Origin of the sequence: Siminovitchia sp. FSL H7-0308 (assembly GCF_037980985.1) — a bacterium.
GTDB classification, from domain to species: domain Bacteria; phylum Bacillota; class Bacilli; order Bacillales; family Bacillaceae_C; genus Siminovitchia; species Siminovitchia thermophila.
On the sequence record NZ_CP150282.1, the window covers coordinates 3,056,589 to 3,287,274 of the forward strand.

Annotated in this window: 181 protein-coding genes, 11 pseudogenes and 1 riboswitch (1 of these 193 running past the window's edge); of the genes and pseudogenes, 57 read left to right on the forward strand and 135 right to left on the reverse strand. The window is 42.9% G+C overall.

Going from position 1 to position 230,686, the window contains the following annotated elements; translation table 11 throughout:
- From MHB50_RS14555 to MHB50_RS14585, 7 genes and pseudogenes are all read right to left on the reverse strand, one after another.
- Positions 1-331, reverse strand: the beginning of a protein-coding gene (locus tag MHB50_RS14555; RefSeq protein ID WP_018705598.1) for an NAD(P)/FAD-dependent oxidoreductase. The gene continues 584 nt to the left of window position 1, outside the view; 331 of the gene's 915 nt are visible here — the first part of the coding sequence; its start codon is at positions 329-331; the stop codon falls past the left edge of the window.
- A 524-nt stretch (positions 332-855) separates the two neighbouring features.
- A complete protein-coding gene (locus MHB50_RS14560; protein ID WP_018705597.1) occupies positions 856-1,257 on the reverse strand; it encodes an Rrf2 family transcriptional regulator in 402 nt (133 codons plus the stop codon).
- 433 nt (positions 1,258-1,690) lie between these two features.
- Positions 1,691-2,531 (reverse strand): annotated as a pseudogene (locus tag MHB50_RS14565) (metal ABC transporter permease).
- Positions 2,507-2,920, reverse strand: a pseudogene (locus MHB50_RS14570) (ATP-binding cassette domain-containing protein); the annotation flags it as partial. The pseudogenes MHB50_RS14570 and MHB50_RS14565, both read right to left, overlap by 25 nt.
- The gene (locus MHB50_RS14575) at positions 2,862-3,023 is read right to left on the reverse strand and encodes a helix-turn-helix transcriptional regulator (protein WP_018705595.1); all 162 of its coding nucleotides are present in this window, start codon (positions 3,021-3,023) and stop codon (positions 2,862-2,864) included. The pseudogene MHB50_RS14570 and the gene MHB50_RS14575, both read right to left, overlap by 59 nt.
- 446 nt (positions 3,024-3,469) lie before the next feature.
- Positions 3,470-3,916: a DUF4872 domain-containing protein gene (locus MHB50_RS14580; protein ID WP_340084025.1), complete on the reverse strand. Its 447-nt coding sequence runs from the start codon at positions 3,914-3,916 to the stop codon at positions 3,470-3,472.
- 587 nt (positions 3,917-4,503) lie between these two features.
- A pseudogene (locus MHB50_RS14585) lies at positions 4,504-5,863 on the reverse strand (transposase).
- 642 nt (positions 5,864-6,505) lie between these two features.
- Between MHB50_RS14585 and MHB50_RS14590 the strand changes: the two are divergent.
- The 3 genes from MHB50_RS14590 (at position 6,506) to MHB50_RS14600 (ending at position 8,701) form a co-directional block, all read left to right on the forward strand.
- On the forward strand, positions 6,506-6,760 hold the full coding sequence (locus tag MHB50_RS14590) for a helix-turn-helix domain-containing protein (RefSeq protein WP_091772738.1): 255 nt from the start codon (positions 6,506-6,508) through the stop codon (positions 6,758-6,760).
- Between the two features lie 505 nt (positions 6,761-7,265).
- Positions 7,266-7,451 (forward strand): DUF3173 domain-containing protein, encoded by a 186-nt coding sequence (locus tag MHB50_RS14595; RefSeq protein ID WP_010097541.1) that lies wholly within the window; start codon positions 7,266-7,268, stop codon positions 7,449-7,451.
- 38 nt (positions 7,452-7,489) lie between these two features.
- Positions 7,490-8,701, forward strand: coding sequence for a tyrosine-type recombinase/integrase (locus MHB50_RS14600; RefSeq protein WP_332094247.1), 1,212 nt, complete (start codon positions 7,490-7,492; stop codon positions 8,699-8,701).
- A 56-nt stretch (positions 8,702-8,757) separates the two neighbouring features.
- Here MHB50_RS14600 and guaA read toward each other — a convergent pair whose 3' ends face one another.
- Both guaA and MHB50_RS14610 read right to left on the reverse strand, forming a co-directional pair.
- A complete protein-coding gene (gene guaA, locus MHB50_RS14605) occupies positions 8,758-10,311 on the reverse strand; it encodes a glutamine-hydrolyzing GMP synthase (RefSeq protein WP_340084027.1) in 1,554 nt (517 codons plus the stop codon).
- A gap of 384 nt (positions 10,312-10,695) precedes the next feature.
- Entirely contained in the window at positions 10,696-12,030 is a 1,335-nt protein-coding gene (locus MHB50_RS14610; protein ID WP_339164462.1) for an NCS2 family permease, read from the reverse strand.
- 350 nt (positions 12,031-12,380) lie between these two features.
- A riboswitch (purine riboswitch) is annotated at positions 12,381-12,482 on the reverse strand.
- Between the two features lie 856 nt (positions 12,483-13,338).
- Between MHB50_RS14610 and MHB50_RS14615 the strand changes: the two genes are divergently transcribed.
- The gene (locus MHB50_RS14615) at positions 13,339-14,694 is read left to right on the forward strand and encodes an amino acid permease (RefSeq protein WP_340084028.1); all 1,356 of its coding nucleotides are present in this window, start codon (positions 13,339-13,341) and stop codon (positions 14,692-14,694) included.
- A gap of 226 nt (positions 14,695-14,920) precedes the next feature.
- Here MHB50_RS14615 and MHB50_RS14620 read toward each other — a convergent pair whose 3' ends face one another.
- The 9 genes and pseudogenes from MHB50_RS14620 to MHB50_RS14660 form a co-directional block, all read right to left on the reverse strand.
- Positions 14,921-17,110, reverse strand: a complete 2,190-nt coding sequence (locus tag MHB50_RS14620; RefSeq protein WP_077113171.1) for a transglutaminase domain-containing protein — start codon at positions 17,108-17,110, stop codon at positions 14,921-14,923.
- Positions 17,107-18,306: a DUF58 domain-containing protein gene (locus tag MHB50_RS14625; RefSeq protein ID WP_077113170.1), complete on the reverse strand. Its 1,200-nt coding sequence runs from the start codon at positions 18,304-18,306 to the stop codon at positions 17,107-17,109. Before MHB50_RS14625 ends, MHB50_RS14620 begins: the two co-directional genes overlap by 4 nt.
- Position 18,307: 1 nt before the next feature.
- Entirely contained in the window at positions 18,308-19,264 is a 957-nt protein-coding gene (locus MHB50_RS14630; protein WP_077113169.1) for a MoxR family ATPase, read from the reverse strand.
- A 63-nt stretch (positions 19,265-19,327) separates the two neighbouring features.
- Positions 19,328-20,152 (reverse strand): ammonia-dependent NAD(+) synthetase, encoded by an 825-nt coding sequence (gene nadE, locus MHB50_RS14635; RefSeq protein WP_077113168.1) that lies wholly within the window; start codon positions 20,150-20,152, stop codon positions 19,328-19,330.
- Positions 20,153-20,171: 19 nt separating this feature from the next.
- A complete protein-coding gene (locus tag MHB50_RS14640; protein ID WP_340084030.1) occupies positions 20,172-21,638 on the reverse strand; it encodes a nicotinate phosphoribosyltransferase in 1,467 nt (488 codons plus the stop codon).
- Positions 21,639-21,656: 18 nt separating this feature from the next.
- Positions 21,657-22,208 carry an isochorismatase family cysteine hydrolase gene (locus MHB50_RS14645; RefSeq protein ID WP_339164472.1) on the reverse strand — a complete coding sequence of 184 codons (552 nt, stop codon included), beginning with the start codon at positions 22,206-22,208 and terminating at the stop codon, positions 21,657-21,659.
- A pseudogene (locus tag MHB50_RS14650) lies at positions 22,201-22,899 on the reverse strand (DNA alkylation repair protein). The gene MHB50_RS14645 and the pseudogene MHB50_RS14650 overlap by 8 nt, the downstream one beginning before the upstream one ends.
- Before the next feature lie 10 nt (positions 22,900-22,909).
- Entirely contained in the window at positions 22,910-23,224 is a 315-nt protein-coding gene (locus tag MHB50_RS14655) for a multidrug efflux SMR transporter (RefSeq protein ID WP_339164475.1), read from the reverse strand.
- Between the two features lies 1 nt (position 23,225).
- Positions 23,226-23,576, reverse strand: a complete 351-nt coding sequence (locus MHB50_RS14660; protein WP_340084031.1) for a multidrug efflux SMR transporter — start codon at positions 23,574-23,576, stop codon at positions 23,226-23,228.
- A gap of 138 nt (positions 23,577-23,714) precedes the next feature.
- Between MHB50_RS14660 and MHB50_RS14665 the strand changes: the two genes are divergently transcribed.
- Entirely contained in the window at positions 23,715-23,984 is a 270-nt protein-coding gene (locus MHB50_RS14665; RefSeq protein ID WP_339164479.1) for an amphi-Trp domain-containing protein, read from the forward strand.
- Between the two features lie 961 nt (positions 23,985-24,945).
- On the opposite strand, the gene MHB50_RS14670 is transcribed toward MHB50_RS14665, so the two are convergent.
- The 4 genes from MHB50_RS14670 to MHB50_RS14685 form a co-directional block, all read right to left on the reverse strand.
- Positions 24,946-25,080 carry a hypothetical protein gene (locus tag MHB50_RS14670; protein ID WP_268920954.1) on the reverse strand — a complete coding sequence of 45 codons (135 nt, stop codon included), beginning with the start codon at positions 25,078-25,080 and terminating at the stop codon, positions 24,946-24,948.
- A 234-nt stretch (positions 25,081-25,314) separates the two neighbouring features.
- Positions 25,315-26,247 carry a glutarate dioxygenase GlaH gene (gene glaH, locus MHB50_RS14675; RefSeq protein ID WP_077113162.1) on the reverse strand — a complete coding sequence of 311 codons (933 nt, stop codon included), beginning with the start codon at positions 26,245-26,247 and terminating at the stop codon, positions 25,315-25,317.
- Between the two features lie 590 nt (positions 26,248-26,837).
- Positions 26,838-27,788 (reverse strand): agmatinase, encoded by a 951-nt coding sequence (gene speB, locus MHB50_RS14680; RefSeq protein WP_340084032.1) that lies wholly within the window; start codon positions 27,786-27,788, stop codon positions 26,838-26,840.
- A gap of 26 nt (positions 27,789-27,814) precedes the next feature.
- On the reverse strand, positions 27,815-28,765 hold the full coding sequence (locus tag MHB50_RS14685) for a D-2-hydroxyacid dehydrogenase (protein ID WP_340084033.1): 951 nt from the start codon (positions 28,763-28,765) through the stop codon (positions 27,815-27,817).
- A 154-nt stretch (positions 28,766-28,919) separates the two neighbouring features.
- Between MHB50_RS14685 and MHB50_RS14690 the strand changes: the two genes are divergently transcribed.
- A complete protein-coding gene (locus MHB50_RS14690; RefSeq protein WP_340084035.1) occupies positions 28,920-29,807 on the forward strand; it encodes a LysR family transcriptional regulator in 888 nt (295 codons plus the stop codon).
- A 91-nt stretch (positions 29,808-29,898) separates the two neighbouring features.
- On the opposite strand, the gene MHB50_RS14695 is transcribed toward MHB50_RS14690, so the two are convergent.
- The 5 genes from MHB50_RS14695 to MHB50_RS14715 all read right to left on the reverse strand — a co-directional run bounded on the left by MHB50_RS14695 (position 29,899) and on the right by MHB50_RS14715 (position 35,196).
- On the reverse strand, positions 29,899-30,228 hold the full coding sequence (locus tag MHB50_RS14695; RefSeq protein ID WP_077113158.1) for a DUF3870 domain-containing protein: 330 nt from the start codon (positions 30,226-30,228) through the stop codon (positions 29,899-29,901).
- Between the two features lie 13 nt (positions 30,229-30,241).
- Positions 30,242-31,462 carry an L-2-hydroxyglutarate oxidase gene (gene lhgO, locus MHB50_RS14700; RefSeq protein ID WP_339164485.1) on the reverse strand — a complete coding sequence of 407 codons (1,221 nt, stop codon included), beginning with the start codon at positions 31,460-31,462 and terminating at the stop codon, positions 30,242-30,244.
- Between the two features lie 21 nt (positions 31,463-31,483).
- Positions 31,484-32,149 (reverse strand): GntR family transcriptional regulator, encoded by a 666-nt coding sequence (locus MHB50_RS14705; protein WP_340084036.1) that lies wholly within the window; start codon positions 32,147-32,149, stop codon positions 31,484-31,486.
- 129 nt (positions 32,150-32,278) lie between these two features.
- Positions 32,279-33,676: an APC family permease gene (locus MHB50_RS14710; RefSeq protein WP_340084037.1), complete on the reverse strand. Its 1,398-nt coding sequence runs from the start codon at positions 33,674-33,676 to the stop codon at positions 32,279-32,281.
- A gap of 71 nt (positions 33,677-33,747) precedes the next feature.
- On the reverse strand, positions 33,748-35,196 hold the full coding sequence (locus tag MHB50_RS14715) for an aldehyde dehydrogenase family protein (RefSeq protein WP_339164489.1): 1,449 nt from the start codon (positions 35,194-35,196) through the stop codon (positions 33,748-33,750).
- A 160-nt stretch (positions 35,197-35,356) separates the two neighbouring features.
- Here MHB50_RS14715 and MHB50_RS14720 point away from each other — a divergent pair, with 160 nt between their 5' ends.
- Positions 35,357-35,674 (forward strand): hypothetical protein, encoded by a 318-nt coding sequence (locus tag MHB50_RS14720; protein ID WP_340084039.1) that lies wholly within the window; start codon positions 35,357-35,359, stop codon positions 35,672-35,674.
- Between the two features lie 764 nt (positions 35,675-36,438).
- Here MHB50_RS14720 and MHB50_RS14725 read toward each other — a convergent pair.
- A complete protein-coding gene (locus tag MHB50_RS14725) occupies positions 36,439-36,894 on the reverse strand; it encodes an N-acetyltransferase (protein WP_340084040.1) in 456 nt (151 codons plus the stop codon).
- Positions 36,895-37,066: 172 nt separating this feature from the next.
- Here MHB50_RS14725 and argJ point away from each other — a divergent pair, with 172 nt between their 5' ends.
- Complete coding sequence (gene argJ, locus MHB50_RS14730; protein ID WP_340084041.1) at positions 37,067-38,224, forward strand: bifunctional glutamate N-acetyltransferase/amino-acid acetyltransferase ArgJ; 1,158 nt, start codon at positions 37,067-37,069, stop codon at positions 38,222-38,224.
- Positions 38,225-38,724: 500 nt separating this feature from the next.
- On the opposite strand, the gene MHB50_RS14735 is transcribed toward argJ, so the two are convergent.
- From MHB50_RS14735 to MHB50_RS14750, 4 genes are all read right to left on the reverse strand, one after another.
- Positions 38,725-39,450: an amino acid ABC transporter permease gene (locus tag MHB50_RS14735; protein ID WP_340084042.1), complete on the reverse strand. Its 726-nt coding sequence runs from the start codon at positions 39,448-39,450 to the stop codon at positions 38,725-38,727.
- Between the two features lie 15 nt (positions 39,451-39,465).
- Entirely contained in the window at positions 39,466-40,164 is a 699-nt protein-coding gene (locus MHB50_RS14740) for an amino acid ABC transporter permease (protein ID WP_139345696.1), read from the reverse strand.
- 77 nt (positions 40,165-40,241) lie between these two features.
- A complete protein-coding gene (locus MHB50_RS14745) occupies positions 40,242-41,090 on the reverse strand; it encodes a transporter substrate-binding domain-containing protein (protein ID WP_340084043.1) in 849 nt (282 codons plus the stop codon).
- 11 nt (positions 41,091-41,101) lie between these two features.
- On the reverse strand, positions 41,102-41,854 hold the full coding sequence (locus tag MHB50_RS14750) for an amino acid ABC transporter ATP-binding protein (protein ID WP_077113193.1): 753 nt from the start codon (positions 41,852-41,854) through the stop codon (positions 41,102-41,104).
- A 187-nt stretch (positions 41,855-42,041) separates the two neighbouring features.
- Here MHB50_RS14750 and MHB50_RS14755 point away from each other — a divergent pair, with 187 nt between their 5' ends.
- The gene (locus MHB50_RS14755; protein ID WP_340084044.1) at positions 42,042-43,199 is read left to right on the forward strand and encodes an acyl-CoA dehydrogenase family protein; all 1,158 of its coding nucleotides are present in this window, start codon (positions 42,042-42,044) and stop codon (positions 43,197-43,199) included.
- Between the two features lie 1,041 nt (positions 43,200-44,240).
- Here MHB50_RS14755 and MHB50_RS14760 read toward each other — a convergent pair.
- Positions 44,241-45,647, reverse strand: a complete 1,407-nt coding sequence (locus MHB50_RS14760) for a sigma 54-interacting transcriptional regulator (protein WP_340085347.1) — start codon at positions 45,645-45,647, stop codon at positions 44,241-44,243.
- 321 nt (positions 45,648-45,968) lie between these two features.
- On the opposite strand from MHB50_RS14760, the gene MHB50_RS14765 reads away from it, so the two are divergent.
- The 6 genes from MHB50_RS14765 to MHB50_RS14790 all read left to right on the forward strand — a co-directional run bounded on the left by MHB50_RS14765 (position 45,969) and on the right by MHB50_RS14790 (position 56,303).
- On the forward strand, positions 45,969-47,225 hold the full coding sequence (locus tag MHB50_RS14765) for a M20 family metallo-hydrolase (RefSeq protein ID WP_340084046.1): 1,257 nt from the start codon (positions 45,969-45,971) through the stop codon (positions 47,223-47,225).
- A 31-nt stretch (positions 47,226-47,256) separates the two neighbouring features.
- Positions 47,257-48,861 carry an amidohydrolase gene (locus tag MHB50_RS14770; protein ID WP_340084048.1) on the forward strand — a complete coding sequence of 535 codons (1,605 nt, stop codon included), beginning with the start codon at positions 47,257-47,259 and terminating at the stop codon, positions 48,859-48,861.
- 29 nt (positions 48,862-48,890) lie between these two features.
- Positions 48,891-50,333 carry a sodium:solute symporter family protein gene (locus tag MHB50_RS14775; protein WP_340084049.1) on the forward strand — a complete coding sequence of 481 codons (1,443 nt, stop codon included), beginning with the start codon at positions 48,891-48,893 and terminating at the stop codon, positions 50,331-50,333.
- A 1,334-nt stretch (positions 50,334-51,667) separates the two neighbouring features.
- Positions 51,668-53,299, forward strand: a complete 1,632-nt coding sequence (locus MHB50_RS14780; protein WP_340084050.1) for an amidohydrolase — start codon at positions 51,668-51,670, stop codon at positions 53,297-53,299.
- Positions 53,300-53,373: 74 nt separating this feature from the next.
- Positions 53,374-54,729 (forward strand): amino acid permease, encoded by a 1,356-nt coding sequence (locus MHB50_RS14785; RefSeq protein ID WP_340084051.1) that lies wholly within the window; start codon positions 53,374-53,376, stop codon positions 54,727-54,729.
- A 248-nt stretch (positions 54,730-54,977) separates the two neighbouring features.
- Entirely contained in the window at positions 54,978-56,303 is a 1,326-nt protein-coding gene (locus MHB50_RS14790) for an aspartate aminotransferase family protein (protein ID WP_339164500.1), read from the forward strand.
- A gap of 270 nt (positions 56,304-56,573) precedes the next feature.
- Here the strand turns inward: MHB50_RS14790 and MHB50_RS14795 are convergent, their stop codons facing one another.
- The 7 genes from MHB50_RS14795 to MHB50_RS14825 form a co-directional block, all read right to left on the reverse strand.
- Positions 56,574-57,929: an aromatic acid/H+ symport family MFS transporter gene (locus tag MHB50_RS14795; RefSeq protein WP_340084052.1), complete on the reverse strand. Its 1,356-nt coding sequence runs from the start codon at positions 57,927-57,929 to the stop codon at positions 56,574-56,576.
- Between the two features lies 1 nt (position 57,930).
- The gene (locus MHB50_RS14800; protein ID WP_340084054.1) at positions 57,931-59,541 is read right to left on the reverse strand and encodes a long-chain-fatty-acid--CoA ligase; all 1,611 of its coding nucleotides are present in this window, start codon (positions 59,539-59,541) and stop codon (positions 57,931-57,933) included.
- Positions 59,542-59,543: 2 nt separating this feature from the next.
- The gene (locus MHB50_RS14805) at positions 59,544-60,719 is read right to left on the reverse strand and encodes an acetyl-CoA C-acetyltransferase (RefSeq protein WP_340084055.1); all 1,176 of its coding nucleotides are present in this window, start codon (positions 60,717-60,719) and stop codon (positions 59,544-59,546) included.
- Between the two features lie 216 nt (positions 60,720-60,935).
- Positions 60,936-62,639, reverse strand: coding sequence for an acyl-CoA dehydrogenase family protein (locus MHB50_RS14810; RefSeq protein ID WP_340084056.1), 1,704 nt, complete (start codon positions 62,637-62,639; stop codon positions 60,936-60,938).
- Positions 62,640-62,780: 141 nt separating this feature from the next.
- Complete coding sequence (locus tag MHB50_RS14815; protein WP_340084058.1) at positions 62,781-63,587, reverse strand: enoyl-CoA hydratase-related protein; 807 nt, start codon at positions 63,585-63,587, stop codon at positions 62,781-62,783.
- Positions 63,571-64,428 (reverse strand): 3-hydroxyacyl-CoA dehydrogenase NAD-binding domain-containing protein, encoded by an 858-nt coding sequence (locus MHB50_RS14820; protein ID WP_340084059.1) that lies wholly within the window; start codon positions 64,426-64,428, stop codon positions 63,571-63,573. The genes MHB50_RS14815 and MHB50_RS14820 overlap by 17 nt, the downstream gene beginning before the upstream one ends.
- A 386-nt stretch (positions 64,429-64,814) precedes the next feature.
- Positions 64,815-66,998: a helix-turn-helix domain-containing protein gene (locus tag MHB50_RS14825; protein ID WP_340084060.1), complete on the reverse strand. Its 2,184-nt coding sequence runs from the start codon at positions 66,996-66,998 to the stop codon at positions 64,815-64,817.
- A gap of 93 nt (positions 66,999-67,091) precedes the next feature.
- Between MHB50_RS14825 and MHB50_RS14830 the strand changes: the two genes are divergently transcribed.
- Complete coding sequence (locus MHB50_RS14830; protein WP_340084062.1) at positions 67,092-67,373, forward strand: hypothetical protein; 282 nt, start codon at positions 67,092-67,094, stop codon at positions 67,371-67,373.
- On the opposite strand, the gene MHB50_RS14835 is transcribed toward MHB50_RS14830, so the two are convergent.
- Positions 67,361-67,924, reverse strand: coding sequence for a hypothetical protein (locus tag MHB50_RS14835; protein WP_340084063.1), 564 nt, complete (start codon positions 67,922-67,924; stop codon positions 67,361-67,363). The genes MHB50_RS14830 and MHB50_RS14835 overlap by 13 nt on opposite strands.
- Positions 67,925-68,799: 875 nt before the next feature.
- Here MHB50_RS14835 and MHB50_RS14840 point away from each other — a divergent pair.
- Positions 68,800-69,576, forward strand: coding sequence for an IclR family transcriptional regulator (locus MHB50_RS14840; RefSeq protein ID WP_340084065.1), 777 nt, complete (start codon positions 68,800-68,802; stop codon positions 69,574-69,576).
- Positions 69,573-70,331 carry an IclR family transcriptional regulator gene (locus tag MHB50_RS14845; protein WP_340084066.1) on the forward strand — a complete coding sequence of 253 codons (759 nt, stop codon included), beginning with the start codon at positions 69,573-69,575 and terminating at the stop codon, positions 70,329-70,331. Before MHB50_RS14840 ends, MHB50_RS14845 begins: the two co-directional genes overlap by 4 nt.
- 303 nt (positions 70,332-70,634) lie before the next feature.
- Here MHB50_RS14845 and MHB50_RS14850 read toward each other — a convergent pair whose 3' ends face one another.
- On the reverse strand, positions 70,635-71,129 hold the full coding sequence (locus MHB50_RS14850) for a hypothetical protein (protein ID WP_340084067.1): 495 nt from the start codon (positions 71,127-71,129) through the stop codon (positions 70,635-70,637).
- A gap of 107 nt (positions 71,130-71,236) precedes the next feature.
- Here MHB50_RS14850 and MHB50_RS14855 point away from each other — a divergent pair, with 107 nt between their 5' ends.
- Positions 71,237-71,596 carry a hypothetical protein gene (locus MHB50_RS14855; RefSeq protein WP_340084069.1) on the forward strand — a complete coding sequence of 120 codons (360 nt, stop codon included), beginning with the start codon at positions 71,237-71,239 and terminating at the stop codon, positions 71,594-71,596.
- 143 nt (positions 71,597-71,739) lie between these two features.
- Here MHB50_RS14855 and MHB50_RS14860 read toward each other — a convergent pair whose 3' ends face one another.
- Genes MHB50_RS14860 through MHB50_RS14870 form a run of 3 tightly spaced genes read right to left on the reverse strand, consistent with a single transcriptional unit; the run spans position 71,740 to position 74,299 of the window.
- Complete coding sequence (locus tag MHB50_RS14860) at positions 71,740-72,852, reverse strand: cupin domain-containing protein (protein ID WP_340084070.1); 1,113 nt, start codon at positions 72,850-72,852, stop codon at positions 71,740-71,742.
- A 14-nt stretch (positions 72,853-72,866) separates the two neighbouring features.
- The gene (locus MHB50_RS14865; protein ID WP_340084071.1) at positions 72,867-73,361 is read right to left on the reverse strand and encodes a DinB family protein; all 495 of its coding nucleotides are present in this window, start codon (positions 73,359-73,361) and stop codon (positions 72,867-72,869) included.
- A 5-nt stretch (positions 73,362-73,366) separates the two neighbouring features.
- Entirely contained in the window at positions 73,367-74,299 is a 933-nt protein-coding gene (locus MHB50_RS14870) for a fumarylacetoacetate hydrolase family protein (protein WP_339164525.1), read from the reverse strand.
- A gap of 159 nt (positions 74,300-74,458) precedes the next feature.
- On the opposite strand from MHB50_RS14870, the gene MHB50_RS14875 reads away from it, so the two are divergent.
- The gene (locus MHB50_RS14875) at positions 74,459-75,226 is read left to right on the forward strand and encodes an IclR family transcriptional regulator (RefSeq protein WP_340084072.1); all 768 of its coding nucleotides are present in this window, start codon (positions 74,459-74,461) and stop codon (positions 75,224-75,226) included.
- A 1,004-nt stretch (positions 75,227-76,230) separates the two neighbouring features.
- Positions 76,231-77,520: an AMP-binding protein gene (locus MHB50_RS14880; RefSeq protein WP_340084074.1), complete on the forward strand. Its 1,290-nt coding sequence runs from the start codon at positions 76,231-76,233 to the stop codon at positions 77,518-77,520.
- Positions 77,521-77,566: 46 nt separating this feature from the next.
- On the opposite strand, the gene MHB50_RS14885 is transcribed toward MHB50_RS14880, so the two are convergent.
- The 11 genes from MHB50_RS14885 to MHB50_RS14935 all read right to left on the reverse strand — a co-directional run bounded on the left by MHB50_RS14885 (position 77,567) and on the right by MHB50_RS14935 (position 88,551).
- A complete protein-coding gene (locus MHB50_RS14885) occupies positions 77,567-78,109 on the reverse strand; it encodes a hypothetical protein (protein ID WP_340084075.1) in 543 nt (180 codons plus the stop codon).
- A gap of 29 nt (positions 78,110-78,138) precedes the next feature.
- Positions 78,139-79,365: an NAD(P)/FAD-dependent oxidoreductase gene (locus tag MHB50_RS14890; protein WP_340084076.1), complete on the reverse strand. Its 1,227-nt coding sequence runs from the start codon at positions 79,363-79,365 to the stop codon at positions 78,139-78,141.
- A 484-nt stretch (positions 79,366-79,849) separates the two neighbouring features.
- Entirely contained in the window at positions 79,850-80,266 is a 417-nt protein-coding gene (locus MHB50_RS14895; RefSeq protein ID WP_340084077.1) for an acyl-CoA thioesterase, read from the reverse strand.
- Positions 80,267-80,404: 138 nt separating this feature from the next.
- Positions 80,405-81,334 (reverse strand): 2-dehydropantoate 2-reductase, encoded by a 930-nt coding sequence (locus MHB50_RS14900; protein WP_340084078.1) that lies wholly within the window; start codon positions 81,332-81,334, stop codon positions 80,405-80,407.
- Positions 81,335-81,404: 70 nt separating this feature from the next.
- A complete protein-coding gene (locus MHB50_RS14905; RefSeq protein ID WP_339164539.1) occupies positions 81,405-82,676 on the reverse strand; it encodes a TRAP transporter large permease in 1,272 nt (423 codons plus the stop codon).
- A complete protein-coding gene (locus MHB50_RS14910) occupies positions 82,670-83,164 on the reverse strand; it encodes a TRAP transporter small permease (protein ID WP_340084079.1) in 495 nt (164 codons plus the stop codon). The genes MHB50_RS14905 and MHB50_RS14910 overlap by 7 nt, the downstream gene beginning before the upstream one ends.
- Positions 83,165-83,332: 168 nt before the next feature.
- The gene (locus MHB50_RS14915; protein ID WP_340084080.1) at positions 83,333-84,382 is read right to left on the reverse strand and encodes a TRAP transporter substrate-binding protein; all 1,050 of its coding nucleotides are present in this window, start codon (positions 84,380-84,382) and stop codon (positions 83,333-83,335) included.
- A gap of 197 nt (positions 84,383-84,579) precedes the next feature.
- Positions 84,580-84,747 carry a hypothetical protein gene (locus MHB50_RS14920; RefSeq protein WP_340084081.1) on the reverse strand — a complete coding sequence of 56 codons (168 nt, stop codon included), beginning with the start codon at positions 84,745-84,747 and terminating at the stop codon, positions 84,580-84,582.
- Positions 84,748-85,126: 379 nt separating this feature from the next.
- A complete protein-coding gene (locus MHB50_RS14925; RefSeq protein WP_340084082.1) occupies positions 85,127-85,288 on the reverse strand; it encodes a hypothetical protein in 162 nt (53 codons plus the stop codon).
- A gap of 66 nt (positions 85,289-85,354) precedes the next feature.
- Positions 85,355-86,815, reverse strand: a complete 1,461-nt coding sequence (locus tag MHB50_RS14930) for an aldehyde dehydrogenase family protein (RefSeq protein WP_340085348.1) — start codon at positions 86,813-86,815, stop codon at positions 85,355-85,357.
- A gap of 2 nt (positions 86,816-86,817) precedes the next feature.
- The gene (locus MHB50_RS14935; RefSeq protein ID WP_340085349.1) at positions 86,818-88,551 is read right to left on the reverse strand and encodes a thiamine pyrophosphate-requiring protein; all 1,734 of its coding nucleotides are present in this window, start codon (positions 88,549-88,551) and stop codon (positions 86,818-86,820) included.
- Positions 88,552-88,694: 143 nt separating this feature from the next.
- On the opposite strand from MHB50_RS14935, the gene MHB50_RS14940 reads away from it, so the two are divergent.
- From MHB50_RS14940 to MHB50_RS14960, 5 genes are all read left to right on the forward strand, one after another.
- Positions 88,695-89,576 (forward strand): LysR substrate-binding domain-containing protein, encoded by an 882-nt coding sequence (locus tag MHB50_RS14940; RefSeq protein WP_340084083.1) that lies wholly within the window; start codon positions 88,695-88,697, stop codon positions 89,574-89,576.
- A gap of 976 nt (positions 89,577-90,552) precedes the next feature.
- The gene (rraA, locus tag MHB50_RS14945) at positions 90,553-91,035 is read left to right on the forward strand and encodes a ribonuclease E activity regulator RraA (RefSeq protein ID WP_340084084.1); all 483 of its coding nucleotides are present in this window, start codon (positions 90,553-90,555) and stop codon (positions 91,033-91,035) included.
- A gap of 167 nt (positions 91,036-91,202) precedes the next feature.
- Positions 91,203-92,189 (forward strand): LacI family DNA-binding transcriptional regulator, encoded by a 987-nt coding sequence (locus tag MHB50_RS14950; protein WP_339164546.1) that lies wholly within the window; start codon positions 91,203-91,205, stop codon positions 92,187-92,189.
- A 659-nt stretch (positions 92,190-92,848) separates the two neighbouring features.
- Entirely contained in the window at positions 92,849-94,135 is a 1,287-nt protein-coding gene (gene hisD / locus MHB50_RS14955; RefSeq protein ID WP_340084085.1) for a histidinol dehydrogenase, read from the forward strand.
- 32 nt (positions 94,136-94,167) lie between these two features.
- A complete protein-coding gene (locus tag MHB50_RS14960; protein WP_339164549.1) occupies positions 94,168-95,487 on the forward strand; it encodes an SLC13 family permease in 1,320 nt (439 codons plus the stop codon).
- A 237-nt stretch (positions 95,488-95,724) separates the two neighbouring features.
- Here MHB50_RS14960 and MHB50_RS14965 read toward each other — a convergent pair.
- The 3 genes and pseudogenes from MHB50_RS14965 to MHB50_RS14975 form a co-directional block, all read right to left on the reverse strand.
- Positions 95,725-95,911 (reverse strand): annotated as a pseudogene (locus MHB50_RS14965) (IS3 family transposase); the annotation flags it as partial.
- A gap of 40 nt (positions 95,912-95,951) precedes the next feature.
- Positions 95,952-97,913 (reverse strand): TRAP transporter permease, encoded by a 1,962-nt coding sequence (locus MHB50_RS14970; protein WP_340084088.1) that lies wholly within the window; start codon positions 97,911-97,913, stop codon positions 95,952-95,954.
- Between the two features lie 238 nt (positions 97,914-98,151).
- Complete coding sequence (locus tag MHB50_RS14975; RefSeq protein ID WP_339164552.1) at positions 98,152-99,162, reverse strand: TAXI family TRAP transporter solute-binding subunit; 1,011 nt, start codon at positions 99,160-99,162, stop codon at positions 98,152-98,154.
- Between the two features lie 514 nt (positions 99,163-99,676).
- On the opposite strand from MHB50_RS14975, the gene MHB50_RS14980 reads away from it, so the two are divergent.
- Positions 99,677-100,777: a tetratricopeptide repeat protein gene (locus MHB50_RS14980; RefSeq protein WP_339164553.1), complete on the forward strand. Its 1,101-nt coding sequence runs from the start codon at positions 99,677-99,679 to the stop codon at positions 100,775-100,777.
- Positions 100,774-100,929, forward strand: coding sequence for a hypothetical protein (locus tag MHB50_RS14985; RefSeq protein WP_339164555.1), 156 nt, complete (start codon positions 100,774-100,776; stop codon positions 100,927-100,929). The genes MHB50_RS14980 and MHB50_RS14985 overlap by 4 nt, the downstream gene beginning before the upstream one ends.
- 317 nt (positions 100,930-101,246) lie before the next feature.
- Here the strand turns inward: MHB50_RS14985 and MHB50_RS14990 are convergent.
- The 14 genes and pseudogenes from MHB50_RS14990 to MHB50_RS15055 form a co-directional block, all read right to left on the reverse strand.
- Positions 101,247-102,272, reverse strand: a pseudogene (locus MHB50_RS14990) (type I restriction-modification enzyme R subunit C-terminal domain-containing protein); the annotation flags it as partial.
- Positions 102,273-103,099: 827 nt separating this feature from the next.
- Positions 103,100-105,064 (reverse strand): TRAP transporter permease, encoded by a 1,965-nt coding sequence (locus MHB50_RS14995; RefSeq protein ID WP_340084089.1) that lies wholly within the window; start codon positions 105,062-105,064, stop codon positions 103,100-103,102.
- Positions 105,065-105,068: 4 nt separating this feature from the next.
- A complete protein-coding gene (locus tag MHB50_RS15000) occupies positions 105,069-105,494 on the reverse strand; it encodes a DUF1850 domain-containing protein (protein WP_340084091.1) in 426 nt (141 codons plus the stop codon).
- A 68-nt stretch (positions 105,495-105,562) separates the two neighbouring features.
- Positions 105,563-106,558, reverse strand: coding sequence for a TAXI family TRAP transporter solute-binding subunit (locus MHB50_RS15005; protein ID WP_339164563.1), 996 nt, complete (start codon positions 106,556-106,558; stop codon positions 105,563-105,565).
- Between the two features lie 129 nt (positions 106,559-106,687).
- The gene (locus MHB50_RS15010) at positions 106,688-108,067 is read right to left on the reverse strand and encodes a sigma-54 dependent transcriptional regulator (protein ID WP_340084092.1); all 1,380 of its coding nucleotides are present in this window, start codon (positions 108,065-108,067) and stop codon (positions 106,688-106,690) included.
- Positions 108,048-110,093, reverse strand: coding sequence for a transporter substrate-binding domain-containing protein (locus MHB50_RS15015; protein ID WP_340084093.1), 2,046 nt, complete (start codon positions 110,091-110,093; stop codon positions 108,048-108,050). Before MHB50_RS15015 ends, MHB50_RS15010 begins: the two co-directional genes overlap by 20 nt.
- A gap of 79 nt (positions 110,094-110,172) precedes the next feature.
- Positions 110,173-110,703 carry a chromate transporter gene (locus MHB50_RS15020; protein WP_077113100.1) on the reverse strand — a complete coding sequence of 177 codons (531 nt, stop codon included), beginning with the start codon at positions 110,701-110,703 and terminating at the stop codon, positions 110,173-110,175.
- Positions 110,704-111,303, reverse strand: coding sequence for a chromate transporter (locus MHB50_RS15025; RefSeq protein ID WP_077113099.1), 600 nt, complete (start codon positions 111,301-111,303; stop codon positions 110,704-110,706).
- Positions 111,304-111,475: 172 nt separating this feature from the next.
- Positions 111,476-112,630 carry an ROK family protein gene (locus MHB50_RS15030; RefSeq protein ID WP_236016996.1) on the reverse strand — a complete coding sequence of 385 codons (1,155 nt, stop codon included), beginning with the start codon at positions 112,628-112,630 and terminating at the stop codon, positions 111,476-111,478.
- Between the two features lie 237 nt (positions 112,631-112,867).
- Positions 112,868-115,492: an ABC transporter permease gene (locus MHB50_RS15035; RefSeq protein WP_340084094.1), complete on the reverse strand. Its 2,625-nt coding sequence runs from the start codon at positions 115,490-115,492 to the stop codon at positions 112,868-112,870.
- Positions 115,489-116,172 carry an ABC transporter ATP-binding protein gene (locus tag MHB50_RS15040; RefSeq protein WP_340084095.1) on the reverse strand — a complete coding sequence of 228 codons (684 nt, stop codon included), beginning with the start codon at positions 116,170-116,172 and terminating at the stop codon, positions 115,489-115,491. The genes MHB50_RS15035 and MHB50_RS15040 overlap by 4 nt, the downstream gene beginning before the upstream one ends.
- Positions 116,173-117,888: 1,716 nt before the next feature.
- Positions 117,889-118,890: a HAMP domain-containing sensor histidine kinase gene (locus tag MHB50_RS15045; protein ID WP_340084097.1), complete on the reverse strand. Its 1,002-nt coding sequence runs from the start codon at positions 118,888-118,890 to the stop codon at positions 117,889-117,891.
- A gap of 1 nt (position 118,891) precedes the next feature.
- Entirely contained in the window at positions 118,892-119,575 is a 684-nt protein-coding gene (locus tag MHB50_RS15050) for a response regulator transcription factor (protein ID WP_077113092.1), read from the reverse strand.
- Positions 119,576-119,832: 257 nt separating this feature from the next.
- Positions 119,833-121,446, reverse strand: coding sequence for a gamma-glutamyltransferase family protein (locus MHB50_RS15055; RefSeq protein WP_340084098.1), 1,614 nt, complete (start codon positions 121,444-121,446; stop codon positions 119,833-119,835).
- 691 nt (positions 121,447-122,137) lie between these two features.
- Between MHB50_RS15055 and MHB50_RS15060 the strand changes: the two genes are divergently transcribed.
- The 3 genes from MHB50_RS15060 to MHB50_RS15070 are packed head-to-tail and all read left to right on the forward strand — an operon-like array spanning position 122,138 to position 123,769.
- On the forward strand, positions 122,138-122,599 hold the full coding sequence (locus MHB50_RS15060) for an Lrp/AsnC family transcriptional regulator (protein WP_077113185.1): 462 nt from the start codon (positions 122,138-122,140) through the stop codon (positions 122,597-122,599).
- 40 nt (positions 122,600-122,639) lie between these two features.
- Positions 122,640-123,230 (forward strand): chromate transporter, encoded by a 591-nt coding sequence (locus MHB50_RS15065; protein ID WP_077113184.1) that lies wholly within the window; start codon positions 122,640-122,642, stop codon positions 123,228-123,230.
- Entirely contained in the window at positions 123,227-123,769 is a 543-nt protein-coding gene (locus MHB50_RS15070; RefSeq protein ID WP_340084100.1) for a chromate transporter, read from the forward strand. The genes MHB50_RS15065 and MHB50_RS15070 overlap by 4 nt, the downstream gene beginning before the upstream one ends.
- Before the next feature lie 410 nt (positions 123,770-124,179).
- Here MHB50_RS15070 and MHB50_RS15075 read toward each other — a convergent pair whose 3' ends face one another.
- Complete coding sequence (locus MHB50_RS15075) at positions 124,180-125,424, reverse strand: MerR family transcriptional regulator (protein WP_340084101.1); 1,245 nt, start codon at positions 125,422-125,424, stop codon at positions 124,180-124,182.
- A gap of 170 nt (positions 125,425-125,594) precedes the next feature.
- On the opposite strand from MHB50_RS15075, the gene MHB50_RS15080 reads away from it, so the two are divergent.
- Both MHB50_RS15080 and MHB50_RS15085 read left to right on the forward strand, forming a co-directional pair.
- Positions 125,595-127,268, forward strand: coding sequence for an amidohydrolase family protein (locus tag MHB50_RS15080; RefSeq protein ID WP_340084102.1), 1,674 nt, complete (start codon positions 125,595-125,597; stop codon positions 127,266-127,268).
- Between the two features lie 3 nt (positions 127,269-127,271).
- On the forward strand, positions 127,272-128,330 hold the full coding sequence (locus MHB50_RS15085; RefSeq protein WP_340084104.1) for a spermidine/putrescine ABC transporter substrate-binding protein: 1,059 nt from the start codon (positions 127,272-127,274) through the stop codon (positions 128,328-128,330).
- Positions 128,331-129,009: 679 nt separating this feature from the next.
- Here the strand turns inward: MHB50_RS15085 and MHB50_RS15090 are convergent.
- From MHB50_RS15090 to solA, 11 genes and pseudogenes are all read right to left on the reverse strand, one after another.
- A complete protein-coding gene (locus MHB50_RS15090) occupies positions 129,010-130,347 on the reverse strand; it encodes an aspartate aminotransferase family protein (RefSeq protein WP_340084105.1) in 1,338 nt (445 codons plus the stop codon).
- A 27-nt stretch (positions 130,348-130,374) separates the two neighbouring features.
- Positions 130,375-131,916 (reverse strand): BCCT family transporter, encoded by a 1,542-nt coding sequence (locus tag MHB50_RS15095; RefSeq protein ID WP_340084106.1) that lies wholly within the window; start codon positions 131,914-131,916, stop codon positions 130,375-130,377.
- Positions 131,917-131,946: 30 nt separating this feature from the next.
- Complete coding sequence (locus MHB50_RS15100) at positions 131,947-133,395, reverse strand: aldehyde dehydrogenase family protein (protein ID WP_340084107.1); 1,449 nt, start codon at positions 133,393-133,395, stop codon at positions 131,947-131,949.
- A gap of 18 nt (positions 133,396-133,413) precedes the next feature.
- Positions 133,414-134,622, reverse strand: coding sequence for an amidohydrolase (locus MHB50_RS15105; RefSeq protein WP_340084108.1), 1,209 nt, complete (start codon positions 134,620-134,622; stop codon positions 133,414-133,416).
- A 21-nt stretch (positions 134,623-134,643) separates the two neighbouring features.
- The gene (locus MHB50_RS15110; protein WP_340084109.1) at positions 134,644-135,651 is read right to left on the reverse strand and encodes a cyclodeaminase; all 1,008 of its coding nucleotides are present in this window, start codon (positions 135,649-135,651) and stop codon (positions 134,644-134,646) included.
- A gap of 12 nt (positions 135,652-135,663) precedes the next feature.
- Positions 135,664-136,857, reverse strand: a complete 1,194-nt coding sequence (locus tag MHB50_RS15115; protein ID WP_171973973.1) for a M24 family metallopeptidase — start codon at positions 136,855-136,857, stop codon at positions 135,664-135,666.
- Between the two features lie 706 nt (positions 136,858-137,563).
- Complete coding sequence (locus MHB50_RS15120; protein WP_171973970.1) at positions 137,564-138,751, reverse strand: M24 family metallopeptidase; 1,188 nt, start codon at positions 138,749-138,751, stop codon at positions 137,564-137,566.
- Between the two features lie 32 nt (positions 138,752-138,783).
- A pseudogene (gene ehuA / locus MHB50_RS15125) lies at positions 138,784-139,547 on the reverse strand (ectoine/hydroxyectoine ABC transporter ATP-binding protein EhuA).
- A gap of 393 nt (positions 139,548-139,940) precedes the next feature.
- Complete coding sequence (locus MHB50_RS15130) at positions 139,941-141,635, reverse strand: PucR family transcriptional regulator (protein WP_077111931.1); 1,695 nt, start codon at positions 141,633-141,635, stop codon at positions 139,941-139,943.
- Positions 141,636-141,675: 40 nt separating this feature from the next.
- Complete coding sequence (gene eutB, locus MHB50_RS15135) at positions 141,676-142,656, reverse strand: hydroxyectoine utilization dehydratase EutB (RefSeq protein ID WP_340085351.1); 981 nt, start codon at positions 142,654-142,656, stop codon at positions 141,676-141,678.
- Positions 142,657-142,883: 227 nt separating this feature from the next.
- Entirely contained in the window at positions 142,884-144,014 is a 1,131-nt protein-coding gene (solA, locus tag MHB50_RS15140; protein WP_077111932.1) for an N-methyl-L-tryptophan oxidase, read from the reverse strand.
- 204 nt (positions 144,015-144,218) lie between these two features.
- On the opposite strand from solA, the pseudogene MHB50_RS15145 reads away from it, so the two are divergent.
- Positions 144,219-144,464, forward strand: a pseudogene (locus MHB50_RS15145) (AAA family ATPase); the annotation flags it as partial.
- A gap of 450 nt (positions 144,465-144,914) precedes the next feature.
- Here the strand turns inward: MHB50_RS15145 and MHB50_RS15150 are convergent.
- The 14 genes from MHB50_RS15150 to MHB50_RS15215 form a co-directional block, all read right to left on the reverse strand.
- Positions 144,915-145,544 (reverse strand): nucleotidyltransferase family protein, encoded by a 630-nt coding sequence (locus MHB50_RS15150; protein WP_077111935.1) that lies wholly within the window; start codon positions 145,542-145,544, stop codon positions 144,915-144,917.
- A 14-nt stretch (positions 145,545-145,558) separates the two neighbouring features.
- The gene (locus MHB50_RS15155; RefSeq protein ID WP_236016991.1) at positions 145,559-146,383 is read right to left on the reverse strand and encodes an XdhC family protein; all 825 of its coding nucleotides are present in this window, start codon (positions 146,381-146,383) and stop codon (positions 145,559-145,561) included.
- 21 nt (positions 146,384-146,404) lie between these two features.
- Complete coding sequence (locus MHB50_RS15160) at positions 146,405-146,734, reverse strand: XdhC family protein (protein WP_236016990.1); 330 nt, start codon at positions 146,732-146,734, stop codon at positions 146,405-146,407.
- A 115-nt stretch (positions 146,735-146,849) separates the two neighbouring features.
- Complete coding sequence (locus MHB50_RS15165; protein ID WP_171973909.1) at positions 146,850-147,008, reverse strand: hypothetical protein; 159 nt, start codon at positions 147,006-147,008, stop codon at positions 146,850-146,852.
- Positions 147,009-147,835: 827 nt separating this feature from the next.
- Positions 147,836-148,072 carry a hypothetical protein gene (locus MHB50_RS15170; protein WP_077111936.1) on the reverse strand — a complete coding sequence of 79 codons (237 nt, stop codon included), beginning with the start codon at positions 148,070-148,072 and terminating at the stop codon, positions 147,836-147,838.
- Between the two features lie 84 nt (positions 148,073-148,156).
- Positions 148,157-149,623 carry a sodium/proline symporter gene (locus MHB50_RS15175; protein WP_171973910.1) on the reverse strand — a complete coding sequence of 489 codons (1,467 nt, stop codon included), beginning with the start codon at positions 149,621-149,623 and terminating at the stop codon, positions 148,157-148,159.
- Positions 149,624-149,634: 11 nt separating this feature from the next.
- Positions 149,635-150,048, reverse strand: coding sequence for a hypothetical protein (locus tag MHB50_RS15180; RefSeq protein WP_077111938.1), 414 nt, complete (start codon positions 150,046-150,048; stop codon positions 149,635-149,637).
- Positions 150,049-150,598: 550 nt separating this feature from the next.
- On the reverse strand, positions 150,599-152,128 hold the full coding sequence (locus tag MHB50_RS15185; RefSeq protein ID WP_340084110.1) for an acyl-CoA carboxylase subunit beta: 1,530 nt from the start codon (positions 152,126-152,128) through the stop codon (positions 150,599-150,601).
- 22 nt (positions 152,129-152,150) lie between these two features.
- Positions 152,151-152,363 carry an acetyl-CoA carboxylase biotin carboxyl carrier protein subunit gene (locus MHB50_RS15190; RefSeq protein WP_077111941.1) on the reverse strand — a complete coding sequence of 71 codons (213 nt, stop codon included), beginning with the start codon at positions 152,361-152,363 and terminating at the stop codon, positions 152,151-152,153.
- Between the two features lie 25 nt (positions 152,364-152,388).
- The gene (gene accC, locus MHB50_RS15195; protein WP_340084112.1) at positions 152,389-153,741 is read right to left on the reverse strand and encodes an acetyl-CoA carboxylase biotin carboxylase subunit; all 1,353 of its coding nucleotides are present in this window, start codon (positions 153,739-153,741) and stop codon (positions 152,389-152,391) included.
- A gap of 19 nt (positions 153,742-153,760) precedes the next feature.
- Complete coding sequence (locus tag MHB50_RS15200) at positions 153,761-154,555, reverse strand: enoyl-CoA hydratase (RefSeq protein WP_340084113.1); 795 nt, start codon at positions 154,553-154,555, stop codon at positions 153,761-153,763.
- Positions 154,556-154,573: 18 nt separating this feature from the next.
- The gene (locus tag MHB50_RS15205; RefSeq protein WP_340084114.1) at positions 154,574-156,157 is read right to left on the reverse strand and encodes an ATP-dependent acyl-CoA ligase; all 1,584 of its coding nucleotides are present in this window, start codon (positions 156,155-156,157) and stop codon (positions 154,574-154,576) included.
- A 174-nt stretch (positions 156,158-156,331) separates the two neighbouring features.
- A complete protein-coding gene (locus tag MHB50_RS15210; protein WP_339164605.1) occupies positions 156,332-158,014 on the reverse strand; it encodes a sigma 54-interacting transcriptional regulator in 1,683 nt (560 codons plus the stop codon).
- Between the two features lie 128 nt (positions 158,015-158,142).
- On the reverse strand, positions 158,143-159,090 hold the full coding sequence (locus MHB50_RS15215; protein WP_339164607.1) for a YafY family protein: 948 nt from the start codon (positions 159,088-159,090) through the stop codon (positions 158,143-158,145).
- Positions 159,091-159,192: 102 nt separating this feature from the next.
- On the opposite strand from MHB50_RS15215, the gene MHB50_RS15220 reads away from it, so the two are divergent.
- From MHB50_RS15220 to pruA, 4 genes are all read left to right on the forward strand, one after another.
- Entirely contained in the window at positions 159,193-160,065 is an 873-nt protein-coding gene (locus MHB50_RS15220; protein WP_339164609.1) for an SDR family oxidoreductase, read from the forward strand.
- Between the two features lie 1,359 nt (positions 160,066-161,424).
- Positions 161,425-162,744, forward strand: coding sequence for a globin-coupled sensor protein (locus MHB50_RS15225; protein ID WP_339164610.1), 1,320 nt, complete (start codon positions 161,425-161,427; stop codon positions 162,742-162,744).
- A 964-nt stretch (positions 162,745-163,708) separates the two neighbouring features.
- On the forward strand, positions 163,709-164,608 hold the full coding sequence (locus MHB50_RS15230; RefSeq protein WP_339164613.1) for a LysR family transcriptional regulator: 900 nt from the start codon (positions 163,709-163,711) through the stop codon (positions 164,606-164,608).
- A gap of 1,036 nt (positions 164,609-165,644) precedes the next feature.
- A complete protein-coding gene (gene pruA, locus MHB50_RS15235) occupies positions 165,645-167,189 on the forward strand; it encodes an L-glutamate gamma-semialdehyde dehydrogenase (protein WP_340084115.1) in 1,545 nt (514 codons plus the stop codon).
- Between the two features lie 474 nt (positions 167,190-167,663).
- On the opposite strand, the gene MHB50_RS15240 is transcribed toward pruA, so the two are convergent.
- From MHB50_RS15240 to MHB50_RS15260, 5 genes are all read right to left on the reverse strand, one after another.
- A complete protein-coding gene (locus MHB50_RS15240; RefSeq protein ID WP_340084116.1) occupies positions 167,664-168,074 on the reverse strand; it encodes a DUF3021 domain-containing protein in 411 nt (136 codons plus the stop codon).
- On the reverse strand, positions 168,064-168,528 hold the full coding sequence (locus MHB50_RS15245; RefSeq protein WP_340084117.1) for a LytTR family transcriptional regulator DNA-binding domain-containing protein: 465 nt from the start codon (positions 168,526-168,528) through the stop codon (positions 168,064-168,066). Before MHB50_RS15245 ends, MHB50_RS15240 begins: the two co-directional genes overlap by 11 nt.
- A gap of 25 nt (positions 168,529-168,553) precedes the next feature.
- The gene (locus MHB50_RS15250; protein WP_339164619.1) at positions 168,554-169,300 is read right to left on the reverse strand and encodes an ABC transporter permease; all 747 of its coding nucleotides are present in this window, start codon (positions 169,298-169,300) and stop codon (positions 168,554-168,556) included.
- Positions 169,301-169,321: 21 nt separating this feature from the next.
- Positions 169,322-170,227, reverse strand: coding sequence for an ABC transporter ATP-binding protein (locus tag MHB50_RS15255; protein ID WP_340084119.1), 906 nt, complete (start codon positions 170,225-170,227; stop codon positions 169,322-169,324).
- A 382-nt stretch (positions 170,228-170,609) separates the two neighbouring features.
- The gene (locus tag MHB50_RS15260; RefSeq protein ID WP_339164623.1) at positions 170,610-171,110 is read right to left on the reverse strand and encodes a PucR family transcriptional regulator ligand-binding domain-containing protein; all 501 of its coding nucleotides are present in this window, start codon (positions 171,108-171,110) and stop codon (positions 170,610-170,612) included.
- Between the two features lie 518 nt (positions 171,111-171,628).
- Between MHB50_RS15260 and putP the strand changes: the two genes are divergently transcribed.
- The 7 genes and pseudogenes from putP (at position 171,629) to MHB50_RS15295 (ending at position 179,821) form a co-directional block, all read left to right on the forward strand.
- A complete protein-coding gene (gene putP / locus MHB50_RS15265) occupies positions 171,629-173,095 on the forward strand; it encodes a sodium/proline symporter PutP (RefSeq protein WP_339164625.1) in 1,467 nt (488 codons plus the stop codon).
- Positions 173,096-173,197: 102 nt separating this feature from the next.
- Entirely contained in the window at positions 173,198-174,427 is a 1,230-nt protein-coding gene (locus MHB50_RS15270) for a helix-turn-helix domain-containing protein (RefSeq protein ID WP_340084120.1), read from the forward strand.
- A 612-nt stretch (positions 174,428-175,039) separates the two neighbouring features.
- Complete coding sequence (locus MHB50_RS15275; protein ID WP_077113548.1) at positions 175,040-175,369, forward strand: PadR family transcriptional regulator; 330 nt, start codon at positions 175,040-175,042, stop codon at positions 175,367-175,369.
- The gene (locus tag MHB50_RS15280; RefSeq protein ID WP_077113549.1) at positions 175,359-176,219 is read left to right on the forward strand and encodes a permease prefix domain 1-containing protein; all 861 of its coding nucleotides are present in this window, start codon (positions 175,359-175,361) and stop codon (positions 176,217-176,219) included. The genes MHB50_RS15275 and MHB50_RS15280 overlap by 11 nt, the downstream gene beginning before the upstream one ends.
- A 19-nt stretch (positions 176,220-176,238) precedes the next feature.
- A complete protein-coding gene (locus tag MHB50_RS15285; protein ID WP_077113550.1) occupies positions 176,239-177,279 on the forward strand; it encodes a DUF5711 family protein in 1,041 nt (346 codons plus the stop codon).
- A 180-nt stretch (positions 177,280-177,459) separates the two neighbouring features.
- Positions 177,460-177,810: pseudogene (locus MHB50_RS15290) on the forward strand (response regulator); the annotation flags it as partial.
- 802 nt (positions 177,811-178,612) lie between these two features.
- Entirely contained in the window at positions 178,613-179,821 is a 1,209-nt protein-coding gene (locus MHB50_RS15295) for an MFS transporter (RefSeq protein WP_340084122.1), read from the forward strand.
- A gap of 249 nt (positions 179,822-180,070) precedes the next feature.
- Here the strand turns inward: MHB50_RS15295 and MHB50_RS15300 are convergent, their stop codons facing one another.
- The 3 genes from MHB50_RS15300 to MHB50_RS15310 all read right to left on the reverse strand — a co-directional run bounded on the left by MHB50_RS15300 (position 180,071) and on the right by MHB50_RS15310 (position 182,531).
- Positions 180,071-180,253, reverse strand: a complete 183-nt coding sequence (locus MHB50_RS15300; protein WP_340084123.1) for a hypothetical protein — start codon at positions 180,251-180,253, stop codon at positions 180,071-180,073.
- 90 nt (positions 180,254-180,343) lie between these two features.
- Entirely contained in the window at positions 180,344-181,333 is a 990-nt protein-coding gene (locus tag MHB50_RS15305; protein WP_340084125.1) for an NAD(P)-binding domain-containing protein, read from the reverse strand.
- A 187-nt stretch (positions 181,334-181,520) separates the two neighbouring features.
- Positions 181,521-182,531: a proline racemase family protein gene (locus MHB50_RS15310; RefSeq protein ID WP_340084127.1), complete on the reverse strand. Its 1,011-nt coding sequence runs from the start codon at positions 182,529-182,531 to the stop codon at positions 181,521-181,523.
- A gap of 187 nt (positions 182,532-182,718) precedes the next feature.
- Between MHB50_RS15310 and MHB50_RS15315 the strand changes: the two genes are divergently transcribed.
- Both MHB50_RS15315 and MHB50_RS15320 read left to right on the forward strand, forming a co-directional pair.
- Positions 182,719-183,258, forward strand: coding sequence for an XRE family transcriptional regulator (locus MHB50_RS15315; protein WP_077113555.1), 540 nt, complete (start codon positions 182,719-182,721; stop codon positions 183,256-183,258).
- A 267-nt stretch (positions 183,259-183,525) separates the two neighbouring features.
- On the forward strand, positions 183,526-184,548 hold the full coding sequence (locus MHB50_RS15320; protein WP_077113556.1) for a proline dehydrogenase family protein: 1,023 nt from the start codon (positions 183,526-183,528) through the stop codon (positions 184,546-184,548).
- Between the two features lie 658 nt (positions 184,549-185,206).
- Here the strand turns inward: MHB50_RS15320 and MHB50_RS15325 are convergent.
- The 7 genes and pseudogenes from MHB50_RS15325 to MHB50_RS15355 form a co-directional block, all read right to left on the reverse strand.
- Positions 185,207-186,283, reverse strand: a complete 1,077-nt coding sequence (locus MHB50_RS15325) for a Xaa-Pro peptidase family protein (protein ID WP_077113558.1) — start codon at positions 186,281-186,283, stop codon at positions 185,207-185,209.
- Positions 186,284-186,303: 20 nt separating this feature from the next.
- Positions 186,304-186,645 carry a DUF3899 domain-containing protein gene (locus MHB50_RS15330; protein WP_340084129.1) on the reverse strand — a complete coding sequence of 114 codons (342 nt, stop codon included), beginning with the start codon at positions 186,643-186,645 and terminating at the stop codon, positions 186,304-186,306.
- A gap of 22 nt (positions 186,646-186,667) precedes the next feature.
- Positions 186,668-187,627 (reverse strand): ATP-binding cassette domain-containing protein, encoded by a 960-nt coding sequence (locus MHB50_RS15335; protein WP_236017037.1) that lies wholly within the window; start codon positions 187,625-187,627, stop codon positions 186,668-186,670.
- A gap of 45 nt (positions 187,628-187,672) precedes the next feature.
- Positions 187,673-188,639, reverse strand: a pseudogene (locus MHB50_RS15340) (ABC transporter ATP-binding protein); the annotation flags it as partial.
- 11 nt (positions 188,640-188,650) lie between these two features.
- A complete protein-coding gene (opp3C, locus tag MHB50_RS15345) occupies positions 188,651-189,667 on the reverse strand; it encodes an oligopeptide ABC transporter permease (protein WP_339164644.1) in 1,017 nt (338 codons plus the stop codon).
- Positions 189,664-190,593, reverse strand: a complete 930-nt coding sequence (gene opp3b, locus MHB50_RS15350) for an oligopeptide ABC transporter permease (RefSeq protein WP_339164646.1) — start codon at positions 190,591-190,593, stop codon at positions 189,664-189,666. The genes opp3C and opp3b overlap by 4 nt, the downstream gene beginning before the upstream one ends.
- A 74-nt stretch (positions 190,594-190,667) precedes the next feature.
- The gene (locus MHB50_RS15355; protein WP_340084130.1) at positions 190,668-192,338 is read right to left on the reverse strand and encodes a peptide ABC transporter substrate-binding protein; all 1,671 of its coding nucleotides are present in this window, start codon (positions 192,336-192,338) and stop codon (positions 190,668-190,670) included.
- A gap of 349 nt (positions 192,339-192,687) precedes the next feature.
- On the opposite strand from MHB50_RS15355, the gene MHB50_RS15360 reads away from it, so the two are divergent.
- Positions 192,688-193,782 carry a Xaa-Pro peptidase family protein gene (locus MHB50_RS15360; protein ID WP_340084131.1) on the forward strand — a complete coding sequence of 365 codons (1,095 nt, stop codon included), beginning with the start codon at positions 192,688-192,690 and terminating at the stop codon, positions 193,780-193,782.
- 109 nt (positions 193,783-193,891) lie between these two features.
- Here the strand turns inward: MHB50_RS15360 and MHB50_RS15365 are convergent, their stop codons facing one another.
- The 14 genes from MHB50_RS15365 to MHB50_RS15430 form a co-directional block, all read right to left on the reverse strand.
- Positions 193,892-195,238, reverse strand: coding sequence for a cytosine permease (locus MHB50_RS15365; protein ID WP_077113564.1), 1,347 nt, complete (start codon positions 195,236-195,238; stop codon positions 193,892-193,894).
- Positions 195,239-195,264: 26 nt separating this feature from the next.
- A complete protein-coding gene (locus tag MHB50_RS15370; RefSeq protein ID WP_077113623.1) occupies positions 195,265-195,693 on the reverse strand; it encodes a cyclophilin-like fold protein in 429 nt (142 codons plus the stop codon).
- A gap of 102 nt (positions 195,694-195,795) precedes the next feature.
- Positions 195,796-197,442, reverse strand: a complete 1,647-nt coding sequence (locus tag MHB50_RS15375; RefSeq protein WP_077113565.1) for a hydantoinase B/oxoprolinase family protein — start codon at positions 197,440-197,442, stop codon at positions 195,796-195,798.
- Positions 197,439-199,475 (reverse strand): hydantoinase/oxoprolinase family protein, encoded by a 2,037-nt coding sequence (locus MHB50_RS15380; RefSeq protein WP_340084132.1) that lies wholly within the window; start codon positions 199,473-199,475, stop codon positions 197,439-197,441. The genes MHB50_RS15375 and MHB50_RS15380 overlap by 4 nt, the downstream gene beginning before the upstream one ends.
- 97 nt (positions 199,476-199,572) lie before the next feature.
- Positions 199,573-200,115 (reverse strand): cupin domain-containing protein, encoded by a 543-nt coding sequence (locus tag MHB50_RS15385; RefSeq protein ID WP_339164655.1) that lies wholly within the window; start codon positions 200,113-200,115, stop codon positions 199,573-199,575.
- 536 nt (positions 200,116-200,651) lie between these two features.
- Positions 200,652-202,139, reverse strand: coding sequence for an aldehyde dehydrogenase family protein (locus MHB50_RS15390; RefSeq protein ID WP_340084133.1), 1,488 nt, complete (start codon positions 202,137-202,139; stop codon positions 200,652-200,654).
- A gap of 33 nt (positions 202,140-202,172) precedes the next feature.
- Positions 202,173-203,339 carry an amidohydrolase family protein gene (locus MHB50_RS15395; protein ID WP_205179052.1) on the reverse strand — a complete coding sequence of 389 codons (1,167 nt, stop codon included), beginning with the start codon at positions 203,337-203,339 and terminating at the stop codon, positions 202,173-202,175.
- A gap of 184 nt (positions 203,340-203,523) precedes the next feature.
- Positions 203,524-204,660, reverse strand: a complete 1,137-nt coding sequence (locus MHB50_RS15400; protein WP_340084134.1) for a Xaa-Pro peptidase family protein — start codon at positions 204,658-204,660, stop codon at positions 203,524-203,526.
- 3 nt (positions 204,661-204,663) lie between these two features.
- Entirely contained in the window at positions 204,664-206,103 is a 1,440-nt protein-coding gene (locus MHB50_RS15405; protein ID WP_340084135.1) for a sodium:solute symporter family protein, read from the reverse strand.
- Between the two features lie 87 nt (positions 206,104-206,190).
- Positions 206,191-207,093: a 4-hydroxy-tetrahydrodipicolinate synthase gene (gene dapA, locus MHB50_RS15410; protein WP_077113571.1), complete on the reverse strand. Its 903-nt coding sequence runs from the start codon at positions 207,091-207,093 to the stop codon at positions 206,191-206,193.
- 22 nt (positions 207,094-207,115) lie between these two features.
- Complete coding sequence (nhaC, locus tag MHB50_RS15415) at positions 207,116-208,537, reverse strand: Na+/H+ antiporter NhaC (protein WP_077113572.1); 1,422 nt, start codon at positions 208,535-208,537, stop codon at positions 207,116-207,118.
- 37 nt (positions 208,538-208,574) lie between these two features.
- Positions 208,575-209,513 (reverse strand): proline racemase family protein, encoded by a 939-nt coding sequence (locus tag MHB50_RS15420; protein WP_205179070.1) that lies wholly within the window; start codon positions 209,511-209,513, stop codon positions 208,575-208,577.
- Positions 209,510-210,547: a proline racemase family protein gene (locus tag MHB50_RS15425; protein WP_205179072.1), complete on the reverse strand. Its 1,038-nt coding sequence runs from the start codon at positions 210,545-210,547 to the stop codon at positions 209,510-209,512. Before MHB50_RS15425 ends, MHB50_RS15420 begins: the two co-directional genes overlap by 4 nt.
- Positions 210,544-211,719: an FAD-dependent oxidoreductase gene (locus tag MHB50_RS15430; RefSeq protein WP_340084137.1), complete on the reverse strand. Its 1,176-nt coding sequence runs from the start codon at positions 211,717-211,719 to the stop codon at positions 210,544-210,546. The genes MHB50_RS15425 and MHB50_RS15430 overlap by 4 nt, the downstream gene beginning before the upstream one ends.
- A 174-nt stretch (positions 211,720-211,893) precedes the next feature.
- On the opposite strand from MHB50_RS15430, the gene MHB50_RS15435 reads away from it, so the two are divergent.
- The 4 genes from MHB50_RS15435 (at position 211,894) to MHB50_RS15450 (ending at position 215,433) form a co-directional block, all read left to right on the forward strand.
- A complete protein-coding gene (locus MHB50_RS15435) occupies positions 211,894-213,555 on the forward strand; it encodes a sigma 54-interacting transcriptional regulator (RefSeq protein WP_205179082.1) in 1,662 nt (553 codons plus the stop codon).
- A gap of 69 nt (positions 213,556-213,624) precedes the next feature.
- Positions 213,625-213,900 (forward strand): (2Fe-2S)-binding protein, encoded by a 276-nt coding sequence (locus MHB50_RS15440; protein WP_077113577.1) that lies wholly within the window; start codon positions 213,625-213,627, stop codon positions 213,898-213,900.
- Positions 213,893-214,225: a (2Fe-2S)-binding protein gene (locus tag MHB50_RS15445; RefSeq protein ID WP_205179085.1), complete on the forward strand. Its 333-nt coding sequence runs from the start codon at positions 213,893-213,895 to the stop codon at positions 214,223-214,225. Before MHB50_RS15440 ends, MHB50_RS15445 begins: the two co-directional genes overlap by 8 nt.
- Positions 214,222-215,433: an FAD-dependent oxidoreductase gene (locus MHB50_RS15450; RefSeq protein ID WP_340084138.1), complete on the forward strand. Its 1,212-nt coding sequence runs from the start codon at positions 214,222-214,224 to the stop codon at positions 215,431-215,433. The genes MHB50_RS15445 and MHB50_RS15450 overlap by 4 nt, the downstream gene beginning before the upstream one ends.
- A 119-nt stretch (positions 215,434-215,552) precedes the next feature.
- On the opposite strand, the gene MHB50_RS15455 is transcribed toward MHB50_RS15450, so the two are convergent.
- Entirely contained in the window at positions 215,553-216,473 is a 921-nt protein-coding gene (locus MHB50_RS15455) for a substrate-binding domain-containing protein (RefSeq protein ID WP_340084139.1), read from the reverse strand.
- A gap of 124 nt (positions 216,474-216,597) precedes the next feature.
- Between MHB50_RS15455 and modA the strand changes: the two genes are divergently transcribed.
- Genes modA through MHB50_RS15470 form a run of 3 tightly spaced genes read left to right on the forward strand, consistent with a single transcriptional unit; the run spans position 216,598 to position 218,750 of the window.
- Positions 216,598-217,389, forward strand: a complete 792-nt coding sequence (gene modA / locus MHB50_RS15460) for a molybdate ABC transporter substrate-binding protein (protein ID WP_340084140.1) — start codon at positions 216,598-216,600, stop codon at positions 217,387-217,389.
- 24 nt (positions 217,390-217,413) lie between these two features.
- A complete protein-coding gene (modB, locus tag MHB50_RS15465; protein WP_340085352.1) occupies positions 217,414-218,088 on the forward strand; it encodes a molybdate ABC transporter permease subunit in 675 nt (224 codons plus the stop codon).
- Between the two features lie 14 nt (positions 218,089-218,102).
- Positions 218,103-218,750: an ATP-binding cassette domain-containing protein gene (locus MHB50_RS15470; RefSeq protein WP_077113582.1), complete on the forward strand. Its 648-nt coding sequence runs from the start codon at positions 218,103-218,105 to the stop codon at positions 218,748-218,750.
- Positions 218,751-219,013: 263 nt separating this feature from the next.
- Here MHB50_RS15470 and MHB50_RS15475 read toward each other — a convergent pair whose 3' ends face one another.
- Positions 219,014-221,707, reverse strand: coding sequence for a M64 family metallopeptidase (locus MHB50_RS15475; RefSeq protein WP_340084141.1), 2,694 nt, complete (start codon positions 221,705-221,707; stop codon positions 219,014-219,016).
- A gap of 199 nt (positions 221,708-221,906) precedes the next feature.
- Between MHB50_RS15475 and MHB50_RS15480 the strand changes: the two genes are divergently transcribed.
- The gene (locus MHB50_RS15480) at positions 221,907-222,449 is read left to right on the forward strand and encodes a hypothetical protein (protein ID WP_340084142.1); all 543 of its coding nucleotides are present in this window, start codon (positions 221,907-221,909) and stop codon (positions 222,447-222,449) included.
- Positions 222,450-222,705: 256 nt separating this feature from the next.
- Here MHB50_RS15480 and MHB50_RS15485 read toward each other — a convergent pair whose 3' ends face one another.
- Entirely contained in the window at positions 222,706-224,946 is a 2,241-nt protein-coding gene (locus MHB50_RS15485) for a M6 family metalloprotease domain-containing protein (protein ID WP_340084143.1), read from the reverse strand.
- A gap of 733 nt (positions 224,947-225,679) precedes the next feature.
- Between MHB50_RS15485 and MHB50_RS15490 the strand changes: the two are divergent.
- Positions 225,680-227,350 (forward strand): annotated as a pseudogene (locus MHB50_RS15490) (Xaa-Pro dipeptidyl-peptidase); the annotation flags it as partial.
- Positions 227,351-228,048: 698 nt separating this feature from the next.
- Here the strand turns inward: MHB50_RS15490 and MHB50_RS15495 are convergent.
- From MHB50_RS15495 to MHB50_RS15510, 4 genes are all read right to left on the reverse strand, one after another.
- Positions 228,049-228,309, reverse strand: coding sequence for a peptidylprolyl isomerase (locus MHB50_RS15495; protein WP_340084144.1), 261 nt, complete (start codon positions 228,307-228,309; stop codon positions 228,049-228,051).
- A gap of 61 nt (positions 228,310-228,370) precedes the next feature.
- Positions 228,371-228,520, reverse strand: a complete 150-nt coding sequence (locus MHB50_RS15500) for a hypothetical protein (protein ID WP_340084145.1) — start codon at positions 228,518-228,520, stop codon at positions 228,371-228,373.
- Between the two features lie 144 nt (positions 228,521-228,664).
- Positions 228,665-229,516, reverse strand: a complete 852-nt coding sequence (locus tag MHB50_RS15505) for an ABC transporter permease (protein ID WP_236017041.1) — start codon at positions 229,514-229,516, stop codon at positions 228,665-228,667.
- Between the two features lie 81 nt (positions 229,517-229,597).
- Positions 229,598-230,599: an ABC transporter permease gene (locus tag MHB50_RS15510; RefSeq protein ID WP_077113588.1), complete on the reverse strand. Its 1,002-nt coding sequence runs from the start codon at positions 230,597-230,599 to the stop codon at positions 229,598-229,600.
- Positions 230,600-230,686: the final 87 nt, after the last annotated feature.

Here is a 230,686-nt window from a genome sequence, read left to right on the forward strand (position 1 = left end):
TTCCGATAGCAAACAACAGTTTTCTAGTGGCTATCTTCAACCCTGAAGCAGTTTCCAACAAAAATTGACCATCTTCACCTTCTATCAACTCGATAGTATCTTCCAAATGTGAAACTGACGGATAAGTGTGAAGCTGCGATTTAGCAATATTTCTAAATTCATGTGGGCTAATGCCATCACGTGTTAAAAAGGCATGAGCCTCTCTAGTCACTGCATTACGCGGTTGCCCCTCATCGATAATCAACGTCTTCTTCCTAGCCCGTCCTAGTATAAGTCCAGCGCTTAAACCAGCAGGACCTCCTCCAATAATAACAACATCAACTTCCTTCATGATTAACTCCCTTCCTCTTATTAGTTTAACTTTCCAAATGTGTATACGCCCAATAATTACTCTGTACATCTCATATGTAGTTAAGACCTAACCAGTACTACTGAAATACTGTATTCTCACTCTGCTACGATGTTACATGTTGGCATCACCTCCTTACATAAGAACTTATCCACTAGCTCATTCGACTTTTAAATAATTTGCACATCTTTGAAACATCATCGATAGGCGCTGATTTTACTCTGTATATAGATTTTTCAGTCATAAATCCCTAGTAAAATTCGATGGCAGTCAGCGATATGAATATGCAGACTACGTACAGAAACTCTTCCTTAACTTTCGATCTCTTTCCTATAATCTTCCGGGGACATCGTTTCACAATACCGGATTAAAAATCGCTGTATCTTGAATCAACTTATACGGTCCTTTTATACATGTTCATTTTTGGATTCTCCTAATTTTTTATTATAATTTCATTAAAGACTATAGAGACACTTATTATCTATAATTGGTTGAAAGAATATGTGCTAGAAAACGATGTTCATTTCCCGCACAAGATCGGACATTTTTTTATTTCTCAAATGCTCTTCCATTTTTTCCTCTGCTTCCAATACTACTCTTTGAATCGGACAATCTGGTCCGTGATCGAAACTACAATCAAACAAAGAGGCAGATCCCTCAATCGCATGAATAATGTCAAGAAACGAAATATCCTCCCAATTTCGTTTCAGTCTATATCCACCATTCACTCCTGTTATGGATTCAATCATACCAGCCTTTACTAGCTTGGTCAGTATCTTGGACAGATAAGTTGGTGACACCTTTTGCTTCTCAGCAAGCAGCTGAACGCCCACAGGTTTATCCGGAGTCGCTGCAGTAAGAAAAAGCATCGTATGTAGAGCATAATCTGTAGCCTTTGAAAACTTCATTCATCATCACCCTAATTAAGGATTTTATTTATCTATAATAACTTGAATGTTGTTAAACTCCATGTATAATGCATGGGCTATTATATTATAGCAGCTAGTCGAACTTCTTGAAAATGCTCTAATCGTGACTATAAAACCCCATTTCTCTCGTTATGAATGGTAATGCTTCTCTTATATATTATTATGCAGACACATTAATACGATATTGTCAATCTATGCCCCCAACTTAATATAACAGCTTATAACCTATCCTTCTTTCTAATAATAGCTTGTAGAAATATTCTTTTAGTTCTTTTTTATAATTATTTATATATTTGGTTTGAAGGCTTCAATGATTTTCATACATTGTGAATTAAGTAGAGTTTTGGAATTTATTATTTGAAATAACAATTCTACGATGTAAACTCGATTTGTCTTTTCTGCTTATTTCATTCTAGCCTTGACTTTTATTAAATAGTCTATTAAATTTCAAGTAATGTAACATGTACTTTGCAAGTGTTATGATTGCAAAAATCAACATTAAAATTATTGTGATGGAAGCGCCTGGTGGTGTACCCAATTCATAAGAAGTGACTAAACCACTTAACATGCCGACAAGTGCAATGACCATTTCATTTAATATGACACCGTAGAAGCTTTTGCTTAAACGAAGCGATATAGCTGCAGGTAAAATGATAATGGCTGAGACAAGTAAAGCCCCGACAATCGGCATTATTACTGCTATTGTGACCCCTGTTAACACATTAAACAAAATCGACATCGTTTTAATAGGCAGGCCAGCTTTAAAAGCTGTTTCCTCATCAAATGTAAGAACATACATAGGTTTTCGATATATTAAATATAATAATCCGATAATTATCGTTAATCCTAGTAACATCCATATTTGTTTTGTGAATAGTAACAATAGAACCGAATAGAAATTGCGTTACACTTAATGTAATTCCACCAGCACTTATTTCCATCAGGACAAGCGCTACTGCCATTCCGACAAACATTAATATGGCAATCGAAATTTCAGAATATGTGCGATAAATTTGACGCAAAAATGCAAGCAGAGTTGCGATAATGATTACCACGAGAATATTGGTACATGTCGGATTGATGCCAATTAACAGACCAAGCGCTACCCCAGATAACGAGACATGGGATAAAGTATCTGCCATTAGTGATTGCCTACGCAATACCAAAAACAATCCTAATATTGGAGTGATTAATGAGATTAAAAATGAAGCTTGGAAAGCTCTTTGCATCAATCCATAGAAAAACATCTCCAAGGTGAGTCCTCCTTCCGTATCAACTCAATGTGTTTATTAGCGTAGTGACGAATCTCTTCATGATCGTGTGTAACCATTAAGATACCCTTGTCATGCTCTGTACTATTGTGCTTCAATAATTTATAAAATTCATTACGTGAACGTACATCCATTCCAATTGTAGGTTCATCTAATATAAACAAATCTGGATCTGTTGAGAACACACGAGCAATTGATATCCGCTGCTTTTATCCACCTGATAATTCCCCTATCTTTTTATGATGCATCTCCCACATTCCCACTGATTCAAGGGAACGACGAACATGCCCTTTATCTTCTTTATCTAACCTTTTAAACCATTTGCCTCTTTGAAAACGCCCTGACTGCACCAGTTCTAGTACAGTGCTCGGGAGATAGATGAGCTTGTTCAGCAATGTCTTTGATCGTGATGTCATCCAGCAGATGGGCTTCCATGTATTCGATTGTCTTTTGTAATGATTCTACCAGTGCCATATGGTTCACTCCTTTAATGGCATGTTACCTTATTAACTTCTCTAAATCCTGTCATTTTGCGCTCGATCCAGACAGTTGCCTTTACGTAATAAATCATACCAACATAAACCAAACGAATTAGTCAATTTTCATAACCTGTTAGCACAGCAAGTAGTCGATATTTTCTATATCTTTTTTTCAACTCATACCTTAACAATACATTGCCAGAATCAGAGGGAATACCCCGACCTCTCCGCTACTCAAATATGGGACTGGCTAAAGGAGCACGATCCGGAAATTGAAGTTGGGGAAAATACGGTAAGAAGCCGCATCCGGCCGCTGCGAAAGATGTACGGGAGCCCAAAGGAGGTGCAACAAAGGCAGTATGAAGCCGTTCCCAATCCCCCCCAATGGAACAAGAATCATGAATCCACTTTTCTAAAACTCATTTTTTGAAAGCATCGCAGTCAACAGATTCTTGATAGTTGATTCATTGCTTCATATTCTTTGTTTGATAACTCTAAAAGAATATCAGAAGCCTGATTTAGGAATAGTAATTCATGAGTCTCTCCAGCCTTATTAATAAGCTTAGATACCTCCTCCCACATAGGTGCGATTTTAGTAAATAGAATATATCCATTTTGTAAAGGAGTATAATCAACCATACTCAAACATTCTTTTAAGAAATCTCTATACATATTTCTAAATAGGGATTCTCCAGTTCCCCCTCGCTCCATTAGTGTGGCTGCTAAAACTAAATCATCCTCAATATTTTCACTTCTCTCAAACCACTTCTTAATCTCTACAATTGTTTTCTTAATACCTTTATAGCCCAAATTTTTGATAGGAGGATTCTTATAATCTAAAGCGTTATTTTTGATTGCTGTTATAATCACATCCTTTAAATTTGGCATATCCTCTTTTTTCTTAATGGTATAAGACAGATTTTTTGAGACATTGGACCTTTTTCGTTTCTTGCCAATGCCAAATTTTCAAGACTTGTTTTTACCATTCCCCCCTGTTGCTTTGTATCAATCAGGTAGGCAAAACTGTCGTCATATCCATACATTGCCACATAATGACCAGCAAATTGTACCTTATTAGTGAAGTAATAACTGTCAAGCTTTAAGTCTACTACAACTCCTTGATCTATGTTTTGTCTAACATGTTCCCAAGCCTCCCTTTTTATGTTCTTACTATTTTATTTAGCTAGACCTTTCATGTTTAATTACGTTTAACAGATAAGAAATGACTTTAAAAAACTTTATTTTTGTATTATTCATTATTTTGTTCGATCAGTTTTTATGGAATTGTAATAAAATAGAGTTTGACATTTAAAGTATTTCTTCTTTTGGTCCTTTATATTAAATATTAAAAATGATTCTACCCAACTGTTAATATTCAGTTGTGTGAATCGATTTCATAATTGACGTTTTTGAAAATGGGTTGAGTTACCCTACGATGTTTTTTAATGTTTTTTTAAAAAGGTATTGCGATTTAATCACGCTGTTTTTAACGAATGTTGCTCCATTTCTAGTCTGATCTGGTCTGCGGCTAATTTTGAGGCATTGTAAACAAGCGTCACCAATTGGAAGTGAAGCCTGGCTTTCTTACCGGTCCGATGACGGACATTATTGAGTCCAAAGAATTCCTTTAAGTACGCATTAACCCGTTCAACAGCTGTGCGTTCCTTGTAAAGTTCATTCCACTTTTTCGAACCTCTAGCTGGATGTGTGTACTTGCGGATATCCGTCGATTGCCTGATTTTAAAGGTCATTTGACAAAGGGAATCGTGTCGCAATGGGCAAACTGTACATTCTTTTGGACGTGTGTATTTCAGTGTCTTGTACTTCTGGTCGAAGCTGTCGTAACGATAAGAATGTTCCCGGACGCATGTAGGTGCGAAATGTTCATCGTATCCAACTACTTCCCTTTCATTGCGCTGGTTATATGGGATGACAGCCTGTAGATTCTGATTGGTTAATTGCTGATATATGGGCTCATAATCATAACCTGCATCGAAAAGACCGGCGGTAAATAAAGCTGGAAGATCCCGATCAATTTTCTTCAATAATGGGATGGCTGCCTTCCCATCATTGAGATTTCCTGACGTCATTATACCCGTTAGAATGTATTGACTCTTTGTGCTGACGGCTAAATGTCCTTTATAACCAAACCAGAAGGTATTTTTCCCATCACTGTTTTTCTTGATTCCCCATTTTGGTTCGATGGAAGCTTCTTTATACAACGTTTCCACTGATTCGGATAGCTGGTGAACAATCTCTTTCTCATAAATCGGGCGTGCGTTTTCGGCAGCCTGTTTTTCCTTTAACCATTGCTCTCGTTCCACCTTCGGCTTGCGTCCGCGCTTTTTCGGTGTCTGCTTTTCTTTCTTTTTGGAGGCTTGCGCACGATCTCTTGCCTCAAAATGCGTGGCAACGAAGGCGATGTTTTCATCGCTTATATGCCCCTCGTTGATGGCAAGTAGAATCAGTTCATCATGGATATGTGTCATCACATTTGATTCGCTGATGACAGTAATCATCCTTGAATAGAAGGCTTCAGATGGAATTTGGTCCGAGTGAAGAAACCTACAGTCATATCTAAAAAACCGGGTCACGTTTTAACCGTTTGATTAGGTCCTTGATTGTCACGATACGCTCCACCATACGAGCGATAAGTGAATAGACCATGGCACCATAATTCAGTTCTCTTGGGGCACCTACTTTTTTTGGTTTATCGAAAAGATTCCAAAAAGGATTCAGATCGATTGTCGAAAAAACAGCCTCAAAGTGGTGGGTAGGTTCCAACTCATATAATTCATGCATGTCAAATAGGCTTGGTTGACGTATAATGGACATAGGGCATCTCTCCAGTCTGTTATGTTTGTGTGGTAACTTACATTATACAGGATTTGGGGAGGTGCCTATTTTTTTACGTCTTGAAAGCCTTGAGCCCCAAGGGCTCGGGATTATGAAATTAACTCGTGTTATTGTTTTTTTAAAAATTTTTCTCTGATTTTTGGCATTTTACAAAAAAACTTGTTGAAGGTAATGAAAGGGGAAATCATCACCCATCTTTGCAGTTTCGAAGAGAGTTGAGTGTATGGTACCGAACGGCAGGTGCGTTGTGCATTTAACGCTTTTTGTAAGCGAGTACTGAAAAATGAAGCAATCAACATATACAAAGAAAGGCAGAAACGGAGATAACATTTTCAAATTTAACACCGCTAGAAGAAAAACAGCTCTATACCTTAGACAAACACTAAAAGGGAGAAGAAATAGAAGGACTTCAAGTAGCTGGTAAGAGAATTACTCCTACACTTCTTGCAAAAGCGATGCATAGCTTGCCAGTTGAGAAGCGTACTATCATCCTACTATACTACTTTTTTAATCTTTCTGATGTAAAAATTGATCAATTGTTCAACATTCCACGTTAGTACTGTACAGTATAGGCGAACGAGTTCTTTAAACCGTTAAGACGTTTTTTGGAGGAACATGCAGATGAATGGGATGATTAATTCTAATGTTGAAAACAACGAGCGTGGTTTATTGCCGTACCCAATTATTTTAGCTGCAAATAAGGGTGAGCCAGAAGCAATGAAAGTAGTTATTCTGCATTATGGAAGCTACATGACCAGTCTGTCCATGCGTAAGCTTCGTGATGAGCGCGGGAACATTTATTGGGGTATCGATGAAGATACACGTGATCGTTTGCGTTCCAAACTAATGCAGTCTATTTTAACTTTCAAAATTTAAGTAGAGAGATTTCCCCTTTCATTATATTATTTGTTCTTTGACAAAGAAAGCATGGAAGATAACGCCATGCCGTATAACAAAAATCAGATACATTCTGCTGATGATAAGCAACCTGACAAGTACGCCAAGACTTCCAACATGGAACGAGCGAAATAATACGTTGTCTAAAACAATCGTGGTGGATTGCTGGCGATAACCCATCAGTCAGGATAATGATACTCCTCTATCGTCATGGTTCGAGCGTTTGAAGCGTCGCAAGCTATGAATAGGGCTGGAAGCAATACTTGCAGGGGTGAAATTCCCGTGGAGCTGTGACCAACAGCCGTCTGATTTTTGACTTTCAGTTTAACAAGATAAGTTACAGTAACTATTAAGTTATGAGAATAAGACCTTTTTTTTAGTGCAAGAGCCAAATTCACGCAACGTATTAGAATTAGTTTTATAGACGCGATATAATAATAGACAGATATCAAATGCATATCCTAGTCTATGGAAAGGAGTTTATATGGTCACAGTCACTAAAAAAGACTTGATAGCACTAGGTTATGGTCCTTCTTATTCAGCTGATATCATTAGAGAATGCAAAAAACTAATGATTTCAAAGGGCCACACGTATTATCAATCTAAAAAGTTGGATCGTGTTCCTAAAGAAGCTGTAGAGGAAGTATTAGGGATAACTTTAGACGTGTGATTTGTACTTCTTGCACTAATTGCGTAAGGAGTGAAATCATGACTAAAGATATCATCAAAAAGGCAAAGAACGGAACTTATTATTTTAGGGCAAATTTAGGCTATCATCCCATCACTGGTAAGCAAATCCAGAAGTACCGTAGTGGTTTTAAGACCAAAAAAGAAGCAAGGGAAGAATATTCTAAGTTACTACTAACAAAGTCAGACTCCTTAGAAGAAAAACAAGAGGACATTTTATTTCGACAGTTTATTGAAGATATTTTCTTACCTTGGTATAAAACACAAGTAAAAGGAAGAACGTACGATAATCGATTACCGACTGTAAGAAAACATTTCACTTTTTTTGATAACTTATTCACATCAGAAATTACCCCAATTCATGTTCAAAAATGGCAATTAGCATTATCTAAAAAGAAGTATCGTTCTTCTTATATTAGAAATGTTCAAGGGTTGTTTTCCATGGCAATGGATCGAGCTGTTGTTTTAGGTTTAACCGAAAGTAATCCATCGAAAATTGTTGGAAATGTAAAAAAGACAAAGACAAAAATAGATTTTTGGACAAAAGAAGAATTTGAAAAAGTCATCTCCCTTTTTTATAAGGAAGACTACTATCAACATTTTTTATTTATTTCATTGTGGCTTTTGTTTATGACAGGCATGCGAATTGGAGAAGCCACTGCGATTCAATGGGAAGATATTGACTTTGACAAAGGTTTGTTATCAATCAATAAAACACTTTACTATAAGAATTTAGATAACTATTCTTTTGTAGAACCAAAAACAAAAGCTAGTGTCCGTCATATTGCATTAGATGAGGATACATTAATGTTACTCCACGAATGGAAGGAAAAGCAGCAATCTATCGTCCAAACCAATTTTGTGATGAGCTATAATGGTATCCCTACACAAAAGCATACGTTAGCAAATGCCATTACACGTTATTCAAAAAAGGCTGGGGTTCATCGAATAAGATTACATGCTTTAAGACATTCTCACGCTTCTCTGCTTATTAGTATGGGAGAAAACCCATTAATTATTAAAGATCGCCTAGGACATGAAGATATTGAAACGACACTCGGCACCTATGGACATTTGTATCCAAACAGTAATTTTGAGGTCGCTCATAAACTAAAAGGTATATTGTCTTATCAAACTGCAACTGAAAATAAAGATACTTCTCCCAAAAATCAATTCACAGTTCAATATTTGCGTAAGGACTTAGAAACAAATAATGCAATAACAATGCAATGACAATAGGGAAAAGAGCCGAAACCCTTATAAACAAAGGGGTTTCCGCTCTCCTTCTACTACTCCCACTCAATCGTCGCTGGCGGTTTGCTCGTTATATCATAAACAACTCTGTTCACATGTTCCACTTCGTTGACGATCCGTGTGGAAATGATTTCGAGAACGTCCCAAGGTATTCGCGCCCAATCAGAGGTCATGCCGTCAATGGAGGTGACAGCTCTTATGCCGATTGTGTGGTCGTATGTGCGTCCATCTCCCATAACGCCCACGCTGCGAATGTTGGGCAGGACAGTGAAGTACTGCCAAATCTCTTTTTCAAGTCCGGCCTTTTTAACTTCTTCGCGCAAAATGTAATCTGATTCCCGGACGATTTCCAGTTTTTCTTCTGTAATTTCGCCCAGCACTCTGATGCCAAGGCCCGGTCCCGGGAATGGCTGGCGCCAAACAATTTCATCCGGAATGCCAAGTTCCGTTCCCAATGCGCGTACTTCATCTTTAAACAATGTGTTTAACGGCTCAATCAGTTTGAATTCCATATCTTCAGGCAATCCGCCGACATTATGATGTGATTTGATCGTTTGGGCCGTGGCTGTTCCACTTTCAATAATGTCTGTATATAGGGTTCCTTGGGCAAGGAACTCAATTCCTTGCAACTTTGTGGCTTCATCGTCAAATACATAAATAAATTCGTTGCCGATAATTTTCCGCTTCTGCTCTGGATCTGTAACACCTTTTAGTTTTGATAAAAATCTTTCTTTTGCATCAACCAAGATGACATTCATATGGAAGCCTTCACGGAAAGTTTTCATAACACTTTCTGCTTCACCTTTTCTGAGCAACCCGTGATCGACGAAAATACAAGTAAGTTGATCTCCGATTGCTTTATGAATCAGGACAGCCACAACGGAAGAATCAACACCGCCGCTCAGCGCGCATAAAACTTTTTTATCGCCCACTTCATTTCGTATTTTTTCAATTTCAACATCAATGAAGCTTTCCATCGTCCATTCGCCTTTACAGCGGCAAATCTCAAACACAAAGTTTTTTAATAGCTCGATGCCAAACTGCGTATGGCGAACTTCAGGATGGAATTGAACGCCGTATAATGCTTTCTCCTTATGGCTGATCGCTGCTATGGGGCAGGAAGGATTGACAGCATCAATCACAAAACCTTTTGGGGCTTCCTTGACTAAGTCCCCATGACTCATCCATACGGTTTGCTCCGTCGGCAAGTCTGTAAAGAGAGGAGCTCCTTCCCTTATTTCAACCTTTGCTTTGCCATATTCTCTTCCCTTTGCTTTTTCTACGACTCCGCCAAAGTGCTTCGTCATAAGCTGCATCCCATAGCAAATTCCCAGTACCGGTATACCCAATTCAAATATCCTTTCGTCACAGCGAAAAGCATTTTCCTCATAAACGCTATTGGGTCCCCCCGATAAAACAATCCCGCTTGGATTGATGGCTTTGATTTCCTCCATCGTAATGGAATGTGGATGAAGCTCGCTATATACACCAAACTCACGTATGCGACGAGTAATTAACTGATTGTACTGGCTTCCGAAATCTAATACCATGATCATTTCTTGATGTTGCAATTCTGTTTTTCCTGGCATGTAGGCACCCTCCATATCTAAAAGTCCTCCAACGTACAAACGGAGAAATACTATATGACACATCATATCATTAAAGTACCCTCCTGAAAAAGATCGTTCATGGGATAGACAATTTTTCCAATTTTTACACTTGAATTAACTTCATCATTCGATGTAATACGTAAGAAAGCGAACATTCCAATGTGTTTTCTTCCCTACAGGGGGACGCTTTTTCGCAGGTCTGCTTTCCCCTTCTCATCGCTTCGCTCTTGCGGGGTTTTCAGCCCAAGCTATTGCCGCAAGGGGCGCCGCCTTCCGTTCTGAATATATAATCAATCACTCAGATGGCACTATTTAAAAAAAGCTTGCAGAGAAGAAGCTCTCTTTTCCGCAAGCAACAAGCGATTAAATAATAAATATGAAATATAACACAAAGACGACGAAAAATCCGTACATAATAGGGTGAACTTCTTTTATCCTTCCTTTTACCAACATTGTGATCGGATAAAAAATAAAGCCAATACCGATCCCAGTCGCAATAGAATATGTCAATGGCATTGAGATGATTGTGAAAAAAGCAGGCACCGCGATCTCAAATTTCTTCCAATCAATTCCTCCAATTCCAGACACCATCAACACACCAACGATAATCAGAGCCGGAGCTGTAACAGACGCCGTGATCACTCCCAAGAGCGGATAGAAAAACAATGATAACAAGAATAAAATGGCTGTTACGATATTCGCAAAGCCAGTTCTGGCCCCGGCTGCAACCCCCGCAGACGATTCAACATAAGCTGTTGTGGTAGACGTACCCAATACTGCTCCCACGACTGTTGCCGAAGAATCGGCAAGCAAAGCTTTCCCCGCCCGTGGCAAGGTATTTCCTTTCATAAGACCTGCCTGTTGTGCCACACCAACGAGCGTGCCCGCTGTATCAAAAAAATCGACAAATAAAAAGGTCAAGATGACAACAAGCATTTGGAGCGTGAACACTTCGCCGGGGGAATTGAAAATCGGTTCTAGAGCCGCGCCAAATGTTGGTTCAATACTCGGTACAGGTCCCACCAGCCCGGTTGGTTTAGGTACAACCCCGGTAATCATGCCGATGATCCCGGTGATCAAAATCCCGAAGAAAATACCGCCATTTACGCCACGCGTCATTAAGATGACAGTAATCACAATACCGATAATGGCCAACAGGACATTCCCATCCCTTAAATCTCCCAAACCGACAAGGACAGCATCGTTACTCACAATAATTTTGGCGTTTTGCAAACCGACAAATGTGATAAATAAGCCGATTCCCGATCCAACCGCAATCTTTAATTCAGCCGGAATCGAGTTGATGATTTTTTCCCGTACACCCGACAACGTTAAAATCACAAAAATAATTCCCGAAAATAAAACTCCCGTCAAAGCGGTCTGCCACGGGATTCCCATTGTTAAAATAACTGTATAAGCAAAAAAGGCGTTCAGTCCCATTCCCGGTGCGAGCGCAATAGGATACTTGGCAAGCAAGCCCATCAATAAGGTCCCAAGTGCGGCCGCTACAGCGGTAGCCACAAATACGGCACCGTGATCCATTCGCAGTGCATCGGGTAAATCCTTCACCGTTTCAAGCGATAATGTGATCGGGTTTAAAATCAGGATATAAGCCATGGATAAAAACGTTGTCAGACCCCCGACAAATTCTCGCCGATAATTGGTGCCTAATTCATCGAATTTAAAATAATTTTTCACCTTAACTTTCCTCCATTGAATTTTATATAAAGCGATCTCTTAAAAGGCAGCCAATTTGTTCATATTTACCTCTTCTTCATACATTCCCCAATTTCTCCCAGAATAAAAGGCTCCGATATTGAAACTTCAATCAGTATGCTTTTTCCACTGATGATTAGTTGAACGAGTCTCGAGCTGTTTACTGGCTCTTGATCTCCCACCCGACCTCTTCGATATGCGAGCCTCACTGCCAGTGAATACCGGGATAAATAAATCCAAATAGAAAAACGCCTTAAGCGGCTACAGCTTAAAGGCGTTGACTGGTTAGGCGGGAAAAATGGGATGCGAAGATACAATAAATATCCCTCATTGACAATTCCCGTTTTTCACGTAGTCAAGCTATTTACGGTAGCTTGGTAGAGACTTGCGGGCCCTATTCCCGCTATTATACGATACAAAACGACATATTCTTTTCGGTTTTCACTTTATCAGTTGCGTCCACTTTCGTCAATACTTCCATTCCAATTTGTCATCCATTTTTCTCTCTTTTTATCGAAATTTTTCTCTATCTTGATAAAAACGAATCAAATCACCTATATTTTTTCGAAGTGAGGGCCACTTTCATAAAAGCCCTAATACATCCAATCATTTTGCGGTAACAACATTTCTTGATTCAGTCGACTATATTTATTACCCTCCCTTTCTTTAGAAACGCATTGTGCAAATTCCCCCTAAAGAAGGATCAAATATGTTACAATTATATTTTGATCTAGGGAAATATTTACTTCTTACATGTGATTGATGGTAAATGTTCACTCAAAAATCAATATTTGCCAGTTTTGCAACTTTTTGTTAGAGTTCCCAAACAAGTATTGTTACCATTGGTCCCAAATTTTAAAAAATATTTCACGAAAATTGTATAATAGAATATGGCTACAGCTAACTCTCTTTTTTTTGCTGTAGCTTCCTTCCATTGGCGAAGCCCTGCGAAACAGGACTCGAGTCGATATCTAGCCCTGAAATCCCATAGAATGACCTTTATGTCAAACGGGTATGGATTTTATGTTATTATTTGTTAAAATTAATAACAATTGAGTCTTCCTTGAAGAAAAATACTATGATATTAGCGAAAAGAGAAATATACCTATTTTCTTTGCCTTTGCGGGTAAAGTAACAAAAAGGAGGGTAACTGTTTTCCTTCTTGATCTGAAATGAAATTTTGTCGACATGAATGTAATCGCTTCACAAAAGCGGGATCGCTGAAATGGTTTTACATCCGGAAAACTGGAACAATTTTACAAATGCTAAATAGTTAGAGAGGTACATCACATGCAGCAGGAAAATCTATCAAGAGGTTTAAAAAACAGGCACGTACAATTAATTGCCATAGGTGGGGCCATCGGAACGGGATTATTTCTTGGAGCAGGGAAATCGATCCATTTGGCGGGGCCGTCTATTTTATTCGCTTATCTGATTACAGGCATCATTTGCTTTTTAATCATGCGTTCACTGGGAGAGATCCTTTTAAGCAATTTAAACTATCATTCTTTTGTTGACTTCGTACAAGACTATTTTGGTGATGCGGCAGCTTTTATCACCGGGTGGACTTATTGGTTCAGTTGGGTATCTATTGCAATGGCTGATTTGACAGCGGTTGGTATTTATATACAATATTGGTTCCCCAGTGTGCCCCAGTGGATACCGGGCTTCATTACATTGATTTTGTTGTTGGTGATGAACCTGGCCTCCGTAAAACTTTTTGGGGAAATGGAATTTTGGTTTGCGTTAATCAAAGTCATTGCCATCTTGGCGTTAATTGTGGTCGGTATTTTTATGATCGTGAAAGGTTTTTCCACTGATGCAGGTCCGGCCAGTTTCACTAATCTATGGAGTCACGGGGGCATGTTCCCGAATGGCATGACCGGTTTTGTCCTTTCATTTCAAATGGTCATGTTTGCGTTTGCAGGGATTGAACTTGTAGGACTCACTGCAGGTGAAACAGAAAACCCGGAAAAGGTTATCCCGAAAGCAATCAATAATATTCCCATTCGAATAATCATTTTTTACATCGGCGCACTACTGGTGATCATGAGTATATATCCGTGGACGACCGTTAACCCGGCAGAAAGCCCATTTGTCCAAGTCTTTGCGGCGGTTGGTATTACGGCAGCTGCAAGCATTATCAACTTTGTCGTTCTGACATCAGCTGCATCGGCTTGTAACAGCGCCATTTTTAGTACGAGCCGGATGGTCTATTCACTTGCAAAAAATCAACAGGCGCCTCAAACATTTAAAAAACTGACATCCCATAAAGTGCCTTCCAATGCCTTGTTTTTTTCGGCTGGTATTGTACTGATTGTCGTTATTTTGAATTATGTCATGCCGGAAGGAGTATTTACGCTGATCACAAGCGTTTCCACCTTTTGCTTCATCTTTATTTGGGGAATTACCGTACTTGCCCATTTAAAATATCGCAAAACAAGGCCGGAATTAGCCAAAGCGAGTAAGTTTAGAATGCCGCTTTTTCCATTTGCCAATTACCTGATCCTTGCTTTCTTCGGATTTATTTTAGTAGTGCTTGCACTCGGGGAAGACACACGGATCGCCTTGTTTGTAACGCCGGTGTGGTTCATTCTCTTATTTGTCATATATAAAATCCGGGGAATGAAAATGAAGGATGCGTGACAAATGGAACAGAAGGAGTTAGCGAAGAAATAAGAGGACATTCTATTAAATGCCGGGGTGGTCTAACCACTAGCCCCGGCGCCAACGGGATCGCTATCATCATCGGAATGCCGTCTATACCAAGCCTGTTCAAATAAGGACAGGCTCTTTCTTCGTATTGATAGCCTCTCTTTTCTAATGTACTCCAGTTCTTTTTGATTCCAAGCCCAACTGCTGTATGTTTAGATTAATTCGATGACATCTCCCCGCCGCTCGCCTTTTCCATGAGCGTTTTCCAGAGCGCTTTTTCTTCACTGGTGAGGGTAGATGCGTCATCTCCCCGGTAAATGATGCGTTCATACGCTTGCGTTAATTGGCTCATTTCCTTGGTTTGAAGTTGCCGGTCGATATAGGCCGCATATTCACGCAATGTTTGGCCCGTTTTCCTTTGAAAGCCGCGTTTGTCCAACCGCTTTAGCAACAGCTCGTATGCTTCTATAAAAGTTCCGTCATCATTTTTCTCATTTTTATTTGCAAAAGGACGTTTTCTTCTACTATAAAAGATCGCAAATCCTAAGCCCATAACAACTAATAACAGGGCGCCACTCCAAATCCATTTGGAAAGCCCGATTCCCGTAAAATTGGAAGTGTTGGAAGGTTCTTTTTCTTCAATAACTTCCTTTGTCTCTTTTTCTTCCTTCTCAGCCTCTTTTTCGGGGGGCGCAGCCGGATCGGTCTGGCTTGCTTGAGATTGGGCTTCGTCGAATACATAAGATGAAGGATTGTTAAATCCTTTTGTCGGTTCAAATGGAACCCATCCCAAACCCGGAAAGTAAACTTCCACCCACGAATGGGCCTCATTGTTTGTTACTTGGTAAATTCTGTATTCTCCATCAGCCGCTTCGCGGTAGTTCCCAGGCGCGTAGCCTTTCGCCCATCTAGCCGGAATTCCAATCGAACGCAGCATTGTTACCATGGAGCTAGAGAAATTATCACAATATCCCCTTTTCGTATCAAACAAAAATTGTTCTACATAATCCTCATCACCGGTTGGAATGGCGACGCGGGTTTGGTCATAGGAAAAATCACCCGATTGGAAGTGGCGCTCTATGGCTTTTGCCTTGTCAAACCAATTATCTTCCTCTTTCGTTATTTCAACAGCCAGCTCCTTAACACGTTCTGGAAACGCTGCGGGAAGCTGCGTATATCTTTTTTGCAGCTGGTTATATTGCTCACCGTCCGGCAAACCAGTTGTCCCTCGCAACTTCTTCATGCTGTATGCGGCTTTCTCGTATGTGACTGTATATTCTTTCAAGCGGGCTTCCGTACCATCACTTGTGTGTGAATTTATCTTGTCAAGAACCGGATCATATTGAAGAAAACCATTCCCTTCATTGCCTGTTACCGATACAAACCCGTAAGGTCTGACGATATGTGGATATTGGATTTCAAATTGGAAGCTTGCTTTTGTCAATTCTCCCTCGTTGCGCATGTGCTCATCCATTAAAAATGTTTCTCCATATTCGAATCGCTTCATTGGAGCAGATTGTTCCGAAGTAATCCAGCCTTTTCCAGTGTATACATCTTTCGTTTCAATCTTCCAATACTGCCTGCTCGAAGATGTCACTTCGAATACGACCCGATCATCACTGATAAACGGTCCGCCCAATTGGGAGTCGTCTACTCCGTAGCCGATTTTGGAGATACCGGGATTTGCCGTCTTATCCGTAGTCGATTTGGATTTGATATACGGTACAGGATCCGGCCAAACTGGGGCTGCTTTAGGTGAAATATAACCTGCCAATACACTGAGTATAATCATGGAGGTTAAAGGAAACATCCATTGTTTCATTAATCCGGATGCATCTTTAATCTGTTCTTTTTCCAACACACGCTGAAAAAAAAGAATTCCGAGAAGTGCGAAACCAATGATAACAATACGCACAATGGCCCGGTTCGCTTCATATTCGGTAAAAGTATCCAGGAGAGCGACATAAAAAATCGTCATCATGTAAAAAATGAAAATTCTCTTTCTGATTGTCAGCCAAAAGCGAAGCAAATAAGTAATTTGCCATAACAATAGAAAAAATAATAGACTGCGAAATCCGGGCGATAATTCGGTCCAGTTTTTGGAAGCAAGCAACGATATATTTAACTGGATTTCCGTACCGAAACGAGGAAGCCAGACAACGATGGGCTCATTCGCTTCCCGAAAGATAAGGTACAGGAAAATAAGGATAAAACCTGACTTTACCGGCCAGCTAATAAACCATGGTGTTCCCAAGAAAATCAAGATGATGGAAAACACAACGAAAATGATGAAGTAATGAATTTGGCTTGTTTTTGTAATTTGTTCCAATGGCAAAAGCCATTCCCAAAGAAGCAAAAAACCAAATACATAAAGCAGTAGTTTCATATATGTCCGATCCTTATTCATGCTTCTTTCTCCCCCGATAAATCGGCTTTTATCTCTCGATCATATAATCTTTCAATGTGCATACCTCGTTGCAGCGCTTCCTGAATCAACACTTTCTCTTGCGGTGCCGCGGCTTTCGCTTGAGCAAGGAAAATAACAACATTTCGCTTCCTTCTTACTAGCATTTCTGCCTGTTCCAATAAAGAGCTTGTCAGTGAGGCCGCAATAAAAATCACACTTCCGTTGTGTTGAAACAGTTTCGCCTCTTCTACCATTTCTTCCATGACATTTTTAAATTGAGGCCGCGCTTTCGCCAAGACATATAATATATTCATAAAATGCCGTTCGCCGCCATTCACCGGGAGATATGATGTTTCGCCCCCCGGCAAATACAAGCCTGCCTGTCCCCCGCTCTCAAGTATGGACCTTGCGGCAGAGGCTGTAAATTCAACCATTTTCTCAAAGTGGTCGGCAATGCTGCAATCAAGCACGAATAGCGGATCATTGGACCTTTTGACCTCAAATTCTTTCGCCATGATGTCATTTGTCCTTGCTGTCGCCTTCCAATCAATCCATGAAAATCGGTCCCCGGGCTGATATTCCCTGATTCCGGCCACAAGAGAGGCATCCTTATGATATTGGAATCTTCCTGATCCCATTCCACGCTCCAGCGCCCGTTTAAACGGTTCATGGATAAAAGGATTCAACTTGGGATAGACAAGGATCGTTTTCGGAACAGAAATGGATGTTTCTTTTTCCAAAAAACCGAAAAGGTCTCCGGTTTTAAAACGGACAGAATGAAACATATGCTCTCCACGGGGAATACGGGTAATCTCGTAACGAATCGTCAACCGCCTGCTAAACCCGGGAAAAAGCATCTGTTTATGACCATTGACGGAAGCAACATCTTCGATGATTAAAAAAAGCAGAGGAAAAGGAAATGTTCTTGTTGCAGTGATGGTTACTCGTACATTATTTCCGGCGTAAAGCCGTTCAGAGGAAAGATCCCTCTTCACATCAAATCGTAATGGAAAGGCATTCAGCAAAAGCGAATAGACAGCCACAGGCAAAAAGCTGAAAAACAAAAACCAGCTGACAAACCCGCCTTGAAACATGGCATAGGAGAAAATAAGGGCAAGCAATAGGATGATAAGGAAAAATCCGGAAAGTCTTTTCAATGTTGCCATAATTGGAATTTTGGAACTTCTTGTTTTCATCTTATTTTACAGCCCTTTTTACCGGTATATCAACCGACTTCACCAATTCGCCTATAAGGGATTCGGCTGAAACCCCACGGTACTTGGCTTCGGATTGCAAAAGGATGCGATGGGAGAAAACATATGGAGCAAGGTACTGGACATCATCCGGGATAATAAAGTCGCGCCCTGAAATAAATGCGTATGCCTGTGCCGCTTTTAGCAAGGCGATTGATCCGCGGGGGCTGATTCCGAGGAATATGTCCGGATGAGACCGCGTCTTGATGGCCAAATCAACGATATATTGTTTAATCGTTTCTTCCGCAAATATATCTTTCACCTGGCGCTGCAAATGTCTTAATTCCTCCAGGCTGATAACCGGTTCCAGGTAGTCGATTGGCGGGACTTTTTGTACTCTCGTCAACAGTTCTACTTCTTCATTTGCTTCCGGGTATCCCATTTTCAGTTTCAATAAAAACCGGTCTAATTGGGCTTCGGGAAGCGGGTATGTTCCTTCGTATTCTACTGGGTTTTGTGTTGCCATCACAAAAAACGGTTTTTCCATATGGAGTGTCGCGCCGTCAATCGTCACACTTTTTTCTTCCATTGCTTCAAGCAAGGCAGATTGGGTTTTAGGCGAAGTCCGATTGATTTCATCGGCTAAAACAATATTTCCCACGATTGGTCCGGGCCGAAAAGAAAACGCCATTTCTTTCGGGTTGTAAATCGATACGCCAAGTACATCGGAAGGCAATAAATCCGGAGTGAATTGAATGCGTTTAAAGTCGGCATCAACGGATTTCGCCAACGCTTTGACGAGCATCGTTTTCCCTAACCCGGGTACATCCTCCAGCAGCACATGGCCTTCCGCCAGGAGCGCAACGATACTGAGCCGAGCTACTTCTGTTTTTCCAATAATGACCTTTTCTATGTTTTGAATCACTTTTTTCACTTGCTGCTGAGAAATCTCGGTCGTCAATGAATACACCTGCCGATCCTATCATATTTTACATGGTGGAATGGAAGGGGACTGAACCGCCCCCTATTTCCAAAAGTCATCAAATACATGTGCCGGCAAATGCCGTTTATGCATTGATTTGCGGTATAAAGCCTCTATCGTATTTTTAGCCTGCGGGGAAACCTGCTTCCCTTCCAAATAGTCATCGATATCCTCATATGACACGCCAAGCGCCACCTCATCCGGCAAGAGCGGCCGGGCATCCTCCAGGTCTGCGGTTGGGATTTTATTGTACAAATGTTCCGGACAGCCCAGCTCTTTCAGAAGCATTCTTCCCTGCCTTTTATTTAACCTGAATATAGGAACGAGATCGGCTGCGCCGTCTCCATGCTTTGTAAAAAACCCCGTAATCGCTTCTGCTCCATGATCAGTGCCGAGAACGACACAGTTATGCATTGCCGCGATGCTATACTGGGCCTTCATCCGTTCCCTCGCTTTTTCATTTCCTTTTGTGAAGTCGGAAATCTTCACCCCCGCCTTTTCAAGGGAAGCCACACTTGCGTCAACGGCAGGCTTTATATCCACTGTATAAGTCACGCTCGGCTTAATAAATGCCAGCGCGTCATCTACATCGCTTGCATCTTTTTGTACGCCATAAGGCAGCCGGACAGCAATAAATTTATATTTTTTCACATCACGCTCCTCGTTCAGCTCGTCAACCGCCATCTGGGCCAGTTTCCCGACTAATGTCGAATCTTGTCCGCCAGATATACCGAGTACAAATCCGTTAAAAAAAGGATGAGCTTTCATATACTCTTTCATAAAGTCGATGCTGATGCGGATTTCTTCCTGTGGATCGATCCGGGACTTTACCTTTAATTCTTTGATGATTTGTTGTTGTAAACTCACGGCGCATGTCCCCTTTCTTCTATTTTCTCAAACGGTCAATCTTTTCTTTGACCGCTTCGATATTCCTCATTTTATTATCCCAGCAATCCTGACTGAGGTCGACTGGATATTCTTCAGGATTTAGCGAACGCCGATACTCTGCCCACAAGAGATCAAGGTTTTCCCTGGCAAACGCCTGAATGTCTTGAAGGCCCGGCAAATCATATACCAGCTCTCCGTCTACAAATATTTCATGAAGTAATTGTTTTGCATTAAAATCTGTTACCAATTTACTAATAAACGTATGAACAGGATGAAACATTTTCAGTTGTTTTTCTTCTTCCGGCTTTTCATCCCATAAGGTGATATAATCACCCTCTGACTTATGATTTAACCGATTAATGATCCGGTAAACCTTTTTACGGCCCGGGGTGGTTACTTTTTCGGCGTTACTCGATATTTTAATCGTATCCTCCCATTCTCCGAACTCATTCTCGATGGCGACCATTTTATATACCGCCCCAAGCGCAGGCTGATCATAAGCAGTAATGAGTTTCGTGCCGATTCCCCAGGAGTCGATTTTTGCTCCTTGTGCTTTCAAGTGGAAAATCGTATATTCATCCAAATCACTTGACGCATAAATTTTGGCGTCCGGAAATCCTGCCACATCCAGCATTTTCCTCGCTTCTTTTGATAAAAAGGCCATGTCCCCGCTGTCGAGGCGGATTCCTTTAAATTGAATCCTGTCACCAAATTCTTTCGCCACCCGGATCGCCGCCGGAACGCCGGATCTCAATGTATCATATGTATCAACGAGAAACACGCAGTCCCGATGACTTTCCGCATATTTTTTAAATGCGGTATAATCATCTTGATACGCTTGGACCATGGAATGGGCATGCGTCCCGGCAACAGGCATACCGAACAATTTGCCGGCCCTTACATTGCTAGTGGCATCGAAACCGCCAATAAAAGCTGCGCGTGTTCCCCATAAAGCGGCGTCCATTTCCTGTGCTCTCCTTGAACCAAACTCCAGCGCCACTTCATCCCCGACCACTTCTTTTATTCGGGAAGCCTTAGTGGCAATCAATGTTTGATAATTCACGATGTTCAGGAGTGCGGTTTCAATGAGCTGCGCTTCGGCAAGCGGTGCCTCCACTTGCAAGATGGGCTCATTGCCAAATACAAGCTCTCCTTCCTTCATGGAACGAACCGTCCCTGAAAAACGAAGGTTCGCCAAATAGTCGATAAATTCCCCATTATAATCGAGATCATCCCGCAAATATCGCAAATCGCTTTCGCTGAAATGAAAATTCCGCAAATAATGAATCGCTTTTTCCAATCCGGCAAAAATGGCATAACCGTTTGCAAACGGCAATTTTCTAAAATATAATTCAAATACTGCTTTTCTTTCGTGGATTCCATCTTGCCAATAGGTTTTCGCCATATTAATTTGATATAAATCTGTATGCAGCGCCAGGCTGTCGTCGTTTTCATGAAATCTCATGCGCCTTTACTCCCTTTCTCAGACTACTCTTGCCCCAAGTGTGTTTGTAAAATGGGTCAATGCCCAGTTGTGGCCCGTCTCATTAAAGCTTGCCACCGCATTCTTATGAATAACCATTTGAAACCCTTTGTTAAAGGCGTCCACCGCTGTATGCAACACACATATATCGGTACAGACCCCACAAATATGAACTTCTTCAATTGCCCGCTCACGCAGTTTTATTTCAAGGTCCGTTCCCGCAAACGCACTGTACCTTGTTTTATCCAGATAATATAAGTTTGGGCTATTTTTTTGCTGCTCGTACAAATCTTTCAAACCGCCGTAAAATTCCCGCCCGCTTGTACCTGCAATATTATGTGGAGGGAAAAGCGCCGTCTCAGGATGCAAGTCATCTCCCTCTTCATGTTTATCAACCGCAAAAACGACAAAATCACCATTTTCCAAAAACTGTTTTGTTAAGCCAACAATTGCCTTTTCAATATCCCGCCCTGGCCTCCCGCAAGTAAGCTTGCCGTCTTCAGCCACAAAGTCATATGTATAATCGACATTTAGCAACGCCTTTTTAGCCATCCATATTCCTCCCTTTTCTTTGCATATATTTTAAGCCTTCTCTTTTTGCCAGGTTAGACAATGGATGACTTTCTATAAAATGCAGGACACTGGCAGGGCTGCTTTTTGAGTACTCTCTGAGCGACCAGCCAATCGCTTTTTGAATAAAAAATTGCTCTATATGCATCGTGCGCTTAATATTGGCAAACAGCAATGTTTCATCCGTCTTTTCTTTATACTTTAATTGAAAGAGGATCATGGTCCGCTGAAGCCACATATGATCGGAAGTTAGCCATTTCTCGCCTCTTGATTCGATTAGTTCGGGATGTTTGAAAAATAACGTGCCAACCAAGTGGCTGGCAATGGTATCAACAGTGTCCCACCACGGCTTCTTTATAATCAAATATTCAATCAAATCTATATGGGATGCATCCAATTGTTGCTGTTTTTTGCCAAGTATGTCCAAGGCAATATTTTGAAACTCTTTTTCCGGAAGCTCCCACAATTTTAAAATAAAAGGTTTACATTCATCCATTGTCATGTCATGAAACAATTAAATAAAATTCTTTGTGAGATTCCTTCTTTCTGGCGATCTTAATCCAATGAAGGAAAATAGCCCTTGCATATACCTTTCCATCTTTACGGCATTTTCTTGATTGTGATGTTGTCGCAACCATTCAACCATTGATTGAAACCTTACATCATCCATCATTGCTCCCCCCTCATTCAATCGCTTTTAACCCGATTGCGCCAGCAATGATGAAGCTCAAAAATAACATGCGTTTCCACCCTGCCGACTCTTTAAAAAAGAGGATACCCATTATGACAGCGCCTGCCGCTCCCAATCCCGTCCAGATTGCATACGCCGTACCGAGCGGAATGTCCTTCATCGCCAATGCCAAAAAATAAAACCCGAAGCCAAAGGTGAAAATAATGGCAAGCAGCCATCCGATACTTTTTTTCTGATTATACATATTGATGCTCATAACACCAAAAATTTCTCCGAAACTTGCAATAATGAGATACACCCATGCCAAATCAATCTCCTCCATCTGAAGGGTTTTTCGACACTTCACGCTTCTCGTCTGTCGTCATTTTAATTCCCACTACTCCTATAATAATGAAAGCGATAAAAATAAGTTTTATAAAGGTGAAGTCTGCGCTAAAAACGATAAAATCAATCAAGACAATGGCAGCTGCCCCGGAACCTGTAAAAACGGCATAGACCGTTCCAGATGGCAGTTTTTCACATGCTTTAATGACAAAATAGAAGCTGAAAATAATCATCACAATTGTCCCGGTCCATTCCCAAAATGTTTCCGAGTACCTTAGACCAATGACCCAAAATACTTCAACAATAGCCGCAAAGAGAACATATAACCAAGCCATCCGATTCTCCTTCCACCCTCTTTCACGTATATTTTAGCACATCGTGGGAAACATCCCTATAAAATCACAACTTTTAGAGGAACTTTTACTTTTTTGTGGAAGAATAGTAATAAGCGATATCAGAAAGGAGGATGGATCATGAACAACAGAAACCAAACAAACAGACTGATCAGTTATAAAGAAAAAATGGGAAGAGAACAGGCAGCATCGCTCCTCCAAACCATTGCAACAAAATTAAAAGAAGAGGGGTCTTTTACGCTCCACCAAGGAGAACAGGCACAAAAAGTGGAACCGGGAGAATTCGTCACCGTAGAAATTGAACTCGAAGAAAGAAATGGAAAGTATGAATTTGAATTCGAATTAGAATGGCATGAAGGAGAACAAAACAAGCCCTTAAAAATTGACTGAGCAACATAGCGGTTACTCAAGGAAAGCTTTCTTAATCCCGCGGATGATATGACGGGTATCCGCGGGATTTCTCCTTATACGCGGGTATTTTTCTCTATACGCGGGTATTATCCTCTATACGCGGGTATTTCTCTCTATACGCGGGTATTTCTCTATACGCGGGTATTTCTCTCTATACGCGGGTATTATCCTCTATACGCGGGTATTCGCGGGTATTTCTCTCTATACGCGGGTATTTCTCTCTATACGCGGGTATTTCTCTATACGTGGGTATTTTTTTCTATCCGCGGGTATTTCTCTCTATACGCGGGTATTATCCTCTATACGCGGGTATTTTTCTCTATACGCGGGTATTCTCCTCTATACGCGGGTATTTCTCTCTATACGCGGGTATTTTCCTCCATGCGCGGGTATTTCTCTATACGCGGGTATTTCTCTCTATACGCGGGTATTTTCCTCTATACGCGGGTATTTTTCTCTATGCGCGGGTATTTCTCTATACGCGGGTATTTCTCTCTATACGCGGGTATTTTCCTCTATACGCGGGATTTCTCTCTATACGCGGGTATTTTTCTCTATACGCGGGTATTCTCCTCTATACGCGGGTATTTTCCTCTATACGCGGGTATTTCTCTATACGCGGGTATTTCTCTCTATACGCGGGTATTCTCCTCTATACGCGGGTATTTCTCTCTATACGCGGGTATTTCTCTCTATACGCGGGGATTTCTCTCTATACGCGGGTATTTTTCTCTATACGCGGGTATTCTTCCTCTATACGCGGGTATTCTCCTCTATACGCGGGTATTTTCCTCTATACGCGGGTATTTTTCTCTATACGCGGGTATTTCTCTATACGCGGGTATTTCTCTCCATGCGCGGGTATTTCTCTCCACGCGCGGGTATTCTCCTCTATACGCGGGTATGACCTCCTCATACACGGGTATTTCGGCTCACCCTCTTATCCACGCTTGTCCGCGAGTTTTGTGCTCAACTTGTTAGTCCAAAGCGGGAGGGCGTTCATCGCAAGCGGCTTTCCTACATATTTTATCTTCCAGCTTAGGAAGCCGCTTGCCGCGCGTTTTACTCCGCTCATGATTTTACCGCCAAATCACAAATAGTCGTCTGTCGACCAGTTTTGCATAGTGCAATGTCCGAACGGCACCATCATACTTGAGCGCGTACGATGAACCGGAAATGGTGACTGGGTTTGCGATTTCTTCTCTTGGATTCACTTGGATCTATATGGATTATGTTCTCTGTCTATAAAAAAAGCACCCTGCAAAGGGTGCATACAAAATGGTAGAGGTTATTTCCAAATGAGATTGATTTACTCTAAGAAACGTCCACGTTGACGCATCAATTCACGATTTAAGTTTGGATCTTTTTCAAATGCCGCACGGCCGTGCAACCAGAACAAGTTGTTGACGACAACGAGGTCGCCTACTGGAAGTTCCAATTCAATGACGCTCTCATCGCTTTCCATGGAAGCAGAAAGTTCTTCCAAGTATTTAGCTTGATCAATTGTTTCTGGATAAACAAATTGGTCGATAAAGCAGATGCAAGGTTTGTCATTCTTTTTAAAGAATGTTGCACGATTAACTTCTTGTGAAACGTTTTTGCTTGGTGGAGCTTTGTACAAGAATTTATGGCTTCCAAGCGGATTGTTGGCAAATTTATCAAGCTCTTTCCAATCATCCAAGTGAAGAAGTCTTGATTCACCGCCACGCGCGTTTTCTTCAATCATTTTCATCATGAGCAACCAGTCAGTTGGCTCATCAACGAATGTTCCGTCAGTATGGAGCGTAAAGAGACGGTATGCTTGACGCAGGTAAGAGTCACTATTATCAGTGTCTTTTACTGTAAAACGCGCATAATATTTTCCGGACATGGCGTCAAAGTTGGGCTGTCCAAGTAGATGTGTAATCGCTGTTGCAAAAATCACATACTCATCTGTGTTTTCAGTTACACCTTCCAAACCGAGTGTAAATCCGCCTGTTTCGCGGTCGTGAACAATTCCTCTAAGCGTTTCGCCGAGATCTTCTCCCACGAAATCTTGAAGAAGAGAAGATACGATCAAGCGCTGGTATGGTGTGTACTCAAGGCTTTGGACAGAGATGTTTTTCTCTTCCACTGCCGCTAAAAACTTGGCAATCGCTTCTTTGTTAACTGTGATGTGGAACAAACGGTTTGACTGCGGATGAGGCTTTACCTCATAACCGGCTGTTTTCTTTACGAATTTGCTTTCTGTTGCAACTCCCATGAAAATATTCCTCCTGTAAAAATTTTATCAGTAAAAACGGGTTTGACAGAAAACGTAAAAAGCCAGTTGTCGAACAACCTTTCCAAATAGAAAGGCTTACATTCGAACAACTGGCTTATATTCACTTCACCGCTCTATGGAAGTAGAGTCACAGTGAATATTGCAGTTTTGCTTATTTTACTTTCCCTGTCGTTTGTGTACAATCTATACTATTCACGATTTTGAAAAGGCATTTTTCAAAAGGTGAATATGTTTAAAATAATTCTTATCTAAAGAATATCACCGAGTGTCTGCGGTGTCAACAAATTTGTCAAATTTTTTTCGAAATTGTTTCATATTCTCTGAGAATACAAACCGTCCCATCTTATTCAATGAAGTTTCACTTTATCCCGCATGTAAGGTGCCGTAAAACTCCCACTTCAAAATCTTGAGTGAATACAAAAGGGCTAAGTGGGAGTAAACGGCACCTAAATGCCCGATTGGTTCAACTAACATTCAGTAGGGAGATGGAAGAAAACGCCTACTGAATGAAGTTTGTTCGTTTTTTCATCAGCTGATTTAGTTGTGTCTCACTCCCATTCTGTTACACATCAGGTGTGTTCTTTTTTATTCAATGCCGTTAAACACATCATTTCAAACATAACGTTGGCTGCCAATGCGGATGTGATATCTCCATGATCGTACGCTGGAAGAACTTCCACCACATCAAAACCAATAAAAGGAATATCGGTCAGTTGGCGTAATATTTGGAAGGCCTCACGCGGATAAATTCCCCCAACTTCCGGAGTGCCCGTCCCCGGGGCAAATGCCGGATCAATAAAGTCTACATCAAAAGAAAGAAAGACACGCCGGCCTGCCACTCTATGTTTAATGGAAGAAATTAATGACTTGATTCCCATGTCCAGGACTTCTTCGGTCGTTATCACTTCAAATCCGAGTTCTCTGGATTGATCGTACTCGTCCACGCTATTGATCGACCCGCGCAACCCAATCTGGATAGAATGAACAGGGTCAATTAATCCTTCTTCCACCGCCCGCCTAAAAGGGGTACCATGTGTGTACCTTTGTCCAAAATAGCTGTCCACTGTATCAGTGTGCGCATCAAAGTGGACGAGAGAAACAGGTCCATAATGTTCGGCAGCAGCTCGCAGTTCTCCTAACGAAATGGAATGGTCCCCGCCCATGACAATCGGGACGATTTCCTTTTTATACATAGGAGCCAAAACTTCGACTATATTCTTATATGTTTCTTGGATAAATCCCGGGACAACCGGAATATCTCCATAATCTACAGCGGAAATATAATCAAATATATTGATTTTTTGGTGATTCGAAGAGCAGCGCACAAGCGACGAGAAGTTGCGAATGGCTTGCGGTCCAAACCTTGCTCCTGTTCTGAATGTTTGCCCCGTATCAAAAGGGACACCTATGATGGCCACGTCTACATTTTCCAATGTCTTCACATGCGGAAGCCTCATAAAAGTACTGATCCCACTAAACCTGGGCTCCTTAAAAGTTGGATCTTGCCTGTATTTCACCATGTGCTTTCCCTTCTTTCTACATGACGTTAATGGAAATCCACCTTATTGACCATAAACTGAAGAGCATTCTGTTGATAATAGCGAAAATTTTCGAGGAACATTTGAAGAGCACGGAACATGTACATATTCGTTCTGGCGGAAGCATGAGGTGTAATCAACACATTTTTCATTCTCCAAAATGGATGTTGAGCTTCAAGCGGCTCGCTTTTAAACACATCCAAAGCCGCACCGCCTATTTTTCCTGTTCTTAAAGCTTCTAACAAATGTTCTTCAACAATGACATCCCCTCTGCCGACATTCATAAAAATGACTTGATCCTTCATCAGTTGAATGATATTTTTGTCGATGAGATTTCTCGTCTCATCAGTAGATGGAAGCGCACTGCAAATATAATCACAACATGGGACTATTTCCTTCAACCGCTGAACACGATGGACTTCATCAAAGCCGGCCATATGACGTCCGCTTCGATTTACTCCGATTACACTCATGCCAAGCGCCCTTGCTTTTCTGGCAATTTCCAATCCAATTACACCCGTTCCCAACACGCCTAACGTTTTGCCATAAACTTCAGACATTCCAGCAGTATATGACCAGCTCTTCTGTTCCTGAAGCTTTATAAAATGTGGTATATGTTTTGCAAAATAAAGAACGGCGAAAATCACATACTCACTGATCGGAATCGCATGAATCCCTTTTGATGAAGTGACGAGAATGTTCTTATCTTTGATTGGGGTTATCGGCAATTGCTCCGTCCCGCTGCTTAAGACGTGGATCCATTTCAACCCTGGAAGCTGCCGCAATTCCTCAACGGTGACAGCATCATCAAAGTTTCCATAAGTGATCAGAATTTCCACAGCATTTTTCTCCCTTTTGCTCAGTTCATTGATTGTTCTTTGAACGACAGGAACTTGCGTTTCTTTCGCTATTTTTTGTCTCATTTCAGCGGATAAGTCTGATGTTGTACAAACAATCACACAAACACCCCCATTACATTTAACATAGCATGGTGCATATTGATTGAGAAATTGAACTTTTTAATCGTTTTCATCAATCGCTTCTATGGATACATTTCTATTGGCCGATCTATGGTAAACTGTTGGCAATATGATGTACAGAGGTGGCGCGGGAATGGAATTGAGGAATTTAAAAACGTTTCAGGTGGTGGCAGAGTGCTCGAATTTTACGAAGGCGGCGGAGAAACTGAATTTTACCCAGCCAACTGTTACGGCTCAGATTCAGTCACTGGAAAAAGAGTTGAATCAACTATTATTCTTTCGTGTTGGAAGAACCAATCATTTAACACCGGCCGGCAAGCTGTTAAAGAAGTATACTGATGAACTTTTTTTGATCGTGGATCGAATGGAATCCGCCTTTGAAGATCTCGAAAAGCCAAACGGTTATCTTCATATTGCTGCTTCTGAATTTTATTGCACCAACTACTTTCCTTTCATTGTATCTGAGTTTTTAAAGACATTTCCCGATGTCCATATCAACTTAGCTTCTTGTAACAGTAACGAGGTCATAAAAGGAATTGAATCCAACACTTTCGATTTAGGCGTTATTGCAGGGGAAATAGTAAGAGAAGAAATAGAAAATATCATTTTAGATGAAGAAGAGCTCTTATTAGTCGCGGCAAAATCTGTCTCTGAGCAATTGTCAGTGAACGAAATCATCAACAACTTGCCTTTTATCAGATACAGAATCAGCGGGAACTACAAGGCCCTCATTAACCACTATATACAACAAACAGACTTTTCTCCGAAAAAAAATATTGAATTCGGCAGTGAAGAAGCAATCAAACGCGCTGTCTTAAAAGGAACAGGCTATGGACTGCTATCTAGCAATCTCATAAAAAAGGAGCTAAACAATGGAATGTTGATTCCTATCGAGTTGACGGATCAAAAGATCAGCTTTAAAACATCTCTTATATATTTGAAGAAAAAAGAGGAGAAAGAGGAGTTACAGTCTTTCACAGAAGTTGTCAAATCCTTGTGGGTAAAAGCACCCGAAGAATAAAAGCTCAACAATGCCCGTCAAGGGGCTCGCTGAGCTTTTTGATCAAATGGTTCCTTATAACGATTCCACACTTCAGGAGGAATTCCTCGCCTTATTTTTCCCCTTCAGTGATTTGCTTGAAATGCAAGTGCAAATCTTTCATGGCCGCAATAAGCGCGTTGGTCGCTTTCCCTTTATAATACGTTTGAATGGCTTCTATCTGTTCATCAATGCCATCCTTCAAACTGGTTCCTCTTAGAAGCCGCCCGATAAAATCACTTCCATGTTCAGTTGCAAGAGTAGCGGAGGCTTTTAGTATGACCCCATACTTTACATCAATTTCTGCTGTAATGGTCAGTGTCTCGTAGACGCTTTTGGCAGCCATTCCTTGCGGCAGGCGCGCATGGCCTGCAATGAACATCGTTTTTGCATTAAACTCCATCGATATCCCCTCTTTATTGAATTGTGACAGCCGCTTCTTTAAGGTGTGACTGTTCAGGAATTCTTCGTGCCACTTCTTTTCCGATTTCTATTGATGCTGTTGCAGCCGGTGATGGTGCATTACATACATGGATCGAGCGTTGCCCCATAATAATGTGGAAGTCGTCCACCATGGAGCCATCATCTTTTAATGCCTGGGCGCGAACGCCGGCAGGTGCCGGTACAAGGTCATCCTCTTGGATTTCCGGAATTAATGCTTGAAGGCTCTTCGTGAACTGAGCTTTGCTGAATGACCTGATATATTCTTCCATTCCCTCTTTCATAAACTTGGACGCAAGTTTCCAAAAGCCGCCGTATGTTAACGTTTCAGCCAAGTCTTTAGGATTGAAGTCCGTTTTCTTGTAACCTTCTCGTTTAAATCCAAGCACAGCATTGGGGCCCGCATCCACTTCGCCATCGATCATGCGGGTAAAATGGACGCCCAAAAACGGAAACTTGGGGTTTGGAACCGGGTAAATCAAATGTTTAACGAGATACCGCTTTTCCGGTTTCAACTTGTAGTATTCCCCACGGAAAGGCACTATTTTCATGTCCGTTTTATAGCCTGCGGCAGCAGCAACCCGATCACTGTGAAGGCCCGCGCAATTAATGACAATGCCGGCTTTTATCGTTCCATTATTCGTTTCAATAACGACCTCATCATTTTCTTCATTGATTTTCTCTACTTTTGTGTTTAACAAAATATCGCCGCCATGATCGGCAATGATTTCTGCAAACTTTTCACTCACTTGCCTGTAGTTGACGATACCAGCCATAGGTACGCGAATGGCCGCAAGACCCGCCACATGAGGTTCAATTTCTTTCAATTCGGCTGACTCAATTTTTTCAATAGCCAGTTCATTTTGCAAACCGCGCTCATACAAGTTGTCAAGAAGCGGCAGTTCTTCAGGTTTCGTCGCCACAATGACCTTGCCGCATATGTCGTGATCAATATTGTGTTTCTGGCAAAATTCAGTCATTGACTGGCTTCCTTGTCTGGCAAAACGCGCTTTATAGCTCCCTGGCTTATAATAGATTCCCGAATGGATGACCCCGCTGTTATGTCCTGTTTGATGCGTGGCAACAGCGGATTCTTTTTCAATCACAACCACTTTGGCATTTGGAAATCTGTCATATATGGCCATGCCTGTTGAAAGCCCTACAATACCGCCGCCTACAATCGCAAAATCATACATATTTTTATACCCCCGTCCAAGTTAAGTATGTTTTTTCATGTGTTCCATGCACTTGATCAAATTATTTTTTGTCCGCAAAATATGATACTCCACCGCAGCCCTTAGCTCAGCAGGATCTCCCCGTAACGCCGCTTCATATATAAGGCGATGTTCCCTTTGCGCTTCCTGATAGTAGTCGATTAATAAGTTGGGGGCGATTGGTGAAATCCCCAACATTTCGACCATTTTCTGAACGCGGGGCCACGGACAGCCACTTCTGAGTGTCTGATGGAAGGAAGCATTCAGTTGGATATATTGATCATTTGTTTCATCTGTTAACTCGAGTGTCTCCATTTGAATTAAAATATCATATAAATGTTGTTTATCTTTCTCGGTTAAATAAGGAAGAGACTTTTCCACCGCCAGTCCCTCCAGCATGGAGCGAAGGTGATATATTTCTTCTATATTGTCTTTTGTAATCGGTGTAACGACTGCTCCTTTATGAGGAACAAGCTCGACTAATCCTTCAATTTGGAGTTGCGTCAATGCTTCACGTATGGGCATCCTGCTTACCTTGAGGCGTTCTGCCCATTCCTCCTGGATTAAACGATCGCCTTCTTTTAACGTACCATCCAAAATGGCTTTTCTAAGCCGTTTCGTGACGTTTTTGACAATCGTCGATTTATTTGACGCGGCATCGTTCGACAATGATATCCACCTCTCTTTATTTTGGATACAATCCATAGTTTATCATAGAAGTTTAACGTTTTCAATCAGGAATTTTACAAAAAAATGAATCCAATCTTCATCAAATTGGATTCATTTTACTTTATATGACTATCCTATTTTTTTGTTGTGATGATAGCGAATTTCACCGGATGAAAAATTTTTTCTCATGGACAACATGAGCAAGAAACCGAGAAGCATCCAACCGGCAAAAATAGCCCACTCATATGGCCAAATGAGAGCCGCCGGCATTCCGGGCATGTATAGAATAACGAAGAAAATACTCATAAGAACGGCCAGCCACCCGACAATGCTTGACTTTCCGGCTTTAAATGGCCTCTCCATTTCCGGTTCGTTTTTGCGGAGCTGAACAAAAGCCACCGCAGCCAGCAAATAAGCAATAACAATAGCAAGTCCACCCGCGTTCACAAGCCAGAGAAGCATGGGCCGCCCAAGTAGCGGGCTTACTGTTGCCAAAGTACCGATAAATAAGACAGCGTTTACCGGAGTTCCGTGTTTGGGATGAAGCTTGCCAAACCAAGAAGGAATCATCTTCTTATCGGCCATCGCATACAAAATCCGGCTTCCTCCGATAATAAACGCGTTCCAACTCGTAATAATACCCGCTATTCCTCCGAGTATCAATATAATGCCAAAGATGTCGCTTCCAAACAATTTGGCCATTGCATCAGCCGTCGGGAGTGTAGAATTGGCCAGAGTATTATGATCAAGGCCCAGTCCAACCGCAAATATAATGGCAACATACCAAACAACGGCCATTACAACAGATACGATTAAAATTTTCCCAATTGACCTGGCGGGAACGTTCATTTCTTCCGCTGTTTGCGGAATCACATCAAAACCGACAAACATAAATGGCGTCATAATCGCAACGACCATAATACCGCCAACTCCGCCAATGAACAACGGATCCGCATTGGCAGCTTCACCGTTAAAAGCACCACCAAAAATGAGCATTAATCCAATAATAGCGATAATAATCGTCAGTACCATTTGTAAAAAGGCGGCGGATTTGATGCCGAGATAGTTTACAATTGTCACAAAGATGGAACCGACCACACCTACAAGAACCCAGGAAAGATATACATCATAACCATTAATCGTATACATGAAACCGACTTTATAGTTTGGAAAAATATATTCGATTACGGTAGGCAGTGCCACCGCTTCAAATGCTACGACCGAAATGTAACCGAGTGCGAGCATCCATGAAGCTGTAAAGGAGCTTTTAGGACCAATTCCCCTTAAGACATATATAAGCGCACCACCTGTCGTAGGCATGGAAGATGCGAGTTCTGCATAAGTCAGACCAACAAATATAACGAGGACGCCTCCGGCGACAAATGCAATCATCGCTCCAACCGTACCAGCTCCAAGAATCCACTCTCCGGATAACACGACCCAGCCCCAACCAATCATGGCGCCAAAGGCTAAAAACAGGACATCCCAACGAGATAAAACCTTCTCAATATTTCGATCTTTTTGCATTACCTTTCTCCTTTATTCATTTATAAGAGATTCTGCTGAAAGACTGTCCGCTTTCAGCAGAGAACATGTTATTACTTCGCGAATGGGTTAAAAGTTACCGTTTTATTTGTTGTAAAGAATTCAGCAGCAGCCTGTCCCTGTTCTTTTGGTCCTTGGCCGGAAGCTTTCGTTCCCCCAAACGGAGCCTGTGGCTCAGCACCGCCAGTCTCTCCGTTTATTTGCACCATGCCCACTTCACTGTTTTCGATAAAATGAAATGCTTTTTCCAGGTTTGTGGTGAAGATCGCTGCGCTTAGTCCGTAAATCGTATCATTTGCTTTTTCAAGAGCCTCTTCATAATCGGCCACTTTCATGACTGCCACAACCGGCCCAAAAATTTCCTCTTTGGCAATTGTCATTTCATGAGTAACATCACCAAAGATCGTTGGTTCGATGTAGTAACCGCCATTGATATCAAGCGTTTCACCACCGTATAAAAGCGTGGCGCCTTCTTCTTTCCCTTTTTGGATGTAACCTGTAACTGTATCGAACTGTTTTTTGGAAGCAACAGGTCCCATCGTGTATTCCTCTTGTAAACCGTCGCCGATTTTGATTTGCTTTGCTTGTTCAATTACTTTTTCAACGAATTGATCATGAACAGGTGCTTCAACATATACTCTGCTGGTTGCTGTACAACGTTGGCCTGTTTGTTTCATTGCCCCTTCTACGACGAGACGAGCGGCAAGATCCAAATTGGCATCTGCAAGTACAACCGCCGGATTTTTGCCCCCAAGCTCCAATTGATATTTCTTGCCGTTTGCCGTTGCCTGTTGAGCAATTGTTTGCCCAACTGCGTTTGAACCAGTAAACGTAACAGCCGATACATCTTCATGCTCTGTCATGACTTCTCCAATAACAGAACCTCTCCCTAACACAAGGTTTAGTACGCCTGCCGGAAGACCGGCGTCCGCAAAAACCTTGGCGATTTTTGCAGCAGTGATACCCGTTTCTTGTGCCGGCTTCCAGACGACAGGGTTGCCGAATACGAGTGCGGGAGCCAGTTTCCAAATGGGAATGGCGATTGGAAAATTCCACGGGGTAATCGCCGCCACTACCCCGACAGGAACACGCAGCGCAAGCAAAGTCGATCCGGCGTTCGCCGAGGGTAAGACTTCACCAGTTTTGCGGTACCCTTCCTGTGCGTAATATCGCAAAATGGATGCCCCGCGCAGAGCCTCCCCCTTCGTTTCAATAAAGCGTTTTCCCATTTCCAATGTGGCTGACTTGGCGATATCATCTGCCCGCTCTTCCAAAATATCAGCAGCTTTACGAAGGATTTCCCCTCTTGCCACCGAAGAAGTTGCTTTCCAGCCTTTGAAAGCAGATTTTGCCGCTTTAATGGCTCTATTCACGTCTTCGGGTGTTGAGACTTCAGTTGAACCGATACATTCATTTGGCTTCGCCGGGTTAAAATGTTCGTGCTTTTCTCCCGAAACAGAACCAACCCATTCGCCGCCAATAAAGTTAAGATAATTTTCCATTACGTACTCTCTCCCATCTACATCATTTTTCTCTCTTGTCATTTGTACTTCTTTTTCCAATGTTCAATCCTTTTCAACGACTACATACAGTAGAGGCAGGCACTAAAAAAATCATTCCAGTTTACTGAAGAGTTTGCATTGCTTTTCTGTAGACAAACCAATGGAACAAGTCGGACCAGCCGGTTCGATGCACCGTATTTCGGATAAGTTATTTGATATGCGAAAGGATTCCAGCTTGTACTGCCCAAACGTACTGTTTTCAACGAAGTGCTTCTCTTTCGTTTCCTCTATTGCGGCCAGGGAAGCGTGGTACAATCTGATTTCCGGAAAATATATTTCCGAATCGGATGCCCGTTCTTTCTACCAACACCGAGTGCCCAATTTAGATCAACCGCAAATCCCCATCGAAAACAGTTTCCAGACGAAGAAAACTCCTTGTATTTCACTAGAGATGAATCCGATAACATTTTATTCGTAAAGCCTTTCATAAAGTGTAAGAAGGAATGGTGAATCGCCCCTAACAGGCCCGATGACTTTTCTCTTAAAGGGGTTTCACATTTGAGAAAGCTAGAGATCTTCCCGCCAAAAAATGGGAACAGCCCCTTTTTTTGAAAAGGTCACAATATTAAGAAGCATCCGACTGTTAAAAACAAGTCAAAGCGGATCATATTGCTTTTTTCCCAAAGTTTCGCGGCTATCTTTGCAAACCACTGCTGACAGGAGTCGTCTGAAAACTCTTTACAAATCGGAGGGAATGCGGAAAAAGCGGATACAGGATGAAGGCGAATGCGTTTTCGCTACTTTCTCCTGTCCGGCCTGTTTTACATTGATGAAGTCTGATTCCCATTGGCAAAATACGGTCTGGTGACAGATACATAGATGACGACTTTCTTCCTCTATTCCAGAACTCTTCTTTCCCGCAGTCACCTTCTTTTTCATCGGTCATCATGTCTTGTTGAGAAAAGGATATACAGTTAGAAAAGTTTTCCAATGAAAAAAGCCAGCAACTACTGTAAATGGATAATCCGCAAGACGTGTTACTATCATTTACATTCGTTTACTGGCTCTAAATCTACGTAATGCTTTGTTTACGTTTTCTCAACAAAGTCTGGTTAGATTTGACAGTCTTAAGCTTATGTTTATATTATTTTAATGTTATTTACAAGATAACGATTATTACTATAACAATAAGTTCACGAATCTGTCAATGTTGTTTTATATTAATGTAATTTTTGAACAATATCACAAATGGATGGCCATGGCTACTTCATCGCATGCTGGAAATTTTGGACAGTGAATGCAATCGGTCCAAACCTTTTGGGGCATCTCCGTTTTTTCGATGATTGTAAAACCGCATTTTTCAAAAAAGACAACTTGATATGTCAACGATATCAACTTGGAGATACCAATATTTTTCGTTTCTTCTATAATTTTCTCAACAAGCATCTTTCCTATTCCACGGCCTTGTGCTTTTTCGGAAACAGCAAGTGATCGAATTTCCGCAAGGTCTTGACCAAGAATGGCCAGGCAGGCAACACCAAGCACCTCTCCACCCTCACTTGCTACAAAAATAGACTGGATGTTGATGACGAGCGATTCGCGCGTCCTTGGCAGCAGTAATTCTTCCTTAGCATATTTATTCACCAAATCATGTACTTGATCAATATCTTTCAAAGTTGCTTTGCGGATTTCGACCATTGATTATCACCTTTTTATTTAATATATAACTTATCTTACTGAACGACAGGTGAAAGTCAATACATTTATTCATATTTATGCACATTTTTAAATAATTATTCAAAAATCCCTTTCTTTCACGTCTGTCCATTGTATAATATAAATAAAAACAGATAAGGCAGGGATGATTCTAATGGAAAATCCACTTACCTTCCCGAAAGGGTTTTTATCTTGCGCAAAAAATGTGGGCATTAAAGATGAAACACTTGATTTCACCGTCATATACTCCGAAGTGCGCGCGGCGGCGGCGGCGATGTTTACGCAAAATCAATTTTGCGGAGCACCTGTCGTTGTAGGCAAAGAACATATCAAAAATGGTTATTTGCAAGCATTTGTCATTAACAGCAAAAACGCCAATGTAGCGACCGGGGAACAAGGCATCGAAGATGTCCATCACATCATTGATACTCTGGCGGAGGAGCTTGCCGTCAATCCGGAGGACATTTTGCCATCTTCCACCGGTGTGATCGGAGTCCCTCTACCTGTCAAAAACATATTGGCAGGCATTCCCGGCTTGAAAAAGGAGTTAACAAAAGAGGCACTACAAAAATCCGCCGAAGCCATCATGACGACAGACACCTTTCCAAAATATCGTAAAGAGCAAGTGGGCAATGCCACTGTATGCGCGATTGCCAAAGGGTCCGGCATGATTGAACCAAACATGGCGACCATGCTCAGCTATATTGTGACAGATGCCGAAATTGCCCCTGAACATTTACAAAAAATATTAAAAAGAGCGGTAAATGTATCGTTCAATATGGTTTCAGTTGATGGGGATACGAGCACGAGCGATACTGTGGCGATCATGGCCAATGGCCTGGCAGGCCCTGTCGATCTTGATGAATTTGAACGAGTATTGACCGCGATGCTCATCAGCCTGGCCAAAGACTTGGCCCGTGACGGGGAAGGAGCAACAAAGCTTGTAGAGGTGAGCGTGTCAGGGGCCAACAGTGAACCCGAAGCTAAAAGAATGGTCAAGGCGATCATTAATTCTCCCCTTGTCAAAACAGCCATCTTTGGGGCCGATCCGAATTGGGGCAGGATTATTTCAACGATTGGAAATGCGGATTTCACCATTGATCCAGCTAAAGTATCCGTTTCATTTGGTGATCTCATCGTATTTAAAGAAGGAGAACCGACAGCGCCCAACCAAGAAGAGCTGGCGAAATATTTGAAAGGGAACAACATCGGGATTTTTGTTAGTCTCGGTCAAGGCCCAGGGAACGCCACAGGCTGGGGATGTGACTTATCCTATGATTATGTACGCATTAATGGAGAATATACTACGTAAAAAGAGACACCTAAAAAATCTCTAACATCAATCAGTTGGAAGAAAACAAAGTGCTTCCCACCGACTGTTTTTTAGTTGGGGGATCTCCCTGCCGGCGCATGCCGTCATTTATGGGAAGTTGTGGACCGGTGTCGCTTATGCTTTTTCATGCCCCGAAACAATAATTGAATAATGAAGAAACCCAAAACAGAAGATGGAGCGTTTTTTCCGATTGTCGATGTAAACCGAGATCGTCCTGATTCTGTCTTCATCTGGATCATCTTGCTGTGCGCCGTACAGAACGCGGGAATTTACATTGCACCGACTCTCCCGGCCCCCTCTGTATTGATCATAGAAGGCTGTTCGAATTGGAGAAAAAGATCACGCCTATCATCTATCTAACTGACACTATGCGTGAAAATCGGTGCGGGGCAATCCATTTCGTTTCTGGATCGGGCTATGCTTCTATTAAAAACGATGAGAAATGAAAAGGCCCATCCAGTCCCCTTTCAAAAAAGTCTTCACGCCGGCACTTTTGCATCTGAATGAGATTCGTGGCGGCGCATTCTTTTTTCAAGCTTCGCGAAAACAACCTCAAAAAACAGGCAGATGACCCAATAAATAATGGATGCCACTAAATACATTTCCAGAAATCGGTAACCGTCATTAGCAATAATTTTAGCAAGCGCCATGATCTCCACGACTTTAACGGCAAAGGCAAGCGACGTCGCCTTCATCAAACTAATAAATGTATTGCCTAAATTGGGAAGCGCGCCTAGAAACGCTTGGGGCAGTATAATCCTCCGCAAGCCTTGTGCCGTTGTCATGCCAACAGAATAGGCCGCTTCCATTTGTCCAACATTCAGCGCATTGATGGCAGAACGGAAAATTTCCGCCTGATACGCCGCCGTATGAAGCGTATAGGCGATAAACGCATAAATAAGCGGTGAAATACCTTGGGCATCCATGTTCAGGCCGAACTTCGCATTCAAGTAATCTATGAGAACGGGAACACCGTAAAAAAACACATACAGCTGAACCAAGAGCGGCGTGCCTCTTATAAAGGAAATGTACAAAATAAGAAAACGATGTAACACTGGAACGCGATAAATTCTGCATAAAGCGATCAACAAGCCAAAAATCGAGCCAAACACCATAGCGACAACCGCAATCGACAGCATGACAGGAACACCCTTCAATACGTCCGGAACATGTTCCAAAGCAAATTCCAAATTAATGATAGACAATTCATATCACTACCTTTATTCAGATAAGCTAACCCGCCCTTTTTTAAACAGTTTTTCCATAAAACCAATCACGCTTTCAATCAAGATGCACGTTCCCCAATACACGAGGGAAATGACGACATAGATTTGAAACATTCCCATGCCATGGTTGTTTCCCAATATGATGCGCACTTGCCCCATAATATCGATAATGCCAATCGTAAAAGCGAGTGACGTATCTTTCAGGAGCTCGATGATGTTATTTCCGAGGTTCGGCAACGAAATGACAAACGCCTGCGGCAAAACAATCCTTGTTAAAGCCTGGGAATAGCTCATTCCGACACTGTAAGCAGCTTCCAATTGGTCCTCTCCGACAGCAAGATACGCGGACCTGAAAACTTCCGACAAGTAAGCGGCCGTATGAAAAGAAAAGGCCATCACAAGAAAGACAAGCCGGTCCCAACTATTAATATCGATATGGAAAGCAAGCAGTAATTGCGGCAGGCCAAAATAGACGAGAAAAAGCTGTACGAGCAGCGGCGTGCACCTTGTAAAAGATAAATAAAAGGTAGCCAACTGATACAACATCGGCTTTTTCTGAATACGGATGACCGCGATTACCAACCCGAGAATGATGGAAAAAAACAAAGAAAGGCCGAGCATCAGGAGTGTGAGCGGCAATTTCTCCAATACTTTGACAAATAAATCAAGCCAACCTGCAAACCCCGAATTCATATTCATTCACCACCTGAAAGACGCTATGATCATGAAAGTCCGCGCCGGGCGGCACCGGGCGGCCCAACACGGAAACATTATTGTTCAAAATGAAATCCTTCTTCATTAATGTAATCAAGATCTTTAAAGAAATCTACGCCAAACCATTTTTCGGCCAGCTTGGACAATACGCCGTCTTCCCGCAATTCAACCGTGGCTTCATCTATCTTTTTGGCAAGCTCTGTATGGTCCTTATGGTATACCGTCCATATCGGTTCTTTTGATATAATGCCGGCCACTTTCAAGTCAAGATCCAGCTCTTTTTGAATTTCATTGAACGTTGTGACGTTCATAAACATCGCGTCGGCCTTGCCTTTATCAACAAGTTTGAGATTTTCCGCATTGGAAGGAGCATCCATGCTTTCAATCGTTAATGGACGGTCCTTATGTTGTTCGTTATAAGCGTTTAAAATAGTGCGAAGACCTCCGCTTGGAGACATCGGCGGGAATTTTTTCCCCACCATATCATCCAATGTTTTAATATCATCTCGATCTTTTTTTGTAACGAGCGCTGTCAATGAATAGCCAAATTCATGCTCCGGATACAGAAACTTTTCTCCCCTTTCCGGATTTTTAAAGAACCAGTTAATGGCAAAGTCATATTTTCCCGTATCAACGCCAACCAAATTGGATTCTTCCTCTCCCCACACATATTCAAAGGTATATTCCGGAAGCTTTTTTTCTATTTCTTTCATATAATCCATGTCATATCCAATCGGATTGTTATTTTCATCGGCATACAGAAACGGAGGATTCACTTCATCACTAATCGCTACCTTCACCACTTGTTTACCATCTTTTTTTTCTGAATCTGCTGAACTTTGCGAGCAGCCCCCCATAAAAGCAAAGAGCGTGAATAAAGCGGCTCCCAGTAAAACTTTCTTCATTCCCTTTCCCCCTAGATTGCGTAATCTTCTTCTCTGACTAATCTCTTTAAAAATTGCTTTGTCCGATCATGTTTTGGGCGAACAAGAATTTCCTCCGGCACGCCTTCTTCGACGATCTGGCCTTCGTCCATAAAAACGACACGGGTCGCCACCTCGCGAGCAAATTCTATTTCATGGGTCACAACAACCATGGTAATCCCATCACGCGCAATTTTTTTAATGATGGACAGAACTTCCCCAACCATTTCCGGGTCAAGCGCAGATGTTGGTTCATCAAATAAAATAACGGACGGATTGAGGGCCAATGCCCTTGCTATACCAACGCGCTGCTGCTGCCCGCCGGAAAGCCGCGACGGGTATTCATCCATTTTTTCTGCAAGGCCCACCTGCTCAAGCAACGAGATCCCAATCTCCCTTGCTTCCTGTTTGGATACTTTTTTGGCCACAATCAGACCTTCTGTTACATTTTCCAAAACGGTCTTATTTTTAAACAGATTGTAATGTTGAAAAACCATCGCTGTTTTTCTTCTCAGCGCCAATATATCCCGTTTGGAAGGATGATTTCCCTTCACTGTAAAACCGTCTATGGTAACTGTGCCTTCATCCGGGCGCTCCAAGTAATTCATACATCTTAATAACGTTGTCTTTCCGGAACCGCTCGGGCCGATGATGACCAGCACATCCCCCTTTTGGACTTTCAAGTCCACCCCTTTTAATACTTCATTCTTTTTGTAGCGTTTGGTGATATTTTCCAGTTCAATCATAACCATCCCCGCACTTTTCGAATAGTATATAAAAGACGTTAACATAATTATTCTTACCTGTAAAGTAAGGATTAACCTGAATGCCTTGACGCTCCTAGTAAACTCAGATATATTTAAGCCTATAAAACAAATAGGAATTCTTTATTTATCATATATATGACATATAAAAATCCGGGGTGAGTATAACTTGAAACAAATATTTATCAAAACCGATACGCAAAAGAAATGGCTGCAAACATTAAACGAAGCAGGTACAGAATTTAGCACTCGTTCAGCCGATACCGATGAACAGAGTAAATTTCCAAAAGAAAATATCGATGTGCTAGTGAATCTTGGCTATACAAGCTTGCCACTTCCGCAAACATATGGAGGAAAAGGCATCGGCATTTATGACATGGTGCTATTCCAAGAAACAATCGCAAGGAGCGATGCCGCAACAGGACTTTCGATTGGTTGGCATATGGGCGTAACAGGTGAGCTTTATGAAAAAAAATTATGGGATGATAGCAAATTGGCATTTTTTGCCGAAGAAGTGCTGAATGGCGCTCTCGTTAACAGGGCTGTCAGCGAAGCCCAAACAGGCAGTCCGACAAGAGGCGGCCGGCCCGGTACAACAGCCGTGAAAAAAGGGGGAAAATGGGAGATATCAGGACGAAAAACATTTACGACCATGTCCCCGGCTTTAACTTATTTTCTCACTTCTGCGTGGATTGAGGAAAAACAAGCCATCGGGTTTTTCCTCCTTCATAAAGAATCGGAAGGTTTATCCATTGAGGAAACATGGGACGTGATCTCTATGAGAGGGACGGAAAGCCATGATTTAGTGCTCGATCGTGTCACCGTAGATGACTCCATGTTGATGGAAATCAACGAGGGGCCAAGGGGAAACAAAGTGAACGGATGGATTTTGCACATCCCGGCCTGCTATCTTGGCATTGCGCAGGCTGCCCGCGACTTCGCCCTCCGTTTCGCGCTGAAGTATTCCCCGAACAGTATTGAGGGAACGATCAGTGAACTTCCCAATGTGCAGCGCCTGCTTGGGGAGATGGACTTGGAGCTAACCAGATGCCGGCACTTTATATACAACGTGGCGGAAGCATATGATGATGAAGCGCGGAGACCATACATGACAAACGAACTTGGCGCAGTCAAATATACCATTACGAATTCGGCTATTGACATTGTTGATAAAGCGATGCGTATCGTCGGCGCCAAGAGCCTCCAGCGCCAGAACCCATTGCAGCGCTACTACCGCGATGTCAGGGCCGGTTTGCATAACCCGCCGATGGATGATGTCACCATACTAAAACTGGCGCAAACAGCCATCCAAAAAGGAGCGAATTGAAAGAGAGCGTCTCAACCTGCTCTTCAAGTCGATAAAAATATCCCGAAAAACCAGAGGTAAGTGAAGAGTATTTTCTAATACCGAGAGTAAATATAAAAAATGGAAAGTAACTTCCGAAAGGCCAGAGTAAATCGGAATAAGAGATAGCATTTTCCAAAAAGCGAGAGTAATCCTAAATAAGTGATAGTATTTTCCAAAAAGCGAGAGTAATCCTAAATAAGTGATAGTATTTCCATAGCAACGAGAGGGAATCTAAATAGTGGAGAGTATTTTCCAAAATTCAAGAGGAAATCGGAATAAGGAAGAGCATTTTCATTGCGACGAGAGGGAATCTAAATAGTAGAGAGTATTTTCCAAAAAGCGGATAGTAAATGAAAAAAGTCGCCGGGGATCTCAAAAAAGACGAGCATTCCCAAAGGGTGAACGGACTTGCCGTGATGAAACTATCAAAGGTTTCTCAACAGCCTGGAAGCGGCCGAATCCGCTCACTTTTTAAATGAAAACCAATCATTTCTTTCAACAAGGAAATGCTCAGAAACTCTTCTATTTCGTGATAAAGCAATATACTACGCAGATGTTCCAGAACCTATTCGTTATAAAACAAATTGAAGCGATTTCCGCCATGGCCATGGAAGAAGGGTTTTGTGGCAATATGAAAAAGAGAGCGGCTGAATCCGCTCTCTTTTCCTCACTTTTTCTTCTCTTCTGTCTTCGTTTTTTTCGAGCCTTTGCAGTTACCGCATAGTTTGCAGCCTGATTTTGCGAGACACATCTTCTTTTTCCTCCCCAAAGAATAAATGTCCGTTGAATCAGAAAACCGGCATAAAAAAACCAGCCGTCATTTACAATGAAATGTAAATGAACGACTGGGTTATTCTGCGTGACTCCTGCGGTCTTCCCGCTGGTTGACAGATTTGGCAGTCTTCTCATTAACGATAAGAATGAAAGGCGTACTATTTTGCCGAACCTAGTAAAAGGAAGTTTCACCAGAAAGCAAATTTTGTACGTCTACCTTTATTGTACAGGCTTTCAAACATGGTGTCAATTGTCTCTTTGCAGCTTGATGTTATATTTCTTCAGCCTTCTCATTAAAAGTGATTGTGTAATGCCCAATTGTTCCGCCGTTTTTCGGGTCGTTTTAAATTTTGCATAAGCCTTGCCGATGATATCTTTTTCCACTGATTCCAGTATATCTGTCAACGAATCCCCTTTCCCATAATGGGCGAGATGGAAAGAAGGTTCTTCCTCCTTTTTCATATGGAGCGGTAAATCTTCCAATTGAATGTAGTCGCCTGAACTGATAATGACCAGGCGTTCCATTAAATTTTCCAATTCACGAATATTCCCCGGCCATTCGTATGTTTGTAAGTTCGCAACTGCCTCGGAAGTCAGTCGGCATGACCGCTTATGCTTTTTATTGTACTTATCCAGATGAAATTGCAATAACCCCGCAATATCCTCCTCCCTCTCCCGAAGTGAAGGCACACGTATTGGTAAAACATTCAACCTGTAAAACAAATCTGAACGAAAGTTGCCTTTCTTTACTTCTTCCACTAATTCAAGATTGGTGGCAGCAATAATTCTTACATTTGCGGAATGATATGCTGTTGCGCCTACCGGAAGAAATTTCTTCTCTTGCAAAAATTGCAAAAGCTTTGCTTGAAGGTGGATGGGAAGTTCGCCAATTTCATCAAAAAAAAGCGTTCCTTTATCAGCCAGCTTGATCAGGCCTGCTTTTCCCCCTTTATTCGCTCCGGTAAAAGCCCCCTTCGCATAGCCAAACAACTCTGACTCTATTAGAGATTCCGGTATCGCCCCGCAATTTATTTCAATAAACGGTTCGCTTTCCCGTTCACTTAATTCATGAATTCGCCTGGCAATTACATTTTTTCCAACACCTGTTTCGCCACTCAGCAGAACCGTCGAATCTGTGGGGGCAATTTTGTCAACGGTATTCAACATAGCTTGATAAATCGGACTGTGACTAATAAAAAAATGCGAACCCGCTAAGTTTTTCTCGTAATGTATTTTCGCAATTTCCTGGCTGTACCTTTTTAACAATGCCTGTGTTTCTTCCAGTTCGTTAGTAGTATGGACAATTTCCGTAATGTCCTTCGTCTGAGCGATGATACAATCTATTTTACCGTCTTCATCTGTAATGGGATACCCGGTGACAATGAATCTGAGGTCTTTGCCCTCAGATGTTTGTACCGTGCTTACTAATGCTTGCTTTTCAATAACCATTTTTGTGACTGATGGCTTAAATATACCTAGTTCTTCCAGTAAGTAAACACTTTTCCCGATAAAAAACGACTTCGGTTTGTTTGAGAAATTTGCACACGCTGTATTCAGCCATAATACGTGACCTTCTCCATCAGAAATCAAAACTCCGTCAGAGAATGCATTCAGAATTTTTGTGAAATATGGATGTTTCAAAAGCTCTTGCACTTTATTCAATCCATTCACCCTCTCCATCTGTCATTAGAGTAAAAATAACAGCTCATTTTGATTTGAAAACGATTCAAAAGAGAAATTTACCGTTGTTTTTTAAGAAATAGTTGAGTCGATATCGACTCAAATCTGCATTTCTTGAGTCGCTTTTGAACAACAATTGTAAACGCAATCATCGTAATCTGTCAAAACGGGGGCGTTTTTGCTCCCATAACCAAAAAATCTTGGCACAATTATTGCTCTTAGTAAAACCCATAGAACGTGCCAATGAAACAGTATTTCATAAAATATAAAGGTGATAAGGAGGTTGGCGAAGTCATGAAACGAGATTTACAGATTCATATGGACCGCCTCATGAGAACAATTGACAAAAGTGCCGATATCGGCAAACTCCCCTGCGGGGGAATACGCCGGCTCGCGCTGACGAATGAGGATAAGAACATGCGGGATTTATATATACGCTGGTTGAAGAACATTGATTTGGAAGTTCGTGTCGATGATTTTGGCAATATTTATGGCAGGAGGGAAGGAAAAAATCCCAATGCCGCTCCGGTGTTGATTGGTTCCCATCTTGATACACAGCCCGAAGGCGGAAGATACGACGGAATACTCGGTGTGCTAGCTGGACTGGAAGTTTTAACCGTATTGAATGAAAGCGGTATACAAACAGACAGACCGATTGAACTCATCAATTTTACAAATGAAGAGGGAGCCAGATTTGAACCGCCAATTTTAGGTGCCGGTGGACTATCGGGACATTTCGATCACCAATTTGTTTACTCTCGTACAGACCGGGAAGGGAAAACCTTTTTAGATGAATTAAAACGGATCGGCTATCACGGTTCAAAAAGAAACCGCATTCAAAACGCTTATTGCTATTTGGAGCTCCATATTGAGCAAGGTCCCGTATTGGAACATAAAAATGTGGATATCGGCATCGTGACCGGCATTCAAGGAATGAATTGGCTGGAAGTGAAAATCACCGGGCAATCCGATCACGCAGGACCAACGCCGATGAACATGCGGAAGGATGCCCTGTACGCGGCTTCCAAGATGATACAAATGATTAAACAAACAGCCGTAAACTTTCATCATGAAGCTACGGCTACAGTAGGCAGGCTTTCTATTAAGCCAAACTCGATCAATTGTGTGCCCGGGGAGGTCACTTTCTCTGTCGATATCCGCCATTCGCATGACACCATCAAAGAACAATTGACCCAATTATTAATAGAAAAAATCAGCGTTTGTGCTGCCGCTGAAAAAGTTTCAGTTCAAATCGATAAAATTTGGGAAAGTTCCGCGACCCGCTTTTCCGAAAGTTTGATTAACATCATTGCCGAAAATGCCGACAAGCTTGGTTATAGCAACCAAAAAATGATCAGCGGAGCCGGGCATGACGCAAAATATATCAATCGAATAACCCCAACAGCCATGATATTTGTTCCAAGTGCTGATGGAAAAAGCCACTGCCAAGAAGAGTTTACCACGCCGCAAGAGATTGAAAAAGGTGCCAACTTGCTTTTGAAGACAGTCTATCAGTTGGAAAATCATCATACTAACGCTTCCTTCCTGTAAGAAAGCGCCACATCAAGAGGAGGTATATGAAATGTTCGCAGATGTAATCTTTTATAACGCCAACATTTACACGATGGATGAAGTCCGCCCTAACGCAACTAAAGTGGCAGTCAAGAACGGAAAAATGATTGCTTTTGACGAGAATACAAACCAGATGAAAGGTCCTTCCACAAAACTAGTAAATGTAAATGGAAAAACGGTCTTACCAGGATTTATCGAAAGTCATGCACATCCGTTACAGTACGCGGCAAAATTGCTGCAACTTGACTTGAGAGCAGAAGTAACACCCGACATTGAAAGCATTCTTCATGCAGTAAGGGAAAAAGCAAAAGTAACGCCAAAAGGAGAATGGATCCTTGGGACGGGATGGGACGACAGCAAAATAAAGGAAAAACGCTTTCCTACAATGGACGAGCTAAGTGAAGCCGCGCCAGATCATCCCGTATTCCTAAAAAGGACTTGTTCACATAATGCTGTGGCCAATAGATTTGCTTTTAAGGCGAGCGGCCTGCCTGATCTTCCTAAAGATCCTGAAGGAGGTCATTTCCATATTGATCCTAAAACCGGCAAACCAAGCGGTCTCATACAAGAAAACGCCATGCACGAGTTTTCTGTCCCTCTATTTTCTATTGAACAATTAAAAGACGCGATGATGCAGGCACAGAAACAATTTTTCCAGTGGGGAATTACGACTGTGCATGAAATGGCCGTCACTAAAAACGACATGATCGTGTACCAACAGCTTCAAAAAGAAGAAAGTTTCCGTTTGAAAGCCCGCCTTTGGCTCTGGGCAATTGATTTAATGGGCTGGACCGGTGTCCAAGATGAGGCTCTGAAACTTGGAATTGAAAGCCATTTAGGAAATGACCGCCTGAATATTCAAGGCTTAAAGTACATGCTCGATGGAAGTGTCGGCGGCAAAACAGCAGCATTGAACAGGCCTTATGAGAATGATGACAATAACAACGGCATTCTATACATGCAGCAAGACCATTTAAACAAGCTCGTATCCCAATCTATTAAAAACAATTTGCGTGTATCCATCCATGGGATTGGTGAGCGGGCAATCGAAATGGCTCTGAAGGCTATTTCAAATGCGGCCACCCCCGAAGAAAACAAGAGAATGCGCAACAGAATCGAGCATTGTACCTTACCGACAGAAGAACATTTAAAGCAAATAGCGCAATATGGAATCATTGCCGCTTCTTCCATTGGATTTATATACTCGATTGGAGACAGCTATTTGGCAAACCTTGGAAAGCAGCGGGCAGAAAAAGTATTTCCGCATGCTTCCTTTAAGAAATATGGAATTATGTCCCCGGGAAATTCAGATTTACCGGTATGTGACGGCAATCCGCTGCTTGGCGTCTATTCTGCCGTCGTCCGCAAGACGATTGGCGGTCAACAACTTGGAACAGCAGAAGCCATTTCAGTGGAAGACGCGATAAAAGCTTACACCATTGACGCCGCCTTTTCAGGCTTTGATGAAAACATAATCGGTTCACTTTCCATTGGAAAATATGCGGATTTCATCGTATTGAACCAAGACCCATTTAAAACGGATCCGGAATCACTCAAAGACATGAAAGTAACTCAAACAATTGTTGAAGGAGAAATCGTCTTTAGCGACACTTAAAAATATCCCTGAAATGAGGAGAAATCAATATGTATCATTCGCAAGAACAAATGATTTTGGGTGGACTTGTCATTGTCTATTTCCTGTTTCTATTTGGAGTCTCTCTCTATATAAATCAAAAAAGCATCAAAACATATGATGATTATAACGTAGCCGGAAGATCTGTCTCCATTTTCCCATTAATCCTGACGTTCGTCGGCACCGCTGTCGGCGGGTCCACTTTGCTCGGCTATATGGAAAATGGGTACAGGTTTGGCATGGGTCAGCATTGGCTAAACTTCGGCACCCTTTTTGCGGGTATCATTTTAATGTTTTTCTTTGTTAAAAAAATTCGCCAATATGGAGAAAAATACAATATGGTTACGATTGCCGATTTTACAACGTTGCGCTTCGGTGAAGGGGCCCGCTTTCCAACAGTCATCAGTATTTTAATTGCTTATAGTGCCATAACCGGCATGCAATTTGTTGCCATTGCGACTATTTTGAATTTGACCATCGGACTTAGCATCACAACAGGAATTATCATTAGCTGGATTATGCTGACGCTCAAAACGTACTTTGGCGGGATGAAATCCGTTATTTGGCAAGATGCCTTTCACGGAACGATTCAGACGATTGGTATTTTCACCTTGTTTGTTGCTGTTATTATTGCATCTGGCGGCTGGGGTAATATGACAGAAAACGCCCTGGCAATGAATGAAAGAGCCAATTTGAGCGTCTTCAATATTTCGGCCACGCAAGTTTTCGTCTATTTATTAACGATTGGCGCCTATCAATTTGTCAGACAGGATCTATGGCAACGATTTTGGGCCGCAAAAGATTTGAAAACGACCACACGCGGCTACTGGATTTCCATCGTAGTGGCATTTTTAACAGGATTTTTCGTGATTACGATTGGAGTAGCAGGCAAGTACGGCTTACAGATGGGAGACATTAATCCGACATTGAGCTACTATGAAATCATCGGGAATGTTTTCAATTTTCCAATGATTATTGTGATGATCATTGCTTTATTGGCTACCGTTATTTCAACAGCGGACTCGTTTTTCATGGCAGGGGCTTCATCTATTGTCAATGATATTATTAAGCCGCGTCTAAAGCTTCAAGAAGATAGGAAGCTTCTGGCATACAGTCGTTTATCAGTCATGTTTGTCTCCATATTTTCTTTGCTGCTCGCATTATATATTCCGCAACTCGTTAATTTGTGGGTAACGGGAACAGCGATGTTAGTTTCATCCCTGCTGGCACCAGTCATTTTCGGGCTATTTTGGAAAGGGGCTACGAAAGCGGGCGGCACATGGGCAATGTGGATCGGGCTCTTTATTGCGGTAGGTTGGCAAATGGCAGGACATCCATTCGGCATTCATCCCGTTTTTATTGGATTGCCGGTGTCAACCATTTTGGTAGTCGTTATTTCATTACTGACCAAATCCAACAACTCAAATGTCCATTATGAAGAAAAAGTCGTTTAATATTATAAATGTTTCATGTACCTTTCCATCAAAGATGGAAGTGTACAGGAAACACAAAGGGACCGGGACATAACTAAATCAGCTGTTAAAAAACGAACAATAAAGTGAAACTTCATTCAGTAGGTCTTCTACTGAATGTTAGTTGAACCAATCGGGCATTTAGGTGCCGTTTGCTCACACTTAGACCTTTTGTATTCACACAAGATTTTGAAGTGGGAGGCTTACGGCACCTTACATGCCGGATAAAGTGAAACTTCATTCAGTAGGTCTCCTACTGAATGGTAGTTGAACCAATCGGGCATTTAGGTGCTATTTTCTCACACTTAGACCTTTTGTATTCACCCAAGATTTTGAAGTGGGAGCCTTACGGCACCTTACATGCCGGATAAAGTGAAACTTCATTCAGTAGGTCTCCTACTGAATGTTAGTTGAACCAATCGGGCATTTAGGTGCCGTTTGCTCACACTTAGACCTTTTGTATTCACCCAAGATTTTGAAGTGGGAGGCTTACGGCACCTTACATGCCGGATAAATTGTCCCAGTGTATAATACGCAAGCTTTTAGCGTAGTCAAAATATGTTGACGTAGAGATGATAGGGATTTTTTTGCTATTTAATATTTGCTTGTGTCTCAACCCCTTTAATTTGATCAAAAACACAAATCCCCGTTTTCCGATTTGCCGGACACATAAGTGTACACTTGCGATTCGGATTTTGTCTGGAACGGAAGAGTACCAGTTTATGCTGATGCTGGCTGGAACATTGTATCATGGGGCTATCATTGAAAAGTTCATGATGCCCTTTTATGGATGAAAAATGATATATATTAAGCAAATCTTTTAGCCGCCTTTCCAACGTGAACAATCTTCCATAAATATGTTGGACCGAGGAAATACATCCATTCTAATAGGCTTCCTTGCCATTCATGACCTCAAGCCGTTTGTAATAGACCTCATAAACAAGACCATGCCTCAAAGCTCATGTCGCGAAATTTTCCTCGCTTCGCAAACATCGGCATTTTCTGGACTCCGAAGCTTGATGCGCCAATCAGCGACTCCCTCATTTAATCAATGCAAATATGAATAGGTTATGTAAAATCGCATTCTTATATTATTCAAAGATCAATTTTATGAATTATAGCATAAAGGATTGCTTCAACCTCCTACTATAGCCGGACAACTGTTTTTTTTTGCGTGATCGCAAGACCTTTTGGTTGGGAAATAGGTATAAGAATAGACATGATTTAAGTACATTTATAGTTGGCATAATAATTGCATCATAATTATATGTAAATCCCAACCACTATAAACATATTAATACTTGGGAGGAGAAAAAATGAAAGCGGATCTGATCATACAAAGTAAAGCCGTTTTTACGGGCTTAAAAGAACATCCTGAACATCTGGCTGTCGCCATAAAGGATAATAAAATCCTTGCTGTATGTAAACCTCTGGAAGCAAACAAATACATGAGTGATGAAACGCGCCTGATTGATGCCGGGGAAAAGCTCGTTTCGCCAGGTTTTTTTGATTCACACATTCATATTATGGCCGGGAGTCTCTTTAACTACTATGCCGTTCCTTTAAATGATACGTTATCTGCCAAAGATGCTGCCGAAAAAGTGAAAGCGTATGCAGATGAACATCCTGACAGCTCGTGGATTATTGGAACCGGATGGGATTATACCGCATGGGGGGACAAGCATTTTCCCGATCGGCACATCCTTGACCAGTATATTTCTGACCGGCCTGTTTTTCTGATTCATGCAGAAGGGCATTATGGCTGGGTCAATACGAAAGCGCTTGATATCGCTAACATAAAGCCGGACACGGCCAACCCGGATTATGGAATCATTCATAAAGATGGGGATGGTCATCCAACAGGCATTTTAATTGAATCCGCGATGTCACTCGTTGGCGAATATGCCTATAACTTTTCTGATGAACAGAAAAGAAAAATGGTACAGCTTTTCTTGGACCACGCCGCAAGCTTTGGTGTGACCGCAGTGAACGACCTTTATTTGTCCCGGGCCCATGAACAGTTGGAAGGGTACGCCACTTTTAAAGAATTTGATGAAAACGATTTATTAACTGTCAGAATCCATCTATATCCACCGCTAAATGGTGATTGGGAACAAGCAAATGAATTCCGGAAAACATTCACTTCACCAAAGCTGAAAATGTCCGGTTTAAAGCAATTCATTGACGGGGTTGTGACCGGCTATACCGCTTACATGCTTGATGTGTATAAAGATAAGCCGGAAACAAGAGGTGAAATCGGCTTTTCCGAAGAACAGCTTCAAGAATGGGTCACAGCCGCCGATAAGGAAGGTTATCAAATTAAATTTCACACAATCGGAGATGGCGCTGTCCGGCTTGGCCTCGATCTATACGAAAATGCTCAAAAAGAAAATGGCAAGCGGGACTCACGCCACACCCTTGAACATATTGAGGTCATTGCCCCGGAAGATATACCAAGATTTAAACAATTAGGCGTGCTTCCTTCGGTCCAGCCTTACCATATGGCCTTAATGCCGAGAGAAAGCCATACAGAAAGGGTTTCAAAGGAAAAGTTCCCTTATATTTATCCGAACGCCCTCTTCTTCAAGGAAGGACATGTCATGCCTTACAGTAGCGACTATCCGATTGTACCGCTAAATCCGATGCTGGGACTTTATCATGCAGTAACACGCAAAGATTATTCACTGGAAGATACTTGGAATGAACAGGAAAAAATTACATTGGCACAAGCTTTAAGAGCCTATACTTACGGATCTGCTTACAGCGTGTTCCGGGAACACGAAATGGGCACATTAGAAAAAGGAAAGCTTGCAGATATAGTTATTCTCGACAGGAACTTGTTTCATGTTCCGGAAAAAGAAATCCTCGATGCTAAAGTTGAAATGACAATGGTTGATGGAAAAGTAGTTTATGAAAAAAATACAAAAAAGCTTGTGAATCATCCATAAGATGCTTCCTTGTTTGAAGCCCCTTTATACAACATTTTATTCGTAACCGCTCACAAGCCAAAAGGAGGATTTGTATGCAACAAAACCAAATGAAGCGCTCCCTTACCCTTATCCCGGTTGTACTTTTCGGATTTTCATTTATGGCACTGGCGACTGTTTTCAGCACGTATGGAATAGCTGCGGAATTGTCGAACGGCATGGTATCGGGATCCTATTTATTGGCGCTCATTGTCATGCTTTTTACCGCCTATAGTTATGGTCAAATGGCGAAAGTCGTGCCATCGGCCGGCTCAGCTTACACCTACACGCAAAAGTCGATCAGCCCACACGTCGGCTTCATGGTCGGCTGGGCCGTGCTAATGGATTATTTATTCATCCCGATGGTCAACTATTTGCTGTTTGGCATCTTTTTCTCAGCGGCTTTTCCGGCCATCCCAAGCTATATTTGGATCCTGGGGATGCTTCTGCTCGTTACGCTCATCAATGCCAGAGGAATCAGGCTGGCCACCATGGCCAATGCAATGATTACGATATTTTCTCTGTTGTTTATCTTCATATTTATCGGCTTTTCCGTAAAAGAAATTGTTGGCGGAGCGGGTACGGGCACCCTTTTAAACGTGAAGCCATTTTTCAACCCGGATGAATCTTTCTCTTATATTGTTGCCGGTGCAGCCCTATTATGTTTTTCATTCCTGGGCTTTGATTCGGCAACGGCGTTTGCGGAGGAAACCGTCAATCCGAAAAAGACGATTCCCCGCGCTGTCATGTTGATCACCCTTGTAGGCGGAGCCGTTTTCATGACGGTATCTTATTTTGCATACAATGTATGGCCGGACCACACGACATTTACAGACCCGGATTCAGCATCTCATGAGATCATCACTTTTGTTGGCGGCAAATTAATGGCCACCTTATTTCTGGCCGTTTATGCGGTAACGGTTTTTGGATCGGCAATGTCTTCCCAGGCAAGTGCCTCTCGCGTGCTATTTGCCATGGGACGTGACGGACAACTTCCGAGTTTTTTTGGCAAGCTTCATCCCAAATTTAAAACACCTATCAATAATATTTTATTAATCAGCGCCATCTCCCTTCTTTCTTTAGTGTTGAGCTTGACCTTGGTGGCGTCTTTCATCAACTTTGGAGCGTTTATAGCCTTTATCTCCGTCAATATCGCGGTTATTTCTTATTACTTTATTAAAAAGAAAGAACGGTCCTTCAAAGGAACCATTCTTTACTTGATCCTTCCGGGTATTGGGGCCGTGCTTGATATATGGTTATTATTGAATTTGGACATCCACTCAAAGGTGTTGGGAAGCATCTGGTTTGCTCTCGGTTTTATTTATCTGCTCTTTTTAACAAAAGGGTTTAAACAAAAGCCGCCTGAGCTTCATTTAAGTTTGGAAAACGATTCACAAGATAGAACAGCGTAACTGTAGAAACATGAATATGGGTCGAAGCCGGGACTAATGATGGCCGGCTCCACTCCATTCCCTAAATTGGATCCAAAAATTACTTTTTTTTAACAAGAGGCAAATCAAATACTCCTTACACAAAATCTTGGAAAAAGGAAGTCAACCCCTTTCTTTTCTAAAATTAATCATATATAATCTATAGTTGTGAAGATTAATTACATAATGCCACTGGATACAGCGACATTTGGAAAAAAGGAGCGATATCAATGAGCAACAACGAAGCGTTACGACAAGAATTGGTTGAATTGGATAAAAAATATTTTATTCATCCCACTTCTTCACTTCAAGATCAACAAGAAAAAGGCCCTTCCATTATTTTCGATAAAGCAGAAGGCGTTCATGTTTATGATCTGAATGGAAAAAAATACATTGAAGGAATGGCGTCTCTTTGGAATGTTAATATTGGCTATGGACGGAAAGAATTGGCTGAAGTTGCCAAAGAGCAAATGGAAAAATGCGCTTATGTCTCTAGCTTTACCGGCTTTAGTAATGAGCCAGCCATTCGCCTTGCTGCTAAAGTAGCTGAAATGACACCTGGAGATCTCAATGGTGTTTTCTTTACGTCCGGTGGTTCTGAATCAAACGATTCGGCATATAAACTCGTACGTCATTATTGGAAAGTAAAAGGCAAACCAGAAAAAACAAAAATCATCGCTCGCAGAAGAGCGTATCATGGAGTAGCTTCCGGTTCTACAAGTGCAACAGGTATCGAATCTTTCCATGAATTTACTACTTCTCTTGCACCAGGATTTATTCACATCGATCCGGATGATCCAGAAGATTTCAGAAGAGCTATTCAAGAAGAAGGCGCAGATACCATTGCTGCATTTTTAACCGAGCCTATCCAAGGTGCCGGAGGCGTTAACTTCCCGAAAGAAGGATACCTCCAAGAAATTCGCAAAATCTGTGACGAGCATGACATCCTGTTCATTGCTGACGAAGTCATTAACGGATTCGGACGTACAGGAAAAATGTTTGCATGCGAACATTTCGGCATCGTTCCAGATGTACTCCTGTTAGCAAAAGGTATCTCAAGCGGATATATCCAATTGGGTGCAGTTGTTGTACGTGAGCATATCCATCAAGACTTAATTAAATACTCCAAAGGGGTATTGATGCACGGATTCACTTACAGCGGACATCCAACAGCTTGTGCCGTCGGCTTGAAAAACATCGAAATCTTGGAGTCTGAAAACATGGTTGAAAACTCCAGAGTCATGGGAGAGCTTTTAGGCAGCAAGCTAAAAGAACTTCAAAACGAAACAGACATCGTTGGTGAAGTTCGCTATCTCGGATTGATCGGCGCTATAGAAATCGTCAAAAACCAAGAAACAGGTGAACGCTTCGAAGAAAAACTTTCTGGAAAAGTTGTCGCAGAAGCAAGAGAGCGTGGACTCATCTTGAGAAATGTTACTTACTGGGAAAAAGACACAATCGTTTACTCCCCTCCACTTTGCATGACTGAACAAGACGTAAACGACTTTGTCAGCATCCTGAAAGAATCGATTCTTCACATTCAAAAGTCTTTATAATAATAAATACCGAATCCCGCAGAAGATACATTTCTGCGGGGTTTTTTGAAGTGTTTAACCGCTATTTAAATGTCATTGCCCAGCCCAATCAAATAGCAGGAGTCGGCGATTGTGACACGGTCTTTTTTCCTTGAAAGCTCGTCCTTCTTGAATATGCTGATGCAAACGCATACAACTTTCAGTCCAAAGCCCGGATCGTCATTTTTAACATTGTTATAGGCATGTCGGAGCAATTGTTGCGATCGGTTATGTTGGTTTTCTAAAATTCTTTTAACTGGACTGTTTCTTATATAAGGGGATTCCTTGACTGTCTTTATACTGATATTGATACGCATACTTTTCTTGAACGAGCAAAATAGCAACGGCGCCAATAACACAGGCTAAGCTAATAGCCATAAAGTTTCCCTGGACAGTCAAATTTTGCGACATAAGCAGACCTACCAAAGTCGGCGACAAAATCCCCCCTAATCTTCCAAAGGCCATCATCACTCCAAGTGCTGTCGATCTGATCTCCGGCGGATAATATTGTGATACGACCGGATTAAGCAAGTTATGAATTCCAATCGAAGCCGCCCCAATCACGCCAACAAGCAGATAAGCCAGCACGATATGCTTGGCGACCGAAATAAATATGAGTGACAGGGCTCCTGAACAGAACAATGGAACAAGCACTTTTTTGGCACCATATTTGTCCAGTAACGGCCCAATGGCAATCGTGCCGATCATCGCTCCAACATTGAGCAGCGCCAAGAAAAGCAAGCTCGAACTAAGATCATAACCTGCTTGAATCATTAACTTTGTCAACCAAGTATTCATTGCATATATCAAAATAAAACAACTGAAGGAAATGGCCCAGAACATGACAGAGCTTAGCGCGCGCTTTTCACTAAGCAGCACTTTAATAGATACGCCCTTTGCTTCTTTGCCACTGGTTGAAAAGATTGTATTTTCACTAAGCTTTTCGCTTGGAACCGTCTTTCTCAATATTTTTCGTATTTCATCGCTTTTTCCTTGACTAGCCAATATTCGCAATGATTCAGGTAACGCCTTTACCATAAAAGGAATGAGTAAAAGCGGGATCGCCGCCAACCAAAAAAGTGGTTTCCAACCATATGTTTCAATAGCAAATTTGCTGATAAGAGCGATGAGCATCGAGCCGACAGAATAGCCACAAAAAATAAGAGCCACCATTGTGCTCCTTATTTTCTTTGGGGCAAACTCGCTTGACAGCGCAACCACGTTCGGCATAACACCACCAAGGCCAAGTCCCGCAAGAACGCGCAAAATAGCAAAAGAGACAGGAGTGTTTGCAAATCCTGACAAAAATGTGAATAAGCTGAACATCACTACGCTTATAATGACAATTTTTTTCGGGCCGATTCTGTCGGCAATGATACTCATTCCAACAGCCCCGACGACGGTTCCAATGACCGTATAACTGCCGATTGCTCCTGCTTGGACGGGGGTAAGCGACCATTCCTCCATCAATACAGGGACGACAGCTCCGTAAATCGCCGTGTCATACCCATCAAACAAAATGATGAGGAAACACCAAATCAGCAAATTCAGATGAAAGGGTTTAAAGCCGCTTTTATCATAGATCTCATTTGCGTCTACTGTTTTCATATTAAAAACCCCTTTGTTGTTCAATCTTTTCTTTCAGTTTTAATTTGCTTATTTTCCCCGAAGGCGTGACAGGCAATTCATTCAATATCATGATTGTATCCGGAATTTTATACTTTACAAATCTCTGTTTCATATATTCCGCCAGGGATTCTTCGCTTGCTTTCGACCCTTTTTTTAAAACAACACAAGCACATGTGATTTCTCCATAAATTTCATCAGGCAGGCCAATCACTGCTGCATGAACAATGTCTGGGTGTTGATGCAGGCTTTCCTCCAGTTCCCGTGGATAAATATTGAACCCGCCACGAATGATTATTTCTTTTTTCCGCCCGACAATTCTCACGTAACCGCTTTCATCAATTGTCGCTATATCCCCCGTATAAAACCAGCCTTCATGATCAATGGCTTTAGCCGTTTCTTCCGGCATATTGAAATATCCTTTTGTCACCACGGGGCCCTTACAAGCGATCTCTCCAACCCGTCCTGTTTCACACTCTTCCCTGTTTTCATCGACGATTTTGATGCGTACACCGGGAATGGGGCGTCCCACAGTTTCTGAGCGAAGCTCATCACTGTCCTCAAAGCCTGTAATCGTAAGGGTTGCTGAGGTTTCAGTCATCCCGTATGCCACAAGAACGTTACAGTTCATTTCTTTCCTGATTCTTTTAACCACTTCCACCGGACATGGAGCAGCCGCCATTTCACCAGTACGTAACGAGCTTACATTATATTTGCTAAAATCCGGATGGTTTAGCTCCAAAGTAAACATAGTCGGCACACCGGGATGAACAGTTACCTTCTCTTTTTCTATCAATTCCAGCCCCTTTGTAACGGAATATTTTTCCATCACGATCAGTTTTCCTCCGCAACTGGCTGCCCGAAGAATAAATGTAACGCCAAAAATATGAAAAAGAGGATTTGGCATTAAAAAAATATCTTCTTCGGTACATTTCATTACCTTGGCCGCAGATAATGTACTATACAGCACGTTTTCATGTGTCAACATTGCTCCTTTGGAACGACCAGTCGTTCCAGAGGTAAACAGAATGGCAAATAGATCTTCCTTTGGCTCCACATGAAGCGGTTCTTTTGGTGATCCGCGCATCATCAGTCTCGAGTAAGAAATAAACTCATCCTCTTCAAAACCGACTGAAATCAACTTTTCAAGCGTTTCAATCTCATATCGAAGCTCCTGAAAATAAGCTTTTTCTCCACAAAAAATAAGCTTTGCCTGCGATTGTTCAACCACATAGGCACTCTCTTCTTTACTAAAAAAAGGATTGATCGGAATGATGACAGCACCGGCACGGGCAATGGCATAAAATGCGATTATAAATTCCAATGAATTTTGTAAAGAAATCCCGACGTGGTCTCCACTTTTAACACCAAGTTGGATCAATTGATTGGCAAGCTTCGTCACTTCCTGGTCAAGCTCGCCGTAAGTCATTCTTCTTTCACCGACAACGGCGGCTTCCCTGTCGTAAAATGTTTTTGCGGCTTCCTTCAATGTATTGCTGACATTGAGAGTCTTCTGTAATTGTTTCATTTCCTCACCCGATTTCTGTAATGGCATTCCTTTCCATGGAAAAAGTGATAGCTTTTGCACGATCATACTTATAGCGCTTCCCAAATGGCCGCGATTCCTTGTCCGCCCCCAATGCAAACAGCTGATGCACCGTATGTTTCCTTTCTTCTTTTTAACTCTTTGACGATCGTATAGGAGATTCTTGTCCCGCTGGCCGCCAATGGATGCCCCAATGCTACGGCTCCCCCATTTACATTTCCAATTTCCGGATCAAACCCAAGTTCTTTTTGGCAAGCTAAATATTGGGCTGAAAATGCTTCATTAATCTCGATCAAAGAAATATCTTTCAGCCGCAAGTCCGCTTTTTTCAAAGCACCTTGAATCGCTGGAACTGGGCCGATTCCCATATATTTTGGTTCAACTCCCACAACGTCCCATGAGACGAGACGCGCGATCGGTTTTAGTTCGTTCTTTTCAGCGTAATCACTTGAGGTGATAATGACGGCTGCGGCGCCATCCACCATGCCACTCGCATTTCCCGGTGTGACGACTCCATTCTCGACAAACCTGGCCGGCAATTTCGCTAATTGTTCCCTGCTTGTTTCGCGAATATGCTGATCATGCTCTATTACCTCATCACCTTTTCTCCCCTTTACCGTAACCGGAACGATCTCCTCTTTAAAATAACCTTTACTTCTCGCCTTGATTGCCCGCGTGTGGCTTCCCAGTGCGTGTTCATCCACTTCTTCTCGTGAAATATTGTATTTTTCAGCTAGATTTTCAGCGGTTTCGGCCATCGTATATCCGCAGTTTGTGTCAAGAAGCCCATCCCAAAGCCAGTCTTCAACAACAGGACCACCAAGCTGGCTTCCCCACCTCATCCCGCGAATGACATGGGGCACTTGGCTCATATTTTCTGTTCCGCCCGCCAATACAACATCCGCTTCACCGTTCAATATATATCTCGCTCCGGTCAGAATGGTTTCAATGCCGGTGCCGCATACACGATTGATGGTAACGCCGGGAACTTCCAAGCGGGCGCCTGATTTCAAGCCGATATGTCTTGCCAGCATGTGGGCATCCTTGCTGGATTGCTGTACATTTCCGAAAACAACCTGATCAATTTCTTCAGGACGGATTCCTGATTTTTTAATCGCTTCTTTTGCGGCCATAACCCCTAACTCCGTAGCGTTTATCTCTCGAAAGGAGCCCGAAATTTTCGCAAAGGGGGTCCGCGCGCCTTCTACCATTACAATGTGACTCATTGTTTGCACCTCTTTCATATTCTAGCGCATCCCGGAAATGAATTTTTCACATAAAGCGCAAGCCTTTCAAACAGTCAATAAATGTCTTAAAAAATGGGCAAGTGCCCGTTGAGCAACGTACAAGCGGGACCACTCCACAGGGCTTAGGTACACATATTAAAGAGAATCCCCACACTCATCCGGACTATGATAGATTTATTTAAAGTGAAATCATGTTTAAATGATGTATTTTTCCGCTGCAATCACTCTCGCGGCGATACGACGCTTCCGTTCTACGATATTATGAGGAGTGCTGCTCATCAGGCGGCCTGCTGTATGAAAAAGTGATTCCTGGTGATGGAGATGGTGGAGAATATTTAAAGCATTAACGAAACACCATTGAGCTTTTTCATGAACATACACTTTGACGCAATCAACCATCTGGGCACTTCGTTCCTCGCCCAAGTTGGCAAGCGATTTTTCGGCGCGTAACACCGCGCTTTCACCAGTGTAAATGGCGATGATCAGATCAGCCAAAAACGCTGCCGCTTCCTGTTCTTCATTCACATCGGCCAGTTCGGCCTGCTTGAGAGCCTGAATCGTTGAATGGCCATACTCTTTCATGAGCGCAAGAGTCTGTTTTTCCTGTTGAAGCGGGCCGTTCTTGAATGGCTGATCATGAGCTTTAGATTTCTCATTTTTCAATAAACTTTCTGCGATAATCACCCTGTTGATCTCATTCGTTCCTTCAAAAATCCGATTGATCCGGGAGTCGCGGTATATCGCCTCCACCTCATACTCAGCCATATATCCGTATCCACCGTGAATTTGAACAGCTTCATCGCTGATAAAATCAAGTGCTTCAGTTGACATTACCTTATTAATGGAGCATTCGACCGCAAAACCGGCAAGCGTTTTTCCATAATCACCGCCATGCGCCTGCATTTCTTCAAACCCTTTCTGCATTGCTCCCGCTGTTCGGTAGATGGCACTTTCATTTGCGTACGTTTGAATGGCCATGTCGGCAAGTTTTTGTTGAATCAATTTAAAATTCGAAAGTGGCTGGCCAAACTGTTTGCGTTCATTCGCATATTTGGCGGCAAGTTCAATAGCTCTTTTAGAAGATCCTAATGCCGATGCGGAAAGTTTAAAACGGCCCATATTCAACACATTAAAGGCAATGATATGCCCGCGGCCCATTTGACCAATCACATTTTCAACGGGAACGGCCACATTGTCCAAGATGAGCGAACGGGTTGATGATCCCTTCAAGCCCATTTTTTGCTCTTCCGGTCCCGTGGCCAACCCTTCATAGTCTTTTTCCAAAATAAAGGCGGTCATTTTTTCCCCGTCCACCTTGGCATAAACAATAAATATGTCGGCAAAAGCAGCATTCGTAATCCACTGTTTCTCACCGTTTAACATATAATGGCAGCCATCCTCAGATAAAACCGCCGTTGTTTTTAAACTCATTGCGTCAGTCCCTGAAGAAGGTTCCGTCAATGCATAAGCTGCTATTTTTTCGCCGCTTAGCAAGTCAGGCAAATAGGCGGCTTTTTGCGCCTGATTGCCAAAATAAGCTATCGGCAACGCGCCAATCCCCGTTTGTCCACCAAATGTAATCGAGAATGAACGGCCCAAAGCCATTTTTTCACCGATAATGGCTCCGCTGACTTTGCCGAGATCAAATCCACCTTCCTCCTCAGGAATATCCGCTCCGATCAATCCAATTTCTCCTGCTTGTTTCATCAAGCGGACTGTTTCAGCAAATTCCTGATTTTCGATTTTTTCCAAAGCCGGTATGACTTCGTTCACAACAAACTTTTCGGCCGTTTCCGCAATCATTTTATGTTCATCTGAAAAATCTTCGGGAGTAAAAATGTCTGCGGGGAAGATGTTGCCGTCCAAGAAGTTTTTAATACCCGCATTTTTTGTCGCCATTCGCTCAACTCCTTTGATACCCATAAAAGGCGATCCGCTTTTCAATCTTTACTGTACTTTTCACATCGCTAAGGTGTAAAAAAGAAGCATCCGAAAATGAGTAGAGAAGGCTGTATATCCGAATGCTTCATAAACTCGCCCTTACCGTCCGGTATATACAGGCTTTCTTTTTTCAACAAACGCAGTCAATCCTTCTTTTCGGTCCTCTGTAGAGAAGGCATTACCGAAACAAGTGTTTTCAATCGTTAAACCTGTTTCCATGTCCGTATTGCTTCCCGCGTTCACAGCGACTTTCAACATTTGAAGTGCGACCGGAGGCTTTTGGGCAAGCTTTGCGGCCCACTCTTTTGCCGCAGCGAGCACTTCGTCCGCCGGTACAACATTGTTTACAATGTGTAATTCATGGGCGCGGGCAGCATCGAACATATCACCAAAATACAAAAGTTCTTTCGCTATTCCTTGTCCGACTATTTTTTGCAGGCGCTGTGTCCCCCCTCCGCCAGGGATAATTCCCAAGCCGACTTCCGGGAAAGAAAACTTCGCTCTTTCTGAACAAATGCGCAGATCGCAGGCTAAGGCAAGTTCAAAGCCGCCGCCAAGGGCCAAACCGTTAATCGCGGCAATAACCGGTTTCGTTGCATTCTCAATTTGCGTAAAAACATTTCTGGAAACCTTGTTCATTTTATGAATGCCCACAAGGTCGAGTCCGGACATTTCATTTATATCCGCGCCCGCTACAAACGCTTTTTCGCCGCTGCCGGTCAAAACGATTGCCCGGACATCTTCATCCTCATCCAATTGTCCAAAAAGAAGCAAAAGTTCCTTAAATACTTTTGTGTTTAAAGGGTTCACCGGCGGACGATTGATCGTCACAACCGCTACGTGATCCTCGATGTCACAAAGTACAAATTCCAGATCTTTTTTCTCCCGCTTATTTGTTGTAATCATAAAAACCAGCTCCAGTCTTTTTCCCGTGCCTTCCCGCTCTCACCATTTGCTTTATGAGAAGCGGAGGTGCAAAACGGGAATCGTTGAATTCTTTTTGAAAGTATTCCATGACATAATAGCCGATATCAACCCCGGCAAAATCCTGAAGCTCAAATGGCCCCATTGGATAGTTCAAACCAAATTTCACTGCCTTATCGATATCCTCCTCCGTAGCGACGCCTTCTTGCAATAGGCGGATTGCTTCAATAAACTGCGGAATCATAATGCGATTGACGATAAAGCCGGGTGAATCTTTTTTAACTTCCACCACTTCTTTTTTCAAGCGGGTAGATAGCGCTTTCAACACTTCGACAGTTTCAGCGCTCGTTTCAAATCCGCGAACGACTTCCACTAACTTCATCAATTGTGCCGGGTTGAAAAAGTGCATGCCTGCAACCCGATCCGGGCGCTTCGTTGCAGAAGCAATTTCCGTAATGGACATTGAGGAAGTGTTTGTAGCTAAGATGACATCTGCGCGAGTGATCTCGTCCAGTAGGAAAAACACTTCTTTTTTCAGAGCCATGTCTTCCAAAACGGCTTCAATAACGATATCTGCATCTTTCATCTCTTCCAGATTTGTTGTTATTTGAATTCGGGCAAACGTTTCTTGTTTTTGCTCTTCCGTCATTTTGCCCCGCTCGACACTTTTGGACATAAACTTATCCATCCGGGATAAAGCGCCCTCTACAAAGCGGTCTTCGATATCCCGCAAAATCACATGAAAACCGTTCAGAGCAGCGAGATTGGCAATCCCTGACCCCATTGAGCCGGCTCCAACTACCCCAATCGTTTGTATAGACATGATTCCATCTCCTCTATTCATCATTCAAAACATTATCTAAATTATAAATGTTAAATGTACGATTATGTACATACACATTGTAGGAAAAAAGCGCTTTCTTTTCGACATTTGTTCAAAAACATTTTTTCGCAAAGGCTAAACGATACAGGGATTTTTCCAAACTTGCACTAACTCTACCTAAGAAGCCCCACCATAATTTTCCGATATAAATTCTGTTTTATGACATATTTTAAAAAAGGCTGTCCGAAAAGTAAGATTGCGGCTTGAGCATTAAAAAACAAAACCCAAGAATGCTGTAAAATCAACATTCTTGGGTTTTAAATGTTAGTGCATTTACTCAAATTTGGACTTTTTAGACAACCCCCACACCTAACTGTTCTTTCTTTTCAGCTCATTTTCCCGCGCATATCGTACAGTTTAAAAGCCATCATCAAGTTAAACCGGACTTCGGCATCTCTTAAATCTCCACCAAGCAGTGCTTCTATTTTTTCTAAGCGGTATAATAACGAACTGCGGTGGATAAACAATTCTTCCGCAGTGCTTTTGGCATTTCCATTATTTTGCAAGTACACTCTCAAAGTATGAAGTAAATCCATGTTTTTCCCTTCTGAATATTTTTCCAAGCGGCCAAGCTGATGTTCCATAAATAAATTAGTTGCTTGCGCATTTTCAAGTTGATGCAAAATCGTATAGAAACCAAGTTCTTCAAAAAAGGCATATCCCTTTTCTTTAAAGCGGCTTTGAACAATATTTAATGCTTGTCTCGACTGCTCGCCGCTTACATAATAACCTTGTATATTGTCTGTCTTTCCTCCGACTCCCAGCAATACATCGCAGTGAATTCCACTTCTTTTGGCGGCTTCCTGAATATCTTTGTAAAAATCCGGCCAAAACCCCTGCGTATCTTTTTCTGCCGGTACAATGAATACATATTGCTCTTTAAACGTGGCGGCTAACATGTCTTTCCTTTTTTCCACGACAAAAATTTTTATATAATCCCAAATAATTGATTTTTTAGCCTGTTGCTCCAGCAAGTTACAGCCTGCTAATTCGGTTTCCGAAAGTATAATCGCCAGCAATGCCACACGATGAGGATTGTACAAGTCCCACAAAAACAAGTTGGCATACTGAAGGATGCTCTCTTTATTTTCAATCTCCTCTGCGAGAAGCTTGCTGATGAAGTTTTCCTTTGCCTGCTCTGTCGCATCCAACACCAGTTTTTGCTTAATAAATTGAATGGAGCAAATGTTTCGGGCCATTTCAATCATGATTTTGTCATAGTCATCCAGTTTATCACCGGACATGCCGACCGCCAAATAACCGAGTAAATCACTCCCGCTATTAATGGGCCAAAGAGAAAAGGTTTGATTGAATTGCGCAAGAACGATGTGAGAATGACTCTTTCTTCTCGCCTTTTCGGCCTCCGTCCGCAAATGAGGGATCAGGTTTTCCTTTCCACCGTCCATTACGTGGGTTAACGGCCGCATAAAACGGTCAAATAAAACAACTGATGAACGAAACAGTTCGCCAAGCATGGATATGATTCCGGAAAACCCTGCTTGCTTGACCGTTTCTTTTACGAGCGCCTGCTGATATTGCAATAAGAAATGCAAGCGGTTTCGATTTTCTTTTTCATTATTATAGAGCCTGGCATTCTCCAAAATGGCGGCTATGTGATTACTAAGCAGGCGCAGCATATGCAAATCTTCTTCTACAAATCCCCCGGATTTCTTCCTTTCTACATGGAGGACGCCGATCGTCTTTAAATCTATGGATATGGGGATCGTTAATTGCTTCCCACCTGTTTTTTCCAAAAAAGGGAAATATTCTTTTAATAGGTAATTTTCTTCGATCTTCACCTGCTTTGGAGCGGTCATTTTTCCATATGAAGGGGGTTGGAAAATAAAACAGTTATCAGGATCGTTGTAAAGATAAATACAGGCAAATTCGGCATTTGTCCCTTTTCCAGCTCGCGTTGTAATTTCTTCAATGCTTTCTTCAAACGGTGCATCAATAGAAAGATTTTTTGTAATCCATTCTATACCTTCTATTTTTTTTAATTGCATTTCCTTGCTTCTCGTCATGGAAATGGCTAATGCAACGTCCTTCCCGAATTCATCAAAATGCTTTCCCATTTCAAAGAGCGGGACATAACGTAAGAAACCGATCATGCAAAATCCAAACGTATGCAGTTCGTCCTTGATGGGCACCGTAAACCATGTTTGCACGCTCGAATTTTTCAATAAGGAAAAAAGTTTGCACTTCACGGCGGCTGAACTTACCTCTTTATCTGTTAAACTGCGTTCAAGCAACTGAGCGGAACAGTCGTCCACTCTCAGTGGAAACGAATCCCTCACCTCATTAATATTTCCGCTCCACGTCTTTGGCACAAAATGCGCATCTTCAACAAATACCACACCGACAAAATCGCAGTATAACTTCGCGCGAAACGAGTCACTCAAATATTGCAATGCTTGTTCTTCAGTATCTATTTTAATCAATTGGCGCGACGTTTTTCTCAAATGCTGTTCAACTTTTCTAATAACCTTCTCCCTTTGAGCTTCAGCCATTGTAAAACGCTCCTCTCTTATCCATTTATTATAGGACAAAGTATTCACAATGTAACTTTCAGCGTTATTTTTCACTTGTTTGAGGCGGTATTTTTGCACATCCATAAAAACCCAGCTATCTTTACAATGATAATGAACCGCACCTCAATGTTAGACAATCAGGTGGCACTTCATTACAGTGAAAATAGCTGGGTTTCTGCATTATTTATGTTGAAGCTAAAAAATTTGTTGGCAAATTACGAAATAGAACTCATCGAAGTAACAAATAATCCAATCATTATGCCTCAATCCCGCCCGATTGTTGAAAATTGTGCCGTAACACCAACATTGCAATATTTTCAAGATAAGCACTCAAAGGTAGATTATGATGTATAAGTACCTCTTTTGGGAAACTGTTTGTTTTTAATCCGATGCTGGAACAACAGAGTCGCAATAAATACAGTTACTCCCCATACGAACAATCCCCCGTACGTCACCACATATACCCAAATGGCTAGCCCTTCGGCGTATCCTTTTGGAAGCACTCCGAAAAATTGAAGAGTTGTCATGAAACTGATAAGAACAGTCAACACCCCAATTGACCATCCTGGTATGATTAATAACCATTTTGGCAGTTTCTCTCCCCAGGAAGTCACGAAAGCCAAAGCAAATAAAGATGCCAGTATCGCCAAAACAGCTGTGAAATCTATTCCGATGGTATATAACGTATATAGAAAAGCAGGTCCTTCCTTTAATGTATCACCAAACGCCGCGACATCTTGCGCAGCTTGTTTTGTTGTAAGCCCCACGGTTGATCCCCATGCCCAAAGCGATTTTAAAATCGCATACGGCAACAGCGCAAAAGCTGCAACATAGCCCCATCCTTTAGTCAAATAAGTTTTGGCAGCTGTTTCTGTCCTTATATGTTTCTCATGTTTTAAACTCAAAAGACATGTTCCCTTCTTCTTTTAGATATGAAGCCGATTTTATTGAAACGCCACTTTTCCATAGATTGCTGACCAACATAAGCAGCGTAGTTAATACTGGAATGAAAACACTGTAATATTATCATTTCAATCATATGAGCAGAATTTAAATTACAAGCGAAAAACTTGTCAGTTCTGCCATCAACTTTTGCACCAAGAGCAAGATGTTTTATAAAATCGCAATCATGTATTCGCAACTACAGTAAAGCTCATCTTGAATATTTCATAGAAAGGTCTGCCAACACCCTATTCAACAATTTGTTCTATAAAGTTAATACATATCTAAACGGGCTTATATCCGCCATCCACAGTTATTTCTTCTAATTTCATGAAGATGGTAATTATTCAACATTTGTTTTCAAAAATTGGTGTTTTCGAGAACATGATCAGTTTTACGAGCATGTTCCGTTAACGTAGAGGCATATATATTGTTCTTATCAAGCATGTGTTTTTCCCAAAGTTGTAATTGATTGTTAAAAACAAGTTCCCCTTTACTTTCGTAGAATGGTTTCTTGCCGGATAGTCATTTTTTATTCCAACATTCCCTCTTTCCTTTGCTATTAAGTAAGCTACTCACTCATTTTTAAAATGGAGTATTTTACGAACATTGTCAACAAGAACTTTCCTATGCAACACGCAAGATTTGATTTAAATTGTAAAGAGCTTACATGTACGGGATACTCCTAAAGTGACAGTTCACAAGAAAAAAGAAAACATATAACTTGTTCATTTTACAATCGTACTGAACATATGTATTTCCGTTAGAACTTGGTTTGACCGATCGAATGCCTGGCATTAAAATGAATATAAGAAAATTTTCGAAAAAAGGTGAAGAAATGCCGGAGGAACAGAAAAGAACTTCCCTCGAGAACGCATTGCATGTTTTGAAGCTTTTTTCCATGGACGAGCCGGAAATGAGCGTCACCGATGTTTCGAGGAAGCTTCAAGTAGCAAAAAGCACATCCCACCGCCTTTTATCGTCACTCGCTTCGGAAGGCTTTGTGTATAAAGACCCGCATACAAACCTTTACAGCCTGGGATCTTCCATCTTGTCACTCGTTCAAATTGTCAACTCACAAATTCCAATAGCCAATGAAGCGGTTCCGATTTTAAATATGCTTGTGGAAACAATCGGGGAAAATGCCCATTTGGCGATATTGGAGGGGCTCGATGTCGTGTACTTGCAAACGATTGATGGAGTTTACTCGTCTGTTGATTACATCCATTTGGGAAATCGGAAGCCCGCTTTTTGCACAAGTGCCGGCCAGGCAATCCTCGCCTTTCATCCAAAGGCGGCGGCGCGCGCTTCACGCCAATTGCGGCCTTATGCCGTAAATACAATCACATCTCCGGACGCTTTCTTCCAAAAACTAAAAGACGTCCAAAAGAACGGCTTTGTCATATCTGAACAAGAATATCGGGACGGCATTACCGGAATCGGCGTGCCAGTTTATAATGATAAGAAACAAGTTATGGCTTCCCTCAGCATTACAGCATTAACACAAAGAGTTTCATCAAACAGGATAAAAAATAGATATGTAACCCTTCTGCAAAAAGCGTCCGGTAAATTAACTGAGATGATTATATGGAGAAAAAGAAGTGATATAAAATGAGCGGATCAACTCTCTCATCTGTTACAAATGCTTTACGGATCCTTCGACTTTTTACGCCCAAAAGACAAGAGCTAAGCTTTACGGATATTGTCAGGCATACAAACCTGCCAAAAAGCAGTACACATCGAATGATTGCCACCTTGGTCAAGGAAGGCTTTCTGTCAAAAAATCCGCGAACCAACCATTACCGTCTCGGGCTGGCTATTCTACGTCTCGGCGGTGTCATTTTCAGCCACCGCGAATTATATAAGGAAGCTCTTCCCATCGTGAAAAAGCTGTCTGAAACATTGGATGAGTCGGCTCATATTTGTTTGCTGGAGAATATGGATGTCGTCTATTTATTCCGGGTGGAAAGCCGTCATCCAGATCGACTGTTAACACAAATCGGCCGCAAAAATCCCATTCACTGTACAAGTGAAGGACTTTGTATTTTAGCCTTTCAGGACAAGAGAACAACACAAAAGCTTCTGGATTCCGAGTTATATCCTTATACACCCTACACGATTACCGATCCAAACGATCTTCGTGCCCTCATAGCCGATATTCAAAAAAACGATTATTGTATTATGAAAGATACTTATTATGAGAACTATACAAGCATCGCAGCCCCTATCCGGGATTATACAGGCACGGTCGTGTCTTCCCTTTCAGTGATCGGACATTCCAGCCGCATTACAGAGAAAAAACAAGACATGTTTATAAAAGAAATCCAAAATGCGGCCCAAAAAATATCTCGGCATCTCGGACACTATTAAAGCCGCGCCCCTTTAAACCGTGCGGCTTAAGTTTTCCCGCTTTAACTGGCAGTAAGCTCCCACTAAATCGAGATTTGGGGATCAGCTGCCTATAAGACTCGGATTTCAAGAGTTCGAGGAAAAACGAGATTGATAAGTCGGGAATTAACTCCCGGTATCAGCCCGATTGGACCAACTAACGATCAACATGAACGCTGATGGGAGTTTCGCTCCATCTTCTTTTATGATATCCGTATAAAAAATCAGTAGCTTGATAGTTTCGTGATGTGTGGGACTGGAATAGTTTGTCCCGCATGATGAGAATCAGGGGATCTTCCGCATGCAAAAACCTTCCCCATAGCCTGGCGTTCGCTTGAACGCTGGCTGTCCGCGATATGCGTTCTTTTTGATATATTTGAAAAGCGGACGAGTAGTCACCTTGACGGAGCAAGCTGTCCGCAAGCACCAAAGCGTCTTCCAGTCTTCCAATGCCTGGCACCCGCCTTGAGCCAAATATTGAAGCATGGGATGGGCAGCATCGCCAAGGAGGGTAATATTTCCCTTCGTCCAATTTTCCAATGGCAGACGATCATACATAGGCCAACGAATTTGGCGGTCAATAAACGAAATCGCCTTTTCAACCAGGGGGTGCCCGCCTGCAAAACGGCGGTCCATCTCTTCCGGCGTACCCCAATCATCAGAGTCCGGTTTGTAGTTGTATGACTTAAACACAACAACTTGATTGAACAACTCTCCCCGGCGAACAGGATATTGTACAAGGTGCAAGTTAGGCCCGATCCACATAACAACGTCTTCCATGTTAGCATCCGAAATTTCCCCGATGGGGATCGTGCCACGGTATAAAAAACACACCGTTTGATGCTATAATAGCTGTATTATCACTGGAACAGAAATGAGGTGAAATAATGGAAAAACTAATGGTGCAAATTCTCGACAAGATTCAAGATTTACAATCTAACATGAACAGCCGACTTGAAATGTTGGAAACAAGAATAGAGAAAATTGAAACGAGAATGTCTCATTTAGAAGCAGAACAACAAGTGATGAAAGAGGAGATATCAACCATCAAACAAACGATGGTGACAAAAGAAGATATTGCCGATGTTGCCGACATTCCCCACATCAAAATGGCTGTCATGGAAATATCAGAGGCAGTCAAACGAATGGAAGAAACCCAAGAAAAACACGAACGCACACTGGACTTGCTTTCACGGCGCTCGATTGATCAAGAGGCTGATATTGCCAAACTGCGCCAGATTATATAAATCTATCTCCTTTGCTCACATCACCTCAAGAATGAATCCAATCTAACAAAGTCGAGTTCCTTCTATTATATATACACCGTTTTTTCCCACTCAAAAAAATCCATTTCCAAAGATGTTTCTCGGAAATGGACTTTCATTTATTTTTACACGATGACAGGTTTAAATTCTGATTTCACTTCCTGATGGCCATTATTCATATCAAGCTCCTGCTTTCTTTCGAGGCCGAATTTCTCCAGGATAGGCAAGTCGTTTGTTTGGAAGAAGTACGCGTCTTTCTCTGCTACGTGTTCATGCCACGCCCAGTTTGGCACAACGAAGTAGTCGCCTTTTTCCCAGTCAAAACGGACACCGTTTATAATCGTATAACCAGCACCTTCATGAACATGATAAATGGACGCATGAGTATGGCGATGTGCCTGTGAATGGAATCCTTTCGGCAACTTTTGCATCCAGGCTGCAATGGTCGGACAAGCTGTTTTTCCGTTGGAAGGATTGATATACTCGACAGCATAGCCGTCAAATGGATCTGGCTCGAATCTGCTTAAACCTTGGAGCGCAGCTTCGGTATGCTTCCATTTAAAATTTCCGAGCGGCGCTTTTTTCTCATAGCGATCCCCAATCGGACGGACCATTCCACCTTCATAACGCTGCTGGGAATAGTTATCCGGCAAAGAAGGCTTCTCAAGTTTTTCGGGATAAGGCTCAAAAAATGTTCCGCCAAGATAGTAGATGGTTGGAATATCGAGGCAGTCCATCCAAATCATCGGTTTGTCACCAGGGTGTCCATGCCCGTGCCAAAGTCCGTTTGGTGTTGTTAAAAAGTCGCCCCGTTCCATGAACAGGCGCTCTCCTTGAACGATGGAGTAAGCTCCTTCTCCTTCCATGACAAACCTTAAAGCATTTTGCACATGACGGTGGGATGGTGCTTCTTCACCAGGCAAAATCAATTGAACTGCCGCATACAAAGTTTGCGTCGTGGATGCCCATCCCCAAGGCTTGCGGTAATTCAATCCAGGGTTTTGCAAATAGATCGCACGCCGTTCGCCGCCTCGGTCCGGTGTAAAAATCTCGGTTGCCTCCATTAGTTTTTTATGGAGCAGGTCATACTTCCAAAGATATGGTTGCGCATGCGGTTCGGGAGTATGCTTCATCAGATCAGGGATTGCGTTCCATAGCGGTCCAAGGTGATATTGCTCAATGTCTTTATTAAAATCCTGGACTAAACTGCTTTCAAAAAACGAACTTTTTTCAGCCATTTTCCTTCTCCCCTTTATTGTAATTTGGACAAATTGCGTTGAATTTGTCCATTATGACCTTGGATATGCCCGACGATCAATTTGTCAATAATAAATTGGACCGTTTTTCCGTCAAAGTTCGGATTGCGGCTTGGCGCGATCAATTGAAGCTGTTCATCCGTCAATTTACTTAACGTTTCCTCTGTTTGAGCCGGAATGTTCTCTAGATCTTTGATGACGTTTTCAACTGCCAACTGATCCACCGCCGCTTCGTCTACAGCTTCTAAACGAATCTTATTTGTATGGTCTCTTCCCCACACATTTTTGGGGCTTTGAATAATTTGACGAATTTCTCCCAGCCAGAAAGGAATCGCTTCAGCTACATGTGCGATCACTTGCATAATCGACCATTCTTCGGCTGATGGCTTCCTACGGATCGTATCTTCAGAAAGATCTTTTACCGTATTCACCATCTCATGGATTGCTTTCTCCACATCACGAATGGCTTGTTGTTGGATTTTTCCGGGCATGCCCATTATCCCTCCACTCTTTTTACTTTGTTCTCAAGAACTCCTACTTTATCGACTTCGATACGAACGACATCTCCATCTTTCAAAAACGCTTGGGGTTCTCTCGCCACACCTACTCCTCCCGGTGTACCAGTCAAAATGACATCTCCCGGTTCAAGCGTCATTAATTCTGATAAAAACTCTATGAGACGCTGAACAGTAAATACGAGATTCGCAGTATTAGAGCGTTGTCTTTCTTCTCCATTAACCGTTAAGGAAATGTCAAGTCCAAAAGGGTCGGCCAACTCATCGGATGTAACAAGCCAAGGCCCCATCGGCGCAGAACCGTCTACAACTTTTCCTTGAAGCCATTCAATCGTCCGCCGCTGAATGTCACGGTATGTGACATCGTTGACAATGGTATAACCCGCAACATATGCAAGCGCCTCTTCTTGAGAGACATTTTTTGCACGCTTTCCTACGACAAAGGCAAATTCAGCTTCATAGTCAAGCTGTTCAGAGATTGGAAAAAAGGGAATATGATCTTCCGGTCCGACAATCGTATTGGCAAATTTCGCGAAAACAACCGGATGTGTCGGTAATTCACGTCCCATTTCCAAAATGTGTTCCCGGTAGTTGTGGCCAACACAAATCATTTTTCCAGGATTGGTTACAGGAGCCTCTACTTTTACATCTCCTTTTCCGAAAACAAGCTGCACAGCGCTTTCATTGTTCAAAGCATATTGAACAGACTCTTTTGCAAATGCAAGACTTTCTTCTCCTCCTTGCAGAAAACCTTCCATATCAGTCGGAATATAGGCTTCTGCAATTTTTTCAGCCCTGATTTTTCCTTCTGCTTGCAACTTCGCTTGAAACGCCGCATTCAGATCAATGACTTGTGCCCCTTCAACCGCGCCGATTCTTGTAAAACCGTTGTGTGTAAAAGTGACCAGCTTCATTTTATCCTCTCCCCTTAATTCACTTATAGTTAACATTGTTCTCTTTATTAAAATGTATCGTATCCGCTTTCAGATGTCAATATTGAAAAAAACAACAGTTGGACAGATGAATAAATTTATGACATGATAATTTCAAACGTTAAAAGGAGTGTTTTTGGGGTGGAAAAAAAGAAAACACTCCCTGTTATACAGTCACTGCAAACAGGGATTGGCATACTGGAATTATTTGTAATCGAAGACCGGCCCCTAAAGTTTTCCGAGATTCAGGAGCTGACAGGCATCACAAAAAGCAACTTGCATAAATATTTAAACACATTAACGATTACAGGATTGCTGCATCGCGACAAAGACCAGGGGACATACCATCTTGGAAGTAAATTAATCGAATTTGGAAATGCTGCAATTGGAAGTGTGGATTTAATCCAGAAGGCGACCCCCTATTTAAAAAAAATCAGCCGGGAGTTGCAACTTACCGCATTATTATCCGTTTGGACACATGATGGCCCTGTCATCGCCAATATTTGGAACAGTCAACCGGGACTGAATATCGGTGCGCAAATTGGGACTCGGCTGCCCGTTCTTTCATCGGCCGGGAAAGCCTATTTGGCTTTTAAAGATGAAGCCGCCGTCAAAGAATGGAAACGGAAAGGGCTGGAGTACATGCCCTTTAAGTCGAAACAACAGCTTGAAGAAGAACTGCCCAACATCAAACAGCATTATTTTTCATATGCGGCTGAACCACTCGTAAAGCAGATATCCTCTTTCAGCATTCCAGTACTAGACTACAAATATGATATGATTGGCTGTATTACGATCGTTGGCTTTACCCAGCTTATTCCCACCTCCCACGAAAATGGTATGAGCACATTTGTGATTGAACAGGCGTTTGAGCTTTCCGAATGCTTTGGCTGGCAAAAAGAGAGCTAAATTTCTTTTGGGTCAGGAATAAACAGAAAGCCCCGTATAGAGTGCGACCGGTGTTGGCGCGAGAGGATGATTTTTTATTCCAATCCACGCATGCGACGACGCACTCGTAAAAAATAGAGATGGAACTGCCGGCGTAAATCGTTCCAAGTTCCATCGCCCCCTCCAATGCACCGGCGATAAGTGCGCCTCCCCCAATGCCGATATCGAAAAAAGCCCAATCAGCGCTTCGTGAAAGCTTGAAAAAAAGCCCCCGTCCGAAGCCAATCTATCCCGCCGCCAATGCTCATCTCTCCATAAAACATGCCTGTACCATAAAGCACTCTGGAAAGACAATCTCATTAGCGCCATATTGATTACACTAACGCCCAGTGAACGGATAAAAGAAGGACAAAATCATCAACAGCCAGTAAACACAGCTTTGAATGAAAAAGCACTGGAATAAGCAGAGCAAAATAAGCGCGTAAAATGGAAATCGCAAATATGGCTTGTTTTTTCTTCCCGGGGATATTTTGTTCCTAGACCAAGCGATCGCTCCCTAACGCGCTTATGTCCAATTTTTTAAAAAATCGTCAGTCTACTAAAAGGCCGGGAAACCCTGAGCCAAGTTTTTAACTTGACAGAATTCTCCATCCCTTCCCCACATTCGCTAAGATCGTTCCTGTTGTAGTCCATTCCAAGCCGAGGAGATGCCATTACGAATAAGCGGAATAAAATGATTGTTTACCCCAATTTTTCAATCCACGCAACTATTCCAAGGAAGATCGCATCACTAGGACACCTGCAGTACCGATTGCACTATAGAAAAAACATATGGAAACATTTTCGACTGAAAAATTCGCGACAACCAAGCCTCCATCTAAGGAAAATTCTCCTCTCGTTTATATTTTGAAGTGATGAATTTCGCAAAAGTTCCATATAGAGGAACTATAAAGTGTTTAAAAGCGCTTTCTTACCATAACATAAAGTTAATGATTCATTATGCCGGTCGAAAGGAGAATTTTATCATGGCCAGTCATACAGCTTATCCTGTCTATGAATTTCATACGACTCTTGAAAGCTACCAATTGCACAAACTCAATCAAATGCTCGTTTTTCTTGTAAAAGAAAATGAATTTTATCGAAGCAAATTAACTGGAATCACATTGCCTCTTCGTTCCATGGCTGATGTATCAAAGCTTCCTTTTACGACAAAGCAAGAATTGGTAGACGATCAAACGCAATTTCCTCCTTACGGGAAAAACCACACATATCCCATCCAGAGCTATGCGCGCTACCATCAAACATCTGGTACTTCCGGACGGCCACTCAAAGTGCTTGACACAAAAGAGAGCTGGGAATGGTGGGAGACATGTTGGGAAGAAGTTTTCCGTTCAAGTGGCATTAATAAAAATGATACCGTTTTCCTGGCATTTTCTTTCGGCCCGTTTATCGGTTTTTGGGGTGGATTTGAGGCCGCGAAAAAGATGGGAGCTTTTGTAATTTGCGCTGGGAGCCAAACTTCGAAAGAAAGATTGGCGACAATGATGGAAAATAATACAACTGTCTTGCTTTGCACACCGAGCTATGCTCTTCATTTAGCCGAAGTTGCCGAAGACATGGACCTTGATCTTCCAAACTCGTCCGTTAAAACGATTATCACCGCGGGAGAGCCGGGTGGATCTGTTCCATCGATTCGCCGGCAAATTGAAACAACATGGGGAGCAAAGTTGTACGACCATGTTGGTATGACGGAAATGGGGGCTTACGGTTATTCATGCCAGACACAAAACGGCATTCACGTGAATGAATCGCAGTTTATTGCCGAGATTTTGAATATGGAGACGAGGGAACCCGTGAAACATGGTGAGAAAGGCGAACTCGTATTAACCAATTTGGGGCGTTACGGATATCCGCTTATCAGATACAGAACAGGAGATGTCGTGATCAACCATCAGGAAAAATGCCCGTGTAACAATCATTTTCGATTCTTGCCGGGCGGCATTATCGGCCGCGCCGATGATATGGTTGTCATTCGCGGTATTAATATTTATCCATCCTCCATTGAAGCAATCGTTCGGGAATATCCGGAAATCAAGGAATTTCGGATTATTTATTATACAAGCGGGGACATGGATCAAATCAAAGTCCAAATCGAAACAACAGATACCAGAGTTGAAAAGAAGCTTTCAAGCGGGCTGCGTGAACGAGTTGGGCTGCGCATTGAAACAGAAGCTGTTGAACCAGGCGTGTTACCCCGCTTTTCCATGAAAGCGAAACGGGTGATGGATCAACGGAACAACAGAATTACAATATGAGAAGCGCAAAAAGCTGTCCGGACATTTCCCGGTACAGCTTTTTATATTATAACAAGTATATAACGTTTCCCTCCATTCCAAGCGGAACGTGGCCATACTCAAGCAGCTTCAACAATGGCGAAAACAATTCCGATTGCCCGGCTATTTCCGCAGCAGCAATCAATACGGCGATATACATGGCATGACCCGTCAAAAAGCGGACGGTCTTTTCTTCTTGAAAGGCGGGATAGGCTTTTTCAAAAGCAACATGGAATACAAATTCGGGCAATGCGTCTACCGCTTTTTCCAACAACTGCCCCCGCCCCTGTTCATCCACTTTCTTTTTTAACTGATCTGGAAGCGCGCTCAGTACTTCCCATAATGGGCTTTCTTCAAAACACAGTTTGCTGATCGTCTCTGCCGCTTCCGCCTTGGATATCCATTTGACCGCATAATCGGTTACATGTAGTTTTTTCATAAAATCCCGGAATAATGCTTCAGCTTGTTCATGAGGCTTACCTGCATTTTTATACCACTCTATTTTTGATAACCTGCCTGCAAGACCATTGATCGACACACCGAGTTGGTCTTGATTGAGCATCATAGCCATTTTTCTTCCTCCTTTTGGATCAGTAACATTTAATATTTGGTTGTCAATTCAGGAGGTCCAAATTTCGGTCCATATGGCCCCTCGTCAAGCCAGCGGCCCAGTCTAGGCACAATGGAGACAAGCGAAGCCGCCAACTCCCTTTTCATATTCATTTCCGGTGAGTCTCCCTGCAGATGATGTAAAGCGGTTGTGGATGCATCCCGGTTCCATTTAGCGGCGATTCTCCTTTCATTGGCCGCCGCCAAAATGGCTGCTCTTCTTTCCTCCTCGTTTCCTGGATGCAGCGCTTTTTCAATACCGCGGACAGCAATCAAAGCATCCGGAACACCCGAATTTAATCCCCGCGCACCAAAGGGCGCAAACAAGTGAGCCGCTTCACCAGCTAAAAGCACTCGACACTGATCATCTGTAAAAGAATCGGCCACTACTTGGTGAAAACGATAACTCGAAACCCACGTAATTCTATCTGCATATTTCGGGTCCATCACTTTGGGAATCCAGCTTTTTACCCCTTCCAAACTAGTAAACTCTTCTACATCGTCACCTTTTAATAGCTGTAAATCAACCCGCCAGCCGCCTTTGAATGGTACATGCATCACATTGCGATAGCCCATGGCCGGATGCTGGTAATGAAATACCCTTTCGATCGGCAGCGGATCATTCTCGTCTTCCTCCAAATCAACAACAAGGAAAGTGTCATGTGTTCGGGGACCTTCAAATTTCAAACCCGCTTGTTCTCTTACTGCAGAGCGCGCACCGTCGCAGCCAATCACGTATTTCGCTTTCCACTTGCTTCCAGAATCAGTTGTCATACAAACACCGTTCTCTTGGATATCCAATTTTTCAACAGATTCTCCCCAAATGAATGATACCCCTGCTTCCACACATGCCTCATACATATACTTTTCAATTTCATGCTGATGAAGTGAAGTAAAATGCGGCAATGCATTCGGATCTTGATTATCCGTTCTACCGTAATTCCGGACATATACTTCTTTCCCACGGTACAACGTCCGCTTAACGGGCCAAATCACTCCGTTTCTGGCCAATTCAAAGCCAAGTCCTTTCCAGGTTTCCTCCAGCAGCTTTAAAGTGGCACTATGCAAATAAACCGCACGGCTTCCCGGCCTTGGATGATCTTTAGGATTGGCTTCAATCACCACACAAGATATCCCTTTTTTTTGCAGCGCCAACCCGGCGGTAAGTCCAACAGGGCCTGCTCCGACTACAACCACATCATATTTATAGATTGTCATATTCTTCTATCCCTTCATTTATTTGACTACATTATATTCGGGATAGCGTTTCCAAAATAGAGGATTGTTCCTGTATGCGGAACTCGTTACAAATGGAATGAACCAACATAATAAAGGTAGGAAAAACCTGTTTTTTTAAAAAACAGGGTTGTAACTTGTATAGAAAGTAGATGGCAAATCAAAAAAGTGGGCGTATTTTCCAAAAAAAAAAAAAAAGCAAATCAAAAAATGGGGAGGAATTACTGGAATCGGCAAGTAATTCGAATAAGTGGAGAGCATTCTCTAAAAGTCGCGAGCAATTCAAAACTTGGTGAGGAATTACCTCGAATCGGCAAGTAATTCGAATAAGTGGAAAGTATCTCCCAAAGGTGGCGAGCAATTCAAAAATGGGAGAGTATTTTCCAAAAGTTATCACATAAGTAGACCTCAAAAAAATGAGTACTTCCCAAAGGGAGGATGAGTTTGCCGTATGTAAACTTTCGGCTTATTTTTCACGTTTCAAAAATCCAAAAGCTTCTTGGGCTTCTTTTGGAATGGGTACGGCTTTCGGCTGACTATTTTCAATCGACGTCCAAGCCCTCACCTCATAGCCCTTGGCAACAATCTTGTTCTCCCTCTGAAATACATGTTCTACTTTAAATACTTTCTCTTTCATGTCAATGATTTGTGAATGGACTTCTACCAAATCCTCAAAAAATAAAGGAGACTTAAACTGGAAAAAAGTTTCCAATAATGGCAAAATAATGTTCTTCTCTTTTTGCAACTTTGATACAGGCATCAGTGCTGCTCCGACCAATTCGTGAGCGGCCTGATCCATCCAGCGATAAAAATTTGGATAAAAGACGATCCCGGCTGCATCTGTATCTCCAAAGGCCACCTTGATTGTATGTATGTTTTTCATGTTCATTTATCCTTTCTCTATTTTATTGTTTGATTCATGCGCTTTCACTCACACGGGCTTTCCATACAAGTTGTAAAATAAACCTTTTACATCTTCATAGTACCTATGTGGTTAGTAGTTTGTAAAACGTTTTACCCATTAGCTCCTACACACGCTCTGCTCAAGGATTTTCATCAAATGATAGAGAAGTGATAGGTGCGGGACTTTTATATGATGTTTTTTCGCCCTTGCCCATATGGCTCCATTTAGAAAATCAACCTCTGTCTTACGCCTATTTTGAATATCATAATACATAGAGGAATAATGATTTCCGGACATAGAGGGATGACATACACGATATATGGTTTGCTTTACCTTTTCCTTATCAAAATCCACCTGTTCTGCTTTGGCGACAAGATCTATTTCATTTAGCATTCCATCAATGACTTCGGAAATGCCTGAATATGAACCGACTTGGGCAACCGAGCTTAATGTCAGCGTACAAAGAGGATTTAAGATTGCATTAAAGGCCGCTTTTTCCCATATACTTTTTATGACATTTTCCGACACACCGGCATGTAAACCTGCTTGCTGAAACAAGGAAACGATCTGGTTGGCGCCATTTTTCCTTTTCCCACCCATATACATGATTTCGTTATAGCCAGACCCAAATGCCGCAACACTCCCCGGCCCTTGTAAATTTGCCGCATATGTTGTCGTTCCGGCAAACAGCTGCTCTTCTTGAACATAGCGCGCCAATACCTCCAAATTTCCTATGCCATTTTGCAACGTTAAGATGCTCGTGTCTTCGTCTATGATAGCTTGGCATCTTGCCATCATGTCTTCAGTATCAACTGATTTTGTAAAAACGATGATCAAATCGATAGGAGTGTTTACGCATTCCGGAGCAACTGCCTTTATATATACTTGATGAACTCCGTCCTCATTTTCTACGCTCAACCCGTATTTGTTAATCTGTTCCACATGAGCTTGCCAACGATCAACAAGGATCACCTCATAACCGGTTGCAAACAGCGCAGCCCCAAACCGGCACCCCATCGCTCCAGCACCCACAATGGCAATATTCATCTTTCCGTCTCCTTATCAATTTTTCATTTTTAGATAAAAACCTGCCCGAAAAATGGAGGCAGGCCTTCAATCAAAAGCCCCAAATAGGGAACATGACCAAAACAGGAATATAGGTGATGACCAACAATGCGACTATTAAAGCCAGCAACATCCATCCAGAATGACGGGATACTGTCATAAGCGGCGACTTTCCTATGTTCGATGAGATGAGAAGCGTGGCCCCAAACGGCGGTGTTGCCATTCCAATAGCTGTATTGACTACCACAATAATGCCAAAAATGACTGGATCAATCCCAAGCATATGGATAACGGGGAGGAACATGGGAACAACGATAACTAGAATCGCCATTGTATCCATAAAAGCGCCAAAGAAAAGCAAAATGACATTGATGATTAATAAAATCACAATTGGATTTTCCGACAATGACAAGAAACTGCTGACAATTGTGTTTGGAATGTTTTCATAAGCCAAGACATAGGCAAATAATGCGGCATTGGCAATCACAAACATGATCGTAGCTGTAGATTTAGAGGAATCCAAAAATATTTTCCATACATCTTTCATCTTTAATTCTTTATAAATGAAGAAACCGACAATCGTTGCATAAACGACAGCTATGACCCCGGACTCTGTCGGGGTAAAAATGCCCAAAAACACCCCGCCCAATAATATGAGTGGTGTGCCCAATGCCCATAGAGAACGTTTTAATGCTTTAAAAAATTGACTAAAGGTAAATGGCGCATTGCTTCCTTTATAACCCCGTTTCTTTGAAATGATATAAACGACGATCATCAGCGAGATGCCAACGATCAGTCCTGCCGGCAAACCGGCTACATATAAATCTGATATAGAGGCCCCCGAAAGACTGCCATAAATAATTAAAGAGATACTGGGTGGTATGATAACCCCCATAGGACTTGCCGCAGACACAATCGCGGTGGCAAAGCCGCGGTCATACCCTTTATCGACCATTGCCGGGATCATCAAGGTGCCAAGTGCCGCAGCTGTTGCGATAGAGCTTCCCGAAATAGCCGCAAAAAACATGCATCCAAGTATCGTTACCAAGGCCAGACCACCCGTCATTTTGCCTACAATAGAATTCGCTAAATCCAAAATTCTTTGAGCCAATCCTCCGGTGAGCATCAGATTTCCCGCCAGAATGAAAAAGGGAATGGCCATCAAAGCTGACACATCTACCCCAGAAAATAAACGCTGGATCACAATGGTTGGTGTTATATCAGCTATGATTATGTAAATAATAGATGAAAAACCGATTGTAATGGCCATCGGAACACCGAGTAAAAAGAACACAACTGTTAAGATAAAAAACATGGCTACCATGATTGATCCTCCTCTATCGCGGCATGTCGTTTTGCACCTATTTTCGCCAATATATGAATCATCATGATGACGGCAGATATTGGAATAACCGAATAGATCCACCCCATTGAAATCCCGATATTCGCCGAGCTTTGTGCACCAACAACTTCAAGTGCTTGAATTCCAAAAATAATAAGAAAAAGAGAATAAGCAATCATTACGGCCCCTTGAACAGGAGCGAGCCACTGGCGCAAGCTTGGCCATCTGTCTTCAAAGATGGAAACCGTCATATGAGTGTTGTCACGGGTGGCGGAGGCTGCCCCGAGATAGACGATGCCAATCATTGCAAAACGAGATAATTCATCAGACCAAAGAATGCCTCCTTGAAAAAAGTAACGCAAGGCAATATGAATGGCTAACACGATCGTCATCATGAACAAAAAAGAAGTAATGAATGCTCTGGTCACCATATCTATCCCATCGCTGATCTTATCCATTATTTTCTTCATCTCTGCCAACTCCCTATATCATTCAAAATAAAGGGCCTGTCTAAAAAGTCCCCTTTAAAGTAATCAACTAAAACTCAAAGCCTAAGAATGTTGATTTTCAGCATTCTTGGCTTTGTTTTTTTTAGTTTTCAAGCTGCAATATGACTTTTCGGACAGCTCCGGTTGATTTTATTCAATAGATTGAATCTTCTTTAGTAAGTCGTCACCATATTTTTTTGTGTAAAGCTCATATACTTCATCAAATCTCCCATCAAACTGGCTCCTATCAAAATCGTTGATTTCCATGCCTTTTTCTTTTAAAATTTCCTCATACTTTTCGTCGTTGGCTTCATTTTCTTTTGAAATTTCTTGTCCGGCCTCGGCGGCGGCTTCCATCACTGCCTGTTGTATTTCATCCGGAAGATTGTCCAATATCGGCTTGCTCGCCATTAAATAAGCAAAGACAAAATGGATGCCTGTCTTGGAAACATATTTTTGAACTTCATCCACTTTTTCATCATGAATGATATCCAACGTATTTTCTTGCGCATCGATTGCCCCTTGTTCAAGCCCCGTATACGCATCTCCCCAGTTCATTTGTTGCGGGTTTGCTTCCAATGCCTTGTATGAAGCAGTATAAAAATCACTTTCAATCACCCGTATGGACAGACCTTGAAAATCTTCGATTGTTTCAATAGGTCCTTTATTATTCGTAACGTGACGAAAACCTCTGTTCATAACGCCCAACATTTTTAAATTCGCATCCTCTGTTAAGCCCATAAACTCTTTTCCAGCATCAGAAAATACAAATTGATTTACATGTTCCCAATCATTGAATAAAAAAGGCAAGTCAACTAGCGACACTTGCGGGGCAAATTGTGAAACCGGCGGTCCGCTAATGACGCCAAAGTCAAGTGTTTGTAATTGCATAGCCTCAAGCAATTCGCGATCCGCCCCTAATTGTCTAAAGGGATAAATGGAAACGCTTGCATTTCCACCCGTCTTTTTCTCCAGCTTTTCTTTAAACAACTGGGAAAATTTCTGGTAATTTGAATTTTCAGGAGCCTGGTGACCAAGCTTAAACTGGTAAGTGGCCTTACTTACAGATGAGGATTGATTACTTCCTTTTTCCCCTTTTTTGTCATTGGAAGTATTGCTTGCTGAATATTGGCCGCACCCTGCCAAAAAGACCAAAATGATAGAAGATAGCAACAGCATAAAAATGAGCTTTTTTCTCATAACCAAAATCCTCCTCATTTTATTTGATTATAGCTTTGATAACGGTTACAAATGAGCGCATTATTCCTGTATATGGAACTAAAATGATTGCATCTGAAAAAAATGATTCTATGAATAGATAATGGACCCGCTTAATTCCTTTATTTTTTGTGCCAACAGCGCTTGATGGTTCCGATTCCAAGTCTATTCCTTGCGGCTCATTGTAACAGTTCTCCACTACTGACAATATGAATGCCGTATGGACCATTTAATAGAACAGACCCTAACGTATCGACTTTTTCTTCAAGCAGCAGATAATCTTCTATGATCCATGCCGGAAGCAGTAGCCATCCTAAATGATTGAAGTCTCTAACCCAAGTATTCATCTTTCTTGGTCTTCTTTGGCTATGGCTGTTTGTTTCCAATCTACTGGCACTTTGCTAAACAAAGGATCTTGAGAACTCCCATGCTCCCCGATTACCGGGCTGTATTACGTTTCCTACCTGAAAGAACGTTCAAGCCGGTGAGAATCGTTTAACGTATTTGCCAGGCGAGAAAGCAATGCGTTTTTATAAAAAATAATTCAGTGTATCTACGGGATTGGGTGCGGTTATCATCAATGCGTCTTTTGCATATTCGCCATTGATTGCTCAAAGAGCTTGATATTCCCCTTTAAAAAAGTCCTGTTTGATACAACGTCGTTTCGGTTCAACTCTTGTAATAATCACTATCATATGACTTCCTGCCAAATCGCTACATTCTCCCTTAGGACATTTCTTTATCGGCACACACTTTGGAGATCAGCAAATGATGTAACAAAATTCGTTCATTGAGATCCAAAGCATAATTCCTTTCCCGAACTTGGCCCAAGCGAAAAACAATTGCGGAGCCGAGAGTCCCGGCTCCCCCAATGATCGAAACCTTCACGATTACTCCCACCTCTAGGGAAATGATCAGTTTAAAACTGTTATATGAAAATAGAATTTTTTATTGTTAAAAAGCAAATTCCCTTTCTTTCGTCTGTACAGACACCCATTTTGCGCTAGTAAATTCTTCTACTACCCAGGGATTTCCAAACCGGCCAAGCCCACTGGATTTCGTGCCGCCAAAGGGAATATTGGGGGCATCGTTTACTGTTTGGTCATTGATATGAGTCATCCCGGCATCAAGTTCCAAGGCATACCGTTCTCCTTTTTCCAAATCGCTGGTGAAAATGGCGGAACTTAAACCCCGGTCCGTTTCACCAGCAATTTTTATGGCCTCTTCATCCGTCTCCGCTTTTATCACAAGAGCGATTGGAGCGAATAATTCTGTCTGCGCAATATGACTGTCATTTTTTACATCGGCAAAGATAAAAGGGGTCATCACATTGCCTTCAATGCTTCCTTCCAGAACGGTCCGTGCTCCTTCTTTTTTAGCCAGTTCTACGTAGCCGGCCGCTTTTTTCAATTGCTGCTCATTAATAAGCGGGCCAATAACTGTATGTGGATCTTGGGGATTTCCACATGGAAGCTCTTTCGCCCGGGCCGCAAATGTTTCCACAAACTCCTCATACTTATCTTTGTGAACAATGATTCGATTAATGATCATACATATTTGCCCTTGGTGTATGAATTTTCCGAATATAGCTGCCTTTACTGCCTGATTCACATTGGCATCTGATAGAACAACAAACGGACTATTGCCGCCCAGCTCCAAGGCGACTCTCTTTAAGTTCCTTCCTGCTATTTCTCCTATACGGCGTCCTACCGCTGTAGAGCCCGTAAAACTGATCAGGCGGGGAATGGGGTTTTCTATCATTTCATCTCCAATTTCTTCTATATCGGTTAATAACATGTTAAACACGCCGGGGGGAAGGCCTGCATATTCAAATGCTTTCGCCAGTATGACACCGCCAACCAAGCCTACTTGGATATCTGGCTTATGCACAACCGCATTTCCGAGCGCGATGGCCGGAACGATTGTTCTAAGCGACAAATTCACCGGGAAATTAAACGGAGAAATGGACGAAATGACACCGAGAGGCAGACGATAAACCTTATTGATTTTTCCTTCCGGACCGCCGGGAACCTCCCTGACTTTTCCCACTTCATGAACATAGTTGAGCGCCTCCGCCATTACTCCCACAGCAAGGTGATGTTCCACATTTGCTTTTAAAATCGTTCCACCGGTTTCCCTGCTGATGAGTTGAACAATTTCTTCCTGATGTTCATTCATGTATTCCACCGCTTTTTCAATGACTTGCTTCCGTTCTTCAACCGAAGATCGCGCCCAGCTTTTTTGGGCCTCTTCAGCAAACTGGAAAGCGTTTTGGAGCTGCTCCTTGGATGCGATGTTCATTTCGGCAATCAGCGAACCATCGTAAGGATTTATATTCTGATATGTTCTCCCGCTGTCTCCTGCAACCCATTCTCCATTGATAAAACTGTTGGTCATCTGCTCAAAGCTTTGCATACTCAATCTCCTTCCTCATTTTCTTTATTAATGGCTTGCAAATAGACATCCAAAACAGCGGACCTGCCAGACTTTACTGCTTGAAGCGCCTTTTTTAACGCTGCTTTCACTTCTTCCGGTCTTGTAACCTTTTTTGCATAGGCTCCTCCTGCTGCTTCCGCGATTTTCGAAAGATCTGCATGCGGCGTAAAGTCTACGAAGAACTCGTTCATTTGTTTGGCAATCCCGTCAGGATGAACACCCAAAGTGGAAAGTTTGGGAGATTTCCAGCCCCTGTTATTAAAAATAACTGTAAGAAAGGGCAACTTATATTTACGGGAAATCCAATGGACGGAAGAAGGTACACTAAACAGATAGCACCCATCACCAATTAAGTTGATCACTGTTTTGGAAGGGTCTGCAAGCTTAACTCCTATGGCCGCGCCTCCATTCCAGCCAAGTCCCCCAGCCCCGCTGCCCAATATGGAACCGGGCTTCTTCCGGTGCAAATGGGTATACGATACTTCATAACTTGAAATTAACTCATTGGTTATGATGGTGTCCTCATCACATAATTCCCGGATCGCCGCCAACAGATATTCGGGCGTAATAACATCTTTTGGATATTTCTCCGCGGCACCCTGTTTCCCGCGCAGCGCATCATGATATGCTTTGATCCGCTGTCTTCGGTTTTTAACTTGCTCCCTATGAATGTCGGTTGTAAGCAAGGCGGCGTTTAATTGCTGAAGGGCTGTTTCCGCATCAGCGGCGAAAAACCGTTTTGCGGGAATGTACCATAGCGGCATGCCTTCTTTTAATGGGTCCTCGTCGATATAATAAATGACAGCATCTTTTGATGGCTTGTTTTTAAAGGGAATCCAAGGAACATCACTATCGATAACGAGAATGAAGTCCGCTTCTTCCAGAACGGTATTTTGCGCTGGCGTATTCCACTGGTAACCACAATGGAGTATGTTATCAGACGGGAAGTTCATATAATTGGGAACAGATTCAAGTACCGGGATCGCCATTTTTTCACAAAATGCGATTAACTGTTCGACCGCCCTTTCGTTTTTTCCAATATACGAAGTAACCACCAGAGGGTTGGCAGCCTTTTTCAAGTCTTCTATTATCGGCTGTATTTCCATGGGCGCCAAACCACGCGGCGCCACTGGTTCCCACTGCTTTGGATTGATGCTTACCGGTTCGGTTTCCGCTTCCATTACTTCTCGTGAACCTATTAAATAAACCGGGCCTTGGGGACTTGTCTTGGCAATCTGCAATGCCCGATGTACGATTTGTTTTATATTCGTTCCCGTTTTGATTTCATAATCATATTTCATGTAATCTCTTACGATGCCCCGTTGATCGGGAACATCCTGAATCCAGTGAATAAATTCATTTCTGCTTCCTAAAAGCTCTCCTTCTTGCGTAATAGGTGAAGTTCCCGCAAAAATGAGAACTGGAACACGGCCTTTCCAAGCATTATGGATAGCCGCACCCAAGTTTTGCGTTCCGCACTCAACATGGACAACGACTGCCTGTGGTTCTCCGGTTATCTGGGCATAGCCATGGGCGGCACTGAGCGCGACCATTTCATGTGGACAAATGATGACCTCCGGCAATGTTCGACCTTCTCTTTTGGCATCAGCCAATGCTTCTATCATAGCCGGGTGATCACTGCCAAAATTGGCGAAAAGGTATGATACCCCCGCTTCTTGCAAAGCCTCAAGAAATGCTCTACTTGTTGTATACATACTCAAGTCCATTACACCTTTCTGTTATTTTTTGAAAAATGAAAATCGCGTTAATTAAATTGTAATTCCATTAGGACGTCAGTACAATACGATTACATCTATACTTTTGATAGATATGATCTATCAAAAAGGAGGAAGAAAACATGGAACTGCGGTTGCTGAACTATTTCTTGGCCGTTACAGAGGAACTCCATTTTACAAGGGCCGCTGAACGGCTGGGAATTAGCCAGCCCACACTCAGCCAGCAAATTCGCTTGCTTGAAAGCAGGTTAGACACTGTCCTATTTCATAGAAGCGGGAAAAAGGTTGAATTGACTGAAGCCGGAAGGATTCTGTTGGAGCACGTGAACAGAGTGTTTTTCGAATTGGATCAAGCAAAAACGATTATTCAAGAATTGAAGGGGCTCAACCGGGGAGAATTACGAATAGGAAGCTCTGGAAATCATCTCATTTATTCACCATTGCTTTCCTTTCATAAGCAATATCCCAACATTAAGATTTCTGTCTTTGACCTTAAAACTGAAAAAACCGTAGAAAGACTATTGAATTCCGGATTTGACCTAGGCATCGTTTTTTTGCCGGTTCATCATCCAAGAATAGAGACCATCCCACTTTTTTCCTCTAAGCTATATGTCGTATTATCCAACCATCACCCATTAGCCGAAAAAGACACAGTTCATTTGCAAGAACTGCAAGAGTACCCTCTGTTTTTATTGCCTGAACAATATTTGATCCGTCAAGAGGTAAATTTATTTAGTAAAAAATCCGGTTTCCGATTAGAGCCGATCGTTGAATTATCCGATACAAACTCACTCATTAAAATGTCCATTCTGAACAACGGCTTTACTATACTTCCCAAGCTTTATGCAGATTACGCCACTGACCTGCCTATTAAATTGGTTAAAATAGCAGACAACGTTCCGGTTATGGAAATAGGCGCAATATATCGAAAAGGGATGATTTTTTCAACAGCTATTCAAGCGTTTTTACAGCATCTAAAAGACTTTTATCAAAAAGGGCATTAAGGAGCAGTAGGAAAAAGCCCACGGAACATGGCCGCACGATGTAACATGTTGGCCAGTAAAATCTCGAAACGCCAGCATCAAGAGCTGGGCATCAAAGTGAAGTGTTGAGTCAGCGAACCTCAAAGCCCCACTGCTAAGACGCTGAACAAAGGCTCATACCAAAAGCGTGCTGGCTGAAAAAAGGTTCGGATCAAAGGCGTGCTGTTGGCAAGATGCTCTGACAGCGATACTCTGAAAAAAATCACTCTTTATCTTCGCGCGCTTGACAATGCTATCAAGACTTTGCTTGTCTTGTCGGTTGCACAAATACACCTGTACGTCACGGCGCCTTTGGGAAGAAGGAAAATGCTTGGCGGTTGTCAATTTGACCATAAGAGTTGGACAACCAAACTTTCTTCTTTGGGAGGAAAAAACATGCTTGGCGGTTGTCAATGTTTGTGTATGGTGATTGCCGCGGGTTGCAACAATCTTTGGGAGGACAAAATGCTTGGCGGTTGTCAATGCCTTGGAGCGGTACCGGAATGAAGCAATAGCGAAATGAGGATAAGGATAAGGGACGGAAAGGTAATGACAACTTTGCTACACCCGAACCCTCTTGGCTTGGAACAAACATCGTTTCGCCTTTGTGAGCGCGTATCCTTGAAAACGCGGAAGTGTTTCTGGCAACATTACTTGTCTGTCGCCGCGGATCAATCGGGCCTTTACAGGCAGTCGCTTCACACTTTTCTTTGATGAGCTTAGCTGATGGCACTGTAACAAAAATAGTTGATTCATCCACCTCCAAATGGTGAATTTTTTGTCCGCTCCTTAAAAAAGGGTTAAAAAGACCCCTTCTTTGATGATGATAACGCTCATTGCTGCTGTCATTGGCTTATTAAAGGGAGGCCAAAATAAGAAGGAACTGCGACAAATTTTCCAAAACTTTGTATACTAAAGGTATACGACAAAGCTGAAATGATGTAGAAGGAGAGATTCCATGACAAATTTCAAAACGGCTGATCTATGCGACCATCATGCCGAGCATGTGCAAGTATGCAAAATAGACTTTCACTCATACGGGAAAAAAGCTCGCTTTTTCGGAAAAGTGGAGACCGTAAAAGTACATGAAGACAACGTCCTTTTTTTACAAGCACTGGAAAATGTCCCTGAACATTCGGTTGTGGTGGTTGATGGAGAAGGTTCCAGAAACTGCGCTTTAATGGGAGATCGTTTGGCAGGCATCGCAGCAGCCAGAGGACTTGCTGGAGTGATTATCAACGGCTGTGTCAGAGATTCGGCGGATCTAGCCAATATCAATGTCGGCATATTGGCCATTGGAACAAACCCTTTGAAAAGTAAAAAAGAGGGAAAAGGAGAACGCGGAGGTATTGTGGAGTTTGGAGGAGTTACATGGAAACCCGGAGATTACGTGTATGCCGATGAAGATGGCGTCATTGTTTCCGATCGGGAGCTTGGGTAAAATAAGCGCATATAGATGACAAATGGACTCCCGGCAAAGCTTTTAGCCGAAGTGTCATCATTTGATTGAATTGAATTGAGATTTTATGTTAGCGAGAGATGTCCATTTAAAACCGATTTATCATGACACATTAAAAATTCATTGGAACAGTTTAAGGAGTATTTTAAATGGTAAAGAAAGTAGTTTCAGCCACTGAAGTTGCTAAATTAGCCAATGTATCGCAATCAACGGTATCCCGGGTTTTTACCCCAGGAGCCAGTGTATCGGAAAAAACAAGAAAAAAAGTGCTCGAAGCCGCAGAAATACTGAATTATCATCCGAATGCCTTAGCTAGAAGCCTGATTACCAAAAAGACGAATATCATCGGCCTGGCCATGAAAGATATTCAAAACCCATTCTACCATGAGGTATTAGGAATTTTTTCAAAAAAGCTTAGAGAAAAAGGATATTTTGTATTATTCGTTTATACGGAAAATGAAGAAATCCAGCAAGATGAAATCCATCATTTTCTGGAATACAATGTGGAAGCAATCATTGTGACAGATGCCCTCTTGTCTTCGAAGCTGGTCGAACAGCTCAGGAAAAATGATATCCCTGTCATATTGTTCAATCGGTATGAAAAGAGTTTATTATGCAACTCGGTTAGCTGTGATAATATATATGCGGCAAGAGAAATTGCGGCTTATGTCTATAAAAAAGGGTTCACAGACATCGTATATATTACTGGAAAAATCAATACATCTACCAATAGAGACAGGCAAAAAGGGTTCACAGAATATTTAAAAGAAAAAGGAATAGATGTAAAAATAATAGAGGGAGATTATACATATGAAAGGGCATTCCATGTGACAAAACAGCTCTTAGAAGACGGGCACAAACCGGAGGTCATTTTCGGCGCTAATGATATAACCGCCCTCGGTGCCCTGGACGCGCTTAAAGAAAAAAATATTCGCATCCCCAAAGAGACGGCAGTTATTGGATTCGATGACATTAGAATGTCTTCTTGGCCTAACTACGCTTTATCCACATGGAACCAGCCAGTTCATGAAATGGTTGATGAGACAATCAATATCTTAATGTCCACTAAACAAAGAAAAGATCCGCAAACAATCAAAGTGAAGGGACACTTTATTCACCGGAACACAACCGTTTAAAAACCCTGTTCTCAAAGAAGGCCATCTCATACAACATGAAAAGAGGCCTTCTTAGGAAGCAGAAAAGATCGATCTGCAAACGAGAAAATCGCAACTTAATAGAGTCACATATTGGAAAAACGAAACGCCGCATGTCAAGAACTTTCCGCTTATGCGCGGATTTTGCTTTATACGCGGGTATTTTCCTCTATACGCGGGTATTCTCCCCTATGCGCAGGTACTTTCTTCTATACGCGGGTATTTTCCTCCATGCGCGGGTATTCTCCCCTATACGCGGGTATTCTCCTCCATACGCGGGTATTTTCTTCTATACGCGGGTATTCTCCTGCATGCGCGGGTATTTTCTTCTATACGCGGGTATTTTTCTCTATACGCGGGTATTCTCCCCTATACGCGGGTATTTTCTTCTATACGCGGGTATTCTCCTCTATACGCGGGTATTTTTCTCTATACGCGGGTATTCTCCCCTATACGCGGGTATTTTTCTCCATGCGCGGGACACTCCCCCTTACGCGGGGCTTCTTATCGCTTTCATAAAAACATGTTGACAAGTGAAAACGGTTAATATAGTATTTTAAACATATATTTTGAATTGCATACGTATGCAACCCTCTATTGCCCCACTTTGCATACGTATGCACCAAAAGGGAGAGAAAAAAATGGCAACTTTTTTAAAGAAAGGGAAAGTAGCAGAAGAAATTCAACAAGACGATGAGAAAATTTCTCAAATTGTAAGCTCTACCATTAAGAGAATCGAAGTAGAAGGAGATCGGGCAATCAGGGAATTGTCACTTAAATTTGATCATTGGAACCCGAACAGCTTTCGGTTAAGTAATGATCAAATCAATGAAATCGTATCTTCCATTCCTCAACAAACGGTCAAAGATATTGAATTTGCCCAAAGTAATATAAGAAGATTTGCAGAAGAACAGAGAAAATCGATGCAAGATATCGAAGTGGAAATAATGCCAAATGTTATTCTCGGGCATAAAAACATCCCGGTAAACAGTGTAGGATGTTATATTCCTGGCGGGCGTTACCCAATGGTAGCCTCCGCTCATATGAGTGTGCTAACCGCAAAAGTAGCCGGAGTCAAAAGAGTTATTGCCTGTACCCCTCCTATTAATGGACAAATTCCGGCCGCGACGGTCTATGCCATTCATAAAGCAGGGGCGGATGAAATTTATATTCTTGGCGGTATCCAAGCAATGGCTGGAATGGCTATCGGAACCGAGAGCATTGAACCGGTGGATATGATTGTGGGCCCTGGTAACGCCTTCGTCGCGGAAGCCAAGCGGCAACTCTTCGGCCGTGTAGGTATTGACTTGTTTGCAGGTCCCACGGAAACATTGGTGATTGCCGATGAAACAAGTGATCCGGAAATGATCGCAACGGATCTGCTTGGGCAAGGTGAACACGGACCAACTTCACCAGGAGCGTTAATTACCACATCCAGAAAAGTTGCCGAACAAACCCTCGAGGAAATCAAGAGACAGTTGGAAATATTGCCTACTGCCGATGTGGCCAAAGCGTCATGGGAGGATTATGGACAAATTATTCTGGTGAAAAATGAACAAGAAGCTTTAGTAGAAGCTGATAAATTAGCATTTGAGCATGTGGAAGTCCTTACAAAAAATCCTGATTTCTTTTTGGAGAATATGACAAATTACGGTTGCTTGTTCTTGGGTCCTGAGACAAATGTAGCTTATGGAGATAAAGTAATCGGAACAAACCACACGTTGCCGACAAAAAGAGCGGCCAGATATACAGGCGGACTTTGGGTAGGAAAGTTCCTTAAAACGGTTACTTATCAAAAAATCACCTCCAAAGAACAAAGCGCCTTTATTGGAGAATATGCGGCGAGGCTATGCCAACTGGAGGATTTTTCCGGTCACGCGGAGCAGGCTTTACTGCGCGTTCGGAAATATGGAAACAAAGGGAAATAATATATGTTTTTTTAAAAAAGTAGGTGCCTTTTATGATCAATATGTTCGGATTGATTGGCGGACTGATTTTATTAACCGTTCTTGTGATGAGAGGGATGAATCTTCTGATCGTTGCTCCCCTTTCGGCATTTTTCGTAGCAGTGTTGAATGGAATCCCTCTCTTTCCCCCGTTTGCTTCTGAAGACCAGACGGACTTTATCACTGGATATATGGATGGTTTCGCCGGATTTATATCATCATGGTATCTGATGTTTTTGGCAGGGGCCATTTTCGGAAAGGTAATGGAAGACAGCGGGGCAGCAGATAGCGTTTCCCGCTGGATTGTCGAAAAAATCGGTATGAAAAAGGCTGTGCTCGCCATCATCCTTGCCTGTGCCGTACTGACATATGGCGGAGTCAGCTTGTTTGTGGTAGCCTTTGCAGTCTATCCTATGGCAGTTAGCTTATTCAAGGAAGCCAATTTGCCCAGGAGATTTATTCCTGCCGCAATGGCCTTTGGTTCCACGACGTTTACAATGACATCTGCGGGTTCACCCGAAATTCAAAATTGGATTCCAATCCCCTACCTGGGTACAAGCCCATATGCCGGATGGGAAGTAAGTTTCATCACCGCGATGTTTATGCTTATTTTCGGCTATTGGTGGCTGATGAAAATGATCAGAAAAGCCGTTAGGAACGGTGAACATTTTATGGAGAGGGCCACCGATCATACCGAAATCAGAAACGATTTGCCGCATCCACTTATCAGTTTGATTCCTTTATTATTTGTTTTGATCGTTTCTTTCATTTTTCATGATACATTAGCCCAGTCGGCACTTATACTAGCGTTGCTTAGCGGTATTCTTTCAACATGGATATTAAATAGAAAGTATTTTAGAAACTTTTCGGCTGCGGTGGGCGAAGGTACGATAGGCGCTCTCATTGCCATCGGAAATACGGCTGCTGTTGTAGGTTTTGGGGGAGTTGCCAAAATAACCCCTGCTTTTGAATCCGCAGTTGATTTCATGACAAGTATTCCCGGAGATCCATTGATTGGAGGGGCCTTGGCAGTCATGGTAATCGCGGGACTAACAGGTTCGTCATCTGGCGGACAATCGATTGCTTTGCCCATCTTAGGACCTTTTTATTTAGATATGGGTGTCAATCCAGAAGCGCTGCACCGGACGGTCGCCATGTCATCGGGTACACTCGATTCTCTTCCGCATGGCGGATATGCCGTGACGACAATAAGGGCGATATCAGGGGAAACTCATAAAGACGCATACCCCGCGTTTGGAGCTATGACAGTGGCCGTTCCCATCATCACCGTCATTCTCGCAGTCATTCTCTTTTCCCTTGGCGTTGGTATTTAGAAGTAATATAGATTTGTAAAGTGAAATACCATTTGCTCTGCGGCTGAAAACCTTCTTGACATTGGTATTTAAAGTAAAAATAGATTGATAGAGTGAAGGATTTACAATCATACTTGAATAAACCCTTGGCCATCTATAAGTTGAAGCTGGGACGTAAGTAGAAAACAAATTGAAATTCCTTGCAAAATGCGAAAAACCGCGTAAAATCAAGGTATTTACATTGGGATCACCCTTAAATTATGCAGCTGATCGGCTGGATTGAGTTCGGTATTGGACCGGACTTAGTCCAGTCAATTTTTCTTTGGATCGTTCATTGTTATACCCGTAGATATAGTCTTCTATTCTCCTCATAGCTTACTAGTTTTTCCCCATAATACATTTCTTGCTTTAAAATGCCAAACAAATTCTCCATGGAGGCGTTGTCTGCGCAGGCTGCTTTACGCCTTTGCAGACCATGACAAACGCTATACGGAAGCCCTCTCATTCGCGCTTTCCCTCTCAACATCCTTTCGTTGTTTTTGTATAAACCATATTCCGATGATCAGGGCGGCGCCAACCAAATCCGAAATGGTTTCGGGGAAAATCATCATGATGCCGCCGGCAAACAGGACCATGCGCTCCCAAGGAAGGGAATTGCGATAAAAGTGGCCGATAACGGCGCTGCTGACGGCAATCATGCCGACGATAGCGCCCATTAAAGCAATGATGAGCTTTAGTGGTGTAACGTCCACCAACACAAATATGGGATTATAAATAAAAATATACGGAACGATAAATGCCGCGATAGACAATTTTACGGCCGTTACTCCGGTTTTAAATGGATTGGCCCGGGCAATCCCCGCTCCGGCATAAGCAGCCAAACAAACCGGCGGCGTAATATCAGCGACAATACCAAAGTAAAACACAAACAGGTGGACGGCAATAGGTGCGAGTCCAAATTCATTAATAAGCGCCGGGGCCGCTACCGTTGCTGTCACGACATAGTTGGCCGTCGTCGGAAGGCCCATCCCAAGGACGATACAAGCAATCATTGTAAAAAAAAGTGCCAAAATCAAGTGTCCTCCGGATAAGGCGATGATCCCTGCTGCAAATTTGGCGCCTAGTCCCGTAATACTGACGACTCCCGCAATAATCCCCGCGGTAGCAACCGCGGCAATGACCGGGAGGGCTACCCTTGCCCCCTGCTCCAAAACATGAATGATTTTCCGGAAAGAAAGCCTTGTGCCTTTTTGAAAAAAACTGATGACGAAAACGGCGCCGATCCCCAACATCGCGGCACGCTGCGGCGTAAATCCTGAAAGAATGGTGCCGATCATGAGAATGATCGGAAGCAACATATAGCCGTTGCGAAGCATTAAATCCTTAAATACAGGAAGCTGAGACTTTTTCATTCCAAAAATACCCAGCTTTTTTGCTTCGAAGTGGGTGCCGATGAAGATTCCGGTAAAATACAATGTTGCTGGAATGATCGCTGCCAGCATGATGGTCGAGTAAGGAACACCCAAATATTCCATCATAATAAAAGCGGCAGCCCCCATAATGGGCGGCATGATTTGTCCTCCTGTTGAAGCAGAGGCTTCTGCCGCGCCGGCAAACTCCGGCTTGAATCCGGACTTTTTCATCATGGGAATCGTAAAAGATCCTGAGGCAACCGTATTTCCGACAGAACTTCCGGAGACCATTCCTTGCAAGGCACTTGCTACCACCGCTGTTTTTGCCGTCCCTCCCGTAAATCGTCCTGTCAAAGAAAAAGCCAAATCATTAAAAAACTGACCAATTTTCGTATGAATCAACATGACCCCGAAAAATAAAAATAGGAATATAAATTTTGCTGAAATTTGAATCGGGGTTCCGAAAACACCACTTTCCTGATACCAGATGTTGGGTGCAATCCTGTCAACCGAAAAACCCGGATGGGATAATATCGTAGTTGGAATGTGCTTGCCAAAAATGGCATACAAAATCGTAATGCTCGCCACTACAACAATCGGTACGCCGACTGTTCTGCGGGTTGCCTCCAATACGAGTAAAATGCCGATGGCGGAAATAATAATGTCGATTGTGCTGTACCCTGTCACACGGCTTTTTAAGAGGGCGTCGAAAAAAATGATTTTATGGTAGGTAACATACATGGCCGTAAAAGCCAACACAACATCATACCATGGCACATTTTTTTGTAACCGGTGCATACCTTTTTTGGCCGGATATAACAAAAAAATGATTCCCAAGGCTGTTCCCAGATGGACAGCTCCTTGCTTTTGAGAAGGGAGTGTGCCAAAGTAGCCCGTATATAAGTGAAAGACCGTCAAATAAACACCTAAAAATGTGACTACCCATTTCCACCTCCCTATTCTTTGTCTAAATTGACTTTCTCTATCATATCTCTCCAGGATTTCCTGGGCATTTTTATTGAGATTTTCGTTCATGCGCACAAGCCACCACCTTTAGAAGTAATAGGCAAGAAAGAGATGACCACTTCAAATCATCTCTTTCCTTCATTAAATAGTGTGTTTTAACGTTAAAAAACTTCTTTTCTCAGCGTATTGATGTAATACGCCTGTCATGCACACAACTGAAAAAAGCTTTTTGCGTTCTTGTTAATTGGTGAAGTTTCTGCATTTCCTTTACGACAATTCTATTTTTCACTTATTTTTTCAATGACGATTATTGTTTTAAATCTTCCAAACTGTTAATTCCCGTTTTTTCACGAGTCACAATTTGAATGACTTCAGGATAAATATGGCCGATAAATGCCGCATTTCCCACTTCGGCACCTTCAAAGTCCCCTTCTCCCTTTACAGCCGCAAGAGCTGGTACATGCACAGTCATGCCCAGATCCATATTGCCATCGCGAATGCTGGACAGATTCTCAATGGATGCGCCAGTTTCAGTATTTGTAATATTAATGCCGTCCAAATACTTATTCCAAATATTGGCCATTTCTCCACCGAGCGGGTAATAGGTGCCACCTTGGCTTCCCGTCCCCAAAATCAATTCTTGTTTTCTATCTCCCTTGTCAGCCTTCAATTCCGCTACTGGATTATCCACTGTTATTCCCTGCTCTTCATAATACTTTTTCGCACCGGGATGGATCGGCATCCCTTCGGCGCCTTTTAACGCATTTTCAAGCGTCATGTGTACCGCTTGGGCGTGTGTATTTTCACTCGCTTTTTCAATCATCGTTTTGGCCAGCTCATAACCAAGTTCCTCGTCAATCGTATTCGTATTTCCCATTAATATAGCGTAAGCTGTCACTGTTTCTATATCCGAATCAAGGAAATCATACGTATCCTTCGGTATCGTATACCTTTTATAACCGCTGTTTTCTTCAATGTATTGAATGGCTTCATCTGAAAGCTCAAGCATTTTCACATCCCCTACAGATGCTTGGAGGCTCTCGATGCTTCCGGCAGGCAACCCAAGAATGCCAACGGACACATCAATATTCCCATCCTGTACCCCTTCTGCCGCGTCACCAAATCCTTCCTGAAATTCTTCAAAATGCCCTTCTTCAATCCCATACGCGTCTAAAATCAACTTCGAAGCAGTGTTTGTCTCACTGGCTGGAGGTCCTATCGCCACTTTTTTCTTCTCTCCGGCTCCCCCGCATGCGGCCAGAGTCAACATAACCACCATCATCAGCACCAGGAAACCCAACCTTCTTTTCCTATGCATCTTTATTCCCCCTTTTTTGATAGCGTTTTCATAAAAGCGTACTCATAAAATGTTATTCAATATAATTGCGATTTATTTCTTTAGATCATGTGGATATAGTGTTAGTATAACAAAAGAAAATTTATGGAACAATAAAAATTCTGAATATTTATATCCAAATGAGAAAAAATCAAATTTTTTTACAACAACAAGGTTCATATTTCGAACTTTGATCTCCACTTTTATAGCCTGCCTTTTACTCGATTATCAAGTTATTGAATCACAACATTCATAGCAATAATGCCCGTTATACGAGGCATGTTGAAAAGAAGATCATAAGGAAGAAATGCTAACACATAACGTGTTAAACGAGGCAGATCCTCGGTTTAATAGGTTTGATATAACCATGCATAAGCTAAATTTTTATTGTTTTTTCAAAAAATTCCTTGCAATTTGCCGAATGTTAGATATAATATTAAATGAAAATACTAATAATTCATTTAAAACCAAAAAGAAAGGAGGGGATTGAACAAAGTTGAGCACGATAGCTTTTGAAGAAGTGGGACAAGCCATAAGCGACTGGTACGAAGTTATCAAACAGCGCAACGTTTCCAAAGCCGTCGCCATGCAAGAAGAGATTAAAAACATGTTGCCAGGCATGGAAGAAAATCAAAATGTGTTACTCTACTTCAACTTGATTGACTCGCGCTATAAACTTATGACAGAGGAATATAAAGAATCCGGAAAGTTACTAGACAAGGTGAAAGCGAAAGCTTTAGAAGAAAGCACCGATAACCTGATTCACTATTATTATTATTTTTTCTCCGGCATGTATGAATTTTACAAAAAACGCTACATCAACGCGATCATCAACTATAAAATGGCTGAAAAACAGCTGGAAAAAGTACCTGATGACATTGAGAAAGCTGAATTCCACTATCGGCTCGCGATTGCATACTATCGAATCGATCAACATTTTTTTTCAATCACACACACTAAAATCGCATACGACATATTCAAAGCGCACGACATCTATAAAGAAAACATGATTAACTGTGAAATGCTGTTAGGTTTAAATAAACTCGATATGTTGCTACACAAACAAGCTCAAAAACAATATGAGAAGGCACATGCTATCGCGAAAGAAAACGGTTTCCGATACACCGAAAGTTTGACGCTTTTTAATCTTGGCATCTGCTTTGAACGGCAAAAAATGTTCAGAGAAGCTGCGAACTGTTTTAAACAAGCTTTAAGCATTCCTGAACATGTAGAATCATTTGTCGCCGTCCGCTCTACTTATATGATAAGCAAACTTCTGTTTCAACTGGGAGATTATGATGCTGCCCAGTCATGGTACGAAAAAGCGCTCAAAAGAGCCACGGATGAAGGAGAACAAGAATATCTGGCCAAGTTAAAACTGGTATACGCTTTATATGCAAAACAAAATGACCAAGAAGTGAGAAAAAATCTGCATGTCCTCGATGACATGGAACTTTGGACAGAAACAGCCGATCTTTCACTTGAAATCGCGGAATATTATAAAAGTAAGGCTGATTTTGAAAAAGCCGCGTATTATTTTGAATACGCTCATTTGGCTAAAGACAAAATTATCAAAATATCGGAGGAATTACTATGAAAAAAATTACTTTGTTCAGTCTGTTAACAATGTCAGTTTTATTGCTAGCCGTTCCTGCTTTGGCGAAAGAGACAAATGATACAAACAAACCCGTTAAAACTGCAGAAAAAGGTGTAGTTGCCTCTCCTACTATGCTACAAGTCAAATCATGAAAAAGCGTTAAAACAAAGAATCCGTGTAGCTTGTTCTAATGTTGTGTTAAGTGAGGTGGAATCTCACTCAGCACAACATGTCTTCAATTTTTTTATACTTTAGGAATTTCCTAACTCCAACAGAGTGAAACACGAATTTTCAACAATACCAAGAGTGTACGGGTGCGATTAAATGTCAACTCCTTTTATTCTCCTTCAGTAAGGTATGGGGGAAAATTAAAGAAAACCAATGAATGCCGTAAAAGAGCATTCTTGGTTTTTCAATTTTAAATTTTTTAGACAGCAGCCCCCTTGAGGCAGATCTAATGAATCATTATCTAAGCCCCACTATTAATCTCTTCCGCATTTCGATTCATTTCATCAATAACTTCAAGAATTTTCCTGGCATCATCCATATTATCTTTAAACAAACTCACGATACTGCCAACCGTTCTGAATGATTCTTGTTGGAGTACCTTCTTATCAAGCGTGCCGTTTTTCACAACGTAATCAACAATAAGTTTTACGAACCGAGCTTGGTTCATATTTAAACGATTTTCAGATAGGAATCCCGAGAAAGCGGCATTAGCTGCTTGCGGATCTAGCCCAACAATCTGCCGGACAAGTTTGGTAATTGGGGTTTCACCAAAATCCTTTTCATAGTCTTCCTTCGTATCAAGTTCCTGCCACAGTATTTCTTCCAATGTTTTTACATCTTGTTTGGTTAAGGGCTTATTATGATTTAGTTTATAAATGGCCATTTGATCTTTATGATCTTTTAAATAATGATGAACTTTTTTCTTATAACTTTGTAAGTCATTCACATGGAACATCGGGCCATTCTCTTTAACTTCTATAACCTGATCTTGAAAATTCGTATAATAAATCTTTTGTGTTTCCTTTTGAATAAACTTAATTAAATCTCTTAATGCTTCTCGTACGGAATCTAATTCAAATATATCCGCACTATCCCAAAATTCTTCGGTTAGCACTTTGTCAATGACGTATTTTTGCTCTAGTACTTGCGGAATCGTACCTAACTTGGATAATGCTTCTGCTGTTTGCACAACACTACGAATTGGCTTTGTTGCATTATTCGCTTGCAGTTTGGCTAATTCTATCGTGTACATCACTAAATCAAAGCGTTTAGCAAATTCATCATCATCAAAAGGAGCGATGATTGGAGAAATATGGTCTTTGATTTCGTTTGTATCCAGAACAGAAAGCACCTGCCAATTATCCCGATTCTTAAATTTTTCCACATATTGCAGATGTTGTCTTACACGGAAGTTCTCATGATCCAGCGTTAAGATATCCCCTATTACTCCGTTTACAAGTTCATTACGATGTTGCATGTATTCCTCTAAAAATATTTTTTACTGGAATCCGTAGATCCATAAAGTGAAACTTCCTTCAGTAGGCGTTTTTTTCCATCTCCTACTAAATGTTAGTTGAACGAATCGGGCATGTAGGTGCCGTTTTCTCCCACTTAGACCCTTTGTGCCTTGAAGTCGTATATATGGCACCTTACATGCGGGGAAAAAAAGAAATCCGAACGAATTCGAATTCTAACGAAAGAATTTTGCATCATCGTTCGGATTTTTCTTTGGCTATAAACACTTTTGTTTCAGCCTCTTCAAATTGTCGATAAACCCTCAAAAGCTTAATGACAGCAAATCGTTACACCCTTTGGGATTTACTCGTCTTTTTTGGGGTTAACCAGCGACTTTTTCGATTTACTATTCACTTTTTCGGTTACTAGCCACTTCTGGAAGTTACTATCCTCTTTTACTACTCACGCGCCACTTCTAGAAGTCACTAGCCACTTCTCCGATTTACTAGCAACTTCTGGAAGTTACTTTTCAATTCTAGAAGTCACCATCCATTTTTAAGACTCACTTGCGACTTCTATAAGTCACTATCCTCTTTTCTGGCTTACTTGCGACTTCTGAAAGTTACTATCCATTTTTAAGAATCGCTTGCGGCTTCTGGAAATCACTATACACTTCTCCGACTTACCAGCTGACTTCTAGAAGTCACTGTCCATTTTTTAGTCTCACTCGCGACTTCTGACACGAATGTCCACTTTTCCAATTCACTCGCCGATCCAAGTAATGCCTCGTCATGTTCAGATTCGCTCACGGCTTGCCATCCACTTCCTTTGCAAGCTGAAGGGCTAGCCACATCCCAGTTAGGATGCAGCCGTAAGTTCGTGATGATTCTTTTTCATTTTCATCCATTGAAGGATCGTTATAATGATTAAGATCACTAAGCCGGCCAAGTCTTGAAGCATGTTTGGCGTAATCAGCATGATGGAGCCCAGGAACATAACGATCCTAAGCGGCCAACTGAGCGGAACGAAATAGTGGCGTTCCACAGAGATTCCGAGCATGATGACACCCGTGATGGAAGTGAGTGTTACGACCGCTCCTTCGAAAAAGGTTGTATCTATCATGAGCAATGCATTGTTGTAAACAAAAATATACGGTACGATAAACCCGGCGATGGCCAGTTTCATCGACACAAAGCCGGTTCTCATCGGACTTCCCCCTGAAATACCTGCCGCAGCAAAAGCGGCGAGCGCCACTGGAGGGGTCAGGTTTGCAAACAATCCGAAGTAAAAGACAAACATATGAGCGACGAATGGTTCAACGCCCAATTTTACAAGGGCAGGAGCGGCCATAGTCGCAGTAATGATGTATGTGGGGATACTGGGCAGTCCCATTCCCAAAATGATACAGGCGATCATCGTGAAGATAAGAGTCAACATTAAGCTTTCTCCACCTATCGCAACGATCCCATTTGCGAGCTTTAAGCCAAAGCCGGTTAATGTTGCGACCCCGACAATAATGCCCACGGCGGCACACGCAATCGCTACCGACAACGCGGATCGTGCCCCATCTTCCAAAGCGCCCACAATATCTTTAAAAGACATTCTGGTTGTTTTTCTTAATTGGGCAACAAGGACAGTGATGATAATCGTCCAAAAGGCGGCGAATATGATTGTCTTTCCGCTGAAAAAGAGCATATAGATTAAAAATACGAGCGGCAAAAACAAATGTCCTCTTTCTTTCATCACTTCTGATATTGTCGGCAACTCTGAACGCTTGATTCCCTCCAATCCTTCTTTGGAGGCGCGAAGGTGAATTTGTGTAATGATGCCCAAATAATATAAAGCCGCCGGTAAAATGGCTGCAAGGGCAACGGTAGAATACGGAATACTCAATACTTCTGCCATGATAAAGGCGGCGGCTCCCATGATCGGCGGCAAAATTTGCCCTCCGACGGAGGCGGTCGCTTCTACAGCACCGGCGAAGTTATTCTTGTAACCGATTCGCTTCATCAGCGGAATCGTAAAAGCCCCGGTCGTCACTACATTTGCGATGGCCGAGCCGTTAATACTGCCAAGCATGCCGCTCGCCAAAACAGCTACTTTCGCGGGTCCGCCTTTTGTGTGGCCCGCAACCGCCAGGGCAAAATCATTGAAAAATTGTCCCATTCCCGACCTGCCGAGCACGGCACCAAATAAAATGAACAGAAAAATATAAGTGGCGGAAACACCGATGGCGGTTCCAAATATTCCCTCTGTTGTCACATAAAGCTGGTTGACGACCATGTCCCACTCATAACCGCGATGCCTGAATATGCCTGAAAAATTTCTCCCATATAACGCATACAAGAAAAAGAGAACGGCCAAAACCGGCAGTGCCCATCCTGTTACCCTTCTTGCCGCTTCCAGTACGAGCACCACAAGTAGTACACCAAATACAATATCGGTATTGTTAGGTATCCCTCCCCGCTGAATGATCCCTAAATAATCCGCAAAAAGATAAACGCTTGTCGCCACCGATAAAAGCGCCAAAATCACATCATACCAAACAAGCTTGCTGCGGCTCCCTTTTTTGCGGGCGGGATAAAGCAAAAAGATGAGCGCCAATACGAACGCAACATGTACCGAACGATGTTTTAATGTTGGAGGAGCTCCCAATACCGAAGTATATAAATGATATAAGGAAAAACCGACGGCAATCAGAGTGATAACGAGTGTCATTTTTTTATTTTTAAATACCCTGAACCGAGATTCCGTATCGTATTTTTCTAAAATTTTCAAATGTCCATCTGGAGTATGCTCGTCTTGATTTGCTGCTTTCTCCATTACCTCACCCCTTTTCTATTGTCATTTCCACTTTATGATGATGGGGAATTGCTTCAGGAAGGAGGAGCTTTTTTCCGTTTAGCAAAACGGTCAGCTCGGCAATTTGTGAATGGATCCAGTAGTATGCGGGTTTCGTTTCATTTAAATCCCCCATAATGACAAATCCATCTTCCACTTTCACGCTTCCTTCCTTTTCATTCGGTACGCCGGCCCCAAAAGATTGAAACTTCGTTTCAATTAATGTAAAAGTCTTGTTTTTTTCAATTAACAACTTTTCTTCCCAGATTGTTTTTTCAACAGAATGCCGCCAATGGATAACAATTTCATCTCCGGGGTAAACTGTTTCTCTTACACATTCCGCAGCTGTGTCCTTGTCACAGATCACGAGTTGGAGCGGCTTCTTCATTCCAAATAATAAATTGATAAGCATAAGGCAGACAGCTATTGCGCTGAACAAAAGTACATTTTTTCGAAAGAGGGGCCGCCAATGAATGCTTTCTATTTTAATACGCCTTCCTCTTTAAAATACTTTTCCGCACCAGGATGAAGCGGAATGCCCAAACCTTCTGTCGCATGTTGGATATCAATGTCTTCTGCCGCGCTATGGGCATCTTTTAACACATCGAGATTTTCAAAAATCGCTTTCGTCATATGATAGACTTCTTCCTCTGTTAAATCTTTACTGACAATCATGGCATTGGTAATGGAAATAGCTGGAACGTCCTCTTTATTGCTGTATGCTCCGGCCGGGATAACAGTTTTACCCAAGTATGAGTACTCTTTCGTCAAATATTCCATGGCATCATCTTCTATCGGAATGATTTTTACGCCATGAGATGTTTCCAAGTCCATGATGGCCGAGTTGGGAATGCCGCTGCTGAGCACCGCGGCATGAACAATGCCATTTTTCATTTGTTCTACCGATTCCGCAAAAGATAAGTAGTCTGGTGTAATGTCATCATAGCTCAACCCATGCCCTTCAAATAAGACGCGGGCAGCCAACTCTGTTCCTGAATTTGGTGCTCCCACCGCCACTTTTTTTCCTTTTAAGTCGCTAAAAGACTCAATACCGGAGTCTGCTGTCGTAATAATGTGCAGATAATTTGGATAAAATGCCGCAAGCGACCTTAAATCTTTCTTCGGGTCTTCGCCTTCAAAAGCGCCTGTTCCTTCATATGCCTGGAATCCAGTATCTCCCGTAATAAAAGCAAGTTCCGCCCTTCCGCTTAAAACAAGGTTGACATTTTCTACTGATGCCTGTGTCGCCTGTACAGAGGCATCCGCTCCCAACTGTTCCTGCAAAAGCGTGGCAAGTGCTCCTCCCAACGGGTAATACACTCCAGAAGTACCTCCGGTCGCAATCGTCACAAATAAATCTTCAAATGAAGCCTCTCCGTCTTTTCCATTATCTTTTCCTCCGGAAGTCTTCTCACCACCCCCGCAGGCAGCCAAAAACAGAATGAAAACAAAACATAAAGCCGATATTTTTTTCATTTTTTTGACCCTCTTTCTATTGTTTGTTCGCTCATTGTCAAAATTGCAAAAAACATGCCATCTTCAATTCTCTTGTTATATATAGCGCTTACATAAAAAAGAGCGTTAGAAAGCGGCAAATTTTTCCGCTTACCGGAATGTTTTGCCGCTTTCTTTGTAACATCTTAATTTTTCCCGCAAACCTCTCTCGCTAATTCCCAGCATTTTTGCTGTTTTTTTTCTGTGGTTTTCATTCCTTTTCAGTGTAGCGAGAATTACTTGTTCTTCAATTTCTTTTAACGGCAAGCCAACGAGGGTGTCGATTGCCGTATCGACATGTTGTCGAAGAGCGCCGCCAGCTTTTGTTTCGTCGATGAAGCGGTTTGGCAAATCATGTAACTGAATCGTTTTTCCTTGTACGACAATCATGGCCGATTCGACGATATTCGCCAATTCTCTAATATTTCCCGGAAAATGATAGTTGATCAGCCATTTTAATGCCTGCTCGGAAAAGCCTTCTACCTGTTTGTTCATTTCTTTGTTAAACTTTGCAATAAAATGATTCAGTAAAAGCGGCACATCTTGCCGCCTTTCCCGAAGAGGCGGCATACGGATTTCCATCACATTCAAACGGTAGTATAGATCTTCTCTAAATGTTCCTTCTTCAACCGCTTTTTTTAAATCTTTATTGGTCGCGGCAATAATCCGCACATCAAGTTTTATCGCCTTGTCCGCGCCCAATGGAGTAACTTCCCTCTGCTGGATGACGCGAAGCAGTTTGGCCTGCAAGGAAAGTGGCATATCCCCTATTTCATCCAAAAAAATAGTTCCTTTTTGCGCCAACTGAAATTTTCCTTCTCTTTTATACAAAGCCCCTGTAAATGCGCCTTTCTCATGGCCAAACAACTCACTTTCCAGTAATTGTTCGGGAATGGCGGAGCAATTGACAACCTCGAAATGCTCTTTTTTCCTTTTACCCGAAAAGTGAATGGCTCTGACAACTAACTCTTTTCCCGTCCCGCTCTCGCCAGTTACCAAAATAGTAGAATCAATATCTTTTACCTTATCAATCAGTTCAAACACTTTTTTCATACTGGGACATGTTCCGATCATTCCTTCAAAAGCATATCTTTTTTCCAGCTCCTGGCTTAATTGTTCAACCCTTTTATTTAACTGTAAAAATTCTGCCGCCTGCTTAAGAACGGAAAACAATTCTTCCATATGAAGAGGTTTGGTAAGATACGAATACGCCCCTTTTTTAATGGCTTCAACAGAAGACGAAATGGAACCGTAGGCTGTCATCATAATGACAATCGTTTCAGGCTGGATATTCTTTATATCTTCCAATACTTGTAATCCATCTGTATGCCCCAACTTTAAATCGAGTAAACAGAGATCCACTTCTTCCTGCTTGATCAATTGTAATCCTTCTAATGGATCAGTCGTAGCTTGTACATCAAAATCATCTTCCAATGCAAATTGGAGGGATGAGCAAATGGCTGCTTCATCATCAATGATTAACAATTTCATGATGCCTGCTCTCCTTTTTTGGGAATTTTAAAATAAAAGTGCTCCCTTCCCCGAGCTTGCTCTCCAAAGCGAGACTCCCGTTATTCTCAATGACAAATTGTTTGGAAAGTGAAAGGCCCAATCCGGTGCCATGTTCTTTGGAAGTATAGAAGGGCTCAAAAATCTTCTTTGCCTGTTCAGCCGTCATGCCTTCCCCTTTGTCTCTAATAGTGATGACGGCTTCATCTCCCAAACATAAAGCGTTTACATATAATGTTTTTTCTCGCCGCACATGTTCCATTGATTCAATGGCATTTAAAAAAAGGTTGATCAATACTTGCTTCACCTGGCTTTCATCGGCCTCAATCCAAAGATTCGGCACAATGTCATATTCGATTTTGATATTTTTATTTTCCATATTCTGTTTAAACAATCGAATGACGTTTTTCAATAATGGCCCGATATCAAACCGTTTTTTCTCCTTGGAAACCGGCTTGGCGTAATGGATTAACCCTTCAATTAGTTGATTGAGCCGATCAATTTCCTTTGGGACAAGCGTTGCTATTTCATTTCTGAACCGCGCATTTTCCATTTTTTTTGGAATGAGTTGGACAAATGTCTTGATAGAAGTGAGCGGGTTTCGAATCTCATGGGCAATTCCGGCTACTAATTGAATGAGTGCCCGGCTTTTTTCCTCCTCTTGTAATTGGTCCTTTAATTGTTTTTCAACTGTAACGTCTTCAAACATGAGCAATACTCCTGAAATGCTTTGGTCAATATCATAGAGAGGATGGATGTCATATCGGATAATGGCGGGTGCCCCGCTTGGCGATGTGGTTTTTAATTCCTCTCCCATAATATTTTTACCAGAACCAAGCACAGCGTGTTTTCGCCCTTTCAGCATCTTGGACAGGAAAGAAAATTCATTCATGTGCCTGCCGGTCGGCTTCTGTTCTACACCGAGCATATTCATGGCCATTCTATTAATGGATGTAATGTATCCGTACAGGGAAAAAGTGATAACCCCCCGCGCGCTTGACTCCAGAATCTGTTCTTTTAGTTGGTCACTGTTTTTGGTTTTTTGAATTTGCCGCTTTAAAGATTCATTCATCATTTGCAAATCATGCGTCTTTAAAGCCACTTCTTTCTCCAGTTCGCGGTTCCACTTATAAACGACTAAAAATACTACAATAGCGAAAATGACAATAAATATGAGAAATTCCCTTATTTTCTTCAATTTTTCACTTAGCGGCGATTCAAAATTCTCGAACCATTTATGATAGATATCGGAATAACTTTCCGTCAGTTTGATTTGCCGGATTCCAAGGTTTAGTTGGTGCAGCAACGAGTAGTTTCCCTTTTGAACGGCAAAAGAGTATTCGAGGGGGAGCAAATGGGTGTTGATCAACTGATATTTGTCTTCCAATCCATTTTCTTCCAAAAAATATTTCGCAGTAATATAGTTTCCAACAAAAGCGTCAGCACGCTCTTTAAACAAAATGTTGATAGCTGTTTTAGGCTGATGGGCCGAATGGTAATGGATATCCCGGATATTTCGTAAAAAATCATATTCCGGCGTCCGATATTGAATCGCAATCCGCTGTTCTTGCAAATCGGTTACACTTTGTACCGGGCTGTTCTTTGGGACAAGCACACCCGCTGCAGACACGATGTACCGTTCGGAAAATTCCACACGCTCACTTAAATCCCCCGTAAAGGGAACCCCGAGTATGATGTCTATTTCCTGTTTTTGCAACGCTTCAATGCTCTTTTCAACATTCATCGGGATATATTTCACACGAAAACCGCTGTGCTTGGCCACTTTATTCATAAAATCGATATTGAATCCGGTGTATTCGCCATCTTTTTCAAACTGGTATGGGGGAAAATTCGGATCGAATCCTACTAACAGAACGTGTTGTTCCCGAATGTCAGGCACCGTCTCTTTACCGCCGTTTACTTCCTGATCAGTGTCTGCTAATGCTGTAACAAAAAAGAACAGATAAAAGATTGCGAGTAACAGAGCAGTCTTTTTAAACAGAAACATGCACCTCCCTTGATTGTTGCCTGGCCTGGTGATACTAGATTAGCCCAGCAACGAAAGAGGCGCAACTTTGTTATGCCATTTAGTAAAGAAGAATGCCCAGCCCTCCGGCGACCACGATGACCAACATCGGATGCCATTTGTATTTCAGCAAAGCAAGTAAGCAAAGTAAAAAGAGCAGACCTCCAATCAAAGAATCTTTTGTAAAAGCGAGCAGCCCGTTTGATTGGGCAAATGAAAAAGCGGCAAAGATGATCAGTGCCGTGATGATCGGGCGCATGCCGTAAAAAGCGGATTGAACAACAGGAGCCTCGTTGATTTTGTAAAAAAAAGAAGCAAGCAAAAGAACGATCAAAACGGAAGGCAGTGTCATGGCAAGGGCCGCCGTTGCTCCGCCCCAAAACCCCGCCACATGAAATCCAATGAAAACCGCTGTATTTGTGGCGATTGGTCCTGGGGACATGCCCGCCACCGCGATAACATCGATCAGTTCTTGGGAAGTCATCCAGCCATGGCGCTCCACTTCAAGCTGAATCATCGGTATGATCGCATATCCGCCCCCAAAAGATACAAAGCCGATTAACAAAAAGGTCAAAAACAGATCCAACAGCATCTAATCAGCCTTCCCTTCCGATTGTGACTTGCATGCGGACACGTTTTTTCTCTTCCTTTTTACGCGATGGATCGCAACACCGGAGATCATTCCGGCAAAAATTAAAACAATCGGATGGGCATGGAAGACAATTAATAAGAACAGCGCAATCACCACTAAACCGAAAGTACTTTTATCCAAAATGGAAGATTTTGCAGCAGTAATAGCCGCATATACGATAAGCGCTACAACGGCGGGGCGAATTCCTCGAAAGGCCGCTTCGACGAAATCGTGATCCCGCACCGTTAAAAAGAGCAAACTTAACACAATGACAATGAAAAATGTCGGCGTCATCATTCCGACTGTCGCGGCCAGCGCTCCTTTTAAACCGGCGATCCGGTATCCGATAAAAGCTGAAGAATTAACCCCTACCGACCCCGGTGCCGATTGTCCAAGCGCAAAGGCATCAACAATTTCTTCTTCACTCATCCATTTTCGTTTGTCAACGATTTCTTTTTGCATGAGCGGCATCATCGCAAACCCGCCCCCAAACGTAACAGGGCTGATTTTCATAAATGTCCAACATATTTGGAGAAGGGTTCCAGTCCGATTCTCCTTCATATACTGCCGCCCCCTTTCTAAGTTGAATTAATTTCATTTCTGACGCATAACAGATACTGGGGCGAGCGTTTTTTGCAGATCCGTTTTAGCCTCCTCATCGCTTCTACGGGGGCTTCCGCTCAAGCAATCCCCGCAGGATCGTCGGCTTTTCGTTCAAAATCCACTTAGTTGATTAAAAATATGATTCATATACTTGGATTGCGGCTCCCAAAGCGATTGCTTCTTCTTTGAGCGAACCTTTTTTAAATAAAGTGGAAACAGTTTCCGGCATAAACGTGTGGGCACGGGCACTGGTTACGGTCTCTTCAAAGAAAAAGTCCGTCTCATAAACAAGCATACCGTGGAGAACGATAAGATCGGGTCCTAACGCATTCATCATATTTGCCAACCCGACCCCAAGATAATAAGCGCTCTTTTTGGCGATAAATAAGGCCGTTCGGTCCCCCGCCTTCACCAGTTTCACCAATTGGCCAATATCTATTTCCAGGCCGGTTGCTCTCTTGTATTCATCCAGCATGGCTGGATAGGAGGAATAAGCCGTCAAACAGCCTTGCTTGCCGCAAATACATATTTTTCCGTCTGCCTTTACGATGATGTGGCCGAGGGCGCTGGCATCTCCTTTGCCGGTATAAAAAGGACTTCCCTCATATAAAAAGCCGCATCTAATTCCAAATCCCATAATGCAATACAAAATTCGCCGATACATTTCCCGATGAACAAAAAACTCGGAAGCTGCTCCGCTGTTGGCTCCGTTATCAACGATGATGCGGACCGGAAAACGGGAAAGCTGTTCGGGAATGCTTACCCTTTCCCACCCTTTTGCCAGGAAAGATTCCGGATGTAACAACGTTCCTTCAGAGCGTAAAATCGGGCCAACCGCCCCGACCCCAATCCCAAGTAATTGCGCAAAAGAGATTTTATACTGATGAAGCCATTTATGAATCACTTCATGAATTTCAGCAAACACAACATCTGGCGTATGAGCTTTTGTCATTGGGATCATATGACTTTTCATGATTGCAAATGTAAGGTCCGTTAAAACTATTCTCGTTTCCGTTCTGGATATATCAACACCGATCAGCCAAGCCGCAGATTCATTTATCTTATATAAAATCGGAGGCCTGCCCCCGCTTGATGGGCCCAGTCCTCCCTCTTTGATCAAGCCGTTTTCCAGCAGTTCATCAAGAATTCTTGTCATGGTTGTCGGTTTTGTTTGCACGAGATTAATCAAATCGGCCTTTGAAACCAAATTTCTTTTATGAATGTGCCTATATACTTGCTTATATAATTCATTTTTTCTTGAATCGTTTTCCAAAAATGTTTTCATCACGGGCAGGTCCTCCAAAGCACTTTATTCCTTTTCGGAAAAAAGCATGCGCGATCGGCATTTCCTTCATTATTAAATGTATAGAACCGCAACACATAATTCAAGGCTTTATGGTTAGATCAGGCTCCTTTGGAAGACAAATCTTGGAGCAACATGCTGGACGGGCAAAATGGGCGAAGCCCATAAAGAGGCTGCCGGCAAAAGTCTGATTGATCACTTTTGTCGGCAGCCCTATTTTTACATATTTTCTTGTTTCAATGCGTCGATAATATTTTCTTTTTTTACTTTCGAGCTTGAATACATCATGGAAATCCCAACGATCACAAAAACAGCAATGACGACATAAAGAATACTGAGCCACGGTAAAAAGAAATCGTAGGAAAACGCATGTCCCAAAGCATAGTAAATACAGTACATGGCCACGAAGCTCAACGGCAATCCGTACAATAATGCTTTGATTCCATAAAAGATGCTTTCATAATGAATCATCCGACTAAAGCCTTTCGGTGTCATCCCGACCGATTTCAGCATCGCAAATTCACGTTTTCGTAACGACACACTAGTCGATATCGTGTTTAAAATATTGGCGATGGAAATAATGGTTATTAAACTAATAAATCCATACGTAAACACTGATAAAATCAAAATTAATTGTTCATCCCGTTGTTTTTCTTGATAATGATTTGCGATAAAATGTTTTATTCTTTGAACTTCCTCTATCTTTTTCTGTGTTTTAACGGGATCCGTACTATTTAAGTATAAATAGGGGGTACTTTCTTCTTCTGACAATCCAAACTGTTTGAAAGTGGACTCTGATACGATCATATTTAATTCACCAAGCTCGGCATGCTTTATTCCCATCGGCACCTGGTCCGTAAACTTGGCAACCTTGATTTTACCGACAGATTGCAATTTTTCTTCTTCTGTTTCTTCTGTTTCTACTTCTTCATCTGTTTCATTTGTTTCATCGTCAATCGGCCTGAAAAGCTCAAGCTCCTCCCCTTCTTTCAGATGAATAGCCTTTGTTTCTGTATATTTCCCTGTGCCTGCATCCCCAAATTGGACGGTGTCATGCAAAATCGCGAAGGAACCATTTTTTAAATCATCAAAGCTTGCTCCTGCCTGCTTCGCATAGGCCTGTAATTTTTCATCCTTTAAAGCGTGTAATCTGATATTGTAATGGTATTTGCCATCTACTAACATGTCTTCAAAACCATCCCACTCACGAATGGGGTCCGCCACCTTATCAGCTTCAACCATTGAAACCAAGGTGGACTCTGTGATGAAATTGTAATCCGTAATCTCTTCCGTTTTTATGATATTGCGCAAAAATTGTTCATCATCTTCATAGCCAAGACCGACCTGAATATCATAATTGACCCTTTCTTGTTGCAGGGAAAGTGCTTTTTTCAAGTTGTCCGTAAAGAAAGAGACGGACAAAAATAAAACAATACTAATGACCAATGAAAAAATGGTCGCTTTGTATCTGCGTTTATGGCGCTTTAAGTTTTTCAAGCCTATTTCCGCTTCAATCCCAAATATCTTTCGCACCAACCTGGAAGTTTTGACCGCTTTACCCGTTAATTTTACATCGGCAGTTTGTCTAATCGCATCAATGGCGGAAATGCGGGACGCTTTAATGGCTGGCAGAAAACAGGAAATAAATATAGTTATAACAGATACGATCACCGCGGCAATAAGTGAGCCAGGTGTGACAGTTACTTTTAATGGGACCGTTACACTAAATACATTTTGGATCAGCGAATTAATAAACATAAATGTAATGGCTATGCCGCCAAGTCCGGCTAAAATGCCGATCGGGATACTAATTAACCCAATAACCATTCCTTCAAAAAAGACAGAATTCCGCTTTTGTTGTTTCGTTGCCCCCACACTCGCCATCATGCCTAAATGACGTGAGCGTTCGGAAACGGAAATCGCAAAGGCGTTATAAATTAAGGACACGGAACCGATAAGAATGATCGCCATGATCACAGCGGTAACAGAATAAAGAGCTTGACGCATGCCGTCACTTTTCACCACACCGGAATAACGAAGCAACTCAATGTTCACTTCATAATCGCTAATGCCAATCGATTGGGCAAATTTCTCTGTATCCTTGTAAAAAGATCCGGTTAATTTTTTGGAGACGACACTGACATTCAGTGGCTCATCCTTTCCAATTGAATTCTCATTTAAATAGGATATGATAGTATATCCCGGCGACCAGGGAATCTCCCATTTAGGACGTTTCATGATTCCCACAATCGTAAATTCTTTCGCCTGCAGATCAACTAATTGTTCAGAGACTTCACCATTTTCATCATAATTTAAAGCAGAATCTTGTTGTAAAGGCCCTGTTATTTCTGATTGTGGTGCCTCCCTTTTTCCAATTTCCAACTTCATGGAACTGCCGATTTTATAATTGACCAGTGCCTCGGTGACTATTTCCTCCGAAATCACAACTTCATTTTCCTTTTTTGGCAGTCTCCCGCTTGACAGTTCAATCGGAAAATGTTGAAAGCCTTCTTTGTCATACGATTTTAAAAATACATATGGCCGGTATTCATCTTGGCTTCCTTCTAAATAAGCATAGCCTATATCTTTCGACAAAATCACTTTTTTGGTCTGTTCGTCTTTTTGTATCGCTTCCAGTTGCTCTGGATTCACGTCTCGATACAAGACATGCCATTCACCTTTATCGGCAATTGTTTGCCTTTTTAATAAGTCCATAAACGATACACCAATTGTCGATACGCCAGTTAACATCGCTACAGAAATAATCACACCGATAATCGTAACAAGGGTACGCCGCTTATTTTCCTTCAAGTGGCGGATCGTTACTTTATTCACGATATTCATGGACGAACCACCTCGTCCTTTTTGATGTTCCCATCTTCTATCGCGATAATCCGATCGGCTTGTAAAGCAATGCGCTCATCATGTGTAATGATGATCAAGGTTTGCTGATATGTTTTATTGAACATTTTTAATAGCTCAATAATTTCTGCACTATTTTGACTATCCAAGTTTCCTGTTGGTTCATCGGCTAACATGAGAGCTGGATTGCAAATCAAAGCCCGTCCAATTGAAACACGCTGCTGCTGCCCGCCAGAAAGCTGATTGGGCAAGTGATGCAGTCGATTCTCTAATCCTAAGCGGTTCACAATATCTTGAAATTGCTTTTCATCCACTTTATGCCCATCTAATAAAAGCGGCAATGTGATATTTTCCTCAACGGTCAACACCGGAATCAAATTGTAAAATTGATAGATCAAACCGATTTGCCGACGGCGAAAAATCGCCAGCTGTGTTTCATTTAATTGGTATATATCCGTATTATCAACAAATACTTTCCCGCTTGTTGGCTGATCGACCCCGCCTAACAAATGCAGAAGTGTTGATTTCCCGGAGCCAGATGGCCCAATAATCGCGACAAACTCGCCTTTTTGGACCGAAAAAGAAATATTGTCTAAAGCCTTGACGGCTGTTTCCCCTTTTCCATATACTTTTGATAAATGTTCAACTCGCAAAATCTCCATTACGAAACCTCCATCCTTTCACATCCTAAACATAGTGTATCGGTTGAACATGACTATGAAGTGACTCTAATGTGACAATTGAGTCACCCAGGAAGAGGTTTACTTGATTCTGATTGCTGTTTTATGCCGCTGAGAGATAGGGATTCTTCGAATCTGTAATTCCGATCAATCCATTCTTTTCATAAGCCTTCTTCCACCTGTTCAATTCGCTTCATTCCTATTACGTCCACGTACTCTGTAAGATTTGCCGAGGAAATTTGCATCTATAAAGTGAACTTCATTCAGTAGGACTCCTGCTGAATGTTAGTTGAACCAATCGGGCATTTAGGTGCCGTTTGCTCTCACTTAGCCTTTTCCATCACTCAAGATTTTGACTTACGGCACCTTAGTGCGGGATAAAGTGAAACTTCATTCAGTAGGAGTTTCTTCCATCTCCTGCTGAATGTTAGTTGAACCAATCGGGCATTTAGGTGCCGTTTCTCACACTTGGACCTTTTCTATTCACTCAAGATTTTGACTTACGGCACCTTAGTGCGGGATAAAGTGAAACTTCATTCAGTAGGTCTCCTGCTGAATGTTAGTTGAACCAATCGGGCATTTAGGTGCCGTTTTCTTACACTTAGACCTTTTCCATTCACTCAAGATTTTGACTTACGGCACCTTAATGCGGGATAAAAAAATGCCTATAGGCAAAACACTCTTTTTCAAGTGTCCTAACTACAGGTACCATACTAATTATTTGTGCGGCTGACGTTAAGAGGAGAAGGGCGATCCACTGGCGGTTGTCAATCAAAATTTGCTCCTTTAATGGCATACCGACGAACCTCAAGTTCCTAAAAGAAGAAGAAGATAAATAATTGCATAAGTGGGAAGTGTAATGGAAGTAATGATATACATTGTCATTTCGCCTTTAGAGAGTTTTCTTTTCCATTTCGTTAATTTCAGTTGCCTGCAATAAATAGCACTGGAAATAAATATTAATAAAAAAGATAACTCTTTTACAGTTTCTAAAAAGGTAATCAATTTAATCAACCCTTTGGTTTTGGAATAATTTCGTATCGTGTATTGAAGGACCAAATAACAAAAAGAACCTCATATTTTTTGAATTTCCTTGTTTATTGGCTTTTGACTGCTTTTTGCTGAACCGTGTATTGGAAATAGTCCCATACAGATAATAGTAAAGACAATGAAAAAGGCTTTTTAAACTTTGACATCGAAATGACTTCCTCTGATTTTTAAGCACTTTCTGAAACTTGCTTCTATAACAAGCTCCATTTTTCCTCTTTTTTCTTCCAATTGAAAAAAGGTGGGAAAGGTAATGAATGGCGGTTGTGAATGCTTTGGAGCGAAGGGAACCCCAGTGAGCATAAGAAGCGGAAAAGCATTGACAACCTAGCTTCACCCAATATGATTTTCCCAGGGGGCGGCAGGCCGAGAAAAAACTTCTGAACGCGACTTATCGCAATGTTTCACGGAAGCCGATCAAAAAGACAGGGCAGCGGCACTGCCAAACGACAGGACAAGGAATGCTTCTGTCAGTATTGTCAAAGCGCGCAGAAAGAGCGCGAGCTTCGGGAGGCCGCAATAAGACGATCCCTTAGTCAGCAATTGTGCACCGCTGTTGTATTCGTTCAATACGATTTTTGCGCCTGAGCAGCCGGGATCACCATAGTCTTACTCGCTCTTGAAATACTTCATTTCGGACTTCTAAATATGTTAAATAATCTGTTTGTAAAACTTAATATGGAAGGCCGTTCCTTCTCCTGGTTGACTTTGGACATCAACCGTACCGTTTTGGCTCGTCACAATGGAATGAGCCATCGCAAGTCCAATTCCAACACTGTCTTTATCGGCCGTTTTCCCTTTATAAAACCGCTTAAAAATATGCGGCAAATCTTCTGAAGGAATTCCTATTCCATTGTCTGCTATCTTTATTTCGGTGAACAAAGCATTTTCGCTATAGGAAATCGCAATCGTCCCGCCAATCGGTGTATGTTCCACGCAGTTTTTTAACATATTGATGAGCGCCTCCGCCGTCCAATTGAAATCGCCAATAAACGTCACATCATCCTTTTTCTCTATTTGAACGGTTTGCATTTTAATATCAATGGGAACAAGGACAGGTTCTAAGGCTTTTTCAATTAACTCCTGCACGTTAATCGGCTCTTTTTTAAATGGCACACTGCCCGCATCAATTTTTGATAATTTTAATAAAGAAGAAACAAGCCATTCGATTCTTTCAAGCTGAACTTGGAGATTTTGAACAAATTCCTTCCGTTTAGGAGTTGGTAAATGATCATCACTCAATAAATCAGCCATGACGGTCATCGATGTTAAGGGCGTTTTTAATTGATGAGAAATATCGGATATAGCATTCACTAAGTGAATTTTATCCTTCTTTAACAAGTGGCCCTGTTCTGACAGCATCAGCGTCACTTTATAGATTTCGTTTTTTAATATACTTAATTCCCCTTCACGGTTATCCCGAATATCGAGTGTGTAATGACCGGCTGATATTTTTCGTAAATAAGCTGAGAGTTTTTCAATATTTCGATAGCGCCACCAAGTAAATGCAAAAAAAGCGCTGGTGAGCATTCCAATAGTAGCCAGTAAAATATAGAGAGGATGGATGGAAGTCATCACATTCAACATGACCGCTGCTATTGAAATGATACTAACGATTAAAAATAACATACAGATCTCTATATTTCTCCACATCTCAATCCCCAACCTTATAGCCTAATCCGCGAATTGTTTTGATCAATTGAGGATGTTGCGGATCATCTTCCAGCTTTTCACGTAATCTTTTAATATAGACGGTTAACGTATTATCGTTCACAAAATCGCCGGCTACATCCCAAATTTGCTCTAAAAGCTGATTACGTGATAGGACTTGGCCAATATGGTTCGCAAAAACAAGCAATAAACGATATTCCAACGCTGTTAAAATCAGCTCCTCACCGTTTTTATACACTTTTCCCTCTAACACATTAATCCGAACGGGGCCGATATCAATGTTCGCTTTTGCTTTCGGCTGCTTTTGATAGCGGCGCAACACGGATTTGATTCTTGATAATAGCTCCCGAATGCGGAAAGGCTTTGTAATATAGTCATCAGCCCCCATATCCAGCCCCATCACGACATTGACCTCTTCATCTATAGCCGTTAAAAATATGACCGGAATATCTCCATTCCTTTTCGCCATTTTGCATAATTCATAACCGCTCCCATCAGGCAAGGATAAATCAAATAAGCATAAGTCAATTTCCGCAAAATGCTTGGTTAAGTAATCCTGAGCAGATGCGGCATTATAGCACAGCGTTGTTTCATAACCATCTTGTTGCAGCGAATACTCTAAACCGGAAGCAATCGTCCGATCATCTTCAACAAGTAAAATACGCACGATCTCACCTCTACCTTCTGCGCTAATCGAAATAGTTCCAGTTTTTTTTGATACTTTACGTCTAACAAATTTAATAGGCCCCGGGCAAGCAATCAGTTGCGTTTGCCGTTTATGTCATCAGGCCGCGTCTTTTATACAAACCTAACCCTCTTCTCCATTATCTTTCTTCCCCACTTTTACATCAAGCGCTTCTACTATAAAAAAATTGGCTTCCGCTGTCAAAAGCAGAAACCAATTTCAATATTTTACTATGTTCTTCACCACAGTGCAATCGCGCCATCGGTTCTAGATTCTGTTCCGGCTACCAATACACCCGTTTCAGGGTCTCTCCAAATAATTTGGCCTCTGCCGAAGTTATTCGTTTCCAGCGCAATTCTTATATCATGTCCCAAATACGCCAAATCGCTAGCAATATGATGTGGGAATCTTTGTTCTACTTCAACTGTCCTTCCTTTTATCCATTGCCAGCGCGGTGCATCAAGCGCCGCTTGAGGATGGAGGCCAAAGTCGATTGAATTCATGATTACTTGAACATGGCCTTGGGGCTGCATGAAACCACCCATGACACCAAACGGACCAACAGCTTGACCGCCTTTCGTCAAGAATCCGGGAATAATGGTGTGAAATGTTTTTTTTCCACCTTCCAAAGCGTTCACATGAGCGGGATCCAATGAAAAGTTGTTTCCGCGGTTTTGCAATGCGATCCCTGTTCCCGGAACTACCAGACCAGAACCAAATCCCATATAATTGCTTTGAATAAACGAAACCATATTTCCTTCCTTATCTGCGGTGGCCAAATAGACGGTCCCGCCTTTGAACGGTTCACCCGGCTGAGGCAAGCAGGCTTCTGCCGAAATCAGTTTGCGGCGCTCCTCGGCGTAGGCTTCACTTAATATTTCTTCCACCGAATATGTCATACGCTCCAAATCCGTAATAAACTTATACCCATCGACATAGGCCAACTTCATCGCTTCTATTTGCTTATGGTAAGTATCGAGTGATTCTTTGCTCGCAAATTCAAAACCTTTCAAAATATTTAATGCTTGAAGCGCCACAATGCCTTGGCCATTTGGAGGAATTTCCCACACATCATATCCGCGGTAATGGATGCCGATCGGCTCTACCCATTCGGGTTCATATTCCGCTAAGTCTTCTTCCGTAAAGAATCCTCCGGTTTCCTTGGAGAATTGAACAATTTTATCGGCTATTTCTCCATGGTAAAATGATTTACCATCGGTTTCGGCAATCATCCTCAATGTCGCGGCATGATCTTTTGAGGACCATACTTCCCCAACACTTGGAGCACGATTGTTTGGAGCAAAAGTATCAAACCAATACTTGAACATGTCCTCTTTTAAATGCTGTGAAAAAGCAAGATAAGCTTTTTTCCAAAACCGGCTGAGAGTGGAAGATACCGGATAACCCTCTTCGGCATATGTAATCGCATCCTTTAATACTTCCTTTAGCGGCAATTTTCCGAATCTCCTTGACAATTCCGCCCACGCTCCGGGAACACCCGGCACTGTTACAGGAATCCAGCCAAATTTGGGCATGGCATCATAACCCATTTGTTTAACCTTTTCGATTGAAATGTGTTTGGGAGCCCGTCCACTTCCATTTAAACCATGGAGCTTTCCTTTTGTCCAAACAAGCGCAAAGGCATCCCCTCCGATTCCATTCGATGTCGGCTCACATACGGTAAGGCAGGCCGCAGTTGCAATTGCGGCATCGATAGCGTTTCCGCCTTTTTGCAAGATTGCCAGTCCGGCCTGAGCGGCAAGCGGTTGTGATGTGGCAACAACACCATTTTTGGCATAAGCCGAGTTCCTCGTAATGGGATAAGGGTGTGACAAGTGATTACAAGTAATCAACAATCTCCCTCCTTTTTGATAACTAGTTGCATAGTTGATTTTCTATCCAGCCGGAAAACTGGTAACCATTAAAAAAATACTGGAGCATGGAGTACGGGCAACTATGAGATGGCCTGTAGCTCCTAAGCGTTTTCTCATTAACTCCTGATCTGTATCCACACCATTCCTGTAAACATGCCCGCCTTAGTTGATAATTTTTTCTGATTGTTCATCCATTTCTCCAACCTAATCATGTATGCACTTACAAAAATTTGTCAAGCCCCACCCCTAAATTAAAAGGATTGTCGAAAAAGAAAAAACGATGCTGATTTTTATACGATGAAACAAACGAACAAAACGATCATAAAATCCCACAAACACTTTCTTTTGATATATAATATAGCAAATATTATTTTCGTTTCGTATGTTTTTTTAAAATATGAATAGCAATCCGTTCCCGCGCAATTAATTGAGGATAAAATATATATTTCGCAACTTCTTTGATTGATTTATATGATCGGCATGTGGATATAGCGTTCAAAGGATTTTGAAATAGTTTTTTGCGAAGAGCGGGATGGCAAACATAAGAATAACGGGCGCATACAGAAAGTTCTTTAGGCGGGTAACATTCAAAATCAGGCGGGATATATTGCCAAGACTATTAATCATAGAGGTGAGTACCATCCAATCCAAAGATAGATTTGCAGAAAATATGATGCCTTCTTTGACATTAAATGAAACGGATCAAAAAATCATTGAGATACTTCTTGAAAACGCCAGAATTTCTTATACCGATTTAGCCAAACAAATCGGGATTTCCAGAGTAGCTGTGCAATCCCGGATTCAATCATTGGTTGATGAAGGAGTGATCGAACGTTTTACAGCAGTTGTTAATCCGATAAAAGTCGGTATTCAGGTCTCCGCTTTTTTCAATGTGGATGTAGAACCAAAATATTTGGATAAAATAGCGGAAAAATTGGCTTTACATCCCGCCGTTACCAGCCTTTATCATATGACAGGACCGAGTACCCTTCATATGCATGGTGTCTTTAAAAATATGAAAGAAATGGAAGAATTTCTTCTTGAAACACTATACTCCATGAAAGGCATCATGCGTGTGGATACCCAGATGCTTTTAAAGCGCTACAAAAGCAGGATGGGGCTTAAACTATAATCGTATACAGGGGGGATTGCGCTTGGACTTTCAAGGGTACATGGCCATATCAGGGGCCATGGCGCGAACCGGAATTTTCGGCTATGGAGGAGGACCTTCCGTCATTCCGCTATTTCGCCATGAAGCTGTTGTTCGCTATCAGTGGATGACTGATCAAGAATTTGCTGAATTGTTGGCTTTTGCAAACGCCTTGCCTGGACCGATTGCCACTAAACTTGCGGCACAACTTGGCTATCAGCAAAAAGGAGCGATGGGAGCCGTTGTTGCGGTGATCGCCCATATTTTTCCTACCAGTGTGGCGATCGTGGCTTTATTGGGCGTACTTTATACAATGAAAGAATCTGTTATTGTCGCAGGAATGATTGCGGCTGTCAGACCCGTCATCGCGGTACTGCTCGGCATAACCGCATATGAATTTTGCGTAAAAACATGGGGCGGAATGGGGAAGGTCCTCGGTGTTGTTTTTGGTGTCGTTGCTTTCTTGCTGCTCGGCGTATTGGACATCCATCCGGCATTTGTGATTATGGCGTTCTTGGCATATGGAACGATTCACATCAAGCTGTACAGTTGGACAAAAAGAAAACTCTCCGGAGGAAGCGGTAAGCATCATGATAAAGGAGTATCATCATGATCTATTGGCATTTATTCTGGGCTTTTTTTATAGCAAATATCCTTGGCTACGGCGGAGGCCCTGCTACGATCCCGTTAACACAGCAGCAAATAGTCGATCATTACGGCTGGATGACGAATGAGGAATTCGTTGATATGCTGGCAGTCGCCAATGCGCTGCCTGGTCCGATCGCCACAAAAATAGCCGCTTTCACTGGTTTTCAGGAAGCGGGCTGGCTTGGGCTTTTAGTTGCCACAATAGGAACGGTGGCTCCATCTGCCATTGCCATCATTCTTCTTTTAAAATTGTTGAACCATTTTAAACAGTCGCCGGTAGTAAAAGGAATGACACTGTTGGTCCAGCCGGTTATTGCCGTGATGATGATCCAGCTCACATGGCAATTCAGCTCGGTTTCTTTTGCGTCCATTGGTGTGTGGCAATCTATTTTTATTGGCCTTGTTTCATTGATAGCGATTGTTTGGTGGAAAATTCATCCGGCCATCATCATTGTCGCCGCTTTTATTTATGGCGGTGCCATTTTACCTTATTTTATGGCATAAAAAATGATTCCAGCAGGCAGACATATCTAGATTCAACTGAAAAAAACTTAGTGGCGATCAGATTCAACTGAAGAAAGATCAAACGGCAGCTAACACCAAAACCATGTCTTCCGCCTGTGATGACGGGCACTAGTAAGACAAAAACGTCCCCTGTGCATTTGCTATCCCCTTGAGTTTTTTGAAAAATGGGAGTGCTTACGTAGCGCAAGCGCCGCCATAATCGTAAAAAGCCGCAATAAATTGTCATGGCTTTTTACGAAGTTGCCCGCTTTGCACTCACACCAGTTGGAACAAATCGGCAAGCAAAGACAGGAGATTCGTTTGCTCTCACACCACATACGATGATAGATCCCCTTGGATTGGAACATAGCTTATACTAATGAAATAGACTTGGACTCAACACGCACCCGTCATATCGTTATGTATCTTTTTCTATGAGCAGCATAAGCCATGCAATACAGCTTTTCATTTTCCATATGGTAATCGATATACTCGCCGGGATGATCCGTAAATCCGATACATTCTTTTTCCACTAATTGAAATCCGCCGCTGAGGAGATTATTTTCCAGAGAAAGGGGCTGAATATTTTGAATATGGGAGTTTGGATATAGCTTCCGCAATTGTTGATGCGATTTAGCGTCCAAAACATAATAAGCCGTATATCCCAAAATAATCGTTTTTTTATTAAAATAAGGGCGCAATTTTTCCAAAGGCAAATAGCTGTTAAACAAGGAAAAATCGTTAAACGATAATACATCAATAACAACATCGATTACTGCGTGCTTGAAAGGAAGATCCAATTGGCTGTTTACTATGTATAGCACTCGCAACCCCGGATTAAAATGCTCTATTTTCCTTTTTAGTGTTCGCAACATTTCCATTGTATTGCCGCAGAACACATATAGCGCATCCGGCGTAAGGGAACAAAGCAGTTTGGGAGGAAATACATATGTCTCCACATTCGTCTCCAAAATCACTTTATGGGAAAAGTCTTGCCGCAGCAACCGATTAAAAATCCATTGATTCCCTTTTTCCAATAAACTGACAAAACTTGGCGTGATTTCTTCGATCATTTGCTGATCATATATATAATGTTCATTTTGCGGCGAAGTGCTGATATCCGGTGTGACGATAATGCCGTCCTTGATGACTGCCTCATATCCGCAAGCGCAGTGCAGAGCACCTGTAAAGACATATTGTTCCTTAATAAAAGCATCTGTCAGATGCAGCGCCTTTTGACAGTGCGGACAATGGAACATCGATAAAAATGTAATGGGAACACCTGTAACAGCAGCCGCAACATTCATTTGATAAATGGATTCAATTTTTTCATCCAGCAAACGGAGGGAATGATTTATTTTTTCCTTTTCCTGAAGGAGATTCTGCTTCTTTTCGATTAATACTTTTAAATAGAAATCTATTTCTTGGATGTCCACGAAATGGGTGACCCGTTTAATGGATATGACTCGATGGATTTCCTGCAAAGTGAATTGCAAGTCCTTCAGCTTCATGATTAACGTCATATCGTCGATGCAATTTTGATCAAAATAATAGTGGGTTCTTTCTTTTGCCGGAATTAATAAACCCAACTCCATATAGTGACGAACTGTATCAACGGTAACGCCGACATTTTTGGCAAATTGCCCAATTTTCAAGTTGGAAACCTCCTTTCCCGGACTGGTACTCTATTTATACAACAAACATGGGGTATGCTCAATGCTTTTTTATACATCACTTGTAATCTGCAATTGACGTCGTGTGAACCCAATGTTTTATGATATGTATAATATTATTGTAAGCGCTTCAATTAGAAAGGGGGAGTTTTGTGAACACATACGCTGATACCATCTTTTACAACGGCAACATCTATACCGTCGACAAAAACAGAAGCTGGGCGGAAGCGGTCGCCATATCCAACGGCAACATATTGTTTGTCGGCTCAAATGAGGAGGCGCAAAGCTATAAAAGCGCATGGACAAAAACGATTGATTTGAAAGGAAAACTGGTCCTGCCCGGTTTTGTTGACAGTCATGCCCATGTCAGTATGGGCGGAGCCGAAGCGCTCTTTACCGTCAAATTGAATCATTGCCGAAGCCAACAGGAAGCGGCAGATGCTGTAAAAAAGTATCTGGATGACACTCCCGGGGCTGAGGTTGTTATCGGAGTGGGCTGGGGAAATGCGATTGGAGCCGGGGTCGGACCGAGAAAAGAATGGCTGGATGAAATTGCGCCGCATGTGCCGGTTTGTCTTTACTCGGAAGATCACCACTCGCTCTGGGTCAACTCAAAGGCATTGGAACTTGCAGGTATTCGCAAAGAATCGGCCAACCCGAAAGGCGGGGTGATTGAACGGGACCGGGTAACGGGAGAACCTTCCGGAACGCTGCGTGAAAGCGCGATGAACCTCGTGACAAAAAACATCCCCGATTACACCGTCGAACAATACAAAGATGGAATTGTAGCCTATCAAAAAAGAGCCGCCGCGTGCGGTATCACATCTGTACATGAGCCCTTTATGAGAAATGGAAATGCGATTAGAGCATACAGCGAATTAGAAAAGGAAGGGAAGCTGACGATTAGGTATCGCAACTCCCTCTTTGTCGATCCGCGCCTCGGTATTGATCAAGTGGATGAACTAGTGGCCGAAAGAAAAAAGCATTGTCATGGGTCCTATTTCCAGACAAATTCGGCCAAAATTTTTATTGACGGTGTCGTGGAAGGCGCAACAGCCTATCTGGAAGAGCCGTATGAACATATTGATTCCCGCGGCGAGCTGATCTGGGAGCCGGAAGTCTATAAAGAAACGGCGGCCAGGCTTCATAAAGAAAGATTTACGATCCACATTCACTCTATTGGGGACGCTTCTACTAGAATTGCATTGGACGGGCTTGCGTATGCGGAGGCGCGAGGCGAACCATTTGATGCCCGGCACGCCATCACCCATCTCCAGCTCGTCAATCGTGAAGATATTGCCCGAATGAAGAAACTGAATATTGTGGCCGTTCCAAACCCGTACTGGTTCATGAAAGAGCCAAGCTATTACTTTGAGATCGAAGAGCCTTATCTTGGCAAGGAAAGAGCGGAATCACAATATCCGATGAAAAGCCTGATTGATGCGGGACTGATTGCCGCTTCCGCCAGCGACTACCCGGTGACATTGAATTTCCATCCGTTAAACGGCATCCAATTAGGTGTGACTCGGATTGAAATCGGGAAGTCAGATGAGCGTCTGATCCATAACCCGGCAGAAAGAACCTCACTCGCCCACATGATCGCAAGCTTTACAATCAATGGCGCTTATTCACTCAAACTCGACCATATAACAGGCTCGATCGAAAAAGGCAAAAAAGCCGATTTGATCGTGCTGGACCAAAACATATTTGAAATACCTGAAAGCAACATCCATCAAGCCAAGGTGCTGCTGACGTTATTTGAAGGAAAAGAAGTATTTCGCCATCAAGAATTTTACAACGATGAAGTAACGAAAGGAGAAGTTTGAAAAATGCGCAAACCGATCAAATTCTGTTTATCACTGTTCCTTGTGACTTCATTATTTTTATCCGGCTGCGGCTCAAGCGGTTCTTCCGGAACCGGGGGAAAAGCGGATGAAAAGGTGTTGAATGTATTTAATTGGTCGGAATATCTGCCTGATTCAGTTATCCAGCAATTTGAGGAAGAAACAGGCATCAAGGTGAATTACACCACTTTTTCCTCCAACGAAGAGATGTACGCCAAGCTAAACAGCGGCAACCTTGGATACGATATTGCCGTTCCCACACTGTTTTTCATTGAAATGTTGGTGAAAGAGGGAATGATTGAAAAAATCAATAAAGAGAATATCCCAAATTTAAAACATTTGAATCCCGATTTTACCGGCACATTTGCAGATCCCAATGATGAATATTCCGTTCCCTATTTATGGGGATCTGTCGTCATCGCCGTGAATAAGGAGCTTGTCAAAAAAGATATAAAGGGATATGAAGACTTGTTTGATCCCGAATTTAAAAACAGCTTAGTCATGCCCGAAGATAATCGGGCAACCATTGGCGCGATGTTGGCCATTTTGGACTATCCGATCAACAGTACCGATGAAAAACAAATTGAAGAAGCCGGGGAACTCCTAAAAAAAATAAAGCCAAATATTAAAGCGTTTGATGGAGACAATCCGAAAGGACTGCTCATTACGGGCGAGGCAAAAGCCGGCATCATGTACAGCGCGGAAGCCGCACTGGCAAAACGGTCAAACCCCAATATTGAGATCATCTTTCCAGAAGAAGCCTCTTTCTTATGGCAAGACAATTTCGTCATCCCGAAAGGAGCCCCACATAAAGAAAATGCCGAGAAATTTATTGACTTTATTCTGAGGCCGGAAATGAGCAAAGAAATTTCCGAATCCTATCCGTATGGTAATCCAAACAATGAAGCTGTCAAGCTTCTTTCCGAGGAAATTCAACAAGAGATGACCATCCCGCAAGATTTCTTCGAACGCTCCGAATATGCGAGAGATGTTGGGGAGGCAACTCTTCTTTATGATCGTATTTGGACCGAAGTAAAACAATAAAGCATAGAACAGCTTCCGGATACATATTCGAAGCTGTTCTTATTTTTTCGCGCCGCGGCGAACCCGTTTACACTTTGTATTGGTTTCGCTACCTCCCAATGATTGTCATGTACTCGCCACTTCTGAGACATTACTAGCTACTTTTTGTATTTACTCGCGACTTCCAAGTGATAAATTTTGCATTATGATCACCACTTACCGGAATACTTCATACTTTTTTCGTTTTACTCGCCAATTCACGAAGATGACTTGCCTCTTTTGCAATTGCAATTTCAAGTGATAAGCAACTTGGATCTGCATCACCACTTACCAGCGGCTACTGGCCAATTGCGCATTTTACTCACAACTTCCTGAAGTTACGCCATTACTCGCTACTTACCGGAATTACTTGCCAAATTGCCATTACTCGCCAATTTCCTGAGTTACTATCCGCTTTTGCATTTTACTCGCCAATTCACGGAGTTACTAGCCAATTTAGCAATTTACTCGCCAATTTCCTGGGTTACTATCCGCTTTTGCATTTTACTCGCCAATTCATGGAGATTACTCGCCAATTGCGCAATTTACTCGCCACTTCCTAGAGATACCTTTCCGCCTCTTTACAAATGGCAAGTCCGCCGCCAAGTCGGCAGCGGATTGTTTAACATGGCAACTTATTTTTGAACCGCACCATCTTTCCTTATCGTTCCTTCTTCACTTCTGCAATGGAATCGTCGATGATGGCGATGATGGTTCCCACTTCTTCTTTTGTGATACAGAATGGCGGCGCAAATGCCAATGTATCTTGACCTCCATAAACAATGCTTCGGCCCAGAAGTCCCCTGTCAAGCGCTTTGGCGACGACTTTTGCGGAAACCGGTTCGGCATACCGTTCTTTTGTTTCCACATTTTTGAAAAATTCTATGGCGCCAAGCAAGCCGGCTCCCCGGCGGTTCCCCAAGTTGTCATGCTTCTCTTCCAGGTATTTGAGCCCTTTTTGCAACTCGGCTCCCATGTTGCGGACATTTTCAACCATGTTTTCATTTTCAATGATTTCCAAGTTTTTCAGGGCAACGGCACAGCACATCGGGTGTCCGCTGTAAGTGTAGCCATGCCAGAAGTTGCCTGCGTAGTTTTCCATCAATTCTTTTTTGATTTTGTCGGAAATGACCATTCCGCCGATGGGCGCATATCCGCTTGAAATCCCCTTTGCCATACAAATAATGTCCGGAACGACACCAAACAAATCCATGCCGAACTTCTCGCCTGTTCTCCCAAAGCCACAAATGACTTCGTCCGCAATGAATAAAATATCATGTTTATCACACATTTCACGAACTTCTTTAAAATAGTCCTTTGGCGGCAGATTGACCCCGCCGGACCCCTGGATCGGCTCGGAAATGAAGGCCGCGATACTTTCTGCTCCCTCTTCTTCAATCAGCGCTCGCAACGACTCAATGGATGAATCAACATAAAGGAAGCCTTGTGCCAAGGAAGTGGTAAACTCCCTGAACGGCTCAATTCCCGTTGCGCTTGTCGATCCCATCGCAACCCCATGATAAGAAAGTCTGCGGGAAATAATTTTTGTCTTATTTGGCTGGCCTTTCACTTTCCAATAATGGCGAGCCGTTTTAAATGCCGTATCGTTTGATTCCGATCCTCCGGAAGTAAAAAAGGTGGTGTTCAAATCACCCGGTGTCCATTCCGCCACCTTTTTCGCCAGTTCGATGACAGGTTCATGGCTGTTTCCTCCGAAAGTGGAGCTAAAAGCAAGTTTTGACATTTGCTCTGCCGCCGCCTGGCCCAGCTCCGCTCTTCCATGCCCGATGTTGACATTCCAAAGAGATGATAAGCTGTCAATCAATTTTCTGCCTCTGATGTCTTTTAAATAAATGCCTTCTCCTTCTGTAAAAATAAAACCCGGTCCATTTTCCACATGCTGTCTAATAGAAGTGGACGGATGCAAAAAGTGTTTTTTGTCTAATTCCGCGAGTTCCGTAAATTTTATTTTCGCTTCATTTTTCATTTGTAAAGCCATGTTGTATTCCTCCTATGAATTTTATATTTATTGAGCCTTTCTTTTTCTGACAAATTCAGGTATCGATTCCGCTGTAATATTCGGTCTATGATCTTCCTTAATTGTTTTGATCAGTGAATAGGTGATCAAAAGCAAGATGACTGTAAAAGGCAGCGCTGTCACGAGGGAAGCTGTCTGCAGTCCTTGAAGCCCACTGCTCTTGATAAGTACAACGACGATTGCCGCCATGAGTACACCCCATATCACTTTTACCACCATCGAAGGGTTTAAGTTTCCTTTGGAAGTCATCATGCCTAATATAAAAGCGGCTGAATCGGCAGATGTCACTAAAAAAGTAACAATCAGTACGATAAAAATAAGAGATAACAGCGTACTCATTGGAAAATGTTCAAAAGTGGCAAATAAGGCACTTGTCACGTCGGTTTGGACAGCCGCGGCAATATTCGCATTTTGAAATAGATCCATGTGGATGGCTGTTCCGCCAAATACGCCGATCCAGACAATGGCGATGAATGGGGGCACGATCAATACACCAAAAATGAATTCGCGAATGGTTCTCCCTTTTGAAATTCGAGCAATAAAAGCCCCGACAAAAGGCGACCAAGCGATTACCCACGCCCAATAGGCGACAGTCCACTCTTTTGTCCACATTCCGTTGTCATAAGGAGAAATGCCCAAACTCATTCCGAAAAAGTGTTGAATGTAGTCCCCTATACCGAGTACTAAGCCATCCAGTATAAAACGGGTGGGTCCCAAAATCAGGACAATAATGATCAGCCCCAAGGCCAAACTTAAATTCAATGTGCTTAGCCATTTAATCCCTTTATCAAGACCCGTTACGGCAGAAGTAAGGTACATGACGAGCAAAAGCGCCGTAATGATCATCAGGTTGACATTATTTTGCGAAATGGAAAATACGTAATCGAGACCGCCGTTAATTTGCAAAATCCCCATGCCCAAGGAAGTCGCCACGCCCATCACCGTGGCGATGACCGCCAGTATATTAATTGCTTTATGGATTCCCTTTTTTACCGTCAGCGGCTTCAATATCGTGCTTATTTCGCCACTTTTCCCTTTGCGGAATTGAAAATAAGCCAAAGCAAGCCCGACGATTGTAAAAACAGACCATTGATGTACACCCCAATTAAAGAAAGAGTATTGCATGGCGACCCTGGCTGATTCGGGCGTCTTTCCCTCAACAGGGAGGGGGCTGTCTACGAAGTGGTTCATCGGCTCGGCGATTCCCCAAAAGACAAGCCCCGCTCCAAAACCACAGCTAAATAACATGCCGATCCATGTATAAAAAGGATAATCCGGCTTTTCATCATCCTTTCCGAGCCTTATCTTTCCGTATTTGCTGACGGCCAGAACAAAGAGAAAAACGACGATAAACAAGACAGACAATAGATAGAACCATCCAAATGAATTTGTCATAAATTCATAGGCTGTATTAGCCGCATTTGCCAGACTTCCCGGATTGATCGCTCCCCATAAAACAGCCAAAAAAACAATGACCGATGAAGTCCAGAAAGTGCTATTCATGAAACTCGAGTTTTGTTTATTGTTCATATATGACTCCTCTGTTCATTCTCTAATCCTTTACTTGATTCCAAGTCTGAAACTGACAACCTTTGGTTCTGTCATGTCTTGAATGGCATATTTAACTCCCTCACGCCCGAGCCCCGAACCTTTCACACCGCCAAACGGCATCCCATCAATTCGGTAGTCACTACTGTCATTGATCATGACTCCGCCCACATTCAGCCGATGGATTACCTGAAATGCCTTATCGATATCCTTTGTAAAAACCCCGGCTTGAAGACCGTAATGGACGTTGTTGGCTTTATTGATGGCTTCTTCCACGTCATCGACTGCATATAGTAATGCGACGGGGCCAAATATTTCTTCTTGGGCAATGGTGCAATGTTCCGGCACGTTTTCGATTACTGTGGGGGAGTAAAAAGGCCCATTGCGTTCGCCCCCAATTAAGAGATTTGCCCCCGCTGCGACAGCTTCTTTTACCCAGTTTTCCACGCGGATTGCTTCTTTTTCGTGTATGAGAGGGCCCATGTCCGTCGCTTCAAGCCCTTTATCACCCACTTTATATTTGGCGGTCTCAACAATGAACTGTTCTTTAAACGATTCATATGCTTCTTGTTCAACGTACATTCTTTGCACACCGATACAATTTTGTCCGGCTGCGGAAAATGCTCCCGAAACACAGGCCCTAGCGGCTTCTTCGATATTCGCATCTTGCAAAATGATCGCCGGAGAGTTGGAACCAAGCTCCATGCTTAATTTTTTCAAACCTGCTTTGCGCGCGATCCGCTCCCCTGTTTCCAATCCTCCTGTGAAAGAAATCATGCGTATGGCCGGATGCGTCACAAGCACATCTCCTATTTCTCTTCCAGTTCCTGTTACTACAGATAATATTTTCGGCGGAAGACCCGCATAATCGAAGGCCTTCGCCAGCAACAACGCGCTTAAAGGAGTCACCGTTGCCGGTTTTACAATAATGGCATTTCCCGAGGCGATTGCCGGCCCTACTTTATGGGCGACCAAATTTAAAGGATCGTTGAACGGTGTAATGGCTCCAATGATTCCAATTGGGAAACGATAATAATAGCCGACACGGTTTTCACCTGTTTCCGATTGATCAAAGGGAATGGTTTCTCCTTGAACCCGCCTGGCTTCTTCGGCGCTCAACCTCAATGTTTGGATACAACGCTTCACTTCATTTCTCGCTTCCCGGATTGTTTTGCTTCCTTCTTGTGAAATCGTGACAGCATATGCTTCACTTCGGTGTTCAATATAATCCGCCGCCCGGTTTAAAATGCTCATCCTCATGTGGACAGGCAATCCCTCCGCTACTTTTGCCCCTTCTTTTGCTTCTTCAATGGCGAATAACATCTCTTCCTTCGTAGCGGCGGGAACGGTTGTAATCAGAGCATTATCCTGAGGATTAAGAACATCTATCGTCTTTTCGCTTCCAATCCATTTCCCGGCGAGATACATTTCCCGCCCCAGCACTTTTGTCGACAATTCCATCACGCCTTTCCGGATGTTTTAACAATCTATTTTTCCTGCCAATAAACGGATGGCCGTTTCGGTTAAAATGGAAGCCCCGATTTCAAGGCATTGTTCATCAATATCAAAAATATTTGTATGAAGATCACGGTTTTTTCCGTCCTCCAGCGCACATCCTAGAAAAAACATCGAACCCGGCACTTTTTCCGTCATGTATCCGAAGTCTTCCCCGCCCATGCCAAAAGGAGCTTTTACCACCTTCATATCCGGATATAAGTCTTTCGCCACTTTCGTTAGCAGACTGTTAATGCGAGGATCATTTTTCAAGGCGGGCTCTCCCTTCTCTAAAGTGAAGGAATACCTCCCTCCTAATGATTCCGCTATTTTAAAAACATTTTCCACCTCCCGCCCAAGCTTCTCCCTTGTATCAGGTGAATACGTACGAATCGTCCCTGTAATCTCCACCTCTTGAGGAATGATATTGCTTGCGGTTCCAGTGTGAATTTTTCCAATGCTTGCAGCCGCGGTTTCCAAAGGAGATGTCCTTCTGGAAATCAATCCGTAAAAAGATGGAAGGATGGCCCCCAGCATCCATATGGGATCTTTTGTAAGATGAGGATATCCTCCATGCCCGCCTTCCCCGATGATTTTCGCTTGGAAGACATCGACATTTGCCATGCTAAATCCATCATTTACTTGGATAACCCCTGGGGGTTGCCACGGACATACATGGAGTGCCAATATCGTTTCCACATGATCCAATGCTCCTTCTTGAATCATCCTTGAAGCACCTGACAATCCCTCATGATCGGTATCTTCCTCAGCCGGCTGAAATATCAATCTCACTGTTCCTGTCACTTTTCCTTGCTTAAAAAGATTGGAAAATATGGTGGCCACACCGAGTAAAATCGCTGTATGGGCATCATGCCCGCAAGCATGCATCACGCCTTTTCGTTTAGACCTATACTCATGTTCATTTATCTCATCAATCGGAAGGGCGTCCATATCAGCGCGCAAAGCGATGACTGGTCCGCTACCTGATGAGATTGTTCCCACTACTCCGGTTTTAGCTACTCCCGTTTCAATGGCAACATTGCCCAACTCTTTTAGCTTCTCGCAAACAAATGCAGCCGTATCATGTTCCTGAAAACTCAATTCAGGATACTGATGAAGGTGGCGGCGCCAATCTCTCATTTTTGCTGCTGCCGCCTTTGCTTCGCTAACAATCGAAGTTTGACCAGTTGTCATCCCTAATCCCCCAAACGCTTTTTATGTGAAATGATGAGATTTTTTGTTGTAAATCTCCAGCCCAATCTCTCCATTTTCTATTAAAAATTGATAGGCATATAACGCAATCGCCGTATCTTGCGCACCCGTTCCAGTCAGGTCGCATACCGTGATTTCTTTATCATGTAGTCTTCCCGCCATTTTTCCCGCCGTCACTTCCCCAAGCTCGATTACGGGAGCATTTGAAGAGAGATAACCTTGCGCAATGGCATGGCGCAATTCTCCGAGCCTTGCACACTGCGCTTTCGTATCGCACACATATCTGTCGGCTATTTTCGGAATGTTTGCCGCCAATTCTTGCTTTTCTTCAGCGTCGGAACCCATTGCTGTAATATGCAGTCCAGGATGAAGCCAATCCACCTGGATAATCGGTTGTTTGGCAGGTGTTGTCGTTACGACAATTTCGCTGTTTCGCACGACTGCTTCCGCTGTTTCCGCCAATTGGATGTCGACTTGTAAAATGTCCTCCATTTCATCCTTGAACTTTCGGGCATTTTCCCGGGAACGCCCAAAAACGATGATCCGTTCAAAATCCCTGACAAGTTGTAACGCTTTCATTTGATAACGGGCTTGTGCTCCGGTCCCTATCACCCCAACCGTCTTTACGCGCTCTTTTGCTAAATACTTTGAAGCGATCGCTCCGGCGGCAGCCGTCCTAATCTCCGTTAGATAGCCGTTATCCAAAAGCAAGGCCTTCGGTTCGCCGGTGACGGCACTGATCAACATCATCAATCCGTTGGCACTCGGAAGCCCGAGCTGATCATTATTGAAAAATCCGGATGATACTTTTAAGGCAAACAAATCTTTTCCTGGAATATAAGCTGTTTTTACGTCCACTTCCCCGTTGTTTTCTTTAACGTCTACTCTCATGATGGGCGGCATAATCACTTCTTTTGTCGCCAGTTGTGTGAAAGCATCCTCAACGACAGGTAGCACCTGTTCATTTAACGTGACAAATTGTTTGATTTCGCTTTCCGTAAAAATATGCATGGTTTTCACCACCTAACTGATAATCGTTAAGTCCAAATCCTCTTTTACAATGAGCTCCCTGCGATAATTCGCCAGCACTTCACAACCATTCTCCGTTACCCGGAACGACTCGCTGATTTCAATGCCGTAATCATCAAACCATAGGCCCGGAATTAAATGAAAAGTCATATTGGGCTGAAGGACGGTCAGATCTCCCCGTCTGATGCTAGCCGTATGCTCCCCCCAATCCGGCGGGTAATTTAAGCCCATCGAATAACCGACCCGGGATTCTTTTTCAATGCCATATTTTTGAATGACATTTGTCCAAGCCATCTCCACTTCTTCGCAAGTCACCCCCGGCTTTACCGCATCCAACGCTGTATTTAAACCTTCAATAACGATTTTCGATACTTCCAATGCTTCTTCACTTGGCTGGCCAATCGAGACAGTCCTGGCAAGCGGAGAGTGGTAGCGCTGATGACACCCGGCCAATTCAATAATGACCATTTCACCGTATTGATATTGTCGATCGGTCCATGTTAAATGCGGTGTCGATGTATTTTCTCCCGAAGGGAGCAACGGAACAATGGATGGATAATCTCCTCCAAATTCGGGTGTTCCCGTGATTAACTCTTTATAAATTTGCGCGACCACATCACATTCCCGGACACCTTCGGCAATGTGGGCAACAGCGGTATCCATCCCTCTTTCAACAATTTTCGCCGCGCGTTTTATATATTCAATTTCCTGTTCCGATTTGATGATGCGAATATGGTTTACAAGCAAGCTCGCGTCCACAAAAGTGGCGTTCGGGAGGCTCTGCTTGAGACGCTCATAAGCCAGCGCCGAGAAATAGTAAGATTCCATTTCGAGTCCGATTCTTCGGTTTGACTGGCCGATTTGGTGCAATATATCAGCGACAAATTCCATAGGATGCTTTTCTGAATGAATGTATGTGTCAGGATAAGGAATAATGTTACTTTCAAACAACCAAGTCGTAGCCCTGGCTCCGTTAGCATCCATATGCCTGCCAATCCAAATGGGCTGTTCCTCGTCAACTATCACGGCCAAAACTTGATCAACATAAAAAGACCACCCGTTATAACCTGATAAATAGTTCATATTTGCGGGATTTGTAATGAGCAATACATCGATTCCTTTTTTCAACATTTTTTTCTTTGTTTTCATCAGCCTGTTTTGATATTCTTGATGACTGAATGCCAACATATAAACGCCTCCTTTATGAAAGTGCTTTCAAAGCTGTAATCTCATTATAAAATGACGGTTATCGGAAAAACATCGTTCATTTTGTATGAACTTTTCGTCCCCGCTTTTATACAATTTTTCCAAGTTGACATGATCAAAAAAGGAGCGTCCTTATAGATAGAACACGAAACTTGTTGCATTTTACTCGTGAGACAGATTCCGAAAAAGCGCGAGCCCGTTTCTCTCTTGCCACCATGAAAGTCGTTTGCCATTAAGCGAAAACGCCGTTTCTCAGTCAACATTCGGCAGTGAGTTCTTTACAAGGCAAAAAGCGGGAGCCAACGCCATTCGACTGATTTCATTAAAGGGCAAAAATGAGAAACAGTTCCATTCACCCTATTCGTTACAAGGAAAAATATAGAAATCAGTCACCATTCGCCACAATCGTTATAGGGCAAAAAATGGAGATCAGTCGCCATTCACCAAAATCGTTATAGGGCAAAAAATGGAGATCAGTCGCCATTCGCCACAATCGTTACTGGAAAAAACGCGATCCATCACCATTCGCCAAAATCGTTACTGGAAAAAAACGGGCCGCAACATCTATTCAACCCTGTTCGCTACAAAAGCTGCGAAATGGCTCGACCTCTGTTTGTCGATAAAATGAAATCGGATTAGCTGTAAAAAGGCTGCCGCGGGCATTGCACAACCTCATAAAATTTTACAGTTACGCCAGCCGAATGTTTGGCCGGACAAACAATTCACGTGGAAAATCGGCGAGTACTTCACATCCGGTTTCTGTTACTCTGAATGACTCGCTAATTTCTATTCCGATGTGGTCGAGCCAAATCCCGGGAATCATATGAAACGTCATATTCGGCCTTAATATCGTATGGTCACTCGGTCTGAGGCTTGCTGTATGCTCTCCCCAATCCGGCGGATAATTAAGCCCGATAGAATACCCGATTCTGGATTCTTTTTTGATGCCGCTCTTTTCAATTGCCTTGCGCCATACAAGCTCCACTTCTTCGCAAGTCATTCCCGGTTTTACGGCATCCAAAGCCATATTGATGCCTTCAATGACAATGTTGGCGATATATTGCATCTGATCAGTCGGCTTTCCCACAACAACCGTTCTCGCCAATGGTGAATGATATCTTTTATAGCATCCTGCCAATTCAATGATCACCGGATCGCCATTTTGCAAAACATCGTCTGTCCACGTAAGGTGGCAAGCAGAGGTTTTTTCTCCTGTCGGCAGCAGAGGGACAATCGAAGGATAGTCGCCGCCGAAATCTTCCGTTCCACTGATTTGCGCATGGGAGATCGCGGCTGCGACATCGCTTTGCCGAACTCCCTCCCAAATCGAATCAACACCCGTTCGCATCGCTTTTTCCGCAATTTTAGCCGCTTTTTTAATATACTCAATTTCTTGTTCTGATTTAATAATCCGCACCCAATTCACCAAGTTTGTGGCATCCTTAAAAATCGCATTTGGGAGCCCGGCGGTAAGCTGAATATAGTTTTTGGCGGTAAAATAATACGCATCAAATTCAACACCCATGACACGATTATCTTGCTTTTTCTTCTGCAAAACTCCCGCAACAAAATCCATAGGATGTTTTACATCCGATTGTACGTAGTCATCTTCGTAAGGAATGATATGATCCTCATCCAACCACGTCGTATGTTTGGCCGCGCTGGCGTCTTGTCCACGCCCAATCCAGAAAGGCTGTTCCTCATCAATCATGACAACAAGCATTTGATGGACATAAAAAGACCAAGCGTTATATCCGGTGAGGTAACATATATTCGCCGGATCTGTCACAAGCAAGAGATCCATCCCTTCAGCCTGCATCCTTTGTTTTGTTTTCCTGATCCTTTCTTGATACTCCAACATGTTAAACGATAACAAATCAATCCCTTCTTTCCATATATGATGTTGTTTTAAAACCCGTTTCTAAACCGTTTTAAAAACAATTGCAGCCGTTCCGTCTCCGGATTTTCCAGCACTTCTTCCGGCGACCCTTGCTCAACAATGTTCCCCTGGTCGATAAACACGACGCGATCGGATATTTCACGGGCAAAATCCATTTCGTGTGTAACGAGAATCATCGTCATATTGCTCGTTTTCGCAATGTCTTTGATCGTCTTTAACACTTCTCCGACCAGTTCCGGGTCCAGAGCCGAGGTCACTTCATCAAAGAGCATTACCTTTGGCTCCATGACGAGTGCCCGGGCAATGGCCACACGCTGTTGCTGGCCTCCCGATAACTGCGCCGGATATTTATCGACATGGTCTTTCAATCCGACTTTCTCCAGCATCTCAAGCGCCCGCTCCACCGCTTCCTGCTTCGGCACGCCAAGCACATGAATCGGCGCCTCGGTAACGTTCCTTAATATCGTCATATGCGGGAAGAGGTTGTACTGTTGAAAGACCATTCCGATTTTTCCCGCGCACTTTCCGCAAATGTTTCTTATCCGGGTACTAGTCTTCCGTTGACTTCCTTGTGCCAAAGCGGCTCTCCGTCCACTTCAATCACTCCGGATATCGGTTCCTCCAACGTCATGAGCATCCGGATAATCGTCGTTTTACCCGAACCGCTCGGACCGATAATCGTGATCTTTTCCCCCGGTTTGATATGAAGGTCAATTCCTTTTAACACTTCCGTTTCCCCGAACGATTTGCGGATAGCCTGATAAGAAACCATCGGGCGTTCTGGCGGATGATCTTGGATGGCTCCCGGGGCCGGATCGTCCCCAACGGCTTTTTTCAATACGGTCATTTCAGGCTCACTCCTTTCGTGGCATGGTGTTTGCCGCCTGCCCTTTTCAGCAGTACAGTACTAAAAAGATGTCAAGTACCGGCGCTCCCGTATCATCATGCCGGTGAAGATTTATGATGAATTTTGTCTTTATATGTAATTGTAAGTGCTTTCATTAGCCTTCATTATAAATAGTCGAAATGTAAAAAACATTATAAAATTTGTATGAACTTCATGGGCGTGTCTTTATACAATTTGATGAAAAGAACGCCATCGCCTAGTCCGTATGGCGTTCAGTATGAAAAAATCAGACAGGTCGAAAGCCTGTCTGATGAAAAGTCAGAGTGCAAGACGGTCTTTGTTTTCATTCATCCCGCTCATCCATATTTTAATACTGAAATCAAGCAAAAACATATCATCCGGATTCGTTAAAGAAAGATTTGTCAGTGATTCAATTTTTCGAAGTCTGTACAATAAAGATTGGCGGTGTAGATTTAACACGCGGGCAGCCTGGCTTACATTGCCGGAATTTTCGTTGTAAGCAATGAACGTGTTAATTAAATCCATTTCTCTTTTTTGATCATATTTGATTAATGGGGACAATGTGGAAGTGGCAATTTCACGTACTTCCTCGTTTTTGGATAAATGTAAAATAAGGCGGCTGATCCTTGTGTTGTCAAAGTGGTAGCGCTTTCCAATTCCTTTTTGTTTTCTTCCCACTTCCAAGGCGGAAAGCGCCTTCTGATAACTTCTGTAAAATGCCATTTTTCCATCTTGATGTTTTCCAATGCCCCACGAGATCACAAGCCCCGGCAACAATTTATTGAGTCTTCTCTCCACATGATCCAGAAATTGATTCATCGTCCCGTTGGAGGTGGATGGAGATGCGAATTCAGTTGTCTCCAGAAATATAACAAGTTTATCCACTTCTTGGGCATACATGACTTCCCGATGAACCGATTGCCCGGCATCAGCCAATTCACTCTCAATATACGTCATCATACTTTCAAACCATGAATGCTTCGTTTCATGGCTCGTCCCGCCATCTTTATAAAAAAGAGTATCTAAATTTTCCGGATAACCAATAATACACTCATATTTTAAATCGATATGAAAACCAAGACTCTTAGCCTTCTCTCGCAACGTTTTCTCCTCGGGCTCTTCTTCCGTCGTTAATGAGATGACAAATTCATTCTGCAAGAGACTTTTATTTTCGACAATGGCGGACTCACTCGTCAGCCACAATGCAGAAACCATTACCGCCTGTTCGATAATATTGACTTCCCTTAGTTTTATTTTATATGTTGATGAAGCAACGATAAAAAAATCCCCTTGCTCTTGTTCACTAGATTGAATTTTCATATGAAACAACTGAACTTCTTTTCCCTTTCCCCTACGTAATTTTGAAAAAATCGGGTGATGCGATTCTTCAGCTGCAAGATTTCGTTCCATACTTCTCCATAGACGGCGAACATGGTGAATATTGGCTGAACCTGCGATCACATGCCCTTTACGATTCATGACAATCACCGGCAGGCCTAATTCCTTCTCCACGACAGTGATGATTTCCGCAAAGGGCTTCTTTGTTAAAAACATTTCAATCAATTGTTGCTGAAATTCCTTCAATCTGATCAATTCATCGTGTTGAATATTGTTAATGGCGCTTGTCACTTCATGTATGATGTCTGCAAACCGAATTTCCCACGGCAAATCCACAATGACAAAATCTTTCATCTCTGCAAACTGGGTAATTTCTTCCGGTATTTTATTAATATAGTGGCCGGTAGCAATGGCCAAAGCGGATGCGCCTGACTCATACACATCTTTGCAAAATTCAAAGAAAGATTGCATATTCATATAACAGCCGATGCCCGTCGTTAAAACGAGTTCATTTTCTCTCACGAAATTTTCCACGGGACTTTCAATGACAGATACCCATTCTACTAGTTTCTTACCGACGACACCTTCACCAGTAATCACCTTGGCGGTCTCAAAAATTGGAAATTTCAATACATCTTCCAGTGACAGATTCAATGTTCACCCTCCCCCATGATGCGATGTAACCCAATGTGCGTTATTTTCGTTGATAGTCTTGAATCACTTTTGAAATAACAGAGAGGTCTACATTATTTCCAGTTATAATCATTCCTGCTTTCATGCCTGTTACATCTATTTTTCTATTTAGCAGCGCGGCAACTCCGGTAGCGGCAGCCCCCTCTACAATCATCCGGTGTTCATCCGCCATAAAGCCCATGGCTTCGGCTATTTCTTCTTCAGATACGAGCACAAAATCATCGACGAGCTGTTTGACAATCTCAAATGTGTACGTATTGTCCAGCCCAATTCCCCCAAGCAAACTATCCGCAAGAGTGGGTTGTTCCTTTAAGATAACAGGCTTTCCTGCCCGGATGCTCTCAAACATGACAGGAGAACGCTCCATTGATACACCAATCGTTTTAATTTTCGGATTATATAATTTTAAAGCGGTTGCAACGCCGGCAAACAAGCCTCCCCCTGATATCGGGATGACAACAACATCAATGTCTGGCTCTTCTGCTGCCATTTCAAGGCCAATCGTTCCTTGTCCGGCGATTATAGCGGAATCATCAAAAGGTTTAATCACCGTCAAACCATATTTTTCCTCTAACTCATAACAATATGTTTCCGCATCATCTTGCCCTTCCCCGACAATTTCAACATGAGCCCCCATCCGGCGAATGGCATCCACTTTTGCTTTTGGAACACGATTGGATATGCAAACGGTTGCAGAAATCCCCCTTTTTTTAGCGACATAGGCGACAGCCAATCCATGGTTTCCTGTCGAAAACGTCGCAACTCCGCGCTTTTGTTCTTCATTTGACAATTGTAATATTTTATTGGCGGCACCCCTTACTTTAAAAGCACCAATTTCATGGAAGTTTTCAAGCTTCAAATAAACAGAGGAGCCGTATTGTTCCGATAGTTGAATGGATTGGAAAAATGGTGTGGGTTTTACTACTTGATAGACGCGTTTCTTTGCTTCTAAGATCAGTTGGAGTGTCATCTGTTTTCTCATTGAAGTTTGATCCAATCTGATTCCCTCCCTACAAATACAGAATGTTGTCTGGAATATTACTAATACTATCACAAGAAGTTTAATATATATAAGCTCATTTTAAACGGGAATATGTGGAGGTCATTGAATTCAATCAGGCGGTAGCTCCTTTCATACCCCTTTGATTCATATCCTGCCGATCGGAGGTTTGCGTCTCACTCCCAACCTCTCCGGATAAAAGAGGGTGCTCACACCCCCATTCTGCTGATTGAAAAGCCGGACAGATCGAAGCCTGTCTTCTTCCCCGCAGCCATTTCGCTTAATATTTCTCCTATAACACTCGCAAATTTGAATCCGTGTCCCGAAAATCCGCATGCCACTAAAATATGTTCACTCCCGGGAAGGCTGTCAATGATAAAGTCCGTATCAAGCGTGTTTGTATATGTACATGTTTTTCCTTGCTTATGGGGCATCTTTTGAGAGAGCATGCGTTGGGCAAACTCACTTACATCTTGTTCATCTTCAGGAAAAGCGCCAAATGCAGCCAATGCCTCATCCGGCAGAATCGGCCGGCCTCCATCATGGCGTCCTATTTTTACTCCGGAGCCGTGAACGCTCGGAAAACCATAGTATACCCCATCCGCCAAATCGAACGTAAAGCCCGGAAATTGTCCTGTCCGATACAGATGTTCATCCGAATGAAACCAAGAAAATGTTTTTCTGACAAGTTGCAGCGGTAATTGAAGATCCAAGTGTCTCAACACCGCATTCGTCCCTTTTCCAGCAGAAACAATCAGTTTTTCAGAACGGAATGTTTCTGTATTTGTGCGAACGGTAACATGAGAGTTTGTCGTTTCGATTGACTGAATGCGGGTATTCTTACGAATCTCTGCCCCTCTTTGAATAGCCAGATCACGGTAGGCTCGTACACATTTTTCACTCATCAATACGCCGGATTCATTTTCGAAGCATCCTATTAATCCATCAGGAATTTGAAATCCGGTCCATCTTTGGTTGACTTCCCGTGCCGATAGGACTTCCAGTGGAAGTGAATATTTCTTCGCGCTGTCGATGACATTTTGGACGAATAGCGAATCCGGCAAACCAACGTTCAACACGCCCGTTTTAAGGAAAAGCGTTTCGCCTGATTCTTTTTCCAATTGTCCCCATAGCTCCTGCGCGCGAAGTGCCATGGGAACATAACTCTCGCCTTCTCCATACGCATGGCGGATCAGCCTCGTTTCACCGTGATGCGCCCCTTCTGTATGAGGAGGATCATTGGCATCAACCAATAATACTTTTACTCCCTTGTTTGCGAGCTGAAATCCCGCAGCCATTCCCATTGAACCCGCACCTATAATAATAACCTCGTAGTCCATCAATCATTTCTCCTTTCTAACCGATTATATCTGTTTATACATTATTTTCGGGATTCTCATAACGTTTTCTAGTCTTATTACTTTCAAATGTGAAATGGTAGACGCCAAGTTTTTCCCCAGTTTCAAAAACTTCCAATCGCCCCATCATTTTTGAGCATGGTAAGCCATTCCATACATTGATAGATTGATACCGCAAGTGACTCCATGTTTTTAAAAAGACTTGCACTGCTACATGGTCATATTCCATCTTGTAGTGATGAAAAATCTGCACATTTCTTGTTCGAGTGAATGGGATGGGAAAATCAATATTGTTGGAAGCGATTGCTGAAAAACATGAATTTCGTGCTGGCGGGAGATGTCCATGACTTTAAGTCAGCTCTCGGCGAATATTTAAAGCTTTCTTGGCTTCTTAAAATGACGAACGGTTTCTTTCAACGAGCAGAATCTTTTGTAAGGGCAAGCCCCATATTTTTGGGCCGTTTTCACGTATAAAGACCATTTGGAAGTTGCCATCCATACGTAGGAAGCCGACTTTCGCTCCATAAATTGATTCTTTTAACGGCTTTTTTGCGTGCCTGCTGAATTGTATAATAGCCGGACACCGCTCACAATAAAGATGGGAAAAAGTTTCAACCGTTTTCTATTCAGACACTTTGCTTTTGATACTGATGGCTGATCCAGATGGTTGGCTTGTTACATCACCTGCCAAAGCCCGCATGATCGACGAACTTCCCGATGGCTCGCCATTAGGCTGAACATTGATTGTAACGAACAGAGATGGTCTACGATGAAAATTGGCTTTAGAATACCATTCCACAAAAATCAAATAGTTCCCCCATTCATCTACACGCATTTATTTCATTTTGCCAAACATTCCACTATTCGGCAAACAGTTGTTATTCAGCCGTCCTCATCAAGGTCACCCTGTTTCAAAGCCTGTCTGTAGTCATCACGGGTATCAATATCTTTTACAATTCCCGAATCATGTACAAAGAGTTCTCTTTTCACCTTGATCATGTTTAGGAGAGCTCTGCCTCCTTGATCACCATCCAGAACCTCCAAGACGGCGTCGCGGAGATGACCGAAAAACACGGGATGTCCTCCTGTCTTTTGATAAACGGGCCGCATGACGAAAGGTTCCGAACTACATTTCAGCAGCCTTGCACCTTCATGAAATACGAAGCTGGTTGTATATTGGGAGATAAAGGGCAGGTCACCCAAAAAGACCATCACGCCCGGACCGTCTGTACTTATATGCTGAACTCCGGCTCTCAGACTTGAGCCTTGACCACTCCCATATTGTTTATTTTCGACCCATTTGAAGCGGGAGTCCCGTATATGAATAGTCCTTTTTATTTTATCGGCTTCATGGCCAATGACGGTGATCACTTCTGAAAAAGGATGATACAGCACCTTGTGAATGACATGGGACAACAAGGGCCGATCACCCCAATCAAGCAATTGTTTTGGCCGTCCCATTCGTGAAGAAGTTCCAGCCGCTAAAATAATGGCGCTGATTGAATCTTTCATTTGCTCTCCTTTTGTTACAATCTATTGATCATTTTTGAGGTACGGTGAATGTGAGGGGAATCTTGTAAAAAACCACCGGAATGGCCATTTTTAACCGCGATGATTTCAGCTAAAATGCTGATGGCAATCTCTTCAGGTGTCTCGGAGCCAATATCGAGACCAACCGGACTGTGCATCCGTTTCAGTGTCTCTTTTGCAAAAACATGCCCTTCTTCTTGCAACACCCGCAACATCCGCTCCCGTCTCCTTTTGGGACCGAGCACACCAATATATGGAGAGGGTGAGGGCAAGACAAATTTCAACGTCTCTTGATCCCTTTCCAGATGATGGTTCATCACAATTATATAAGTGCGATCCGTTATCCTAACTTGATCGGACACTTTACCTGCATCCGCCACAATTCTCTTTGCACCCGGAAATCTTTCCTCGCTATTATAGTAAGGTCTTGGATCGACTACAGTTGTTTTCCAACCAACAGATAAAGCATACCGGGCGACTGGAATGGCATCATGTCCAGCCCCAAAAATCATGATTTCAGACCGGGGAACGTATACATCCAAAAAAATGGGAAGTTCCCGGCCATCCGATAAAGAAATGATTACCGTTTCCGATTTGGGATTTCTTTGCTTTAACTTTTTCTTTGCCAACTCTATGATTTGCGTCTGCGCCTCCCCAACACCAAGACATCCAGCTAAAACTCCTTCCGGCGAAATGAATAAACGCCTTGAGCCGCCTTTAGAGGAAAAAGGAGCGGACATATCCAAACTGGTCGCGAGCACACAAGGTTTTTCGTCATTGATAAAAGCCAGCCAACGATCAAAAGCAGATGAATGATTCAAAGCATGCCCCTTCCTTCCAGATTATTCAGACGATGAAACAAGCTCTATGTGGATTTTAACCGTTCCCGGACAGCCAAGCCCCAACCCCCATACAACCTCTTCATCCAGATGATAGGTTTTCAAAACGGGTTGGCCGGTAGAGATCACCTCTTTCGCGGCTTCGGCTACATCCGCTTCCAGACAGCCGCCTGAAATCATCCCCGTCCTATTCTCATACTCATCAATCAACATCTTGGCCCCTTCACGGCGATAAGCAGATCCATATACTTTTACAACAGTGGCAATTGCCGATTTGATCCCCATTTGTCGTAATTGTAAAACTTGTTCCATGACCCGTTCATTTTCCGTCATCCCTATCATCCTCTCCTATACTGTTTCCAAGACATTGAAAAGAGGAAGATCACTCGCTATCATTCATCCTGGTTCAAAGCCTTCCAGTGTCAAAAGCGAGAGTTTCATATTATTTTTAATCGACGAATGTCTCCTGCTTCTTGTCAACATCCGGGAGCCATACACGCGGCAAAGTCGAATGTGAATCACCAATACAAATCCCGCGTCCCCCGTCATATGTAACATGGGACATGGACTCCGGCATTCTTGTAATGGTCGGGTTGCCTTCTTGCAATATAAATACTTCATAATTCGCAAATAATGACTATTGTCAGACACTGAACGGCTGGCGCCAACGTTTTTTTAAGACCGCCAGTTTGAAGACTGTTGCGTATTGTGTTACCAGCCGGTTTCCAGCTGCGGGATTGTTTTCTGTCCCTATTCGGCTTTTTTGTCAACACTTTTGCCACAGCGGTCATTCCTTCATACTCACCATCGGGATCGGAATATTATATGATTTGGCGGCTTGGTTCATTATATAATGGAAGCCAACCAAACAGACGCCGTGATGGTCACCTCTCGGCTTCTTCTTGATTATGTTGACTTACCTCCCTCTGAAGTGGTGCAATTTTGTTCCTTTTTATTACATTAAGAGTGACTGAATCAACGCTTATGGGGGCAAATCTCTGACTTCGAGCATAGAACGGAACAGTATACCCATCCGAACCTGCTGTCAGATCAACCGATTGAAAAATACCTTCACTCGCTTCTTGATACCCGATCAGGACCCCTTTCTCTCCAATAAAGATTTGCCAGATGCCACAACGTCACATTAAGCCGTTATTCCATCGGAAAATCCGGGTTCGTATGTTAACCAGCAAAAAGGCGTCCAAAAAGCCGATATTTTTTCGACCTGGACACCTATTTTTATAAAAAAGCATTCCTTCCCCTTCAGCCAACCATTTAAGATTTATGGTTGAAAAATTGGAGGGCTGTCCGAAAAATAATACTTCAGCTTGAAAATCCCAAAAAAACTAACCCCAGAATACCGTAAAATCAACTTTCTTGGGTTGAGCGCTTTTACTCTAAATGGGACTTTTTAGACAGCCCTGTCATCTTTATTCACGCTTTTTTAGCAAGCATTTCCGTCAATTTTACATTTCTTCCGGCTCGTTCTTCTTCACTGGCCAGGTCATACTTTTTCAACAGATGAAACAGTTCATTTAATGTGTTCTGTGAAAGTTTCTCCTGCAAAAATTGTTCTGTCCGATCAGCCAATTCTTTCGGCAAGAATGGTTTTTGGTCATCAAGCTTTTTTACAACATCCTCAAGCGAGTGATCTATTGGACATGTTCCCATTACAATTCACCTGCCTTCGACTTGTACTCTTCTTTCATCATAAAGAATTCAAGCCAAAAAAGATAGACTTTCGCCAATACCCCCTTACCCTTCCATCGCGTCGATAACCTGATTATCCAATGGAACGACAGATTCTTTTGTCAAAAGGGAAACGCCGATAAATACGATAATCGATACGGCAAAAGCAAATGCTCCGACAATAACACCTGAAGGCAAGATAGCCAAGTCGTATTTATTTAACATTTCCAGGGAGAAGTTTAGAAACAACCCGACGACAATGCTGGAAATAGCCCCGTATTTGGTAGCCTTTTTCCAAATTAACCCCAAAATAATGGGAGGGAATACGGCTGACGCGAATGTTCCCCAACCGAAGATGCCGAGCAATGCAACGAGTGTATCCATATAAAAAGAGAATAAAAGAGATAGTGTCAAAAGGCCAAGCACAGTCAACCGATTCCATAAAAGCTCATTCTTCACTTGTTTGTTGAAGGCCCGCGGAATATCCCGGATTAAGCTCGCGGCTCCAAGGGTAACAAAAGCCGAACCTGTTGACATGATCGCCGCAAGCAGTCCGGACAGAACAAGCCCTGCCACAATGGGCGGTGTAAAGTGCGTTACAAATGCTGTAAGCGACTCATCCGGAGTGGAGATAGCCGGAAATTTTCCTTGTATATCAAGAGACCTTGCCGTCAGCCCGATTCCAACGACCAACAGCGTTGTGAAAGCGTATGCAAGACCTGCCGTGAAGGCGCCCCACTTTAATTCTTTTTGGCTTTTAATCATCAAAAATTTATGAATGAAATGCGGCTGTCCTGCCGCTCCCAGGCTGAATAAAAAGAACCAGCAAGCGACGGTCATAATCGGATACGTACCGAATGACGAAGTTAATTGGGGATCAACGCTTTGCAGACTTTCGGAAATGTGTTGCACGCCGCCTCCGGCATGGATAGCCATAAAAAATACAACCAATGAAACAGCGACCATAATGACACCTTGAAAAAGATCCGTATAAACACTCGCTATGATCCCTCCGCCCACGCAATAAAATGCGAGAATACCCAATCCAATGATGGCGCCCAACTTGGGAGAAAGCCCAAAAATACTGTGCATAATAATGCCCATCGCCTGGACTTGTGTTCCCAAATAACCGATCACGCCAAAAATGATCGCCAATCCGAGCCAGCCGCGGACTGCTTTACTTTCGTATCTTTTTTCCACAATATCCCCGAGCGTATAAACTTCACCCATGCTGCCGATTTTCCAAATCCGCTTTCCTGCCAAATACCATGTCAACCCAAAGCCCAAAGAAGCCGAAATGCCGATTCCCGCAATAAATCCCATCCCATTGCTAAAAGTCAATCCGGTTCCCCCAAGCATTCCAAATCCGCTTTGAATCGAAGAAAACGCCGCAATCGCCATGACAAACATGCCCAAATTCCTGCCGGCAATTAAAAAATCACCCGCCGTTTTCGTTCTTCTCGTTGCCCATAATCCGATCAAAATACAAATTAACAAATAGATAGCGACAACTGTAATGATCGTAGTGCCCACTGACATCCCCCTTACATGTTGATATTCTTTTGGCCATCTTGGCGCAGCTGTTGTGTGACGGAATCCTTTTGAAAGGTCAACGTATATAACAGACAAACAAGCACAGCAAGCGGCCAAATACCGAAAATATACAAAGCCATTGCCGGCGACAGGCCCCATATAAAGCCTTTTCCACCTGTCGGCGAATCCATCGTGATCACATCATGGAATATATACAAAAACAAATAAATAGCTGTAACCGTTACGGGAATCCAGATTTTACGGGGATTCCTTCTAATATCTTTTATCAGCCCCAAAAAGATGGCCAGCCCGACCATGATCAAAAAGGGATAAAGAACGGCCCTCCATGAATTTGTTACCATTCCAATCACCATCACAACAGCAAGCCCAAACAGGGCGTAAATGGTTTGATCAATTCGCGACATTATTTTCCTCCCTTTTCAATTTTTTTACTTCAGCAGTTGGCGGAAATGTTTCTTTTGCTTTATTCATTCGTTTGGCGCTTTGCTTTTCAGAAGTACTCATGCGATGCCTGAGGTTTTTTTGGATAGCCTCCACATTCATCGTTACAAGTTTGCCACTTCCTTTGAGGGCTTTTCCTTCCACAAAGACCGAGTCGACATTTCGAGGATGCGAATAGCAATAACAAGGTTATGAAAAGATGGAATATTCAGACCCTTATTTCGGATAGAAATGATATCCGCCTTCTTTCCCGGCTCTAAACTGCCGATTTTATGAACTGATCCAATGGATCGCGCTCCTTCAATAGTGGCAAATTCTACTGTTGCACGTGATGTGAATCAAGCTTGGCAGGTACTTTTCCTTGTTTTAACAGTAGCTCATTTTTTAGCGCGCGATCCATATCCTCATTTGTGAAAAAAAAATCGCGATTATACTTGTGACAACATTCGCAAACATTATTGAATATTCCGTATTTTTTGCATCCAAGGGTTCACATGGAACCCTTGAAGGCTTTTACACGGGATAAACCGGATGTTTCCGTTCAGAAAAAATCGTATGCTTTGACGAGTACGCCTCGAACCGTTGAATGAGTTCCCCGCGCAGAGAATTTGCTGGCACGATGCCGTCAATAATCATTTCCGAAGCCAGCTTGTATATATCAATTCCCTCTTTATAATCTTCTCTTTTTTGCTGGATAAAGGCATTTCGCTCACTTTCATCAAGCTCCGCGATTTTCTTAGCATAGACGGCGTTGACCGCCGCTTCCGGCCCCATGACGGCAATTTGGGCGGTCGGCAACGCCAGACAGCAATCAGGCTCAAATGCTGGACCGCACATCGCATATAATCCGGCGCCATATGCCTTCCGGACGATAATCGAGATTTTCGGCACTGTTGCTTCTGACATGGCCGAGATCATTTTCGCCCCGTGGCGGATAATTCCTTCCCGCTCCACTTTTGTTCCGATCATGAAACCGGGTACATCGACAAGGAACAAGAGCGGAATATGGAAGGCGTCACAAAGAGTCATAAATCGGGCCGCTTTGTCTGCCGAGTCGTGAAATAATACCCCGCCTTTCACCCGGGGCTGGTTTGCGATAATGCCGATCGGTTTTCCATCCAGGCGGGCAAGCCCTGTTATGATTTCGCCCGCAAATAACTTTTTAATTTCAAAAAATGAGTCCGCATCAATGATTCCTTCAATAAAATCATACATATTGAATGGCGCATTTTGATTTTCCGGAATGAGCTCCTCCAATGTTTTCTCCAATTGCTTTGCAGGAGTCGCCTCCCGAACAGGCGGTTTTTCCGAAAAATTCGCCGGAAAATATGAGAGATAGCTTTTGACCAGCTCGATGGCTTCTTCTTCATTTTGGGCCAATACGTCCCCACATCCCGATACCGAACAATGCATGCGGGCCCCGCCCATTTCTTCCAACGTCACTTTCTCGCCAATGACCATTTCCGCCATCCGCGGCGAACCGAGATACATGGAAGCATTTTTATCTACCATGATGACGATATCGCAAAAAGCGGGTATATAGGCGCCGCCAGCAGCCGATGGGCCAAACAACACACATATTTGCGGGATTTTCCCGGACAGTTTTACCTGATTGTAAAAAATTCTTCCGGCCCCCCGCCGTCCCGGGAACATGTCGACTTGGTCCGTAATTCTCGCACCTGCCGAATCTACGAGGTAAATAAGCGGAACCTTCATTTTTTCGGCCGTTTCCTGGATACGGATTATTTTCTCCACCGTTCTAGCGCCCCAGGAGCCGGCCTTTACAGTGGAATCATTTGCCATGACGCATACCGTTTGGCCGTCCATTTTTCCAACACCTGTCACTACACCATCTGCCGGCAGTCCCTCGGCCTCACAATTGGCAAACATGGCGTCTTCTAAAAATGAATCCGGGTCAAGCAGCAATCTTAAACGATCGCGGACAAAAAGCTTTCCGCGTTTTTCATTTTGTTCATGATATTTGGCGGCACCACCTTGCCGAATGGACTCCGCTCTTTCATCAAATGTTTTTTTTGACATCATGTACGGCTCCTTTGCAAAGAATTTACTCCAGCTCAATCAGTACGTCACCTTCATTGACAAAGTCACCTTCATTTACTTTTACTTCCTTTACGGTTCCGCCTGCTTCTGCTTGGATGGGAATTTCCATTTTCATTGATTCCAATATGACTACATCTTCTCCAGCTTCGATGCTATCTCCTTCTTTACAAAGAATCTTCCACACGCTTCCAGCCATGCTGGCTACCACTTTACTCATCGCTGATTCCTCCTTTTATACGTTTTCACTTCGCTGTTTCGCCCTGCAAATACTGTTCTATGAAATTGGTTGTTGTTTCTCCCTGTTGAAAAGCGGGATGATCTGCTATTTTCCTGAGCAGAGGGATGTTTGTTTTAATCCCTCCCACCTCATAGGCTGACAGAGCATTTTGAAGTCTATTGATTGCTTCATCCCGGTCTTTTCCTTTTACAATCAGCTTCGCAATCATCGGATCATAAAAAGGGGTTACTGTTGATTCATGATGAACGCCGACATCATTGCGAACACCGGGGCCATCAGGAAAAACCAATTTCGTGATGTTACCAGGAGACGGGAAAAATGTCGTCGGATCTTCCGCATAAATTCTCGCCTCAATAGCATACCCTCTCGGATTGATATCCGACTGGGACATCGTCAAAGAATAATCAGCAGCCATTTTCAGTTGCTCGGCAACTAAATCGAGACCGGTAATTTCTTCCGTGACCGGATGCTCAACCTGAAGGCGGGTATTCATTTCAAGAAAGTAAAAATTCTTGTTCCGATCTACCAAAAATTCAACCGTGCCCGCATTGGAATATCCAATGGCCCGGGCCGCCCTGACAGCCGCTTCCCCCATTTTCTTTCTTGTTTCATCATCTAGAAAAGGTGAGGGCGCCTCCTCAAGCACCTTTTGGTGCCGCCGTTGAATAGAGCATTCGCGCTCCCATAAATGAATAACATTGCCAAACTTATCTGCGAGAATTTGAATTTCAATATGACGCGGATTTTCAATATATTTTTCGATATACATGGCGCTGTCTCCGAAAAAGCTTGCTGCGCGTTTCTGATTTCCGGCAAAAGCTTTTCGCAATTCATCAGCATTACGGACAATTTGCATCCCGATCCCGCCGCCGCCGGCAGAAGCTTTTAACATAACCGGAAAACCAATTTCCTCCGCCGCCTGAACGGCAACTTCTTCATCCGCAAGCGAATGGGCAATTCCGGGAACAACCGGAACACCTGCTGCCTGCATTGCTTTTCTCGATTCAATTTTGCTGCCCATGCGGGCAATCACGTCTGAAGAGGGACCAATGAAAACAACCCCCTCTGCTTCACACTGCTCGGCAAATGAGCTATTTTCCGAAAGAAAGCCATACCCTGGGTGAATGACATCCGCTCCGGATTTCCTGGCAACGTCTAACACTTTATCTGCATGCAGATAACTTTCAACAACCCTGGGGCCTCCCAACAAATAGGCTTCATCCGCCATTTTGACGTGCGGTGCGTCCGCATCTGCTTCCGAATAGATAGCGACTGTTTGAATACCCAACATTTGGCATGTTCGGATAATTCGAACCGCAATTTCCCCCCGGTTTGCAATCAATACTTTTTGAAACATAAATGAACACCGCCTTTCTTTACTGATGCGTAAAAGTGGGTCTTCTTTTTTCAATAAAGGCTGATACTCCTTCTTTCACATCTTCCGTTTGAAATACCTTCCCGAAATATTTGGCTTCCACAGCCAACCCTCTTTCAAGAGACTCATTCCGTCCCTCTGTGATGGCTTTTTTCATCAGGGACAAAGCAGGCAGGGAGTATCGGGAAATTTTTTCAGCCAGCTCTTGAGCTTTTTTTAAGGCCTCTCCTTGAGGAACAACAATATTGACGAGTCCGATCCGGAGAGCTTCACGAGCGGAAACAGGTTCACCTGTAAACATCAGTTCTTTTGCTTTCCCTTCCCCGACGAGCCTCGGCAGTCTTTGTGTGCCCCCTGCTCCCGGAAATAGCCCAAGTGTGATTTCGGGAAGCCCGATTTGCGCGTGCTCTTCCGCAATACGCAAATCACAGGCAAGGGCCAGTTCGCAGCCTCCGCCCAAGGCCAATCCGTTAATGGCCGCAATCGTGGGCTTTGACAACTGGTCGAGCAAATCGAAAGGATGTTGAAGCCACTTCGATTTTTCTTCAGCCACCTCCTCTCCTTTGCCGATCCAATCCGGAAACTCTTTGATGTTGGCTCCGGCAACAAACGCTTTTTCACCGCTTCCAGTTATGATGACTGTCCTCACTTGGGGATCGTCTTCCATTTTCTGCAACACACCAGTCAGTTCATTGACCACTTCCGCGCTTAACGAGTTTACCGGCGGATGGTCGATTTCCAAGGTGGCGACCCCTTCATTATTCCATACACGCACCACTTGATCTGCAGACACCATTTTCACCCCATCCCCACATTATTTTTTCTCAATACGGCCCATGGCTTGTTCCCTGTCCCATGCGTTCCCAATACCTTCTTCTTTTAGTTTAAACTTCTGTACCCGCTCCGTGGCGGTTTTGGGAAAAGAGTCAACATATTGGACATAACGCGGAACCATGAAGTATGCCATTCGCTCTTCGCACCATTTGATGAATTCTTCATACGGCAAATTTTCACCTTTTCTCAAAATGACATACACTTTGACATCTTCTTCCCCTACTTCAGAAGGCACCCCCACCGCCGCTGACTCCAGCACCTTCGGATGGGCGTTGATCACTTTTTCTACTTCCCATGATGAAATGTTTTCACCTCTTCGTCTGATGCATTGTTTTAAGCGGTCACAGAAGTACATATAGCCATCTTCATCTGCATACCCGAGGTCACCGGTTCGAAACCATCCCTCCAGCATGGACTCTTCCGTTTTATCAGGCATCTTATAATACCCTTCCATGAATGTGTGTTTCTTTAAAGAACGGATAAGAATCTCTCCGACTTCGCCGACTTGCAAACGCTTACCGTTTTCATCGGCAATTTTCGTTTCTACAAATGGAAATGGCTTCCCGATCGATGGGACTTTCCTTTTGTCAAGAGGATTGGAAACGCAAAATCCGGATGTTTCCGTCAGGCCGTATCCTTCCACAATTTTTATTTTAAACCGTTCTTCAAATTGTTTCCAGAATCTTTCTGGTGTTGCCGCACACGCAGTGATACGAGCAGGGTTGTCGTGATCATTTTCCTGTTCAGGTTGTTTGCACAAAATGGGAATCATCGAACCCAAGGAATTAAAAATGGTCGCTTGATGATAACAGACTTCCTCCCAAAAGCGGGAAGCGCTGAATCTTTTGCTGAGAGCGACCGTGGCATTGGAGTGAATGCCGCCCAAAACAGTATGGGCTTGAGCATTAATATGGAATAAAGGCAATGTTGTTAGGAGAATATCATCAAAACGGACACCGACCATCCGCTCCGAAAAGGCTTGGGCGGCGTTTATATAGGCGGCATGGCTGAGCATAACCCCTTTTGGCGGCCCTGTCGTTCCCGATGTGTACAGAATACTGTTGATCGCAGCTCCTGAAAAATCTAAAGAAGGCCATTCACTTTCCGAATAAGTGAATATATCTTTAAGGCTACTATATCGGTTCGAATATGAAAAGGCTTGATCCTTCGTCTGGATCATAATCTTTACATCTTTTGGCAATGAAGATAGGCATGGACGTATTCGCGCCATATACATTTCATCAACTATCATTGCTTTGCAGTCTGAGTGCGTTAAAATGTACTGCAAGCCTGCTCCTTTTAAATGAACATTGATTGGTACAAGAACGGCGCCTATACATGTGAGACCAAACCATACATCCACATATTCAGGGCTGTTGTCAAGCATGACACATACTTTGTCTTCCTTGCCAATTCCCAGCTCCGAAAATCCGCCTGCTGCCCGGGCGACGCGCTTATACAAATCTTCATACGTAATCCGCTGCTCTTCGAAGCGGAGATACACTTTTTCCGGTGTTTTTTCAATTCGCCGGACTAAAAATTGCGCCAAATTTTTCTCACCCATTCTTCTCCCCCTTCCATGACTTTTGATCGTGCTCCTTTTTATATGTTGCAAAAAGCATACCAACTTTCTATTCAGGTATGAGAAGGGGCTCTTTTGCTACATTGGTTCTTTTTTCTGTCGCATTCATGCGAATCTTTTGCAATTTCGCAACAAAAAAAGGAGCTGTTTTGCCCCTCACACATCGGATATTTTGTATTTTTCCAATTTCCTGTATAGACTGGCCCGGTGGATTCCCAATAAACTTGCCGCTTCCATTTTATTTCCTCCTGCTTTTTCCAATGCTCTTAAAATGGCCCTTTTTTCCGCTTCCTCCAAATGTTTCTTCAAGGAATAGATGCTTTCTGCTTGAGCCAATCCTCTTCCTTTTACCAAATATACAGGCAAATGATATGTACGAATGTGATCATCGTTGTCAATGACGTTCAGAGAGCGTTCAAGCACATTTTCAAGCTCGCGAATATTTCCCGGCCAATGGTATTTCATGAATATTTTTTTTACATCATCCTCCATGGATGTCACGTTCAGGCCCATTTCCTCATTCAACTTTATGATGAGGCGGCTTGCAATCGGAAGGATGTCCTCCTTTCTTTCCCGCAATGGGGGAATATCGAGCATAAAAACGTTCAGGCGATAATACAAATCATCGCGAAAGCTTCCTTTCCGCGTCATTTCCCATAAATCTCGATTTGTTGCCGCAATGATGCGAACATCGACTTTTTTAGATGTCGTTGCGCCAATTCGTTCTATTTCCTTCCTTTCCAGCACCCTAAGAAGCTTTGCTTGCATATCGAGCGGCAAATCTCCTATTTCATCCAAAAATAAAGTGCCATGATTCGCCAACTCAAACTTTCCCGGCTTTCCGTCTTTTTTCGCTCCGGTAAAAGCACCACTCTCATAGCCAAACAATTCGGCCTCCAATAGTTCTTTGGGAATCGCCGCGCAATTGACCGGAAGGAACGGGCCCCCATTTCGCGGACTTGCCAAATGGATGGCGTGGGCAAATAGTTCTTTTCCCGTGCCTGTTTCCCCTTTGATCAAAACGGTTGATCGGCTTCTCGCAACTTTCCGGGCATTGTTTTTCACTTCTCTGATTTTGTCGCTGTTCCCGACGATGCTTCGGAAAGAATATTTGGCCCCTCGAATGCGCTTCATTTCTTTTTCGTAAAATTCGATTTTGGACTCCATTTCCTGCACCCGATTCGCCAATGCTTTCAATTCGTCGACGTCATGAAACATGATCTTGCCAATAGCTCCTGTAATTGTTCCGTTATGAAAAATCGGTATCCGGGTCGCCAATACCGTTCTTTCACCAATTTGAATAAAATGCCCAATCTCCGCCTCTCCCGTTTGAATGACGATGTGCATTCTCGTATTTTCAACAACCTCGGTACAATGCTTTCCGATAACGGAATTCGGGTCATCAATTCCGAGCAGCTTGGCATAGGAGCGGCTTAAAAAGTTGACATTGCCTTTGTCATCAACACCCATAATGCACTCAGACAACCCCTCGAGAGCGCTTTCATATTTTTCAATTGTTTGCTGGAGCAATCCATCAGGCTGATCATCCATTGTCCATAACACGCCCATTTCGCCTTGCCCATCATCTATAGCCGATCGATGTAAATAGAATCGTTTCCCAGCGATTAGACGATCTACATGCCTATTATGTACCTTCGTCTCCGGAATGATGACATCCAACTTTTCGCCAATCAGTTCATTCTTTTGTTTCCTTAAAAAAATACCGGCCAAATGGTTACAGGCAGTGATCGTTCCGTTATGGTCCGTGATGATCATCGCTCTTTGAACATGTTGAAGCAGGCGGCCCAATTCCAAATGTATATCGAGACGAGTTTTCATGACAACATCTCCCTTTATTTGGTCACCTATATGTTACTGTTTATTGTAACATTAATTTGAATGGATGGATGGGTTAGTTGCAAAGCTTTATCATATCAGAATGGTGTTTTACCACCGATACTCTCTGCCTATTCGTACATTTCGGCAACAGCCAGCGCCTCGGCTTTTACTCTTTCACAGAGCTCTAGTGGCGCAAGTACTTTGATGAGTGAACCATAACCAAGGACGATTTCACTGGCCGATTCAAGCGTGTTAAATTCAACATCGGCTTCGATCCAGCCGTCTTGCGCCGCTTTGACAGCGCAAATTTTCATGTAAGGCTGTTTAGCCAGGCGATCGTGCACCTTTTTACTAAAGCAAATTTGGGCCAGGTAACGGGGAAGCTGAGCCTTGAACTGTTTTGTGGATTGCTCCCAATATACCGCCAAGTTAAAATGATTTGGCCGTTGAAACGATTCCGCTGTAATTCGGGCCCGCTCGATTCGCGAGATGCGGTATGTGCGCAGCTCACCATCCACCGCCCCAACCAAATACCAGATATTTCCTTTTGCCACCAGGCCTAGCGGATCAACAACCCTTTCCAAAATGTTTTCATTTCGCCGATACGCCATTTCCAACTTTCTTTCCTGCCAGACAGCTTCCTGGACTGTCGAAAGGCATGGAAGTGCTTCCTCTCTTTGATGCCAGCCGGCTCCATCAATATGGATGCGCTCACGCACCAATTTTGCCTCAGAATGCATTCTTCCGGGGATCGCTGCCAACAATTTTTGAAAGGCGGCCTCAAAAGGCTCCTCCATTCCCAAATCGTTAAGCAGTGATGAAGAATGAGCTAGCAACAATGACTGCATTTCTTCCGTCTTCATGCCGGTCAAGTTCGTCCGATAGCCGTCAGTAAGCAACCACCCGCCGTTCGTCCCACGCTCAGAAAATATCGGCACACCCGCTGTGCTTAACGCCTCCATATCTCGGTGCACCGTCCGCTCTGATACTTCCAGTTTTTCCGCCAATTCTCTCGCCGTCATTTTTCCGTTGTTTTGCAGCAACAACAAAATAGCAATTAACCGATCTGCGCGCATGTCACAACCTCCTGTCTTCTTTATTTTATTGTATCAATATGACAACAGATGTCACCTTTTGCTATTTATAATAAAAAAGAAATTTAAAAGGGGGATGATGAAATGAAACCATTACAAGGAAAAATAGCGGTCGTCGCTGGAGCAACCCGCGGTGTCGGACGGGGCATTGCGGTATCGCTTGGCGAGGCCGGAGCGACAGTATACTGTACAGGACGAAGCACACGTGAAAAGCTTTCCGACATGGGCCGTACGGAAACGATTGAGGAGACCGCAGAAATGGTAACAGCCCGTGGCGGCAAGGGCATCCCGGTGCGCGTTGATCACACAGTCGAAGCCGATGTGAAAGCTTTATTTGATAAAATCAATGAGGAACATCATGGCCGTCTCGATATATTGGTCAATGACGTCTGGGGCGGCGATCCCCTCACGGAATGGGGCCAACCATTTTGGAAGCATTCACTTGTGAACGGTTTGGCTATTCAAGAAAGGGCGGTCCATTCTCATATGATAACAAGCTATTATGGGGCACCATTAATGGCGGCGCGCAAAGACGGATTGATCATGGAAATTACCGATGGATGGGATTATCGCTATCGGGGAAATTTGTACTACAGCCTAGCGAAAATTTCCGCGATTCATTTGGCGGAAGCCATGGCGGCAGATCTTCGTCCTTATAACGTCACTGCTCTGGCAGTTACCCCCGGGTTTCTGCGTTCGGAAGCCATGCTTGACCATTTTGGTGTCACCGAAGCCAATTGGAAAGACGCAGTAAAAAAAGAGCCCCATTTCATCGAGTCGGAAACACCTTATTTGATTGGACAAGGCATCGCGGCACTGGCTGCCGATCCGAACATCTTCGAAAGAACAGGAACAGTTCAAACTAGCTGGGATCTATCGGATGAATACCAGTTTTCCGATATCGATGGGAGAAACCCCCATTGGGGAAATTATGCAAAGAAGCATGGTTTAGGATAAAAGCTAAGAACCGTTTTAGCTTTTGCGGGATTAGGGAAAGAGAAAAAAGATGAGAACCTATAGGTTTCATCTTTTTTTAGGTTTATTTTTTTTGTGTGTTCTTGTTGGTAGTAAATTGGAAAGTAAAAAGAGTAATGCGAGTCCAATCAATAGATATGTACTTAATTCATTGTTGACGAAAAAGACATAGCTGAGTGTGATGGCTGTAATGATGAATAAAATAGTGAAAAATAATTTGTATTTTGAAGGTGTTTGGTGTTTGGAGAAGTTAAAGATTGAGTTTATAAACATAACTATTATTAAGATTGTAACGGCTATGTCTAATAAATTCAGAAAATTCATGGGAAGTACTCCTTTTTTAGGAAAAATGTGTTAATGTATACTTGTTTCACATATTAACATAAAAAATGTTAGGGAGAGTTTTAATGTCTAAAAAGAGTTTCAAAGTAATTATTATTGTTTTAGCTGAAATATAAAGAGACTTGTTAGACAACGCGTTTTTTGTTTAGACCTGGCACGTTTTTTTCTTATTCATGATCTTTTTTGAAGGATAGCTTATTTTGGTTATCCGACCAGTTTGTTGCTCTTTTTCAGTAAAACCGCTCCTTTCAAGCATCATATGAACTAGCGGAAAGTCGCCAGCCTCGGCTTCCGTTTGCTTGAAGCCCGCTGTCTGATCTCCGCATATTTATGCTGGAGTAATTTTTCCCATTGACAAAGCATTTTCAGATCAAACCACCTCCGCTTCACACAATACACACTATAGAAGGCAAAAAAACCGCTAGAACCATAAAAAATGAAGAAAGAAGTACGGTCCGCACAAAAATAACAGAACTTTTTTAATTATTATATAAATAATCATTAAAAGAATCCGATATAAAAGGAAACTGCCGGATATAGAAACGAGTTGAGACTTTTCCAATGTGAGGTAACGGCCATATTTTCTCACAATTCAGAACGATTCTGAGCCGATGTGAGATTTCTCCCCTACTCATCAAGAGACTGTTTTAAGAAACTCTTGAAATCAGCTTTTTTAGCGTTTCGATGATGAGAAAATGATCTACATGGAGTTTTCGACTCAGACTCATTCACTGGCTGTTGCAGGCTTTTCAAACATGTTTTTACGATAGGCAAGGTTTGCAAGGAATGAATAGTTATGAATCACTTGATCTTGATACTTGATACATTCGAGTAAATAAGTTAACAACCGAGGGTATAGCTTGTCATTTGGTGTTGTGGTAACCTCATCAAGCCTTCACATGTGAGGAGCGGCAAGTTTTTTCATTGAAAGCCTTTTTACCCCCGGGCTGATTAACTTTTTACTATAAAGTTTTGACAAAAAAGTATAGGAGTGAAAATATGAAAATTTTCAAATCAAGATCAAAAAGGACAGCCGGATTGGAAGCGGTTACTACTATTTCTCCGCAAGTGCTCCAGCTGTCAGTGACTTCAAGCAGCGACCTGGCAAGCCAATTGGAGATGACTGGTTTAACAAAACGGGACTTGAAAATAGTTAAGTCATTAAAGCCCGTTGTCGACGCCCATGTTGAAGAGATTGTCATCAAGTTTTATAATGCTGTCATTAAACAGCCGAATTTGCTGGCGATTATCGAGGAGCACAGTAGTGTTGAACACCTTAAAAAAACATTAAAACGCCATATTCGCGAGCTATTTACCGGTAATATTGACGATGAGTTTATTCAAAAACGGATCCGCATCGCCAATGCCCATGTCCGTATCGGCTTAAAAGCAAAATGGTATATGTCTTCTTTCCAGAAGCTGTTCAATTTACTCGTCACAATGATTTCCAAACAATCGAAAATAGAACACGAGAAGATCATCGCCATTACAGCCGTCTCGAAACTGCTCAGCCTGGAACAGCAGCTGGTCCTCGAAGCTTACGAAATTGAGGAAGAGCGAATCCGCTCCGCCAACAAACACAAAAAAGAACAAATGGCCGGCTATGTTCATTCTATTTCACAAGAACTGGCCGCTATTTCCGAAGAGACGAGCGCTTCTTTAAAAGAGTTAAGTACACAGTCAGACTCCATTCTTGAACTGGCTAAACAAGGAATGGAGCTGGCAGACGACTCGGCCGCCCGATCTTTACGGGGAAAGCAAATGCTCAATGATCTGGGAAAGAAGCTAAGCGATATTCAAAAGGCTGTAGCCGACATTCACACCTTCTCGACTGAATTAAACGAGATCGCTTTAAGCATCACTGAGGTGATCACTCTTGTCGGCAATATTGCGGATCAAACTAACCTGCTGGCTTTAAATGCTTCCATTGAAGCGGCGCGCGCCGGCGAATACGGCAAAGGCTTTGCTGTTGTAGCCGAAGAAATCCGCAAGCTGTCGGATCAGACAAAAACATCGACCTCAAGCGTATCAGACCAGATTATCAAAACAAACACTTTGATTAGCCAAGCAAGCCAATCCGTGGACAAAGTAAATCACCTGATGGCCCAAGGTATTGAGAGCATGGATCGAACAGATAAAGACTTTAATGAACTTCTTGAATTAATTGAAAAAACGAAAGAACAAAACCACCGCATTGAAGACCAACTGCAACAATTAAGCGATATCGTAGTTGAAATTGAACACGCTTCGGAAGAAGTCGCTAACTCTGCCATGACTCTCAATGATTCCACAGAAGACTTTTTAAAACATGAATCGTAAAAACGAGCTTGGAGGAGCCAAGTTTTCAAGAAATAGAACATATATCCCAACTTGTTCGTTCCTCCCTGCGAAACAAAATTGAATCTTCCATCCGCAAAGCCCCTCCCTCCCAGGCCTTTCGTTGAACAGCCCGCGGCGGCAGGTATTCGATCCGCTCCTTCTGTCAGCCATTACACGCTGTTCCCCCATCCACAGCGGATTGTCCGAAATATAAAGCGCTTCTCCTCTGCTGCCCTCCGACTCCTCCCCGTCTTTTCACATCCGCTGTCATACCTGGGAAAACCTTTTCCGCCTTTTCAAAAGCCCCTGCTTTCTTTTCCAGCTCCCCCTCTCCCTTCTCCTTATAATGCTTCCTTATCTCCAGACAGTTTGATCAAAGAGATGATCAGCCAAATAAATTCGATACCAAGCATCCAGCTAACCGGTTCATGTTTATTTGGAAGTCATCCCGAATAACGTTACGTTACCAACGCATAATCGACTTGCTTGCCCCCAACCAGTCAGGAACGACAAGCCAAATAGATGTAATGAAACAACCGGCAACAAGTCTCGGAAGTGTAGGCGGTATCGTGACGTCAAAAAAATTTTACAGAGCACGCTCCCAAATCTGCCGATGCCCTAAAACGTACGGATCATATAGCACTTTTTACATCGAATTTATCCTTAAAGCCTTTTCCTCCTTCCTCTGGCCAATCATCTCCGTATGAAAAGAATGTTAGTTCTTTAGCCAAATTGTCTTCACCGGTTTTCTCCGTAGAAGCACCGGATGAGTCCTTGACTGAAATGCCGCAAGCAACAAATCCAATGAACATGAAAGAAAATACAGCGCAAAAATCTCTCGTTACCACTTTTTAATATTTCGATTTGTTATAAAATTTAGTATATATTGGTTTTTTTGTAATTTCAAATATATAATGTGAATCAGTTATATATATATTTTAAATAAATTGAAGAGGAGGTCTCCATGGATCTACATCGATTACGTTATTTTATTACAATTGTAGAATCAGGAAGCATTTCAAAAGCAGCGGAAGTATTGAATATGACCCAGCCTCCGTTGAGCATCATGATCAACAAGTTGGAAAAAGAATTAAACGTTTTTTTATTCGACCGTTCCGGCAAGCGGTTAAAACTGACAAAACATGGTGAATTTTTATACCGGAGAGGGAAGGAACTGCTCGTGGCGGCCGAAAATATTGAGAAAGAGCTATTGGAACATCGGGACGGATTAAGGGGTACTGTAAATGTCGGCTGCATTACATCAGCCAATTTATTTATCCTTCCTCAAGTCGTTCAAAAAGTGAGGGGAGAATCACCAAACGTGATTGTCCGCGTAAAAGAAGGAAACTCAGCCTATATTTTAAGCGAGCTCAGAAGTCAGGAGCTCGAACTCGGGATCGTACGGACCATCTTTGAAGCAGACGACCTGAACATAACGCCCCTTATAGAGGAACAACTTCTTTTAGCAGTGCCTCCGGGACATCGACTGCTCAAAAAATCTTCAATCGACCTCAATGATCTTAAAAATGAAAAGTTTCTGCTTCCGACTACGTCGTTTGGGCGGGGGATAGCAGACGAAATTATTGAGTCATGCCAAAATATCGGTTTTTCTCCCGAAGTTGTATACTGGGGAACCGAAGTCCTTCCCATGCTCAAGATGGTGAAAAAAGAAGTCGGCATTACTTTCGTGCCAGAAAGCTTCAACAAACTGCAATGGCCCGGAATGCCTATACTCATACCATTGGAAAATCCGAAACTGCGAACGAAGCTAAGCCTCGTGACACTGCGGAATGAATATATTCAAACCGCGTCCAAGCACTTTATCGATATGGTGAAAGATATGGCGAGTCTTTCCTGCTCTTGAGAGAAGCGATAGCGGGGTTCAAGGCTGCTTTTCGGCCTTTAAATGCCCCTCTTTTAAGTGAATGACAGGTCGGGATATCCCCTGATGTAGCTGTAGCTGGATGTGTTACGTTTCACAAAGCTTACCCGTCTTTTGCTGAAGCGTATTACTTCCAATGTTGTCCACCAGTGGACATTCCGGTTTACGCATTGTCTTTCTTTTCTTTGTACAGAGCAAACATTGTTGCGCGGATACTATCCTCACCTGATCCTGAATACCGCAAGTCGTACAAACCCGTTTCCTCATATTTGTATAACTGGTAAATGTTCGTTTCCAACGAAGGCAGTCCAAACCCTATTGTCCGATACCCACAACAAAAAGCCGGAAAGATTGTCAGAGGCCGACATTGTTGGATCCTTAGATTCGTAATACGATAATTTATGAGACAAAACGGTGGGGTGGTGGTCCTCTGAAAGCGATCACATAAGCTGTTTCTTATTTATTCATCATCAGTAAAAACAACATAACCTCTGAAAAAACAGGAAATTGGCCGCGATAAAATCACCGATTGCGGGATTTTTATCACTCCATTTCTGTCGATGAGACAGGACATTTGGGAGAGTCTATTCGATTCATAATACGAAAATCGACTTTGACGATCAACAAAGAAAACTCAAATCAAATGCTGAGGACATGGTTCGACCTTCTAAAAAAAGTGAAAATCGCCATGCAGCAAATCCCATAATAGGAAAAACAAGATCGGGAACGCTCATCAACAGATGTTTTGTCAAGGGGACTGTCAAACTGATGATGATAAAAAACAGATTGAACTGAGCTTTCAATCCCCAAGTCCGCGAGCTTCTGAAAGACCCCGTTAAGCACATTTCAACTGGCATGTACATGCTGTATGACATGGGGAGAAAACACCGCTTGCGCTTGTTGAACCAAGCTGCACAGTGAAAGTATACGTCCCTTATCGTCTTTTGGGTAAGAATAGACATTCTCCCTGCTTTAAAAGGAATCATAAGAAGTAAGATGAAAAAGGAGCTGTGACAAAATGATTGAATACAAACATGAACCATTCACGGATTTTTCAAAAGAGGAAAACAAGAAAGCGTTTCAAGCGGGAATGGAGCTTGTAGAAAGCTATCTTGGCCAGGATTATCCATTAATCATCGGCGGTGAACGGATCGAAACGGAAGAAAAAATCACTTCGGTTAACCCCGCGAACAAAGTGGAAGTTGTCGGCCGCGTATCCAAAGCGAACCGGGAATTGGCGGAGCGCGCCATGAACAGTGCGCTGGAAGCCTTTGAGTCGTGGAAAAAAGTAAAGCCGGAAGTCAGGGCAGACGTTCTTTTTAAAGCCGCGGCCATTGTCCGCCGCCGGAAGCATGAATTTTCCGCCTTGCTTGTGAAAGAAGCCGGAAAGCCGTGGAAAGAAGCCGATGCCGATACGGCAGAAGGCATTGATTTCTTGGAATACTACGGCCGGCAAATGCTGGAGCTCAAAGACGGCAAAAAAGTGCAAAGCCGTCCGGGGGAATATAACCGCTATGATTATATCCCGCTTGGCGTCGGCGTCGTTATTTCTCCGTGGAACTTTGCGTTTGCGATTATGGCGGGGACAACCGTTGCTGCCGTCGTGAGCGGAAATACGGTTCTTTTGAAACCGGCTTCCACAACACCTGTTGTTGCTGCCAAATTTGTGGAAGTGCTGGAAGAAGCAGGCTTGCCAAAAGGCGTTGTCAACTACATTCCGGGAAGCGGCGCGGAAGTCGGCGACTATCTCGTCGACCATCCGAAAACACGCTTTATCAGCTTTACAGGCTCAAGAGAAGTCGGAACGCGAATTTATGAGCGCGCGGCTATCGTGAACGAAGGACAAATCTGGTTGAAACGTGTTATCGCCGAGATGGGTGGAAAAGACACGATCGTGGTCGATAAAGAAGCGGACCTTGAACTGGCTGCTCAATCCATCGTCCAATCGGCATTCGGCTTTTCCGGACAGAAGTGTTCTGCTTGCTCCCGAGCCGCCATCGTCGAAGACGTATATGACCAAGTGCTCGAACGGGCAGTGGCGCTTACGAAAGAATTGACAGTCGGCGACCCGATGAATCCGGACAATTTCATGGGGCCGGTGAACGACCAAAACGCATTTGATAAAATCATGAAATACATTGAGATCGGGAAAACAGAAGGCGAATTAATGGCTGGCGGTGAAGGAGACGACTCGAAAGGATATTTCATCCAACCGACGATTTTTGCGGGGCTTGATCCGAAAGCGCGCCTCATGCAAGAAGAAATCTTCGGACCGGTCGTGGCTTTTGCCAAAGCGAAAGACTTCAATCATGCTCTGGAAATCGCCAATAATACGGAATATGGCTTGACAGGAGCCGTTATTTCCAACAACCGCGCGCACTTGGAGCAGGCGCGGGAAGATTTCCATGTGGGCAACTTGTACTTCAACCGCGGCTGTACGGGAGCCATTGTCGGTTACCAGCCTTTTGGCGGTTTCAACATGTCGGGAACCGACTCCAAAGCGGGTGGCCCGGATTACTTGTTGCTTCACATGCAGGCGAAAACAACGTCTGAAATGCTGTAGTCGTCCATATATCATTACTCACTTTTTAAAAAGAAAAATGGATAGCCCCCCAAGTTGGGGGGTTTTTAATATGAACACACTCACTTGGTTTATCGCCTTGACTGCCTTTTTTTGCGCTTCTTTAATGCAATCTCAAAAACTTCCTTTTTTTCCTCTGAAACATGTCCCAAAGAAAAGGTCCTCGTTATATCTGAGCAATAGCCGTTTAAAATACACCATATCAAAGAGGATGAGCTCCCCTTCTGTCAGCACTTTATTGGTAGAAATTATTCAGGGAAGGGCGGCATCCAATCCTGACATGATAAATGGTTCAAATGAAACGTTTTTCACACCATTTTTATTCATGCTACAATTGGCGTATCCTGATGCTTCCCGTTCTATCACTCCGGTATTTTCGCTTATATAATGCTTGGTTTCATCCATTGTCAAACTGGCGCTTGCAGCTCCAATCCATAAAATCCTTTTTTTACCTTTCTACTTGTGTTTCTGTAATGTATCGTTTAGAGAGGATTCCACTCTTTTATAATAAAGCGTGTATCCAAACCAATATAAGACATAAATAAGTGTAAAGCCAATAATCGTAAGTACAATTGCTTTCCAATTGAAAGGAACCCAATGAAGAGAAAGCGCCCATATAAAGAAGACAGTTATAGATAAACTATAATGCACCACGGTTTTCTTTAGTGGGCTCCAAGCTTCCAGCTCAAAAATAAAGGAGGCAAGCCCGTAGTAAATACCAATGAAAAAACTTGCTAGCATATAAAGCCAAATCTGCGATACAGGGAGATTTATATTGAACACCATAAGAAACGTTAATGCGATGAATGTTACAATTGACCCAAAAGCGACTCCGTACATGGATCGGTGAATCATTTTAGATATCATTAGCGGGTCCTCCTGACGTCAGTTTTTCCTTTACGCTTGCCACATATTTTCTTGTAATATATTCTTTATTTCCTGAGGAAAAATAAACACAGAGATTTCCATTAAATGATAATTCAAATCGTTGAATACGATTTACATTACCGATTACAGATTTGGAAAAACGAGTAAAACAACTGTTTCCAAGCAAATTCTCTACTTCAAATAACTTCATTTTAACTTCCAATCGCCGCCCATTTTCCAGTGCTGCGTAAACTTTTCTTTTTTCCGCATAGATGTAATCGATCGTTTCCGGATCTAAGACAATCGTTTGATCCTCCTCCACACCAAATAACCGTTTTGGTTTTTCCTTTTTAATGAAACTAACGAGTTGCTCCAGCTCATCCGTCCACTCATTCGTTTGAATCGTAATGGAAGTATTTTCATATAGATCGTCGATATCGATTTTTACTTTCATTATACTCCCCCCATTCATGAACTCATTAATGCTTGGCACGTCTTAAAAAGCTTGGGTAGGCAAAGAAGGCAATGATGAAGCCAACCGCACCGAATACGAGCAAAATGAGACTGGCGATCAAAAAATCAGTGTAAGTCAATGTGCCGGTCATCGTTTCTTGAAACGCATTATGCGCCCAATACTGCGGCGTTAGCTTTCCAACTTTTTGGAAGAGTGCCGGCATCGCCTCCATTGGCATCCAAAGCCCGCCTAATAACGCACCACCTAAAGTAATGACTTGTGTAATCGCGACTCCCATATTGCTAGTACGGATGAATAAAGATAAAGCTAACCCGAGTCCGGTAATGCAAAATGTCAGAATAAGTGCTAACATACCGAGCAATAAAGGTTGTTCAATTGGAAAATTATAAACTATTTTTCCAAAGGCAAGCAACACAATCATTTGAATAAATACAATCACTACATACGGTAACCATTTTCCGAAAAGATAAGCGTACGGAGAAAGGGGAGTACTCGCAAGGCGCGCCACCATTCCTTTATCACGGTCTTCAATAAACGAAAAGCCCATCGAGATCATAATGAAAAAGACGAACATGACGGTGTATCCGGGTACGATCGAGATAATCACATACTCTTTATCGGCTCCTTCTGTCCCGGCGGTAAAGATTGAAATAAATAAAACGGTAAAAATGATTGGCAAAAGAAATGTCCAAAAATAGAGTCCTTTATCTTGCGCGTTTTTTATCATTTCCATTTGAAAAATGGCTTTCATGGTGATTCCCTCCCATCAGTTTTAAGCACGAAGCTCCGTTCCAGTCAGTTTGAAAAATATATCTTCTAATGTAGGATGGGTAAGTTCAAGTTGCTTTAACACCACCTTTTTCTCCCTGCATACACGCAACACTTCCTCCATTGTCAGCATAGGATTGGCCGTTGTGATCTTGTATCCATTTTTATATGGTGCCACATCACCGGAAACTTGGATATCCTCAAGCAGCTTTGCACGATGATGACATGTAAAAAATATGGCGGGGACGGCATATTTTTCAATCAATTTTTCAATTGTGTCATGTTGTATTAATGTTCCTTTATCAATAAATGCGACTTCATCACAAATCTTATTTACTTCCTCTATATAATGACTAGAGTAGATAATGGTGCGATTTTCATTTTTCATTTGCTGAATCATGTCTAAAATATACCGTCTTGATTGTGGATCAATCCCCACTGTCGGCTCATCCATAATAATGAATTGCGGCTCATTCATTAGGGCGCACCCAATATTTAAGCGGCGTTTCATACCACCTGAAAAAGTTTTCACTTTATCTTTTTTTCTCGCGCTCAAACCGATATAATGCAGTACTTTCTCCGCCTGTTGTTGCAACGCTTTTCCCCGTAATTGATACATCCTGCCAAAGAAATACAAATTTTGTAAGGCAGAGACATTTTCTTCTAAACAAATATCTTGGGGAACGTATCCGATTGTTCGCTTCTGATCAGTATTGGCCGCGCTCGTAAATGTGACTTTTCCTTCATAATCTTGAACAATGTGGACAATGATTTTCAAAAGAGTCGACTTCCCTGCACCATTAGGTCCCACTAAACCCAAACAAGTCCCCTTGTTCAGATTGAGGGAAATCTTATGTAAAGCTTTTATTTTCCCGTAATATTTACTCACATTGTTTATCTTTAACATCATGGCCACCACCTTAAATAGATGTTTTTATCATAAAATACAAGAGGGGAAAACAGGTGGAATACTGCATAACATCACTCTTTTTTCGCACAAGATGCCAGCATTCATGTTTCACCATAAAAAAAGCTCCAAGAAACAGGGATTACTAGTTTCATAGCGCTTTTCCAAAGTATAATGTTAAGTCATAAACCCCTATTTCGTTCTCTTGAAAGAAAACAGGGGGTGTCTAAAAAGCCCCTAAAATAAATCGGTCGTAGAAAAACGAAACATTTTTACGACTGATTTTGCATTTGTAGGGTTTCCTCCTGAAAGTAGTCGGTGGATGCCCGCCACTTTCAAGAGGTTGTGGGCAAGGGCCACGATCCCGAATTCCAAGCGGACCTTTTCAAGTCCCCGCAGAGAAAATCGGCGGAACCTCTTTCAAGTTTATATGGTGTGATAAAAATTGAAAGTATAGTTGATTGACTTCATTAAGTGTATCAATTTCTTGATGTTGTTTTTTCATTTTAAGTTGAAAATCAATTCGATTATTTCGGCATAAGTGACTGTAGGAAATACTTGGAAAACAGGAAAATGAAAGCGTGGCAACTTCCAAAGTCTCATGAAAAATTGCTTGTTTTTCATGGATATTGCCGGGGTGAAAAACGAGACAAGCAGCCTTTCCTTTTATAAGTTGCTGGAACAGGGATAGCTGAAGCTCTTTCGTATGAAAGTTTTGGATCGTAGTAAGCGCTAATTCATTACCTTTCACCCAAGAACCGAACTCTTTCACTTCTATGACAGATACTTTCTGAATCATTCTGTCACGCTTCGGAGGAACTAGTACTTTTTGGAAAATAGAGGTAAAGTGAACGATTTCTTTAACACTTACCCCATGCTTTATCATGTTTTGTTGTTCCTTCTGAAAATCTTGAGCGCCAACAACTTTATACGTATGTTCAATGAAACCTCCCCCTTACTATCCTGTTCACTGTACTAAATACCATTTTACTAAAAACGTAATTCAGTAACCTATGAAAGCACTCCTCCATGTAGTGGCTTTAGGCTGACAAAACCTCCTTTCCAGCGAGAAAATTTGACATAACGGTTAATAATTTGTAATGTCTCACTCCAAACGGCCCGAAAAATTTGCTATAATTCGATTGGAGCATTTCTGATTTAAACCTCCCCCCGTATTTTTTTAAGGTTTGATTCATAAGAGCTGCGCTCATAGCTGTTCATGCCATCAAATGATCCATTTACGTGCTCTTATCTTATTTTTTCGTCGTAGATGATACACCAGATTTCTATGATCTTGGTTCGACAATAAGATGGCAGCTTCCACCATACTCCTTAATTGAACCTTATTTTATTATTAATCAAGTTGGTATGGGCCCAAAAAACAGAACAAGGAGAGATAAAAACATGTCAGATGAAGCCTTAAAGTTATTGACGATAGTGATTTATATGTTGTTAATGCTGTTCATTGGGTGGGTAGCCTACCGAAGAACAAAGGATCTAACGGATTATATGCTTGGCGGTCGTTCGCTTGGACCAGCAGTAACAGCACTTAGCGCGGGTGCTTCAGATATGAGCGGATGGCTGCTAATGGGATTGCCCGGTGCTATCTATGCAAGCGGTTTAACAAGTATCTGGATGGCCGTCGGGCTGACGATTGGCGCCTATTTGAACTGGATATTTGTAGCTCCCCGGCTCCGCACATATACACAAGCCAGCAATGATTCTATTACCATTCCTTCTTTCTTGGAGAACCGTTTGAAGGACCATACGAAACTGTTGCGAATCGTATCCGCACTTGTCATTTTAATATTTTTTACTTTTTATGTTTCGTCCGGTCTTGTCGCCGGAGCGGTTTTCTTTGAAAGCTCTTTCGGGTTTGGCTACCAGCAAGGACTGCTGATTATTGCGGGTGTAGTCGTCGCCTACACACTGTTCGGAGGTTTTCTCGCCGTAAGCTGGACTGATTTTGCCCAAGGATTGATCATGCTTACCGCCCTACTCATTGTTCCTGCACTGGCTGTGACCCAAACGGGCGGTCCGGCAGAAACAGTGAGTATCATTAAGTCAATTGATCCCACCCTGTTAACCTTTTTCAAGGATACGACATTTATCGGAATCATTTCATTACTCGCATGGGGGCTTGGATATGTGGGGCAACCCCATATTATCGTTCGTTTTATGGCGATCAACTCGGTAAAAGAAACGAAAGTCGCCCGCCGCATCGGGATGGGCTGGATGATTCTTTCCCTCATCGGCGCTGTATTAACGGCTCTGATTGGAATTGCCTACTTCCATACAACCAATAAGACGTTGCATGATAAGGAGGCTGTCTTTATTGAGCTTGGACAAATTCTTTTCCACCCGCTGTTTGCCGGATTTATACTGGCGGCCATTCTGGCGGCGATTATGAGTACGGTCTCTTCACAGCTAATCGTTACATCGAGCGCATTGACAGAGGACTTGTACAAATTATTATTCCGCCGGGCCGCAAGCGACAAGGAACTTGTATCATTCGGCCGTTTGGCTGTATTAGCCGTAGCAATAGTCGCTTACATTTTGAGTTCCAACAAAACGGAAACGATATTAAACCTGGTTTCCCATGCTTGGGCGGGTTTTGGCGCCTCGTTTGGACCGATTATCGTCTTAAGCTTGTATTGGAGGAAACTGACGAACTGGGGAGCAATTGCCGGAATGGTGTCCGGTGCGATCACAGTCCTTGTTTGGCAATGGACGGGGTCGGAATTGTATGAAATTGTGCCCGGTTTTTTAATCAACCTATTAGTGGCCGTTATTGTCAGCCTGGCCACATATAAGCGCAACGAAGAAATCGAAAAAGAATTTGATGAAAGTCTTCGTTTGCTGAAAGAGTAAATTTTTTTCTGTCGGGGAAGCGATTCCCCGGCTTTTTCATGCATTCGGGAAAATATGATAAAATAGCGATAGCTGGATTTTCTTGAGATAGAGGGGATTGGAATGGAGCGCATGTTGGAAAAAGTCATGATGATGACAAATATAGAAGAGATTACGGAGGCGATCAGCAGCTATTTAAAAAAACCGGTCGTTATCGAAGACGACCAATTTTCCTTACTGGCTTACAGCTCTTTCTATATTGAGCAATTTGATGAAGCAAATAAGCAAACGATCTTTTCCAAACGCTGGCCAATCTCCATCTTGGAAATGTTTATGGACAAAGGCATTGTGACACAGTTAAAAACAAGCCCCAAGCCATTTCGGGTAAAGCAAATCAAGGAAATAGGCTTGAACCAGCGCATTGTCGCAAGTATGAGGTATAAGGACCACATTCTCGGCTATATATGGATACAGGAAACCGGCAAACCGTTGACGGAGGCTGAACTTGACTTTATTGATGAAGTTTCCCATCATGTCGGAAAAATCCTGTATCAAAAAAAACAATTGAAACTAAAAAAAGATCAAGAGAAAAATGATTTTTATAAAAAAATCATGGAAGACGAATTTCAAACCGAAGCTCAAGTCAAGTGGGAGGCCGCCAATGTCAACCTCCCCATCCCGGATTCTTACATTATTTGCGTATTTACCGTGGGACAGACGAGCGAAGATGTTTTTGGGGAGCTACTGGAAAAATCCGGGCTTTTTTCAAATGCCCTGAAACTACCTACCCACCTTTTTATCGACCAATTAAAAATTATCGTCATGATTGGCAGCAACCTGTCACACCGTGGGGAGCTCGTTGATGGCGCCAATGAATTGACAACCACCGTCCTGAGCCAGTTCAACGGCCAGCGAATATACGCGGGAATCAGCACGGAGCGTTCCTCCATCCTTCACTTGAAAAAAAGCTACATGGAAGCAATGGAAGTGATCAAAACAGCGAAGTTTGTCGGGCTGGACTCCCTTCCATCCTTTGAATATAAAAAACTTGGCTTGTTCCGTTACCTGGAATCAATTTCCCAATACCAGAAAAAAATGAATTACGTAAACGAAGATCTGCTGAAACTACAGCAAAAAGACAAAGAAGACCACACGAGCCTGCTCCATACGCTTGAAGTCTACTTGTCGCAAAATTGCCGCTTAAAGCCTACGGCGGAAAGGCTATTTATCCACATAAACACGCTCAAATACCGTTTGAACCAAATTATCGAATTAACGTCCATCTCATTCGACAACTTTCAGACGAACTGTCAATTATATATAGATTTGCAGATGTTAAAAATTAATGAGTGAGAATCTACGGAAGGTTGTCCAAAAAAATGGGATGGTACATGTTATCTCAACACTTTCACATAAAAAAAGCCATCGTCCAAAAGCCAAAAATCGACGATGGCCTCCCTACTTCGTTCATGCACAACTACGTTCCGACTTTCGGGTCTCCTCGTTTGACGGGCACGCTCCACCTTGAACTGTACCCAATTGTTGGAAAAGTTGAACAATGAATGAAGGCTCCCTGTCAAAATAAATAGCGGTTTTAAGCGGCATTCGTCCCGTAGTTTCAAAGGGCTAATGTCGTTTAACGCTCCCCGTAACGAATGTGATTGTAACATTCTATATATTGTTCAACCTCAATACTCAATTCTTCAAAAGTTGAATACTGCTGTAGATAATATTGTTTTACATTTGAATATTCCCTATAACATCATTATATCTTCCTCCACGCTCTGTATATTATTTCATCAACCTTTCTTTTAAAGCCATATGATGTAACATTTTTTTCGCTTTGTATTGGTCAGCTTTTTAGAAAAAGCCAGTCATGCCCACTTCATGTGAATAACGAACTTGTAATGCGATGTACATCGTATTACAATATTAAGTATATTGATTCTGAGAGAGGTGAAAGAAATGGATAAGGAAATGATGAAAGGCAGTATAGATTTATTGCTCCTATCTTTGATTGCACAACGTGATTTATATGGGTACGAGATCATCAAAACGTTAAAGCAATTAAGTGAGAAAGCTTATGAAATGAGTGAAGGCACTCTTTATCCCGCACTGAGACGACTAGAACGGAAACAGTGGGTAACTTCTTATTGGAGTGAAACGCAAGTTGGAAGGCGTAAATATTATAGCATTACCGATTTGGGTAAAAAGGAGCTTGAGGTTAAGAAGGAAAATTGGAATTTCATTCACAACCTCGTGAAAAAGAGTTCGGAGGGATTAGGTGAAATCTAATTTCAAATGCTATGTTGAAAAAATACTACAGCAAACCGAGTGCAGAAATGAAGAAAAAGAAGACATAAGAGAAGAACTTCTCATTCATCTGGAACTTTCAAAAGAGGAACTGTTAAGAGAAGGGATGAATGAGAAAGAGGCTGAATTGGAAGCGATAGAACGTTTTGGATCAGAGGTAGAGATAGGATATCAATTGCAACAGTCCATTTTTCCATACCGTAAAGAACTGATGCTGACATTATCTGTGACTTCCTTCGTTTTTTCTATCAGTGTCTACCTGCTTTCATTGTCTGTTGAGGGGGAAGCACATGTTGGCTGGTTAGTTCTATCTATGTTTGTTCATTCATTGATCTTGCTTATCTCTTTAAATCAAGTTGCTCAATTTAACCGTAGACGCTGGATGAATAGCATACTCGTTACTCATATTATTACCTATTTATACGGGTATACAATTGTATCTTCTATTGATCATCCAGCTTTTTTGCCGTTCGCAATTCTTAGTTGGATGAACATTCTTTTAGCACTCTTTTTGGTTTATCGAACAACCATTTATGAGCTTGACTTACAAAGTGAAATGGTAAAAGAGGCAAAATGGCTGCACCTTATTAATCTCGTTTTAGGTGTCATTGTCACTAGTGTCATATTATTTAACCTATGGATTGGAATGTGGTTGTTTGGCGGTTATCATCCATTCATGCTGCTACTAACGATTCCTTTTATATTGTGGATTTTATTATATTTTCTGCAGATGCGATTACTGAAAAAACACAAAAGAAGTGCTTTTGTTATTGCGATAATTTCAATTTTAATGAATGCTTTCATACTCATTTATATTTATTTCCCGTTTTAACAGACTAAGGAGGTTTACTATGAAGAGAAGGAAATGGCTTTGGATTTTCGTCACCATCGTTATCATTCTCACACTTGCCCTTATTGTCATCGGCTTGTTGTTTGGTAAAGATGAAAAAGAAAAACAAAATGGATTGTCGGGCGACTTTGATATTTCTAAACAAGGAACAATTGCTTATGTCCATTACTTACAGGGTAAACCAGAAATTCACTTGTACAATCCTGAACAGTCACTGAAAATGAAAGCATTAGAACTAGAAAATGATCAAATTATTGTAGACCCCAGCTTTTCAAATGACGGTTCCACTCTGGTCTACATAGCTGCGAACAAAGATTCAGATGAAAAGTTGGCAAGCACCGTTTATCAATATGATCTTGAAAAAAAGGAAGTAAAGGAGCTGTTTTCTGTCCAATCAGCTATTACTGAAATCGAATTTTCACCGACAGGAACATCATTGTTTTATTTGCAAGCAGAAGTATTCAAGAACTATTCACCGATTGCAAGTAAACGTCCGCATGATTTTGACTTGCATGAGTACAGATTTGCGGATAAAAAACAAATGAAACATACAAACCTTAAGAAATACTCAATGGAATCCCTTACAATTGCACAAGATGGTAAGTCTGTATTTGTACAAATGCCGGATGATGAAGACGTAAATACTGCTGAAGGCAGCTTTGAATCGTTCCAGCGGATCTTCCAGATTCCTCTAGACCAACCGACAAACTTAAAAGTTGTCAGCAACCCTGAACGAAAAAACGATATCTATGACTTTACAGTAGTTCCGAATAAAAACGAATTCATCTTTCAATCGGTTAGTAATCCGGACACAGGAGAAACCTTTCAATATGAGTTATACACATACAATGCAGAGACAAAAGAAGAAAAGCAACTAACCAATTTAAAAGAATATACTGAAGGACCTGAAATTGCTCCTGGGAACAAAATTTACTTTATGGTTGATAAGCGTTTTGGTCAAAGAAATAGCGATTATCATCTTTATCAGATGAATTTGGATGGAACGAACATTACGGAGATTCCGCTTCCGAATGATAAATAGAATCCGGACTTGATGAATGGCTTTGCATAGTCAAATTCCGACTTCTGCCAAACCGCTCAGTATTATGGATAGTCCATTTAACTTTCCTGATTTAGCCTGATTAATGAAAAGCTAACTTATTCGTTCAATAGTGCAAAAGGTAAAGATGAATAATGTAGCAAGGTTGGAGGAGAAAGTGCTATGAAGACGAAGATTATTATTATAGATGACGAGAAACCGATAGCTGATATATTGCAGTTCCGCTTCCAGAGGGAAGGGTTTTCTGTACAATGTGCTTATACGGGCCAAGAAGCGCTTAAACTTGTTGAGGATATGCGGCCGGATATCGTTCTGCTTGATGTCATGCTTCCAGATTGCGATGGGATGGAAGTGTGCTATGAGATTCGTAAAAAATACAAAATGCCTATTATTATGCTAACAGCCAGTAGTTCGGAAAAAGATAGAAAACGCAGTTTTGAACTTGGGGTGGATGATTATGTGGCGAAGCCCTTCTACACAAAAGAGCTGGTTGCTTTAGTAAAAGCAAGGCTGTCCAGCCTTTAACCCTACATGAGTTTGTGGATTGAAATCGTCCGTTTGACAGGATTTTCGATCTCCCGCAACGTTGCGTCGCACTCTATAATCCAAGGGAATAAGGCTGATTAATCGCTTACCTTTCTATCTTAGGGGGAACATGTCACAATTGAGGCGCAGTTCACCGCCTTTCAAGGCCGCTCTTCGGTTTCCCGCACGGAACAGATATGATCACCAGGCTTGGTCACCGTTCTCCGGGTTTCCCCCGCTCGACGGGCGCGATATCCCCATTCGGATGATTGCTTTTTAGTTTTCCTTCGCGGAAGAGGTGCGATACTGCCATGCGGGTCACCGGGCTTGTGAACGCTCTTCGGTTTCCCGCACGGGACAGATATGATCACCGGGCTTGGTCACCGTTCTTCGGGTTTCCCCCGCTCGATGGGCGCGATATTTCCATTCGGATGATTGCTTTTTTGGTTTCCCTCGTGGAAGAGGTGCGATACTGCCATGCGGGTCACCGGGCTTGTGAACGCTCTTCGGTTTCCCGCACGGGACAGATATGATCACCGGGCTTGGTCACCGTTCTTCGGGTTTCCCCCGCTCGATGGGCGCGATATTTCCATTCGGATGATTGCTTTTTTGGTTTCCCTCGTGGAAGAGGTGCGATACTGCCATGCGGGTCACCGGGCTTGTGAACGCTCTTCGGTTTCCCGCACGGGAGAGGTACGATATTTCCATTCGGTTTTCCCTTGCGAGACGGGTACGATTAAAAGGGGCTTATTTTTCAAACCCTTATCTAACGAAACATAGGGGGGATACAATGTCTTTATATCAGTTAATCCGAGCGAATTCCAACTTTCGATTGACTTGGTTTGCCATGTTTGTTTCAAGACTTGGAGACGGATTGTATTCGGTGGCCATAATCTGGATGACATATCAGGTAGATAGATCGGCATTGTCGCTGGGGATTGTGCTAGGAGCCTTTACTTTTTCAACTTTCGTGTTTGGAATCTTTGCTGGTGTTGTAGCGGATCGAATGAACCGCAGAACCCTTATCATAAGCTCTAGTGTGCTATGTGGAGTCACTGTGCTGGTTATCCCTCTGACCTTTTATTTTGGGATGCTCCATTTACCTTTGTTGGTCTTTTTATCTTTTGTTTTCGGGGCTTTGACCCAGTTCTTTGAACCCGTGGTTAGAGCATCCGTGTCGAATCTCGTGTCCAAAACAGAACTTACCCAAGGAAATGCGGCATTAGGAACTACAGAGAGTATAGGATATTTGGTTGGACCTACTCTAGGTGGAATCCTGATTACGTTTTTTAATGTGGAGATGGTTCTTGTTTTAAATGGAATATCGTTTCTACTAGCCGCATTATTGATCTCAAAAGTGAACGTTCCATTAAATAATATGCCCGAAGCCATATCCCCGACGAAATGGACTCATGACTTAAAAGAAGGATTGCAATTTATTAAAGAAAATCAATTTGTTACACGTTTATTTCAAATATCCATCTTATCCACCATTGCGTATTCTCCTTTTTTTGTCAATCTTCCTATTTTCCTTGATGAAGGATTAAAGTTGTCCTCAAAAGAACAAGCTACCTTTCTAGGAATCCTTTATTCAATTTTGTCGTTAGGCCAACTCATAGGGTTTTGGCTTATTGGATATGTACCAGATCGCATCCGAGTGAATTTAACCATCGGATATCTCTTACAAGCAATTGGTTTTGGATTGCTTTTCGTTTTAAGTCATCCAGTAGCGATTATGCTTTCAGTAACCGTGGCCGGTATCTCCTTTGGTTTGGTGAGTGCCCCCTTTTACAGTGCGATTCAACGCGAGGTCCCGGGACGTTTGCATGGAAGAGTATTCGGGGTGCAATCTACATTCAATGGGCTTCTATTACCAGCAGGACGAACCATAACCGGGGGCGCTCTAGAATTTGTTAACGCTCGATCGATATTTCTTTTTATGGGAGTCTTGTATTTTTTAAATGCTTTCCTTGCAAATCTACTATCAAAAGAGAAATGAAGCGGCATATACAAAAATATGCAAGAATGATGACTCTTCGGCTTCACCAGCCCGTTTTTGTTAAAAATAATCTGGAATATTCTTGCGCTGAAGAGAAGATATTTACAATAAAAATGATTGAGTACACGCATATCGGCATGACGAGCATGGAATAAAAATAAGGGAGAATCAACTCCCTTTGTACTGACCGGGTGCAAGCGTAGGGAGGTTTTAAATGGTAATGAATCAGGACCGATTGGCGCACTCACTTTAAGAAAGACTTTGGTTGCCATTTCTATAAAAAATTGCTATGCTGCTATGGATTTTGAGCCATTCTTCTCTATCCGTCACATTGCGTTGTAAAATAGGATATTTTCTTAATACCGCTTTCATTGTCTGTTGAGGGAGAAGCACATGTTGGCTGGTTATAGTTCTATCCACTTTGTTTCTCAAGCCGCAAAACGCTCCCCTGATCCGCTAACACCTTTTTCCAATAGTATCAAGATTGAAAGAAATACTTTCGTTCATTCGATAGCCAAGCATTTACATGGGCACTTCTGTCCCATATCCTAGTTCCACGGCTTTTTTATAGGCGGCAGCGGCAACGGCGAGATCAAAATAAGCAGTCCCGACAGATTTGAAAAAGGTGATTTCTTCTTCTTTCTCTCTTCCTGTAATCTGGCCTGCAGCAAGTTGATCGAGTTCACCATGCAGCAACGAAAAATCCCATTTGCCTTCCTTTTCAGGAATGAGAAAATCCCCCGCCTCTTCTTTTGCCCCAGCGATCGTATCGACGATAATTTTACTGCATCTTTGCAAGGTGACTTCATCTACTTCCTGCATATGCGGAAGATAAGAACCCACACCGTTAATATGCGTGCCCGGCCGCAATGCGTCTCCGGAAAAAACAGGCGTTTCAGCGCGTGTGCTGCAAATGACAATATCCGCCTTTTCAACTGCCGCATTCGCTTCGCCCGCGATTCTTATTTCTCCAGTGTAATTTGGCGAAAGCTTGGAAATACGTTTGGCAAATTGCTCTGCCCGTTCTGTCGTACGATTAAAAAGCCATATTTGTTCAATTGGGCGAACTTCCAAGACAGCCTGCAACTGTTCTTCCGCCATGCGCCCGCATCCGATCACCGCAACAACCCGGGCATTTTCTCTCGCCAGCTTTTTCGTGGCTACACCGCTTGCCGCCCCCGTCCGGAGTCGTGTTAAATACGATGCTTCCAAACAGGCGACATGATCCCCTTCATTTGTATCACTGAGCAAAATGACACCTTGTGTCGTATTTTTTCCCACCGAAGGATTATCCGGAAAAATCGTGACCACTTTTACAGCGGAGATCCCAATTGGTTCAACCGCACTCGGCATTATTAAAGTAGACGCATTCTTTTCGGGATATTGAATCACCGTCCGGACCGGATTTTCCACTGCGCCTTTGACATGTAATTGAAGCGCATTTTCAATATCCGCAATCGCCTCTTTCATCGTATAAATGGACCGAATCTCTTTTTCTGATAAAACCAACATGATAAAACTCCTCTCTTGTTCAAAATCGCGTGAGCGACTCTTTCAATGGTAACACGTTGCGGGGACCATTCAGCCATTAAGGATAACTCCTGCATTTAACAATGGACCAACAAGCGGAAAAGCGGGCCATTTTTTGATAGTCGATTCCCTATCATGCGACCCTGAAATCCCTCTATTGAGAAGTTCCCTATTTTTCCTCCAATAAAAATCCTTTCGGCAAATTGTCATGAGGATCCACAACAAACTGATGAAAACCAGTGATAAAGGCGTTGCCGGTCACTTTCGGGACAATTGCTTCATACGGCCCAACCTTTGTCAAGGAAAGTATTTCGCCGGTAAAGTGTCCATTCGTAATACTTTCATGGACAAAACTTTCACGCTCTCCCAATTTTCCATGAGCATGCAATGTGGCAAGCCGGGCACATGTGCCGGTTCCGCAAGGAGAACGATCCACTTGTTCATCGGCAAAGATGGTTACGTTCCGCAAATCGGCTTCCCCGCTTACAGGTTCATCCGAAAAAATGACGCCATAAATCCCATGCAAACCTTTTTCAATTGGGTGGACAACGTTGATTTTCTCCTCTATAAAGCGTTTTATTTTTGTCCCCCACTTTTGGATTGCCGGCAAATCTTTTTTATTTACTTTTAATCCGAGATCACCGCTATTGACTACAACGTAAAATGCCCCGCCGAAAGCGATATCCACGTGAAACTCATGTCCACCCAGTTGTACGGAGACATCTTTTTCCAATACAAAAGAAGGAACATTCTCAAAAGAAACCGCTTCTACGCGATCGTCAGTGGATTTTACGTACGCAACAATCTCCCCTGCGGGGCTGTCGATGATGAACTTCTGATTTTCTTCTGTCACTTTCAACCTTCCCGTTTCAATACCCATTGTCATGACCGCGACGATTCCGTGGCCGCACATCGTGCTCCAGCCTTCGTTGTGCATAAACAATACGCCAAAATCGGCGTGAGGACTGGCGGGTGGTGTCATGATGCATCCGTACATCCCATGATGGCCCCTTGGTTCGAACATGAGAACTTGCCGAATGTCATCCAAATATTCCATGCAATAAGCGCGTCTTTCCAATTGAGTTCTTCCTTTTATTTCAGGAAATCCATCGGTGATGATTCTAAGCGGCTCTCCAGATACATGAACATCAATGGTTGAATACAGTTGATTCATCATCATTTGACAGCACTCCATCCTTTGGTAAAAATCAAAGTAAAACGCTAAAGAAATTGAAGTACCACTTCAATTTATCCATAATACTATAGCAGTTGAAAAAATCTGTCAACATACTCTTTATACTTTTCTGATAAATTTGCGTTGATAAAATGTTTTATAATAGATAAAAAGTGAAAAATGAGGGAATCAGATGAATGTGTCAATCGGACAAAAGATGAAAATGTTGCGGAAGAAAAGAAAGCTTACTTTAAAGGAAATCGCAGATCAAACAGGATTGTCCATCAGCTTTTTATCACAAGTGGAAAGAATGAAATCATCGTTGACACTCGAGTCGTTGAAAAAAATATCGGATGTGCTTGAAGTCAACCCAAGTTACTTTTTCTCCGATGATGAAACGGCTGAACAGCCCACAGTCATTCGGGCAGGCGATGTACATGCGGATGAAACGGGGAGCCAGTTTGTCTACAAAAACTTGGCCGGGCAATATAAAGGATTGGGGTTCATCCCTTTACTCGTTTTATTAAACCCAGGCGAAAACAAAGGGAGTCAGTTTACCCATGCGGGAAAAGAATTCCTGTTTGTGCTTGAAGGCATGTTAACGGTGCAAGCGGGCGAGCAAGAATATCATTTGCATCCCCGCGATTCCATTATTATTGATTCCAGCCAGCCGCACTACTGGCTAAATGTAACAGAAAAGCCGGTTTCATTTTTATGTATTTCTACCGAGTAATTCAAAAGTCCCTTACTTTCAAATAACCCGATTACAATCCCTTGTAAGTAACCAACAATAGAAGCAGGCTTTTCTCGTTTCTTTACAACAATGCTAAAAACGATAAAGCAATTTATAATTGAATTAGGCGCTACATTCACTAAACTTGCAAGATGCCGTCATGTAAAACCATGTTACAGCCTTGCTGGACCTATTGGCAGGAAATGATTGCGCTTTCTATCGTTTTTTATTCCCAAGAAAATTGCTATAAAAGGAGAGTTGAGGCTAATGGGACTAACGAGGGATTTTTTTATAACGCTTTCTCAAAACCAGGCATTAAATAGTGCTGCGAAACGTTGGGGTTTAAAACTGGGAGCCCAGTCTGTTGTTGCCGGAACAAATATAGAAGAAATGATCGCCAGTGTAAAAAAACTGAACGCACAAGGTATTTCTGCAACCGTTGACAATCTGGGAGAATTTGTTTATGAACGTGAAGAAGCTTTAAAAGCAAAAGAAGAAATTTTGGCAGTCATCCAGGCGATTCACGATCATCAGGTGGATGCTCATATTTCGTTAAAGCCCACTCAATTGGGACTGGATATCAGTTACAATTTTTGTCTTGAAAATTTAAGAGAGATTATCGAAAAAGCAAATCAATATGGTATTTTTGTCAATTTCGACACGGAAGATTATGGTCACTTACAACCCACGTTTGATTTGATTGACGAACTATCTGCTGATTACAACAATATAGGCACTGTCATTCAAGCTTATTTTTACCATTCCATGGAAAATATTAAGAAATATAAAGATTTTCGCTTAAGAATTGTCAAAGGGGCCTATAAAGAGCCTGAACATCTTGCTTATCAAGATAAAAAGGATATTGATGAAAACTACATCAAATTAATTGAGTATCATTTACTCAACGGTAAATTTACGTCCATTGCCACCCATGACCACCATATTATTAATCATGTAAAACAGTTTGTGAAGCAACATAACATCCCGAAAGATAAGTTTGAATTTCAAATGTTATATGGATTTAGGAAGGATCTGCAGCTTCAGTTAGTGAAGGAAGGATTTCATTTTTGCACCTACGTCCCGTTCGGCAATGATTGGTTTGGCTATTTCATGCGCCGCTTGGCCGAGCGCCCACAAAATCTTTCGTTAATTGCCAAACAAATATTCAACAAGAAAACGAACACCGCGATTGGAGTAGGGGCTTTGGCTTTGATTTTAATGAGGGCAAATAAAAAGAGAAAAAAGCATACCGCTAAACAACGGAAATGCTCCGGGAATTACAAAAAATAGAACATTGGAATATCAAACAGGTGGGAGAACAAAACGTTTTCTCCACCTGAATTTGTATAAAAGATCAATTTTCTTTTGGCTAGTGGCGCCCTTTTGTGAACCTGTACTGAATGTAAAGCGCCGAGAGAGCCACTTGTGAGCGAAGTACTGAATCAGATCCTTTGGGAAATTCCATATGATAACCGCTGTAGAAGATCCCATATATATGGAAACAAAGGAAATTCAGTGGGAGAAAACGGCACCTACATGCCCGATTCGTTCAACGAACATTCAGTAGGAAATGGAAGAAAACGCCTACTGAATGAAGTGTCACTTTATGGTTCGTTTTTTCATCAGCTGATTTAGTTGTGTCCCACCCCCAATTGCAGGGTGGAGCCAACCCTTTTACTAGGAGAGCAAAAGTTCTCATATCTACCACCAAATAGGTTTCTTTGTCATGGGAAGGGCGAACTTCTCCATACCGATTGATCCAACATGATGCAATCCCAAGCTCGGAGACAGGAATAATATCGTATTTAAAACCAAAACCCGCACGTAGAATCTCTGATTGATCAAGCCCTAATGTTTCAAGTGCTAAATAAATCGCGAAGCCAAGGCAATTCTTTTAAATGTGCAAAGCTTCGTTCCGCGTTTTCTTTAAAAGCATTTACGTAGCCATCTAAATAATGATTAGTTCTTTGGTGGAAGGAGACAAAACCTCACATCCGTTTTCTGTAATGTGAAGCATGTCTTCGACACGGGCTCCTCCGATATCTTCCAAATAGATGCCCGGCTCAATGGTGACGACCATTCCCGGCTGCAATGTTTTCTCGAGGTCCACTGAAAACAGCGGCTTTTCATGCACTTCCAGACCGATCCCATGCCCTGTTCCGGTGCCGGAATATTTGTTGTAGCCCGATGCAATCAAAATTTCTCTCATATACTTGTCCACTTCCTGATCGGTCATCCCGGCTTTCAAATGGTTGAGACAGTTCTGAAACGACTCTAACACCACTTGATGAATCTCTTTCATTTTTTGGCCTGGATCGCCAATCGCCACGACTCGCGAAATATCAGACCAGTAGCCGTTGTAGTTTGTCCCAAAATCAATGGTAATCATATCTCCTTTTTCAATCACTTTGTCGCTGGCCCTTCCATGCGGCAACGACGACCTCTTTCCCGAAGCAACAATGGGCGTAAAGGTGGATGCGCTGCCCCCATTTTGTTTGATAAAGCTTTCCAACTCCGCCGCTACTTCCATTTCCGTTAATCCCGGCCTGATTATCTCCAACACATGGAGAAAAGCTTCGTTCGTAATGCGGGAGGAAATTCTTATATTCTCCAGCTCATCATCGTTTTTCACCATCCGCAAATCTTCCACCATATCATAGGTAGGGACAAGCTCCATATGCAACTGTTCTTTTAATTTTGCATAGTTTCCAAAGTTCAAGTGTTGCTGCTCAAAACCGAGACGTTCCACACCCAAACGTTTGATTTGCTTCGTTGCTTCGTCATAAATTTTATGTTTATGACCGGTATGCTCCTTATGCAGGACGATGTCCAATTCTGTCTGTTTTTTCGCTTGTTCAAAATAGCGGTAGTCTGTTATCAAAATCGCCTCGTCCTTCGTAATCAAGATAAGCCCGTTAGACCCGGTAAATCCGGACACATACCGCCTGTTCCATTCCCCATTGATCATAAAGCCGTCCATATCCAGCTCATCAAATCTGTTCCGCAGTTGTACAATCCGTTCCATAATCAGAACCTCCTGCTATATTAAAAATAATAGAATCCTATTACCGTAGTCATCAACATGACAAACAATCCGGTACGTAATGCCCAGACACTGAAAGAAGAAGTACGAATGACAGCAGGCTGTCGGGAACCTTCCGTTTCAGAGACGTATTCTTCCAGCTTAGAGGTACTCCGCAAAAACTTTTTAAAGCTTTGGAAGAAACGATCAAACACTCTTTTTTCCAACATAAAAACAAATCCGCCTGCCATAAAAAGAATAAGTCCCCCCAAAAATAAGGCATCCAAATAGACAACATGGGCCCAGCCAAATAATGATGCTGCCACAATGAGGCCAGTCAGTATGCGCAACCAGCTTGTTTTCATTGATTGTCCCCCTTTAACCTGTTTAGATAAAATGGGAGCAAGTTTCTTTTGTCAACCGTTCATACTCCTCTTCATTGCATAATACCCAGTGGTCTTTTGTTACCTCTCTCAACAGACAATCCGCCGAAGCTACTGTCCAATCCTGTTTCGGCAGTCTGATCCTTTTCTTTTCCATCTTGGGATCGGGAACCGGTATGGCCGACAAAAGGGTTTTTGTATAAGGATGGAGCGGATTTTGATATAGCGTATCGCTTTCCGCCACCTCCACCAATTTTCCCTGATACATCACCCCGATACGGTCGCTGATGTACTTCACCATAGAAAGGTCGTGGGCGATAAATAAGTACGTCAGTCCATTTTCCCGTTGCAGTCTTTTCATCAAGTTAATGATCTGAGCTTGAATGGAAACATCCAACGCGGAGATCGGTTCATCCGCTATTATAAATTCCGGGTCAACAGCGAGCGCTCGGGCAATCCCGATCCGCTGCCTTTGTCCCCCGCTGAATTCGTGGGGATAACGGTTGGCATGCTCTTTTCGGAGCCCTACCGTTTCCAACAGTTCATACACTTTGTCTGTCCGCTCTTGCCCGGACGTATATAATTGATAAATATCCATGCCTTCCGAGATGATATCGCCAACTGTCCATCTTGGATCGAGTGAAGAATACGGGTCTTGAAAAATCATTTGGATGTCCTTATGTAAATTCATCCGGTGCCGTCCATGCATGTTGGTTCCTTTAAACAAGATTTCTCCCGCTGTTGGTTCATATAAGCGCGTGAGCGTCCTCCCGGTTGTCGACTTTCCACAACCCGATTCACCGACAAGACCGAACGTTTCCCCTTTAAAAATGTGAAACGTAATGCCGTCCACCGCTTTCAAAATGTTGTTTTTTCCACTCTTAAAATGCAGCGCGAGACCGTTTACTTCCAACAATTTTTCCTTGCCGACCGTTTTAGAAGGACTTTGTTTTTCGTTTAACATAAGCTTTTGTCCCGCCTGTTTCCCCTTCTTTTTTCCGGCAGCTTTTTTATGAAGCAGCCAGGTGGCCGCAAAATGGGTTTCCGACACCTGAAACATGGGAGGCTCGTACAAAAAATCAATTTTTAAAGCAAGAGGATTTCTTAAAGCAAAGGCGTCCCCTTTTGGAGGATGCAACAGGTTCGGAGGCGCGCCGGGAATCGCCTCCAGCTCTTCCTGATCCGTATGCAAATCAGGCATGGCCGCCAACAGTCCTGTTGTATAAGGGTGCTGGGGATTGTAAAAAACTTCGTTCGTTTTCCCAACCTCCACTATTTTTCCGGCATACATCACGGCAACCCGATCTGCCACATTGGCAACGACTCCCAAGTCATGGGTAATAAAAATGATCGATGTTTTCTTCTTTCTTTGGATTTCTTTCAACAGGTCCAGCACCTGTGCTTGCACAGTGACATCCAGGGCGGTCGTAGGTTCATCCGCAATTATTATTTCCGGATTGGATGAAAGGGCCATCGCAATAACCACTCTCTGTTGCATTCCTCCGGAAAGCTGATGAGGGTATTGCTTTAAACGCTCTTCAGGATGGTTAATGCCAACAAGGTCCAATAGCTCAACTGTTCTTTCGTTCGCTTCTCTTTTTGACAGTTGTTGATGCGCCAAAATCCCTTCCCTTATTTGCTTTCCCACTGTCATCGTCGGATTTAACGACGTCATCGGATCTTGAAATATGACCGATATGCCAGATCCGCGGATATCCATGAATTCTTTATTCGAGTAATTTGCGATATCCCTCTGTTCATACCAAATGCTGCCGCTCACCACTTTTCCCGCCGGCTTCGGAATGAGCCCCATAATGCTTTTACAACATCACTGACTTCCCGGACCCGGATTCACCGACAACAGCCAATGTCTCTCCTTTATACAAGTCGAATGAAACACCCCGGACAGCCTTCACTTCCCCATCAGTCGTATCAAATGATATGTGCAGGTCCTCTACTGACAGTATTTTCTCCACCTTTTTCACCTCTACTTCTTCATTTTCGGGTCAAAAGAATCACGAAGACCATCGCCAAGTAAATTGAAACTGATCATGATCAAGCTAATAATCACCGATGAAAACATCAGCATATGCGGGTAAATTTTCAACAGCTTAAATCCGTCATTTACGATTGTTCCGAGAGAAGCGATGGGCGGCTGCAGGCCCAAGCCGATGAAGCTGAGAAATGCCTCCGTAAAAATCGCGCTTGGAATGGTAAACATCGTCGTGATAATGATTGGACCCAATGAGTTTGGAATGAGGTGTCCCCAAATAAGTCTGCGATCCGTGGCACCCAATGTTTTCGATGCCAGGAAAAACTCATGTCCTTTCAGTTTCAGTACTTGTCCTCTAACAATCCTCGCCATATTCACCCATCCGGTAATCACCATTGCCAACGTAATCGAAACGATTCCGGGCTTTAAAACTAAAATAAATAAAATGACGACAATTAAATTCGGAATTCCCATTAAAATTTCGATGATCCGCTGCATCGCATTATCGACCCTGCCGCCATAGTAAGCAGATATACTCCCGTATGCCACACCGATCAACAAATCCAACGCCGCCGCCAAAAACGCGATATATAAAGAAATTCTCGTCCCCTGCCATATTCGCGTCCATAAATCCCGGCCCAAATCATCGGTTCCAAACCAAAAATAACCGGCAACATCTTTTTCCTGATATTGATCCGTCCCGTTTATATCCACTCCATCCAATCCCAAAAATGGGATGTGTTCTAGGACCGGAATCTTTGGCGGCAGATTGGCCCTAGTCAAATCCTGATCGTCAAACCCGTGAGAATTCATGAGCGGACCGAATACCGCCAAAAAAACAATGATGATAATGCAAATCAGCCCGGCAAAAGCCCCTTTGTTTTTCTTCAGGCGAATCCATGAATCCCGCCAAAAGGTGGAAGCGGGACGGCTTTCTTCCTTTTTTTGATGATATGTTTCATCCGATTGCTCAAATAGCTCGTCGTTTAATTCCATCTCATTGATGTTCATTTTCGTCCACCCCCTGATAGGCGAATTCTCGGATCCATCACACCGTACAGCAGATCGACAATAAATATGGCCAGGATAAATAGGAAACTATAAAACAAAGTCACGCCCATGATCACAGGATAATCATTCGTTAATATCGACTTGACAAACTGTTCACCCAGTCCCGGTACGCTGAATATTTTCTCGACAACGAGCGTCCCCGTCATCAGTGAAACAGTCAAAGGACCCATGATCGTAATAATGGGAATCATGGCATTGCGAAGACCGTGCCTGAAAATGACAGCCACTTCCCCCACCCCTTTCGCGCGGGCCGTTGTCATATATTCATGTCCAAGCACTTCAAGCATTTCGGTTCGCATGAAACGGGCAATGGTCGCGACAACGAATGCCGCTAGCGCGATTGTGGGCAAAATGGAGTACTCAAACCCCTCCCAAAACGCGACAGGAAGCCATTGGAGACGCACTCCCACCCAATATTGAAGAAGACCCGCCAACACAAAGTTGGGAATGGACAATCCCAAAACCGCCACAACCATCGCTCCATAATCAATAACCGTGTTATGTCTGATGGCAGCGACAATTCCCAACAGCAGTCCGATGATTGTTCCTACCGCCAACGACTGTGCTCCAAGCACAGCGGACACGCCAATCCTCTCTCCAATAATGCTTGTCACTGGCCGCCCATCAAACTGAAAAGAAACACCAAAGTCCCCTTTGATAATATTGCTTACATATTTGACATACTGAACACCCATCGGTTCATTTAAGCCATATCTCTCATACAAAACTTCTTTTTGCTCAGGGGTCAGGCGTTCATCGTTAAAGGGAGACCCGGGCAATGTCTGCATTAAAAAAAATGTGAAAGTTGTGATCAATAAAAAGGTGAGCGCCATATACCCAAGTCGGCTGGCAATATATTTCTTCACATTTTTCACCACCTTTAAAGGAATATCATTCCACGACAAGCTCCACCACTGAAGGAAATTCGGATATAAATGAACTACTTTTCAACGGATACCCACTGGAATGAAGCGGTTGAATTCGCATGGGCCACATACCCTTTTACATACGGTTTGATGAGTCTTGCGGACCCCGCTTGGTACATTGGTGAAATGGCGCCTTCCTGGCCGATCAATAGATTTTCCGCTTCCTGGAGTTCTTCAAATCGCTGTTGAATATCAGAGAAATCAGACATCGTTTTTTTGACTAGGCTGTCATACTTTTCGTTGTTAAAGTCTTGCCAATTATATGGGCCGTCAGATAAAAAGACAGATAAAAATTCAACCGGGTCGGACACATCGTTTCTCCAGCCCGAATGGGACAAGTCGTAATCCTGCGCTTCTTCAAGCGCCAACTTCTGCTTGTTTGGCTGTTGATTAATCGAAATGCTCAAACCGGGCAAGTTCTTTTCCAACTGATTTTTCATATATTCCGCAATCGACTTTCTTTGTTCATCGTCATAACTCAAAAGTTCCAAAGAAATGTCCTTTGTACCCAATTCCTCAAGACCTTTTTTCCACAACGCCTGCGCTTCTTTCAGATCTCCCTTATTCAAATCACCGAATTTCTCCCGGAAATCTTCTCCATCCTCAGACTGTACAAACCCCGGAAAGACAAGCCAATATGCGGCTTTTGATCCGTTTTTCAATATGGAATCGGCAGCCTGTTCTTTGTCCCAAGCCATGTCAATCGCTTTCCGGATGTTTACGTTTTGTAGATATTGATTCTTTTGGTTCATCCTTAAAAAGTACACTTCCGACTTTAATGAAGTCGTAAATTCCGCATGATCTTTATAGGCATCGACAAAGTCAGATGATAAATTGACAGCATCAATAGCGCCGGTTTCATACAAGTTCACGCTTGTCGCCATATCTTTTGCGACATTGTAGCGGATTTCTTCCACTTTTACATTTTCCTCATCCCAATATGACGAGTTTTTCTTCAACGTCCATTTTTGATCGTGATCCCAAGAATCAAGCTGGAAAGGTCCATTAAAGATCAAATGTTCCGGTTCCAACGCGTATTGATCGCCTTTGGATTCGACAAATTCTTCATGTTGCGGATAAAAAACAGCATGGGCTAATAATTCTGTAAAATACGGAACACTGTTCACCAACTCGACTTCGAGAGTGGATGCGTCAATCGCTTTTACTCCGAGCTGATCTGTTTTTCCGTACAAATCGCTTTTGGAATTTTGAATCTCTTCCGCCCCTTTTACCGCATTCATTAAATACGCATGTGGAGAAATTGTTTCCGGAGCCAGGTTCCTTCTCCATGCATAGACAAAGTCGTCGGCCTTTACAGGATCACCATTGCTCCAAACCGCGTCTTCCTTCAATTGAAACGTATACTTTTTCCCATCTTTACTGACTTCATACGAATCTACCACACCTTCAATAATTTCATCATTCTCATTCAAACGAAAAAGACCTTCAAAAATGTTTTGGATGATCGTTTGTGACAGCCCGTCCATGGTGCCATTCGTTCTTAATGTTGGTATTTCACCTTCCACCGACAGATTGAGAACCTGCCCAGATTCCGCTTTCTCTCTTCCACCTGTATCCATTTTCCCGTCCTTTGTCGCCTTTTTGTCTCCCCCGTAGCAGCCGGCAAGCGTTAGGAAACTTGCAAATAAAAGAACCATCAGCCAATAGCGCCTTTTGTTTTCCATGTACTTGTCCTCCCCATTTTATTGATGTAAACGGTTTCAATTAAAAAGTAAATGACTATGTACATTGTCAAATTTCTTTGAAAACGGCTTGTCAAAATTTTTAAGCACTGTCTATTTTCTTTTACAACGATTAGTTTGTAATAGTATATTTCAGCTTACTCTTGACGCAATCCATTGCGAAACTTTTCCAACAAGTTGCCTGTCTTCTCACATACATTCTTTTTTGGAACGGTTGCCTCCCCTCCTTTTATTGTAGTTATTAATATTGCAATATTTATGCCAGCTTTCCCGTGGCACATTTCTTGCTTTTTTATGTTTAAATAGAAGAAAAGGGGATGAATGGAAACGTATGTATGAAAAAAGAAGAACTCTATTAAATAAACATTTATCAGAAAAAGGAATAGAAGCGGGAATCATTATCGATCCGGCCAATGTGTATTATTACACCGGCTTCCTATCTGAGCCTTACGAACGGTTTATGGCCTACGTCACTTGCCCAAAAGCAGAAAAGGCCTTTTTGTTTGTACCCGCTTTGGATTTTGAAGCTGCCCAAATGGATGCCGACATGGAGACAATCATTCCCATCGCCGATGATGAAGATCCTTTTGAAGTGTTGAAAAATTGCATGGGTTCCATTCCAACCTGTTTTGGGATCGAAGGAAAAGCCTTCTCCTATGACCGTTATACGAATTTGCTAAAAATGTATCCCGGCGCTCAAATAAAAGATGTACAGCCGTTTATTAATCAGCAGAGGGAGAAAAAATCAAGGGCGGAAGTAGAAAAGCTATCCCATTCTATAAAGCTAATTGAAAAAGTGCTGGCCGAAGGTATCAAAAAAGTTGCGGCAGGCATGACAGAAGCCGAATTGACTGCTGAGCTTGAGTTTTTGATGCGTAAGTTTGGAGCGGACGGCCCTTCTTTTTCCACCATCGTCCTTTCCGGTGAAAAATCCGCTCTGCCGCACGGTTCACCCGGAGATCGCAAGTTGGAAGAAGGAGACTTCCTGCTAATTGATTTTGGTGTCGTCAAAGATGGGTATTGCTCTGACATCACGAGAACTTTTGTACTGGGGGAGCCATCTGAAAAACAAAAAGAGATCTATAACATTGTCTTGACATCAAATGAAGCCGGAATTCAGGCAGTAAAGGCCGGAGTCCCCTTGAAAACATTTGATATCGCGGCCAGGAAGGTCATTATAGATCATGGATATGGCCAATACTTCAACAACCGGGTTGGACATGGACTGGGCATTGAGGTCCATGAATCGCCTTCCATCCACCAACATTATGAAGAGATCGCCGAAAAAGGTCTCGTTTTTACAATTGAGCCAGGAATTTATATACCCGGAGAGGGTGGAGTCCGAATCGAAGATATTGTGTACATCAATGAGAGAGGAGAAGCAGAAGTACTCACTTCCTTCCCGAAAAAGCTGCAAACCCTTTAAATAGACTGGGCCATACCTCAACATAAAAGGCTTCGGATTCGTTTCTAATCCGAAGCCTTCATTGATGAAGGGGGTATTTTAAAAAGATCCAACTGATCGCCGCTTTTGTTTACAATAAATCTTCCTTGTTGGTGACCGTATCCGCGGAGTCGGGAATGATGTCTTTTCCGGCAATCCTTGTAAAGTGGTCAGGAGCGTATTGGGCTTTTAGTTTCATGCCTATCAGGTAAATGAATACGGATGCAATCAGGGACTGAACTGCTGGAATTCCAAAAGGGACAAGATACTGTGTTACATATCCCAGGAATCCTCCGCCCGCCATGGCAATTGTTGCCACCCAATTCCAGCCTTCCTTGTCCTCCCAATTTTTATTTCGAATAAAAAAGAAATCGGCAAACATGACACCCGCAATGGCTGGATAGATCACACCCAAAAGTACGAGAAAATCCATAAAGTAAGACAGGATGCCCAGCAACGCTAAAAGTACGCCAACAGCCGAACCGATCACTGTGAGCCAGGCACGTCCTCGTCCCGATTGGACATTAAACATATTAGCGGCTGCCAGTCCGATAGAGTAGCTGGCAACAAGTTGGCTAGTCCACAAAGCGAGCCACAAAATTAAAAATCCCCAAAATGGAAAGCCCAAATTTTGCATCACAAGAACGATATCAGCTTCGCCCACACCTACTGACATAATGGCTCCTGTCAAAAAGAACACAAAACCAATGACAACGATTCCCAATGGTATCAATGCCTGATCTTTTAGGGCTGGTTTAGAATATCGCGTATAGTCTGAAGCAATTAACCATTGCGCCACATTCGCGCCCAAAACGAGGCTGATGCCTCCCATGAATGTCATGGTTGGTTCCGGACTCCAAGACATGATGGCATCCCAGCCTGTTCCTTTCAGGACGTAAAAAACAGCCGCTGTAATCAATAATAATCCTGAAGGGACTGCCAAATAGTCAGTCCATTTCATGGAATGATAGCCAATGACCGCCGGCAAAGCAAAAAGAGCCCCGGCTAATACTGTTAATAATGCCCATAAAATTCGGGAATTCGCATAATCAATCCCGAATACCGCCGCAATCGCATTTCCAGCAACAGCCGTATTTACCGCGAACCACCCCACATTTAAAATCACTAAAGCCAATGCAATAATAAATCTTGCTTGTAAAGATCCAAAACTGTTTCTCGCGATGACTGAAGAAGGCAGTCCCGTTTTGGCGCCAATATATCCTTGCAGGGCATTGCCTGCCCACTGGATGATCACCAACCCTATCAGAAGAATGACCAAAACCTTTGTCAGTCCAAAACTGCCTGCAAGGGCTGCCCCAATCATGATCACCGGGACAGAGAACTCCAATCCTCCAAAAATTGTCGCAGGCACAATCCAGTGTTGTCTTTCGGATGCAGGTACACGATTCATTGCGGAGTCTTTATCTAAAAAACTCATGTGAATTCCCCCGATTTCCTCTCATTTTAGGCTCTCTCCATATACATTTTTTGAGCGCCTTTTAGCCAAATCATCTCTCCCAATTCCGTCAACGTTTCTATATCACACTCTTTTACTCGTCCAATGACGTTCACTGGCTCCTCGCCACATTTACTTCTCGTCATTTCTGCCCCATAGTAGATGGCTATGACATGTTTTTGCTCTTCGTTTTCTCCTCTTCTCCAGTTGCTCCAATAACACACTTCTCCCAAGCTTGTATAGATCGTTTGATCCTCCGGAGGAATTTTTTGATCGATGGGCAATTCGGCATTGATCTCCCTTCCTGACCATCTGGAATGTACTGCTTCACTTTTAAAAGGCAACATCTTATAAATTTCTCGCGCTGTCCTGCTGTCCTCGTTTAAATGCACAAATAAGCTTTTGCCCGATTGAAATGTGATTTTGATTTTTTTCACGTTTGCTACTCCTTCTCGCACATTTATATCTGAATATTCTGACTTATATTTTAAAAAAGGAATTCTTTTGAACCAAAAGAATTCTTTCAAAGATGTCCATCCCTATCCGTCTATATATTCTTTTCTTAAATCGCTTTCTATGTCTTCCTGTCTGCGTAAGGAATACTTGCCAAAACCGCCGCCGCCTCCGGTTTTAACAATCACTCGATCTCCTTTGCTCAATTCTTTTCCATTCACCTTTAAAATATGCTCGCTGCCGTGTCCAGAAACAATTTCAACGTCCGGCTCCTGGCCCGGTTCTCCTCCAAAAAGTCCCCATGCAGGTGTTTTGGATCGCTCAAACCACAGTGATACATAAGTTTCGTCACGTAACACTTCATATTCTCTTATAACCCCAAGACCGCCCCTGAACTGCCCTTTTCCACCGGAATTTTTTCTTAAAGCGTATTGGTTGATCCGGATCGGGTATTTGGATTCAAACACCTCAATAGGCAAATTTTTAAAATCTCCACTTACATGGTTAATCAAAGCCGATGGCCCATCGCCGCCTTGGAATGCTCCCCAACCGCCTGCTGTTGCTTCCACACTTAAAAATTCACTGTTATTGTCTTTTCCTGCAAAAGTGACAACCATTGAATCTCCGTAATGGGCGGCCGCTGCTTTTTCCTTCATAACGGGAGAAAGAGCTTTAATGATGAGGTCTATTAATAGACCTAATGGTGTAAAATACCACCCGCAAGGCGCAGGTTCAACGGCATGAAAAACGGTTCCCTCTGGCGCCACGACACGGAGCGTTTTAAAGTTCCCGCCCGTGACAGGAGCACTCGGGCTGATTAGATCTTTAAATGCAACCCTGCAAGCAGAAATTGTCTGGGCATAGCCACAGTTTGTCTGCCCTCTCCTTTGACGGCTTGATCCCGATAAATCAATCGTTATATGTTCGCCTTCCACTAAAACTTTTACTTTTACATAAATAGGTTCATCGTTTGTCCCGTCATTATCAAGATACCCCTCCGCCTCGTATGCTCCATCTGGTATTTTCTCGATGACTTCTCTATCCAACATCTCAGATTGCAAGAAAATATCATGTATACAATGGCCGATTCTTTCGAGACCAAACTTATCTATTAACTCTTTAAATCTTTTTTCACCCGTTCTGCACGCTGCCACTTGAGCATTCAAGTCACCTAAAGCCGCTTCCGGAAAGCGGTTATTCGTTGTTATTAACCGTATAACATGTTCCAGAGGTTTGAAATTTTCATATATTTTCGTAGGAGGGATACGAATGCCCTCCTGGAAAATACTTGTGGCATCCATCGGATATCCCGGATCTTTTGATCCGATGTCAAGCCAGTGGGCTCTTGTAGCGGTAAATCCCACAAGTTGCCCTTCGTAAAAAATCGGAGAAAATGTCGTTACATCATTTAAGTGGGTTCCTCCAATATAGGAATCATTTAATATATATAAATCGCCTTCTTTGTACTTCTCTATCCCGCCTATTAAGTCCGTCGTTATTTTAATGCATTCATCCAGGTTGCCGAGGAATATGGGCAATCCGGCCGATTGGCCTAGCAACCGGACCTCTTTGTCAAATAAACAAACACTGCAATCCTTCATTTCATAAATGATCGGGGAAAAAGCGCTTCTGGCTAAACTGGCATTCATTTCATCCGCAGCAGAGATCAGGGCATTTCGCACAATTTCAGTAGTAACGGGATTTTCTAAAAAGTTTTTTTCTTGCACTTTCATGAATATACCTCCTCTTTGCTGAAGATTTTTTCAATTTGAATGTTCTTATTTTCATCAATCAAAACAGCGTATTTAGGCGGAATCACCATTGTCGTGTTCTGATCTTCAATAATAGCCGGGCCTGTCAAATTGTTTCCGTTCATCAAATCCGCCGTTGAGTATATCCCGGTTCTTTTGGCTTCACCACTCCAAAAAGTCTCTCTTGTATGCTGAGGCATTACTGTTTTGCTGTCCTTTTCCTCTTTTTGATGAAACTCCAATTTCTCCAAATCACCTATGGCGGTCATCCTGAGATTCACGATTTCCGTTGGATTATCCGGATTATGATGCCCATATATTTCGAAATGAGCTTGATGGAATAAGCGCTCCAAATCATGTGGATCATCCGAATGATTCACAATGTTGATCGTGTATTCTTGCCCCACATAGCGCACATCCATGCTTTTCTGAAGACGTATTTTATGAGAGCTGATATGCTGCTGGCGCATCATGTCCATACATTCTTCTTTCATTTCTTCATATAGGGAATGCATTCTGTCTTTATCAACGCTTAACAATAATGAGTGATCATTTCTGACAGAATCAAAACGAATATCTGTTTGCAGCATTCCCCAAGCGGAAAATGTCCCGGATGTGTTTGGAACGAATATTTTTTGTATCCCCAATGACTCGGCAATCATTACCGCATGCATGGGTCCGGCGCCGCCAAAGGCCACCATCGTAAAATCACGCGGATCAATGCCTTTTCTGACAGTCAGAGTCCGGATGGCATCTGCCATCTTCGCATTGGCAATATTACATATGCCTTCAGCCGTTTCTTCGACAGATAACCCAATTTCATCTGCCACAGATTGGATGGCCTTATAAGCGGCTTTCTTGTCCAGTTTCATCCCTCCCCCCAAGAAATGATCCGGATCAATCCTGCCAAGAATTAAATTGGCATCAGTGACAGTAGGTTTTTTCCCGCCGTTGCCGTAACAGGCTGGGCCCGGGTACGATCCGGCACTCTCCGGGCCGACTCTCAATCCTCCTCCCTCTGTATAGGCGATGGAGCCCCCTCCGGCACCAATCGTATGAATATTCACCATAGGTGAAAGAAGTGGAAAGCCTTCCATCATTGTTTCAGCGGTAATATCCGGTTCCCCGTCAATCGTCATGCTCACATCAAAGCTCGTACCGCCCATGTCTACACAAATTAAGTTTTTTTCATTTATGAGCGCAGAGAGATTGGCACCTCCGATCGTGCCGCCCACCGGCCCGGACATAAGCGTTTGCAAAGGCAGTTGCTTAGCCACCTTTGATGTCATCACACCGCCATTTGACTGCATAATGTAAATATCGTTTGTATATCCGCTTTCAGCTAGCATCGTTTCCAACTTATTTAAATATTTCCTGACGATCGGAGCGATGTACGCATTCATGATCGTGGTGCTTGTACGCTCATATTCACGCCACTCTCTTGCAATATCACTAGAAAGCGAGACTGGGATATTCAGCTCTTTTTCTATCAAATCCTTTACGGCCTGCTCATGGATTGGATTTCTGTAAGAGTGCAAAAAGCAAACAGCGACGGCTTCATAATGGTTTTTTTTCAGACGGTTCACCAATTTTTTAACTTCCTCATTGTCAATTGGCTGTAATATTTCTCCGTCATGGGAAACTCGCTCCGCCATTTCATATATGTGTTCTCTATCAACCAGTGGAGCTGGTTTTTTATACTGAATATTGTACATGTCCACACGGTTGGCTCTGCCAATCTCATAAACATCCCGAAATCCTTCTGTTGTGACCAATGCAACCTTGGCACCTTTTCTCTCCAACAAAGCATTGAGCCCCGAAGTCGTACCATGCACAAAATATTCAATTTCATTGAAATCCCTTACATATTTACTGATAGATTGCATGACGCCTTCAGCCAGGTTATCAGGTGTTGTCAATGTTTTATGAGTGTGGAAACTCCGGGTTTTTTTATCGTATAAAACCAAATCTGTAAATGTTCCACCTATGTCTACTCCTAAACGGTAACGGTGCATGGTATATCCTCCTCATTTCTTTCAGATATGAACGTGCAGTGAACAATTGTTATGCGCTTACATTATTTCATTCGCAAGCAGTTTTATCTGCTGCGAATCAAAAAACGGCTGGTGTTACAGAGCTGACTAATGTCGTCTCGCTATCAAGCGGATTTTCCCATTTATGAGGAATGGTTGAAGGAAAATGGATGGCATCTCCCTTTTTTAACAAGTATGTTTTGTCATGAATATAAATGAGAACCTCGCCTTCCAATACATAATAAAACTCTTCTCCCGGATGCTGAACCAATTCCGGATCTTTATGTTTTGGATCTAACGTAATAATAAAGGCATCTATTTTTCTTTCTGGGAACTGACTGCTTAATCTGATGAGCGTGGAATCCGAACTGCCTATTCGAAAAGGATGTTGGTCTTTTTTATAAACCGCATAGTTTACATCCCTCTCCTCTTCGAAGAAATAGACCATGGGCACTTCTAAAGCATCTGCTATTTTCTTCAATGAAGTGATCGCCAATGACGTTGTTCCTCTCTCGACTTGCGATAAAAAACTAATGGAAAGACCAGTCGCCGTACTCAGCTCTTTTAAAGTCAGCCTCCTCTCTTTTCTCAACTTTTGAATCTTAATAAAAATGTCCTCCATCAAAATCCTCTCTTCTCTATTTTTACAGTATTACTGAAATTATTTATGATTATACTGTAAAAAATAGAGTGAATCAACCTTTTTTTTAATAAAATTGATTTTTCATGAAAAGGTTTTATGAGGAAGTGGCCGGGACATAAGCAAATACGAAATAGCAAAAACCGAACAATTCATTTATAATTGTCCGGTTTATTTGTGTAAAAAAATCCCCATCATCGCTACGTCAACATATTTCGCTTTCCGTCGGGAGTAAATCAAAATAGTCGCTAGTAAACCCCAAAAGTCGCTTCCCCCAAAAAAGACGAGTAAAATCCCCAAAGGGGAGGATGGATTTGCCGTGATTAAGTTTTCTTCGAGGGTTTCTTGACAGCCTAGGGGCTGGGACATAAGTTGAAAGTTGATTAATATTCGTAAAAATCGTTAGAATAATACCGCGTGAAATCAAGGTTTTAAACTTGATTCCATGCGATTTATTTCATTTTTACAAGGGGACGTCCCGGCCCCTTTATGGCAGTTTTTCTCTAAAAATCTATTGATTACGATCTCACTTTCACCCAAACACTTTTTACCTCGGTATATTCATTCAGCGCATAGCTTCCAAGTTCTCGGCCGATTCCCGATTGTTTATAGCCCCCAAATGGCGCGCCTTCCATTTCCAAGCTGTAGTCATTAATCCAAACGGTTCCTGCCTCGAGACGACTGGCCACATAATGGGCAGTTTGAATATTTTCCGACCAGATTCCGGCGGCCAAACCATAATGACTGTCGTTTGCCCTGCGAATGACCTCTTCTACCGTGTCAAACGGCATCACCACAACGACCGGCCCGAAAATTTCTTCCCTGGCGATGGTCATATCGTCTGTCACATCGGCAAAAATAGTCGGTTGCATGAAGAAGCCTGTATCGAATGCCCGTTTTCCGCCTGCAACCATTTTGGCTCCTTCTTCCTCTCCCTTTTGAACATAGCCAAGGACGCGTTCTAATTGTTTCATGGATATGAGCGGCCCCATTTCCGTTTTATCGTCCAACCCATTGCCAAGAACGAGTTCGTTCGCTTTTTCAACTAGGGCATTCAACACTTGATCATACAATGAACGCTGGACGTAGACGCGTGAACCCGCGCTGCAATTTTGCCCATGATTGTACATGATCCCTTGGAAAGCCCCTTCAATCGCTTCTTCCACATTGGCATCTTCAAAAATAATATTTGGCGATTTGCCTCCGAGCTCCAGGGTTACATGTTTGATTTGATCTGCCGCTTTCTTCATAATGTTTTTTCCCGTGACGGTCGATCCGGTAAATGCAACTTTATTTACTTTCGGATGGGTGACGATTGCTTCGCCCGCTTCGGGCCCGAATCCCGGAACAATATTGACCACACCGTCGGGAAAGCCTGCCTCTTTAAAAAGTCTTGCTGTATAAAGAAGCGACAAGGGAGTCTGTTCGGCAGGCTTGATGACAACAGTGCAACCCGTTGCAAGTGCCGCTCCCAGTTTCCATGAGGCCATTGCCAGCGGAAAATTCCAGGGAATAATCTGCCCCACCACCCCGACTGGCTCATGAACCGTATAATTTAAATATTGTTTAGAGATGGGAATCGTTTGTCCATACAACTTCGTCGCCCAGCCGGCATAATAGCGAAAATGGTTCACGGTTCCATCCACATCATCTTCCAGGGCATTTTTAAATGGCTTGCCATTATCAAGCGTTTCAAGCTGGGCAAGCTCTTCTCTGTTCTCCTCCAGCAAATCAGCCAATTTATAGATCAAATGTGAGCGCTCGGCCGTTGTCAAAGCAGACCATGGTCCTTCATGAAAAGCCCTGTGGGCGGCCTCGACAGCCGCATCAATATCTTCTGCCTGTGCTTCGCTCACCGTTGCCAGCACTTCCTCTGTCGCCGGATTTAATGTTTCAAATGTTTTCCCGCTTTTCGCCGGCACAAAATTTCCATTTATATATAGACCAATCGGTTTACTTAAAAAATCCTTTACCTTTTCATTCAAAGTTGCATAAGAAGTAATCATAGATAAGTCTCCTTTTTGTAATAGAATACATTTTTATACAAATCTTTTTCCTTCTAAATAAACTTCTTTTATTTCTTCGAGGTGATTGAGATCTAATAAAGGGTTTTGATCCATTAAAATAAAATCGGCGAAATAGCCTTCTGTAATTTGGCCTGTAGGAATTCCTAATATCTTTCCCGCATTGACTGTCGCCGTTTTCAAAATGTCTCTAGGATTATTCACATATTTATTCATTGTATGAAGTTCACCCAGCAAAGAGGGGTGAGGAGTGGATATGGATCCGGCATCCGAACCGGCGCCAACAAGCACTTGATCAAAAAACTGACAAAATGCTTTCTCGTGCGCCTCTATTACTTTTTTTGCTTTTTCTCGGGCATATAAAGGCACATGCTCCAGACTGGCAAGCTTTTGATAGACTTCCAATGTCGGTACCCACGATGAACCCTTTCTATTCATTAACTCGACGATCTCCTCATCGATATAATGACCATGCTCGATTGAATCTACTCCCGCATTAATAGAGTTGATAATCCCCTCCCTTCCAATGGCATGGGAGGCTACCTTAAGATCAAATCGATTAGCCTCCTCACATATAATCTTTAACTCTTCGTAAGTGAGTTCCGATCTTTCGGCTACTTCGCCTTTGCTTCTGCCATATACTCCTCCGGTGGCGCTTACTTTAATAACCCCGGCATGTTTGTATATTTGCTCTCGTGTCGCTTTTAGAACTTCGGAAGGTCCATCCGAAAAACTTCCCCAAAAAGGATCATGTCCGCCCGTCATCGTGATCGTTTTTCCACATGCGACTAATCTTGAACCGGCGATCAGGTTTCTATCGGCTGCTTCGGCCACATGTAAGGCAATATCTTTTATGGAACCAAGATCCCTGATTGTCGTAATCCCTTTCGTTATATATTTTTGGTAATTGGTTACAGCGCGAATGATAATTTGTTCATAGCTTTCTTCCGCATTCGTTTTAACAGGGTCCGTCTCACCGTCCCAAATAATATGGACATGTAAATCGATTAATCCAGGAAGCAAAAACATCCCGCTTCTATCAATGACATGCTTATCTGATGGAATTTGATCACTTGGTAAAACTTTATAAATCATCTCATCTTTAATCCAAATAGCCTGCTCTTCTTTCAATGCCAGATTTTCACCACAAAAAGCCGTTACCCCATTTATGATAAATTCCATAAACATACCTCCGATAAATGGATCATTTAGTTGCAAATTTTTTTCATCAGATTTTTGCGGACATTGCAATATGTTCAAGGACTCATGAAAAATTTGTCCAATACGGTGACAGGCAGTCACTATTTGTCCTGCGAATCTGCAACAGGCGTATCGGAGAAAGTCCGGATGTATAGTAACTCCCGGATTAACGATAGGTTAAATCTTCTAATTCACGCGGGTATTCGGTGATGAGTCTATGACCATTCTCAGTCAGTATAAGTGTATCTGAGTGTCTAAATCCCCCTATGCCTGGAATGAAAATTCCCGGCTCAATCGTAAATACCATCCCCTTTTTTAACATCAAATCATTATCAAACCGTAATGAAGGCTCTTCATGCGCGGATATCCCAATGCCATGCCCAGCCCTGTGAATGGCGTACTGTCCAAATCCAGCCTCTCTTAACACATTTCTTGATACCTCGTCGACTTCAGCGGCCGTAACTCCCGGTTTAATAAAATCAATTGATGCTTGCTGGGCCAGTTTTGCCGCTTCAAAACCTCTTCTTTGCTCTTTCGTTAATTCGCCAAGGACTACCGTTCTTTCCAGCTCGGCCCGATAACCGTTGAGTGCCACTTGACGGCTATGAATAATCACATCTCCTTTTCGTAGTTTCCTTGTATTTGAAAAGACATGCGGCATGATCGTGCGTTCTATGCCGGAAGGAGACATGGCAAATAAATCCAGTGTTGAGTTTGGATGCTTTTTAGCCGTTTCCTTAAATAAAGCTTCATTTCCTGCCGCATCCATTTCGATTTCCGTGATTCCTTCTCTACACGCCTTTAAAGATTGATCTACCGCCAAGTTGGCAAGCCGGCCCGCTTCCTCTATCAACTTCAACTCTTCTTCATCTTTTATATAACGCATTTCAACGATTTTTTGTCCTACATCAACGAGTGTAAATCCCAACTTCCGTATCCATTCAGCCAGACCCGCGGAAGTCGCACTCATATCGATGCCGATTTTTGATCCTGTCGAATACGGAACGAGCAATTTTTCCAAATGTTGATATGGATGAATACCTTCCTTTGCTTTTTCCGGATGTTCATAATAAGTAAGAATACGATCTATCTTTGCTTCTTCCTTGGCATGAACCTCTTCCAACGCCGGAACGATTAAGCTCGTTGATTTTTCATCTAGCACAAATAGAATGGGACGCGAATATAAGATCGCCTTAAAGGAACTGAGATAATATTGATGATCCGGATTAGAAATGACACAAGCCGCAAGCCCTTGCTCATTCATAAACGTTATTAATTCATTTAACCGATGGTCTATATTCATTTTTCACCGACCTCCCGGAAGTTTATCATTTGCTTGATGAACGATTGTTGAATCTGTATCCATACTCGCGATATCCTTCTTTTTTGACGTGAGTAACGTGATAATAATGAGGGCAGCGACCGATAACGGCAAAGAAAACAAAACACTGTTCCAATCAAACGGCTTATTGAGTACAAGTTCCCAGAAAAGGGTTGCCATCCCACCAGTAATAATAGAAGCCAGCGCCCCCGCCGTATTGGCTCTTTTCCAAAAAAATGTCGCCATCACAACGGGTGTAATTGCTGCACCATACATCGTGTAAGAATACATTTGTACTTCTAATACACTCGGAAAAAAAGTACCGAGTACATAGGCCAAAATACCAAGCAGTATAACAGACATCCGACTAAAACGTAAATGCTGCCGATCTGTGAGCGTACCCTTAAATCGAGAGTAAATGTCGTAAACGATATTTCCGGCAATGGATAATAAAAAGGAGTTAGCTGTCGTAATGACCAACGCAATGGAAGCAACCAATATCAGTGACCCAACGGGAACCGGTACTGCATTTGCGGCAATATGAAAAATAGAAGTGTCAGATTGAATTTCCGGGTATAACACAACAGCAGTTGTCGCAATAAAGATCGCTAAACTAATAATGATGACATTCCCAAAAAAGAATCCGATTGTTGATTTTTTTGCGGTGATTTCGTCCCTGGCTGCCGAAAATCGATTGTACATATTTTGGTCTCCCAGTATTAATAGGAAGGTCGGTAAAAAGAACCCCAACAATTGCGGGAATGTCAATCCTCCCGACCAGCTTACATGACTGTCAGGCAATGCGGAAACCATTCCAGAAAAACCATCTACCTTGGGCAATAAAAATGGGACAGCGATTAAAAATCCAAACACAATCAATATAGCGCTTACAAAATCTGTGTAAGAGACAGAAAATAGTCCACCTGTTACAGCTAAAAATATGACAAAAACAGCAATGAGTATCGTGCCGGTTTCAGGTGATATGTCAGTCGTCATACTCAGTATGACTCCTCCGCCTATGAATTGGTAAGCGGTAATGCCCACATACGCCAACAGGATAAAAACAGTGGCGACAAGCCGAGTAGTACTTCCATATCTATTCTCCAACATTTCTGGTAAAGTATTTTTCTTCAATAATCGGGCCATATCGGCAATGAAGTATAAAATCATGATCCCAATAGGTCCACCGGCAAAGTAAATAATAGAGGCGAGAGGCCCGTATTGAAAAATAAAACTGGCCCCTCCGACTATTGTTCCTGATCCCACCCACGTGGCAAGCAATGTTCCAACGAGGATAAAACCCGGCAATCGCCGCCCTGCTATCATAAAATCCTCGGTATTTTTAACTTCGCGCTTAGCAAAATACATTCCTAAGAAAACCATGCTAGTTAAATACACAATAACAATGATTAAATGAACATTCATGGCTTACCACCCCTGGTAGAAGATTGACATTTTACTAAACCATGTAATCCTGTCCTTTCCACTGAATTTCGCAAACATCATATTCTTTTATTTTACTGTGGCGAGTGTAATGTTTAATTGAGATAAAATATCTCTCAACTGCTGTTCTTCAGCCGGCGACAATCCCAGTCTTGGATAGCGCGACGGTCCGCCGGCCTGCCCGGTCAATTCCAGAGCCCGCTTGACAATTTGGACATATTTCCCCGATCCTTCAAGGAAATGACAGAGAGGAAGAATGCGGTCGTTGATTTCCCAGGCCTTGTCAATTTCACCATTTTGGAAGTAGTGAAACATATCTGTCACCAGTTTCGGCACAATATTGCCCGCTACGGACACCCAGCCCGTTGCTCCGACGAAATAAGATTCCATGACCAGCTCTTCAGCTCCGCAAAACACTTCAATGTCGCCTTTTCCTTCACGGGCGAGGTCTCTCGCTTTCTGAATATCGCCGCTCGATTCTTTGACATGTGTAATGGTTTCACATTCTCTTGCAAGCCGCAGCATCAACTCCGTGCTCATATCGATGCCGGACAGACCTGGATTGTTATACAGCATGATCGGAATATCCGTTTCTTTGGCAACTTCTTTAAAATGAAAATAGATTTCTTCTTCCTTCGGTTTGCAATAGTAAGGATTAATGATCAAGGCGGCGTCCGCGCCATTCGCTTCCGCCTGTTTCGTGTATTCGATTGTTTCTTTCGTCGTTTCGGACGCTGTCCCAACCATTACAGGAATTCGTCCGTTTACTTCTTGAACCACCGTTTCAACCATCTTATATTTTTCTTCTTTCGTCAGACTGACAAACTCTCCGGTGCTCCCATTGATAATGACTCCAGCCACACCTTGGTCGATAAAATAATGTATATTGTTCTTAACACCTCCCCAATCAATCTCCTGATGTTCATTCATCGGGGTAATTAAAACCGGAAAAGCTCCCCTGATTTTTGACATTTTACTTCCTCCATTCATTATGTTATAGACTTGCAATTTGTTGATCCGTATCTTCACTGTCCGAATCGTTCGTATACCAAATAAACTTATTCGTAAACCCGTAAATCAACGTAATGAATACAGCCAAAAAGTTAAACCATAAAAAGGGAAGGTAGGACAAAGTGCTTACACCTAATACAGTGGCCATATATACCCCGCCATCACTCCACGGCACCATCGGCGTCGTAACTGTTCCGCCCGCTTCTGTATTTCTTGAAAGCACCCGCCGGTCAATGCCAAGACGATCATAGTTTTTTTCGGTAATCTTACTCGCCGTGATAATGGATACGTAAGCAGCGCCTCCAAAGAAGTTCCCAAAAAATCCGGAAATGATCGTAGAAAGTGTCACTTTCCCCGCATTATCCGCCCAAGCAAGCATCGTGTTGCAAATAACCTGCAATATGCCGATTTTCTCCATCAAACCGCCAACGCCAAGAGCAAACAAAATGAGAACAATGACATCAAGCATGGAGACAATCCCGCCCCTGTTGAGCAAATTGTCGATAAAATCGACGCCCGATTCAATCGCAAATCCGCTGTAGGAAGTTTTAATCGCATCCAGTATCGTCATATCTTGAAATAGAAAGGACCAAATGGCTCCGAGCAAGGCACCAAAAGCAATCGTCGGAATCGAGGGCTTTTTCATGGCTAGAAGGATAATAACAATCACGGCAGGAATGAGCATATACCAGCCGATATGAAAATGCTCCTGCAATGAAGCCATCGTCGCTTCTGCACGGCTTAGGTCGCCGCTTTTGTTCACGTAAAACAAACCGGTAAAGATAAATAACAACCCCGTTAACACCCAAGCGGGAACACTGACATACAGCATGGATTTGATGTGCTCAATCAAGTTTACTTTCGTCAATGAGGCCGTCATGATCGTCGTGTCTGAAAGCGGAGACATTTTATCTCCAACATAAGCTCCGGAAATGACGGCCCCTGCCACAAGCGCTATCGGTATTCCAAAACTGTGTCCAATCCCCATCATGGCGATGCCGGCAGTGCCCGCTGTGCCGAATGACGTTCCGGTTGCCAGCGATGTCAACGTACAAATAACGAAAGCGGCAAATAAAAAGATCGTCGGATTAATAATGGTGAGACCATAATAAATGATGCTCGGAACGATTCCGCCGGCAATCCATGTACCAATCAACGCCCCCACCGTAATGAGGACCAAGACAGCTTCCAAACCGTTATGAATCCCCTTTAAAATGCCATCCTGCAAATCGGAATACGTGTAACCGATTTTAAGGCCGACAAGCATAATGACAAACCAGGAAACGAACAATGCCAATTGAATCGGAAGGCCAATTTGCGCAACAAACACGTACATGATGACAATAAAACTCACTAACACAAAGATTACTTCAGGCAGATTGGGAAGACGCTTTTCTTTTACCATGGTTTTCCTCCTCATTTTTCATAAACCAGGAATGCCATTACTTAAGCAAAAAACCGTCAGGCAGAGGGTCCGTTGGATCGAGGATAAACGTTTGCGCCCCTGTCATAAACCCTCTCGCACGTATACTGAACCGATTGTCGCCGTCGACTTGAAGCAAATTTGCTTCAAGAAAACTTCCAAAAATGCTTTCATTCACTAGCCGTTGTTCCGACCGGATTTCCCCTTTCCCCACCAGACTTGTAAAACAGGCCGCCGTCGAACCGAAGCCCGGCGAACGGACGAGCCATCCGTCCTCCCGGAACGTGACTGATTTCACCCTTCCCTTGGATGCTTCCGCCCAATCCATTAACACAACCCTTTCAACTGCGCGTTCCCTTGCCAACTTTTGAACAGCCTGTCGTCCCCATTCTTTTAATTCTGAAAGATTGGCGAGTTCCAGCACGGCGCCAACTTCCTTCGCGTCAAACAGAGCATACAAATGCTCCCCCTGCACGAGGGTATACATTGTCTCTAAAAAAGGAATGTCAGACTTCACGAGAGTAAACGAACCTGTCTCCACAATAACGGATACAACCTGTTCCTTTTCCATTACCGCCGATGCAAAAACGATGCCTTGAACGGTTTCTATCAAATACTCGCTTGATTGTTTCTCCTTTAAGCGGCCATTTTCAAGCAGGGCAGTAGTGATGGCGGCAACTCCGGCATTATGAACAGGCACTGTGCCTTCATGATCAAAAAAGATAACAGCCACATCCGCTTCTTCACTGACAGGCGGAACAACGAGACAGCCGGTGATCCCCGCAAATCCGCGCGGCTCTTTTACAAGCAATTTCATTTCTTCCGAAAAAGTGGCCGGCAGCTGCTCCTCCAATTGTTGCAGACTTCTGTAATGAACGAGTGGCACATCATGGATGATCCGAAAAACTTCGCCTGCCACATGCACGTCAGTCGTGTGATACATTTTTTGCAGTTTCATGTCACATCCTCCGTTTCATGCTCCATCGGCGGAATAAGAAGAAACCCTTCCCTAAGCGGATCTTCCTCATTGTAGAAAAAGCGGTGCATGCCCATCAGCCAGGCCGATCCCGATATGTTTGCCACAACCGCGTCCATTCCTTGGACTTGCGTTTCATGAAGCACACGCCCTGTAAATAATGTGCCGACTATACTCTCATGGACAAATTCTTCTTCTATCCCTATTTCGTCATTGGCATAAAGAACAGCCAGCTTGGCAGAAGTCCCCGTCCCGCACGGTGAACGGTCGATCCCGCCCGGCGGGACGACAACGGTGTTTTTTACATCCGCTTCTTTATGCGTTGGCTCCGTAAAAAATTCCACATGGGTCAATCCCCTGATAAACGGAAATTGCGGGTGGACCACTTCCGTTGATTCGTTGATGGCGTTACGAATGTTGATCGCCTTTGCAATAATGTCGGAAGCGTTTTCAGGAATCAAATCGAGTCCCACTGATTTGGCGTCAATAATCGCGTAAAAGTTTCCCCCGTACGCGATATCCGCCTGCACCTCGCCGATGCCTTCCACATCAACGCTGACGCTCTTTAACAAAAAGGATGGCACATTGTTAAAAGAAACGGTGACCGCCTTTCCGTTTTCGACAAGGATATCCACTTCCACCAACCCGGCCGGTGTATCCAATGTCAAGGAGGTCACCGGCTCTTTTACAGAGATGAGCCCCGACTCTGTCAAAGCTGTGCAGACGCCAATCGTATCATGGCCGCACATCGGCAAATATCCGCCTGTTTCAATGTAGATGACGCCGATATCCGCCGCGGGATCGCACGGCTCTGTCAAAAGCACTCCCGACATCACATCATGCCCTCTGGGCTCATTCATGAGCAGCTTGCGGATCCAGTCATACTCTTTTTTCATGTACAGCATCTTCTCCGACATCGTGTTTCCTTTTAGTTCGGGAAGCCCGCTGATGAGAGTTCTCGTGGGATTTCCTCCTGTATGTGTATCTATCGTTGTAAACACTTTTTGCGCCTTCAAATACTTGCCACCCCTTTCTGAAAACGATGATAGCTTAAAGGTTGAATCGGAATACTGGTCTCTTTTTCATTCATGAGCTCCTCCACAACTTTCCCTGTGACAGCCGCCAGGCTGATTCCATCCCCCTCATGTCCTGCCGCTATGTAAAAATTTGGAATCTCATCCACTCGCGACACAATCGGCAAATGATCTTCCGTGTACGGCCGGAGACCTGCGTAAGTACGGATTATCATCATGTCAGCCATTTTTGGATAAAAGCGAATCGCTCTGCGGGCAATACATTGAATGACTTCATGCTCTACCTTCGTGTTAAAATCGACAAATTCCCGGCTGCTCCCGATTAAAAAATTCTGGCTTTCCGTCGGTTCAAAGACAAGCGCCACCCCATATTTCTCTGTAAGCGGATCAACCCGGCGCTCCCCGCCAAACTTGGAAATTAAATAGCCAAACTCCATCACTTTACGCAAACCGATCTGTTCTTGTCTGGAGGCGACAATGATATGCCCTTTCCTTGGCTTGATCGGAATCGACAGGCCCAGCATCTCCCCGATTTTAGGCGCCCAGACGCCAGCGGCATTCACCACATGGTTAGCGGTAAACATTCCGTTTGACGTATCAATGGAAAAAGACCCGTCTCCTTCCTTTTTTACACGCCTCACCTCCGTATGTTTCCAAGCCTCTGTTCCTTGCTGCTTTGCCGCTTCCAACAATGCAAAAGCAAGCATATATGGATTGACGGTTGAATCTGTGGAACATTCCAAGCCCCCAAGCAAGTCGTCAGCAAAATACTTGGACTCATGCCGTATATCATTTCGGTCCAACATCCGAAACGGCAATCCTGCCGCTTTTTGGCGTTCCACCCATTGCTCCGCAGCTTCCATTTCTTCTTCAGATTCACAAACAAGAATACTTCCTGGTGCGCGGTATTCAAATGGATAATCCAACTGCCGTGATAAATCAGCGACAAGCTTCTGGCTGACCAAAGACATCTGGCTGTCAAAACCCGGATCTTTATCTATAGCCAAAATATTTCCATCACAACGAGAAGAAGTGCCGCTTACAAAATCTCCTTTTTCAACAAGGGTCACTTGCCGACCGGATTTGGACACGTAATAGGCGATAGCACACCCGATAATTCCGCCGCCGATGATGAACACATCACAATGTTTCAAAGCTGTTCCTCCCTTCGGTGCTTACTTTTTATAGGTTGCAAATACTGTGCCAGGTCGCTCCGCCTGCCACATGAGAAAATCAATATTACTTTCGGGAAAATTTTAAAAACTTGAACATATTAGTGTATAATAATCTTTACACTGTAAAATTTTTTATATATAAGGGGTGGAATCATGGCTCTTTCGCTGCCAACTATCCGTGAAGTGCTGCATACGTTAATACGGCCTAACAACATGGACTATATATTGGAAAGAGACGGGCGGTTTTTTTACCAAAAAAGTCCGTTTGAAAAAGAATGGCGATGTAAAACGGTATACGAGGACGACACTTTTATGGCGTTAACCAATGCGTTCCAAGAAACTTTCGTCACAGTGGTGCTTGATGCCAATGACAAGCCGAACGGCTATATTACCGCAGCTCAGATGATCCAGTTTCTCTACACCTCCTTTCAACATGTAAGCGCTTTTTATGAAGCAGTCATCAACACATCAGATTCTTCGGTGACGGCCATTGACGCCGACGGTCGTGTCAAAACATGGACAAAGGGCGCAGAAGAAATATTTTCGATTAAACAAGAAGAAATATTGGGACGGTTGATTACGGACTTTTTTGAACCTGACAAACTGGAAATCTTGCATTCTCTTCACAAAGGGAAAAGCATTAAAAACAAACAACATCATCCGCGTTCCGACTTATTTGTACTGATTAATTCCAATCCCGTCTATTACGAAGAGGAAATCATTGGGGCCGTGGTGTCGGAAACGGATGTCACCAGCCAAGTAGTACTCAATGAAAAACTGTTTAACATGTCCTTTGAAGTACACCGCCTCGAGCAAGAGGTCGCGAAATACAGAAAAACAAACGATCCGTTCAGCGCTATTAAAGGAAAAAGCAGAATCCTCCAGGAAACAGTGGATTTGGCAAAAAAAGTGTGTGCCGTTAAGTCAACCGTCCTGATTTTAGGGGAAAGCGGCGTTGGAAAAGAAGTGTTCGCGAAAGCCATCCATGATGCAAGCGAAAAAGAAAGCGCCCCATTTATTTCCGTTAACTGTGGGGCCATACCGGATTCTCTCTTTGAAAGTGAAATGTTCGGTTATGAACGCGGGGCCTTTTCAGGCGCCAGCCAAAAGGGGAAAAAAGGAAAGATTGAACTGGCTAACGGAGGAACTTTATTCCTCGATGAAGTGGGAGAAATGCCGCTTGACATGCAAGTAAAATTATTACGGGTGTTGCAGGAGCAAAAATTTTACCGAATTGGCGGTGAAAAGGAAATCAATATTGATTTCCGTATCATTGCCGCAACAAATCGAAACTTATCGGAGCTCGTGAAAGAAGGAAAATTCCGTGACGATTTATTTTACCGTTTAAATGTCGTCAGTGTCCAAATTCCTCCTTTACGTGAGAGGAAGGAAGATATTATTGAACTGACAAATCATTTTTTAAAAGAGTTGTCTATTCGCTACGATCGTCCCATCCAAGATTTTTCACCCGAAGTTATGCATTCCTTATTACAGTATGACTGGCCGGGCAATATTCGGGAACTGCGCAATGTCATCGAACGGCTTGTCGTTTTTGCGACGGACGGTATCATCAAAAAAGAGTATTTGCCTTTCGTTCCGGACAGCTTCTCTGATCAAAAACAGCTGCCCAAATGGGAAGAGCAAGAACAACACCAAACCATTTTGCCGCTTCAGACCGAAATGGAAAAGCATGAAAGAAAAGTGTTGGAGCGGGCCTTAAAGATCGTAGAAGGAAATAAAGCGGAGTGCGCCAAGCAACTCGGCATCACACGAGCCACCCTGTATAACCGGCTAAAGCGCCTTGGACTTGACTGAATATCCTCCCTTTGTTGGTACAGTTTTTGCATTATAAACTTGCATAGACAGCAAAAGGAGGCAAAGCCTATGACTGGCAACGAGAACTTGGTCATTTGCCGATGTGAGGAAGTCACTTTCGGACAAATTCAAACAACTGTTGAAACATATACATGCAGTGCAAGGGAGTTAAAGCTCAGAACGCGGGCAGGAATGGGTTTCTGTGGAGGCCGCACATGCAGGGTGACACTTGACCGGCTCATTGAAGAGGTACTGCCGGGCATCTCCGTTTCAGACATTCCGTTGAAATACCAGCCGCCTGTCAGACCGGTCACTTTCGGAACGGCAGGTGATCTTGATGACTAGAATTATTGACCACCCTATTTTAGGCAAAATCGAACATAGAAAAAAAATTCCTTTTCAATTTGACGGAGAAACATATACCGCTTACGAAGAAGAAACAATCGCGGCCGCCCTTTTAGCCAATGGCATCCGCCAACTCCGTGTCCACGAACAAAGTGGAACACCTCGCGGATTTTACTGTAACATTGGCCATTGCATGGAATGCCGTGTCACCGTCAACGGGAAGGCAAATCAACGCGCCTGTCTTACGATTGTGAAAAAAGATATGGCTGTTGAGAGCGGAAAGCAGCATCCCAATATGATTAAAGAGATGGTGGCAAAAAAATGAGCGATGTTATTGTGATTGGCGCCGGACCCGCAGGACTTGCAGGAGCCATTGCCTGTGCTCAACACGGCCTAGAGGTAACAGTACTCGATGAGTTTATAAAGCCGGGCGGCCGGCTGCTTGGACAGCTACACGAAGAAAGACCGGGAAAATGGTGGAACGGAATAGAAGAATCGAAACGCCTGCATGAAAAAGCAAAACAATTGTCCGTTCATATACACTGCGGTGTTTCAGTCTTTGATTTGGAAAAAGCCCAAAAACTTTGGAAAATCCATACAGACGCCGGAACATTTGATGCTCCTTTTATATTACTTGCCACTGGAGCAGCCGAATTTCCAATCCCCATACCCGGCTGGACATTGCCGGGTGTGATGTCTATTGGAGCCGCCCAAGTGATGACCAATGTCCACCGGGTTCGGGCAGGGAAAAAAGGGATCATTATCGGAGCAAACATACTATCCTTTGCCATATTAAATGAACTGCAACTGGCCGGCATTCGTGTGGAACGGATCATCCTCCCAGAAAAAAACGCGCTCAGTCAACATGCCGGTATACCGGAAAATGTCATGGAATCCCTGCTCCATGCTTCCCATTTGGCTCCTTCGCGATTTTTGCGCATCGGCAGCCGCTTGATGAAGCGTCCTGCTTTCCGAAACTGGGGTCTTCAATTTTATCCGAAACAAGGCATAAAAGTAAACGGCACTTCCCTCCAACTCCGGAAAGCGGCTGTTGAAATTGTGGGAAAGACAAAAGTGGAAGGGGTACGAACCGTCAATATTGATTCCCGGGGAAATATCATGGCAAATTCGCAAACGGAGTACGAAGCGGACTTTGTTTGCATCGCGGGCGGGTTATATCCACTTGCTGAATTGGCCGCAGTCGCCGGCTGTCCGTTCCGGTATATTCCTGAATTGGGAGGGCATGTCCCTGTTCATTCAGAAACAATGGAAACGCCGCTTGAAGGCCTGTTTGTGGCGGGAAATATCACCGGGATTGAAAGCGGAAAAATTGCCATGGCCCAAGGGACTGCCGCCGGACTCTCGATTGCAAAACAGGCGGCAAAAGAGTCCATGATCATTGATCAAAAATTGGATGAGGCCGTACGAGCTATCCAGGAAACCAGGCAGGCGGCCGCCATTCAATTTTCACCAAACATCGAACAAGGCAGAGAGCGCATGAAAAAGATTTGGGAAGAGCTTTCTGCCGAATAGGCTCATAAAAAAACAGGACCGGGCAGGTCCAGTTTTTTTATGCTGATTTGATATTTATGGCAATCTCTTGGCGTGCCCTCATGGTTTTAAAAACCTGGCCAATTCACGAACTAACATCTTTACTGTTCATATACTACTTCACCAGTTCTGGATACATCATAACCGAGGGATTGCAATTTTTCTTGAAAAGATTTATTTTGTAAAATCGCCTGCACGTTGCCGATGAGCTGTTCATTGTCATTTGTTTTTAATAGGACAAGATCATAGCTTTCTGTCATCAAGGGGATAAATTCAATATTCGCAACTTTGGCCGTATGTTCAATGCCGACACCGACATCGGCTCTTCCATTGGCCACGCTGCTAGCCACTCCCAAATGGCTTGTTTGAATATCTCCATATCCTTTTACGTGTTTTTTCGATATACCGTTAAGCCGCAGTTGTTCGTCTAGCAGCACCCGGGCTCCGGCCCCCTTCTCACGATTAATCAGCTTTAAACCAGCCTTGGCCAAGTCCGGCCAACCCCTTATTTGCAATGGATTTCCCTTTGCCACATAAAGCCCGGCCCTGCGGCCGATCAAGTTCATCACAATAAAGGATTGACTGACAAGCAGCTTTCTTATGTAGGGAATATTATATTGAAGTGTATCACCGTCGAGCAAATGCGTACTGACAATATCCGCTTTTCCCAAATACATGGCAATCAAGCCGTCAAGGCTGCCCGCGTAAGAACGCAACGGACGATACTGGTTTGTGTTCGATTCGATCTGTCTGGCCAAAATATCGAGACTGCTATCCTGGCCGCTGATCACGACTTGACGCACTGATCCTTTTATCGTTTTTTCAGCTTCCACTTCCGGAGCAGATTTCACTTCCAGTGTCCGTAATTTGTAATGCTCCAGCTCATTCGCGTCCACACGCATTTGCCGTCCTACCCGGAACGCTTTCAATTCCCCTTTTTTAATTAAGTCATAAACCGTCAATTTGGAGACTTTCAAGAGCCGGGCAATCTCTTCCGTTGTAAAAGACTCATTGTGTGCCATCAACAACACCTCAATACATATAATCACTCTATTTTATCATTTACTTATATGTTCAAGCTAACTATAATTAGTTATAACTAATGATAAATAGATATAACCAAATCTGCTTTTTTGGGGGATTCAGATGAAAAAATTCGCCATATTCATCTTGCTAGTCGCTTCGTTGTTATTGGCAGGATGCAACAGCAAGGAAACAACCACCAACGTCGACAAGGAAACAGAGGGGAAAAAGATACCATTGATTGTTTCCGCAGCAGTCAGTCTGACAGAGGCACTGGAAGAAATCAAAGAAATCTATGAAAAAGACCATGCAGTCGATATCACTTTGCAGTTGGGCGGCTCCGGCACATTAGCCCGGCAAATTCAGCAGGGCGCACCTGTTGACATTTTTCTTTCTGCCAACCAGGAATGGATGGACACATTGGAAAAAGAAGACCTAATCGATCATTCGACACGAGCAAATATTACAGGAAATAAAATGGTCATGATTACAAGTGCGGATTCCGATATCCAATATACTTCGGCAGCACAAATTTCAGCGAAAGATGTGGAGCAGATCGCCATTGGCAATCCTAAAAGCGTTCCGGCAGGTAAATATACGGAAGAAGCACTACATCATTTGAATAAATGGAATGAGCTAAAAGATCAGCTTGTTTTGGCAAAAGACGTTCGGCAAGTATTAACATATGTGGAAACCGGGAATGCCGACATCGGTTTTGTTTATGAAAGTGATGCGGTGAATTCCGATAAAATCAAGATGTTAGCCACTGTTGACGATTCTTTGCATGGCCCTATCGTTTACCCGGGCGCCGTCATCGCCAATACGAAGCATGAAAAAGAAGCGGAAGATTTTCTAACGTTTTTGCAAACAGAGGAAGCTCAAAACATTATGAAAAAATACGGATTCAAGAAATAACGTTGGTAAGGTATGATGGAACATATGAACTACTCTCCGCTTTTATTATCATTTAAAACGGCTGCTATCGCGACAATCATCGTCTTTATCACGGGAGTCGTCCTTGCAAGGGTGATTGGGCGCAATTCCTTTACCGGAAAAAGCGTAGTGGAAGCCATCATTATGCTGCCGCTCGTTCTTCCTCCAACCGTTGTCGGCTTCGGCCTGTTATACATTTTCGGAAAAAATGGCATAGTTGGCAAGCTGTTGCTTGACTGGTTCGACTTTCAAATTGTTTTTACCTGGTACGGAGTCCTCATCGCAGCAATTGTCGTATCGTTTCCATTGATGTATCAAAGTGCCGTCGCCGCTTTTCAACAATATGATCCGAATGTTGAAAGTGCCGCCTATACGATGGGCGCTTCCAAATGGAAAGTATTTTGGACGATTTCCTTTCCGCTTGCCTGGCCGGGTTTGCTCGCTGGGACTGTCCTTTCCTTCGCCCGCGCACTCGGTGAATTCGGCGCTACTTTGATGATCGCCGGCTATATCCCGAACGTGACGGATACGATTCCGCTCGCCATCTACTTCGCAGTGGAATCTGGAGATATGGAGCTTGCCACCTTTTGGGTCATCATTATCGTTGCTCTTGGATTCAGCGCCATTTTATGGCTAAACTGGTGGAGTAAAAAGAACATGATGAAACACACGAAATCTTGATGGGGGGTTCGAATGTGCTTACCGTTGATATTCAAAAAAAACGATCCCATTTTCACTTGAAGGTGCAGTTCACGGCAGCCAATGAAATCGTCATCTTGTTCGGACCTTCCGGATCAGGGAAAACAACCATCCTACATTGTATTGCGGGACTGAACCAGCCCGACTCCGGGACCATCCGCTTGAACGAGACAACATTTTTTGACGGCAAGCCGCTCGTTCCCATCCAAAAAAGAAACATCGGATATTTGTTTCAAGATTACGCCCTTTTTCCACATATGACCGTCTGGAAAAATATCTCTTACGGCATGAAAAATGAAACATTTGCCAAAGACTTCATGAGAGAACTGCAAATCGAACATCTGGCAAACAAATATCCTTCTGAAATTTCAGGTGGCGAAAAACAGCGTGTAGCCCTTGTAAGAGCGATTGCCACCGAACCAGACGCCCTGCTTTTGGATGAGCCGTTTTCCGCATTAGATGACCATACGCGTATAAAAAGCCATGAAGAATTGCTCCGCATCCACCAGCTCTGGCGCATTCCCATTATTTTAGTCACTCATAACCGCGAGGAAGCTGAAAAACTGGGAGATAGAATTTTATATTTGGAGAATGGAAAACTGGCGAACGAAAGACCCCAACAAAAAACAGAGCCTGGTACATAAGTTAAAAACAAACTGACATTCCCGTACAAATCGTGAAAATAAAACCGCGTGAAATCAAGGTTTGTAAATTTGATTTCACGCTGGCTTATTTAATTTTATAGGGTTTTGTCCGAACCTCAAAGTTAGCTTTCTGACTACTTCGCCCAATCAGGTGCGAGCAGAATTGTGTATGTCACCATATAGCGGCCAAATGCGGAAAAGCCTCCCCCGACAGAAAGCAAGCTCTTTTCACCTTCTTTTAAAAAACATTCACTCCTTCCTTATTAGCTTTCTACTTTTTTAACGAACTCGTTTGCAAAAGCGTTAAGGATTTGTCCGGCTTTTTCCGAGATTGATTGATTCTTTTGCTGGTTATTAAGCAATGTCTCGAAACCGCCCATATGCTGAAGGACTTTTTCATCTTCTCCCTTTTCTTCAAAAAGCTCAACAGCGATCATATGAGTTTTTAATGCGCGGGCTGCCTCCGGATTGGAAAACTCTCCTCCTACTTCAAAATGCTTGATGAAAGAGAGGATATCTTGCGCATTTATATCAGATGTCCCACTTGCTTTATTCGGGGCTCCAAAGTCAGCAACTTTTGCGTTATTATGCACTGAAATGAGCGTTCCATGAACGGAGTTTCCAACTACAACCGGCCCGTATTCTCCGTATTTTTCGTTCACAGATACTTGGTTGTTGTCGAGCAAAGCAAGCGATCCGTTAAATGAGCTGCCTACAATGGATACATCGCTTTTCGTAGACATCACAGTTGTTTTCCCCTGGACAGTGGATTCGACTATTTGAACTCTTTCGGCATTTATACTCTCAATGGCACCATGAATTGTGCTGTTCGATACTATGATTGATGCGCCTCCTTGGACCGTCAGTCCCCCGGATACTTCAGCATCTTCAATACAGACGACCCCATCTTTCACCACTACATTACCTGGGTGCTTTCCAGTCATTTTTTCCGAACAGGCTGGTTTTCCGCCAGGCAAAACAGTCACGTGAAAGTTTTTGGATAAGCCGATATTTCCCGCCGCATCAATTGCACGATGTTCAACGAGATGTGTGCCAAATCCAGCAACAAACGGCCCTCCAGGATCATTCTCATTGTATGTTTGCTCAAAAGCAGCCTTCGAAAGACCTCCTGTCCCCAAGTTACCATATACGAGTGCCTTAACTACTGTTCCGGAATGTGAAAATGTAAACGGTGTACCCAGAGGGGCATCCGGAAAACCAAAGTAATTGTACCATCCATCTTTATTTAGCCGAAATTCGCCTACGACAAACCCGGATTGATTATCTTTTGGATCAAGCAGCATATCAAACTCATTGAAATATACGTAATGTTCAGTCCCTAACATGGCCAGCGGATCAGACAATGTTTTTTCGGCTAGCGGAAGTTCATTGTCAACAGTCCAGCCAACTGTATCCGATCCCCCGCCAGAGTCCAACGGGTCCATAACCGTTGCCTTTAATTCAAATGATCCTTTCGGCAAATTGAACTGGCTTAAATCAAGATGACGGGTATCATGTTTGTCTTCTATTTTCTTCCCATTAATCTCCCATGTTACTTGTAACACCCTGTCGACAGGATTGGCTGTTTCAACAAAAACGATTTCATCATGCGTTAAATGATGAAGCGTAGTAGAATGGTTGGTGAACTGAATCTCCACATCTTTTTTCGGAAGCGGAGCTCCAACTGTCCACTCTCTCGCTTGTGTCATGCGCGGCCCATCCAAGTATGCGGGATCTCGGACAAATTCGGTAGTATCCTTCACAGTTGCCTTTATACTGTCTCCCTTTTTTACATTCACTTTCCCAAGTTCTAAATAGCGGCTATTATTCGTATCTGCCACCCTTTTCCCATTAATCTCCCATGTTACATCAAGCATATGAAATCTTGGATGCATTGTCTCTACCCATAGTACATCCTCGGTGCCGACTTCTCCTTCAGGCGTTGAATTAACCGGCATCTTATTGGCGTTCCTCATTCCAGTAATCCGCTGAGTCATGATTTCCCTGCCAACCTGATCGAAGTAAAATCCAGTCCACCGCATCATAGAATGCTCGCTGGGACGCCAAACATTTGACCCCCGTGTTGAACCACTTTCATAACCGTCCGGATCCGCAGCCCGAATCATCCCCCCAGACTCGCTTTCTTCCCCCAACCAACGCCACCACTTTGCCTTTTGCGCCATCATTTCCTCTGAGCTCATCCGCGTATGGTGCAAAGAGCTTGGCTCGCTGTTCGGATGCGGCAGACCTGGATATTCTCTGCTCGAATAAGGATATTCATCCTGCAGTTGACCCAAGGAATGACCCAACTCGTGCAAAGAAACCAACGGTCCTTGCGGGCTTCCGCCAGTTGTTGTGGCATGCACGCCGCCGATCCCGCCATAAGTAAACGTATTGGCTATAACAATCGTTTGAATATTTTGATATTTTTCAGGTATTCCTAAAAGCGGAGCCACATGATCTCTAAGTATCGCATCCCTGGCTTCAACTCCTCCAGCCCCGTATGTCACACCGCGCGCTAACGGATCAGCCGGACATTCATTCGCATATTGGAGATGAAAAACAGTATCCCGCCGGACATTTCCATCATCCGGGTCGCAACTGATTCCTGATTCCTTGGACGGTGTCTCTACCATATATACGTTAAAGTAATTCCGATAACTCCGAAACGGCTCAACACTCCACTGGACATTTTGATTCCGATCCACATCCTCGTGAAACTTGTCCATTTCATCAGCGGTATAACCATCTCCCAGAATGATTAGATTCAATCGTTCACTTGCCGGTCCTGTTACCTGCAATGGAACGATATTGACATCACCAACCTCAAGCTGTCCGCTTTTCGCTGATGCAATGGAAAAACGATCTCCTTGCTCCGTTGCAGGACTCAAACCCATAAGCATCAAGACACCGATCGCAAACAAGGACAATATCACCTTTTTACCTTGACGAAACACGTCATTTTCCCCTCCCTAATCAATCTGTTTTTTTAATGTTTTCCTATCATGTCAACATAATGTTAAAGGTAAAGGTCGATTTGAAAAGAATGTTTCATATGATAAGCAAAAAATAGGAATGATGGTAACTAGGTTTGTTTAGTAACAAAATATTCCAATTGTAATGTAAAATAGTATAAAAGATATAAAGGGTGAATGTATGAATAAAGGAAAGCTTCCACTTGTCATTGCCATTGCTGCGGTATCTGGTGGAGGAAAAACAACAGTAGCCACACAATTAAACCAGAGCTTACAAAATTCAAAAGTACTTTATTTTGATCACTACAATTTTGAAGGTCCAGATGACATGATCGATTGGGTAGACAGAGGAGCTAATTATGATGATTGGAACTTGGTTCCGTTGATTAAAGATTTAGAAGGGCTACTTAGCGAACCACTAGATTACATTGTGCTGGATTTTCCGTTCGCCTATAAACACACAAAAATGAGTAAATTTATTGATTTCGCAGTGTTTATTGATACTCCTTTGGATATCGCAATGGCAAGAAGAGTGATGAGAGATTTTAAGAATAATTCTATTGATAATATATTGTTGGATATGAAAAATTATATTGCACAAGGAAGACGGGGTTATCTTGAGATGCTAAAAACGATAAAGCCAAATTCGGATATCATTGTCGATGGGACATTACCTTTATTAGAAATTATTCATAAAATCTCTACATCTGTAGAAAAAATGTAATAACAGGAACGAACTTGGAGGTACATTTCCTCCAAGTTCATTTTTCCTGCTAGAATACGGTATTTCTAAGTCGTAACGTCTCTGCGGTTGGCCAAGGTCATTTGAATTACCCCTTTTTGTTAATTCCCCACAAAAGTGAACCAAACACTTTAACATAGCCTAATAAAAATCGAGGGTAATGTCTGTTTGTTCTTCCGGACACGTCCTCTATAGGGACGCACATATTTGTTAGACATATCGTTTACAATAGGTACCATTATTCATTTCCAACTTTTTCAATCAGCTCATCTGCATAAATCTGAAGGGCTTGTCCAGCTTTTTCCGAAATCAATTGATTCTTTAACTGGTTATTTAACAAAGTCTCAAACCCGCCCATATGCTTGAGCACCTTTTCATTTTCTCCTTGTTTTTCAAAGCGCTCTACAGCGATCATATGGTTCTTTAAAGCCCAAGCTGCTTCTTGGTTGGCAAATTCGCCACCAGTCTCAAATTGTTGAATCAACGAAACTAGATCGCTGGCAGTGACATTTGTTCCGGCAACACGTTGGATTGTTACGGCTTGATTCGTATCTGTTTCCGATACTGCCGTAAAAGAAAGCACTGTCTGCGAATCTTGGCCTTCCGGAACTTGTACATAGACTGGCACATTCACTGTCTGCCCTGCTGCCACTTCAATCACTTCGTGTTGGAGCATCGTGTTCCATCCGCCTTCTGTTGCCGCATTCAGCCGGTATAGGTCAGCACTATCCCCACTGTTTGTCACATTGAAATGGTATGTGGCCACTTTTCCGGGAGCCGCTTTTTCCGCCTTGTCCTTGACCGCTTCTACTCCACGATTATAGTCCCCCGCACCATCCAAATGCCGGACAGCCACCCGGTAAGAAAGCACACCATCTTCGTCATATTTCTTATCAAGAATATAAAAGTGGAGCCTGTTATGCTCATCAACGTATTCGCTGACCACTCCATCCGCTGTTCCTGCTTTAAATAACGCATCTGCCAACTGACGATAGTCTCCTTTTGAATACATGGCTTTTTCACCATTCGGTCTCGTGAAGTCTACCTGATCAATATCTTCCGGATTTGCATCAATCACCCATATGTTTGGTGCGGATTCAGCGTTCTTTGTTTTGGCCAACAGCACTCCTGAGTCTGGTATAAATGAGTCAAACCCTACACGATCTACCACTTCCAAGGTATAGTTGTCGTACCATTTCGCTCCCCGTTGCATATCGGCGCGCCAATCATCCCGCAAGGAATTGGGCGGCGTCAAATCTTCCATTTCGATATTGATGCCATATATGCCGCTCCGGCCAAACTGCTCACCGCTCGGGACTGCGCGGGCAAGGACGTCCGCAAACACCGGACCGGTGTCTGCCAATTCATCCCGGTTGACGTTCAAATATTGGCCTTCTGTCAAGAAGCCCTGTTTAATCTTGTTTCTCAGCATATGATGCGATGGCGCAGAACCTCCTAAAGTTGGCTGAACCATCCATCTTGTATGAGGGCCGCCTGGCCCATTAAAGCTGCCGCGGCTCATTAATTCCCAAGGACCTGAATACGTGCGGGAAACAGGGTCGGCATATGGATTGTTATAGTTGTCCAGCAACTGCATAATATGTCCAAATTCATGTGCGAAGGTTCCCATTCCATCGTTTTCACCTTGAACAGATATGCCATTTCTTATATCAGCGTGGGACCAAATCCCTTTGGCGGCAACCCATGAAGTCCATGGAACATACCGTGTCGCAGCCCAATTTGGCATATCGGGATATTCGGAAGGCGCTCCATATTCATCACTTACAGATTCGGGACCATCAAACATCATTTCACCAAACTCCTGCCAAACACCTGACTCATCATATCCGGCGTGCAGTATAAATGTAAAATCATATTCTTCTCCCGAAGCTTCCATATCGGCTTTTGCCTTATTCATCGCTTCTGTTCTAAAAGTACTTTTAGGCGTATAATCCGGTGGTAAAAATGGCTGCTGTCCAAACTCATTCATGCCATACTCAAATTCGTTGTGATCCATTCTGTAAGGACCAAAGGCATCAATGTCCACCGACCATTTTCCAAAAGAATTTTCCATCCAGTATTCGTTAATTGTCCGGTGATTGTTTAAAGGTTGAGGTTTGTTTAAAAAATCTTCCCAATACTTCGGCACCTCTTCCCTGGGAATATTTCCATTGATCGGATTCCCATGATGCTCGCTTCCCTCTTCCGAACTTAGAATAAACTCCCGGTCTGGAAAGTCTACTACGACCAATGCGCCTTTCAACACTCTTTCAGGTTGAATATTCGCGTTGTTCCAATCCATCCCTGGTACGGGTCGATAGTCATCCCATGTCATATGTTCCGGCAACACCCAAGACTCGGAATCTACCGGTTCCGGAAATGTGTCCAACCCGGATTGTTGAGCATAAACAGGTGAGGTGAGGCCTACTGAAAGCAAAAAAATACCTAAAACAACAAAAATGCTATTTATTCGCCTCAAACCAGCAACCTCCTTTTATTTTTAACAAAAGCATACCATTTAAATTTAATTCCGACAATTGAGAATATACTGAATGATATTTAAGTACTATAAAGGCTGACTGGTCCTTTGTTCATAAGAACATCGCCTATAACCCATTTTTTTACACATTATTCATTCTTCTTAAATAACAACTGAAATAGGGTTTAGGTGATGTTTTATTCTTAATGTTGATTATATTCTGAATGAAAGTGTGGATCATCACATCTATTCCTTTTCTGTACCCATTTCTAGAGACTTAATGAAAAATAGTGATAAAGACCTGTAAAGCATTTGCAAAAGGTTACAAGGTATGAACAAAGCTTTAAGAATCCGTTCTCCCTTGATGGCTGAGTATGCACTGGATGCTTCGCTTTTGCCAAACAGCATAAAAGCAAATGATAGGCAATATATCCTAACGACAACAGATTACTTGCTTACTATTTTATTTATTTTAATAATTTTAAATTGTTTAAATTAAACAGCGGTGTTATGTTATGGATAACTCAAACTGTATTTTTTTAACGAGGGAGGAAATAGGAATTGCGCGGCAATACGAGCAAACCGAAATGAACGATTCACCAAAGGAGGAAGATGGGTAATGAAAAGGCCGGTCATCTATTCACTCTTCATGTTGATGATCCTTTTGGGAAGCACCGCCGAAGTTTCAGCCAATCAGATTTCACCGACTGCTTCCTCCAAGGAACCAGTCAAAATGAATGGACTTGTTCCGGAAACAGCAACAGAATACACCAAAATAGAACTAGAAGACGGAATGACGAAGCCGATCTATCCCATTGATGAGGCCATCATCGAGAACTTGTTGGTTGAAACAGAAACAGATAGCGACGGGGATGGTAAACGGGACCGCGTGGCTATTCGTGTCATGCGCCCGCATACAGATCCCGGAATAAAAGTGCCGGTCATCTATGAAATGAGCCCATATCGGGCCGGCGGAAATCCAGTTGATTTTCACAACGTTGATATGGATTTGGTTCCGATCGACGGCAAGCCGTCGGCAGCAAATCTTGGCTCTTTGGGAGATTATTATGTTCCAAGAGGCTATGCGGTCATTTTAGGATACAGCATTGGGAGCGGTGCCTCGGACGGCTGTCCAACAGTAGGCGATGTACATGAAATCATGGGAACAAAGGCGGTCATTGATTGGCTCAATGGACGGGCTAAAGCTTTCACAGAAGATGGGGGTGAAGTGAATGCCGATTGGTCGACTGGCCATGTCGGCATGATTGGCGTCTCCTATAACGGCACATTGCCAAACGGCGTTGCGGCTACCGGTGTGGAAGGGCTGAAAACGATTATACCCATAGCGGCAATCAGCAACTGGTACGATTACTACCGGGCAAACGGCGCCGTGGTTGCTCCCGGCGGCTACCAGGGAGAGGATGCCGACGTATTGGCTAAATATGTTTTAACACGGAAAAATCCCGATATTTGCCAACAAGGAATTGATCAGCTCACCGAAAAACAAGACCGTATAACAGGTGATTATAACGAGTTTTGGAACAGGCGGAATTATTTGAATGACGCGAATAACATCAAAGCAAGTGTCTTGATCGTCCATGGCTTAAACGACTGGAATGTAAAGACAAAGCAGTTTTCACAATGGTGGGAAGCACTAAAGCAAAACAACATACCGCGAAAAATGTGGCTCCATCAGGGAGGACATAGTGGGGTTTCATCAAATAATTGGAAACAGACGGAAAATAGATGGTTCGATTACTGGCTATATGGAATTGAAAACGGATTGATGGACGAACCGAAGGTCGACATCCAGCGTGAAGACCTGACGTGGCATCAGCAAGAGGACTGGCCTGCCCCTGAAGCAGCTTCCGTAAAGCTGCATCTTAAGGAAGGCACCGATACAGATAGCGGAGTTCTCAGCAGCGAAGCGTTCGCAAATGCATCGAGTCATGAAAGCCTGACCGATACCCCCTTGAAAAAAGCAACTGAGCTTGCGGCAGAACCAGAAATAAAGTCTGAAAATCGCCTTGCTTATCTTTCACCAGTATTAAAAGAGCCCATCCGTCTAAGCGGCACACCTGTAGTGACATTGAAGGCAAGCATTGACCGGCGTGTAGCCAACTTGACCGCACTTCTTGTCGATTATGGCGGAACGAAACCGGAAATCGTCACACGGGGATGGATGGACCCACAAAACCTGGAATCAGCCGAACAATCTGTACCACTAACACCTCATCAAGCATATACATTCAAGTGGGATATGCAGCCAGATGACTATGTGTTTAAATCGGGGCATCGCCTGGGCATCATTCTTCTTGCAAGCGACCATGAATTCACAATCCGTCCTCCGGCCGGAACAAAAATAACAATATCTCCTGGAGAAAGTGAAATAACCCTGCCAATTGATGGTGACTTGCAACATCTGAATATCACCGCGGCCATCATGGAAAAAACTGTACAACAATTCGAGAAAGATGGGGAGTTTACAAATAATGAGGCCGCCCGTTCCTTGCAGGTTCATTTAGTATCCATCCATCATTTCGAACAGCAAGGCAAAGCTGAAAAGGTAGTTCAACATATGAAAAGTTTTTACCCTTTGCTTGATCACTATTTTCAAAAAGGACATATGTCAGAACGCGCCTATCAAACTTTGAAATCTGACACGGATTACTTCATAAAAAAATGGCAATGACCTTTTGATTACCAAAATGATGATGAAATAAAACCTCCCCTTGATCCAGACAGATGGGGAGTTTTTTGATGACTCTAAAAAAGGGCGAGAACACCTAAAATTCATATCTTTATCGGTCAACTGCAATAAAATGCCAAAAGCGATAGGCATTTGAAAGAAGCGGTAGATGAGTGCGTTCAAGAAAGTGAACCGGCTTCAGCCCGCATACATAATAGGGCTGAAGCCAGTGTTATTCTAGGCGAAAAGCTCGCAAGGAAAGGCAATCACCATGTATCCCTCTGAATTTGCGTAATCCGCCTTAAACACATCCTTGAATACATCCACCCTTACACAATTCCCGTCATTTCTATGAGTGGTTTCAGATCTACTTTTTTATTGGGAGTGTCGCTAAAATCGCTTCTCCGTTTTTCTCATACGTCCCCGGCTTTTTCATCCACCTGCCTATATACGGGCTCGCCCTCTTGTTGACACACGGCTTCTTCAAATTCCGGCAGCATCGCACCGACAGTAAAATATTCTAATTTTCCTCCTGCTTTTGCATGGGAAGTATCGGTAGAATATTGTTTTGCCAACGCTTCAAATTTTTCTCCTTTATCAAACGTTTGTTTTATTTCCTTGGCCGTCTTTTCATTCTTTACCAAAATAGGGTGAGCCTGAATCTCCGTTTTCATGTGCTTATAGACTTTTATCTTTTGTTCTCAAATATTGCCACCACATATATCGTCTTTTCGTTTAAAAGGCCGATGCGCACCGCCCCTTCCCCCCCAGAAAGCCTTGACTTGCCAGCCACATCTCAAGCTGGACGCCCAGTTGATCTTTGCTCTCTATCACCTTTTCATCTATTTCTTTATCATTTAATCTTCCAATAATGTTGACAAACACCCTTAACAATTCCTGTCTATATCTTTCTTTTAGCTCACATCAGTTTCCATTACAACTTTCACCGCTTATTTGCGTGTTTTGCGTTGCATGCGGACATGATGAAGGGCTTAAGAATGTTCACCAAGCTACTCGCTGTGCCTCGCTTTAGTTTTTCATCTTGGGGTCTAAAACGTCCCGCAGTCCATCCCCCATAAGATTGAACCCGAGAACAACGAGCACAATACAGACTCCCGGCACAATCAACGTCCACGGCGCAAGCTGTATAAAATCCCTTGAATCCGCTAGCATTTTACCCCACTCCGGCAATGGCGGCTGCGCTCCGAGCCCCAAAAAACCAAGTCCGGCGGCATCCAAAATGGCTGTGCCAAATCCCAATGTACTTTGTACGATGAGCGGAGCCATGCTATTCGGCAATATATGGTGCAGCAGTATGCGGCCATTTTTCATTCCCTGGGCCCTCGCCGCCATGATAAACTCCTCTTCCCGCAAACTAATGACCCTGGAACGGACAAGACGCCCAAAAATCGGAATATTAACGATGGCAATCGCAATCAAGGCGTTTTGCAGAGAGGCTCCCAAAATGGCTACAATAGCGATGGCCAATAAAATGCTCGGAAAAGCAAGCAAAATATCAAAAAATCGTGAAATAAGCATGTCCACCCAACGCCCGTAATATCCGGCAAGAACACCTAAAATCGTTCCAAAAAATAATGCGCCTATAACCGCAAAGAAACCGACTTGAAGAGAAAGTCTCGCGCCATACGCAATTCTTGTAAAAATATCCCGCCCAAGATCATCCGTTCCAAGCCAGTGTGTTGCAGACGGAGGCTGCAGCCTGTCGGAAATGACTTGTTCATCGAATCCGTAAGGCGTAACGAACGGGGCAATGAATCCAAGCAAAACAAAAAATAGTATGATAAAAAAACCGGTAATGGCGAAACGATTTTTTCTAAGCTGTCTCAAAGCATCCCGCCACAGGGAGGGAGGGGCTCCCATTTCAGGTTCCTCGGGCCTTTTGGGAGGAATTTGTGTTGAGGGCCCCATTTCAACATTTGTTTGCATATTTGATCCCCCTTATTAGTATTTGATTCTGGGGTCGATGACGGTATATAAAATATCGACAATCAAGTTAATAATGACAAATATAAAAGCGATCACCAATATTCCGCTTTGAATGACCGGATAATCCCGATAATTAATCGCCTCAAATATATAACGTCCCACACCTGGCCAACTAAAGATCGTTTCAGTTAAAATCGCACCGCCCAATAATACGCCTGCCTGCAGACCAATGACGGTGATGACAGGGATAAGGGCGTTTTTTAATGCGTGTTTATAAATCACCAGGAACGTGCCCGCCCCCTTTGCCCGGACTGTCCTAATGTAATCGGACTTCATAACCTCCAACATGCTGGAACGTGTCATTCTGGCAATAATCGCCATTGGAATCGTTCCGAGTGCGATAGCTGGCAAAACGAGGTGTTTTAAGACTGTCACCGTTTTTTCAAAGTCCATTTGCAGAAGAGAATCGAGGACATATAAATGGGTGATGGGTGTAATGGGATCCTTGCTTGCCTCTCTTCCATAAGCAGGGAGCCATGCAAGCTCTTGGGCAAACAGCCACTGCTCCATGAGCGCCAGCCAGAAGACGGGCATTGATACACCGATTAAGGCAAACAGCATCGCCAAAAAATCAAACCATGAATTTTGCTTCCAAGCACTGATAATACCGGCATTGACCCCGATAATGATGGCAAATAAGATGGCGAAAAATGTCAGCTCAAAAGTCGCCCCCAACCGTGGCAGCATTTCAGTCAATATGTCGTTTTTAGTCCGCAAAGATGTTCCCAAGTCCCCCTGCAGCACATTTGATAAATAGATTCCATATTGAACGGGATACGGCTTGTTTAAGCCCAATCTTTCTTCCAGTTCCTTAACTGTCGACTCTTTAGCCGCTTCCCCTAAAATGGTTTGTGCCGGATTTCCGGGAATCATATGTACAATCGCAAACGTAATAATCGTCATTCCAAGCAAAACAGGAATAAGCACGAAAATACGCCTGCCAATATAGGCATACATACATCCACCCCATTTCCTAAATTGATGAAAGTGCATTTGATTGTAAAAATAAAAATATAGGGTAATAGAAGGACTCTATTACCCCAC

Coding starts and splice junctions, on each gene's coding strand:
- MHB50_RS15070 (WP_340084100.1), top strand. CDS start 123,227: ATGATCTATTGGCATTTATTCTGGGCTTTTTTTATAGCAAATATCCTT.
- MHB50_RS15180 (WP_077111938.1), bottom strand. CDS start 150,048: ATGTCGCGAATTGATCAAACCATTTACGCCCTGTTTGGGCTTGCTGTT.
- MHB50_RS15385 (WP_339164655.1), bottom strand. CDS start 200,115: ATGGAGGACATTTTTATTAAGATTCAAAAGTTGAGAAAAGAGAGGAGG.
- MHB50_RS15390 (WP_340084133.1), bottom strand. CDS start 202,139: ATGATTACTTCTTATGCAACTTTGAATGAAAAGGTAAAGGATTTTTTA.
- MHB50_RS14985 (WP_339164555.1), top strand. CDS start 100,774: ATGAAAAAAATTACTTTGTTCAGTCTGTTAACAATGTCAGTTTTATTG.
- opp3C (WP_339164644.1), bottom strand. CDS start 189,667: ATGAACATCAATGAGATGGAATTAAACGACGAGCTATTTGAGCAATCG.
- MHB50_RS14790 (WP_339164500.1), top strand. CDS start 54,978: ATGAGCAACAACGAAGCGTTACGACAAGAATTGGTTGAATTGGATAAA.
- MHB50_RS14970 (WP_340084088.1), bottom strand. CDS start 97,913: ATGAACGAAAATCTCAATAAAAATGCCCAGGAAATCCTGGAGAGATAT.
- MHB50_RS14785 (WP_340084051.1), top strand. CDS start 53,374: ATGCAACAAAACCAAATGAAGCGCTCCCTTACCCTTATCCCGGTTGTA.
- MHB50_RS14690 (WP_340084035.1), top strand. CDS start 28,920: ATGGAATTGAGGAATTTAAAAACGTTTCAGGTGGTGGCAGAGTGCTCG.
- MHB50_RS14745 (WP_340084043.1), bottom strand. CDS start 41,090: ATGAAGAAAGTTTTACTGGGAGCCGCTTTATTCACGCTCTTTGCTTTT.
- MHB50_RS15440 (WP_077113577.1), top strand. CDS start 213,625: ATGACTGGCAACGAGAACTTGGTCATTTGCCGATGTGAGGAAGTCACT.
- MHB50_RS14645 (WP_339164472.1), bottom strand. CDS start 22,208: ATGGCTAAAAAGGCGTTGCTAAATGTCGATTATACATATGACTTTGTG.
- MHB50_RS14860 (WP_340084070.1), bottom strand. CDS start 72,852: ATGGCTGAAAAAAGTTCGTTTTTTGAAAGCAGTTTAGTCCAGGATTTT.
- MHB50_RS15305 (WP_340084125.1), bottom strand. CDS start 181,333: ATGTTGGTTTTATCAGAAAAAGAGATTCGGTCCATTTATACGATGAAA.
- MHB50_RS15285 (WP_077113550.1), top strand. CDS start 176,239: ATGAAGAGAAGGAAATGGCTTTGGATTTTCGTCACCATCGTTATCATT.
- MHB50_RS15205 (WP_340084114.1), bottom strand. CDS start 156,157: ATGGGTGAGAAAAATTTGGCGCAATTTTTAGTCCGGCGAATTGAAAAA.
- MHB50_RS15380 (WP_340084132.1), bottom strand. CDS start 199,475: ATGCACCGTTACCGTTTAGGAGTAGACATAGGTGGAACATTTACAGAT.
- MHB50_RS15360 (WP_340084131.1), top strand. CDS start 192,688: ATGTATGAAAAAAGAAGAACTCTATTAAATAAACATTTATCAGAAAAA.
- nhaC (WP_077113572.1), bottom strand. CDS start 208,537: ATGGTAAAAGAAAAGCGTCTTCCCAATCTGCCTGAAGTAATCTTTGTG.
- MHB50_RS15000 (WP_340084091.1), bottom strand. CDS start 105,494: ATGCTTATCAATTTATTATTTGGAATGAAGAAGCCGCTCCAACTCGTG.
- MHB50_RS14975 (WP_339164552.1), bottom strand. CDS start 99,162: ATGCATAGGAAAAGAAGGTTGGGTTTCCTGGTGCTGATGATGGTGGTT.
- glaH (WP_077113162.1), bottom strand. CDS start 26,247: ATGGGAGTTGCAACAGAAAGCAAATTCGTAAAGAAAACAGCCGGTTAT.
- MHB50_RS15295 (WP_340084122.1), top strand. CDS start 178,613: ATGTCTTTATATCAGTTAATCCGAGCGAATTCCAACTTTCGATTGACT.
- MHB50_RS15230 (WP_339164613.1), top strand. CDS start 163,709: ATGGATCTACATCGATTACGTTATTTTATTACAATTGTAGAATCAGGA.
- MHB50_RS15325 (WP_077113558.1), bottom strand. CDS start 186,283: ATGGAACGGATTGTACAACTGCGGAACAGATTTGATGAGCTGGATATG.
- MHB50_RS14665 (WP_339164479.1), top strand. CDS start 23,715: ATGAACAACAGAAACCAAACAAACAGACTGATCAGTTATAAAGAAAAA.
- MHB50_RS15215 (WP_339164607.1), bottom strand. CDS start 159,090: ATGCGCGCAGATCGGTTAATTGCTATTTTGTTGTTGCTGCAAAACAAC.
- MHB50_RS14775 (WP_340084049.1), top strand. CDS start 48,891: ATGTATCATTCGCAAGAACAAATGATTTTGGGTGGACTTGTCATTGTC.
- MHB50_RS15095 (WP_340084106.1), bottom strand. CDS start 131,916: ATGAACAATAAACAAAACTCGAGTTTCATGAATAGCACTTTCTGGACT.
- MHB50_RS15255 (WP_340084119.1), bottom strand. CDS start 170,227: ATGATGTTAAAGATAAACAATGTGAGTAAATATTACGGGAAAATAAAA.
- MHB50_RS15510 (WP_077113588.1), bottom strand. CDS start 230,599: ATGTATGCCTATATTGGCAGGCGTATTTTCGTGCTTATTCCTGTTTTG.
- MHB50_RS15405 (WP_340084135.1), bottom strand. CDS start 206,103: ATGAATGTTCATTTAATCATTGTTATTGTGTATTTAACTAGCATGGTT.
- modA (WP_340084140.1), top strand. CDS start 216,598: ATGAAAAAATTCGCCATATTCATCTTGCTAGTCGCTTCGTTGTTATTG.
- MHB50_RS15320 (WP_077113556.1), top strand. CDS start 183,526: ATGGGACTAACGAGGGATTTTTTTATAACGCTTTCTCAAAACCAGGCA.
- MHB50_RS15025 (WP_077113099.1), bottom strand. CDS start 111,303: ATGAAGGAGAATCGGACTGGAACCCTTCTCCAAATATGTTGGACATTT.
- MHB50_RS14950 (WP_339164546.1), top strand. CDS start 91,203: ATGGTAAAGAAAGTAGTTTCAGCCACTGAAGTTGCTAAATTAGCCAAT.
- MHB50_RS14855 (WP_340084069.1), top strand. CDS start 71,237: ATGGAAAAACTAATGGTGCAAATTCTCGACAAGATTCAAGATTTACAA.
- MHB50_RS14815 (WP_340084058.1), bottom strand. CDS start 63,587: ATGATTACAACAAATAAGCGGGAGAAAAAAGATCTGGAATTTGTACTT.
- MHB50_RS15045 (WP_340084097.1), bottom strand. CDS start 118,890: ATGTGGAGAAATATAGAGATCTGTATGTTATTTTTAATCGTTAGTATC.
- MHB50_RS15185 (WP_340084110.1), bottom strand. CDS start 152,128: ATGATGTCAAAAAAAACATTTGATGAAAGAGCGGAGTCCATTCGGCAA.
- MHB50_RS15160 (WP_236016990.1), bottom strand. CDS start 146,734: ATGACGGAAAATGAACGGGTCATGGAACAAGTTTTACAATTACGACAA.
- MHB50_RS14810 (WP_340084056.1), bottom strand. CDS start 62,639: ATGGCGACAAAAAATGCGGGTATTAAAAACTTCTTGGACGGCAACATC.
- MHB50_RS14900 (WP_340084078.1), bottom strand. CDS start 81,334: ATGAATATTGCCATTGTGGGTGCTGGAGCGATGGGGTGCCGGTTTGGG.
- MHB50_RS14870 (WP_339164525.1), bottom strand. CDS start 74,299: ATGAAGCTGGTCACTTTTACACACAACGGTTTTACAAGAATCGGCGCG.
- MHB50_RS15375 (WP_077113565.1), bottom strand. CDS start 197,442: ATGAAAGTGCAAGAAAAAAACTTTTTAGAAAATCCCGTTACTACTGAA.
- MHB50_RS14940 (WP_340084083.1), top strand. CDS start 88,695: ATGGAACTGCGGTTGCTGAACTATTTCTTGGCCGTTACAGAGGAACTC.
- MHB50_RS14995 (WP_340084089.1), bottom strand. CDS start 105,064: ATGGAGAAAGCAGCAAATCAAGACGAGCATACTCCAGATGGACATTTG.
- MHB50_RS14695 (WP_077113158.1), bottom strand. CDS start 30,228: ATGGAGTTTAATGCAAAAACGATGTTCATTGCAGGCCATGCGCGCCTG.
- MHB50_RS15275 (WP_077113548.1), top strand. CDS start 175,040: ATGGATAAGGAAATGATGAAAGGCAGTATAGATTTATTGCTCCTATCT.
- MHB50_RS15270 (WP_340084120.1), top strand. CDS start 173,198: ATGGAGCGCATGTTGGAAAAAGTCATGATGATGACAAATATAGAAGAG.
- guaA (WP_340084027.1), bottom strand. CDS start 10,311: ATGCCAGGAAAAACAGAATTGCAACATCAAGAAATGATCATGGTATTA.
- MHB50_RS14615 (WP_340084028.1), top strand. CDS start 13,339: ATGCAGCAGGAAAATCTATCAAGAGGTTTAAAAAACAGGCACGTACAA.
- speB (WP_340084032.1), bottom strand. CDS start 27,788: ATGGTGAAATACAGGCAAGATCCAACTTTTAAGGAGCCCAGGTTTAGT.
- MHB50_RS15060 (WP_077113185.1), top strand. CDS start 122,138: ATGATGCCTTCTTTGACATTAAATGAAACGGATCAAAAAATCATTGAG.
- MHB50_RS14885 (WP_340084075.1), bottom strand. CDS start 78,109: ATGGCTATGATGCTCAATCAAGACCAACTCGGTGTGTCGATCAATGGT.
- MHB50_RS14740 (WP_139345696.1), bottom strand. CDS start 40,164: ATGAATTCGGGGTTTGCAGGTTGGCTTGATTTATTTGTCAAAGTATTG.
- MHB50_RS15435 (WP_205179082.1), top strand. CDS start 211,894: ATGGCTCTTTCGCTGCCAACTATCCGTGAAGTGCTGCATACGTTAATA.
- eutB (WP_340085351.1), bottom strand. CDS start 142,656: ATGAGAAAACAGATGACACTCCAACTGATCTTAGAAGCAAAGAAACGC.
- MHB50_RS15240 (WP_340084116.1), bottom strand. CDS start 168,074: ATGATATCTAAAATGATTCACCGATCCATGTACGGAGTCGCTTTTGGG.
- MHB50_RS15505 (WP_236017041.1), bottom strand. CDS start 229,516: ATGGGAGCCCCTCCCTCCCTGTGGCGGGATGCTTTGAGACAGCTTAGA.
- MHB50_RS14960 (WP_339164549.1), top strand. CDS start 94,168: ATGATCAATATGTTCGGATTGATTGGCGGACTGATTTTATTAACCGTT.
- MHB50_RS14715 (WP_339164489.1), bottom strand. CDS start 35,196: ATGGAAAATTATCTTAACTTTATTGGCGGCGAATGGGTTGGTTCTGTT.
- MHB50_RS15330 (WP_340084129.1), bottom strand. CDS start 186,645: ATGAAAACAAGCTGGTTGCGCATACTGACTGGCCTCATTGTGGCAGCA.
- MHB50_RS15310 (WP_340084127.1), bottom strand. CDS start 182,531: ATGATGATGAATCAACTGTATTCAACCATTGATGTTCATGTATCTGGA.
- MHB50_RS14625 (WP_077113170.1), bottom strand. CDS start 18,306: ATGAAAACAAGAAGTTCCAAAATTCCAATTATGGCAACATTGAAAAGA.
- MHB50_RS15005 (WP_339164563.1), bottom strand. CDS start 106,558: ATGAAAAAAATATCGGCTTTATGTTTTGTTTTCATTCTGTTTTTGGCT.
- dapA (WP_077113571.1), bottom strand. CDS start 207,093: ATGTCAAAAATCAGGGGAGCTTTTCCGGTTTTAATTACCCCGATGAAT.
- MHB50_RS14850 (WP_340084067.1), bottom strand. CDS start 71,129: ATGGAAGACGTTGTTATGTGGATCGGGCCTAACTTGCACCTTGTACAA.
- MHB50_RS15110 (WP_340084109.1), bottom strand. CDS start 135,651: ATGCATATTTTTACGGAAAGCGAAATCAAACAATTTGTCACGTTAAAT.
- MHB50_RS15065 (WP_077113184.1), top strand. CDS start 122,640: ATGGCCATATCAGGGGCCATGGCGCGAACCGGAATTTTCGGCTATGGA.
- solA (WP_077111932.1), bottom strand. CDS start 144,014: ATGGACTACGAGGTTATTATTATAGGTGCGGGTTCAATGGGAATGGCT.
- MHB50_RS14895 (WP_340084077.1), bottom strand. CDS start 80,266: ATGAAAAACATACATACAATCAAGGTGGCCTTTGGAGATACAGATGCA.
- lhgO (WP_339164485.1), bottom strand. CDS start 31,462: ATGTATGATTTTGCGATTGTAGGCGGCGGTATTGTAGGGCTTTCAACA.
- MHB50_RS15400 (WP_340084134.1), bottom strand. CDS start 204,660: ATGAATATAGACCATCGGTTAAATGAATTAATAACGTTTATGAATGAG.
- MHB50_RS14750 (WP_077113193.1), bottom strand. CDS start 41,854: ATGATTGAACTGGAAAATATCACCAAACGCTACAAAAAGAATGAAGTA.
- MHB50_RS15365 (WP_077113564.1), bottom strand. CDS start 195,238: ATGAGTTTTTTAGATAAAGACTCCGCAATGAATCGTGTACCTGCATCC.
- MHB50_RS15015 (WP_340084093.1), bottom strand. CDS start 110,093: ATGTTTCTGTTTAAAAAGACTGCTCTGTTACTCGCAATCTTTTATCTG.
- MHB50_RS15445 (WP_205179085.1), top strand. CDS start 213,893: ATGACTAGAATTATTGACCACCCTATTTTAGGCAAAATCGAACATAGA.
- MHB50_RS15480 (WP_340084142.1), top strand. CDS start 221,907: ATGAATAAAGGAAAGCTTCCACTTGTCATTGCCATTGCTGCGGTATCT.
- MHB50_RS14575 (WP_018705595.1), bottom strand. CDS start 3,023: ATGGCACTGGTAGAATCATTACAAAAGACAATCGAATACATGGAAGCC.
- MHB50_RS15020 (WP_077113100.1), bottom strand. CDS start 110,703: ATGCTGTTGGATCTGTTTTTGACCTTTTTGTTAATCGGCTTTGTATCT.
- MHB50_RS14840 (WP_340084065.1), top strand. CDS start 68,800: ATGCCGGAGGAACAGAAAAGAACTTCCCTCGAGAACGCATTGCATGTT.
- MHB50_RS15100 (WP_340084107.1), bottom strand. CDS start 133,395: ATGGAATTGTCGACAAAAGTGCTGGGGCGGGAAATGTATCTCGCCGGG.
- MHB50_RS14595 (WP_010097541.1), top strand. CDS start 7,266: ATGGTCACAGTCACTAAAAAAGACTTGATAGCACTAGGTTATGGTCCT.
- MHB50_RS14935 (WP_340085349.1), bottom strand. CDS start 88,551: ATGTATACAACAAGTAGAGCATTTCTTGAGGCTTTGCAAGAAGCGGGG.
- MHB50_RS15245 (WP_340084117.1), bottom strand. CDS start 168,528: ATGAAAGTAAAAATCGATATCGACGATCTATATGAAAATACTTCCATT.
- MHB50_RS14880 (WP_340084074.1), top strand. CDS start 76,231: ATGGCCAGTCATACAGCTTATCCTGTCTATGAATTTCATACGACTCTT.
- MHB50_RS14795 (WP_340084052.1), bottom strand. CDS start 57,929: ATGAAAACAGTAGACGCAAATGAGATCTATGATAAAAGCGGCTTTAAA.
- MHB50_RS14590 (WP_091772738.1), top strand. CDS start 6,506: ATGAATGGGATGATTAATTCTAATGTTGAAAACAACGAGCGTGGTTTA.
- MHB50_RS14640 (WP_340084030.1), bottom strand. CDS start 21,638: ATGAGATTTCATGAAAACGACGACAGCCTGGCGCTGCATACAGATTTA.
- MHB50_RS15315 (WP_077113555.1), top strand. CDS start 182,719: ATGAATGTGTCAATCGGACAAAAGATGAAAATGTTGCGGAAGAAAAGA.
- MHB50_RS15030 (WP_236016996.1), bottom strand. CDS start 112,630: ATGAAAACATTTTTGGAAAACGATTCAAGAAAAAATGAATTATATAAG.
- MHB50_RS15355 (WP_340084130.1), bottom strand. CDS start 192,338: ATGGAAAACAAAAGGCGCTATTGGCTGATGGTTCTTTTATTTGCAAGT.
- MHB50_RS14890 (WP_340084076.1), bottom strand. CDS start 79,365: ATGACAATCTATAAATATGATGTGGTTGTAGTCGGAGCAGGCCCTGTT.
- MHB50_RS15090 (WP_340084105.1), bottom strand. CDS start 130,347: ATGGCTTTACAAATGAAAAATGAAGCGAAAATAAAATTTACGGAACTC.
- MHB50_RS14670 (WP_268920954.1), bottom strand. CDS start 25,080: ATGAGCGGAGTAAAACGCGCGGCAAGCGGCTTCCTAAGCTGGAAGATA.
- MHB50_RS14620 (WP_077113171.1), bottom strand. CDS start 17,110: ATGAATAAGGATCGGACATATATGAAACTACTGCTTTATGTATTTGGT.
- putP (WP_339164625.1), top strand. CDS start 171,629: ATGTCAGATGAAGCCTTAAAGTTATTGACGATAGTGATTTATATGTTG.
- MHB50_RS14865 (WP_340084071.1), bottom strand. CDS start 73,361: ATGCCCGGAAAAATCCAACAACAAGCCATTCGTGATGTGGAGAAAGCA.
- MHB50_RS14920 (WP_340084081.1), bottom strand. CDS start 84,747: ATGAATACTTGGGTTAGAGACTTCAATCATTTAGGATGGCTACTGCTT.
- accC (WP_340084112.1), bottom strand. CDS start 153,741: ATGTTTCAAAAAGTATTGATTGCAAACCGGGGGGAAATTGCGGTTCGA.
- MHB50_RS14580 (WP_340084025.1), bottom strand. CDS start 3,916: ATGCCAAATTTAAAGGATGTGATTATAACAGCAATCAAAAATAACGCT.
- MHB50_RS15040 (WP_340084095.1), bottom strand. CDS start 116,172: ATGGAGATTTTGCGAGTTGAACATTTATCAAAAGTATATGGAAAAGGG.
- MHB50_RS14770 (WP_340084048.1), top strand. CDS start 47,257: ATGTTCGCAGATGTAATCTTTTATAACGCCAACATTTACACGATGGAT.
- MHB50_RS15225 (WP_339164610.1), top strand. CDS start 161,425: ATGAAAATTTTCAAATCAAGATCAAAAAGGACAGCCGGATTGGAAGCG.
- MHB50_RS15035 (WP_340084094.1), bottom strand. CDS start 115,492: ATGAATATCGTGAATAAAGTAACGATCCGCCACTTGAAGGAAAATAAG.
- MHB50_RS14805 (WP_340084055.1), bottom strand. CDS start 60,719: ATGAGTCACATTGTAATGGTAGAAGGCGCGCGGACCCCCTTTGCGAAA.
- MHB50_RS14800 (WP_340084054.1), bottom strand. CDS start 59,541: ATGATCGTGCAAAAGCTATCACTTTTTCCATGGAAAGGAATGCCATTA.
- MHB50_RS15010 (WP_340084092.1), bottom strand. CDS start 108,067: ATGAAATTGTTAATCATTGATGATGAAGCAGCCATTTGCTCATCCCTC.
- MHB50_RS15220 (WP_339164609.1), top strand. CDS start 159,193: ATGAAACCATTACAAGGAAAAATAGCGGTCGTCGCTGGAGCAACCCGC.
- MHB50_RS15260 (WP_339164623.1), bottom strand. CDS start 171,110: ATGATAAAGCATGGGGTAAGTGTTAAAGAAATCGTTCACTTTACCTCT.
- MHB50_RS15150 (WP_077111935.1), bottom strand. CDS start 145,544: ATGAAAGATTCAATCAGCGCCATTATTTTAGCGGCTGGAACTTCTTCA.
- MHB50_RS15455 (WP_340084139.1), bottom strand. CDS start 216,473: ATGGCACACAATGAGTCTTTTACAACGGAAGAGATTGCCCGGCTCTTG.
- MHB50_RS15115 (WP_171973973.1), bottom strand. CDS start 136,857: ATGTTGGCATTCAGTCATCAAGAATATCAAAACAGGCTGATGAAAACA.
- MHB50_RS14725 (WP_340084040.1), bottom strand. CDS start 36,894: ATGGTCGAAATCCGCAAAGCAACTTTGAAAGATATTGATCAAGTACAT.
- MHB50_RS15395 (WP_205179052.1), bottom strand. CDS start 203,339: ATGGAATTTATCATAAATGGGGTAACGGCTTTTTGTGGTGAAAATCTG.
- MHB50_RS14915 (WP_340084080.1), bottom strand. CDS start 84,382: ATGAGAAAAAAGCTCATTTTTATGCTGTTGCTATCTTCTATCATTTTG.
- MHB50_RS14780 (WP_340084050.1), top strand. CDS start 51,668: ATGAAAGCGGATCTGATCATACAAAGTAAAGCCGTTTTTACGGGCTTA.
- MHB50_RS14820 (WP_340084059.1), bottom strand. CDS start 64,428: ATGTCTATACAAACGATTGGGGTAGTTGGAGCCGGCTCAATGGGGTCA.
- hisD (WP_340084085.1), top strand. CDS start 92,849: ATGGCAACTTTTTTAAAGAAAGGGAAAGTAGCAGAAGAAATTCAACAA.
- MHB50_RS14905 (WP_339164539.1), bottom strand. CDS start 82,676: ATGGTAGCCATGTTTTTTATCTTAACAGTTGTGTTCTTTTTACTCGGT.
- modB (WP_340085352.1), top strand. CDS start 217,414: ATGAACTACTCTCCGCTTTTATTATCATTTAAAACGGCTGCTATCGCG.
- MHB50_RS15420 (WP_205179070.1), bottom strand. CDS start 209,513: ATGAAACTGCAAAAAATGTATCACACGACTGACGTGCATGTGGCAGGC.
- MHB50_RS15190 (WP_077111941.1), bottom strand. CDS start 152,363: ATGAGTAAAGTGGTAGCCAGCATGGCTGGAAGCGTGTGGAAGATTCTT.
- MHB50_RS15450 (WP_340084138.1), top strand. CDS start 214,222: ATGAGCGATGTTATTGTGATTGGCGCCGGACCCGCAGGACTTGCAGGA.
- MHB50_RS14765 (WP_340084046.1), top strand. CDS start 45,969: ATGAAACGAGATTTACAGATTCATATGGACCGCCTCATGAGAACAATT.
- rraA (WP_340084084.1), top strand. CDS start 90,553: ATGACAAATTTCAAAACGGCTGATCTATGCGACCATCATGCCGAGCAT.
- MHB50_RS14600 (WP_332094247.1), top strand. CDS start 7,490: ATGACTAAAGATATCATCAAAAAGGCAAAGAACGGAACTTATTATTTT.
- MHB50_RS15200 (WP_340084113.1), bottom strand. CDS start 154,555: ATGGTGTCTGCAGATCAAGTGGTGCGTGTATGGAATAATGAAGGGGTC.
- MHB50_RS14660 (WP_340084031.1), bottom strand. CDS start 23,576: ATGGCTTGGTTATATGTTCTCTTTGCGGCTATTGTTGAAGTATTTTGG.
- MHB50_RS15250 (WP_339164619.1), bottom strand. CDS start 169,300: ATGAAAGCCATTTTTCAAATGGAAATGATAAAAAACGCGCAAGATAAA.
- MHB50_RS15085 (WP_340084104.1), top strand. CDS start 127,272: ATGCGCAAACCGATCAAATTCTGTTTATCACTGTTCCTTGTGACTTCA.
- MHB50_RS14710 (WP_340084037.1), bottom strand. CDS start 33,676: ATGCAAAAAGATCGAAATATTGAGAAGGTTTTATCTCGTTGGGATGTC.
- MHB50_RS15495 (WP_340084144.1), bottom strand. CDS start 228,309: ATGAAAACGGAGATTCAGGCTCACCCTATTTTGGTAAAGAATGAAAAG.
- MHB50_RS15170 (WP_077111936.1), bottom strand. CDS start 148,072: ATGGGAACATGTCCAATAGATCACTCGCTTGAGGATGTTGTAAAAAAG.
- MHB50_RS15335 (WP_236017037.1), bottom strand. CDS start 187,627: ATGTTAAACGAAAAACAAAGTCCTTCTAAAACGGTCGGCAAGGAAAAA.
- MHB50_RS14720 (WP_340084039.1), top strand. CDS start 35,357: ATGGAACAAGTCGGACCAGCCGGTTCGATGCACCGTATTTCGGATAAG.
- pruA (WP_340084115.1), top strand. CDS start 165,645: ATGATTGAATACAAACATGAACCATTCACGGATTTTTCAAAAGAGGAA.
- MHB50_RS14845 (WP_340084066.1), top strand. CDS start 69,573: ATGAGCGGATCAACTCTCTCATCTGTTACAAATGCTTTACGGATCCTT.
- MHB50_RS14560 (WP_018705597.1), bottom strand. CDS start 1,257: ATGAAGTTTTCAAAGGCTACAGATTATGCTCTACATACGATGCTTTTT.
- MHB50_RS15105 (WP_340084108.1), bottom strand. CDS start 134,622: ATGACAACTGGTCAAACTTCGATTGTTAGCGAAGCAAAGGCGGCAGCA.
- MHB50_RS15210 (WP_339164605.1), bottom strand. CDS start 158,014: ATGAAAACTCGTCTCGATATACATTTGGAATTGGGCCGCCTGCTTCAA.
- MHB50_RS14910 (WP_340084079.1), bottom strand. CDS start 83,164: ATGAAGAAAATAATGGATAAGATCAGCGATGGGATAGATATGGTGACC.
- argJ (WP_340084041.1), top strand. CDS start 37,067: ATGGAAAATCCACTTACCTTCCCGAAAGGGTTTTTATCTTGCGCAAAA.
- MHB50_RS14825 (WP_340084060.1), bottom strand. CDS start 66,998: ATGGCTGAAGCTCAAAGGGAGAAGGTTATTAGAAAAGTTGAACAGCAT.
- MHB50_RS14930 (WP_340085348.1), bottom strand. CDS start 86,815: ATGCAAAGCTTTGAGCAGATGACCAACAGTTTTATCAATGGAGAATGG.